Source organism: Bacillus sp. FSL K6-1145, assembly GCF_038003425.1.
Classification (GTDB): domain Bacteria; phylum Bacillota; class Bacilli; order Bacillales; family Bacillaceae; genus Bacillus; species Bacillus pumilus.
Genome location: NZ_JBBOPC010000001.1, coordinates 1 through 230,686, shown reverse-complemented (window position 1 = coordinate 230,686; position 230,686 = coordinate 1). Strand labels below are relative to the sequence as shown.

General features: G+C 42.5%; 220 protein-coding genes, 23 tRNA genes, 15 rRNA genes, 1 other RNA gene, 5 pseudogenes and 3 other annotated features. Of the genes and pseudogenes, 34 read left to right on the top strand and 230 right to left on the bottom strand.

The annotated features are described in order from the left end of the window. Positions 1–245: 245 nt before the first annotated feature. Together proS and MHH41_RS01315 are read left to right on the top strand one after the other, a co-directional pair. Positions 246–1,679: a proline--tRNA ligase gene (proS, locus tag MHH41_RS01320; protein WP_251191202.1), complete on the top strand. Its 1,434-nt coding sequence runs from the start codon at positions 246–248 to the stop codon at positions 1,677–1,679. Positions 1,680–1,822: 143 nt separating this feature from the next. Continuing rightward, a complete protein-coding gene (locus MHH41_RS01315; protein ID WP_003216908.1) occupies positions 1,823–1,999 on the top strand; it encodes a hypothetical protein in 177 nt (58 codons plus the stop codon). Positions 2,000–2,030: 31 nt separating this feature from the next. On the opposite strand, the gene MHH41_RS01310 is transcribed toward MHH41_RS01315, so the two are convergent. The 8 genes from MHH41_RS01310 to MHH41_RS01275 all read right to left on the bottom strand — a co-directional run bounded on the left by MHH41_RS01310 (position 2,031) and on the right by MHH41_RS01275 (position 7,140). Continuing rightward, positions 2,031–2,807 (bottom strand): sulfite exporter TauE/SafE family protein, encoded by a 777-nt coding sequence (locus MHH41_RS01310; protein ID WP_251191203.1) that lies wholly within the window; start codon positions 2,805–2,807, stop codon positions 2,031–2,033. Positions 2,808–2,865: 58 nt separating this feature from the next. Beyond that, positions 2,866–3,096, bottom strand: a complete 231-nt coding sequence (locus tag MHH41_RS01305; protein WP_106029685.1) for a sulfurtransferase TusA family protein — start codon at positions 3,094–3,096, stop codon at positions 2,866–2,868. A 33-nt stretch (positions 3,097–3,129) separates the two neighbouring features. Beyond that, positions 3,130–4,257 (bottom strand): MBL fold metallo-hydrolase, encoded by a 1,128-nt coding sequence (locus tag MHH41_RS01300; protein WP_340865426.1) that lies wholly within the window; start codon positions 4,255–4,257, stop codon positions 3,130–3,132. 14 nt (positions 4,258–4,271) lie between these two features. After that, entirely contained in the window at positions 4,272–4,832 is a 561-nt protein-coding gene (locus MHH41_RS01295; protein WP_310427367.1) for a sulfurtransferase TusA family protein, read from the bottom strand. 47 nt (positions 4,833–4,879) lie between these two features. Beyond that, the gene (locus tag MHH41_RS01290; protein WP_335365082.1) at positions 4,880–5,233 is read right to left on the bottom strand and encodes a rhodanese-like domain-containing protein; all 354 of its coding nucleotides are present in this window, start codon (positions 5,231–5,233) and stop codon (positions 4,880–4,882) included. A 14-nt stretch (positions 5,234–5,247) separates the two neighbouring features. Then, positions 5,248–5,730, bottom strand: a complete 483-nt coding sequence (locus tag MHH41_RS01285) for a DsrE/DsrF/DrsH-like family protein (RefSeq protein ID WP_012008766.1) — start codon at positions 5,728–5,730, stop codon at positions 5,248–5,250. Positions 5,731–5,853: 123 nt separating this feature from the next. After that, positions 5,854–6,114 (bottom strand): metal-sensitive transcriptional regulator, encoded by a 261-nt coding sequence (locus MHH41_RS01280; RefSeq protein ID WP_003217059.1) that lies wholly within the window; start codon positions 6,112–6,114, stop codon positions 5,854–5,856. 192 nt (positions 6,115–6,306) lie between these two features. After that, positions 6,307–7,140 (bottom strand): hypothetical protein, encoded by an 834-nt coding sequence (locus tag MHH41_RS01275; RefSeq protein WP_251191206.1) that lies wholly within the window; start codon positions 7,138–7,140, stop codon positions 6,307–6,309. A 147-nt stretch (positions 7,141–7,287) separates the two neighbouring features. Here MHH41_RS01275 and MHH41_RS01270 point away from each other — a divergent pair, with 147 nt between their 5' ends. The 7 genes and pseudogenes from MHH41_RS01270 to MHH41_RS18750 form a co-directional block, all read left to right on the top strand. After that, positions 7,288–7,863: a hypothetical protein gene (locus MHH41_RS01270; protein WP_322000276.1), complete on the top strand. Its 576-nt coding sequence runs from the start codon at positions 7,288–7,290 to the stop codon at positions 7,861–7,863. Positions 7,864–7,874: 11 nt separating this feature from the next. Further along, a complete protein-coding gene (locus MHH41_RS01265; protein ID WP_322000278.1) occupies positions 7,875–8,312 on the top strand; it encodes a hypothetical protein in 438 nt (145 codons plus the stop codon). A 106-nt stretch (positions 8,313–8,418) separates the two neighbouring features. Then, on the top strand, positions 8,419–9,225 hold the full coding sequence (locus MHH41_RS01260; protein ID WP_105927953.1) for a hypothetical protein: 807 nt from the start codon (positions 8,419–8,421) through the stop codon (positions 9,223–9,225). Further along, the gene (locus MHH41_RS01255) at positions 9,212–10,024 is read left to right on the top strand and encodes a hypothetical protein (protein ID WP_251191209.1); all 813 of its coding nucleotides are present in this window, start codon (positions 9,212–9,214) and stop codon (positions 10,022–10,024) included. The genes MHH41_RS01260 and MHH41_RS01255 overlap by 14 nt, the downstream gene beginning before the upstream one ends. A gap of 14 nt (positions 10,025–10,038) precedes the next feature. Then, positions 10,039–10,707, top strand: coding sequence for an ATP-binding cassette domain-containing protein (locus MHH41_RS01250; protein ID WP_099679424.1), 669 nt, complete (start codon positions 10,039–10,041; stop codon positions 10,705–10,707). Then, a complete protein-coding gene (locus MHH41_RS01245) occupies positions 10,704–11,213 on the top strand; it encodes a hypothetical protein (protein ID WP_322000281.1) in 510 nt (169 codons plus the stop codon). Before MHH41_RS01250 ends, MHH41_RS01245 begins: the two co-directional genes overlap by 4 nt. 225 nt (positions 11,214–11,438) lie before the next feature. Further along, positions 11,439–11,507: pseudogene (locus MHH41_RS18750) on the top strand (DUF255 domain-containing protein); the annotation flags it as partial. A gap of 75 nt (positions 11,508–11,582) precedes the next feature. Here MHH41_RS18750 and MHH41_RS01235 read toward each other — a convergent pair. Continuing rightward, complete coding sequence (locus tag MHH41_RS01235) at positions 11,583–12,419, bottom strand: helix-turn-helix transcriptional regulator (RefSeq protein WP_251191211.1); 837 nt, start codon at positions 12,417–12,419, stop codon at positions 11,583–11,585. Between the two features lie 103 nt (positions 12,420–12,522). Between MHH41_RS01235 and fabF the strand changes: the two genes are divergently transcribed. From fabF to MHH41_RS01205, 6 genes and pseudogenes are all read left to right on the top strand, one after another. Then, a complete protein-coding gene (fabF, locus tag MHH41_RS01230; protein WP_340865418.1) occupies positions 12,523–13,755 on the top strand; it encodes a beta-ketoacyl-ACP synthase II in 1,233 nt (410 codons plus the stop codon). Positions 13,756–13,914: 159 nt separating this feature from the next. Beyond that, positions 13,915–14,406, top strand: a pseudogene (locus MHH41_RS01225) (thioredoxin domain-containing protein); the annotation flags it as partial. An 84-nt stretch (positions 14,407–14,490) separates the two neighbouring features. Further along, on the top strand, positions 14,491–15,978 hold the full coding sequence (locus MHH41_RS01220; RefSeq protein ID WP_340866658.1) for a thioredoxin domain-containing protein: 1,488 nt from the start codon (positions 14,491–14,493) through the stop codon (positions 15,976–15,978). Positions 15,979–16,130: 152 nt separating this feature from the next. Next, positions 16,131–16,901 carry a SurA N-terminal domain-containing protein gene (locus MHH41_RS01215; RefSeq protein WP_061406581.1) on the top strand — a complete coding sequence of 257 codons (771 nt, stop codon included), beginning with the start codon at positions 16,131–16,133 and terminating at the stop codon, positions 16,899–16,901. A gap of 224 nt (positions 16,902–17,125) precedes the next feature. After that, positions 17,126–18,460 carry a glycerol-3-phosphate transporter gene (gene glpT, locus MHH41_RS01210; protein WP_050943401.1) on the top strand — a complete coding sequence of 445 codons (1,335 nt, stop codon included), beginning with the start codon at positions 17,126–17,128 and terminating at the stop codon, positions 18,458–18,460. A 92-nt stretch (positions 18,461–18,552) separates the two neighbouring features. Next, the gene (locus MHH41_RS01205; RefSeq protein WP_340865415.1) at positions 18,553–19,434 is read left to right on the top strand and encodes a glycerophosphodiester phosphodiesterase; all 882 of its coding nucleotides are present in this window, start codon (positions 18,553–18,555) and stop codon (positions 19,432–19,434) included. A gap of 39 nt (positions 19,435–19,473) precedes the next feature. Here the strand turns inward: MHH41_RS01205 and MHH41_RS01200 are convergent, their stop codons facing one another. From MHH41_RS01200 to MHH41_RS01150, 11 genes are all read right to left on the bottom strand, one after another. Beyond that, positions 19,474–20,862 carry an amino acid permease gene (locus MHH41_RS01200; protein WP_106032882.1) on the bottom strand — a complete coding sequence of 463 codons (1,389 nt, stop codon included), beginning with the start codon at positions 20,860–20,862 and terminating at the stop codon, positions 19,474–19,476. A 218-nt stretch (positions 20,863–21,080) separates the two neighbouring features. Further along, a complete protein-coding gene (locus MHH41_RS01195; RefSeq protein WP_340865413.1) occupies positions 21,081–21,839 on the bottom strand; it encodes a DUF4097 family beta strand repeat-containing protein in 759 nt (252 codons plus the stop codon). 24 nt (positions 21,840–21,863) lie between these two features. Further along, positions 21,864–22,547, bottom strand: a complete 684-nt coding sequence (locus tag MHH41_RS01190; protein ID WP_106036003.1) for a bacitracin ABC transporter permease — start codon at positions 22,545–22,547, stop codon at positions 21,864–21,866. 50 nt (positions 22,548–22,597) lie between these two features. After that, positions 22,598–23,230 carry a TetR/AcrR family transcriptional regulator gene (locus MHH41_RS01185; protein WP_340866657.1) on the bottom strand — a complete coding sequence of 211 codons (633 nt, stop codon included), beginning with the start codon at positions 23,228–23,230 and terminating at the stop codon, positions 22,598–22,600. A gap of 184 nt (positions 23,231–23,414) precedes the next feature. Continuing rightward, complete coding sequence (locus MHH41_RS01180) at positions 23,415–24,359, bottom strand: alpha/beta fold hydrolase (RefSeq protein ID WP_340865412.1); 945 nt, start codon at positions 24,357–24,359, stop codon at positions 23,415–23,417. Between the two features lie 55 nt (positions 24,360–24,414). Beyond that, positions 24,415–24,711 carry a hypothetical protein gene (locus tag MHH41_RS01175; protein WP_223249605.1) on the bottom strand — a complete coding sequence of 99 codons (297 nt, stop codon included), beginning with the start codon at positions 24,709–24,711 and terminating at the stop codon, positions 24,415–24,417. Continuing rightward, positions 24,711–24,926, bottom strand: coding sequence for a helix-turn-helix transcriptional regulator (locus MHH41_RS01170; RefSeq protein ID WP_251191218.1), 216 nt, complete (start codon positions 24,924–24,926; stop codon positions 24,711–24,713). Before MHH41_RS01170 ends, MHH41_RS01175 begins: the two co-directional genes overlap by 1 nt. A 186-nt stretch (positions 24,927–25,112) precedes the next feature. Continuing rightward, positions 25,113–25,718, bottom strand: coding sequence for an ABC-2 transporter permease (locus MHH41_RS01165; protein WP_050943417.1), 606 nt, complete (start codon positions 25,716–25,718; stop codon positions 25,113–25,115). After that, positions 25,702–26,577: an ABC transporter ATP-binding protein gene (locus tag MHH41_RS01160; protein WP_340865411.1), complete on the bottom strand. Its 876-nt coding sequence runs from the start codon at positions 26,575–26,577 to the stop codon at positions 25,702–25,704. Before MHH41_RS01160 ends, MHH41_RS01165 begins: the two co-directional genes overlap by 17 nt. A gap of 5 nt (positions 26,578–26,582) precedes the next feature. Further along, a complete protein-coding gene (locus MHH41_RS01155; RefSeq protein ID WP_050943421.1) occupies positions 26,583–26,954 on the bottom strand; it encodes a GntR family transcriptional regulator in 372 nt (123 codons plus the stop codon). Positions 26,955–27,111: 157 nt separating this feature from the next. After that, complete coding sequence (locus tag MHH41_RS01150; protein WP_340865410.1) at positions 27,112–28,239, bottom strand: DUF418 domain-containing protein; 1,128 nt, start codon at positions 28,237–28,239, stop codon at positions 27,112–27,114. Between the two features lie 367 nt (positions 28,240–28,606). Between MHH41_RS01150 and MHH41_RS01145 the strand changes: the two genes are divergently transcribed. Then, entirely contained in the window at positions 28,607–31,609 is a 3,003-nt protein-coding gene (locus MHH41_RS01145) for a non-ribosomal peptide synthetase family protein (RefSeq protein WP_340865408.1), read from the top strand. 136 nt (positions 31,610–31,745) lie between these two features. On the opposite strand, the gene MHH41_RS01140 is transcribed toward MHH41_RS01145, so the two are convergent. The 6 genes from MHH41_RS01140 to MHH41_RS01115 form a co-directional block, all read right to left on the bottom strand. After that, positions 31,746–31,934, bottom strand: coding sequence for a hypothetical protein (locus MHH41_RS01140; RefSeq protein ID WP_340865407.1), 189 nt, complete (start codon positions 31,932–31,934; stop codon positions 31,746–31,748). Between the two features lie 199 nt (positions 31,935–32,133). Continuing rightward, the gene (locus MHH41_RS01135; RefSeq protein WP_340865406.1) at positions 32,134–32,523 is read right to left on the bottom strand and encodes a RidA family protein; all 390 of its coding nucleotides are present in this window, start codon (positions 32,521–32,523) and stop codon (positions 32,134–32,136) included. 115 nt (positions 32,524–32,638) lie between these two features. Then, complete coding sequence (locus MHH41_RS01130; protein WP_340865405.1) at positions 32,639–33,403, bottom strand: ABC transporter permease; 765 nt, start codon at positions 33,401–33,403, stop codon at positions 32,639–32,641. Then, on the bottom strand, positions 33,400–34,317 hold the full coding sequence (locus MHH41_RS01125; RefSeq protein ID WP_212046286.1) for an ABC transporter ATP-binding protein: 918 nt from the start codon (positions 34,315–34,317) through the stop codon (positions 33,400–33,402). Before MHH41_RS01125 ends, MHH41_RS01130 begins: the two co-directional genes overlap by 4 nt. A 14-nt stretch (positions 34,318–34,331) precedes the next feature. Then, positions 34,332–34,523: a PLD nuclease N-terminal domain-containing protein gene (locus tag MHH41_RS01120; RefSeq protein WP_137055138.1), complete on the bottom strand. Its 192-nt coding sequence runs from the start codon at positions 34,521–34,523 to the stop codon at positions 34,332–34,334. 166 nt (positions 34,524–34,689) lie between these two features. After that, the gene (locus tag MHH41_RS01115) at positions 34,690–35,046 is read right to left on the bottom strand and encodes a DUF2200 domain-containing protein (protein ID WP_340865402.1); all 357 of its coding nucleotides are present in this window, start codon (positions 35,044–35,046) and stop codon (positions 34,690–34,692) included. A gap of 192 nt (positions 35,047–35,238) precedes the next feature. Between MHH41_RS01115 and MHH41_RS01110 the strand changes: the two genes are divergently transcribed. After that, positions 35,239–38,676, top strand: a complete 3,438-nt coding sequence (locus MHH41_RS01110) for an nSTAND3 domain-containing NTPase (protein WP_340865401.1) — start codon at positions 35,239–35,241, stop codon at positions 38,674–38,676. Between the two features lie 56 nt (positions 38,677–38,732). Here the strand turns inward: MHH41_RS01110 and glmS are convergent, their stop codons facing one another. The 12 genes from glmS to MHH41_RS01050 form a co-directional block, all read right to left on the bottom strand. Continuing rightward, the gene (gene glmS / locus MHH41_RS01105) at positions 38,733–40,535 is read right to left on the bottom strand and encodes a glutamine--fructose-6-phosphate transaminase (isomerizing) (RefSeq protein WP_008360582.1); all 1,803 of its coding nucleotides are present in this window, start codon (positions 40,533–40,535) and stop codon (positions 38,733–38,735) included. A gap of 572 nt (positions 40,536–41,107) precedes the next feature. Continuing rightward, complete coding sequence (glmM, locus tag MHH41_RS01100; protein WP_044139154.1) at positions 41,108–42,454, bottom strand: phosphoglucosamine mutase; 1,347 nt, start codon at positions 42,452–42,454, stop codon at positions 41,108–41,110. A gap of 25 nt (positions 42,455–42,479) precedes the next feature. Next, positions 42,480–43,889 (bottom strand): CdaR family protein, encoded by a 1,410-nt coding sequence (locus MHH41_RS01095; RefSeq protein ID WP_137055135.1) that lies wholly within the window; start codon positions 43,887–43,889, stop codon positions 42,480–42,482. Next, positions 43,882–44,703 (bottom strand): diadenylate cyclase CdaA, encoded by an 822-nt coding sequence (gene cdaA / locus MHH41_RS01090; RefSeq protein ID WP_003217057.1) that lies wholly within the window; start codon positions 44,701–44,703, stop codon positions 43,882–43,884. Before cdaA ends, MHH41_RS01095 begins: the two co-directional genes overlap by 8 nt. 216 nt (positions 44,704–44,919) lie before the next feature. Further along, positions 44,920–45,546, bottom strand: coding sequence for an anti-sigma-W factor RsiW (rsiW, locus tag MHH41_RS01085; protein ID WP_034664492.1), 627 nt, complete (start codon positions 45,544–45,546; stop codon positions 44,920–44,922). Positions 45,547–45,560: 14 nt separating this feature from the next. Next, positions 45,561–46,124 carry an RNA polymerase sigma factor SigW gene (gene sigW / locus MHH41_RS01080; protein WP_034664426.1) on the bottom strand — a complete coding sequence of 188 codons (564 nt, stop codon included), beginning with the start codon at positions 46,122–46,124 and terminating at the stop codon, positions 45,561–45,563. A 183-nt stretch (positions 46,125–46,307) separates the two neighbouring features. Further along, positions 46,308–47,219: an arginase gene (gene rocF / locus MHH41_RS01075; protein WP_050943445.1), complete on the bottom strand. Its 912-nt coding sequence runs from the start codon at positions 47,217–47,219 to the stop codon at positions 46,308–46,310. Positions 47,220–47,355: 136 nt separating this feature from the next. Next, a tRNA-Gln gene (locus MHH41_RS01070) sits at positions 47,356–47,427 on the bottom strand. A 4-nt stretch (positions 47,428–47,431) separates the two neighbouring features. After that, positions 47,432–47,516, bottom strand: a tRNA-Tyr gene (locus MHH41_RS01065). 28 nt (positions 47,517–47,544) lie between these two features. Then, positions 47,545–47,617, bottom strand: a tRNA-Thr gene (locus tag MHH41_RS01060). 3 nt (positions 47,618–47,620) lie between these two features. Continuing rightward, positions 47,621–47,696, bottom strand: a tRNA-Val gene (locus tag MHH41_RS01055). A gap of 7 nt (positions 47,697–47,703) precedes the next feature. Next, positions 47,704–47,778, bottom strand: a tRNA-Glu gene (locus tag MHH41_RS01050). Positions 47,779–47,999: 221 nt separating this feature from the next. On the opposite strand from MHH41_RS01050, the gene murQ reads away from it, so the two are divergent. Genes murQ through MHH41_RS01020 form a run of 6 tightly spaced genes read left to right on the top strand, consistent with a single transcriptional unit; the run spans position 48,000 to position 55,732 of the window. After that, a complete protein-coding gene (gene murQ, locus MHH41_RS01045; RefSeq protein ID WP_340865398.1) occupies positions 48,000–48,911 on the top strand; it encodes an N-acetylmuramic acid 6-phosphate etherase in 912 nt (303 codons plus the stop codon). 14 nt (positions 48,912–48,925) lie between these two features. Next, a complete protein-coding gene (locus tag MHH41_RS01040) occupies positions 48,926–49,795 on the top strand; it encodes a MurR/RpiR family transcriptional regulator (protein WP_340865397.1) in 870 nt (289 codons plus the stop codon). Beyond that, positions 49,792–51,165: a PTS transporter subunit EIIC gene (locus MHH41_RS01035; RefSeq protein WP_050943451.1), complete on the top strand. Its 1,374-nt coding sequence runs from the start codon at positions 49,792–49,794 to the stop codon at positions 51,163–51,165. Before MHH41_RS01040 ends, MHH41_RS01035 begins: the two co-directional genes overlap by 4 nt. A 19-nt stretch (positions 51,166–51,184) precedes the next feature. Beyond that, positions 51,185–52,540: a penicillin binding protein PBP4B gene (gene pbp4b / locus MHH41_RS01030; RefSeq protein ID WP_226804579.1), complete on the top strand. Its 1,356-nt coding sequence runs from the start codon at positions 51,185–51,187 to the stop codon at positions 52,538–52,540. A 13-nt stretch (positions 52,541–52,553) separates the two neighbouring features. Then, complete coding sequence (locus MHH41_RS01025) at positions 52,554–54,473, top strand: glycoside hydrolase family 3 protein (RefSeq protein WP_340865396.1); 1,920 nt, start codon at positions 52,554–52,556, stop codon at positions 54,471–54,473. A gap of 11 nt (positions 54,474–54,484) precedes the next feature. Further along, complete coding sequence (locus MHH41_RS01020; protein ID WP_340865395.1) at positions 54,485–55,732, top strand: exo-beta-N-acetylmuramidase NamZ family protein; 1,248 nt, start codon at positions 54,485–54,487, stop codon at positions 55,730–55,732. A 39-nt stretch (positions 55,733–55,771) separates the two neighbouring features. Here the strand turns inward: MHH41_RS01020 and MHH41_RS01015 are convergent, their stop codons facing one another. The 4 genes from MHH41_RS01015 to MHH41_RS01000 are packed head-to-tail and all read right to left on the bottom strand — an operon-like array spanning position 55,772 to position 58,165. Further along, positions 55,772–56,737 (bottom strand): bile acid:sodium symporter family protein, encoded by a 966-nt coding sequence (locus tag MHH41_RS01015; protein ID WP_340865394.1) that lies wholly within the window; start codon positions 56,735–56,737, stop codon positions 55,772–55,774. 60 nt (positions 56,738–56,797) lie between these two features. Continuing rightward, entirely contained in the window at positions 56,798–56,989 is a 192-nt protein-coding gene (locus MHH41_RS01010; RefSeq protein ID WP_212046754.1) for a hypothetical protein, read from the bottom strand. Positions 56,990–57,025: 36 nt separating this feature from the next. After that, complete coding sequence (hag, locus tag MHH41_RS01005; RefSeq protein WP_212046753.1) at positions 57,026–57,991, bottom strand: flagellin Hag; 966 nt, start codon at positions 57,989–57,991, stop codon at positions 57,026–57,028. A gap of 6 nt (positions 57,992–57,997) precedes the next feature. After that, entirely contained in the window at positions 57,998–58,165 is a 168-nt protein-coding gene (locus MHH41_RS01000) for a hypothetical protein (protein WP_199852798.1), read from the bottom strand. 212 nt (positions 58,166–58,377) lie between these two features. On the opposite strand from MHH41_RS01000, the gene MHH41_RS00995 reads away from it, so the two are divergent. Beyond that, positions 58,378–58,500 (top strand): hypothetical protein, encoded by a 123-nt coding sequence (locus MHH41_RS00995; RefSeq protein WP_267875493.1) that lies wholly within the window; start codon positions 58,378–58,380, stop codon positions 58,498–58,500. 531 nt (positions 58,501–59,031) lie between these two features. Here MHH41_RS00995 and MHH41_RS00990 read toward each other — a convergent pair. The 5 genes from MHH41_RS00990 to MHH41_RS00970 all read right to left on the bottom strand — a co-directional run bounded on the left by MHH41_RS00990 (position 59,032) and on the right by MHH41_RS00970 (position 64,061). Then, a tRNA-Thr gene (locus MHH41_RS00990) sits at positions 59,032–59,104 on the bottom strand. Position 59,105: 1 nt separating this feature from the next. After that, positions 59,106–59,180, bottom strand: a tRNA-Asn gene (locus MHH41_RS00985). A gap of 42 nt (positions 59,181–59,222) precedes the next feature. Next, positions 59,223–59,338: ribosomal RNA gene (gene rrf / locus MHH41_RS00980) — 5S ribosomal RNA — on the bottom strand. A gap of 61 nt (positions 59,339–59,399) precedes the next feature. Further along, a 23S ribosomal RNA gene (locus MHH41_RS00975) occupies positions 59,400–62,330 on the bottom strand. A gap of 182 nt (positions 62,331–62,512) precedes the next feature. Continuing rightward, positions 62,513–64,061: ribosomal RNA gene (locus tag MHH41_RS00970) — 16S ribosomal RNA — on the bottom strand. Together the 16S, 23S and 5S rRNA genes with 2 tRNA genes alongside form the textbook arrangement of a ribosomal RNA operon. A 377-nt stretch (positions 64,062–64,438) precedes the next feature. Here MHH41_RS00970 and pdaB point away from each other — a divergent pair. Then, complete coding sequence (gene pdaB / locus MHH41_RS00965) at positions 64,439–65,203, top strand: polysaccharide deacetylase family sporulation protein PdaB (RefSeq protein ID WP_253621924.1); 765 nt, start codon at positions 64,439–64,441, stop codon at positions 65,201–65,203. Here the strand turns inward: pdaB and kbaA are convergent. Next, positions 65,196–65,798 carry a KinB-signaling pathway activation protein gene (gene kbaA, locus MHH41_RS00960; RefSeq protein ID WP_050945809.1) on the bottom strand — a complete coding sequence of 201 codons (603 nt, stop codon included), beginning with the start codon at positions 65,796–65,798 and terminating at the stop codon, positions 65,196–65,198. The two genes, pdaB and kbaA, sit on opposite strands and share 8 nt — an antisense overlap. A gap of 90 nt (positions 65,799–65,888) precedes the next feature. Between kbaA and gerD the strand changes: the two genes are divergently transcribed. After that, the gene (gene gerD, locus MHH41_RS00955; protein WP_003217144.1) at positions 65,889–66,473 is read left to right on the top strand and encodes a spore germination lipoprotein GerD; all 585 of its coding nucleotides are present in this window, start codon (positions 65,889–65,891) and stop codon (positions 66,471–66,473) included. A gap of 38 nt (positions 66,474–66,511) precedes the next feature. On the opposite strand, the gene MHH41_RS00950 is transcribed toward gerD, so the two are convergent. The 3 genes from MHH41_RS00950 to MHH41_RS00940 all read right to left on the bottom strand — a co-directional run bounded on the left by MHH41_RS00950 (position 66,512) and on the right by MHH41_RS00940 (position 68,889). Continuing rightward, complete coding sequence (locus tag MHH41_RS00950) at positions 66,512–67,570, bottom strand: Mrp/NBP35 family ATP-binding protein (protein WP_226804574.1); 1,059 nt, start codon at positions 67,568–67,570, stop codon at positions 66,512–66,514. Positions 67,571–67,673: 103 nt separating this feature from the next. Then, the gene (gene cwlD / locus MHH41_RS00945) at positions 67,674–68,387 is read right to left on the bottom strand and encodes an N-acetylmuramoyl-L-alanine amidase CwlD (protein ID WP_017359175.1); all 714 of its coding nucleotides are present in this window, start codon (positions 68,385–68,387) and stop codon (positions 67,674–67,676) included. 58 nt (positions 68,388–68,445) lie between these two features. Further along, positions 68,446–68,889 (bottom strand): DUF2521 family protein, encoded by a 444-nt coding sequence (locus tag MHH41_RS00940; protein WP_309218036.1) that lies wholly within the window; start codon positions 68,887–68,889, stop codon positions 68,446–68,448. A 146-nt stretch (positions 68,890–69,035) separates the two neighbouring features. Here MHH41_RS00940 and MHH41_RS00935 point away from each other — a divergent pair, with 146 nt between their 5' ends. Then, the gene (locus MHH41_RS00935; RefSeq protein WP_050945811.1) at positions 69,036–69,605 is read left to right on the top strand and encodes a DUF4825 domain-containing protein; all 570 of its coding nucleotides are present in this window, start codon (positions 69,036–69,038) and stop codon (positions 69,603–69,605) included. Positions 69,606–69,642: 37 nt separating this feature from the next. Here the strand turns inward: MHH41_RS00935 and MHH41_RS00930 are convergent, their stop codons facing one another. The 135 genes and pseudogenes from MHH41_RS00930 to metG form a co-directional block, all read right to left on the bottom strand. Beyond that, positions 69,643–70,641, bottom strand: a complete 999-nt coding sequence (locus MHH41_RS00930; RefSeq protein WP_340865382.1) for a serine hydrolase — start codon at positions 70,639–70,641, stop codon at positions 69,643–69,645. Positions 70,642–70,750: 109 nt separating this feature from the next. Then, positions 70,751–71,224, bottom strand: a complete 474-nt coding sequence (locus MHH41_RS00925; RefSeq protein WP_253621926.1) for a GNAT family N-acetyltransferase — start codon at positions 71,222–71,224, stop codon at positions 70,751–70,753. A gap of 20 nt (positions 71,225–71,244) precedes the next feature. Then, positions 71,245–71,991, bottom strand: a complete 747-nt coding sequence (locus MHH41_RS00920) for an amidohydrolase family protein (protein WP_340865381.1) — start codon at positions 71,989–71,991, stop codon at positions 71,245–71,247. Between the two features lie 98 nt (positions 71,992–72,089). Beyond that, positions 72,090–72,605, bottom strand: a complete 516-nt coding sequence (locus tag MHH41_RS00915) for a GNAT family N-acetyltransferase (protein WP_212046748.1) — start codon at positions 72,603–72,605, stop codon at positions 72,090–72,092. A gap of 189 nt (positions 72,606–72,794) precedes the next feature. Then, entirely contained in the window at positions 72,795–73,187 is a 393-nt protein-coding gene (gene rpsI, locus MHH41_RS00910; RefSeq protein WP_003217273.1) for a 30S ribosomal protein S9, read from the bottom strand. A 20-nt stretch (positions 73,188–73,207) separates the two neighbouring features. Further along, positions 73,208–73,645 (bottom strand): 50S ribosomal protein L13, encoded by a 438-nt coding sequence (rplM, locus tag MHH41_RS00905; RefSeq protein ID WP_003217042.1) that lies wholly within the window; start codon positions 73,643–73,645, stop codon positions 73,208–73,210. A 166-nt stretch (positions 73,646–73,811) separates the two neighbouring features. Beyond that, positions 73,812–74,555, bottom strand: a complete 744-nt coding sequence (gene truA, locus MHH41_RS00900) for a tRNA pseudouridine(38-40) synthase TruA (RefSeq protein WP_003216948.1) — start codon at positions 74,553–74,555, stop codon at positions 73,812–73,814. A gap of 11 nt (positions 74,556–74,566) precedes the next feature. Beyond that, on the bottom strand, positions 74,567–75,364 hold the full coding sequence (locus tag MHH41_RS00895; protein ID WP_003217024.1) for an energy-coupling factor transporter transmembrane component T family protein: 798 nt from the start codon (positions 75,362–75,364) through the stop codon (positions 74,567–74,569). Next, the gene (locus MHH41_RS00890) at positions 75,361–76,230 is read right to left on the bottom strand and encodes an energy-coupling factor ABC transporter ATP-binding protein (RefSeq protein ID WP_137055634.1); all 870 of its coding nucleotides are present in this window, start codon (positions 76,228–76,230) and stop codon (positions 75,361–75,363) included. The genes MHH41_RS00895 and MHH41_RS00890 overlap by 4 nt, the downstream gene beginning before the upstream one ends. After that, positions 76,206–77,048, bottom strand: coding sequence for an energy-coupling factor ABC transporter ATP-binding protein (locus tag MHH41_RS00885; RefSeq protein ID WP_340865375.1), 843 nt, complete (start codon positions 77,046–77,048; stop codon positions 76,206–76,208). The genes MHH41_RS00890 and MHH41_RS00885 overlap by 25 nt, the downstream gene beginning before the upstream one ends. A gap of 124 nt (positions 77,049–77,172) precedes the next feature. Continuing rightward, on the bottom strand, positions 77,173–77,535 hold the full coding sequence (gene rplQ, locus MHH41_RS00880; protein ID WP_003216944.1) for a 50S ribosomal protein L17: 363 nt from the start codon (positions 77,533–77,535) through the stop codon (positions 77,173–77,175). 76 nt (positions 77,536–77,611) lie between these two features. Further along, positions 77,612–78,556, bottom strand: coding sequence for a DNA-directed RNA polymerase subunit alpha (locus MHH41_RS00875; RefSeq protein ID WP_003217009.1), 945 nt, complete (start codon positions 78,554–78,556; stop codon positions 77,612–77,614). A 175-nt stretch (positions 78,557–78,731) separates the two neighbouring features. Beyond that, positions 78,732–79,127, bottom strand: coding sequence for a 30S ribosomal protein S11 (rpsK, locus tag MHH41_RS00870; protein ID WP_003217231.1), 396 nt, complete (start codon positions 79,125–79,127; stop codon positions 78,732–78,734). 20 nt (positions 79,128–79,147) lie between these two features. Then, complete coding sequence (gene rpsM / locus MHH41_RS00865; RefSeq protein ID WP_003217023.1) at positions 79,148–79,513, bottom strand: 30S ribosomal protein S13; 366 nt, start codon at positions 79,511–79,513, stop codon at positions 79,148–79,150. A 21-nt stretch (positions 79,514–79,534) separates the two neighbouring features. After that, positions 79,535–79,648 (bottom strand): 50S ribosomal protein L36, encoded by a 114-nt coding sequence (rpmJ, locus tag MHH41_RS00860; protein ID WP_003156543.1) that lies wholly within the window; start codon positions 79,646–79,648, stop codon positions 79,535–79,537. A gap of 31 nt (positions 79,649–79,679) precedes the next feature. Beyond that, the gene (infA, locus tag MHH41_RS00855) at positions 79,680–79,898 is read right to left on the bottom strand and encodes a translation initiation factor IF-1 (RefSeq protein ID WP_003217190.1); all 219 of its coding nucleotides are present in this window, start codon (positions 79,896–79,898) and stop codon (positions 79,680–79,682) included. Further along, a pseudogene (locus MHH41_RS00850) lies at positions 79,876–80,183 on the bottom strand (KOW domain-containing RNA-binding protein). The gene infA and the pseudogene MHH41_RS00850 overlap by 23 nt, the downstream one beginning before the upstream one ends. Positions 80,184–80,210: 27 nt before the next feature. Next, complete coding sequence (map, locus tag MHH41_RS00845) at positions 80,211–80,957, bottom strand: type I methionyl aminopeptidase (RefSeq protein ID WP_003217210.1); 747 nt, start codon at positions 80,955–80,957, stop codon at positions 80,211–80,213. Beyond that, on the bottom strand, positions 80,954–81,607 hold the full coding sequence (locus MHH41_RS00840; RefSeq protein WP_310428313.1) for an adenylate kinase: 654 nt from the start codon (positions 81,605–81,607) through the stop codon (positions 80,954–80,956). The genes map and MHH41_RS00840 overlap by 4 nt, the downstream gene beginning before the upstream one ends. A gap of 55 nt (positions 81,608–81,662) precedes the next feature. Beyond that, positions 81,663–82,955, bottom strand: coding sequence for a preprotein translocase subunit SecY (gene secY, locus MHH41_RS00835; protein WP_012008710.1), 1,293 nt, complete (start codon positions 82,953–82,955; stop codon positions 81,663–81,665). A gap of 1 nt (position 82,956) precedes the next feature. Beyond that, the gene (rplO, locus tag MHH41_RS00830; RefSeq protein ID WP_003216888.1) at positions 82,957–83,397 is read right to left on the bottom strand and encodes a 50S ribosomal protein L15; all 441 of its coding nucleotides are present in this window, start codon (positions 83,395–83,397) and stop codon (positions 82,957–82,959) included. Positions 83,398–83,427: 30 nt separating this feature from the next. Next, a complete protein-coding gene (rpmD, locus tag MHH41_RS00825) occupies positions 83,428–83,610 on the bottom strand; it encodes a 50S ribosomal protein L30 (protein WP_003217067.1) in 183 nt (60 codons plus the stop codon). Between the two features lie 13 nt (positions 83,611–83,623). Then, positions 83,624–84,124, bottom strand: coding sequence for a 30S ribosomal protein S5 (gene rpsE, locus MHH41_RS00820; protein WP_003217179.1), 501 nt, complete (start codon positions 84,122–84,124; stop codon positions 83,624–83,626). Positions 84,125–84,148: 24 nt separating this feature from the next. Beyond that, complete coding sequence (rplR, locus tag MHH41_RS00815; protein ID WP_003216951.1) at positions 84,149–84,511, bottom strand: 50S ribosomal protein L18; 363 nt, start codon at positions 84,509–84,511, stop codon at positions 84,149–84,151. A 32-nt stretch (positions 84,512–84,543) separates the two neighbouring features. Beyond that, positions 84,544–85,080 (bottom strand): 50S ribosomal protein L6, encoded by a 537-nt coding sequence (gene rplF, locus MHH41_RS00810; protein ID WP_003217186.1) that lies wholly within the window; start codon positions 85,078–85,080, stop codon positions 84,544–84,546. Positions 85,081–85,111: 31 nt separating this feature from the next. After that, the gene (rpsH, locus tag MHH41_RS00805) at positions 85,112–85,510 is read right to left on the bottom strand and encodes a 30S ribosomal protein S8 (protein ID WP_003217040.1); all 399 of its coding nucleotides are present in this window, start codon (positions 85,508–85,510) and stop codon (positions 85,112–85,114) included. A gap of 31 nt (positions 85,511–85,541) precedes the next feature. Further along, the gene (gene rpsN / locus MHH41_RS00800; protein WP_008356542.1) at positions 85,542–85,727 is read right to left on the bottom strand and encodes a 30S ribosomal protein S14; all 186 of its coding nucleotides are present in this window, start codon (positions 85,725–85,727) and stop codon (positions 85,542–85,544) included. Positions 85,728–85,749: 22 nt separating this feature from the next. After that, the gene (gene rplE, locus MHH41_RS00795) at positions 85,750–86,289 is read right to left on the bottom strand and encodes a 50S ribosomal protein L5 (protein ID WP_003217159.1); all 540 of its coding nucleotides are present in this window, start codon (positions 86,287–86,289) and stop codon (positions 85,750–85,752) included. A 25-nt stretch (positions 86,290–86,314) separates the two neighbouring features. Next, positions 86,315–86,626: a 50S ribosomal protein L24 gene (gene rplX, locus MHH41_RS00790; RefSeq protein ID WP_003217151.1), complete on the bottom strand. Its 312-nt coding sequence runs from the start codon at positions 86,624–86,626 to the stop codon at positions 86,315–86,317. A gap of 35 nt (positions 86,627–86,661) precedes the next feature. Then, positions 86,662–87,030 carry a 50S ribosomal protein L14 gene (rplN, locus tag MHH41_RS00785; protein ID WP_003216882.1) on the bottom strand — a complete coding sequence of 123 codons (369 nt, stop codon included), beginning with the start codon at positions 87,028–87,030 and terminating at the stop codon, positions 86,662–86,664. Positions 87,031–87,069: 39 nt separating this feature from the next. After that, complete coding sequence (rpsQ, locus tag MHH41_RS00780) at positions 87,070–87,333, bottom strand: 30S ribosomal protein S17 (RefSeq protein ID WP_003216906.1); 264 nt, start codon at positions 87,331–87,333, stop codon at positions 87,070–87,072. A 25-nt stretch (positions 87,334–87,358) separates the two neighbouring features. Continuing rightward, complete coding sequence (rpmC, locus tag MHH41_RS00775; RefSeq protein WP_003217155.1) at positions 87,359–87,559, bottom strand: 50S ribosomal protein L29; 201 nt, start codon at positions 87,557–87,559, stop codon at positions 87,359–87,361. Beyond that, positions 87,549–87,983, bottom strand: a complete 435-nt coding sequence (gene rplP / locus MHH41_RS00770; protein WP_003217039.1) for a 50S ribosomal protein L16 — start codon at positions 87,981–87,983, stop codon at positions 87,549–87,551. The genes rpmC and rplP overlap by 11 nt, the downstream gene beginning before the upstream one ends. A gap of 1 nt (position 87,984) precedes the next feature. Next, on the bottom strand, positions 87,985–88,641 hold the full coding sequence (rpsC, locus tag MHH41_RS00765) for a 30S ribosomal protein S3 (protein ID WP_003217241.1): 657 nt from the start codon (positions 88,639–88,641) through the stop codon (positions 87,985–87,987). Between the two features lie 3 nt (positions 88,642–88,644). Further along, a complete protein-coding gene (rplV, locus tag MHH41_RS00760) occupies positions 88,645–88,986 on the bottom strand; it encodes a 50S ribosomal protein L22 (RefSeq protein WP_007496316.1) in 342 nt (113 codons plus the stop codon). A gap of 17 nt (positions 88,987–89,003) precedes the next feature. Then, complete coding sequence (gene rpsS / locus MHH41_RS00755) at positions 89,004–89,282, bottom strand: 30S ribosomal protein S19 (protein ID WP_003216920.1); 279 nt, start codon at positions 89,280–89,282, stop codon at positions 89,004–89,006. Between the two features lie 57 nt (positions 89,283–89,339). Then, positions 89,340–90,173, bottom strand: a complete 834-nt coding sequence (gene rplB / locus MHH41_RS00750) for a 50S ribosomal protein L2 (RefSeq protein WP_003217065.1) — start codon at positions 90,171–90,173, stop codon at positions 89,340–89,342. Between the two features lie 28 nt (positions 90,174–90,201). Then, complete coding sequence (gene rplW / locus MHH41_RS00745) at positions 90,202–90,489, bottom strand: 50S ribosomal protein L23 (RefSeq protein ID WP_003217016.1); 288 nt, start codon at positions 90,487–90,489, stop codon at positions 90,202–90,204. Then, entirely contained in the window at positions 90,489–91,112 is a 624-nt protein-coding gene (gene rplD, locus MHH41_RS00740) for a 50S ribosomal protein L4 (protein WP_003217216.1), read from the bottom strand. The genes rplW and rplD overlap by 1 nt, the downstream gene beginning before the upstream one ends. 27 nt (positions 91,113–91,139) lie before the next feature. Further along, the gene (gene rplC, locus MHH41_RS00735; RefSeq protein WP_003217069.1) at positions 91,140–91,769 is read right to left on the bottom strand and encodes a 50S ribosomal protein L3; all 630 of its coding nucleotides are present in this window, start codon (positions 91,767–91,769) and stop codon (positions 91,140–91,142) included. A 37-nt stretch (positions 91,770–91,806) separates the two neighbouring features. Then, entirely contained in the window at positions 91,807–92,115 is a 309-nt protein-coding gene (gene rpsJ, locus MHH41_RS00730) for a 30S ribosomal protein S10 (RefSeq protein ID WP_003156464.1), read from the bottom strand. A gap of 218 nt (positions 92,116–92,333) precedes the next feature. Continuing rightward, entirely contained in the window at positions 92,334–93,293 is a 960-nt protein-coding gene (locus tag MHH41_RS00725; protein WP_340865364.1) for an alpha/beta fold hydrolase, read from the bottom strand. A 109-nt stretch (positions 93,294–93,402) separates the two neighbouring features. After that, positions 93,403–94,593 carry an elongation factor Tu gene (tuf, locus tag MHH41_RS00720; protein WP_003217109.1) on the bottom strand — a complete coding sequence of 397 codons (1,191 nt, stop codon included), beginning with the start codon at positions 94,591–94,593 and terminating at the stop codon, positions 93,403–93,405. 118 nt (positions 94,594–94,711) lie between these two features. After that, complete coding sequence (gene fusA / locus MHH41_RS00715; RefSeq protein ID WP_050945820.1) at positions 94,712–96,790, bottom strand: elongation factor G; 2,079 nt, start codon at positions 96,788–96,790, stop codon at positions 94,712–94,714. Between the two features lie 54 nt (positions 96,791–96,844). Then, a complete protein-coding gene (gene rpsG, locus MHH41_RS00710) occupies positions 96,845–97,315 on the bottom strand; it encodes a 30S ribosomal protein S7 (protein ID WP_003216884.1) in 471 nt (156 codons plus the stop codon). Between the two features lie 120 nt (positions 97,316–97,435). Beyond that, positions 97,436–97,855, bottom strand: a complete 420-nt coding sequence (rpsL, locus tag MHH41_RS00705; protein WP_003216962.1) for a 30S ribosomal protein S12 — start codon at positions 97,853–97,855, stop codon at positions 97,436–97,438. A 112-nt stretch (positions 97,856–97,967) separates the two neighbouring features. Beyond that, entirely contained in the window at positions 97,968–98,216 is a 249-nt protein-coding gene (locus MHH41_RS00700; protein WP_003216985.1) for a 50S ribosomal protein L7ae-like protein, read from the bottom strand. Positions 98,217–98,361: 145 nt separating this feature from the next. After that, positions 98,362–101,961 (bottom strand): DNA-directed RNA polymerase subunit beta', encoded by a 3,600-nt coding sequence (gene rpoC, locus MHH41_RS00695; protein ID WP_310428297.1) that lies wholly within the window; start codon positions 101,959–101,961, stop codon positions 98,362–98,364. A 61-nt stretch (positions 101,962–102,022) separates the two neighbouring features. Further along, entirely contained in the window at positions 102,023–105,604 is a 3,582-nt protein-coding gene (gene rpoB / locus MHH41_RS00690; protein WP_003217223.1) for a DNA-directed RNA polymerase subunit beta, read from the bottom strand. A gap of 255 nt (positions 105,605–105,859) precedes the next feature. Further along, a complete protein-coding gene (locus MHH41_RS00685) occupies positions 105,860–106,465 on the bottom strand; it encodes a class I SAM-dependent methyltransferase (RefSeq protein WP_113386636.1) in 606 nt (201 codons plus the stop codon). A gap of 96 nt (positions 106,466–106,561) precedes the next feature. After that, the gene (gene rplL, locus MHH41_RS00680; RefSeq protein ID WP_003216952.1) at positions 106,562–106,927 is read right to left on the bottom strand and encodes a 50S ribosomal protein L7/L12; all 366 of its coding nucleotides are present in this window, start codon (positions 106,925–106,927) and stop codon (positions 106,562–106,564) included. Between the two features lie 41 nt (positions 106,928–106,968). Then, the gene (rplJ, locus tag MHH41_RS00675) at positions 106,969–107,469 is read right to left on the bottom strand and encodes a 50S ribosomal protein L10 (protein ID WP_003217048.1); all 501 of its coding nucleotides are present in this window, start codon (positions 107,467–107,469) and stop codon (positions 106,969–106,971) included. A 69-nt stretch (positions 107,470–107,538) separates the two neighbouring features. Then, positions 107,539–107,679, bottom strand: a sequence feature (ribosomal protein L10 leader region). Positions 107,680–107,727: 48 nt separating this feature from the next. Next, positions 107,728–108,426, bottom strand: a complete 699-nt coding sequence (rplA, locus tag MHH41_RS00670; RefSeq protein WP_003217271.1) for a 50S ribosomal protein L1 — start codon at positions 108,424–108,426, stop codon at positions 107,728–107,730. A gap of 99 nt (positions 108,427–108,525) precedes the next feature. After that, entirely contained in the window at positions 108,526–108,951 is a 426-nt protein-coding gene (gene rplK, locus MHH41_RS00665) for a 50S ribosomal protein L11 (protein WP_003216956.1), read from the bottom strand. A gap of 171 nt (positions 108,952–109,122) precedes the next feature. Continuing rightward, positions 109,123–109,656, bottom strand: a complete 534-nt coding sequence (gene nusG, locus MHH41_RS00660; protein ID WP_003217197.1) for a transcription termination/antitermination protein NusG — start codon at positions 109,654–109,656, stop codon at positions 109,123–109,125. Positions 109,657–109,826: 170 nt separating this feature from the next. Then, a complete protein-coding gene (gene secE / locus MHH41_RS00655) occupies positions 109,827–110,003 on the bottom strand; it encodes a preprotein translocase subunit SecE (protein WP_003216942.1) in 177 nt (58 codons plus the stop codon). 35 nt (positions 110,004–110,038) lie between these two features. Beyond that, complete coding sequence (rpmG, locus tag MHH41_RS00650) at positions 110,039–110,188, bottom strand: 50S ribosomal protein L33 (protein WP_012008694.1); 150 nt, start codon at positions 110,186–110,188, stop codon at positions 110,039–110,041. A gap of 76 nt (positions 110,189–110,264) precedes the next feature. Continuing rightward, positions 110,265–110,921: an RNA polymerase sporulation sigma factor SigH gene (sigH, locus tag MHH41_RS00645; protein WP_003217132.1), complete on the bottom strand. Its 657-nt coding sequence runs from the start codon at positions 110,919–110,921 to the stop codon at positions 110,265–110,267. Between the two features lie 63 nt (positions 110,922–110,984). Further along, positions 110,985–111,497, bottom strand: a complete 513-nt coding sequence (gene rae1, locus MHH41_RS00640) for a ribosome-dependent mRNA decay endonuclease Rae1/YacP (protein ID WP_003216949.1) — start codon at positions 111,495–111,497, stop codon at positions 110,985–110,987. Positions 111,498–111,499: 2 nt separating this feature from the next. Continuing rightward, on the bottom strand, positions 111,500–112,249 hold the full coding sequence (rlmB, locus tag MHH41_RS00635) for a 23S rRNA (guanosine(2251)-2'-O)-methyltransferase RlmB (protein WP_003217141.1): 750 nt from the start codon (positions 112,247–112,249) through the stop codon (positions 111,500–111,502). Further along, entirely contained in the window at positions 112,233–112,664 is a 432-nt protein-coding gene (locus tag MHH41_RS00630; protein WP_003217007.1) for a Mini-ribonuclease 3, read from the bottom strand. The genes rlmB and MHH41_RS00630 overlap by 17 nt, the downstream gene beginning before the upstream one ends. Before the next feature lie 3 nt (positions 112,665–112,667). Beyond that, a complete protein-coding gene (cysS, locus tag MHH41_RS00625; protein WP_003217177.1) occupies positions 112,668–114,068 on the bottom strand; it encodes a cysteine--tRNA ligase in 1,401 nt (466 codons plus the stop codon). Next, entirely contained in the window at positions 114,065–114,718 is a 654-nt protein-coding gene (gene cysE / locus MHH41_RS00620; protein WP_012008691.1) for a serine O-acetyltransferase, read from the bottom strand. Before cysE ends, cysS begins: the two co-directional genes overlap by 4 nt. Before the next feature lie 81 nt (positions 114,719–114,799). Further along, positions 114,800–115,031 (bottom strand) — a binding site (T-box leader). Then, a complete protein-coding gene (gltX, locus tag MHH41_RS00615) occupies positions 115,031–116,482 on the bottom strand; it encodes a glutamate--tRNA ligase (protein WP_340865351.1) in 1,452 nt (483 codons plus the stop codon). It overlaps the preceding feature by 1 nt. A gap of 94 nt (positions 116,483–116,576) precedes the next feature. Then, positions 116,577–117,053 carry a 2-C-methyl-D-erythritol 2,4-cyclodiphosphate synthase gene (gene ispF, locus MHH41_RS00610; protein ID WP_003216928.1) on the bottom strand — a complete coding sequence of 159 codons (477 nt, stop codon included), beginning with the start codon at positions 117,051–117,053 and terminating at the stop codon, positions 116,577–116,579. 3 nt (positions 117,054–117,056) lie between these two features. Continuing rightward, complete coding sequence (ispD, locus tag MHH41_RS00605; protein WP_003217158.1) at positions 117,057–117,746, bottom strand: 2-C-methyl-D-erythritol 4-phosphate cytidylyltransferase; 690 nt, start codon at positions 117,744–117,746, stop codon at positions 117,057–117,059. Between the two features lie 13 nt (positions 117,747–117,759). Next, positions 117,760–118,860, bottom strand: coding sequence for a PIN/TRAM domain-containing protein (locus tag MHH41_RS00600; RefSeq protein ID WP_003217214.1), 1,101 nt, complete (start codon positions 118,858–118,860; stop codon positions 117,760–117,762). 153 nt (positions 118,861–119,013) lie between these two features. Next, a complete protein-coding gene (gene disA / locus MHH41_RS00595; RefSeq protein WP_050945822.1) occupies positions 119,014–120,093 on the bottom strand; it encodes a DNA integrity scanning diadenylate cyclase DisA in 1,080 nt (359 codons plus the stop codon). A 2-nt stretch (positions 120,094–120,095) separates the two neighbouring features. After that, positions 120,096–121,475, bottom strand: coding sequence for a DNA repair protein RadA (gene radA / locus MHH41_RS00590; RefSeq protein WP_034620767.1), 1,380 nt, complete (start codon positions 121,473–121,475; stop codon positions 120,096–120,098). 92 nt (positions 121,476–121,567) lie between these two features. Beyond that, positions 121,568–124,003, bottom strand: a complete 2,436-nt coding sequence (gene clpC, locus MHH41_RS00585; protein ID WP_003216969.1) for an ATP-dependent protease ATP-binding subunit ClpC — start codon at positions 124,001–124,003, stop codon at positions 121,568–121,570. Beyond that, on the bottom strand, positions 124,000–125,091 hold the full coding sequence (locus MHH41_RS00580; protein ID WP_003217181.1) for a protein arginine kinase: 1,092 nt from the start codon (positions 125,089–125,091) through the stop codon (positions 124,000–124,002). Before MHH41_RS00580 ends, clpC begins: the two co-directional genes overlap by 4 nt. Before the next feature lie 4 nt (positions 125,092–125,095). Beyond that, positions 125,096–125,653 carry a UvrB/UvrC motif-containing protein gene (locus MHH41_RS00575; RefSeq protein WP_034620770.1) on the bottom strand — a complete coding sequence of 186 codons (558 nt, stop codon included), beginning with the start codon at positions 125,651–125,653 and terminating at the stop codon, positions 125,096–125,098. 14 nt (positions 125,654–125,667) lie between these two features. Continuing rightward, complete coding sequence (locus MHH41_RS00570; protein ID WP_003217184.1) at positions 125,668–126,132, bottom strand: CtsR family transcriptional regulator; 465 nt, start codon at positions 126,130–126,132, stop codon at positions 125,668–125,670. 177 nt (positions 126,133–126,309) lie between these two features. After that, positions 126,310–126,425, bottom strand: a 5S ribosomal RNA gene (gene rrf, locus MHH41_RS00565). Between the two features lie 61 nt (positions 126,426–126,486). Continuing rightward, positions 126,487–129,417: ribosomal RNA gene (locus MHH41_RS00560) — 23S ribosomal RNA — on the bottom strand. A 182-nt stretch (positions 129,418–129,599) separates the two neighbouring features. Next, positions 129,600–131,148 (bottom strand): 16S ribosomal RNA (locus tag MHH41_RS00555). Positions 131,149–131,275: 127 nt separating this feature from the next. Further along, a tRNA-Ala gene (locus tag MHH41_RS00550) sits at positions 131,276–131,351 on the bottom strand. 8 nt (positions 131,352–131,359) lie between these two features. Continuing rightward, a tRNA-Pro gene (locus MHH41_RS00545) sits at positions 131,360–131,436 on the bottom strand. 7 nt (positions 131,437–131,443) lie between these two features. Next, positions 131,444–131,520 (bottom strand) — tRNA-Arg (locus tag MHH41_RS00540). Between the two features lie 11 nt (positions 131,521–131,531). Next, positions 131,532–131,617 (bottom strand) — tRNA-Leu (locus MHH41_RS00535). A 12-nt stretch (positions 131,618–131,629) separates the two neighbouring features. Next, a tRNA-Gly gene (locus MHH41_RS00530) sits at positions 131,630–131,701 on the bottom strand. A gap of 30 nt (positions 131,702–131,731) precedes the next feature. Further along, positions 131,732–131,814, bottom strand: a tRNA-Leu gene (locus MHH41_RS00525). 8 nt (positions 131,815–131,822) lie between these two features. Next, a tRNA-Lys gene (locus MHH41_RS00520) sits at positions 131,823–131,898 on the bottom strand. A gap of 37 nt (positions 131,899–131,935) precedes the next feature. Next, positions 131,936–132,011, bottom strand: a tRNA-Thr gene (locus MHH41_RS00515). A 33-nt stretch (positions 132,012–132,044) separates the two neighbouring features. After that, a tRNA-Val gene (locus MHH41_RS00510) sits at positions 132,045–132,120 on the bottom strand. A 792-nt stretch (positions 132,121–132,912) separates the two neighbouring features. Further along, a 5S ribosomal RNA gene (gene rrf, locus MHH41_RS00505) occupies positions 132,913–133,028 on the bottom strand. A gap of 61 nt (positions 133,029–133,089) precedes the next feature. Continuing rightward, positions 133,090–136,020: ribosomal RNA gene (locus MHH41_RS00500) — 23S ribosomal RNA — on the bottom strand. 182 nt (positions 136,021–136,202) lie between these two features. After that, a 16S ribosomal RNA gene (locus tag MHH41_RS00495) occupies positions 136,203–137,751 on the bottom strand. A 344-nt stretch (positions 137,752–138,095) separates the two neighbouring features. After that, entirely contained in the window at positions 138,096–139,595 is a 1,500-nt protein-coding gene (gene lysS, locus MHH41_RS00490; RefSeq protein WP_327840498.1) for a lysine--tRNA ligase, read from the bottom strand. Positions 139,596–139,685: 90 nt separating this feature from the next. After that, on the bottom strand, positions 139,686–140,687 hold the full coding sequence (gene dusB, locus MHH41_RS00485; RefSeq protein ID WP_340865344.1) for a tRNA dihydrouridine synthase DusB: 1,002 nt from the start codon (positions 140,685–140,687) through the stop codon (positions 139,686–139,688). Then, positions 140,680–140,913 (bottom strand): helix-turn-helix domain-containing protein, encoded by a 234-nt coding sequence (locus MHH41_RS00480; RefSeq protein ID WP_212046553.1) that lies wholly within the window; start codon positions 140,911–140,913, stop codon positions 140,680–140,682. Before MHH41_RS00480 ends, dusB begins: the two co-directional genes overlap by 8 nt. Next, the gene (gene folK, locus MHH41_RS00475) at positions 140,865–141,368 is read right to left on the bottom strand and encodes a 2-amino-4-hydroxy-6-hydroxymethyldihydropteridine diphosphokinase (protein WP_340865342.1); all 504 of its coding nucleotides are present in this window, start codon (positions 141,366–141,368) and stop codon (positions 140,865–140,867) included. The genes MHH41_RS00480 and folK overlap by 49 nt, the downstream gene beginning before the upstream one ends. Next, positions 141,365–141,727, bottom strand: coding sequence for a dihydroneopterin aldolase (gene folB, locus MHH41_RS00470; RefSeq protein ID WP_034620891.1), 363 nt, complete (start codon positions 141,725–141,727; stop codon positions 141,365–141,367). Before folB ends, folK begins: the two co-directional genes overlap by 4 nt. Next, positions 141,720–142,577: a dihydropteroate synthase gene (folP, locus tag MHH41_RS00465; RefSeq protein WP_044140415.1), complete on the bottom strand. Its 858-nt coding sequence runs from the start codon at positions 142,575–142,577 to the stop codon at positions 141,720–141,722. Before folP ends, folB begins: the two co-directional genes overlap by 8 nt. A gap of 9 nt (positions 142,578–142,586) precedes the next feature. After that, a complete protein-coding gene (gene pabC / locus MHH41_RS00460) occupies positions 142,587–143,435 on the bottom strand; it encodes an aminodeoxychorismate lyase (RefSeq protein WP_284907832.1) in 849 nt (282 codons plus the stop codon). Continuing rightward, positions 143,432–144,025, bottom strand: coding sequence for an aminodeoxychorismate/anthranilate synthase component II (pabA, locus tag MHH41_RS00455; RefSeq protein WP_268459739.1), 594 nt, complete (start codon positions 144,023–144,025; stop codon positions 143,432–143,434). Before pabA ends, pabC begins: the two co-directional genes overlap by 4 nt. 13 nt (positions 144,026–144,038) lie before the next feature. After that, positions 144,039–145,457 carry an anthranilate synthase component I family protein gene (locus MHH41_RS00450; protein ID WP_050945807.1) on the bottom strand — a complete coding sequence of 473 codons (1,419 nt, stop codon included), beginning with the start codon at positions 145,455–145,457 and terminating at the stop codon, positions 144,039–144,041. Between the two features lie 124 nt (positions 145,458–145,581). Next, complete coding sequence (gene cysK, locus MHH41_RS00445) at positions 145,582–146,505, bottom strand: cysteine synthase A (protein ID WP_340865339.1); 924 nt, start codon at positions 146,503–146,505, stop codon at positions 145,582–145,584. Between the two features lie 77 nt (positions 146,506–146,582). Next, on the bottom strand, positions 146,583–147,485 hold the full coding sequence (locus MHH41_RS00440) for a peptidyl-prolyl cis-trans isomerase (protein WP_223251241.1): 903 nt from the start codon (positions 147,483–147,485) through the stop codon (positions 146,583–146,585). Positions 147,486–147,537: 52 nt separating this feature from the next. Further along, entirely contained in the window at positions 147,538–148,413 is an 876-nt protein-coding gene (gene hslO / locus MHH41_RS00435; protein ID WP_003217983.1) for an Hsp33 family molecular chaperone HslO, read from the bottom strand. A gap of 15 nt (positions 148,414–148,428) precedes the next feature. Beyond that, positions 148,429–149,205, bottom strand: coding sequence for a type III pantothenate kinase (locus MHH41_RS00430; protein ID WP_050945788.1), 777 nt, complete (start codon positions 149,203–149,205; stop codon positions 148,429–148,431). Positions 149,206–149,367: 162 nt separating this feature from the next. Then, entirely contained in the window at positions 149,368–151,272 is a 1,905-nt protein-coding gene (gene ftsH / locus MHH41_RS00425; RefSeq protein ID WP_034620893.1) for an ATP-dependent zinc metalloprotease FtsH, read from the bottom strand. 95 nt (positions 151,273–151,367) lie between these two features. After that, positions 151,368–151,907 (bottom strand): hypoxanthine phosphoribosyltransferase, encoded by a 540-nt coding sequence (gene hpt, locus MHH41_RS00420; RefSeq protein WP_003217950.1) that lies wholly within the window; start codon positions 151,905–151,907, stop codon positions 151,368–151,370. Then, a pseudogene (gene tilS, locus MHH41_RS00415) lies at positions 151,904–153,326 on the bottom strand (tRNA lysidine(34) synthetase TilS). The gene hpt and the pseudogene tilS overlap by 4 nt, the downstream one beginning before the upstream one ends. Before the next feature lie 96 nt (positions 153,327–153,422). Further along, positions 153,423–154,427, bottom strand: a complete 1,005-nt coding sequence (locus tag MHH41_RS00410) for a protein kinase domain-containing protein (protein WP_212046559.1) — start codon at positions 154,425–154,427, stop codon at positions 153,423–153,425. After that, the gene (locus MHH41_RS00405) at positions 154,411–155,145 is read right to left on the bottom strand and encodes a vWA domain-containing protein (protein ID WP_340865337.1); all 735 of its coding nucleotides are present in this window, start codon (positions 155,143–155,145) and stop codon (positions 154,411–154,413) included. Before MHH41_RS00405 ends, MHH41_RS00410 begins: the two co-directional genes overlap by 17 nt. Before the next feature lie 77 nt (positions 155,146–155,222). Further along, positions 155,223–157,706, bottom strand: coding sequence for a stage II sporulation protein E (gene spoIIE / locus MHH41_RS00400; protein ID WP_003217965.1), 2,484 nt, complete (start codon positions 157,704–157,706; stop codon positions 155,223–155,225). Positions 157,707–157,910: 204 nt separating this feature from the next. Then, positions 157,911–157,982, bottom strand: a tRNA-Glu gene (locus MHH41_RS00395). 26 nt (positions 157,983–158,008) lie between these two features. Next, positions 158,009–158,082: transfer RNA gene (locus MHH41_RS00390), tRNA-Met, on the bottom strand. Positions 158,083–158,259: 177 nt separating this feature from the next. Continuing rightward, a complete protein-coding gene (locus MHH41_RS00385) occupies positions 158,260–158,658 on the bottom strand; it encodes a S1 domain-containing RNA-binding protein (RefSeq protein ID WP_003217901.1) in 399 nt (132 codons plus the stop codon). Between the two features lie 82 nt (positions 158,659–158,740). Continuing rightward, a complete protein-coding gene (locus MHH41_RS00380) occupies positions 158,741–159,115 on the bottom strand; it encodes an FtsB family cell division protein (RefSeq protein ID WP_003217952.1) in 375 nt (124 codons plus the stop codon). 18 nt (positions 159,116–159,133) lie between these two features. After that, positions 159,134–159,772 carry a spore cortex biosynthesis protein YabQ gene (gene yabQ / locus MHH41_RS00375; RefSeq protein WP_003217942.1) on the bottom strand — a complete coding sequence of 213 codons (639 nt, stop codon included), beginning with the start codon at positions 159,770–159,772 and terminating at the stop codon, positions 159,134–159,136. Next, positions 159,769–160,077 (bottom strand): sporulation protein YabP, encoded by a 309-nt coding sequence (gene yabP / locus MHH41_RS00370; RefSeq protein ID WP_003217974.1) that lies wholly within the window; start codon positions 160,075–160,077, stop codon positions 159,769–159,771. The genes yabQ and yabP overlap by 4 nt, the downstream gene beginning before the upstream one ends. Before the next feature lie 74 nt (positions 160,078–160,151). Beyond that, positions 160,152–160,412 carry an RNA-binding S4 domain-containing protein gene (locus MHH41_RS00365; protein ID WP_003217975.1) on the bottom strand — a complete coding sequence of 87 codons (261 nt, stop codon included), beginning with the start codon at positions 160,410–160,412 and terminating at the stop codon, positions 160,152–160,154. After that, on the bottom strand, positions 160,409–161,893 hold the full coding sequence (gene mazG / locus MHH41_RS00360; RefSeq protein ID WP_050945791.1) for a nucleoside triphosphate pyrophosphohydrolase: 1,485 nt from the start codon (positions 161,891–161,893) through the stop codon (positions 160,409–160,411). Before mazG ends, MHH41_RS00365 begins: the two co-directional genes overlap by 4 nt. After that, positions 161,883–163,487 carry a putative polysaccharide biosynthesis protein gene (locus MHH41_RS00355; protein WP_050945792.1) on the bottom strand — a complete coding sequence of 535 codons (1,605 nt, stop codon included), beginning with the start codon at positions 163,485–163,487 and terminating at the stop codon, positions 161,883–161,885. Before MHH41_RS00355 ends, mazG begins: the two co-directional genes overlap by 11 nt. A 193-nt stretch (positions 163,488–163,680) precedes the next feature. Then, complete coding sequence (gene spoVT, locus MHH41_RS00350) at positions 163,681–164,217, bottom strand: stage V sporulation protein T (protein ID WP_003217990.1); 537 nt, start codon at positions 164,215–164,217, stop codon at positions 163,681–163,683. 139 nt (positions 164,218–164,356) lie between these two features. Next, entirely contained in the window at positions 164,357–167,890 is a 3,534-nt protein-coding gene (gene mfd, locus MHH41_RS00345) for a transcription-repair coupling factor (RefSeq protein ID WP_327840484.1), read from the bottom strand. A 67-nt stretch (positions 167,891–167,957) separates the two neighbouring features. Then, entirely contained in the window at positions 167,958–168,188 is a 231-nt protein-coding gene (locus MHH41_RS00340) for an anti-sigma-F factor Fin family protein (protein WP_003217967.1), read from the bottom strand. 55 nt (positions 168,189–168,243) lie between these two features. Further along, positions 168,244–168,810: an aminoacyl-tRNA hydrolase gene (gene pth, locus MHH41_RS00335; RefSeq protein WP_003217909.1), complete on the bottom strand. Its 567-nt coding sequence runs from the start codon at positions 168,808–168,810 to the stop codon at positions 168,244–168,246. 139 nt (positions 168,811–168,949) lie between these two features. After that, positions 168,950–169,576 (bottom strand): 50S ribosomal protein L25/general stress protein Ctc, encoded by a 627-nt coding sequence (locus MHH41_RS00330; protein WP_003217956.1) that lies wholly within the window; start codon positions 169,574–169,576, stop codon positions 168,950–168,952. A 134-nt stretch (positions 169,577–169,710) separates the two neighbouring features. Beyond that, positions 169,711–170,664, bottom strand: a complete 954-nt coding sequence (locus MHH41_RS00325) for a ribose-phosphate diphosphokinase (RefSeq protein ID WP_003217907.1) — start codon at positions 170,662–170,664, stop codon at positions 169,711–169,713. Between the two features lie 22 nt (positions 170,665–170,686). Then, positions 170,687–172,057 (bottom strand): bifunctional UDP-N-acetylglucosamine diphosphorylase/glucosamine-1-phosphate N-acetyltransferase GlmU, encoded by a 1,371-nt coding sequence (gene glmU, locus MHH41_RS00320; protein WP_003217924.1) that lies wholly within the window; start codon positions 172,055–172,057, stop codon positions 170,687–170,689. 198 nt (positions 172,058–172,255) lie between these two features. Beyond that, complete coding sequence (spoVG, locus tag MHH41_RS00315; protein WP_034324487.1) at positions 172,256–172,552, bottom strand: septation regulator SpoVG; 297 nt, start codon at positions 172,550–172,552, stop codon at positions 172,256–172,258. A 225-nt stretch (positions 172,553–172,777) separates the two neighbouring features. Then, positions 172,778–173,155, bottom strand: a complete 378-nt coding sequence (gene ridA, locus MHH41_RS00310) for a 2-iminobutanoate/2-iminopropanoate deaminase (protein ID WP_003217959.1) — start codon at positions 173,153–173,155, stop codon at positions 172,778–172,780. A gap of 37 nt (positions 173,156–173,192) precedes the next feature. Then, complete coding sequence (gene purR / locus MHH41_RS00305; protein ID WP_003217919.1) at positions 173,193–174,026, bottom strand: pur operon repressor; 834 nt, start codon at positions 174,024–174,026, stop codon at positions 173,193–173,195. A gap of 55 nt (positions 174,027–174,081) precedes the next feature. Next, positions 174,082–174,951 carry a 4-(cytidine 5'-diphospho)-2-C-methyl-D-erythritol kinase gene (ispE, locus tag MHH41_RS00300; protein WP_034620899.1) on the bottom strand — a complete coding sequence of 290 codons (870 nt, stop codon included), beginning with the start codon at positions 174,949–174,951 and terminating at the stop codon, positions 174,082–174,084. A gap of 146 nt (positions 174,952–175,097) precedes the next feature. After that, complete coding sequence (locus MHH41_RS00295) at positions 175,098–175,283, bottom strand: small, acid-soluble spore protein, alpha/beta type (protein WP_012008653.1); 186 nt, start codon at positions 175,281–175,283, stop codon at positions 175,098–175,100. Between the two features lie 163 nt (positions 175,284–175,446). Beyond that, a complete protein-coding gene (gene veg / locus MHH41_RS00290) occupies positions 175,447–175,704 on the bottom strand; it encodes a biofilm formation stimulator Veg (protein WP_003217979.1) in 258 nt (85 codons plus the stop codon). 213 nt (positions 175,705–175,917) lie between these two features. Then, the gene (gene yabG, locus MHH41_RS00285; RefSeq protein WP_034620903.1) at positions 175,918–176,802 is read right to left on the bottom strand and encodes a sporulation peptidase YabG; all 885 of its coding nucleotides are present in this window, start codon (positions 176,800–176,802) and stop codon (positions 175,918–175,920) included. Positions 176,803–176,935: 133 nt separating this feature from the next. After that, a complete protein-coding gene (rsmA, locus tag MHH41_RS00280; RefSeq protein ID WP_251191533.1) occupies positions 176,936–177,814 on the bottom strand; it encodes a 16S rRNA (adenine(1518)-N(6)/adenine(1519)-N(6))-dimethyltransferase RsmA in 879 nt (292 codons plus the stop codon). Further along, the gene (gene rnmV / locus MHH41_RS00275; RefSeq protein ID WP_012008650.1) at positions 177,807–178,367 is read right to left on the bottom strand and encodes a ribonuclease M5; all 561 of its coding nucleotides are present in this window, start codon (positions 178,365–178,367) and stop codon (positions 177,807–177,809) included. Before rnmV ends, rsmA begins: the two co-directional genes overlap by 8 nt. Positions 178,368–178,527: 160 nt before the next feature. Beyond that, the gene (locus MHH41_RS00270) at positions 178,528–179,730 is read right to left on the bottom strand and encodes a G5 and 3D domain-containing protein (RefSeq protein ID WP_106030286.1); all 1,203 of its coding nucleotides are present in this window, start codon (positions 179,728–179,730) and stop codon (positions 178,528–178,530) included. A gap of 244 nt (positions 179,731–179,974) precedes the next feature. Then, on the bottom strand, positions 179,975–180,742 hold the full coding sequence (locus tag MHH41_RS00265) for a TatD family hydrolase (protein ID WP_050945797.1): 768 nt from the start codon (positions 180,740–180,742) through the stop codon (positions 179,975–179,977). An 81-nt stretch (positions 180,743–180,823) separates the two neighbouring features. After that, positions 180,824–182,824 carry a methionine--tRNA ligase gene (gene metG / locus MHH41_RS00260; protein WP_340865328.1) on the bottom strand — a complete coding sequence of 667 codons (2,001 nt, stop codon included), beginning with the start codon at positions 182,822–182,824 and terminating at the stop codon, positions 180,824–180,826. Positions 182,825–183,344: 520 nt separating this feature from the next. On the opposite strand from metG, the gene MHH41_RS00255 reads away from it, so the two are divergent. Then, positions 183,345–183,635 (top strand): AbrB/MazE/SpoVT family DNA-binding domain-containing protein, encoded by a 291-nt coding sequence (locus MHH41_RS00255; protein WP_087975202.1) that lies wholly within the window; start codon positions 183,345–183,347, stop codon positions 183,633–183,635. Between the two features lie 46 nt (positions 183,636–183,681). Here the strand turns inward: MHH41_RS00255 and rsmI are convergent, their stop codons facing one another. From rsmI to tadA, 25 genes are all read right to left on the bottom strand, one after another. Next, positions 183,682–184,560, bottom strand: a complete 879-nt coding sequence (rsmI, locus tag MHH41_RS00250) for a 16S rRNA (cytidine(1402)-2'-O)-methyltransferase (protein WP_284907845.1) — start codon at positions 184,558–184,560, stop codon at positions 183,682–183,684. Then, positions 184,538–184,834, bottom strand: coding sequence for a GIY-YIG nuclease family protein (locus tag MHH41_RS00245; protein WP_003217970.1), 297 nt, complete (start codon positions 184,832–184,834; stop codon positions 184,538–184,540). Before MHH41_RS00245 ends, rsmI begins: the two co-directional genes overlap by 23 nt. Further along, complete coding sequence (locus MHH41_RS00240) at positions 184,821–185,564, bottom strand: tRNA1(Val) (adenine(37)-N6)-methyltransferase (protein ID WP_044140390.1); 744 nt, start codon at positions 185,562–185,564, stop codon at positions 184,821–184,823. Before MHH41_RS00240 ends, MHH41_RS00245 begins: the two co-directional genes overlap by 14 nt. A gap of 55 nt (positions 185,565–185,619) precedes the next feature. Further along, a complete protein-coding gene (gene yabA / locus MHH41_RS00235) occupies positions 185,620–185,973 on the bottom strand; it encodes a DNA replication initiation control protein YabA (RefSeq protein ID WP_003217957.1) in 354 nt (117 codons plus the stop codon). A gap of 14 nt (positions 185,974–185,987) precedes the next feature. Beyond that, positions 185,988–186,815: a PSP1 domain-containing protein gene (locus MHH41_RS00230; protein WP_003217932.1), complete on the bottom strand. Its 828-nt coding sequence runs from the start codon at positions 186,813–186,815 to the stop codon at positions 185,988–185,990. A 2-nt stretch (positions 186,816–186,817) separates the two neighbouring features. Further along, positions 186,818–187,807, bottom strand: a complete 990-nt coding sequence (holB, locus tag MHH41_RS00225; RefSeq protein WP_050945801.1) for a DNA polymerase III subunit delta' — start codon at positions 187,805–187,807, stop codon at positions 186,818–186,820. An 11-nt stretch (positions 187,808–187,818) separates the two neighbouring features. Then, the gene (locus MHH41_RS00220; protein ID WP_050945802.1) at positions 187,819–188,259 is read right to left on the bottom strand and encodes a YaaR family protein; all 441 of its coding nucleotides are present in this window, start codon (positions 188,257–188,259) and stop codon (positions 187,819–187,821) included. 12 nt (positions 188,260–188,271) lie between these two features. Then, the gene (locus tag MHH41_RS00215; RefSeq protein ID WP_012008640.1) at positions 188,272–188,601 is read right to left on the bottom strand and encodes a cyclic-di-AMP receptor; all 330 of its coding nucleotides are present in this window, start codon (positions 188,599–188,601) and stop codon (positions 188,272–188,274) included. A gap of 79 nt (positions 188,602–188,680) precedes the next feature. Beyond that, entirely contained in the window at positions 188,681–189,319 is a 639-nt protein-coding gene (tmk, locus tag MHH41_RS00210; protein WP_003217977.1) for a dTMP kinase, read from the bottom strand. After that, positions 189,316–190,725 carry an aminotransferase class I/II-fold pyridoxal phosphate-dependent enzyme gene (locus MHH41_RS00205; RefSeq protein WP_106036300.1) on the bottom strand — a complete coding sequence of 470 codons (1,410 nt, stop codon included), beginning with the start codon at positions 190,723–190,725 and terminating at the stop codon, positions 189,316–189,318. The genes tmk and MHH41_RS00205 overlap by 4 nt, the downstream gene beginning before the upstream one ends. 77 nt (positions 190,726–190,802) lie before the next feature. Further along, positions 190,803–191,861 (bottom strand): toxic anion resistance protein, encoded by a 1,059-nt coding sequence (locus MHH41_RS00200; RefSeq protein ID WP_340865321.1) that lies wholly within the window; start codon positions 191,859–191,861, stop codon positions 190,803–190,805. A 19-nt stretch (positions 191,862–191,880) separates the two neighbouring features. Further along, on the bottom strand, positions 191,881–192,495 hold the full coding sequence (locus MHH41_RS00195; protein ID WP_212046568.1) for a 5-bromo-4-chloroindolyl phosphate hydrolysis family protein: 615 nt from the start codon (positions 192,493–192,495) through the stop codon (positions 191,881–191,883). Positions 192,496–192,623: 128 nt separating this feature from the next. Continuing rightward, positions 192,624–192,815 carry a sigma factor G inhibitor Gin gene (locus MHH41_RS00190; protein ID WP_003217973.1) on the bottom strand — a complete coding sequence of 64 codons (192 nt, stop codon included), beginning with the start codon at positions 192,813–192,815 and terminating at the stop codon, positions 192,624–192,626. 171 nt (positions 192,816–192,986) lie between these two features. Then, a 5S ribosomal RNA gene (gene rrf, locus MHH41_RS00185) occupies positions 192,987–193,102 on the bottom strand. A gap of 61 nt (positions 193,103–193,163) precedes the next feature. Then, positions 193,164–196,094, bottom strand: a 23S ribosomal RNA gene (locus MHH41_RS00180). A gap of 98 nt (positions 196,095–196,192) precedes the next feature. Next, positions 196,193–196,268 (bottom strand) — tRNA-Ala (locus MHH41_RS00175). 14 nt (positions 196,269–196,282) lie between these two features. Further along, positions 196,283–196,359 (bottom strand) — tRNA-Ile (locus MHH41_RS00170). 95 nt (positions 196,360–196,454) lie between these two features. Further along, positions 196,455–198,003: ribosomal RNA gene (locus MHH41_RS00165) — 16S ribosomal RNA — on the bottom strand. A gap of 276 nt (positions 198,004–198,279) precedes the next feature. Beyond that, positions 198,280–198,543, bottom strand: coding sequence for a pro-sigmaK processing inhibitor BofA family protein (locus MHH41_RS00160; protein ID WP_003218084.1), 264 nt, complete (start codon positions 198,541–198,543; stop codon positions 198,280–198,282). Positions 198,544–198,609: 66 nt separating this feature from the next. Continuing rightward, positions 198,610–198,834 carry a YaaL family protein gene (locus tag MHH41_RS00155; protein WP_050945829.1) on the bottom strand — a complete coding sequence of 75 codons (225 nt, stop codon included), beginning with the start codon at positions 198,832–198,834 and terminating at the stop codon, positions 198,610–198,612. Positions 198,835–198,852: 18 nt separating this feature from the next. Then, complete coding sequence (recR, locus tag MHH41_RS00150) at positions 198,853–199,449, bottom strand: recombination protein RecR (protein WP_050945828.1); 597 nt, start codon at positions 199,447–199,449, stop codon at positions 198,853–198,855. 15 nt (positions 199,450–199,464) lie between these two features. Continuing rightward, positions 199,465–199,788, bottom strand: a complete 324-nt coding sequence (locus MHH41_RS00145; RefSeq protein ID WP_008342011.1) for a YbaB/EbfC family nucleoid-associated protein — start codon at positions 199,786–199,788, stop codon at positions 199,465–199,467. Between the two features lie 26 nt (positions 199,789–199,814). After that, positions 199,815–201,527 carry a DNA polymerase III subunit gamma/tau gene (gene dnaX / locus MHH41_RS00140; RefSeq protein ID WP_003218100.1) on the bottom strand — a complete coding sequence of 571 codons (1,713 nt, stop codon included), beginning with the start codon at positions 201,525–201,527 and terminating at the stop codon, positions 199,815–199,817. A gap of 328 nt (positions 201,528–201,855) precedes the next feature. Continuing rightward, an RNA gene (ffs, locus tag MHH41_RS00135) (signal recognition particle sRNA large type) lies at positions 201,856–202,120 on the bottom strand. 76 nt (positions 202,121–202,196) lie between these two features. Continuing rightward, entirely contained in the window at positions 202,197–202,673 is a 477-nt protein-coding gene (tadA, locus tag MHH41_RS00130) for a tRNA adenosine(34) deaminase TadA (RefSeq protein WP_003218102.1), read from the bottom strand. Between the two features lie 79 nt (positions 202,674–202,752). On the opposite strand from tadA, the gene MHH41_RS00125 reads away from it, so the two are divergent. The 4 genes from MHH41_RS00125 to MHH41_RS00110 all read left to right on the top strand — a co-directional run bounded on the left by MHH41_RS00125 (position 202,753) and on the right by MHH41_RS00110 (position 206,013). Then, complete coding sequence (locus MHH41_RS00125; RefSeq protein ID WP_003218117.1) at positions 202,753–203,307, top strand: isochorismatase family cysteine hydrolase; 555 nt, start codon at positions 202,753–202,755, stop codon at positions 203,305–203,307. A 99-nt stretch (positions 203,308–203,406) separates the two neighbouring features. Beyond that, entirely contained in the window at positions 203,407–204,654 is a 1,248-nt protein-coding gene (locus MHH41_RS00120) for a glycosyl hydrolase family 18 protein (RefSeq protein WP_233421750.1), read from the top strand. 79 nt (positions 204,655–204,733) lie between these two features. Beyond that, positions 204,734–205,357 carry a deoxynucleoside kinase gene (locus MHH41_RS00115; RefSeq protein ID WP_003218080.1) on the top strand — a complete coding sequence of 208 codons (624 nt, stop codon included), beginning with the start codon at positions 204,734–204,736 and terminating at the stop codon, positions 205,355–205,357. Then, entirely contained in the window at positions 205,354–206,013 is a 660-nt protein-coding gene (locus tag MHH41_RS00110) for a deoxynucleoside kinase (protein WP_012009062.1), read from the top strand. Before MHH41_RS00115 ends, MHH41_RS00110 begins: the two co-directional genes overlap by 4 nt. Positions 206,014–206,101: 88 nt before the next feature. Here the strand turns inward: MHH41_RS00110 and MHH41_RS00105 are convergent. The 5 genes and pseudogenes from MHH41_RS00105 to pdxS form a co-directional block, all read right to left on the bottom strand. Continuing rightward, positions 206,102–206,194: transfer RNA gene (locus MHH41_RS00105), tRNA-Ser, on the bottom strand. A gap of 129 nt (positions 206,195–206,323) precedes the next feature. Further along, a pseudogene (locus MHH41_RS18745) lies at positions 206,324–206,659 on the bottom strand (methyl-accepting chemotaxis protein); the annotation flags it as partial. Positions 206,660–207,256: 597 nt separating this feature from the next. Continuing rightward, positions 207,257–208,531 carry a serine--tRNA ligase gene (serS, locus tag MHH41_RS00095; protein ID WP_060595637.1) on the bottom strand — a complete coding sequence of 425 codons (1,275 nt, stop codon included), beginning with the start codon at positions 208,529–208,531 and terminating at the stop codon, positions 207,257–207,259. A 49-nt stretch (positions 208,532–208,580) separates the two neighbouring features. Further along, positions 208,581–208,797: a binding site (T-box leader), on the bottom strand. A 53-nt stretch (positions 208,798–208,850) separates the two neighbouring features. Beyond that, positions 208,851–209,441: a pyridoxal 5'-phosphate synthase glutaminase subunit PdxT gene (pdxT, locus tag MHH41_RS00090; RefSeq protein ID WP_106030392.1), complete on the bottom strand. Its 591-nt coding sequence runs from the start codon at positions 209,439–209,441 to the stop codon at positions 208,851–208,853. Positions 209,442–209,461: 20 nt separating this feature from the next. Continuing rightward, positions 209,462–210,346, bottom strand: a complete 885-nt coding sequence (gene pdxS / locus MHH41_RS00085) for a pyridoxal 5'-phosphate synthase lyase subunit PdxS (RefSeq protein WP_003218112.1) — start codon at positions 210,344–210,346, stop codon at positions 209,462–209,464. A 245-nt stretch (positions 210,347–210,591) separates the two neighbouring features. On the opposite strand from pdxS, the gene pdxR reads away from it, so the two are divergent. Next, positions 210,592–212,070, top strand: a complete 1,479-nt coding sequence (gene pdxR / locus MHH41_RS00080; protein WP_050945824.1) for a MocR-like pyridoxine biosynthesis transcription factor PdxR — start codon at positions 210,592–210,594, stop codon at positions 212,068–212,070. Positions 212,071–212,110: 40 nt separating this feature from the next. Here the strand turns inward: pdxR and MHH41_RS00075 are convergent, their stop codons facing one another. Together MHH41_RS00075 and guaB are read right to left on the bottom strand one after the other, a co-directional pair. Beyond that, positions 212,111–213,436, bottom strand: a complete 1,326-nt coding sequence (locus MHH41_RS00075; protein WP_003218098.1) for a D-alanyl-D-alanine carboxypeptidase family protein — start codon at positions 213,434–213,436, stop codon at positions 212,111–212,113. A 160-nt stretch (positions 213,437–213,596) separates the two neighbouring features. Beyond that, positions 213,597–215,063, bottom strand: a complete 1,467-nt coding sequence (gene guaB / locus MHH41_RS00070) for an IMP dehydrogenase (protein WP_003218109.1) — start codon at positions 215,061–215,063, stop codon at positions 213,597–213,599. Positions 215,064–215,184: 121 nt separating this feature from the next. Between guaB and MHH41_RS00065 the strand changes: the two genes are divergently transcribed. Continuing rightward, on the top strand, positions 215,185–216,153 hold the full coding sequence (locus MHH41_RS00065) for a YaaC family protein (protein ID WP_050945823.1): 969 nt from the start codon (positions 215,185–215,187) through the stop codon (positions 216,151–216,153). Between the two features lie 11 nt (positions 216,154–216,164). On the opposite strand, the gene rrf (MHH41_RS00060) is transcribed toward MHH41_RS00065, so the two are convergent. The 12 genes from rrf (MHH41_RS00060) to dnaA all read right to left on the bottom strand — a co-directional run bounded on the left by rrf (MHH41_RS00060) (position 216,165) and on the right by dnaA (position 230,686). After that, a 5S ribosomal RNA gene (gene rrf, locus MHH41_RS00060) occupies positions 216,165–216,280 on the bottom strand. Positions 216,281–216,341: 61 nt separating this feature from the next. Continuing rightward, positions 216,342–219,272, bottom strand: a 23S ribosomal RNA gene (locus tag MHH41_RS00055). A 98-nt stretch (positions 219,273–219,370) separates the two neighbouring features. Beyond that, a tRNA-Ala gene (locus tag MHH41_RS00050) sits at positions 219,371–219,446 on the bottom strand. A 14-nt stretch (positions 219,447–219,460) separates the two neighbouring features. Then, positions 219,461–219,537: transfer RNA gene (locus MHH41_RS00045), tRNA-Ile, on the bottom strand. Positions 219,538–219,632: 95 nt separating this feature from the next. After that, a 16S ribosomal RNA gene (locus MHH41_RS00040) occupies positions 219,633–221,181 on the bottom strand. Positions 221,182–221,547: 366 nt separating this feature from the next. Then, complete coding sequence (gyrA, locus tag MHH41_RS00035; RefSeq protein ID WP_003214767.1) at positions 221,548–224,049, bottom strand: DNA gyrase subunit A; 2,502 nt, start codon at positions 224,047–224,049, stop codon at positions 221,548–221,550. A 232-nt stretch (positions 224,050–224,281) separates the two neighbouring features. Then, positions 224,282–226,198, bottom strand: a complete 1,917-nt coding sequence (gene gyrB / locus MHH41_RS00030) for a DNA topoisomerase (ATP-hydrolyzing) subunit B (RefSeq protein WP_034620352.1) — start codon at positions 226,196–226,198, stop codon at positions 224,282–224,284. 57 nt (positions 226,199–226,255) lie between these two features. Next, on the bottom strand, positions 226,256–226,501 hold the full coding sequence (gene remB / locus MHH41_RS00025) for an extracellular matrix regulator RemB (protein ID WP_212046499.1): 246 nt from the start codon (positions 226,499–226,501) through the stop codon (positions 226,256–226,258). A 17-nt stretch (positions 226,502–226,518) separates the two neighbouring features. Beyond that, positions 226,519–227,631: a DNA replication/repair protein RecF gene (gene recF / locus MHH41_RS00020; RefSeq protein WP_003215341.1), complete on the bottom strand. Its 1,113-nt coding sequence runs from the start codon at positions 227,629–227,631 to the stop codon at positions 226,519–226,521. Positions 227,632–227,647: 16 nt separating this feature from the next. Next, positions 227,648–227,863, bottom strand: a complete 216-nt coding sequence (yaaA, locus tag MHH41_RS00015) for a S4 domain-containing protein YaaA (RefSeq protein WP_003215257.1) — start codon at positions 227,861–227,863, stop codon at positions 227,648–227,650. Between the two features lie 149 nt (positions 227,864–228,012). Continuing rightward, positions 228,013–229,149, bottom strand: coding sequence for a DNA polymerase III subunit beta (gene dnaN, locus MHH41_RS00010; protein ID WP_050944677.1), 1,137 nt, complete (start codon positions 229,147–229,149; stop codon positions 228,013–228,015). A gap of 196 nt (positions 229,150–229,345) precedes the next feature. After that, positions 229,346–230,686 (bottom strand): chromosomal replication initiator protein DnaA, encoded by a 1,341-nt coding sequence (gene dnaA / locus MHH41_RS00005; RefSeq protein ID WP_003214781.1) that lies wholly within the window; start codon positions 230,684–230,686, stop codon positions 229,346–229,348.

Sequence of the window (230,686 nt, the reverse complement as noted above, 5' to 3'; positions counted from 1 at the left end):
CGAACATTGATCAACGTAGATCTGGAATAGTAGCTTGAATTGACCTTTAACAGAGAGGGAACGGTGCTGAGAAGTTCCTACTGACATCTTCAAGTGAACCTGCCGATTTAGTTCTGTTTCATACAGCGGTTCATACCGTTATCATGATCGAGTGTAAAGCTGTGCTTTAAATTAGGGTGGTACCACCAGGAATGGTCCCTAACTTAAAGCACAGCTTTTTTGCATTTTAAAAGGAGGAATATGCAATGTCAAAGAAACAATTTGTTGAAAAAATCACAAGCATGGAAGACGACTTTGCCCAGTGGTATACAGATGTTGTCACAAAGGCACGCCTCGTCGATTATTCAAGCGTCAGAGGCAGTATGATCATTCAGCCATACGGCTTTAAAATTTGGGAGAATATTCGGGACGAACTGGACCGCCAAATCAAAGAAACAGGGCATGAGAATGTGTATATGCCGCTCTTTATCCCAGAAAGTCTGCTGCAGCAGGAAAAAGACCATATCGAAGGCTTCGCTCCTGAAGTAGCGTGGGTCACACATGGCGGTGAATCCGAATTACAGGAAAGGCTCTGCGTCAGACCAACCTCTGAAGTACTGTTCGCTGAGCATTACAAAAATATCATTCATTCCTACCGTGATTTACCGAAGCTTTATAACCAATGGGCGAATGTCGTCCGCTGGGAAAAGACCACACGTCCATTTCTTAGAACGCTTGAATTCCTATGGCAGGAAGGACACACATGTCATGAGACGGAGCAAGAAGCGATTGAGGAGACAGAAAGAATGCTTCACATCTACGCTTCTCTTTGCGAAGAGCTCCTTGCCATTCCTGTCATTAAAGGGAGAAAAACAGAGAAGGAAAAATTCGCTGGTGCCCGCTTCACCTATACAGTTGAAAGCCTGATGCATGATGGAAAAGCGCTGCAAACGGCCACTTCTCACTTCTTCGGAAACGGATTTGCCAAAGCATTTGGCATTGAATTCTTAAACCGCGAAGGAAAGCTAGAGCATGTCCAGCAAACCTCTTGGGGCTTCACCACAAGAATCATCGGTGCCATGATCATGGTGCACGGCGATGACAGAGGACTCGTCCTTCCGCCAAACATTGCGCCAACCCAAGTGCGGATCGTGCCAATCGCCTCTCATAAAGAAGGTGTACTCGATCATGCCTACGAGTTGAAAGAACGACTCACCCGCATCGCACGTGCTGACATTGATGCAAGCGATAAACAGCCAGGCTGGAAATTCAACGAATGTGAAATGCAGGGCATTCCTCTACGTGTCGAAGTGGGACCAAAGGACATCGAAAAAGGACAGGTGATGCTCGCAAGACGAGACACTGGTGAAAAGCAAGCTGTCACATTAGATGCACTTGAACAAACCATCACATCCACGCTTGAAGATATTCAACGGACGATGTACGAAAAGGCGAAAGAACGATTACATGAAAAAACATCAAAAGCTCACATCATCGAAGACATTGAGCACATTCTTTCAGAAGAAAACCGATTGATTAAAGCCATGTGGTGTGGTGACGAAGCCTGCGAGAACGACATTAAAGAAAGAACAGGGGCGACCTCACGCTGTATCCCATTTGAACAGGAATCTGTCTCTGATACATGTGTCTGCTGCGGAAAGCCAGCATCTGATATGGTTTTCTGGGCAAAAGCTTATTGAGAATAGAAACGAAAGAGAAGCATCCCTCACGATGCTTCCTTTTTGTTAAAAAGACCCAAACACCCATTGACCTCACCAGCACGATCCCCTATAATTCATATTAATATAATCGGTTTTTAAGACTTTAACTGGAGTGGTGATGTATGAAGCGCTGGCCCTCACTGTTTGCCGAACGCTGCCCTAAATGTAAAACAGCATTAGAAGTCTCTAAGTCCAATGCCCTGCAAGGCAAAGTCGTGAAAACATGCCCCAACCTTCATTATCAAAAAGAGTTTCACCCAGCCCTTGAAACATATATCGAGCACGATGACGTCAAATAAAAAAGACCAACACGCTTTGCTGGTCCTTTCTTTATAATAAATCCAGCCAAATTTTGACCGCTGTCGCCGTAATCATCACAGCAAGTGCCCATTGCAAGTAGACGGCATTGATTTTCTGACCGATCTTAGCACCAATCGGAGCGGCTATTAAACTTGCCAGCATCAGCACAACCGCAGGAAGAAGCATGACTTGACCCGTCAATATCTTTCCAGTCGATGCGCCAATCGCAGATAGAAACGTAATCGCTAGTGAGGACGCAATCGTCATCCGGACAGGAATTTTTAAAATAGACAGCATCACCGGTACCAATATAAATGCTCCGCCCGCGCCTAGCACCCCGGAAACACTGCCAATCACAAAGGCGATACCTGCCGCAAGTCCTTTATGAAAAGTGACTTCTCCCTCTGCATCTGCACGCTGTCCCTTTTTTGGAATTAGCATAAGAATCACAGCCACAATCGCAAGCAATCCATAGACGAGATTCATCCCATTCTCTGGCATAAAGTGAGATACATAACTGCCTAATAAGCTGCCCGCCAATATACTGCTCCCCATATATAAAATCAACGACCGATGTAAAAATCCGCTTTTTCGGTAGGCCAATACCCCACCGAGCGTCGAAAAAAGCACTTGAATGGCGCCAATTCCTGATACCTCATGTGCCGATAGTGCCATCACACCGACCAGTGGCGGGATATAAAGCAGCATAGGATAGTTGATCACAGATCCCCCGATCCCCACCATTCCTGATAAGAAGGAACCAATACATCCGATGATAAAAAGTGTAATCAAAAATGCAAAATCCACGCTGGTCTCCTCCTTTGCAAAAGGAAAAGGGGATCTTCAGCAGATACCCCTACATCCTTTAGGACCCTTTTCTCACCCAGAACTTCAGCACATGTCCTTCTTCCGTCTGCGTGATCAATTCATGTCCGCTTGACTTCGCCCATGCTGCTAAGTCAGCTTTAGCCCCTTTATCTGTTGCATGTATTTCTAATACTTGACCCTCCGTCAAGTCATTCATTTTTTTCTTCGTCCGAATAATCGGCATTGGGCATGCAAGCCCTTTGACGTCTAACATTTGATCTGATGTCATTTGATTGTTCCTCTCTTCTTATTTTATTGGACATTACCGAATCGCACAACGGTTTGGACCAATTTCCATTTCACGCTGCGCTTCATCATCTGGACTCAGCTTCCCCATATTGGTTTGACGAATATCTTGATAGGCGTTTGGCTGTGCAGGCAGATTCTTCGTGACCATTTGTCTAAATACGTCATCATCTTCAATATTCAGTCCATGATTTTCTTCAAATAGGACGCCTAGCTCCTTCCAAACGCTTCCGTCTTCATTGACTTCATCCATGACCATGAAATGCGCTGGTAGCACAATCAATTCTTTCGAAAGTGCTCTATACCGGTCATAAAGTGTTTCTCTCAAATCACCTACCCAGTCCTCCGCCATTCCAGCAAGGTCAGGTCTTCCAATCGAATCCACGAACAAAATATCACCTGAAAGAAGATATTGCTGATCCACGATAAAAGATGTTGAACCAATCGTATGCCCCGGCGAGTAAAGGGGGTGAATATCAATGGAAGCCGCTCCAATCGTCATCCGCTTTCCTTCTTCTAGCCGTTTATATTCAAAGGTCACCTCTTCTGCATCTTTTGGTGGCAGCCAGTAGTTGGCACCAGTCTGTTCAGCCAGTTTTTTCCCACCAGAAATATGATCTGCATGAAGATGAGTATCGAGCACATGCGTCACAGTGACATCGAGCTTTTTAGCAAAATGGATATAGACATCCGTCATTCTAGCTGCATCTACAATTGCGGCTTCTCCATTTGACATGATCATATAGGACAGGCAGCCTTTGCCCATCCGCACAAATTGATACAACTCTCCACCGCCGCTTAAATCCCCTATCTTCACTGGCTCTAGATGCTCACTCCACGCCTTCATGCCGCCTTCTAAATAATGGACCGTTCTACCCGCCTCTGACAGCATCTCCGCGATCATAATAGAGGAGCCTTCCTTGGCACAAACCACCAACACTTCACGATCATGAGGAATGTCATGCAAAATGCCCTCTACTCCTTCAAGGAGATCAAAGTAAGGCACATTGACATATTCAATCGCTTCCCCTTCAATCTTCCAGTCCTGAGCATCTGCCTCATTTCGTACATCTAACAAAAAGAGAGGCTCTTTGTTGATGACCTTTTTCGTTAACTGCTCTGTCGTCATTGCCTTTACAGTCATGTCTCATTCAGCTCCTATTTTTCAATCGCTCCTGTCCAGCTATTCATGCCTGGCACGATATTCATCAATTGATGAAATCCTTTTTCTTTTAACTTTTGCGCAGCTAATTCACTTCTTCTGCCTGAATGACAGATCAGGTAAATGTCCGTCTCCCGGCTCAATTCCTCCGCACGTTGTTCAACCTCACCAAGAGGAATATGAACAGCTCCTGGAATATGCCCCGCCTCGTATTCATCCAGCTCTCGCACATCTAAAATAAACAAAGATGGATCTTCTTTTACCTTCTGTTGAAACATATTCAAAGACATTTCCGAAATCATGGACTTCCCTTCTTTCTCTTGTTCTCCGCCCTTACGAATCAAATGATGAAGCACCTGGCCTTCTACTTTTGTTCCTAAAAATTCGTGACCGGCACTTTTTGACCATGCCGCTAGATCCGCTGCTGACCCTTTATCGGTAGCCTGCACTTCAAGTACGTCTCCTGGTAAGAGCTCATTCATTTGTTTTTTTGTTTTCACAATCGGCATCGGGCATGCCAGTCCTTTTGCATCTAAAATGACAGTTGGTTGCTGCATGTCATGTCCTCCTTCATATAGGGGTGGGGGTATATTTTGTTGCGCATTTAATACCAAGCATTCATGCCACCCTTGATGTTTGTAATCTGAGTAAATCCTTGCTTCTTCAATATTTTCGCTGCCTGCATACTTCTCATCCCGCTTTGACATATCACATAAACCTCTTCATTTTTCTCAAGCTGATTAGCTCGATTCTTCAAATGAGGCAACGGGATGTTTTGAAAGCCTTTGATATGATTTGTTTGAAATTCACTAGGAGAACGCACATCAATGAGCTGTTGACCTCTGCTTTTCAGCTTCTTTTTCATATGAGCTGCATCCATTTGCTTCACACCTCGAACCGGCAGAAAGCGGCTCACGAGTAATCCAATTACGATGATGAGTAAAATCGTCTGCACCATCCTGCTTCACCTCACTAGATAAATAAATTCACACGTCCAATTTCAGCCTCTGCTAAATATGCCGCTACACCAGCATATTGAATGTCATCTAATAATTCTTTCTCCTGTAATCCTAAAAGATCCATCGTCATTGTACATGCCACGAGGTTAATATCCTGCTCCTTCGCCATCTCAATGAGCTGCGGCAAGGTCATGGCATTGTGCTTTTTGATCACATGCTTAATCATTTTCGGTCCCATTCCCGCAAAATTCATCTTGGAAATCCCCATGCGATCAGCCCCGCGCGGCATCATCTTGCCGAACATTTTTTCTAAAAATCCTTTTTTCATCGGTACCATCTCATCCTTACGCAAGGCATTCAGTCCCCAAAACGTATGGAAAATGGTCACCTCATGATCATAAGCTGCTGCACCATTGGCAATAATGTAAGCTGCCATCGCTTTATCATAATCTCCACTGAATAACACAATCGTCGTGCGTTTTTTCTGTTCTTCCATTCTGCTCCTCCTTCAACAATTACCTATGGGGGTATATAAAAATAAAAAATATATACATATACCGGTAATGGTATATTACATTAAGTAAAAAAATCCGTCAACCTCCAAAGGCTGAGGAATTTCTTACCGGCTTTTCACCAATAGCTCAACTGCCTCTTTCACAAGACCTTCCGTATCTTTGCCTTGTTCAAGACTTTCACGAACACATTGCTCAAGGTTTGTACTCACAATCACACCCATTGCCCGATCAATGGCATTACGTGATGCAGACAGCTGCGTGACCACCTCGCGGCAATCCTTGCCTTGCTCCATCATCGCAAGAACCCCTTTAATCTGCCCTTCAATCCGGCGAAGACGATTCTTCATCTGCTGATTATACTCCATGAATAAGGACTCCTTTCTATTCTTTCTAGATAGTATACCCTAAGAGGTATTTAGTCAAACATGATGATATTAAAAAAGAAGAACTACTGATATAAATGTCACAGTAGCTCCTCATTTTTAAGTACTTTAACTCTCCTTAGAACGGGTAAATGTAGATTTCAAGTCTACAGGATAATATATTGTTATAAAATATCATTCCATTTCGGTATCACTTATTAAATCATACTTAGTTAGATAAATTCCTCCAACTACTGAAAGAACAATACAAAGAATAGGTACTATAATTAGTGTAATACTAATAGAGACAACTGGAGATAAACCAAACATAGGGTGCCTAATCAGCATAAATTCATTTCCAAGCAGCAGTGGGTTGTCTGAGAAAATTGAAAGGAATAAAATACAGATACAAACTATGAAACTATAAATTGTTTTAACAATTAATGATAATAAGGCATAGATAAAGGTGAAAAGAAATGTCCCAGCTATATTTAAGAGAATTGAATAAACAATAATTTGACTATAAGAGAATTGGAATGAGGAATATCTTAAAATACTTTCACCGTAATCTGTCAAGTTATTTACTGTACCTCCACTCAATTTCCATACAACCCAGGTTAGGGAAAATATTAATATGTAAAAGAACAATATTGCAGTACAACAAAATAATAGTTTGCTTACCCACAATTTAAATATTGACTTTGTTCTAACTCTAATAAATGCACTATGGGCAAATAAATCTTCTTTTATAAAAGTATTGACCAATATTGCACCACTTAATTGAAATATAATCCATCCAAAGGGAAATTCAATTGTTTGTTGTTGAACAAGTTCAAAGGGAACTCCCGCAAAGGTTTTACCAATAACATCCCAAAACGCAACATTACTTTTGGATAAACTAATATGCAGAAAGTAAAGGTAGTATAGAAAATTAAATAAGCCTAGAATAACTATAATGATAAAGATCTTTGCAGTTCTATGAAACCCAAGAATCATATCTCTTTTAAAAAGTAATAATAAACCAATCATGCATAAAACCCTCTCTTATCAACTAACTAGAACATAGCATAACATAACGTTTAAGTTAAAAAAATGCAAAAAAAGGTGTATTTTTCTTTATTTTATTGTATAATCTTCACGTGCCGGTACAAATTATGGTTTTAGTGGGGAAAAATAGTGAAAAAGATATTTACATTTTTTTTAATTTTATTAATGATATCTTTGATTAGTGCTTGTCAATCAAATAAGTTCAATAACACAATAAAAGACAAAGCTCCAGATCCTTCTGTAAGTATAAAAGATTTGGATAATAGTACAAAGGATGAACCAAAACTATTCTATTTTGATACTGAACAAAAGCAAAGTCTTTTCAAAGTTATATTTTGGGAAAACCTGAAAGAGGACCGTTATTATCAAGGTCAGATTAAGAATAATGATGTCGCAATTGAGAATGTTTTCAAAGGAGAGGACCTCGAAGTTGGACCACTTCCTAAAAATTATGAATTAGCGATGACCTTTAGTCAAAAAGAACCTACCCCAACAAAAATTTTAGGAAAATTGAAAGATGATAGGGGTATTACACATCAATGGGAGCAATCTTATGATATCCCAGATGCTGATCACGATTTTTTAATTAATTTACCAAAATTCAAAGGTCAGAAAGCAGAAATAGCATTAAGAATGATTTGGCTAAATAAAGATAATAATTGCATAGGTGTTGCAGATAAATATTTTGTTGTAAGTAAACAGTGAGGAGAAGACCGTTGAAAAATAAAATAATCATTACCCTAACTTTAATTCTAGGAGTAACCTTTTCTACTATAGGAATTGTGCATGTCTATGCAGGAGAACCAAGTGGCAACTATAAAGATACTAATTATAATTTTAGATTTCTAAAAGGAAATCCATATGATGAGACAACATCTAGAACAAAATTTACTAAATCCTGGTATTATATGAACAGTGAAAAGAATAATACTTCTTATGTAGCCTGGGCCAGATCTAAAGGAAAAGATGTTTCAGATGGCCACTATTATACAATTAAGAAAAATTATAAAGGAGTACAACTCCTATACAATTTGGCAGTTGAAAAAACATTCTTGGGAATAGGATATCCGCCTGTTTCGATTGGTGCTAAGAAGAATGCAGCTGGTTATGCTAATGGCGTATGGAGTCCCGATTACGATCGAAACAGCCCTTGATTCTATTAGGCTCTTTAAATTCAAAAGAGAGCTATATGACACAGCGACTCAGAATTAACTGAGTCGCTTCTACATTTATTTTTAAATAAACGAAATGGAGAGATACATGTTTTATTTGCTTATATTACGATTAATAAAACGCCCATCTTTTTACATATCATTAGCCATAGGTGCAATTCTAGCAATTGCATATTTTTGGACAGAAGAAATGCCACTAAAAGAACATTTAGAACTTACTGGAGGAATTTCTTTTACCCCTTATACAAAATGGATGGGGATTGGTGGAATATCAGATTATCCAGCACTTTACATGTTCTTATTACCAATTTTAGCAACACTTCCATTTTCAGATCTGTACTCAAGAGATCGATCAACTGGTTTTATTCGCTTTTTAATTATTAGAGGAAAACAAAAACAATATTTCTTTAGTTTGTTTCTTATAAACTTTTTAGCAGGTATGCTCACAGCTGTCTTTCCTCTATTATTAAATATTTATTTGTCTTTCATGAGACTTCCAAATATAAAACCTGATAGAGCGATTAACAATGAGATGCCTTTAGACTCTGATAATACTTTCTTACCAGATCTATATTATACACATCCCTTTGTTCATATGCTTTTATATGTAATATTGATTGGTATTTTCTCTGGTATGTTCGCAAGTATAGCTTTGGGATTTGGAATGTTTATTAAAAAATCATTTGTTGTTCTAATTACACCTTTTGCAAGTTTATATGTCATAAACATGGTACTTTCAACACTAGGGCATCAGGAAATGATATCAACAAGCTTCTTGCAACAACAGGCTACAGATGGTGTGAGTCTAGCAAGTCTTGTTTTACACTTGTTTATCGGATTTATGTTAAGTTTTTCATTATACATTCTAGGGGTTAAAAAGAATGTTATTCATTAAAGAACTACATATCGTTTTACTCGACATATACCGTTATAAAGTGCGATTATTCATTTGGTTTTTTTGTTATTTGCTCTGTATTTTATATTTAGTCAAAGAAAGTTTACCGCAACATGGAATAATGGGAATACCACAATCTTTAAATTTATTTTTCTCTTCCTATACATTTATTTTTCCCGTATTACCCCTTTTTCTAATGTTTTTTTCATTTGGAATCGTACCTTTTTTTGACTCTTCTCGTTTTGTTCGTTATCAAAAAAGAGAAAAAGTATTTTTATCGTTATTATTACGTGTCTTTTGGATCTGTCTAATATTCACTCTCATATACCTAATCGGTGGTTTCCTTCTGGGTGGCTTCCTGTCAGGAAGGTGGGACAACGTTTGGCTGTCTACAAAAGGAGCTCCGTACTTAATATATGGCGATCAACTACCTTTAGATGAATACTTTTCATCTAATATCATGTTAATTAGATATCTGATTACAAGTTTATTGGTATTCTATCTGATCGGATTATTTGTTGTGGTTTGCTATTTGTTAAGTAAAAATTATATATACAGCTTTATTATCATTTCATCTACTTTCATTCTTGATAAAATGCTTAATATTTATTTTGGTTTTTCTTTCATTAATGACTCTCTGTCATTAGAAATGACATCTTGGCTTATACCAGGTTTATTTTCTAGAATGATTTATTTATTTAGTGGTTTTGGATTACTTTTTACTTTTCTTGCATATAAAATTTTTATCAAACAAGATTTTTTAAATGAATACGGTATTGATCATGAAAAAGAATGTTAATCGAGGTGAAACTCATGTCAGAAGAATATATTAAAATTGAGGCATTAAACAAATTTATTAAAAAAAACCACGTCCTTAAGAATATTAACTTATCATTAAAAAAGGGGAATATTTATGGTTTTCGTGGACCTAATGGATCCGGAAAAACAATGTTGTTTCGTGTATTATCCGGATTAGTAAAACCAAGTGATGGAAAAGTAACTGTAGGTGGGAAACAATTACACAGAGACATCTCATTTCCCGAAAATGTTGGAATATTAATAGAGTATCCTGGTTTTATCCCAGAATATACTGGTTTTGCTAACCTAAAATTACTCTCTATGATTCAGAATAAAATTAACGATAACGAAATTTCTGCTGTCATTTCTCGTGTAGGGCTTGATCCAAATGACAAAAGAAAGTTTAAAAAGTATTCTCTTGGAATGAAACAACGTTTGGGAATAGCTCAAGCAATTATGGAAAAACCGGATTTGCTCATTTTAGATGAACCTACTAATGCTTTAGATGAGAAAGCAGTCGAAATAGTACATCAATTACTCGTAACATTAAAAAATGAAGGTAAAACAATTTTGATCGCTAGCCATGATAAAGAAACTCTTCAAAAGGTTTCAGATACGATTTATGATATTGAATCTGGTGAAATTATAAAAGAAACGATTGTTGATAGGGATAAAGAAAAATGAGAAAAAAAGTAATAGTAATTTCAGTAATGACTATAATTTTTATCTTAATCAGCATGTTCCGCTATCAACAAGTGAATAGTGAATACTCCAAATATAAAGTAACAGAAAAAAACCTTACGACAAATGAAACATTTGAATTTCTAAAAATAAGTCATACGTTTAAAAAAGCTAAGAAAATTAATACCATTGATGAAATGAGAAATAAAATAACTGAATACCGCATACCATTTACATTAAAAAATCAAACAAACGATAAACTACCCCTCCATCCTGAATTTTATAGAATGATGAGGGGAGAGGAAGAAACCCAGACAATAGATTTTATTAATAATAAAACAGGGAAAAGAATTAAAGATATAAATCCTCATCAATATATAAGCGGTACAGTCACCTTTACATTTGGAAATAATGGTGAGAAAAATTTAAAAACTCCTAAACTCCATATGATTGGGAGCGATGGAATATCAGTTGAAAAATTCATTGTGAAAATTGATTACTTCAAGTAACATATACTATTCATATTAAAAGAAATACGTCCTATTGTCCTCTTCTACTTTTAGAGGATTTTTTTATATAAAAAGACGAAGTTTCGCTAAAGGTAAAGTACGCAGGAAATTAATATATGAAAGCAGGTGAACTCATGACAAACAAAAAATGCTCAACCGATTAATCACTGAAAGTCGCCATATCTTCTCCAACAAGCCTATAATCGGGTCAACTGGTACACATGGTCAGACGAAGGATTCAAGAAAGCGAAACGCGAAAACAAACCAGTTTTCGTATCGATTGAGTATGGATAACCAAAGGAACTTGTCACTGATAGCATAGGATCTATTTTATATTAAATACACTCAATAACTTCATCCAAACGATAGCTAGCTTTCAATCAAACGTTTTAACTTAAGCTCAGTTTCAGTATCCTCAACTGGAGTATAGACACTGCATCTTAAATCAGTATCCCCATACACTTGTAATGAAGTGAGATTAAACAACATTTTACCTGCCTTAGCATGACGAAATTCAATTAATACTTCAGGCGCATAGCTGATCTCATTTTCATTCCATATTTTACGAAACTCAGGATATGCCTGCTCCATTTCTTCTATAAATTGCTCATACCAGTCATCAGCCACATACTGTCCATAATACGTTCTAAATATGGCGATATATCCTCTAACAAAATGCTCCCAATTCACGGCTAAACTTTTAAATTCCTTTCTTGCGAATAGTAAGCGTATGATATTCCTTTCTGCCGGGATGATCTGTTCAAAGTCCAAAAAGACATTAGCTGCTGCTTGATTCCACCCAACAATCTGACTTCTTCTATCAGATATAATTGTTGGACAATAACGAAGCTCCTGCAAAATTTTCACTAAAGCCGGACTGATTTCCTTCTCATCCTCAATGATAAAAGATTGTTTCACACCTTCCTCTAACGCTAAAGCGTACAAATATCTTCTTTCATCGTTATTTAATTGTAATGCTCGAGAAATAGCATCTAATACCGAAGTAGAAACTTTTATATCTCTGCCTTGTTCTAACCATGTATACCAAGTAAGACTCACACCGGCTAGTTGAGCTACTTCTTCTCTTCTAAGTCCTGGTGTTCTTCTTCGGGTTCCTACAGGTAAACCAACCATTTGGGGCGTAATTTTCGAACGCTGATTTTTGAGAAATTCTGATAATGCTTGAAGTCTTGTTTCAGGTTTCATAAAGAGCTCCCTTTAAAATATTATTAATTATACTAGGATAAACAACAACTTGTAATAGGATAACACAATGGCTAAAGTTAATAAAAACAAGGAGGGAATGATCATGAAAAGAGTTGTCATTACTGGAATGGGAGTTATTTCTCCACTAGGAAATGATATAGATAGCTTTTGGAATCAACTAGTGAAAGGACAATCGGGAATATCTCTCATTGATTCTTTTGATACGACTGATTATAAAACAAAAATAGCTGGAATCGTTCGTGATTTCGATGCAGATGAAATATTGGGGAGAAAAGAAGCAAAACGATTAGATCGTTTTAGTCAGTTTGCCTTAGCAGCAGCCGAACAAGCATTAAAAAATTCAAAATTACAGTTAGACCATGTTGATCTTGAACGTTTAGGCGTATATGTTGGTTCAGGAATCGGGGGCATAGAGTCGCTTGTTAATCAAGTGAATGTATTAGATAAAAGAGGCCCCTCGAGAGTAAGCCCGAGTCTTGTACCCATGATGATTTCAAATGCAGCTGCTGCCCAAATCAGCATAAAATTAGGGGCACAAGGGCCATCAATGTCACCAGTCACTGCTTGTTCTATTGGGAACACCTCTATCGGTGAAGCTTTCAATGCGATCCGAAATGATGATGCAGATATTATATTTGCCGGTGGAGCAGAAGCTGCCGTCTCACAGATATCTTTAGCTAGTTTTGGAAACGCACATGCACTATCTACTAGAAACCAAGATCCAAGTCGAGCCAGCCGTCCATTCGATACAGATAGAGATGGATTTGTTATGAGTGAAGGTGCAGGTATCTTAGTATTAGAATCATTAGAAAACGCTATTCTTAGAGATGCGCCGATACTATGTGAAGTTGTGGGGTACGGAGCTAGTTCAGATGCTCACCATATGGTAGCATCACACCCAGAAGGTAAGGGTGCCTACTTAGCCATGAAAAAAGCATTGAGAAGTGCAAATATATCAACAGATGAAATCGATGTTATTAGCGCTCATGCAACAAGTACACAAGTAGGGGATCGTTCAGAAGTTCTAGCTATTAAGACATTATTTGGTGAACGTTCCCGTGAAATTCCAACAACGGCGAACAAGTCAATGACTGGGCATATGTTTGGTGCTGCCGGTGGAGTAGAAGCAATTGCTTTAGTGGAAAGTTTGAGACGAGGAATGATTCCACCCACTATTAATGTAGAGAAGCAAGATCCAGATTGCAACTTAGACGTTGTATTAGAAGCGAGACAGCTTCCTTTGAAATACGGGCTATCCAATTCTTTTGGTTTTGGAGGACATAATTCAGCCATCTTGTTAAAACATTACAATTGAAGTAGTTAAAGATGAAATAAAGAATCGATCAAGGGTTTATAGCCCTTGTTTTTTTCATTTTAGGAATACCTTACAGACAAGTTATGACGTGCCTCAGCAATCTGATATATTAAATGGAGAAAAGAAAATACGAAAAAACATTTAGAAAGCAGGTGACCCATGCCAAACAACCAAGCACCCAACCCACTCATCACTGAAAAATCACCATACCTCCTTCAGCACGCCCACAACCCAGTTCACTGGTACCCGTGGGGGCAAGAAGCATTCAACAAAGCCAAGCGTGAAAATAAACCAGTGCTTGTCAGCATCGGTTACGCCACTTGCCACTGGTGCCATGTCATGGCACACGAAAGCTTTGAAGATCAACAAGTCGCTGACATCTTAAATGAGCATTTCATTTCGATTAAAGTCGATCGTGAGGAGCGTCCAGATATCGACTCGATGTATATGTCTGTTTGTCAGATGATGACGGGGCAAGGCGGCTGGCCGCTCAACGTATTTGTAACGCCTGATCAAAAGCCTTTTTATGCGGGGACGTACTTTCCAAAGAGAAGTGCATACGGACGACCGGGCTTCATAGAAGCACTGACACAATTGCTGGATGCGTACCATAACGATCGCGATCATATCGAATCATTGGCAGAGAAGGCGACAAATAATCTGCGGATCAAAGCAGCAGGGCAGACGGAAAATACGCTCACCCAAGAGGCGATCCACAAAGCCTATTATCAGCTCATGAGCAGCTTTGATACGCTGCACGGCGGATTCGGCTCTGCGCCAAAATTTCCTGCACCTCATATGCTTTCATTCTTGATGCGCTATTATGAATGGACTGGGCAGGAGAATGCGCTATATGCAGTCACGAAAACGTTAGATGGAATGGCAAATGGCGGTATATACGACCATGTCGGTTCAGGCTTTTCTCGTTATTCAACAGACGAAAAATGGCTTGTGCCTCATTTTGAAAAAATGCTGTATGATAACGCCTTGCTGATGGAAGCCTACACAGAAGCGTATCAGCTCACTCAACAACCTGAATATGAAAAGCTTGTCCACCGGCTGATCCACTTTATCAAGCGAGATATGATGAATCCGAGTGGCTCCTTTTATTCAGCGATAGATGCAGATTCTGAAGGGAAAGAAGGACAATATTACGTCTGGTCAAAAGATGAGATCATGACTCATTTAGGCGAGGACCTCGGTGCATTATTCTGCGCTGTCTATCACATCACAGAAGAGGGGAACTTTGGAGGGGCGAACATCCCTCATACCATTTCAACCTCTTTTGATGACATTAAAGCCTCTTTTTCGATTGATGACCATACGCTACAGTCTAAGCTGCAAGAAGCCCGGCACATTTTACAATCTGTCAGACAGCAGCGACCTGCACCGCTTGTCGATGACAAGGTGCTCACATCATGGAATGCACTGATGACCTCTGCGCTCGCCAAAGCAGGAAGGGTATTTGGTGCAGAGGAAGCGATCCGTATGGCGAAACAGGCGATGTCTTTTCTAGAAACACACCTCGTCCAACATGAGCGGCTCATGGTCCGCTATAGAGAAGGAGACGTAAAGCATCTCGGCTTTATCGAGGATTATGCGCATATGCTAAAAGCGTATATGTCTTTATACGAAGCGACCTTTGAATTAGAATGGCTGGAAAAAGCAACAGCCATTGCCGAGAACATGTTTGAGCTGTTTTGGGATAAGGAAAAAGGGGGCTTTTTCTTCTCAGGATCAGATGCGGAAGCGCTCATCGTTCGAGAAAAAGAAGTATACGACGGCGTCATGCCTTCTGGTAACAGCACCGCACTCAAGCAGCTTCTCATGCTAAGCAGACTGACCGGACGTCAGGATTGGCTGGACACATTAGAACAAAAGTTCAAAGCCTTTTATGTCGATGTCTCTTCCTATCCAAGCGGGCACACAGCGTTTCTGCAAGGGCTCCTCGGTCAATATGCAACGAAAAGAGAAATCATCATTCTCGGGAAAAACGGCGACCCTCAAAAAGAACAGCTTTTACAGGCGCTTCAAAAACGATTCATGCCCTTTGATATCATATTGACTGCCGAAACAGGGGAGGAATTAGCAAAACTCGCGCCCTTTACAAAAGATTACAAAACGATCGATGGCAAAACCACCGTGTATATTTGTGAAAACTACAGCTGCCGCCAGCCAATCACCAATATCGACGAAGCGATGGAACAATTATTCCGCGATTGAGTCTGTCATAAGATGACTATGAGAAGACAAAATGAGGACAAACAGATAAAAAACATGTCAATCCGCTAACAAATTGTCTGTACGGTTTTATTTTTCCTAAAAAACGGTTAGAATGCGCACTAGATGTTCTCATACCGAAGGGAGAGAAAATGATGAAAAAGGTATCATACACACTCATCGCTTGTTTGTTATCTGTTGGGCTTGCAGCCTGCTCGTCAAACGATGCCAAACAAGATAAGCAAAACGACTCAGCTAAAAACAAGGAAACAACACAGGCTGACCAAAAAGAACAGCAAAAGCAAATGGAAGAGATGCAAAAGAAATTAGACGCACAAAAAATCGATGATCAAAAGGTCGTTGCGACCGTCAACCAAGACAAAATCACAGGTAATGAATATAATAGCGCTCTATCAACCATTCAAGGACAGCTTCAGCAATCTGGGCAAGACCCAACATCTAAAGAAGGCGCAAAAGCAGTTAAGAAACAAACCATTGATGCGCTCGTAGGTCAAGAGCTTATCCTGCAAGATGCTGAGAAGAAAGGCATCAAAGCCTCTGACAAGCAGGTAGATAAACAGCTAAAAGAAGAAAAGAAACAATTCAAAGACAACGCTCAATTTGAAGAAGCCCTTAAGAAAAGCGGACTCACAATGGATCAGCTGAAAAGTGACATTGCCGACAGCATCAAATACAGCCAGTATGTCGACAAAGAAATCAAATCAGCCTCCGTCTCTGAAAAGGATGTTAAAGCGTACTATGATCAATACGCAGATGAAATGAAAAAACAAAAGCAAAAAGCACCAGAGTACAAAGAGGTTAAATCACAAATTAAAAAACAGCTAGAATCCCAAGAAAAGCAGAAAGAAGTACAAAAAGAAATTGAAAAACTAAAGAAATCTGCGAAAATTAATGTGTCTCTGTAACAGCTAAGAAAAATCCGCCATTGTGCGGATTTTTTTCGTTACTTGATGAACTATTTTTCCAAAATAATGACAAAAGCCTCATCATAAACGTCTCTTCCATCCGATATGATGGGAGTACAAAAGAAAGCGTTATCAATTCTTTTGTCTCTTAAAAAGTACAAGATCAAACGCTGATCTCGTACTTTTGCTTCAGTCAATCGGACAACGACAAGAGGAGGATCTTTATGTTCAAATGGTTTAAACCCGCTCCGCATATCGACAGGCTCGATGATGCCAAGACAGATGAGACGTATAAGCGGCTGCGGCTGCAAGTCTTTTTAGGCATCTTTATCGGGTATGCGGGCTACTATTTGCTACGAAAAAATTTCGCTTTTGCTATTCCTTATCTACAGGAAGAAGGGTTCACGAAAAGTGAATTAGGCTTTGTACTCGCAGCTGTCTCTATCGCCTATGGCTTTAGTAAATTCATCATGGGGATGATCTCAGACCGCTGTAACCCAAGATATTTTTTAGCCACCGGACTCTTTCTATCAGCCCTTATCAATATCCTATTTGTCTCATTTCCATGGGTGACGTCAAGTGTATGGATCATGTTCTTATTCATGTTTTTAAACGGCTGGTTCCAGGGCATGGGGTGGCCGCCATGCGGACGGACGATGGCGCATTGGTTTTCGGTTAGTGAACGTGGAACGAAAATGTCCATTTGGAACGTCGCTCACAATATTGGCGGGGGAATTCTTGCACCGCTCATCACCTTAGGGATCGTGCTGTTTGCGACGTGGAAAAGTATCTTTTTCTTCCCTGCCATCATTGCTATTATCGTCTCCTTCGTGATCATTCTTCTCGTCCGGGATACCCCGCAATCCGCTGGTCTTCCGCCAATTGAGGAATATCGCAATGACTATCCGGCACAGCAGTATGAAGATCAAGAAAAAGAATTAACAGTGAAAGAGATTTTATTTAAGTATGTACTCAACAATAAATTCCTTTGGTATATCGCCATTGCCAACGTCTTTGTGTACTTCGTCCGTTACGGTGTCGTGGACTGGGCGCCGACCTACTTAACAGAAGCAAAGGGCTTTTCACCAGAGCATTCGCGCTGGTCATATTTTCTTTATGAATATGCAGGCATTCCTGGCACATTATTGTGCGGCTGGATCAGTGACCGCTTCTTTAGAAGCCGCCGTGCACCAGCAGGCGTCCTCTTTATGGCTGGGGTGTTAATTGCGGTGCTTGTTTACTGGTTAAACCCTGCTGGCAATCCAATGGTCGATAACATCGCCCTCATCAGCATCGGCTTTTTAATTTACGGACCTGTCATGCTCATTGGACTTCAAGCCATTGACCTCGCTCCGAAAAAAGCGGCTGGCACTGCGGCTGGACTCACAGGCTTCTTCGGCTATATTGGCGGCTCTGCCTTCGCCAATGCGATGATGGGCGTCGTCGTGGATCATTACGACTGGACAGGAGGCTTCATTTTATTGGTTGGTTCTTGTGTGCTTGCGATTGTCTTCCTAGCGATGACTTGGAATACAGGGAAGCGCGTAGAGCAAGCTTAATGAAAATCATATAAAAGATTCATATCCGCCCAACATGCCCTTTACATCTATTTCTTATGATGAAGACAGTTACCGTTAAAGGAGGATAAAATATGAAGAAAAGTAGATTACTTGCTTTCGTGTTGCTCTCTTTTGCTTTACTGTCTATTGCGTGGGTGCCGGCCACCGTATCGGCACATGAACATCTTTTATCTCCAGATCGTATTCTAACCGTTGCACATCGCGGAGCATCAGGGTATGCACCAGAGCATACCCTGGCTTCTTACAAACTCGCCACAAAGATGAATGCGGATTACCTCGAACTCGACCTTCAAATGACAAAGGATGGACATCTCATCGTCATGCACGATGAAACCGTTGACCGCACCACAAACGGAACAGGCTGGGTCAAAGACCTCACACTTGCCGAAATCAAACAGCTTGATGCCGGTACTTGGTTTAATGAAGTCAATCCCGACAGACAAAATGCCAACTATATCGGACAGCGAGTCCTCACATTAGATGAAGTGCTGCGCTATTTCGGCAAACGAGAAAATTATTATATTGAAACAAAAAAACCAGACATCTATCCGCAAATGGAAGAAAAGCTATTGGCGACCCTAAAAAAACATCACCTCCTCGGGAAACACACAAGAAAAGGGCAGGTCATTATCCAATCCTTTAGTCAAGACAGCCTGCTAAAGCTACAGACATTAGCTCCACGCCTTCCAAAAGTACAGCTTTTAGACAGAACACAAATGACGTCCATCACAGATGATCAGCTCGATTTCATCAAATCTTATGCAGTGGGTGTCGGACCGAATTTTAGAGCATTGACACTTGAAAACGTACAACAGGTCAGAAGCCACGGACTCCTCCTCAACCCATATACGGTCAACAATGAAGCCGACATGACCCGTTTACTGCAATACGGCGTCACCGGTCTTTTCACCAACTTTCCAGATGTCTTTAACCGTGTAAAAGCTTCACTCTAAACAAAAAAAGCCTTGCGGTCCATCCCGCAAGGCCTTTGATTATTTTACCGTTTGATCAGAAGAAGCTGTTTCGATCGGCTTCCGTTTCCCGATCCCAAAAACATAGAAGCTAAGCGCTACTACAATTAAGAACCCAATTGCCACAATCAGAGAAATACGCGTATCCTGATTAATGAGCATAAATACAAGCACCATTAGTAAGAAACCGATTGTAAGATAATTAGAAAACGGCGCTAGCGGCATTTTGAATGGATGCTGATCAAGCGCAGATCCCTTCGCCTTTCTAAAGCCGATATGACTAATCAAAATCACAAACCATGGCACCATACCAGGAAGTACACTCGCACTATACACATAGACGAAAATGTTTGGTGGCGCAACATAATTGAGGACAACTCCTACCGCTAGACCAATCAGCACAGCGAATGTCCCAAAATACGGCACACCATTCTTCGAAATTTTGGTGAAGAAAGCAGGCGCCTGTCCATTCACACCTAATGTATAAAGCATACGTCCCGCACTGAAAATCCCACTATTACAGCCGGACATCGCTGCTGTAATGACGACAAAGTTAATAATACCAGCGGCTGCTGTAATCCCAATTTTCGCAAACGTCGCCACAAATGGACTGCCAAGGGTATTCAACTGATCCCAAGGATACACTGTCACAATGACAAAGATCGCACCGATATAGAAAATCAAAATACGCCAGATGATACTTTTGATGGCATTGGTCAGCGTCTTTTCTGGATTTTGTGCTTCACCTGCTGTAATCCCAATCAGCTCTACACCCTGATAGGCAGCAATGACGAGCGACAACGCAAACAAGAATCCGGTAAATCCACCTGTAAAGAACCCGCCGTGCGCCCACAGATTAGACAAGCCAATAGGCGTCCCGCCATTTCCAAATCCAAAGAAAATAATGCCTAGACCTGCAATGATCATTAAAATAATCGTCACAATCTTGATCATTGCAAACCAAAATTCGAACTCACCGAACGATTTAACCGAAATCAAGTTGGCGGCTCCCAAAATAATCATCGCAATTAATCCTGGAATCCACGCTGGCAGCTCCGGAAACCAATATTTCATATAAGCGCCTACGGCAATAATTTCCGACATCCCAACAATGACCCACTGGAACCAGTTACTCCAAGCTGTCATATACCCCGCAAGCGGATGAATATATTGATGACCAAATGTAGCAAATGAACCTGTACTCGGTTCAACGTACAACATTTCTCCCATCGCACGCATAATAAAAAAGATAAAGATACCACATACTGCGTACGCGAGAAGAACCGATGGACCTGTCCATTGAATGGCCTTGGCTGACCCCATAAATAAGCCAACACCAATCGTGCCGCCAAGTGCGATCATTTGAATATGGCGGGCACTTAACCCTCTCTTTAATTCCTTTTGAGCCACTTTTCTTCCCCCTCATCAACAAACAACATAAAAAATAAAAATCAGAATGTTCATTCTGATTGAGAAACATCAATCTTTCGATGTATATTATCATAATAAATCTACCCTTAAAAAACAATTGTTTTTTTGAGAGAAACACTATTATCAAAATATTCCGACATAAAGAGATACTCAAATTGTTTTATATTGATATATTGAATCAAGGGATGAAAGTCATTTCAAAGCTGATGACGTAATAAAAACTGACCGCCTCTTATATCAACCTCAAAGGATCGCAGTCCATTTTTATGCACCATTTTGTCCTTCTCTCGATGACAAGAAAAGTCATTCCGGAAAGCACCGGATCTTTTCTTTACATAACAAGTAAACCCATCATTTTCCGGTATCGTCACTTTAACATTTGCTCCAGTTGAAGTAGATTTAAGTGAATTTAGCATGTTTGTAGAATGAATCTGCATCCTTCTACCTGTTACATGCAGATCAACGTCAGAAAAGGCACCCGACAACTCAACTTTTGACGATGTGGCGTGCAGTAATAATCTTTTTGCGGTCAGTTGCCGACTAGAAATAAGCCCACCTACTGTCTCTAAATGGAGATGCTTGATTTCACCTGATAGCATTGCTTTTCCAGACGTTAAATGACAAGAGGCATTTTCCACCTTCAATCTCTCTGCCTGAAGATTTGCTCCTTTACAACGAATGGAAATGGACTGTAATTGTTGTTTAGGGAGAAAAATAGCGACATCGATTTTATAAAGTTGAAGCCCAAAGCTGAGTATTTTTTTCCGTCTATCTTGAATGAACAATCGTCCATCTTTTACCTGATGATGCATCAAATAACGCTTTGGAAACACTTGATTGGTCGTTTGACGAATGATGAGATAAGGATGATCATGGTGTTGAATACACACCTCTCCGAGCAACCAATCCAACGATAATTCTACGACCGATTCTTCAATTTGAATCGTATGCTCCATATGTCTCCCTCCTTGTATACTCGCTTATCTCGCTTGAAGCCGGGTCATGCGGCCCCATAACTCCAAGATCACAATGAGGACCGCTATCATCATGACTCCTGACAAAATGACATTCATTTGATCATTTCCATAAACAGCGATTAATACGTTTCCTAAAACAGCACATAGAACAATCGCAGTCAGTATGGTCATGAAAGTAGACCTTTTCATTACCCCCACTCTCATCGCAATCATGCCAATACCATTGATACAGCAAGTAAACACTAGGTACGTTTTGATCACAGTGAGCATCACATCCGCTGTCAGCGCATCTTGAACAATAGGGAAGAATGTTTCAGTGACACTAAACACAACAAATGACGGAATGATACTACACAGCATGACAATTGTAGAAAAGCACAGCATCCAAACCATTCTCGAAAGGAGGGATGACTTCATACTTAATGAATGAGATTCATGTTCTTTCAATGCGGTCACTATTACTCGACAATACATCATGGCTGTGACGATCGAAAAAAAGATCATCCATACTATACTCGTCAACAAATAAATATTCGGATATTGCTGAAAACCTATTTCCTGTTCAACCTGTGCAACAAACGCGACAAAATAAATAAACACCAGCAGTACAATACTGATAATCATACTAGCTTGAATATAATGTTTCATATGACTTTTTCTTAGCTCAAGTTTTACGAAGTGAAGCATAAGGGATCCTCCTATGAAATGAATTTTGCTTTTGACTCTTTTCTGGCCATTTAGGTTCCAGGCTGATCATATCCACCAATCCCAGCATAATGCGCTGTGACCTTTTGAATAAATAGATCACTCACCACATCCACTCCGAGACCTTTCATCATCTGTTGTAAAAACAGTAAACGCTGACTAGTTTCCTGCTCATCACGAGCAAATAACGTTGGGTTCAGCCATATATTCACGAGAAGCATAAACACTTCTGCCACTTCACCAGGAAATGCAGTTGTCATCGAACCATCATCAATTCCTTCAAGAATCAGCTGTTTGATTTTAAGCGCATCCTGATTGACTCCTGCCTTCATCCCTTCAACCACAAATTGCGGGTTTTTGATCTGGTCAACCAAGATCCCATCAATCGAATGAGATTTTGGATCTGCCACTAGCTGCTCTAAAATACGCTGCAGCTTCTCTTTTGCATGCGCTGCTTCTGTATGCTTAATCAGATCTTCAAGCTTCTCTGTCGCATGACGAAATTGCCTCTCCATCACGGCACGTAATATTTCTTCCTTCGATTTGAAATGATGATAAATAGCCCCTTTAGACATGTTCAATTCATGGATAATATCCTGCAAACTCGTCTTTTCGAATCCTTTTTCCTGAAACAGCTTTGTCGACACATCTAAAATTTGCTGGATTGTCTTTTCTGGATATTTATTTCTGGCCAAATGAAACGCCTCCTTTTACATACCGACCGTTGGTATGTATTTTAATCTACTTCATGATAAACTGTCAATATAGGTTCTTTATATAAAAAAAGACCGCTCACACGGTCTCTTTTTTTTAACTTGGGTCACTAGATGATGCCGTGATGGTATATTACTAACGATGACTCTCGTTGTTAGATAGAAACTCTCTAAAATCATCTGCGATTTCCTTTGATTTCGTATGATGCAAATAATGGCCGCCTTTGAAAGTAACCACTTTGCCGTGATCTACATTTTTCAATAGCTCTTCATGCATTGGTTTCCAGTTTGGTGTTTCTTTCTCCGTTTGATCTGCTAGATAGAAAACTACAGGGAGCTTTTTAGGAAAATGTAGGCGTTGAGCGTTTTTAAAATTGTTTCTAAAGTTATCTGCCTCACTAGCTTGGCTTTCATCCATGAAATTTCGGAAGGTCAGCATTTTAATCTGATCTTTCGTTCGATCATCTACTTTAGGCATCACCAGTTGATCTGGATTCACTTTCAATAACAATCTGTAAAGGCCAGATTGATTGAGCAGTTGCAAACTGGAAACCGGCAATTCATCCGTTTCCTGCTTAGGAACACTATTATCAATTCCAACAAATGCTTTCACTTCTTTTTCATATTGATTCACATATTCTAATCCATAAATGCCAAAAATCGAATGCCCCATCAACGTATACTCATTAATGTTGAGCTTCTGCAAACATTCATGAATCTCATCCACAATGTTTTGACTTGTCCGTGCTTTATCTGTATCGTCACTTAAACCATAGCCAAATGGTTCAATTACTACGACTCTATAATAAGGTGATAATTCATCTACTAGCGGCTTAAAATCTAGCACTGGCGAAGCAGTTCCATAGCCTGGCAGAAGTACAATCGTTTCTTTCCCATCGCCTTGAATGAGCACATTCATTTGCTTCCCATCCACCAAGACCTTTTGCCCATAAGCTTCTATTTTCCCCTTCTCCCGTTCATTACTAATGAGGTTTACAAAATAAACAGTAGCTAGAAAAACAACCATGACCGTGATAATGGTACATATAGATATCAGCATGATTCTCAATATTTTTTTCATTGGTTTTCTCTTCCCTTCATGATGAAGAACTCTAGCTTACATCCATCGATGAAATTTAATATTTTCTTTCACAATAGATGATACCGATTGTATTTGCGCAAACACTTGATACATACATAAAAGTAATCGCTATATAAAACCACTCTGTTGGAGATGAAAATTGATGGACTAAAGATTGAATGATAACAACTAATAGATAAGCTAAAGCAACACCTACAATAGAAAAACTTCCGGCTTTCGCTAAAATAAATTGACCCCGTTCATCCTGCTTATATTCACGGCTTTTCTTATATTGAAAGGCCGTACTTAAGATAGAAAGGATAATCAGAGAATAAAGTATGATCGTCGTCATCATCGTTGTTCCTCCTTGTCGACCTCTTGAAATACGTCATATAAATCAACTTCAAATGTTCTCGCAATTTGAAATGCTAGTTTTAAGGACAAAGAATATTTACCATTTTCAATCGCTGCCACAGTTTGACGAGTCACACCTAACTTCTCTGCCAAATCCTTTTGTGTCCAGTCTTTTTCTGCCCGTAATACCTTAATTCTATTTTTAATCTCCATTTCAAATTCCTTTCTTAAAGGAAGATTTTTTTAACAATATGTTAAAAATAATTAACATTATGTTAATTAACAATAACCTCTTTTCTTCTGTATGTCAATTTCACCGGATGCAAAAAAAAGAATCATCCATTTTGAAAGGCCTACCTCAAAATGAATGATTCTCTATAAATGATGTGATCATCTGATTTAAAACACTTTCCTCTGGTAAATCGCAGTAGAAAGCCCCCAAGACAGCAAGTAGATGAGCATAATCAGCACAGTTGACCCCGTATATACAATCGGGATCGATAAATTCATGATAAAATCAGTGATCCCACTGAATTGCTCTGCTAAATAGAGAAAAACAGGCGGTCCCATAGTAGATAATAGGATAAAGCCAATGAGCACTACCGTTGTGATATAACCAGGCTTTAAGATATAAAATAATGGAAACGTACACGCCGCAAACAATAAAAACAACCCGCTGCCAAGAGCAATATCCGTTATCGAAAACAGCTTCCCAAAACTAAAGAAAGCAGCACTTGTCAGCCCGATCGCAATGACCATATAAAAAACGGCACCAAGATAACGGGCTGCAATAATTTCATTCCGTGTATAAGGCAAAGAATTTAAGAGAATATTCGTTTCTGCCATTTCATCATAAGCATATGTGTTAAATGGAATGAAGACACTAGCGACTAGAAACGTTAATACTGGATGGACATCCATGAAAATAAAAAATAAGATAAACGGAATAAAAATAAGTAACTGCTTCTTTTGCAAAATCACATCACGCTTAATTAAATGAAACATGCGCAACCCCGCCTTTCAAATAAAACATGATATCCTCAAGCGACGCCGGTTCAATCACAACAGCATCCCCAAAAATAAGTTTCACCTCATCAATCCGATCTGTTAATGCTTCAAATCCGGCTGCCGTACGCTGCATATGAATAAACGCCTTTTCTGTGTCTCGATCCAACAAATCCAGGCTCCCCTTCACAAGCGCATAATTCTCCGCTACCTCGTGAATCGACTGTTGAAAAACCAATCTTCCATTTTGTATAAACGCAATATAATCCGCGATGCGATCTAAATCAGTCGTCATATGCGTCGAGAAAAAGATCGTTCGATTTCCATCAATCATCAATTCTTGTAACGTACCGAGCAACTCTCTTCTAAAGACCGGATCCAACCCAGCAGTTGGTTCATCCATAATAATCAGCTCTGCATGATGCGACAGCGCAATCGCAAGTGACGCCTTCATTTGCATCCCTTTTGAAAATGTTTTGATCGCTTTATTCAGCGGCAGACCAAACTGTTCAATATATTGATAAAAAAGCTGGTCATCCCAGCGTTTATAGGCAGGTGCCACAATTCGTTTAATGTCTTTTAAATTCAATCCTGGGAAAAAAACGTTAGCATCGTAAACAAAGCCGATTCGTTCCTTAATCTCTTTTTCATGGGTGCGATAATCTAAACCGAAAATTTTAACCTCACCCGAATCTGGTTTTAACAAATTCATAATCATTTTAATCGTCGTCGACTTACCGGCGCCATTTTCTCCAATAAACCCAGTAACAAAGCCTTTTTTGACCTGTAAATCAAGATTCTGAACAGAAAAGTCCTTGAATCGTTTTGATACTCCTTTGAATTCAATCACGTGCTCCACTCTTCTCACTCCTCATACAAGAACTTTAATAACTGCTGCAATTCATCGAAAGATAAGCCTAATTCCTTGCCGTTTGTGACAACTGCTCCAAGCTGTTCCTCAATCACCTTCAATTTTTTCTCTCTCATGACCTCTAGGTTTTGCTCCGCAACAAATGATCCCTTACCGACAATCGAATAAATAAATCCTGCCTTCTCTAACTCTTCATATGCTCGCTTTGTTGTAATGACGCTGATTTGTAAATCCTTCGCCAGCTTTCGAATAGACGGCAGTGCCGCGCCTTCCGCCAGCTCACTCGTTAAAATCATCGATTTGATTTGATTCGTAATTTGCTCATAGATGGGCTCCTTAGAGTAGTTTGAAATCGTAATTTGCATATAAAAACCTCTTTTTTCTGATAGTTGGAACAAAATATTGTATATACACTATATATACATTATATACACACTAAGAGAATAATCAACCATTTTTTGATTGCAATTCAACTAAAAAAACCGCACAGCTCTTCAGCTATGCGGCCTTCCCCCAAAACATTTATCTCCAATACACCCATTTTCCCATCATCCACTCCACAGGACCTCTTCTCCATTTTTTCAAATAGAGATAGCTGATGAACAGCTGTGCTGTGTACAGTCCAACAGCAAGCAGCAGTCCAAACATTGACCCCATCTGTCCAAATAGACCAAGTCCATAAGAATAGAAAATCGTTGTACAAATGATCGACTGCGCCAAATAATTTGATAGGGACAAACGACCAAGCCCTGCAAGCAAACGTTTGAGGCCTTCGGCTGCCTTCGAATAGTAGAAAACAATAAAAGCTTGAATATACCCGATCGCCAGTACATAGCCACCGAGAATCATAACGAATTCACTCCAAGGCGTATCAATGAACGTCGCACATTTTAGTGCAAGCCCGACGACAATGACCCAGACCCAGCCTTTGCGATAAGCCATCCCTCGATCTTCTTCCGTGAGATGTCCTCGTTTACCAATCACCATACCTAGCAATGCAAACGGCCCCACCGTCATCGTACCGAAAAGAAACCCTAGTATCGGCATAAGCGTAATGCTCACGATCGCCAAAATAATGGTCACAATCATCATATCGTCTTCAACCGTAATCCGGCTGAGCAAAATATCAGCATAATCACCCTTCGCATACACATCGGTTAATAATTCATCAGTCCCATGAACAAGTTTCATCATGTATGGCGAAACGACTAATGACAATGCACCTAACACACCCGACCAAATCAGCATTGTTTTGATCCGGCTGCTCATAAACATCATCAAGAAAAGCATACAAGCTCCATAATAAAGAAGAATGTCACCATTCCAAATAAAGATGTAATGCAGCATTCCAAGCACAATCAGACCAAAACCACGGCGGACGACAATGGCATTCGTATTTAGTCCCTTAGCTTTCGTAGATTCAATCAGCTTGATAAAAGAATACCCAAACAAAAAGGAAAAAATCGGATAAAAAGACCCTTGGAACAATATTTCAGTCAGATAAACGCCGAATTCCTGCCCCCAAAAACTCGAATCAAACATTTTCTCAAAATCATAATCATATTGAAAATTAAGCATATTCACGATCAAAATACCTAATAAACTAAAACCACGTAAACTATCAATTAACTCAACCCTAGATCCCTTCAACACGACAGCTCCTTAAAAATATAACAAATTTAAGATATACCTGTATATTTTACCAAAAAATTATTGAAAGATGTAACTATATTTCTAATAAAAATGTAATATCTCGCCCTATCATTAAACTGGTTTGAACCATCCTATCACGTTTCAATTTTCATCTTTATAGTGACAATACTCATTCAAGACTAAAGTCACAAATTCCTTAAATTCATTTCTAATTTCGAAAATAATATCAATTCAACGATTGTATGAATTTAACATTTAATTAAAAACATCTCTGCATTGACAATGGATATTTCTTCATATACACTTTGGGTGGATTTAGGAATAAGGTTCCTAATCTATCAAATTTCAGAGGGGGAATATCATCATGACTGCTCAAAATTTATGTGATATCATGAGACACCACGCCACTCACACGCCACATCATCCAGCTTTAGCGTGCAACCATCAGAATATCACATATGCTGAACTCGAGGAACAAAGTAACCAGTTTGCCAATTATCTGATCAAAATGGGCGTAACGAAAACTTCTCATATCGGCCTAGCCTTAGATAGATCATCACAATTGATTGTCTCTATTCTGGCTATCACCAAAATAGGAGCGGTTTATGTGCCTATAGACATACAATACCCTAGTGAACGTATTCAATTTATGATTGAAGATGCCGAACTATCCTTTTTACTCACAACATCACATGTCTCTCCAAGCCTGACTTCCTTGCCTATTCCTACGATCTGCTTAGATAAAGAAAAAGATCTCATCCTTACGCAATCAACGTCAAACCCGTCCATTGATGTCAAACCTTCTGATGCCGCTTATATCATGTATACCTCTGGCACAACAGGAAAACCAAAAGGTGTTGTCATTTCACATAGATGTATCATGCACCTAACGCATCATCCTTCCTTTCTGCCCGTTGATTCTTCTGATACGTTAGCATTATTATCTACCATCTCTTTTGATTCCTCTACATTTGAAATATGGTCCGCTTTATTAAATGGAGCGACACTCGCTATTCCTCCTTCTGGAAAACTGACTCCTGAACTCGTTAGTCAAACCATTAAAGACTATGATGTTTCTATTCTTTTTTTAACTACTGGATTGTTCAACTTGATGATGGAGTCACACCTAAACGATGTCAAATCAGTTAAATGCATCGTATCTGGTGGAGATGTTATGTCTCCTCAAATCGTTCATCAAGCATTAAAAGAGCTTCCTAATACCACTATTATTAATGGTTATGGCCCCACAGAAAATACAATTTTCACAACAACTTTTCAACTGCCAAACACTTGGGATGAGCTAGTCAGTATACCGATTGGAAGACCAGTATCAGGAACCATCATTGACATCACAAATGAACAAGGTGAATCTGTCTCTCAAGGACAAATAGGGGAACTCATTACTTCAGGAGATGGACTAGCATTAGGCTACTGGCGAAGAGAAAGCCTGACAAAGGAACGTTTCATCGAGCGGGATGGAAGAACCTATTACAAAACAGGGGATCTTGTTCGACAACAACCTGATGGCCTGATTGAATATGTTGGTAGAAAAGATGACCAAGTCAAAATTAGAGGCTTTCGTATTGAGCTTAGCGAGATTGAACATGTGCTGATCAAGCACCCAAGTGTTAAATCCTGTTTAGTGACAGCCACAGAGGTTACACCTGGAGATAAACGCATCATTGCCTACATCATTCCGTTCAACAAAAAGACATGGGATCTACATACCATTCAATCTTATGCAAAGCAAACATTCCCTGATTTCATGCGCCCTGCACATTATGTTCTATTGAAAAATTTCCCTACGACGACGAATGGGAAAGTTGATCGAAAGGCACTGCCAAGATATCATTTTGATAGACCCAGCCTGCAAACTGAATATGTCGCTCCAACCGATCAAATCGAGGAAGCACTCTGTGAAATATGGACAGACCTATTAAAGGTAGAGCCCATTGGCACAAACGATCACTTCTTCGACTTAGGGGGAAACTCCATCCTTGCTGCCAAAACCTTAATGCGTATGCAGGAAACATTACACGTCGAATTACCTGCCAGCACCCTTTATGAGCACCCCACCATAAAAAAAATGAATTGTTTGCTACAAGAACAAACTCCTCAGACGAAACAAAAGCTCAAATCAGAAGGTTTTTTAGATGGAGACATTCAGCCTACACACCCATTCAAATCTAGTTCATTTAAACAGAATGTCGTGTTATTAACAGGAGCAACAGGCTTTCTAGGCGCTTATCTCATCAAAGAACTAGTTCAGATGCATCCCACCATTCAAATTTATTGTGTTGTCAGAGCAAGAGACAAGCAGCACGCACGACAGAGAATACAAGTAAATATGGAGAAATATCACCTATGGGATGAACATTATCTGAAACACCTAAAGCCGATTGTAGGTTACTTGGACAAGCCCCAACTAGGACTATCAACCGATGAATTTCAACAGCTCGCCCAAACCATCGATGCTATCTATCATAATGGAGCAAAAGTCAATTACGTTCAGCCCTATCACATGCACAAGGATACAAATGTCACCGGCACTGAAAATATCATCAAACTCGCCTGCACAGAACAGGTAAAGCCTGTTCATTTCCTATCGACCATTGCCATATTTGGGCCTGCCGGGTATCTAGATGGGACGACCATTCTTTTTGAAGATACATCCATTGATGCTTATCTTCCTATTGTAGAAAAGGACATTGGGTATTCTCAAAGCAAATGGGTCGCAGAAAAACTCGTGTGGGAAGCAAAAAAACGCGGAGTGCCTATCACAGTTCTTCGCCCCGGCTTCATCATGGGCGACAGTCAAACAGGCGTTCATAATACAGAGGATTACATGGCAAGGCTGATCAAAGGGTGCATCCAGTTAAAGGCTTACGGTGAGCTACCGAATCAACGAAAAGAATTCGTACCCGTCGACTTTGTCTCAAAAGCCATTACAACCATATGCAAAGACCCCGCCAACTTCGGCAAAGCCTATCACCTTGTCCCGCCACAAGAAGAAAGTATGGAATTAGGTGAGTTTTTTCAAAAAATAACAGAAGAAATAGGCTATCCATTAGAAAAGATATCTTATAACGATTGGGTAGAAGCACTCATTAAAGCAAGCGACCAACATGCAGACAACGCCCTTACGCCATTTCTTCCAATGCTCTCTGAAAAGGTAGAACGAGACAAAACAGTCTGGGAACTCTACGAAAACATGGCGCACTTTGACTCAACAAATACACAAACGGTTCTACAAGCACATGGAATGACCTATCCTCCTATGGATGATCATTTAATCAAACGCTATTTCAAATACATGGAAGACATTGGGTTTTTAAAATGTGATTCAAACACTGCTCTGAGGATATAACAACATTCCCTTGTTTTTAAACTCAATACAGGAATTAATAAAAATGAATAAAAGATTGGATTCAACATCCAATCTTTTATTTATTCCATTTCATCAACTGTACCTTTCTAGATCACCTCGGTAGGAAACTCATGCCTTATGCTTTTTCCTCTTTAAAAAGCACTCTCTTCACATAAAACAAAATCCCCAATCCAAACAAAATCAATGGCAACTCCCAGTCTGCAGAAATCGGCAGCCATTTCAGCATCATGAGAATTAGCAAAACAGCTCCCACAACTGCGAAAAAAATGGCGTTTCTTTTTAATCCTTTATTTGATAAAAACAACACGCTCTCCTCCCTGATACTTACTAACTAATTGGATGTTAATTACGATGACATGTAAATGTAATGAGGTCGGCTCGATATTAACCTTGATATTACCATATAAAGAATATAAAGTTAAAGATAATTTATTCAACAAGAACCCTTAAAAATTTCACAAAACAAAAAAAGATTGAGCATCAATCACCCAATCTTTTACCTATTAAATCTCCTGACACGCCCAAGTATCCACCTCTACCTTTAGAGCAGGTGAAGCCAATGCCACCACATAAATCATCGTCATACAAGGCAGATGATCGCCCAAAAACTGCCCCATGATTTGTTTCCTGCTCTCAGCATCGAACTCTCCTACGAGATAAAATACTAGTTTCGTGATGTCCTTCACCGCCATATCCGCCGCTTCTACGTTTCGTTTCACATTCTCTAACGCTAATTCGAGCTGTTCCAATGGGCTCTCTGGAATTGTTCCATCCACCTCCATCCCTACTTGACCTGATAGGGTTAACCACCGCTGTGGTCCTGTTGTTTCTATTTGATGAGTGTAGGGTGCAACTGGCGGGTGAATGGCCTCCGGATTACGTGATGTTTTCATTGATAAAAACTCCTTTTCTGAAAATACAGTCAATTTTTATCATCATATCAAACTTTCAACGGTATTCAGATTTTTATGCTCATAGTAAACCTGAAGAAACAATCGCAACCGCCTGCTATAATTCTTGTTTTCTAAAAAGAAACCATCCGATGAGAAAAAAGAAACCAATCAATACCGATACACCTAGAAAGCTTGTAAGTGCCTGATCCGAATAAGTCCCTTTATAAATCATCTCCTCGGCTGCACTTGTTACGCCTTTAGGCGCAAACTTCCCTAATGTATCCTCATAAAATGAAGGAACGGTAAATAGAATAAGGTTGATCAAAAGCGATACACCGCCAGCTGTGACGGAACGCGTAAAGAATGCCGAAGCACAAATGGTCGACACGACAATCAGCAATAAATTGGGATAATAAAGAAGTGTTCCTTTTACGACATTGACCCAATCCAGATGCCCAAATTGGATGTCCACATAATAAACGGAAGCAAGCACCGCCACTACCAAACTAAACAAAGTCAAACAGGCATAGGCACATATTTTTGAGACATAATAACTCATTCGACTGATCGGTTTCACCATAATCATCGCCGTCACCCCAGAGGCACGCTCTCCAGCAATCGTCCCCATCACGATCATAATGAGAATAAAAACGCCAAGCGAATCAAATTTACTCAATGCACTGGCTAAAGCCTCACCAGCGCTAGGCTCTGGTATATAAAATGTGGACCCTTCAGGTAGATTCGCTGATTTCGACAAAAGATCCGGCAGCATTTTGAGCGTAATAGGCTGTGTAATCATTAAAATCGTAAAAATGATCGGTACAAATAAGATTTTATAACTAGTGAATAACTCCCTAAATTCCTTTTTCAACATCATCATGCCGTCACAACCTTCATGAAAATATCTTCAAGCGTCAGCTTAGATAGTCGATATTGGAGAAGAACACCGCCAGTTTCAGTGATGAGCCCCGGCAGCTCCTTCAATGCTGTTTGCTGATCTTTGACTCGCACCTGATAAGCGTTTCCTATCTCCATGCATTCCTCCACCCAATCCCGTTCTTTTAACAAAGCCACTAGTTTCGTATTCTGTTGTTCTAATTGAAATTCAATCACTGGCTGAATATAGTCTTCTTTGATTTGTTTCATCGAAGAGGACATCTCAATTTCGCCGCTGTTGATCATGATAATATGATCCGCCACACGTTCAATATCATCTAAAATATGGGTCGACATAAAGATCAGCATCTCTTGTTTCAGACGCTCAATCAAAGTCAGGACATCTTTCCTTCCCATTGGATCAAGTGCAGACACAGGCTCATCTAGAATAAGAACCTTCGGGCTGTTGATGAGCGCTTGTGCAATGGCGAGCCTTTGCTTCATCCCTCCGCTATAGCTGCCAATGGCACGATCCTTCGCCTCATATATGCGGCAAAGCTTCAACAGCTCCTCTGTTTTGGAGCGAATGATGTTTTTCTCTAATTGAAATAACCCGCCAACCCAATGCATCCACTCCTGCCCCGTCATATCCTGATAAAATGCAGGCTGTTGCGGACAATAGCCAATCACATGACTAATGTCATCCATGTCCTTTGTCACATCCATACCCGCCACCTTCACAACGCCAGACGTAGGACGAGCAAGCCCCGTCAAAATCCGAATCGTCGTTGTCTTCCCCGCTCCATTGGCTCCTAAAAAGCCGACACATCCAACCTCCCCAACAGAAAACGAAACGTTTTTTAAAATTTCATGCCGACCATACGATTTCGTCAGCCCATGACACTCCAACATATTCAACCGAACTCCCCCTTTTAAGAATGCTTACGACCAAAAATGAAATACGCAATAGGACCGACACTCGCCACAAACACAATCACCAAAGCCCAAACCCACTTCACTTCTCCCCTGATTCTCGATGGATCTCTTTTCAGCAAATCGAACAAACCAATCACCATCAAAATCGCTTGCAGTAAAATAAGAGGTAATATCATCTTCATATCCATCCACGCCACTCCCTTTTCAAACACCAATTTGTTTTGATATCACTTCTTTTGACGACATGAAGGGTGACTTCGTTCAAATGGATTTTATTTTTATCGATCGAGTGGTCTATAAGATATAAAAAAGCCCAGTGAAGGTGCGTTCACTGGGCTTACGTGTTATAGATGTTTATGATGAACCTCGCAAAATCTTTTCCATCTTCTTTCCTTTCGCTAATTCATCAATTAGCTTATCCAGATAACGAATGTTTTTCATGGTTTCTTCCTCAATATCCTCCACTCGAACACCACAGATAACCCCTTTGATTAAACTGCGGGAAGGATGCAGCTCAGGAGCCTCAAAAAAAAAGGTTTCAACGTCTATCTGTTTGTTCAACTGTTCCTGTAACTCTTCTGGACTGTACCCTGTTAACCAACAAATAATCGTATCGACTTCAGCCTTTGTTCGTCCTTTTCTCTCTGCCTTTGCGATATAGAGAGGATAGACTTTTGCGAAGCTCATTTTATAGATTTTAGGTTTGGTCATGTGTTATTCTCCTTTTCTTTATTAAAGTACTTTTATCGATGATAGTTACCCTTACGTTTTATTCCGCCTAACCTTTTATGTCCAAACTAATATTGAGGAATCTAGCTTCAACATGAATATAACAATAATAACCAAATATACATAAATTATGATATAATTACTGGTTATCAATATGTGAAAGGAAGAAGAGAATTGTCTAATTACGATTTTCATGCGTTACTTCAACCATTAGAGTTTGAAATGTTGGTATGTGATGTGGTCTCTCAAAGAGAGAAAGTTCCCTTTAGAACCTTTAAAGAGGGGCAAGATCAAGGTATTGATGGATTTTATACAGACGGTAAAACTAAAATCATCATACAAGTTAAGCGTTATGGTCAGCAATTTTTTAAACCATTAATGAAATCTCTAAAGCAGGATCTACAAAAAATCCGTAAATTAAAACCAGATCGATATATCTTAGGAGTATCAATGGAGTTAACACGACAACAAGCAAAAGATATTGTTGAATTATTTAAAGAATTCAACGTTACTGAACACGATATATTAGATAGAGTTCAATTGAACACACTCCTTTCACAGCCGACTTACAGAAAAGTGATAATCAACCAACCAAAGCTCTTAATCCCAAACTCAAATGTCCTAGAACATTTGTTAAAAAAATACTTACATAGTCGTATTTATAAAGAGTCTGCCTATAGATTAAAAGATGCTTGTAAAGCAGCCAAAACTTTTGTACCCTCAAAAGTCTATAGATCAGCGGTTTCGAATTGGGACAGTAATCGAACTATTATACTTTCCGGAGAACCAGGTGTTGGAAAAACAACGATTGCTCAAATTCTAGCTTTAGCACATTTGTATCAAAATCATTTAGACGGCTTTAGATGGGTATACTCAATCGATGATATATACAGTATGTTAGATGATCACCAAATACAAGTTTTTATTTTAGATGATTACTGGGGAAGTATCCTCGAAAAAGAAAAAAATAAAAAAGAAGAAGAACGATTAGCTAAGTTAATAAAGGATATCGAAAATTTCCCTAATGATACAAGATTAATTATTACAACAAGGGAATATATTCTTCAACAACTCATTCATAAAAGTCCTTTACTAACAAAAGTATTTGATAACTATACTTTAATTTGCAACTTGGAAGCATACACAGAGAGTGAAAGAGCAAGTATTTTATTTAGTCGTATCTATTACTCAAAACTGAATTATGAGTATGTTAACTATTTGCATCTTCATACAGATGAAATTGTATATCACGACAATTACAATCCAAGGGTACTATCACTATTTTTAGATCAACAATCTCAAAGTTATGAAACACCAGAGGATTACTTAAACCGATTGTTAAATTATTTAGATTGTCCAAGTGATTTTTGGAGAGATATTTTTGATAATTTATCTAATGAAGCAAAGCTTGTAGCTTTGCTACTACTAATTACTTCGACACCCTCATTACAAGAGGATATTGAAATCTGCTACAAAAATTCTTTACACTATTATTTCACTGAAACGCACACGAAGAATTTAAGTGAGAGTCTTAGAGAACTTGAAGAAACCATGATCAAGACAATTTATGATGATGAGTATGATGATATCTTTTTATATTTTATTAACCCATCGGCACAAGATTTTCTGCTTGACTTCTTGAAAGCGAATTCTGAACAATGGATTCCAAAACTACTACCTTGCTGCTCCTTCTATAACCAATTATTGTTTCTATATAAGAATATATCACCTTCTTGTAGTTCAAATGTTAGTGAACAAATCATACAAAGTTGTATGGAACATTATGATAATTATACAAATAGTTTTTCAGAACACTATAATATGTGGAATTTTGATATTGATATGTTAGATCAAGAAAAGGGAAGCTTAGATAGATTCTTTCATTTACTTAGAGTTTATCTAAAACAAAATCAAAAACAACCGAGTCTTTATAAATTTTTAAAGCGTAAAATCAACCAGTACTGCATTGATATGGGGAGTAATGATCCTAAAGACTATCAATATAATGATCTGCAAAATTTACCTGATATTATTGTAAGTTGTACGAATATCGGAATGAATTTTAACGGATATAAATTATTAGATAAATACTTTAAAAACGCCTTTAGTGTGTTTCATTATAAGGAAATAGAGCGTTTTCGAGAAATATTCCCTAGGGAGTACGCAATATTTCATGAATCTCATAACTCACAAATTAGAAAAAATATAAAACAATTAATTTTTTCAGAGTTAGATTTTTTAGATGAATACTGCATGGATGTAGAATTAGATATATTAATTGATAGCATTCCTGATTTATATGATTTTTTTGAAGTTCAATACTCAATAGAAATGGATAAAGAAATCGAGCTTTTATATGGACGTTCTCCTACACGAATAAATAATGACTATTCAATAATGAACGGTCATTTGCCAACTGAGAATAATTCAAGTGAACATGACCTAAATACAGTAAAATATAACGCATATGATTGGATGTATGGAAAAGAAGAGGCATTAATAGAAAATGATGAAGTTATCGAACTTATATCAAAGAGCAAACTTTCGAATGTCATCAAAGATAAGCTAAATCTCGCATTAGACAATTATACACCAGTTTACATCTACCAATTACTAAATACGAAAGAATCTTTGAATTTGTTAATTTCAGCATTAGAAAAACACGGTTCAATGCTGCCTGAGAGAGAAAGCGATATATATATGAAGATGTTAACCCATTTAACTCAAGGAGATTCCACATTATTAATAAATTTAACTAACTTTTGTATTGATTCATTTTATTCATTCATGTATCGAGAAAAACCTTTATTCCGAAAAGGAGAATTTTTAAAAAGTAACATTTATAGAGACCATTTAGCGGATAACCCTTCACTCAAAAATATTGTGTATGAACATTTAATACTAGAGGATGAACAGTGGTTACGTTTTATTAATATTCCATTATTCGTCGCTTGCTTTTCGATGAGTATATGTTTTAGCGTTGATGATGATGAATTACTAGAAATCTACCCAGAAATATGGGGTGAAAATTCAAAAAAAATCAAACGAATACAGCTGGAGAATGGAAAAGAATTATCCGAACTATTTTATCCTGAATTTGGAGAATACTACATCTATAACAGTGAGTGGGAAAGCATATTATATCGGCTTTTCGAAGAGTTAAAGCCATATCATTTTAATCAATTCTATGTTGAACCTGCCATTAAGCGATTTATGAAGCACTTGGGGGATGGCGATGAATCATCAAAGGTATTACAACTTATATCAACAATGGAATTGTTATTGGAATATGATCAGCATGATGAGATTAATCATATCGGGCAACAATATAGTATTAATGACGAACAAAATCTTATTGAGAAATTAGAAATAGCTGATTTTGATTTTTGGGATTTACCTCCGATTCCCCAAAATACATTGACTTCTTTAATTAAAGGTGACTTAGTAAAACAAAAAGAAAATAATTGGAAAATACCTGTTTGCAAAATAGAGAACATCAGTTTATTAAAAGAACTTGGAGTTTATAGTCACTCATTAATATGCATAAAAAAGATTGAAAATCTCCTTAAACGCTTTGAAAATGGTGATTATTCAAAAATAATAGTACCCTAAACAAAAAACACCCCTTTAACAGATTCTCAAAGGGGTGTTTCATTATTAAAATTAACCTACTCCACCGTCACACTCTTCGCAAGGTTACGTGGTTTATCCACATCACACCCGCGGTGAAGGGCTGCGTAGTAAGCGATTAGCTGTAATGGAACAACAGATGCAAGTGGTGCAAGTGCTGGGTGTACAGCTGGAAGGACGAAACGGTCGCCTTCGTCTTCTAAGCCTTTTAGTGAGATGACACATGGGTTTGCGCCGCGTGCAACGACTTCTTTGACGTTACCGCGAATGCTGAGGTTCACGTGCTCTTGCGTTGCAAGGGCAATGACTGGTGTGCCTTCTTCAATTAAAGCAATTGTGCCGTGTTTGAGTTCTCCGCCAGCAAATCCTTCTGCTTGGATGTAAGAGATCTCTTTTAGTTTGAGTGAACCTTCAAGGCACACATAGTAATCAAGTCCTCTTCCGATAAAGAATGCGTTACGTGTCACTGTGAAGAAGTCACGAGCGATTTGTTCCATTTCATCCTTTTGATCGACAAGGGCTTCCATTGCATTTGCCACAATCCCAAGCTCTTTCACAAGATCGAAGTCAAGAGATTGACCATTTAATTCAGCTGCAACGGATGCAAGGATTGCAAGAACAGCGATTTGCGCTGTGTAAGCTTTTGTTGAAGCCACTGCGATTTCTGGTCCTGCATGAAGAAGCAATGTGAAGTCCGCTTCACGAGAAAGCGTAGATCCTGGTACGTTTGTGATTGTTAATGCTTTATGACCCAGCTCTTTGACTTGAACAAGTACAGCACGGCTGTCCGCAGTCTCCCCAGATTGAGAAAGGAAGATGAACAACGGCTTTTTCGATAGAAGCGGCATGTTGTAAGAGAATTCACTTGCTACATGGACTTCTACAGGTACTTTTGCCCAGTCTTCAATATATTGTTTACCAACAAGTCCTGCATGATAGCTCGTTCCACAAGCCACGATGTAAATGCGGTCTGCTTCTGCTACTGCGCTTGCGATATCGCCAGCGACTGACAGCTTGCCGTTTTCGTCTTGATATTCTTGGATGATTTTGCGCATGACAAGCGGCTGCTCATCCGTTTCTTTTAACATGTAGTGAGGATATGTGCCTTTCTCGATGTCGCTTGCATCTAGCTCAGCGATATAAGAAGGACGTGTCATGATATCACCGTCAAGGTTTTTGATGATCACCTCGTCTTTTGTGACAATGACCATTTCTTTATCCATTAATTCCGCATATTCGTTTGTTACTTGAAGCATCGCCATTGCGTCAGAAGCGACAACGTTGAAATCTTCTCCGAAACCAACCAATAATGGGCTTTTGTTTTTCGCCACATAGATTGTTTCTTTGTTTTCGTTATCGAAAAGAGCAATTGCGTAAGAGCCTTTTAGTTGAAGAAGCGTTTGACGGAAAGCTTCCTCTGTATCAAGACCTCTGTTCACAAATTGTTCGATGACTTGAACAACAACCTCTGTATCTGTGTCGCTTTTTAGTGTGACGTCTTGTAAATATTCGCGTGTCAATTGTACATAGTTCTCAATGACACCGTTATGAACAAGCGTAAAACGGCCAGAAGCACTTTGATGCGGATGCGCATTTAGATGGCTTGGTACACCGTGTGTTGCCCAGCGTGTATGTCCGATTCCAGCTGAAGATGCTACGTTTGCATCAACAACTTCACGAAGCTCAGCGATACGTCCTTTTTCTTTGAACACATGCACGCCTTCTTCGTTTGCCACAGCGATACCTGCAGAGTCATACCCACGGTACTCAAGCTTCTCTAAACCTTTTAATAAGATTTCCTTCGCATCATTCTGACCAATATAACCTACGATTCCACACATAAATATTCTTCCTCCCGATCATGTGAAAGGGACAAAGAAAGCCTACTACAATAGAAGGGACATTTCTTCGTCCCTCTCTACATGTTTAATTTGGGAGATCATGTGTATTCCCTTTGTACAAAGAGTCACCTCTTTGCTTTAAAGAAACACTTACGGCTGTGATCTCTTTTTTGATCAGCCGGGAGGCATCCGCCGAAAATTCGATAACCTCCATCCTCGTCAACTAAGCATCTTTCGTCCGATCGCTTAGTTCGGGCGCTATAATTATAAGAGAGTTTCTGAACATCTACCCTGCCTTTCCTGATAGAATAAAAATCCAGTAACACAAGGATGATTGTACTATAAGGTCTGACCTCCGTCAATCACAATTTAGCGGGTGATCCCTTTCAAGAAAGTAAGACCTCCATACACTATATGCGATGAGGCTTGTCACGTTCTACCTTTGATGTGCTCTCCTATGTATGAAGACAACAGTTAATTGCCCTCGCGTATAAGATTCGTACAAATCCATCCATTTATGACGTTTATTCGAAAAAAAGCAAACCGCTACTAGCGATTTGCTTTGATATCTATTACTCAATACCCATTTCCTCTTTCACTACAGCGGTAATTCGAGTCACATATTCATCACATAGCTCTTTTGTTTTCGCCTCTGCCATGACACGTACAAGCGGCTCTGTTCCAGATGGACGAACAAGAATACGGCCGTCACCGTTCATCTCTTTTTCAACCTCTTGAATTACTGCTTTTACTTTTTCATTTTCTTCTACTTTATATTTATCAGACACTTTCACATTCACTAGAAGCTGCGGGAATTTCTCCATTTCAGCTGCAAGCTCTGACAATGTTTTCCCTGTTGCTTTGAGTGTGTTGACAAGCATGATTGCAGAAAGCATGCCATCACCTGTCGTATTGTAATCAAGGAAAATCAAGTGGCCTGATTGCTCACCGCCGACATTATACCCATCCTTTTTCATCGCTTCAACCACATAGCGGTCACCAACAGCGGTTTGGATGCTCTTAATGCCTTGTTTCTCAAGCGCTTTATAGAAACCTAGGTTGCTCATGACCGTAGAGACGACCGTGTCATCCTTTAATCGACCTTCGCCCTTCAAATAACGTGCACATATGTACATAATTTGATCGCCGTCTACAATATCACCTTTTTCATCGACAGCAATCAGACGGTCACCGTCACCATCAAACGCAAGACCAATATCTGCACCCTTCTCCTTCATAAAAGCAGAAAGCGCCTCTGGATGAGTTGAGCCTACACCATCATTGATATTCAATCCGTTTGGTGATGTTCCCATTGTGGACACATCCGCATCTAAATCCGCAAATAAATGTGTCGCTAGAGAAGAGGTTGCACCGTGTGCACAGTCAAGCGCCACGTGAATACCTGTGAAATCCTCGTCTGCTGTCTGCTTCAAGAATTGCAAGTATTTCTGACCGCCTTCGAAGTAGTCATTTACTGTTCCAAGATCCGCTCCAACTGGGCGTGGCAATTGATCGACCGGCTGATCCATCAGCTGCTCAATTTCATTCTCCTGTTCATCAGACAGCTTAAAGCCGTCACCGCCGAAGAATTTAATTCCGTTATCTTGAACTGGATTGTGAGAAGCAGAGATCATGACACCCGCTTCTGCGTCCATTGCTTTCGTTAAATAAGACACTCCAGGTGTTGAGATCACACCCAGACGCATTACTTCAGCCCCAATTGAAAGTAAGCCTGCAACGAGCGCTCCTTCTAACATATGACCGGATACACGTGTGTCTCGCCCAACGAGTACCTTTGGACGTTCTTTATCCTTCGTGAGCACATAGCCGCCAAATCTCCCAATTTTAAATGCGAGCTCTGGCGTTAATTCGCTATTCGCCACACCCCTTACACCATCAGTTCCAAAGTACTTGCCCATGTTTCAATCGCTCCTTTTTTACCATTCAAGAGGACGCTTCGTCCTCTTTTTTATCTTCTTTGATCCGCTGTCTTTGACTTGATTCTTTCTTTGCTTTATCTTGCGTGGATTCTTCTTTGCTTTTCTCTTCCTGATCATCGTCATCAGAAGATGGCTTCTTCTGATCATTTGTAGACGCTGGCTGATCTTCTGTCTCAGTAGAAGTCAATTTCACTTTGACCTTTGATCTCGATAATGTCCACGTCACATTTTGAGGACCGTTCACTTGAATTGTGACCTCATGTGTTCCTTCGTTCAAGTCCCCGACATTGATATAGGCTTCAACATCTGAAGCCTTTAGTTTATCAATCGCACTCTTTGATCCCTTTGCTGTTAACGTAAGCCGTCCAGAAGATGGGCTCACAAAATCAGAGGTGAGATCCTTGCTCAGACCTACGACAGAAATTGGTACATTATCGATCTTTTTTTCTTGAGCTGTAGCAACCTTCACTTTGATCTTCACCGTTTCGGGTGATACCTTTTTCACACCATCTGGCAGGGGAATATCGGCATCAATCTCCGTATCATCTTTGATCTTGCTTAGGTCCAGCTTGACGCCATCAATAAAATCAAGCGAATCCAGCACTTTTTGAGAGCCGTACACTGTGACCTCACTCGGGCTTGTCTCAATACTTGAGATACTGATCCCATCCGGCAAACTGCCAGTCCGCTCTATTTTAAACGGAACCTTTTTGCTTGGACTTGAGATGGGAACTGTAATATTCACAACAGACGGACTCAATTCGACTGGCAGCTCATTCCCACTGCTATCATACACAGTGAGCTTCGCTTCCTTTTCAATTTGCTGATCGACATCCTCTAGGTTCACAAATGCTTTAATGACAGAAATTTTGTCGATCACGTCTTTTGAACCTGTGACTGTGACTTTTTTCGGATTCACAATAGGCTGTTCAGGTGAATAGCCGTCTTTGATTTTATTTTGATTATAAAATTCGGTTTCAACAGGAAATTCTGCTGTTGTTTTTTCTTGTATCGTCACCGTCGTCACAGATGGGTTGATCGATAGCGTGAGTCCCTTTGATACATCTCTTGCCTTCAACTCCACTTTATGAGTACCTGTGGATAAATTCTGCATATCTGCATATATTTCAAAGTTCTTTGTTTGTCTTGCTGTTTTCACAGCACTCGTTGACCCTTTAATCGTCACATTGACTGTTTGCGGCACACCAGTGACGACGTACTTCTCGTCATCATAATACGCTTTAACAGGAATATCGGTTAAGGTCGCTTCATCTGTCGTCGATGTTGGGAAAAAGGATTCACCGATTTTTTTCGGCGTGGGCGCTTGCGCTGAATTGACTGCACCATACAGCAATAAAGCGAAGACCAATGCAAAAAGCTTTACGGCCCAGCGATTATTCAAAATCTTATCCATTTTTCTTGCCCCTCCAATACCATTTGGTCGAGGAAGCATCTTTGCTGTTCTTACTAAATTCAGCAATCAGCATTTCTTCAAGCGCTTCTTCTGTCAATTCTCGGTGGAGATCACCATTTCTCGCGACAGAAATGCCGCCTGTCTCCTCAGAAACGATGACGGTCAAGCTGTCTGTCACTTCGCTAATTCCGACTGCCGCCCGGTGACGCGTCCCTAGTTCCTTAGAGATAAAAGGACTTTCTGACAGCGGTAAATAACAAGCCGCAGCTGCAATCTCATCACGCTTCATAATGACAGCACCGTCATGAAGCGGTGTATTTGGAATGAAAATATTAATGAGCAGCTCTGAACTCACCTTTGCATTCAAAGGAATTCCAGTCTCTATGTAATCATTCATCCCAGTATCACGCTCAATTGTCAGCAGCGCGCCAATTCTGCGTTTTGCCATATAGTTAATTGCTTTTGTAATTGCCTCGATCGTTTTCTGCTGCTGTTCCTCTACAGGTGTCCCGCTTCTTGAGAAGAAACGGCCGCGCCCAAGCTGCTCAAGCGCTCTCCTTAGCTCTGGCTGAAAAATAATAATGATCGCAAGGAATCCCCACGTAATCGCTTGATCCATCAGCCATTGAAGTGTGTTAAGACCGAGATACGCACTTCCCATCCTGACGAGAACAATGACCACAATTCCCTTTAAAAGCTGAACCGCTTTTGTTCCGCGGATGACCATCATTAATTTATATATCACATACCAAACAACGAGAATATCAACAGCATTACCGAGGTACTGCAAAATAGGAATATCCCCTAAAGCCATTTCCTCGTCCTCCAGAATTTTCAGTTATTCTTCGTTTGATGCATTTTTGATAAAAAAAGAGCCTATGTGTAAATACATAGCGTGGCTATTATATCACATTTTGTTTCAGCAAGGAAAACAGTTGCCATATATGGCTGGCCTGCTAGCTCGCATACATTCTGACCTATAATATAGAAAAAGAGCAGCTCCTAAAGAGACTGCTCTCGACCCGTATAATTACTTTTGCTCCTCTGGTCCAATGACCCGCATCACATTTTGTGCTGTAGATTTCATTTTGTACCAAATCCAATCAAACACTTCATTAATTTCATTAATTTGACCAGTGACTTGTCCGGCAGAAGCAGTCAGCTGTTCCCCATTGACGACGGTGACATTTCCATCAACCTTGCCTTCTACAATCAACTTGCCATTTTTGACAGTGACATCACCTTTTACGGTTTCCCCTTTAGGTACGGTCACTGTATCATTTACAACGACGAGATTCGGCTGCTTCGACACACTGAAATTATGATCCGTATTCCAGCTTGTAAACAGACTGCCTCCCATCAAAATGAGAAAGAGGGCAGCGGCCACCATCAGCGGATGAGCTTTGATCCATCTTTGAACCGACACACGCTTTTTTTCCTTTGGAAGACCTGCCATCACCTTTGCAGTGAAATCAGTCGGTGCTTCTATATGAGATGTACTCTGCACAAGCGCGATGGATTTCTCAATTTGTTGAAAATGAGTACGGCACTCCTCACACGATTGCAGATGGCTCTTTAATTCTTTTTCGTCTTGGGGCTCAATGTCCCCGTCTAAATACTGATGCATAAGCAGGACGATTTTTTCCTGACAGCTCATCAAAATCACCTCACTCAAAGGTCTCTCAACTGTTTCCGAAGAGCCTCTCTACCCCTGTGTATTCTCGTTTTCACCGTACCAACAGGTATATTTAGAATCTCACTAATTTCTTTTAACGAGAGTTCATCAATATACTTTAATACGATGACCGAACGATATTTATCGGGTAATCTTAGAATTTTTTGCTGAATGGTACTCGATAATTCAAGAGACACCACCTCTTCCTCTGGCAAAATGCCATCAGCAGCAATTTGAGAATACATATTCAATCCTTCTGTTCCTGCCACCTCTGCATCTAAATAATAATCCGGCTTTTTTTTGCGAATACGATCGATGGTCAGGTTGGTTGCAATGCGGTACAGCCACGTAGAAAACTTACGATTCACATCAAAGCTTTCAATATTCACATAGGCACGAATAAACGCCTCCTGTGCAATATCCTCTGCTTCGTGTGCATTCCCAAGCATACGGTAGCACAGCTGATAAATTTTGTCTTTATACAGGTCTACGATGTCTGCAAATGCGTTCTGGTCGCCTTTTTTCACTTGCTTAATTCTCTTTTTAATCATTGTGTCCATAGTATATTCAACCTCTGCCTTCACCGGTCTTTATGTATACGAACCTCTTTCCAAAAGGTTTCATTCTCCTCTAAAAAATAGTGTAACAAATTTTTGACAACGTGTTACGCATATCCACTGGTAAAAACCTTAATATATCCTTAAATTTTCCGAAAATAAAAAAGAACGGGAACAAATCCCGCTCTACAATAGCTTTTCGCCCATTAACGATCCAATTAATGCAACAGCTGCTTCGGCTGTTTTATTTTTTTCATCCAAAACCGGGTTCACCTCAACAAATTCAGCTGAAGTCAAAATACCGGCTTCTTCTAAAAGCTCCATAGCAAGATGACTCTCCCGGTAGCTAATGCCGCCTGCCACAGGAGTTCCTACACCAGGACACTCGGCTGGATCTAATCCATCTAAATCAAGAGACAGGTGGACACCATCTGTTCTTTCCTTTAAATATGCAATCGCTTCCTCCATCACCCTTGTCATCCCTAAACGATCTATTTCATGCATCGTATACACTTTAATGCCTTTATCTCTAATCAACGCCCGCTCTCCTTCATCTAAGGATCGAGCACCAATTAAAACAACATTCTCAGGCTTCAATTTTGGAGAATAGCCGCCAATATTCGTTAAATCCGCATGGCCAAGGCCAAGACTGACTGCAAGCGGCATACCATGTATATTTCCAGAAGGAGAGGTTTCCTCTGTATTTAAATCACCGTGTGCATCATACCAAATGACACCTAAGTTTTCATAGTGCTTCGATACCCCCGCAAGTGTGCCAATGGCAATGCTGTGATCACCGCCTAAAATGAGCGGGAATGAGCCTGATTGCACAATACTGTCAACCTTCTCAGCCAGCAGCTGATTCGCACCAGCATTCTCCGTTAAATTCTTTAGCTTTTCACTTGTATATAAACCTTTTTCATCATCTCTTTGTTCAACCGGGATATCCCCGAGATCCTCCACATCAAATGAAAGCGATTCCAATTTTTCTTTTACGCCTGCACACCGAATCGCACTTGGTCCCATATCGACGCCCCTTCTCATTTGACCCAAATCCATCGGAACCCCGACAAGCGTGACCTTCTTTTGATCTCCCATATGTACATCCCCTTTCCGTTCATGCTTATATTTTACTTTCTCGGTGCCTTCTGACTCAACTCAACAATATTTTGAATAGTTATACATTCCGCCTGCCAACATAAAAAAAGACACCTTTTTGAAAAAGGTGTCTTAACTGGGCTAGCTGGATTCGAACCAACGCATGACGGAGTCAAAGTCCGTTGCCTTACCGCTTGGCTATAGCCCAAGAATGGTGGAGGGGGGCGGATTCGAACCGCCGAACCCGGAGGGAGCGGATTTACAGTCCGCCGCGTTTAGCCACTTCGCTACCCCTCCACATATGAAATTGATAAAGAAAAAACAGTGCCGGCAAGAGGACTTGAACCCCCAACCTACTGATTACAAGTCAGTTGCTCTACCAGTTGAGCTACACCGGCATATGGTGGAGGATGACGGGCTCGAACCGCCGACCCTCTGCTTGTAAGGCAGATGCTCTCCCAGCTGAGCTAATCCTCCACATCAATGGTGACCCGTACGGGATTCGAACCCGTGTTACCGCCGTGAAAGGGCGGTGTCTTAACCGCTTGACCAACGGGCCAATTTGTCAAGTTTGACTGTTTCCGTGAAGCTGACAAAAGTTATTATATACAGGTTGTCCCCCTTTTGTAAAGGGGATTTTTATTTTTTTTATTTTCTAACTATTTACCTTTGATTAGCACCACTTTTTCACTGAAATATAATTTCAGTATTTAAATATAATGTTGAAATTTCATATCATACTGAATATACTGAAAATGAAGAAATAAGGAGGAATGTCGCATGCAGCCATCTCAATTGCGTTCTTTGACAACAGAATCAAGAAATCCTAACACAATGGGAATATCACAAGCAGATCCACTCGAAATGCTCCAAATGATTAATGAAGAAGATATGAAGGTCGCTCAAGCAGTCAACCGTGTCCTACCACATGTCAAAACAGCAAGTGACTTCGCCTATGAATCCATCTCAAATGGGGGCAGACTCGTTTATTTAGGAGCCGGGACAAGCGGCAGACTAGGCGTGATGGATGCTGTCGAATGTCCCCCTACCTATAGCGTCTCACCTGATGTGATTGTCGGCATCATGGCAGGCGGAGACTCTGCTTTTTCACATGCTGCCGAAGATGTGGAAGACAGTGAAGAGGCCGGCAAACAGGATTTAGTACACATTCACCTGACATCAAAAGATACAGTCGTCGGTATCGCCGCCAGCGGTAGGACACCCTACATCATCGGTGCTTTAAACTACGCTAAATCCATCGGCGCAAAAACAGTAGCCCTCAGCTGTAATGAACAAGCAAAAATTAGCGAACTGGCAGACTGCGCCATTGAAGTCATTGTAGGACCTGAAGCCATCACCGGGTCAACACGAATGAAAGCTGCATCCGCTCATAAAATGATTTTAAATATGCTTTCCACCTCTGTCATGATCAGACAAGGAAAAGTATATGAAAACCTGATGGTTGATGTAAAAGTCAGCAATCATAAATTAAAAGAACGCGCCATCACCATCATTCAACATGTGACAAACGCTCCCTACGAACAAGCCGTGAAAACGCTTGAAGCGGCAGACTTAGAAGTCAAAACTGCCATTGTCATGCTTCAAACAAACACAGACAAGAAAACAGCCAAGGATTTACTCAACAAAACGAATGGTCATATCGACAAAGCCATCTCACATCATCAATCCTAAAGGAGGCAGAGCTCATGTCAGCAGGTGGACTCACCCTACTACACACAATGAAAGCAAAGCTCCCCCAATCTGAAAAAATCATTGCAGACTATATCCTTGCCCATCCTGACAAAGTCATTAAAAGCACAGTACATGAGATCAGTCAGGCAGCCGGTGCAAGCAGCTCTGCAGTCATCCGCCTTTGTAAATCTCTCGGTCTAGATGGCTATCACGATTTAAAAATGCGAATCGCTGGAGACTTGATGCATAACGATAAACAAGGCTACCGTGATATCGAACAAGATGAACCAATTCAGTCCATTATTCAAAAAACAGCAGGAAACTCGATTCAATCGATTAAGGACACTGCATCTATTTTAAATGCAGATGCGTTAGAAAAGGCTGTTCAATTACTGCTGCATGCAAACCAAATCCATTTTATCGGCGTCGGTGCATCTGGCATCGTCGCAGCGGATGCCCAGCAGAAATTTCTCAGAATCAATTATGCAGCGACTGCCTTCACTGACATGCACATCGCATCAACGGTTATCGCAAATGCAGGAAAGAATGACATCGTGTTCGGTATATCCTTTTCAGGAGAAACGTTAGACGTCATTCAAGCCCTTCAGCTCGCAAAAGACAATCAAGTCAAAACCATTGCCTTGACGCATCCAGGTCAAACAAGCGTTTCTGCCTTATGTGACGTTCACCTATCGACGTCCGGTTCCAATGAAGCACCTTTTCGCAGTGCAGCGACTTCCTCTAGAATGGCACAGCTCTACTTAATTGATGTCTTGTTCCTCAGCTTAGCTTCCCGTCAATATGAAGAGACAGCGCAATATATTGACAAAACAAGACATGCCATCCGCTCCATGAAACGAAAAACAAAGGGGGATTCAACATGAGTCATCAAACGAAATATCAGCAGTTGGCGAAAGACATTCTTTCTCTCTGTGGTGGTTCTGAAAACATTTCTTCCCATACACATTGTATGACGCGTCTCCGAATTACACCGATTGACAATGAACAAGTTCAGATCAATGCAATCAAAGAACTCGATGGCGTCATTGGAGTCGTCGAGGCAGAAACGCTGCAAATTATCTTAGGTACTGGTGTTGTCAACCAAGTATCAAGTGCATTTGAACAACTGCTAAATGCCTCTGGCTCCTATGATTTAAACAACGAAGCACAAAAAAACAAGCAAGCCATTTCACAAAAGAACCGCACACCGTTCAAGCTGTTCTTACGACGAATTGCCAGCATTTTTATTCCTATCATTCCAGCACTCGTTGCATCAGGTCTTATTACAGGGATTACAAAAGCAATCGTGCAAGCGGGCTGGCTTGATGGAAAGTCTCAAGCAGCGATCATTTTAACCGTTATTGGTTCAGGCTTGTTCGCATATCTCGGTATATTAGTCGGAACAAATGCCGCAAAGGAGTTTGGAGGCTCTCCTGCATTAGGCGCATTAGCTGGTATCCTCATTATTAATCCAGCCTCCGCAGATATTATGCTATTTGGCACAAATATTCTACCAGGCAGAGGCGGTCTCATCGGTGTTCTTCTAGCTGCCATCTTTATGGCGCTTGTGGAAACAAGAATCAGACGCTTCGTCCCGCAATCACTTGATATCATCGTCACACCAACCATCACACTACTCATTACAGGCATTTTTACGTACGTTGTCTTCATGCCAGTCGGCGGATTTATATCTGATGCCATTACCTCAGGATTAACTTATCTATTAAATATGGGCGGAATCTTCGCTGGATTTATTCTTGGTGCGACCTTCCTTCCACTTGTTGTAACAGGACTTCACCAAGGACTGACACCGATTCATATGGAACTCATCAATTCCATAGGAGATGACCCGCTTTTGCCGATTCTCGCTATGGGCGGTGCAGGACAGGTAGGTGCCGCATTCGCCATTTATATGAAAACAAAAAAGAAAAAACTCAAAAGAGCTATCGCCGGTGGACTTCCTTCAGGGATGCTCGGCATTGGTGAACCACTCATTTTCGGTGTCACACTCCCACTAGGACGACCATTTCTCACCGCTTGTCTTGGCGCTGGAATCGGCGGAGCATTTCAAGCCTACTTCCAAATTGCAACGAAGGCGATTGGTGTATCAGGTCTCCCATTAACCTTTATTGTTCACGCACATCAAATGCTTCTTTACTTAATCGGACTCTTTATTGCATATGTCGCTGGATTTATTTTCACATACTTATTTGGTTTTCATGATGATATGGCTGTTGAATTTGAGGAAAAATAAGCAATAGGAGGTCTAACTCTTGAAGAAATACTTTCTCTTAATGACAAGTCTGCTCATGCTCCTTGGATTACCAGCACAAACATTTGCAACTAGCTCCCATCCTGTATCGTCTTTGTCTAAAACAGCACCTGAAGAATATCCCGTCTTAAAAAAGGCAAAACGACCGGAACAAGTTGGTTTTTCTTCTAGGCAGCTTAGGAAGGTTGATCACATGATTCAAAACGATATCAAAGCAGGGTTTCCAGGAGCCGCACTCATCATTATCAAAGACGGAAAAATCGTCCATCAAAAAGCCTATGGCTACAGGCAAAAATACGAAGGCACAACGGAACTCAAATCCTATAAGAAAATGAAAAAGAACACTCTGTTCGACTTAGCATCCAACACCAAAATGTATGCGACCAACTATGCCCTGCAAAAGCTTGTCTACGAGAAAAAACTGAATGTGAATGAAAAAATACAAGCCATCCTGCCAGATTTTAAAGATGAACCAGATGCAAAGGTAACCGGCAAAGATCAGCTCCGTGTAAAAGATCTTCTGACCCATTCTGCCGGACTCCCTTCCAGTGTTTTATTTTATAGCAAAGAAGCAGCCGGCACCTTTTTCTCTCAAGATAGAAAGACAACGATGAAATGGCTGCCGAAGGTGCCTCTGCAATACAAACCAGGCACCCAGCACATTTATAGTGACATTGATTACATGCTGTTAGGCATGATCATTGAGAAAAAAACAGGCATGCCTCTTGATCAATATGTAGAGTCGACAATCTATCGGCCGCTAGGTCTCAAACACACAATGTTCAATCCACTACAAAAAGGATTCAAACCGAAGCATTTTGCAGCAACCGAACGTTTAGGTAATTCGCGAGATGGTGTCATTGATTTTGAAAACATTCGCAGATACACCCTGCTAGGCGAAGTCCATGATGAAAAAGCATATTACTCAATGGCAGGAATTTCTGGTCATGCTGGACTTTTCTCTAACATATCAGACATGGCCGTGCTGCTCCAGCTCATGCTGAACAAAGGAGGCTATGGAAAAACAACCATCTTTGATCAAGCTTCTATCGATCTCTTTACAGCCTCTTCTGATACAAACCCAACATACGGGCTAGGCTGGCGAAAAAACGGTCATACTGACATGGAATGGATGTTTGGAAAATATGCAAGTAACGAAGCCTATGGACATACTGGCTGGACCGGAACGATGACATTGATTGATCCAAAACATAATCTAGGTATCGTCTTGCTGACAAATAAGAAACATTCGCCTGTCGTTTCACCTGAAACCAACCCAAATCAATTTGAAGGTGACCTTTTCCCAACTGGCACTTATGGAAGCATCATGACCGCCATCTACGAATCTTTTAAGTAAAAGGAGGAATTCGATGTTAAAAGCACTTTTCCCCGCTGCTTTGGTTTTAGCTCTGCTAACCTCTTCCATTCCAACGGAAAAGGTTAGCTCTGCCCCTCTTTCAACCGCAAAACAAATGGTACAAAACATGTCTTTGGATGAAAAGATAGGTCAAATGCTTATGCCAGACTTTCGTAATTGGCAAACAAAAGATGAATCCGCACCTACAGGCTTAACAAAGATGAATAAAGAAGTATCCCATCTTGTAGAAAAATATCATCTAGGCGGTGTCATCTTATTTGCGGAGAATGTCGTTGATACGAAACAAACCGTCAAACTCACCCATGAATTTCAAAAAGCATCACCAAAGATTCCATTACTCATTTCAATTGATCAAGAAGGTGGAATCGTCACAAGATTACAAAAGGGAACACATTTCCCAGGAAATATGTCGATTGGTGCCTCTAGAAGCACGAAAAATGCATACGACACAGGGAAAATCATCGGTAAGGAATTAAACGCACTAGGTATCAATACAAACTTCTCTCCTGTGCTAGATGTGAATAATAACCCAAACAACCCCGTCATTGGTGTCCGTTCCTTTAGCTCTGACCCTGCCCTTGTCACAAGGCTTGGCCTTCAAACCATGAAGGGACTTCAAAAGGAGAAGACGATTTCGACACTCAAGCATTTCCCGGGACATGGTGATACAGCCGTCGATAGTCACTACGGCTTGCCGCTCGTAGAACATGATCTAGATCGTTTAAAAAAAGTTGAACTCTATCCATTTCAACAAGCCATCAACGCTGGTGCGGATATGGTCATGACCGCTCATGTTCAATTTCCCGCCATTGATGATACAACATATAAAAGCAAAAAAGATGGCGAGGACATTATGGTTCCAGCAACCTTATCGAAAAAAGTCATCACACACTTATTAAAAGAAGAGATGGGCTTTCAAGGTGTTGTCGTAACAGACGCCCTAAATATGAAAGCGGTTGCAGATAACTTCGGACAGGAAGAAGCCGTAGTGATGGCCATTAAGGCTGGCGTCGACATCGCCCTCATGCCAGCACCAGTCACCTCTCTTAAAACTGAGAAAAACCTTGAGAATGTGTTCAATGCTGTAAAACAGGCAATTGTAAAGAAAGAAATTCCGATGTCTCAAATCAACGAATCTGTTGAAAAAATTCTTCAATTGAAGATCAAACGAGGCATCATTTCTTCCAAAAAACCTATCACCCTTGAGAAAAAAATCAAAAAAGCCACTCAAGTCGTTGGGAAAAAATCGCACCGGAAAGCAGAACAAAAAATGGCGCGTGAAGGGATCACCCTGCTTAAAAACAACGATAAGACCCTACCCTTCAAGCCTAAAAAGAATGATAAAATCTTGGTCATGGCACCTTACGAAGATCAAACAAAAGCCATGTCTGTCACAATTGACTCTCTGATCAAACAAAAAAAGATTAAACCTGTACGTATCCAATCATATGCTTTTGCGGATAAGACCTTCAACAAAGAAACAGCCAGACTCATACTAGATGCTGACTATGTGATTACCGGCTCATATGTTGTCCAAAATGATCCAGCTGTGAATGATGGTGTGATTGATGACAATGTACAGGACCCGAAAAAATGGGCTACTGCTTTCCCGCGTGCTGTCATGAAAGAAGCTGCAGCACAAAACAAAAAAATGGTCATCATGAGCCTAAGAAACCCTTACGATGCTGCAAATTTTGAGGAGGCGGATGCCTTAATAGCTGTTTACGGTTTTAAGGGCTACTCAAACGGACAATTCAACCAGCCAAATATTCCTGCTGGGTTAGAAGTTATATTTGGCACTGCATCACCTAAAGGCAAACTGCCTGTAGATATCCCATCTGTCACTCATCAAAATCAAACCCTATATCCATTCGGCTATGGACTCAACTTGAAAGGGAAACAGATCAAATAGGAGGGATTCTCTTGAAAAAAACAGCAAGCTTCATACTCGCAAGCATTCTCATTATGAGCACATTGACCGCCGCCTCCCCCGCAAGCCAAGAACGAACAGATACAAAAGGAAAAAAGGCAGCAGTCAAAACAGGGATTGAAACACTACTCTCAGGCAACCTTTCATGGTTAAAAGGGAAAAGGGTCGGCCTCATTACGAACCCAACTGGTATTGATGCAAATATGAAAAGCAGTGTCGATCTCCTATTTGAGCATCCAAATATTAAGCTTACTGCTCTATATGGACCTGAACATGGTGTGCGCGGCGATGCACAAGCAGGAGAAGGCGTCGAATCCTATACCGATGAAAAAACAGGTCTTTCTGTTTACTCCCTCTATGGAAAAACAAGAAAACCAACGCCTGACATGCTCAAAAATGTAGATGTCTTGCTGTTTGATATCCAAGATGTTGGCACTCGTTATTACACCTATATTTACACGATGGCCTATGCGATGGAGGCCGCTAAAGAAAACAACATTCCCTTTGTTGTCCTAGACCGTCCGAACCCTATTGGCGGACTAAAAGTAGAAGGCCCTGTATTAGAACCTGAGCACGCTTCATTTGTAGGGCTCTATCCAATACCATTAAGACATGGGATGACCACTGGTGAACTAGCAACATTCTTTAACAAAGAGTTTCATATCAATGCTGATGTCACAGTCATCAAAATGAAAAATTGGAAGCGTTCCATGACGTTTGATGACACGAAGCTGCCGTTCGTCCTTCCTTCACCTAACATGCCGACAGTGGATAGTACCTTTGTATATCCCGCCACAGGATTAATTGAAGGCACAAATGTCTCTGAAGGCAGAGGAACAACAAAACCGTTCGAGCTCATTGGTGCTCCGTATATCAATAGCAATGAGCTAGCAGATCATCTAAATCAATTAAAACTAAAGGGTGTGAAATTTAGACCCGTATCATTCACCCCCACTTTTTCTAAACATGCAGGGAAGCTATCACACGGTGTGCAGCTATACGTCACAGACCGCTCTTCATTCGAAGCGGTAAAAACAGGGTTATCCATCATTAAAGCCATACATGATTTATATCCAAAAGACTTTGAGTTCCTTCAAACAGGCAGCTTTGATAAACTCATCGGGAATGATTGGATCAAAGAAGAAATCAACCAAGGTACTTCTGTCAAACACCTCATGAAGCGTTATCATCACGACCTCAAATCGTTCGAAAAGAAACGGAAGAAATATCTCATCTATTAATTCGCAAAAAGACCTCCATCTCATAGGATGGAGGTCTTTTCATGATAAAGATTTAGTCACAGCAGGTGCCTTCAGCTCAAATCGATTGAGTAAAAAACCAAACAAGGCAGCAAGTACTTGCTGAAACAGCATGCCAATCACAACAGGGACAGCAACAGCAGGCGGGAAAAAGCTAATAGCAAGCACAGCCCCAGCACTAATATTTCTCATGCCGCCTGTATACACAATGGCCACAATTTCCCCTTGAGTACATTTCATCACCTTTCCAATCAACCACGCAAAAGCATACCCACTCATCGCAATGAAAAAGACAGTCGCTGCTTTGCTAAAAAATGCAGCATCCAGTTCACGCAAATATGGGGCGACAACAGAACTGTTAATCGATACGACAACAAACAAGCCTAATTTTGAAAAAGGAGCCAGGGTCTGACTCATTGTTTTCGTCACCGATGGCTTTGCATACTGACGAACGAGCATCCCTAAAATAGAGGGCATCACCACCATACCGAACAGCCCTTTCATGATCGCCACCATGTCCATATGGACCTGTGTACCGACGAAAAGTGACAAGCTTACTGGAACAATCAATGGCGAAAGCAATGTATCAATTAAAATGATAGATAGCGTTAACCCGACATTCCCTTTATACATCGCCGCCCATATTAAACTAGACACACCTGTCGGAATCACCATCGCAAGCGTCAAACCGGTGATCGTCATGGAATCCCCCGCAAATATCAAATGCCCCGTTGACCATGCATAAAGGGGCATCAGCACATGCAAAATCATAAACGATAAAATCAAAGGCAATGGATGCATTACCGTATGCTTTAAAGCCGAAAAAGTAGAAGACAAACTCCCTGCAAAGGTCATAACAGCAAATACCCATGGCACCAAAAACGTAAAATCCTTTAAATAGGCCGCCAATAAAACGCCGAATAACACACTAATAGGCGTAATAAGCGGCATCATCCGGCCGAGCACTTGGTTCAAACGCACAAGCATGCCGGCCACCTCCATCCTTCACTTTCTACCCTTTCTATTGTAACAAACAGAAAGAACTTATTAAGAACTATTCACCTGTTTCACAAGATTTCGACTTTGTATATCCATTCCAACTACGTCTACTTGTACGCCAGCTGCTTGAAACTTTTCCTTTACACGTTCTATCGCTGGAGATCTTTCCCTGATGAACACTTGGATGAAGCGTCTTTTAGAACGATCAATAAAATGAAACATCGAACTGAATAAAGACAAACAAAAAAACCCCTATATAAAGGGGCTTTTGGTTTATTAACGTAATAATTGAAGTACGTTTTGTGGCTGTTGATTCGCTTGTGCAAGCATTGCTTGAGACGCTTGAGAAAGAATGTTGTTCTTAGTGAATTCACTCATTTCTTTAGCCATGTCAACGTCACGAATACGAGACTCAGCAGCAGTTAAGTTTTCAGCAGATGCACCCAAGTTGTTAATAGTGTGCTCTAGACGGTTTTGTACTGCACCAAGTTTTCCACGTTGAGCAGATACTTGGTTAATAGCTGCATCAACAATACTTAGTTGAGTATCAAAACCAACATCAGTAGCATCTGCTGCATTATCAGCAAACTTTCTTACATCGATGTCTTTAATAGCTTGATTCGCTACAATCCCATTAGCATCTTTAACTCCCAATGCATCTGTACTCATTTTATCAATATGAACTGAAATTTGTTGAGTTGCGTTAGCACCGATTTGGAACACTAAAGCATTACCACTTGCTGGGACTGCAGGTGTACCGTTATCATCTGGATCATCTGGATCTCCCGGAATTGCCGGTGTTCCTGGGGTTCCTTTAAACGTACCATCTAATAATTTTTTACCGTTAAACTCTGTACGATTTGAAATTCCATCTACTTCTTCTTGTAAAGCTTCAATTTCATCTTGGATAGATTGAAGGTCAGACTCTTTATCCTGCGTACCAGTGTTTCCAGCTTGAACCACTAGTTCACGTACACGTTGAAGGATCGAGTGAGTTTCAGTCAATGCACCCTCAGCTGTTTGGATAAGAGAGATACCGTCCTGTGCGTTTTTAGATGCCATTTCTAATCCGCGGATTTGTCCACGCATTTTCTCAGAGATGGCAAGACCAGCTGCGTCATCTCCTGCACGGTTGATTTTGAGACCAGAAGAAAGCTTCTCCATGTTCTTTTGGCTCGCACCGTTGTTTGCAGATAAACGGTTTAAAGTGTTAAGTGCTGCGATGTTGTGGTTAATTCTCATTTCTTATTACCTCCATGTAATTTTTTTCGAGAGCTTATCTGTTAAGTCCATTTGGATGAGAAGCTCTTCCTTAGAATTTCCGATTTCTAAGGCATGTTTATAGTAGTAACGCAGAGCACCTTTTGGCTCTCTAACTTTACTACCATATGTAACACCAGTTATGGCAATAATCATGAAATCTCCTTCTATTGATGCTCACCATAACAATGAGTATTGTGTTACCTACTATAGACAGACCTACCACATATTTTAGTTTGTGGAAATTATTAATTTCACAAATTCGACACATTTAACAAGCATATAAGGATGATAAAATTTAACCAACTGCGTTTTATGGAATATTAAGTAAAATGAAAATAATATATTACGAAAACAGGAGGAGAAACATGATTAGTGTAAAACCGTGTGGAAACAACACTTTTTCGTATACACTAGAATCACTCGATAAAGTAACAGAGAAAAGAAAAAGGATTTTAAGAGAAGGATTCACTTCAAAAGAAGAACAATGAAAGTTGCGAAAGCAAAAGAATTGCAGCTCCACGGATTTTCAAACGATGAAAAATAAACATCAAAAAAGCCCCTATTCTCTATGGTCAGGGGCTTTACTTTTTTCATTTTTTCAATGCTTTTTGAAGAGCTGCTTTTGTTTTCGATCCGTTCCATCTCTTATGTGGCACAACGTTGGCCAATGAAATGCCTTGCTCTGTCATCAGCTGGACGAATTAGCATTGTGCGTTCTCTCAACTACCTTTTCAAATTTAAATACATGGTGGGAGCGATTCGTAAAAAGGCACAATATAAGAAAATTCATTTGCATGATATGCATCATACTCATGCTGCTATGCTAATAAATCAAATCGGCAAAATACCTGGGTTTAATATCAAATCTGTCTCTCAGCGTTTAGGTCATGCGGAAGCTATAACAAACTTATTGCAAATTCGATAATTGGTCCCTAATTTGTCCCCAAGCAATTAAAAAAGGACATAAAAAAAAGCCTTCTCATCATCGAGAAACCTTGTCAGATCAACATTTAGAGGAAAGCTTCCAAGCGGGCTCGAACCGCTGACCTCTTCCTTACCATGGAAGTGCTCTACCTACTGAGCTATGGAAGCATGGCTCCGCAGGTAGGACTCGAACCTACGACCGATCGGTTAACAGCCGATAGCTCTACCACTGAGCTACTGCGGAATGATAAAGTAACTTCTTCCATTGGAAGGATATAAACAAAAAGCTTGGCGGCGTCCTACTCTCACAGGGGGAGACCCCCAACTACCATCGGCGCTGAAGAGCTTAACTTCCGTGTTCGGTATGGGAACGGGTGTGACCTCTTCGCTATCGCCACCAAACCTGATGGAGAGAATGTTCTCTCAAAACTAGATAACAATGTTCAAACTTCACATTAGAATATAGGTTAAGTCCTCGATCTATTAGTATCTGTCAGCTCCACGTGTCACCACGCTTCCACCTCAGACCTATCAACCTGATCATCTTTCAGGGATCTTACTTCCTTGCGGAATGGGAAATCTCATCTTGAGGGGGGCTTCATGCTTAGATGCTTTCAGCACTTATCCCGTCCGCACATAGCTACCCAGCGATGCCCTTGGCAGAACAACTGGTACACCAGCGGTGCGTCCATCCCGGTCCTCTCGTACTAAGGACAGCTCCTCTCAAATTTCCTGCGCCCGCGACGGATAGGGACCGAACTGTCTCACGACGTTCTGAACCCAGCTCGCGTACCGCTTTAATGGGCGAACAGCCCAACCCTTGGGACCGACTACAGCCCCAGGATGCGATGAGCCGACATCGAGGTGCCAAACCTCCCCGTCGATGTGGACTCTTGGGGGAGATAAGCCTGTTATCCCCGGGGTAGCTTTTATCCGTTGAGCGATGGCCCTTCCATGCGGAACCACCGGATCACTAAGCCCGACTTTCGTCCCTGCTCGACTTGTAGGTCTCGCAGTCAAGCTCCCTTGTGCCTTTACACTCTGCGAATGATTTCCAACCATTCTGAGGGAACCTTTGGGCGCCTCCGTTACATTTTAGGAGGCGACCGCCCCAGTCAAACTGCCCACCTGACACTGTCTCCCTGCCCGATAAGGGCAGCGGGTTAGAAGGTCAATACAGCCAGGGTAGTATCCCACCGATGCCTCCACCGAAGCTAGCGCTCCGGTTTCCAAGGCTCCTACCTATCCTGTACAAGCTGTACCAACATTCAATATCAGGCTGCAGTAAAGCTCCACGGGGTCTTTCCGTCCTGTCGCGGGTAACCTGCATCTTCACAGGTACTATAATTTCACCGAGTCTCTCGTTGAGACAGTGCCCAGATCGTTGCGCCTTTCGTGCGGGTCGGAACTTACCCGACAAGGAATTTCGCTACCTTAGGACCGTTATAGTTACGGCCGCCGTTTACTGGGGCTTCAATTCGCACCTTCGCTTACGCTAAGCGCTCCTCTTAACCTTCCAGCACCGGGCAGGCGTCAGCCCCTATACTTCGCCTTACGGCTTCGCAGAGACCTGTGTTTTTGCTAAACAGTCGCCTGGGCCTATTCACTGCGGCTTCTCGGGGCTTTAACACCCTAAGAAGCACCCCTTCTCCCGAAGTTACGGGGTCATTTTGCCGAGTTCCTTAACGAGAGTTCTCTCGATCACCTTAGGATTCTCTCCTCGCCTACCTGTGTCGGTTTGCGGTACGGGCACCTCTCACCTCGCTAGAGGCTTTTCTTGGCAGTGTGGAATCAGGAACTTCGCTACTAAATTTCGCTCGCCATCACAGCTCAGCCTTTATGGGAAACGGATTTGCCTATTTCCCAGCCTAACTGCTTGGACGCGGATATCCAATACCGCGCTTACCCTATCCTCCTGCGTCCCCCCATTGCTCAAATGGTGAGGAGGTGGTACAGGAATATCAACCTGTTGTCCATCGCCTACGCCTTTCGGCCTCGGCTTAGGTCCCGACTAACCCTGAGCGGACGAGCCTTCCTCAGGAAACCTTAGGCATTCGGTGGACGGGATTCTCACCCGTCTTTCGCTACTCATACCGGCATTCTCACTTCTAAGCGCTCCACCAGTCCTTCCGGTCTGACTTCACAGCACTTAGAACGCTCTCCTACCACTGTTCGTAAGAACAGTCCGCAGCTTCGGTGATACGTTTAGCCCCGGTACATTTTCGGCGCAGAGTCACTCGACCAGTGAGCTATTACGCACTCTTTAAATGGTGGCTGCTTCTAAGCCAACATCCTGGTTGTCTAAGCAACTCCACATCCTTTTCCACTTAACGTATACTTTGGGACCTTAGCTGGCGGTCTGGGCTGTTTCCCTTTCGACTACGGATCTTATCACTCGCAGTCTGACTCCCAAGGATAAGTCATCGGCATTCGGAGTTTGACTGAATTCGGTAACCCGGTAGGGGCCCCTAGTCCAATCAGTGCTCTACCTCCGAGACTCTTACCTTGAGGCTAGCCCTAAAGCTATTTCGGAGAGAACCAGCTATCTCCAGGTTCGATTGGCATTTCACCCCTACCCACACCTCATCCCCGCACTTTTCAACGTGCGTGGGTTCGGGCCTCCATTCAGTGTTACCTGAACTTCACCCTGGACATGGGTAGATCACCTGGTTTCGGGTCTACGACCACGTACTCATGCGCCCTATTCAGACTCGCTTTCGCTGCGGCTCCGCATCTTCTGCTTAACCTTGCACGGGATCGTAACTCGCCGGTTCATTCTACAAAAGGCACGCCATCACCCTTTAACGGGCTCTGACTACTTGTAGGCACACGGTTTCAGGATCTATTTCACTCCCCTTCCGGGGTGCTTTTCACCTTTCCCTCACGGTACTGGTTCACTATCGGTCACTAGGGAGTATTTAGCCTTGGGAGATGGTCCTCCCGGATTCCGACGGAATTTCACGTGTTCCGCCGTACTCAGGATCCACTCTGGAGAGAACAACATTTCAGTTACAGGGCTGTTACCTTCTTTGGCGGGCCTTTCCAGACCTCTTCGCTTATATCGTTCCTTTGTAACTCCGTATAGAGTGTCCTACAACCCCAAGAGGCAAGCCTCTTGGTTTGGGCTGTTCCCGTTTCGCTCGCCGCTACTCAGGGAATCGCATTTGCTTTCTCTTCCTCCGGGTACTTAGATGTTTCAGTTCCCCGGGTATGCCTTCTCATACTCTATGTATTCAAGTATGGATACTACTCCATTACGAGCAGTGGGTTTCCCCATTCGGAAATCTCCGGATCAAAGCTTGCTTACAGCTCCCCGAAGCATATCGGTGTTCGTCCCGTCCTTCATCGGCTCCTAGTGCCAAGGCATCCACCGTGCGCCCTTTCTAACTTAACCATTTCTTACTTTAGAAAGAATCACTATGTGTGATGAACTTTGCATTGCATTCAATGTGAATGTATTACTTATTGTTATCTAGTTTTCAAAGAACAATCCTGTCTCGCTAGAGACATGTCTTGAAGGAATGATCCTTCAAAACTAAACAAGACGAAAACGCACGCTGCTCCATATATCCTTAGAAAGGAGGTGATCCAGCCGCACCTTCCGATACGGCTACCTTGTTACGACTTCACCCCAATCATCTGCCCCACCTTCGGCGGCTGGCTCCATAAAGGTTACCTCACCGACTTCGGGTGTTGCAAACTCTCGTGGTGTGACGGGCGGTGTGTACAAGGCCCGGGAACGTATTCACCGCGGCATGCTGATCCGCGATTACTAGCGATTCCAGCTTCACGCAGTCGAGTTGCAGACTGCGATCCGAACTGAGAACAGATTTATGGGATTGGCTAAACCTTGCGGTCTCGCAGCCCTTTGTTCTGTCCATTGTAGCACGTGTGTAGCCCAGGTCATAAGGGGCATGATGATTTGACGTCATCCCCACCTTCCTCCGGTTTGTCACCGGCAGTCACCTTAGAGTGCCCAACTAAATGCTGGCAACTAAGATCAAGGGTTGCGCTCGTTGCGGGACTTAACCCAACATCTCACGACACGAGCTGACGACAACCATGCACCACCTGTCACTCTGTCCCCGAAGGGAAAGCCCTATCTCTAGGGTTGTCAGAGGATGTCAAGACCTGGTAAGGTTCTTCGCGTTGCTTCGAATTAAACCACATGCTCCACCGCTTGTGCGGGCCCCCGTCAATTCCTTTGAGTTTCAGTCTTGCGACCGTACTCCCCAGGCGGAGTGCTTAATGCGTTAGCTGCAGCACTAAGGGGCGGAAACCCCCTAACACTTAGCACTCATCGTTTACGGCGTGGACTACCAGGGTATCTAATCCTGTTCGCTCCCCACGCTTTCGCTCCTCAGCGTCAGTTACAGACCAGAGAGTCGCCTTCGCCACTGGTGTTCCTCCACATCTCTACGCATTTCACCGCTACACGTGGAATTCCACTCTCCTCTTCTGCACTCAAGTTTCCCAGTTTCCAATGACCCTCCCCGGTTGAGCCGGGGGCTTTCACATCAGACTTAAGAAACCGCCTGCGAGCCCTTTACGCCCAATAATTCCGGACAACGCTTGCCACCTACGTATTACCGCGGCTGCTGGCACGTAGTTAGCCGTGGCTTTCTGGTTAGGTACCGTCAAGGTGCGAGCAGTTACTCTCGCACTTGTTCTTCCCTAACAACAGAGCTTTACGATCCGAAAACCTTCATCACTCACGCGGCGTTGCTCCGTCAGACTTTCGTCCATTGCGGAAGATTCCCTACTGCTGCCTCCCGTAGGAGTCTGGGCCGTGTCTCAGTCCCAGTGTGGCCGATCACCCTCTCAGGTCGGCTACGCATCGTCGCCTTGGTGAGCCATTACCCCACCAACTAGCTAATGCGCCGCGGGTCCATCTGTAAGTGACAGCCGAAACCGTCTTTCATCCTTGAACCATGCGGTTCAAGGAACTATCCGGTATTAGCTCCGGTTTCCCGGAGTTATCCCAGTCTTACAGGCAGGTTACCCACGTGTTACTCACCCGTCCGCCGCTAACATCCGGGAGCAAGCTCCCTTCTGTTCGCTCGACTTGCATGTATTAGGCACGCCGCCAGCGTTCGTCCTGAGCCAGGATCAAACTCTCCGAAAAAGTACAAAACCGAAGTTTTGTTTTTCGTCAGTGTTTGACTGACTACCTATGATATAACATAGGATTTTTTATAAAAACTCGAATTAACAGGTACGTTTTGTCTTGTTTAGTTTTCAAAGATCATCTTCGCCGTTCTTAGCGGCTTTAATAATATAACATTTCGCTTCATCTTATGTCAATAACTTTTTTCAAGTTTATTTCCCGAAGCGTTTTATGTTTGTCACTGTGTGTCAGCGACGATTAATAATATATCACGAAAACTTTCTATTGGTCAACGCCTTTTCAAAACTTTTTTTGAAATAGTTTTATCGTGCATCTCAAACCCTTGTCCTGCATACAATCAAGTAACAATCTCGGACAAGGCAGGAGTGTTTGAATTGAGTCGATTATATGTGTTGCCTATTAAACGGCTGAAGCAAGTTGTCATTATTCTTGTAGCAGCCCTTGCAGCTGCAACCTTTTTTTATGTACAAAAGGCACCGCCGCTGTCGGTATTTAAAACAGAACACGGACCCCGAGCCATTTATAAAGGCGAGACTTCCTCAAAACAGGTCTCCCTTACTTTTAATATCGGCTGGGGAGATGAGAAGGCAGTTCCTATTTTAAATGTCCTTCGAGAGTACGATATAAAGAACGCTACTTTCTTTCTGTCTGCTTCTTGGGCTGAGCGTCATCCTGATATCGTCAAACAAATTAGAGAGGACGGTCACCAAATCGGCAGCCTTGGCTATGCTTATAAAAATTATAGCCAGCTTGAAGATAGTGAAATCAAGCAAGATCTTGTCCGGGCACAAAATTCATTTCAAAAGCTTGGACTAGATGACATTCAACTATTAAGACCGCCAACTGGGCAATTTAACGAAAAAGCTTTAAAAATTGCCACACAGTACGGTTATACCGTTGTCCATTACAGCGTCAATTCACAGGATTGGCTGAATCCAGGCGTCGATCAGATTGTTCAGAATGTAAATGATCGAATGAAAAGCGGAGACATTGTTCTCCTCCATGCCTCAGATTCAGCAACCCAAACCGCTCAAGCCTTACCAGCTATTTTGAAACAAATCAAAGAAAAGAATTTAAAGAATGTGACGGTTGGCGAACTGATCTCCAATACCAAAACAAGGTCATCGGAAGTTAAGTAGCTTTTGCCTTTGAAAACCGCGGCATAGCTAATAACTGAAACGCATTACAGCCTAATAGCGGGAATAGCATTAAATACAGCCAGTCCTCTTCATTGACTCTGAGCGCCGGGAACCATTCTAGCGACGTGATGACGACCATGAGAAACATTGCGGAAACAAATGTTTTCTTAGAGGACTGCTGCTGTTTAAAGTACGCCACGATCAATGCGAACACACCGATAAAGACAGGCAGCCATAGGTATGGAAGAAATGATTCATTCTCCCCGAAAAACAAAAATCGCAAGTAAGCTAAATCAAACAGCACAAAGATCACCAGAAACAGCTGAATGGTATTCCATAAAGAATGTGACCGGAATATCTCTAGCGCAAACCGGTGCACCGTCAAAAAGACAACAAACCCCATCTGACTAATGACACTAAAAATCATCCCCACACCAATGAACCAAAATAACACAGATACGATTTCTAGTATTTCAAACGATATAAAAAGCTTCTGATATTTCCCCCACTCCAGCGCAAAGCCTACCACGCTTGTAATGACCGCTCCAACAGCTAGCACAGAGAAGAAGAAACGAACTAAATCCCGACTTTTCATTGAATTGACCCAACCCCTATTTTTGTTATGTATAAATTCACGTGAAATATTCATATTAAAAGTAAGACATGTAACGAAAGGAGCCACAGTATGTCAAAAGGCATCTTGCGTATAATGAGCTGTTTTCTCCTTTTATCTCTAACAGCTTGTGCTCCCAAAACCCAATCCTCATCTAATATGGACTATGACGAAACAAAGAAAATGGTCGTCGATATATTGAAGACAGATGACGGTAAAAAGGCCATTCAACAGTTATTAAATGACGAGGCAATGAATGAAGCTTTGGTAATGGATGAACAAACTGTGAAAAAAACGATAGAGAAAACACTGACTTCTGATAAAGGCAAAGAGTTCTGGAAGAAGGTCTTTGAGGATTCTAAATTTGCCGAGACTTTCGCAAAATCCATGCAGCAACAGCATGAAAAGATGTTAAAACAGTTAATGAAGGACCCTGACTATCAGCAATTGATGATGGATATTCTCAAGGATCCTGAAATGGAAAAGAAATACGGTGAACTGGTGAAAAGCAAAGAGTTCAGAAAGCATTTAGAAAAAGTTATTACGGAAACATTAAGCAGTCCTCTTTATAAGAAGAAATTCGAAGATGAGCTTAAAAAAGCAGCATCTGAAAGCAGTGATTCCGGATCAAAAGGCAGCGAAGAAAGCGGCAGTTAAACATCACCCGAGTGGACATACATCCACTCGGGCTTTCATTATGCTTTTACTGCTAATTGTTCAATGACTTTATTCGCAATGTGTTGATACACTTCTCCTGTCGGATGACTCGCATCATAGACGGATGGAGCAAAATCCTCTTCATTCCAATCAGGCTGTCTTAAAGGAATTTGACCAAGGACCGATACTCGCAGCTCTTCTGCCAGCTTGTCCCCGCCCCCTTTTCCAAAGACATATTCTTTCTCACCTGTTTTTTTGCTTTCATAATAGCTCATATTCTCAACGACCCCTAGCACTTCGTGATCTGTTTGCAGTGCCATTGCGCCTGCTCTAGCAGCAACGAAGGCAGCTGTAGGATGCGGTGTTGTGACAATGATTTCTTTACAGCTTGGAAGCATTGTATGAATATCAAGCGCCACATCTCCCGTTCCAGGCGGAAGGTCTAATAGTAAGTAATCTAATTCTCCCCACTCGACTTCGTGGAAGAAGTTATTTAGCATTTTACCAAGCATCGGTCCTCTCCATATGACCGGTGCATTTTCTTCAACAAAAAAGCCCATTGAAATCACTTTGACACCAAAGCGTTCCACAGGAATAATTTTTTCCCCTTTAACCGTTGGTCTGACGGTGATTCCCATCATATCCGGTACACTAAAGCCATAAATATCTGCATCAATCAGTCCGACTTTTTTCCCTAGACGAGCCAGCGCTACAGCAAGGTTAACAGACACGGTGGATTTCCCAACGCCGCCCTTTCCGCTCGCTATCGCTAAGAACTCAGGCGGATTTTTAGAATTGAGCAGGTTTTCTTCCTCATCTTGTGAAGGCATAAACCTTTCAAGTGTTTCCTGAGGCAGTTCTTCAAAACGAAGTCCTACTGTGTTAGCACCCTCTGCTTTCAAGGCTTGTACGATGTCTTGCTGCAGCTTCATCTGCTCAGCAGTACCCGTTTTGGCAATAGCCACCTTTAAGCTCACATGCTCTTTTTCAGGCTTTAGGCTGATTTCCTTGATGGCATCCAGCTCACCAAGCGGTATATGAAGGAAAGGTTCGTCCATCTTCCCAACTAGTTTTCTCACATCATCTTGTCCGATCATAGCAGAACCTCACCCTTTATTGAATTCGTTTACAATCCAAGTATATCATACATATCCTTACAATGTCTGTCCTGTTTGCCTGCGTTCAAAAGGAAAAAGCCCCTTATTCAGGCGGCTCTTTTTGCTCTGTTAAATATCTTAAAATGCCTTTATAAATGGAGGCGGCTATTTGATCTTGATATTTAGGTGTTGCCAGCTGACCGGCCTCTTTCGGATTGGAGAGAAACCCAATCTCCACAAGAGCTCCTGGCTTTGTCACATTTTGCATTAAATAAATGCCATTGATCCGCTTCGCCTTTCGATCTGTGTTTTCAAGATTATTGCGTAATTCATCTTGTATGAACTTCGCTGCCTTTTCATTCTCTTCATACTTTCCGTAAAAAAACGTCTGCGCGCCGCTCCATTTGTTCGATGGGATCGCATTTAAATGAATACTTAAATAGAGATCCGCTTCAGACTCATTGATGACTTTTACGCGGTTTCTTAAATCTTCCGCTTTCTTCCGGGCATATCCCTTTGTGTTCTTTGATGATAAATCAGAATCATCCTCGCGGGTCATGAGAACAAGCGCTCCCTGCTCCTGCAAATAGTCACGTATCTTCATGGATACATCCAGTGCAATCTCTTTTTCAAGCAGCTCTCCTCCTACAGCCCCGCCATCTGGACCGCCATGACCCGGATCTAAATAGATGATCTTGCCGCTCAGAGGCAAGTTCCACGATTTCCACGAATCATCATTTAGAAATTGAAACCTGAATAAGAATAAGAGGACAATAAACCCGATTAAAAACCCTGTCCATTTCAGCTTTCTTTTCATCCCTGTCCCTCCCATACACCATTATTTTATAGATATGGGACAAGGACTGGAAATATGCTTAATGCAGCCGAAGCTTATGCCTTTTTTCTGATTCTCGAAAGCCTTCCTGCCACCACACGCTTAAAAAATCCTTCGCAAATGGATACAGACACGACATCTTCCGCTCCATTCGGAACATATTTCCCCACGATTGCAAACACCCTACTAGCTCCTCAACCAGCTCATCTTCTTCATGAACTGACCGCTTCTTTATATCATCGAACGATTCACCGTATTTGCTCGACTCACCGTATCTCCCACCTGCTAAAAAAGCTTCAATGGCGAAATCGATGCAGCCATCACTCATAATCCCAGCTGGATCATCTGCAAATGGGAACAGCTTCTTCGTGAATTTCTCGGAAGCGACCGTCACCTGTTGAAGAGACAATGTACGCAACAGCTTCTTTTCAAGCGTGACATCTCGTTTTGTTTTCAATTGATAAAATGAAAGAACCTCTGCCATGGACTGAACTCCTTTTTTCTTTGTATTGTTCGTTGGTTTGAACAAAACATGCAGTTCAGTAAATGGAAATCAATGAGCTAATGGATTGGAAAATTGTGATAAGATGAACACTTATATATAGAAAGAATGGAAAAGGGGCAAAATTCATGAAGAAGTGGATGTATATCCTACTGCTACTAACAGTCGTCTTATCTGGATGCAGCAGTCACGCGACCGAGCAGAAGAGCGATATAAAAGGAATAGAAGACATATCATTAAAACAGCTTTCTAAGCACAAAAATTCTTATATTGGAGACAACGGAGCAATTGGCGCTATTTTATCAGATCTTCCAGGTAACGTGATTCGTGAGTATGAAATCGTAGATGAAAAAGAGCTAAAAGTGACATATGGCGTGAAAGAAAATGCCAATGATACAGAAGAACAATTTGATACATTTTGGTTTGACAAGAAGGATACCATTGAAAAAAACTACTTATATAACGCATTGGCACTTTTTATTCTTATCGATAATGCTGAGCAAGTGACACTCAAGATGAACTCTAACGACAAACAATCCGTCACGTTTAAAAGACAAGAGCTAGAAAAAAAGCTGCCTCACTCATTTAAAGAGTACCAAGACGATGTAGCGCTTTGGCAGAAGGAACTGGTTGTTGGAGTTGTGAAGTCAAAAGAGAAACGCCAAGATGTATACAAAGTGTTTCCAATGCAGAAATAATAAAACAGAGGGGTATCTCCCTCTGTTTTTTTGATGATTATGTAGTAAAAGCCTTAATTAAACGTTGTCTAAAGTTTTGATCCACTGCTGCAGTAAGCATAAATTCATTGAATACTTCCTCAATCCAGTGAGAATTGTTCGCTTTCGGATCATTGATAAAAAGAGAGATGGATATAGAGGATGTTTCTGTTCTTCGATATAAAGCAGCTGTGAAAACAAACAATGTTGCTCCGCCTTTATACCAAAGGTATTGATCTGTTTCCGCCTTGAATGTTTCTCCCAGCACAATTTGGCTAAAAAGACGCTTTTCTTCTGTTGTTAACAACTCATCCTGCAGACGTTTCATAAAATGTGCATATTGATTAGTTGTAGACCTTGTCATTTTTTGCGTCAGTAATGATTGAATACGCAAGCTTAACAAGTTCTTTTTCATTATTTTATCTTCTAACGCCTTTTTATGCTCTGAGTCATTTTTCATGATATTAAAAATCTCACTCATCAGAGATTTGTATTGTTCATCTGTTACACCGCTCATTTGCTTGAATGCATCCCGCTCATGATCAGATACATAAGCTGGCCACAACACCTTAGGTGTCAGTGGCATGACTTCACCATGTTCTGTAAGGTCCGCTTGTTTCATTCGATCATTGATCTTATCTAAGCCGAGGCGTTCAATCAAATAATCAGTACAAGCATTCGAACTGACTTGCATCATCCCTTTGGCAACATCTAATAAAGTTGCATGCTCAGAAAAATCGTTGACCTCCAGCCAGTATGTGTGAGCACCGCCATCTGTTCTATCAATATAAAACCGCTCTATGTCCGCCAATGCCACTTTTTCATCTAGCTTGATGTCACCGCTAGAGACGGTTTTAACAAAATGAAACAAAACCATTAATTTCACCGTACTTGCAAGTGGTGTTTTTTGATCACCATTCCAATCTAATCTCACATCTTCATTTTCAATAATTGTCACTGATACGTCCTTTTTGTTTTTCGTGACAAATGTCAAAAGATCTTCCTTTGTTTTATTCAAATGTTTCTCCTTTCCCAACCACTATAGATTCTCATCTTCAATATAACAAATATTTGAAATAAAGGCACAAAAAACAAAGGATTGTGAATACCTTTGCTTCTCTGTGTGTTTATTGACGATGAACTTGCAGCTTCATCCCATCATGCGTAGCTTCAAAGCCCAACTTTTCGTAAAAACGGCGTGCATCTGGTCTCTGTTTGTCTGTTGTTAGCTGAACGATATGACACCCGCGGTCGATGGCGCGTTGAATCGCCCATTTTATGAGCAGCGTGCCAATTCCTTTCCCTCTATGAGACGAGGCCGTACGAACTCCTTCTATTGAAGCTCTCCATCCTCCTTGATGTGTAAGAAATGGCGTCATGGTCAATTGGAGAACACCTACAGCTTCTTCCTGATCACACGCAACAATGAGTTCAATATTTGGATCAGCATCTATTGAATGAAAGGCTTCGATATAGCTTTCTAACAATGGTTGCGTGTAACGCTCTCTTTTTTGACCTAACATATCATCCGCGAGCATGAAGACGATTTTATCGAGATCATCCAGCTTGGCTTCTCTGAACGTCAGTTGACTTAACCCCATTGAACACACCTCCTATGAAATTATTGACCAAAATACCATTGATGTGCGTTCTTATATAAGATATGATCAGCTGCTTTTTCATCAAAGAGCTGCTGAATCAACCCAACATCACCGTATTCAAATGGACGCTTCGCCCTTGTGGATGGAAGGTCTGTACCAAACATCAGTGCATCAGGATTCGTTTGATAAATGGATGTCAATGCATGTTCAACGTTTAAATCGACTCGTCCAAAACCAGTTGCTTTTACCCGAACTCCTTTATCAACCAGCTTGAGCAAATGCGGCAAGCCTTCTTCTGATAAGCCTAAATGATCAATCGAAACGGCCGGCAGCTGTTCAAGCGTAGATGAGATGTCAGGGAGATGCTTAGCGTCTATGTAGAGCTCACTATGCCAGCCCGCCAGCTCATACACCCTTCTCGCAAAATAATCGAGCTTCGAAATATCCTCCGAACCGCCACGCTTCACATTAAAACGTAAAGCCTTCACCCCATGTTGATCCAAATGAACAATCTCATCATCAGTTGCCGTAAAAGGTAATTGAGTCACGCCGCAAAAATCTGGCCCCAGTTCATCTAGCGCTTTCAACAAATAGCCTTGATCAAAGCCTTGAAATGACCCTGAGACGATGGCTCCACCTAAAATCCCTAGATCAGCCGTCTCTCTCCTATAATCATTCACCACATAACTAGGGGGTGTATACCCTTGGTTTTCTTGAATGGGAAAATCAAAATCAATGATATGAAAATGTGCATCAAAGATCCTCATGCTTGGCGCCCCTCTTCTGCTTATTTGATCTGATTATATCAATAGCGAAAGCCAAGGGATATTTGGAATGACGAATTACTTCATATCATGAAAACTTATCAAGTTTTCCATTCCTCACTTAAGATGGCATAGTAAAACTCATCCCACCACTCATTTCCTTGTGGGATACATTTTTCAAAATATCCTTCTCTTCTCATCCCCATTTTCTCCATCACTCTCCACGATGGCACATTTTCAGGCTGACAAGTGGCAATGATCCGATGTAAATTCATTGTGTGAAAGCCATGATGCAGTACAGCATAGGCTGCTTCAGATGCATAGCCTTTGTTTTGATATACAGGATTGAAGACCCAGCCAATTTCATACGTGTGATCACCAAAGTAAGGATGAAATGCGATATGCCCGATGCATGTATGATCTTCTTTTAATAGGACAGCGACATACTTAGCATCTTCATGACGATTATTTTTGACAAATTCCTTCGCATCTACTTTAGAAAATACATCTTCCGGAATATACTTCATCACTACCGGATCAGATGTATAAGCATAGACATCCTGCCAATCATCATCAGCAAATGGACGAATGAGACATCTTTCTGTCGTTAGATTCATAGGACAACCTCCATCTTTTTTAACAAAAAACTTCTATACTCATATTTTATACGTATTCAAGAGGAAGAGACCAGTTATGATCTATCACATAAAAAGCACAAAAAAAAGCACCAGCACGAAGCTGATGCTTTTTTTATAAGGTTTGTTTGTAACAAACCTTTGTAAAACGTCCATACAATATAAAATTGATTAACGTTTTGAGAACTGAGGTGCGCGACGTGCGCCTTTAAGACCGTATTTCTTACGCTCTTTCATACGAGGGTCACGAGTAAGAAGTCCAGCACGTTTAAGTGATGTACGGTACTCAGGATCTACTTCTAGAAGAGCACGAGAGATACCGTGACGAATTGCTCCAGCTTGACCAGAGAATCCACCACCGTGAACAGTTACAAGAACATCGTAGCTGTTAGCTGTTTCTGTGATGTTCAAAGGCTGTTTCACGTCTTCGATTAAAGCAGCGAATGGAATGTATTCAGTAATTTCACGATTATTAACGACGATACGGCCTTCACCTGGAACTAAGCGAACGCGCGCTACAGAACTTTTACGACGACCTGTACCGTAATATTGAACCTGTGCCAAATTGTTAACCTCCCTTATAATTAACCGCGAAGTTCGTAAACTTCAGGTTGTTGTGCTTGATGTGGATGCTCAGAACCACGGTACACATTTAATTTTTTGAACATTTGACGGCCTAATGGACCCTTTGGAAGCATACCTTTGATAGCAAGCTCCAACATTTTTTCAGGGTAGTTTGTACGCATCTCAAGAGCAGTTCTTTGTTTCAAACCACCTGGGTGCATTGTGTGACGGTAGTAAATTTTGTCCGTCAATTTCTTACCTGTTAATTCGATTTTCTCAGCATTGATGATGATGACGTGATCACCTGTATCAACGTGTGGTGTATAAGTTGGTTTGTGCTTACCGCGCAAAAGTGATGCTACTTCAGTAGAAAGACGACCTAGAGTCTTGCCTGCCGCATCAACAACTAGCCATTTGCGCTCAATTGTGCTTGCGTTCGCCATTGGTGTTGTACGCATGAGTTTCCCTCCTAAATAAATCAATGATTTTTCCTTGAATCAAATGCTACGTTCTATTTCAAAACACAAGATAAGTCTTCCGGGGCTTATTTGTGGGGTTGAAATACATACCATATGATATCTTATAACTTTCTGCTTCCTGTGTCAAGAACATGTTACACCTGGTTTAGTTGTCATAGAAAACTTCCCATAAATACAGTCCGTGACTAGGCGCAGTCTTGCCTGCCGCTTCGCGATTTCGGGCGGCAAGCATGGCTTTTATCTCCTCAGGGTGAAATTTACCAGATCCGATTTCAAGTAACGTTCCAGCGATAATTCGCACCATGTTGTATAAAAACCCATTTCCTCTCACACGCATTTCAAGCCCGTCTGAGACGTTTTTCCACTCGAGGGTGTAAATCTCCCTCACCTTGTCCTGGACCTCTGTATTGGCCGCACAAAAGCTTGTGAAGTCGTGTGTGCCAATGAGGTGCCCAGCAGCTTCTCTCATTTTGTCTGCATCCAGCCGGTAAGGAAAGTGGCAGGCATACTGTCTCGTGAACACATTTTGGTGCGTTTCCGTTGAGACCTTATAACGGTACTCCTTCGAAACGACACTAAAACGTGCATGAAACGACTCATCCACTTCCTCAGCCTTTAGAACCCGGATGTCATCCGGCAGGAGACTGTTGAGGGCAAAAGGCCATCTTTCCATCGGAATCGAGAGCGGCGTGTCGAAATGGATGACCTGCCCCTTCGCATGGACGCCACTGTCCGTCCGGCCAGAAGCCACAATCGGAATCAGTTCATCCTGTTTATGCATTCTTGCAAGAGCAGACTCGATCTCCGTCTGAACAGTCCGCTGCCCAGGCTGCACCTGATAGCCTTTAAAATGTGTCCCATCGTAGGATACGGTACATTTGACCTTCATCTAGGAATCACCTAATTTCTCAGAAATACAAGGAGTGCTGTTAACAGGATGAATAGGAGCAGTGTGAACGTGTCTTTCATGCCCCAGACAAGCTGACGGTATTTCGTCCGCCCTTCTCCTCCGCGGTAGCCTCTCGCTTCCATAGCGGTCGCCAGTTCCTCTGCACGCTTAAACGCACTGACGAAAAGCGGGACAAGTAAAGGAACGATGGCTTTCATGCGATCTTTAAGAGGTCCGCTTGTAAAATCAACACCTCTTGCCATTTGCGCCTTCATGATTTTGTCCGTCTCTTCTAGTAAAGTTGGAATGAACCGAAGAGAGATGGACATCATGAGAGCAAGCTCATGAACGGGCAGTTTGATTTTACGGAATGGGTGAAGCAGCTTTTCCATACCGTCTGTCACTTCTATAGGCGTTGTGGTTAACGTCAGAAGTGTCGTCATCATGATGAGATAGACAAAACGGAGAGAAATGAAAATCCCCTGCTTTAGACCTTCTTCATAAATATTTAAAAAACCAAAGTGAAATAGCAAGGCGCCATCCTTTGTCATGAAGATATGCAGTATGAAGGTAAACAGGACAATCCATAGGATCGGCTTCATTCCTTTGAGAATAAAGTATAGCGGCACCTGAGAAACCATCACCACAAGGAGGGTAAAGACACCTAAAAGCCCGTAAGTGATGTAATTATTAGCAAAAAAGACAATAAAGACAAAAAAGAAAATTGATAACAGCTTTGTCCTTGGATCAAGACGATGGACAAAGGATGAACCTGGCACATATTTGCCGATAATCATACTATCCATCATGATGTCGTGTCCTCCTGATAAAGAGCTGTTAAGGCTTCTGCCATTTCATCCATGGTCAGAAGCGGCCTTGGAAACGTAATGCCTAGCTTTTTTTCTACAGTCTGCTGGAATTTAATCGTTTCTGGGAGGTCGAGACCAAACGAAGACATGTCTGTACGATTGGCAAACAATTCTCTCGGCGTACCTGTCGCCTTCACCGTTCCTTTATGCATCACAATCATTTGATCCGCATAATGAGCGGCGTCCTCCATACTGTGTGTAACCAGAATCGTGGTGAGGTTTGCCTTTTGATGAAGCTCATAGAACATGTCCATGATTTCCTTACGTCCGCGTGGATCTAATCCTGCAGTCGGCTCATCCAGCACAAGCACTTCTGGCTCCATCGCTAGAACACCTGCAATCGCCACACGTCTCATTTGACCGCCGCTTAGTTCAAAGGGAGATCGAGATAATAAGGATTCAGGAAGACCAACTAGCTTCAGCATTTCCTTCGCCTTTGCTTCTGCCTTCTCCTGAGGAACACCGAAATTCATCGGACCAAAGCAGATATCCTTAAGGATCGTTTCTTCAAAGAGCTGATGCTCAGGAAACTGAAACACGATGCCTACTTTTTTTCGGAGGGACTTTAAATCCTTCTGCTTTTTATTGGCTTGTAAGACAGTATCTCCAAGCGCAATGCTCCCCTTTGTTGGTTTGAGCAATCCATTTAAATGCTGCAGCAACGTGGACTTGCCAGAGCCCGTATGACCAATGACAGCGACATAGCTGCCCTCTTGGATGGAAGCATTGACATCATACAAAGCGAGACGCTCAAACGGCGTTTTCATTTGATAACGATGCTCTAATTCTTTGATCGTAATGTCCATAGCTCTTTCACCAATCCTTCTTGTGTCAAATGGGCATTTGCAAGCGGTACACCTTGCTGCTTCAATTGTTTGCTCAACCGATAGGAGAATGGCAGATCAAGTCCAATTTGAACTAGCTGTTCGTCTAGTTCAAATACTTCCTCTGGTGTTCCCTCGGCAAATTTTTTCCCGCCATTCATGACAATGACCCGGTCTGCCTTGGCGGCCTCGTCTAAATCATGTGTAATGGAAATGACTGTGACCGTCCCTTGTTCCTTCAATAGTCTAACAGTCTCTAACACTTCTTCACGGCCAATCGGATCAAGCATTGATGTTGCTTCATCCAAGATCATGATGTCAGGGCTTGCGGCAAGTACACCTGCAATGGCGACTCTCTGTTTTTGCCCGCCTGATAGATGGTGCGGCTCTTGATCAAGAAACTCCTGCATATTGACCTGTTTGACAGCCCAATCTACACGTTCTATCATCAATTCCCGCTCAACCCCGTTATTTTCTAAACCAAAAGCCACATCATCACGAACCGTTGAGCCAACGAATTGGTTATCTGGGTTTTGAAAGACCATTCCGACCTTTTTGCGAATATCCCAGACACTCTCTTCTTTCAGCTCAATCTCTCCAACCTTGACCGTTCCAGCATCCGGTAAAATGAGCCCATTCAGTACACGGGCAAGTGTGGATTTACCTGAACCGTTATGACCAACAATGGCGAGCCATTCATTTTGATTCACATGCAATGACACTTGATCTAAAGCGGGCTTGTTCGCATCCTTGTGATAACGAAATACAATGTCCTTTACGTCAATTAATGTCTTCCCCATCTCTACCGGACCTCCTCTCAGCTCAACCTCTTCTTTGCTTATTGTTAAAAAGCCGTAGTATCTAAAAAAGGGCATAGATCCAGTTATGAACTGTCCCGCCCTTTCTTAGATACACGCTATGTGATTAAACTAATTCAATGACAGCCATTGGTGCGCCATCGCCGCGACGAGGTCCAAGCTTCATGATACGAGTGTATCCACCTTGGCGATCTTCGTAGCGAGTTGCAACGTCAGCGAATAATTTTTGAAGTGCATCTTGGTTTGTTTCAGCGTTAGCTACTTCATTACGAATATAAGCTGCAGCTTGACGGCGAGCATGAAGATCTCCGCGTTTGCCAAGAGTGATCATTTTTTCAACTACAGAGCGAAGTTCTTTCGCACGTGTTTCAGTTGTTTCGATGCGTTCGTTGATGATCAAATCAGTCGTTAGGTCACGAAGCATTGCTTTACGTTGTGCACTAGTGCGTCCTAGCTTTCTGTATGCCATGTGATGTCCCCTCCTTAGTTAGAGAATGCTGTATGAATAAAAAACACACGAAAATCCTAGTTCACAATGAAACTAGTCAATCGTCTTTACGAAGACCCAGTCCAAGTTCTTCTAGTTTCGCTTTCACTTCTTCAAGAGATTTACGTCCAAGGTTACGAACTTTCATCATATCCTCTTCTGTCTTGTTAGCAAGCTCTTGAACAGTATTAATACCCGCACGCTTCAAACAGTTGTAAGAACGAACAGAAAGATCAAGCTCTTCAATTGTCATTTCAAGCACTTTTTCTTTTTGGTCTTCTTCTTTCTCAACCATAATTTCAGCATGCTGAGCTTCGTCAGTTAACCCAACGAAAATATTCAGGTGTTCAGTTAAAATCTTAGAACCTAGAGCGATCGCTTCTTTCGGTCCTGTGCTCCCATCAGTCCATACATCTAGTGTTAATTTATCATAGTTTGTGATTTGCCCAACACGGGTGTTCTCCACTTGATAAGTCACACGAGAGACAGGTGTATAGATTGAGTCGATCGGAATCACACCGATTGGCTGATCGTCTCTTTTGTTTGCATCAGCAGGATTATACCCGCGACCTCTTTGTGCAGTTAAGCGAACACGGAAGCTCGCATTCTTGCCAAGAGTTGCGATGTGGAGATCTGGATTTAAGATTTCAATATCGCTGTCGTGTGTAATATCAGCAGCTGTTACAGTACCTTCATCTTGTACATCAATTTCAAGCGTCTTCTCTTCTTCAGAGTAGATTTTGAGTGCAAGCTTTTTAATGTTTAAGATAATCGTTGTAACATCTTCAACCACGCCTTCGATCGTTGAGAATTCGTGTAAGACACCATCTATCTGGATCGATGTTACAGCTGCACCAGGAAGTGAGGATAAAAGGATACGACGAAGGGAGTTCCCTAAAGTGGTACCATATCCACGCTCAAGTGGCTCTACGACAAACTTGCCATACTTGGCATCGTCGCTGATTTCAACCGTTTCGATTTTTGGTTTTTCAATTTCGATCATCTAATAAAACCCTCCTTCAAAACGTCGAAACCTCGAATAGAATCATATGAGATTCCATCCGAAATTCCTCATTGTTTAGTCCCGTATGTGCTCAGGCAACGAGTCGTGTATTCGTCTCATAAATAACTGTATCATAACCCATTATTGACAGGGACACAAAATCTATACAAACAAATTACACGCGGCGACGTTTTGGTGGACGGCATCCGTTATGAGGAACTGGAGTTACGTCTCTGATTGCAGTAACTTCAAGACCTGCAGCTTGAAGTGCACGAATTGCAGCTTCACGACCAGAACCAGGACCTTTAACAGTTACTTCAAGTGTTTTAAGACCATGTTCGATAGAACCTTTAGCAGCAGTTTCAGCAGCCATTTGTGCAGCGAAAGGAGTAGATTTACGAGAACCTCTGAATCCTAATGCACCAGCACTTGACCAAGAAATTGCGTTTCCATGAACATCAGTAATCGTTACAATCGTGTTGTTGAAAGTGGAACGAATATGAGCGATTCCAGCTTCAATATTCTTTTTCACGCGACGTTTACGCGTATTTTGTTTACGAGCAGCAGCCATTCTTTAACTACCTCCTTTACTTATTTTTTCTTGTTAGCTACAGTACGACGCGGACCTTTACGAGTACGCGCGTTGTTTTTTGTGTTTTGTCCACGAACAGGAAGTCCTCTACGATGACGGATTCCGCGGTAGCTTCCGATTTCAATTAGACGCTTAATGTTAAGTGAAACTTCACGACGAAGGTCACCTTCTACTTTAAGTTTGTCAATGATATCACGGATTTTACCAAGTTCGTCTTCAGTTAGATCGCGAACGCGAGTGTCTTCAGAAACACCTGCTTCTTTAAGGACTTGTTGCGCAGTCGTACGACCAATTCCAAAAACATATGTTAAAGAAATGACAACACGTTTATCACGTGGAATATCTACACCAGCAATACGAGCCATGATTTGGGCACCTCCTTGTTATTAGCCTTGTTTTTGTTTATGTTTTGGGTTTTCACAGATCACCATTACTTTTCCTTTTCTGCGAATAACTTTACATTTTTCACAGATAGGTTTAACAGATGGTCTCACTTTCATGTGTTTCCAACCTCCTTCTTCCGGAGTTGCTTTATTTGTAACGGTACGTAATTCTACCACGAGTTAAGTCATATGGAGATAATTCTACCGTAACTTTGTCTCCAGGTAAAATGCGAATGAAGTGCATACGGATTTTTCCTGATACATGAGCCAAAACTGTATGACCATTCTCTAGTTCAACTTTGAACATTGCATTTGGCAAAGTTTCTGCTACAGTACCTTCCACTTCAATTACATCGTCTTTCGCCATTCAAGTGTTCTCCCTTCTTCAAATCAGTAACTTGCTCTCTGACAAATGTCCAATTGAGTTTATCTCAATTGTCCATCTATCACCCGACCTGTTTTGAATATACTGTTCTGAACTTCCGGAGATACGCAACCATAAAAGGTTATATGATTGATATTTTTTCTTAGGAGAATGAAATTTACGCTTTTCTCCGTCTGCGATTAGTACATGGCAGCCACCGAACATGCCGATGACACCTGTATACTGATCTTGTTCTTTCCTTTGGACTATACAGACAACCTGCCCGATTTGGGCCTGAAAGGCTTCAGTGAAGACCTAAATCTTAGTCAGTATATCAAAACCTGTATCTGTAATCGCAATCGTATGCTCAAAGTGAGCACACTTTTTCCCATCAACCGTTACAACCGTCCAGTTATCAGCCAATGTTTTCACATATCGGCTGCCTGCGTTCACCATCGGTTCGATGGCCAACACCATTCCAGGTTTTAGCCGCGGGCCTTTGTTGGGCGGACCATAATGAGGAATTTGAGGGTCCTCATGAAGATCCTGTCCGACCCCATGTCCAACATATTCTCTAACAACTGAGAAATTCTCGTTTTCTACATACGTTTGTATGGCATGGGAAATGTTCGACAGACGTTCGCCTGGCTTTGCTTCCTGTAAGCCTTTATATAGAGATTCCTCTGTGACTTCCAGTAGTTTGCGGTCTTCATCACTGATTACCCCAACTGGATAAGTCCAAGCAGAGTCACCATGATAGCCATTTAACTTTGCGCCAATATCGATACTAATGATGTCACCATCACGTAAAACCCGTTTACCAGGAATACCGTGAACGAGTTCTTCATTCACCGAAACGCAAATGCTCCCGCGAAAACCATTATACCCTTTAAAAGATGGGATTGCACCCTGCTTTGTAATAAAACGTTCGGCAATTTGATCCAATTCTTTTGTCGAAATACCTGGTTTTATGTGTTTCTTCAGCTCTTCATGAGTCAGTGCGACAATGCGTCCAGCTTCTCTCATAATCTCAAGCTCGCGAGGAGTTTTACAGATAATCATTTATTTAATCCCCCAAGCAGGTTCTTGATATCTGCATATACATCGTTAATGTGTTTTGCACCATCAATGTTTGCAAGATATCCTTTTTCTGAATAGAAGTTCAGTAAAGGTTCAGTCTGCTTTAAGTTTACTTCAAGTCTAGTCGAAACGGTTTCTGCATTATCATCTGCACGTTGATAAAGCTCGCCTCCACACTTATCGCAAACATTTTCTTTCGCAGGTGGATTGAATACTAAATGATAGGTTGCTCCGCAATTTTTGCAAATTCTTCGGCCAGTCAGACGCTCCATCAATGCATCTTTATCGACTTTAATATTAATGACATAATCAATCGTTCTGCCAAGGTCCTTTAGAATGTCTTCTAAAGCTTCAGCCTGAGCGACTGTTCGCGGAAATCCGTCCAGAAGAAAACCTTGTTCACAATCATTTTTGCCAAGTCTTTCTCTAACAATACCGATTGTGACCTCATCAGGAACAAGCTCTCCTTTATCGATAAAGGATTTTGCTTCGAGCCCAAGTTGTGTCTCCTCTTTCATAGCAGCGCGGAACATATCTCCTGTTGAGATATGAGGGATCCCATAATCATCAACAATTCGTTCTGCCTGAGTGCCTTTACCAGCACCCGGAAGCCCCATTAAGACTAAGTTCATTTCGGATTTCCCCTTCCTTACTTAGAGAGGTTGGGCAGGAGCCCAGCCCTCTGTTTTATTTCATAAATCCACGGTAGTTTCGTTTCACTAATTGGCTTTCAAGCTGTTTCATTGTTTCAAGTGCAACACCTACAACAATGAGAAGACTTGTGCCGCCAATTTGTGCAGCGGAAGGTAATCCAGCGAATTGAATGAAAAAGATAGGAAGTATTGAAATCACGGCTAAGAAAATGGCGCCCACAAACGTGAGTCGGTACAAAATGCTCGTAATTCTATCTTGAGTCATTTTCCCTGGACGAACTCCCGGGATATAGCCACCCTGCTTTTGCAGATTTTCAGCCATTTGTTCAGGATTCACTTGGACAAAGGCATAAAAATATGTGAAAGCAACAATCAGTGCTACATAAATCGTCATACCGATTGGCTTAGTATAGTCAAAGTTGTTGGTTATCCAAGTTGTCACATTATTGGTTCCGAAGAACGATGCGACCGTCTGCGGAGTAATAATGAAAGAAACGGCAAAGATGACTGGAATCACCCCTGCTGGATTCACTTTCAATGGAAGATGCGTTGCTTGACTAGCAGACATTTGTGCACGGCCAGTTCCTTTTGAATATTGAATCGCAATCTTTCTCACTGCCATTTGAATGTAAATAACACCAATAACAATGACAAGAATAGCAATGACAATAAGGGCAATTTTCAGGATTTGCATGAACAACTGTCCATCTCCACCTACAAACTGCTGAGCGTACACTTGTTTTAATGTTTGAGGGATACCTGCGATGATCCCGGCAAAGATAATAATCGAAATACCGTTACCAACACCGTGAGCAGTAATCTGCTCTCCCAGCCACATTAAAAATGCTGTTCCCGCAGTGAGTACGACCGCAATTAAGAGGTACGTTGAAACACCTGGGTTTTCAATCAGCATGCCTCCTGCCATATTGTTGAATCCATATGACATTCCTAACGCCTGGATAAAACCTAGAACAATTGTAAAATACCTTGTGAATTGTGCTAATTTTCGGCGGCCAACCTCTCCTTGCTTTGACCACTCAGTGAACTTCGGAACAACATCCATCTGCAAGAGCTGAATGATGATCGAAGCGGTGATATACGGCATAATCCCCATTGCAAGAATGGAGAATTGGAAAAGTGCCCCGCCCCCAAACGTGTTGAGGATCCCGAAAACACTCATTTGATCCTGTGCCTGGAGAACTTCGGCGTTCACATTAGGCACAGGGATGAAAGCACCTATACGAAAGACGATTAACATTAAAAGAGTGAATATAATCTTATTCCGTATATCTTTCACGCGCATAAAATTGGAGATTGTCTTAAACAAGTTAGATCACCTCGGCTGTACCGCCAGCAGCTTCAATAGCTTCTTTCGCAGAAGCAGAGAATTTATTGGCTTTTACAGTTAATTTTTTTTCTAATTTACCGTTGCCAAGAATTTTTACTCCTGCTTTTAACTTGCTTATTGCACCAGTCTCTAGAAGAAGTTCAGGAGTTACTTCCGTTCCTTCGTCAAAACTGTTTAATCTGTCTAAGTTGATTACCGCGTAATCTTTACGGTTGATGTTTGTAAAACCACGTTTTGGAAGACGTTGGAATAAAGGCATCTGACCACCTTCGAAACCAGGGCGTACACCGCCGCCAGAACGAGCGTTTTGACCTTTATGACCTTTACCAGAAGTTTTACCGTTACCTGATCCAATACCACGACCAACACGGTTGCGTACTTTACGTGAACCTTCTGAAGGCTTCAATTCATGAAGTTTCATTTGGGCACCTCCTTATCGATTAAAAATGTTTTATTGTTCTTTAACAGAAACTAAATGAGACACCTTGTTAATCATGCCGCGGATCGCTGCATTGTCTTCATGTACGACTGTTTGGTTTGTTTTCTTAAGACCAAGAGTACGAACAGTGACACGCTGATCTTCTGGGCGACCGATTACACTGCGTTTGAGGGTAATTTCTAATTTATTTGCCATTAATGTTCCCTCCTTATCCTAACAGGTCTTCTACAGATTTTCCACGAAGCTTCGCAACGTCTTCAGCACGTTTAAGTTCACTTAAACCCTGAAGTGTTGCGCGGATCATGTTGATCGGTGTATTAGAACCTAGAGATTTAGAAAGGATATCAGCTAGACCAGCAAGCTCAAGAACCGCACGCACTGGGCCTCCAGCGATAACTCCTGTACCTTCTGAAGCAGGCTTCAATAGAACGTTTCCTGCACCGAATCGACCGATGATTTCATGTGGAATTGTAGTTCCAACCATTGGTACTTCAATTAAATTCTTTTTCGCATCTTCAACAGCTTTGCGGATCGCTTCTGGTACTTCTTGTGCTTTACCAGTACCGAAACCTACATGACCGTTTTTGTCACCGACAACAACTAAAGCTGCAAAACGGAAACGACGTCCACCTTTAACAACTTTCGCTACGCGGTTAACCGTAACTAAGCGTTCTTCTAACTCTAATTTGCTTTGGTCAATACGACTCATTCGGATGTGTCCCTCCTTCTTTTATTAAAATTTAAGTCCAGCCTCACGAGCAGCTTCAGCTAGAGCTTTTACACGTCCATGATATAAATATCCTCCGCGGTCAAATACCACGTTAGAGATTCCTTTTTCAACAGCACGTTTTGCAACAAGTTCGCCAACTTTAGTAGCAGCTGCAGCGTCAGAACTATTCTCGATCTTTAACTCTTTATCAAGAGTAGAAGCACTTACAAGTGTTACACCGTTAACATCATCAATTACTTGAGCGTAGATGTTCTTGTTAGAACGGAAAACGTTAAGGCGAGGTCTTTCAGCAGTACCTGAAAGTTTCGCACGAACACGAGCGTGTCTTTTAAGACGAGTAGCGTTTTTGCTAGTTTTCGTAATCATCCGAGTCACTCCTTTCTTCACATTAAGCGATCTTACTTACCAGTTTTTCCTTCTTTACGGCGAACGAATTCACCTTCGTAACGAATTCCTTTACCTTTGTAAGGCTCTGGAGAACGGACAGCGCGGATGTTAGAAGCTAGAGCTCCCACACGCTCTTTATCGATACCTTTAATGACTACTTTCGTTTGAGATGGAACTTCGACTTCAACTCCAGCCTCAGGAACGATTTCAACTGGATGAGAGTATCCAACGTTAAGAACAAGTTTGTTTCCAGATTTAGCTGCACGGTAACCGACACCGATAAGTTCTAAACCTCTTTCGAAACCTTTAGATACACCTTCAACCATGTTTGCAATTAAGCTACGTGTTGTACCATGTAATGCACGGTGTTCTTTATGATCAGACGGACGGCTTACAGTTAAGACGCTGTCCTCAATTTTAATTTCCATATCAGGGTGAAATGTACGAGTTAGTTCACCTTTTGGTCCCTTTACTGTCACTGTGTTATCGTTGTTTGTCACAGTAACTCCTGAAGGGATCTCGATTAGTTTTTTACCTATACGAGACATACCAAGCACCTCCATTCATCTTAAACTTTTTTTACCATACGTAAGCAAGTACTTCTCCACCAGCTTGTTTAGCACGGGCTTCTTTGTCCGATAAAACACCTTGTGATGTAGAAATAATTGCGATTCCAAGTCCGTTAAGTACACGTGGTACTTCATTTGATTTCGCATATACACGTAAACCAGGTTTACTGATTCTTTTAAGACCAGTGATAACACGTTCGTTGTTTTGGCCATATTTAAGGAACATACGGATAATTCCTTGTTTGCTGTCTTCTACATATTCAACGTCACGGATAAAACCTTCACGCTTTAAGATTTCAGCAATTTCTCTTTTGATTTTTGAAGCCGGTACTTCTAGCTTCTCATGACGTACCATGTTCGCATTGCGAATACGAGTCAGCAAATCTGCAATCGGATCTGTCATAACCATTATTTAATAACCTCCTTCCCATTTATGGGGATTACCAGCTGGCTTTTTTAACGCCAGGAATTTGTCCTTTATATGCAAGTTCGCGGAAACAAATACGGCAAAGTTTAAACTTGCGAATTACTGAATGTGGACGTCCACAACGTTCGCAGCGCGTATACTCTTGAACTTTAAACTTTTGTTTGCGTTGTTGTTTCGCAATCATAGACTTTTTAGCCACGATTTCGCCTCCCTTTCATTGATTATTTCTGGAACGGCATACCTACTTGAGTTAATAACTCACGTGCTTCTTCGTCCGTATTGGCAGTCGTAACGATAACGATATCCATACCGCGGACTTTTGTTACTTTATCGTAATCAATTTCTGGGAAGATTAACTGTTCTTTAATACCAAGCGTGTAGTTTCCACGACCGTCGAAAGATTTCTTAGAAATCCCGCGGAAGTCACGTACACGTGGTAAAGATACAGAAATAAGTTTATCAAGGAAATCGTACATGCGCTCTCCGCGAAGTGTTACTTTCGCACCGATTGGCATTCCTTCACGTAGACGGAATCCAGCAATAGACTTCTTCGCACGAGTAACGACAGGTTTTTGACCAGCGATAAACGTTAATTCTTCAACAGCAGTATCGATTGCTTTAGCGTTTTGAACGGCGTCACCAACACCCATGTTGATCACGATTTTTTCGATTTTTGGCACTTGCATTACTGATTTGTATTCAAACTTAGAAACTAATGCAGGTGTAATTTCTTTTACATACTTTTCTTTAAGGCGGTTCATGAGAAAGACCTCCCTTCCTTATTTACTATTTATCTAGAACTTGCCCAGATTTTTTCGCTACACGGACTTTCTTTCCGTCCTCAACTTTATACCCAACACGTGTCACTTCACCCGTTTTAGGATCAAGCGGCATTACGTTTGATACGTGGATCGGCGCTTCTTGTTCAGAAATTCCGCCCTGAGGGTTAGCTTGGGTTGGTTTAGAGTGTTTTTTCACAAGGTTAATACCTTCTACTAAAACACGGTCATTCTTAGGGAAAGCAGCAAGGATGACTCCTTGTTTACCTTTATCTTTACCAGAGATAACCACTACTTTATCGCCCTTTTTAACATGCATTTAATCGCACCTCCTTGAGTCGCGGATTGTATTCATTAAAGTACTTCTGGTGCTAGAGAAACAATTTTCATATAGTTGTTTTCACGAAGTTCACGTGCTACTGGTCCGAAGATACGAGTTCCACGTGGGCTCTTGTCGTCACGGATAATGACACATGCATTTTCATCGAAGCTGATGTAAGATCCATCGTTTCTACGAGCTCCGCTCTTTGTACGAACGATAACTGCTTTCACAACTTCACCTTTTTTGACAACGCCTCCTGGTGTTGCTTGTTTAACCGTACAAACAATGACATCACCGATGTTAGCCGTCTTACGTCCAGAGCCACCAAGAACTTTAATCGTTAGTACTTCGCGTGCGCCAGAGTTGTCAGCTACTTTTAAACGAGTCTCCTGTTGAATCATTAATGTTACCTCCTTTCGGAAAAAGAAATCCGAACTTTATTAGATAATAACGGCTTCTTCGACAACTTCAACTAGACGAAAGCGTTTAGTCGCAGATAAAGGACGAGTTTCCATGACCTTTACGATGTCTCCGATTTTTGCTTGGTTGTTTTCATCATGTGCTTTGAACTTTTTAGAGTATCTTACACGTTTGCCATAAAGTGAATGCTTTTTGTATGTTTCAACTACAACAGTGATGGTTTTATCCATTTTGTCAGAAACAACACGACCTTGATACACTTTACGTTGGTTACGTTCGCTCATGTTTGCGGGGCCTCCCCTCTAATTATTATTTATTAGCAGCGATTTCTCTTTGACGAATCACAGTTTTCATGCGTGCGATTGATTTACGCACTTCACGAATGCGAGCAGTGTTTTCAAGCTGCCCAGTCGCTAATTGGAAACGAAGATTGAAAAGTTCTTCTTTAAGAGACTTTACTTTTTGTTCAATTTCAGCAGTGGTAAGGTCACGAATTTCATTAGCTTTCATTTGATTCACCACCAATTTCTTCACGTTTTACGAACTTCGTTTTAATTGGCAATTTGTGAGATGCAAGACGAAGAGCTTCACGAGCAACTTCTTCAGACACACCAGAAATTTCAAATAAAACTTTGCCTGGTTTTACTACAGCCACCCATCCTTCTGGAGCACCTTTACCGGAACCCATGCGGACCTCTAGAGGTTTAGCTGTGTATGGCTTAGAAGGGAAAATTTTAATCCAAACTTTACCGCCACGTTTCATGTAACGAGTCATAGCAATACGAGCAGCTTCGATTTGACGGTTCGTGATCCAAGAAGCTTCTTGAGCTTGGATACCGTACTCACCGAAATGTACTTCAGTACCACCTTTTGCACGTCCACGCATTTTTCCACGATGTTCTCTGCGATACTTCACGCGTTTTGGCAATAACATATTATTTTCCTCCTTCCGCAGTATTCTTCTTAGTTGGAAGGACTTCTCCACGATAGATCCATACTTTTACGCCAAGCTTACCATAAGTAGTGTCAGCTTCAGCAGTAGCATAGTCGATGTCAGCACGAAGTGTGTGCAACGGAACAGTACCTTCACTGTAATATTCAGAACGAGCAATATCAGCACCGCCAAGACGACCAGAAACCATTGTTTTGATTCCTTGTGCTCCAGCACGCATTGTGCGTTGGATTGTTTGTTTTTGTGCACGACGGAATGAAATACGATTTTCAAGTTGACGAGCGATGTTTTCAGCAACTAGCTGAGCATCAAGATCTGCTCTCTTGATTTCAAGAATGTTGATGTGTACACGTTTGCCAGTTAGGCTGTTAAGAGCTTTACGAAGTGCTTCAACTTCAGATCCGCCTTTACCAATTACCATACCTGGTTTAGCCGTGTGGATTGTGATATTTACGCGGTTTGCAGCACGTTCGATTTCTACTTTAGAAACAGACGCGTCAGACAAACGCTTGCTGATGAATTCACGGATTTTCAAGTCTTCATGTAAGAAGTCAGCGTAATCTTTTCCTGCGAACCATTTAGATTCCCAATCACGAATGACGCCAATACGAAGACCTACTGGATTTACCTTTTGACCCACGGATTATCCCTCCTTCTTTTCTGATACAACGATTGTAATGTGGCTAGTACGTTTGTTAATTGCGCTCGCACGACCCATAGCACGTGGACGGAATCTCTTAAGTGTTGGACCTTCGTCAACGAATGCTTGAGTAATCACTAGGCTGTTAGCGTCCAACTCGTAGTTGTGCTCAGCGTTTGCGATAGCAGATTTTAATACTTTTTCAATAATTGGTGAAGCAGCCTTAGGTGTAAGGTTTAAGATAGAAACTGCTTCTCCTACTTGCTTACCTCGGATCAGGTCCATTACTAGACGTGCTTTACGAGGAGCAATACGGACTGTTCTTGCGACAGCTTTAGCTTGCATTTAAAAGCCTCCTCTCATTAGCGTCTTGTTTTTTTATCGTCACTAGCATGACCTTTGTAAGTACGGCTTGGTGCGAATTCGCCCAATTTGTGACCTACCATATCTTCAGAAATGAAAACAGGTACATGTTTGCGTCCGTCATAGACAGCGATTGTGTGACCGATGAATTGTGGGAAAATTGTAGAACGACGAGACCAAGTTTTTACGACTTGCTTTTTGTCAGTTTCATTCAATTTCTCGACTTTAGCCATCAAATGATCATCAACAAATGGTCCTTTTTTTAAGCTGCGAGCCATTGTGGAACCTCCCTTCGTGATTGATCTACGGTCCTAAATGAACCGTAGACAACCCCGTTACTTGTTTTTACGACGACGTACAATGAATTTATCAGACTTGTTGGTTTTCTTACGAGTCTTGAATCCAAGAGTCGGTTTACCCCATGGAGACATTGGTGATTTACGTCCGATTGGAGCACGTCCTTCACCACCACCGTGTGGGTGATCGTTAGGGTTCATTACAGAACCACGAACTGTTGGGCGTACGCCTTTCCAGCGTGAACGTCCAGCTTTACCGATGTTAATTAATTCGTGTTGCTCGTTTCCAACTTGACCGATAGTCGCACGGCAAGCAGAAAGAATCATACGAACTTCTCCTGAGTTCAAACGTACAAGAACGTATTTACCTTCTTTACCAAGAACTTGAGCAGAAGTACCAGCAGAACGAACTAATTGTCCACCTTTACCTGGTTTTAATTCAATGTTATGCACAACTGTACCAACTGGGATGTTGATAAGTGGAAGAGCATTACCTGGTTTGATGTCAGATTCTGGTCCAGAAGTAACTTCAGTACCAACTTGGATTCCTTTCGGAGCAAGAATGTAACGTTTCTCACCATCTGCATAGTTTACAAGAGCGATGTTCGCTGAACGGTTTGGATCATACTCGATTGTAGCAACGCGTCCAGGTATACCGTCTTTATCACGTTTAAAGTCGATGATACGGTATTGACGTTTATGACCGCCACCTTGATGACGAACAGTCATTCTACCTTGGTTGTTACGTCCGCCTTTTCTGTGAAGCGGCGCAAGCAACGATTTTTCTGGTTTGTCAGTCGTGATTTCAGCAAAATCTGAAGTAGTCATGCCACGACGACCATTACTGGTTGGTTTATACTTTTTAATCGCCATTTTGAATTTCCCTCCTTCTTTTTAAGATTTACGCTTCAAAAATTTCGATTTCTTTGCTGTCAGCTGTTAATTTCACGATCGCTTTTCTGCGACGGCTAGTCATACCAGTGTAGCGTCCAACGCGTTTAGATTTCCCTTTGTAATTTTGAACGTTGACTTTCTCAACTTTCACTCCAAAGATTTCTTCAACAGCGTCTTTCACTTCTGTTTTGTTAGCTCTGACATCAACTTCGAACGTGTACTTCTTCTCTGTCATTAGATCAGCAGAACGTTCAGTAATGATAGGGCGCTTTAGAACATCACGAGGATCTTTCATTATGCAAGTCCCTCCTCTACTTTTTCAACCGCTGCTTTAGTGATCAGAAGTTTCTCGTGGTTGACAACGTCAAGAACGTTGATACCGTTAGCTTCAACAACTGTTACTCCAGGGATGTTACGAGCAGATAAAGCAACTGTTTCGTTTGCATCCGCAGTGACGATCAACGCTTTCTTCTCGACAGATAATCCTTTAAGGATGCCTGCGAATTCTTTCGTTTTCACTGCATCAAGAGTCAGATCTTCAAGAACGATGATGTTGTTGTCGATTACTTTAGAAGACAATACTGACTTGATAGCCAAGCGGCGAACTTTTTTAGGTAATTTATAAGAATAGCTGCGTGGTGTTGGACCGAATACGATACCGCCTCCGCGCCATTGTGGTGAACGGATAGAACCTTGACGAGCACGACCAGTACCCTTCTGTCTCCAAGGCTTACGACCTCCGCCACGTACTTCAGAACGAGTTTTTACTTTGTGAGTTCCTTGACGTAAGGAAGCTCTTTGCATAAGAATAGCATCGAATACTACGCTTTCGTTTGGCTCGATTCCAAACACAGAAGCGTTTAATTCGATTTCACCGTTAGTAGAACCGTTTTGGTTAAATAATGCTACTTTTGGCATGACTTGTTTCCTCCTTTCCTAAGAGAGTTATTTAGATTTAACTGCACTCTTTACAGTTACTAGAGATTTTTTAGCTCCTGGTACATTTCCTTTGATCAATAGAAGATTGCGTTCTGCATCAACTTTAACGATCTCAAGGTTTTGGACAGTGATTTGCTCTCCGCCCATACGACCTGGAAGAAGTTTACCTTTGAATACTCGGTTTGGATCAACAGGTCCCATTGAACCAGGACGACGGTGGTAACGTGAACCGTGAGTCATTGGTCCGCGTGATTGTCCGTGGCGCTTGATAGCCCCTTGGAATCCTTTACCTTTTGATGTTCCTGTTACATCTACGATATCTCCATTTGCGAAAATATCAACTTTGACTTCCTGACCAACTTCATACGCATCTAACTCCGCACCGCGTAATTCTTTTACGAAGCGCTTAGGAGCAGTTTCCGCTTTAGCAACGTGGCCCTTCTCTGGTTTGTTAGAAAGCTTTTCACGTTTGTCGTCAAAACCGATTTGGATTGCTTCATAGCCATCCGTGTCAGCAGTCTTCTTTTGAAGAACAACGTTAGCAGCAGCCTCAACAACAGTTACAGGGATAAGATCACCGTTTTCTGCGAATACTTGCGTCATACCAATTTTTCTACCTAAGATTCCTTTGGTCATTAGTCACACCTCCTATAATATGTGTTTTCTATTTGAATTAAAGTTTGATTTCGATATCTACACCAGATGGTAAATCTAAACGCATAAGTGCATCAACTGTTTGTGGAGTTGGATTCACGATGTCGATTAGACGTTTGTGAGTACGCATCTCAAATTGCTCACGAGAATCTTTGTACTTATGCACCGCACGAAGGATTGTGTAAACTGATTTTTCAGTTGGAAGCGGGATTGGACCAGATACACTAGCACCAGAACGCTTAGCCGTTTCAACAATCTTCTCAGCAGATTGATCAAGAATTCTATGATCATATGCTTTTAAACGAATACGAATTTTTTGTTTTGCCATTATTTTCCCTCCTTTTCGCCTACTTACGTTAGACAGTTCTCCGTGAGAAAAACCTGATCACCTTGCCATGGCAAAGCGGCCGGGTGTGTCAGCAACCTCTCACTTCATCGCAGTCAAAGACCAACATGCACTATTGTACCAAATTGGCCTGCGTGTTGCAATAATAAATCGGATAAATTTATGATTTGCACACTTTTCATATTATACAGGGGTTCAGCCTATAAATCAAGCTTTCCCTGAAGATGATGTACAGCCGTCTTTTTTATGGTACGAATAAATTCTTCTGGTTCTTCTAGATGCGGGGAATGTGCAGATTCTTTAAAGGTGAACCATTCTTTGACTGGTGCTGTTAATTGCTCAACATAAGGTTTTGATACAGCAGCTGGTGTAATCATGTCATATTCACCAATGATAAAGTAACAAGGTATTAATATAGTAGAAACTCGGTATTCAATGCTCTCATTCATCAATTCATTCCATAGCATGTCCTGACTAAGCTTCTGTCCTTTAAGGAAATTCCACTTATCTTTGAGCTGATATTCCTTACTAAAAAGAAATCCGCGTAGCATTTGAATCAGCGGCTTCCACCTATGTGTGAGACCTACGCTTACGAGCTCTTTATATAGAGAGAACAGAGCATGAGCTGATATTCGTTTCCACGGAGGAGGCGTCAGTAATCGCAGGCACCAAGTAAACAACCGATTTCGTTCGCATTTCTCCAAAAGAAGCTTGTATGACACAATATCTTCTTTTATTACATCTACTACCTGACTAATTCCATAATAAGCGTGATATAGATCTGGGCGCTTATGTACTGCTTGTATGGCGATTAATGACCCCCATGAATATCCGGCGATGTACAATTTTGATTGACCTAGATATGAAAGAACTTTCTCTGTCAGTTCAATCGTATCTTCAATAAATTGCTGAATGGTCATGGAAGTATTGGGGAGGTTCTTCTGATAGGAAAGTCCCGCGCCTCGCTGATCCCAATGAACAACTGTAAAATCTTGATTAAGTTCCTCATGAAACGAATCGATATAACTGATTTGAGCGGAGCCGGGCCCACCGTGTAAAAATAAAAGAACAGGCTTCGCTTCACTTGCGTGATCTTCTTTGATCATAATCCATTGGTCAACCCCGCCGATTAACCATTTCTTCAAATATGTCTTCGCCATTCCAGTGATCCTCTCGGTTCCATTTAGATTCTATAGCTTATAGTAGCCGTTCTGATCTGGAAAAGCAAAAAAAGAGACCCTTTTGCAAGGAGTCTCTTTTATATGTTTATTACTTAATGATATTTGAAACGACGCCAGAACCTACAGTACGTCCACCCTCACGGATAGAGAAACGAGTTCCTTCTTCGATAGCGATAGTAGAGATAAGTTCAACTTCCATCTCAGTGTTATCGCCAGGCATAACCATTTCAGTACCTTCTGGAAGATGTACGATACCAGTTACGTCAGTTGTACGGAAGTAGAACTGCGGACGGTAGTTAGCGAAGAATGGAGTATGACGTCCACCCTCTTCTTTAGAAAGTACATAAACTTCAGCTTTGAAACGGCTATGTGGAGTGATTGTACCTGGTTTAGCAAGTACTTGACCACGTTGGATATCTTCACGAGATACACCACGAAGTAGTGCACCGATGTTGTCACCAGCTTCAGCATAGTCAAGAAGTTTACGGAACATTTCAACACCTGTAACAGTTGTTTTACCATTGTCTTCTTGAAGACCGATGATTTCAACTTCGTCACCGACTTTAACTTGTCCACGCTCAACACGACCAGTAGCAACAGTTCCACGACCAGTGATTGAGAATACATCCTCAACTGGCATCATGAATGGCTTCTCAATGTCACGTTCTGGAGTTGGGATGTACTCATCAACCGCATCCATAAGTTCAAAGATTTTTGCTTCGTAATCAGCATCTCCTTCAAGAGCTTTAAGAGCAGAACCTTTGATAACTGGAACATCATCACCAGGGAAGTCATAGTCAGAAAGAAGGTCACGAACTTCCATTTCAACAAGTTCAAGTAACTCTTCATCGTCAACCATGTCACATTTGTTAAGGAATACTACGATGTATGGTACACCTACGTTACGAGAAAGTAGGATGTGCTCACGTGTTTGTGGCATTGGACCATCAGCAGCAGATACTACTAAGATCGCGCCGTCCATTTGAGCAGCACCAGTGATCATGTTTTTAACGTAGTCAGCGTGTCCTGGGCAGTCTACGTGTGCATAGTGACGAGTGTCTGTTTCATACTCGACGTGTGAAGTTGAGATTGTGATTCCACGCTCGCGCTCTTCTGGAGCACCATCGATTTGGTCATATCCCATAGCTGATCCTTTACCAGACTTCTTATGAAGAACTGTTGAGATAGCAGCAGTTAGAGTTGTTTTACCATGGTCAACGTGTCCAATTGTACCAATGTTAGCATGCGATTTGGAACGGTCGAATTTTTCTTTAGCCATTCTAAAAATCCTCCTTAAAGGTTCATTGTATTTGGTATAGAGTGATAGAAAGTGAAGAGTTACCTCTCACTTTCTGATCTTCAATAGTAGTTATACTTTAGTTTAAAGGCAAAATCAATTATTCACCTTTATTTTTTTTGATGATTTCTTCACTGATGCTCTTAGGCACTTCTTCGTAGTGATCCATGTGCATAGTGAAAGTACCGCGTCCTTGTGTGTTAGAACGGAGTGAAGTTGCATATCCGAACATTTCAGAAAGTGGAACCATTGCGCGAACAACTTGAGCGTTACCGCGAGCTTCCATACCTTCTACACGTCCACGACGAGATGTGATATCACCCATGATGTCTCCCATGTATTCTTCAGGGATAACGACTTCTACTTTCATCATTGGCTCAAGTAGAACTGGGTTACATTTGCTGACAGCATTTTTCAACGCCATAGATGCAGCAATTTTAAACGCCATTTCGTTCGAGTCAACATCGTGGTATGATCCATCAAATAATTTAGCTTTGATGTCGATTAATGGGAATCCAGCTAATACACCATTTTCAAGTGAATCTTCAAGACCTGCTTGAATAGCTGGAATGTATTCACGAGGAACAACCCCACCGACGATTGCATTTTGGAATTCGAAGCCTGCGCCTTCTTCGTTTGGTTCGAATTCGATCCAAACGTGTCCGAACTGACCACGTCCACCAGACTGACGTACGAATTTACCTTCAACTTTTGCACCAGAACGGAATGTTTCACGGTACGCAACTTGAGGAGCACCTACGTTAGCTTCAACCTTGAACTCACGCTTCATACGGTCAACAATGATATCAAGGTGAAGCTCACCCATACCAGAGATGATCGTTTGACCAGTTTCAGGGTTTGTTTGTGTACGGAATGTTGGATCCTCTTCAGCTAGTTTAGCTAAAGCGATACCCATTTTATCTTGATCAGCTTTTGATTTAGGCTCGATTGCTACATCGATAACTGGCTCTGGGAATTCCATAGACTCAAGGATAACAGTATCTTTCTCGTCACAAAGAGTGTCACCAGTAGATGTATCTTTAAGACCAACAGCTGCTGCGATATCCCCTGCATATACAGTAGAGATTTCTTCACGGCTGTTTGCGTGCATTTGAAGGATACGTCCAACACGCTCACGCTTGTTCTTAGAAGAGTTCTTCACGTATGAACCTGAAGCAAGTGTTCCAGAGTATACGCGGAAGAAAGTAAGTTTCCCAACATAAGGGTCAGTCATAACTTTAAATGCAAGAGCTGCGAATGGTGCGTCATCAGTAGACTCACGAACAACCTCTTCATTTGAATCTGGCAGGATACCTTTGATTGCAGCAACATCAGTTGGTGCAGGAAGGTAATCAAGCACAGCATCAAGTACAAGCTGAACACCTTTGTTTTTGAAAGCAGATCCAACAAGAACTGGGTAGAATTCAACATTCAACGTTCCTTTACGGATTGCAGCTTTCAATTCAGGAATTGTAATTTCTTCACCCTCAAGGTATTTTTCCATAAGCTCTTCATCAAGCTCAGCGACAGCTTCAATAAGGCTGTTGCGAAGCTCTTCAGCTTTGTCTTTATACTCAGCAGGGATTTCTTGTGCATCAGAGCGAGTTCCAAGGTCATCTTCGTAGAAGTATGCTACGTTATCTACAAGGTCGATGATTCCTTCGAATTGATCTTCAGCGCCGATCGGCAATTGAATTGCATGAGCGTTCGCTTGAAGACGATCTCTTAATGTGCCTACAGAGTAAAGGAAGTCCGCACCGGTTTTATCCATTTTGTTAACGAATACGATACGAGGTACTCCGTAAGTTGTTGCTTGGCGCCAAACTGTTTCAGTTTGTGGCTCTACACCTGATTGTGCATCAAGAACTGCTACCGCACCATCAAGTACACGTAAAGAACGTTCAACTTCAACAGTGAAGTCTACGTGTCCTGGTGTATCGATGATGTTTACACGGTAACCTTTCCATTGTGCTGTAGTAGCAGCAGAAGTGATTGTAATACCACGTTCTTGCTCCTGCTCCATCCAGTCCATTTGGGAAGCTCCTTCGTGAGTTTCACCAATTTTATGGATACGACCAGTGTAGTATAAGATACGCTCAGTCGTTGTCGTTTTACCAGCATCGATGTGAGCCATGATACCAATATTACGAGTTTTGTCTAAGGAGAACTCTCTTGCCATTGGGTAATTTCTCCTTCCTTATTAGGGAATAGTTTTTTTAGTTTGGTATAAATCCTACCAGCGGTAGTGAGCGAATGCTTTGTTCGCTTCTGCCATTTTGTGTGTATCTTCACGTTTCTTAACAGCAGCACCAGTGTTGTTAGCTGCGTCAAGGATTTCGTTAGCAAGACGCTCTTCCATCGTTTTTTCTCCACGAAGACGAGCGTAGTTTACTAACCAGCGAAGACCTAAAGTAGTACGACGGTCTGGGCGAACTTCTACAGGAACTTGGTAGTTAGCTCCACCTACACGACGTGCTTTAACTTCAAGAACTGGCATGATGTTTTTCAAGGCTTGTTCGAAAACCTCCATCGCTTCATTACCAGTACGTTCTTTGATGATATCAAATGACTTGTAGAGAATTGTTTGTGACTTTCCTCTTTTACCGTCGATCATCATTTTGTTGATCAAACGAGATACAAGTTTAGAATTGTAAATTGGATCTGGCAATACGTCTCTTTTTGCTACAGGACCTTTACGTGGCATCTGATAGCCTCCCTTCTCATTTAAAAGGATTTCTATCTGTCTCTCATCTCAATATCATTGTCAGTTGCCTGACTCCACTGATTTGATATCAACTTCTAAAAACCCTTATGTTTGTTTGTATTATTTACTTTGTTTAGGGCGTTTTGTTCCGTATTTAGAACGTCCTTGCATACGACCGTCAACTCCGGCAGTATCAAGCGCACCACGAACGATGTGGTAACGTACACCCGGTAAGTCTTTTACACGTCCGCCACGGATAAGTACTACACTGTGCTCTTGTAGATTATGTCCGATACCAGGAATGTAAGCTGTTACCTCAATCAGGTTAGACAAACGTACACGAGCATATTTACGTAATGCTGAGTTTGGTTTTTTCGGTGTCATTGTGCCGACACGAGTACAAACCCCGCGCTTCTGTGGAGATGTTACGTTAGTGTGCTCTTTTTTGAAACTGTTGTATCCTTTGTTAAGTGCAGGAGACTTTGAGTTTTCAACTTTACTCACGCGTCCTTTGCGTATTAGCTGATTAATTGTAGGCATGTTGTTATTCCTCCCTTCGTTGCTTTTTTTATAACCCACATACCCAGGTGGTTCATTAAAAGGCAAAAAACAATGCTTTTGCATTTACACATGCAAAAACAAAACAAGTACGCTATAACATAATGGCAACAGCTGCTGCCCCAACTTCAATTCCGCAGGCTTTGCCGAGCTTTTTCATGGAATCTACCACTAAAATGTCTACACCCTTCTCTTGCGCTAGTTTTGTTACACTAGCTGTTAAAGCAGGATCAGCATCTTTCGCTACGACGATTTCCTTTACTGAATCTCGTTTCAGAGCTTTTACTGTTTGCTTCGTACCAATAATAATGGATTGAGCCTGTGATACTTTATCATAAGACATCGAATATCCTCCAAAGTAACAGGTTTTATTTTGAGCACCTTGGTTATATTATCATCATGGCAGAAGGATGTCAATATCATATGACAGATTATCTTGACATCCTTCACCATTTTTTGATGATTTTATAGGAATCTCACGAGAAAGATTACTCTACAGGCACCATATCGTCAGACGGTTGCACTTGTGAAACCGGCTTAACTTTACGGTAGTTTGGCATTCCTGTTCCAGCTGGAACAAGTTTACCGATGATAACATTCTCTTTCAAGCCAAGCAGTTCATCACGTTTTCCTTTGATCGCCGCATCTGTTAGGACACGAGTCGTTTCTTGGAAGGATGCTGCAGACAAGAATGAGTCTGTTTCAAGCGATGCTTTTGTAATACCAAGAAGAACTGGGCGGCCTGTTGCAGGGCGCTTGCCTTCGAATAGTACTTTTTTGTTCGCTTCAGTGAATTGATGTACATCAAGAAGTGTGCCTGGTAATACATCTGTATCCCCTGCATCAGCGACACGCACTTTACGAAGCATTTGGCGAACCATTACCTCAACGTGCTTATCTCCGATTTCTACCCCTTGCATACGGTATACTTTTTGTACTTCATGAAGCAGATATTCTTGAACAGCTGTCATGTCAGTCACTTTAAGAAGTTCTTTCGGATCGATCGAACCTTCTGTCAGTACTTGACCACGAGTAACTTTGTCACCTTCAACAACTTTCAGACGTGCATTGTAAGGAGCTGTGTAAGAGCGAGTTTCAACGTCGCCTTGAACCACAATTTCCTGCTGCTTGTCACGAACATCGTTAATTTCAGCAACGACACCATCAATTTCAGAAATCGTCGCTTGCCCTTTCGGATTACGCGCTTCAAATAGCTCTTGGATACGAGGTAAACCTTGTGTGATATCGTCTCCTGCTACCCCACCGGTGTGGAACGTACGCATTGTAAGCTGTGTTCCTGGCTCACCGATTGATTGAGCAGCGATGATTCCAACTGCTTCACCGACTTCAACGTCAGTACCAGTTGCAAGGTTACGGCCGTAGCATCGTTTACACACACCATGAGGCGTGTTACATGTAAATGCAGAACGGATCCATACTTCCTCAATTCCTGCTTCAACTACTTCAAGTGCTTTATCTTCATCAATTAGTTCGTTTTCGCCAACAATGACTTCGCCCGTTTCAGGATGAACAATTGGTTTTCTTGCAAAACGTCCAATTAGACGTTCTTCAAGTTTCTCAATAATTTCATTTCCTTCTCTAATGGACTTTGCCAAGATACCACGGTCTGTACCGCAATCTGTTTCACGGATGATAACATCCTGTGCAACGTCGACGAGACGACGCGTGAGGTAACCTGAGTCAGCTGTTTTAAGGGCTGTATCGGCAAGACCTTTACGCGCTCCGTGAGTGGAAATAAAGTATTCCAATACGGTTAAACCTTCACGGAAACTAGATTTGATCGGAAGTTCAATGATACGTCCAGCCGGGTTGGCCATCAGACCACGCATACCAGCCAGCTGAGTGAAGTTAGATGCGTTACCACGCGCCCCAGAGTCACTCATCATGTAGATTGGGTTGACTTCATCAAGGGACTTCATCAGTTTACCTTGGATGACATCTTTAGAAGAACTCCAGATCGAAATGACTCTCTCGTAACGCTCTTCTTCAGTAATCAAACCACGTCTGAATTGCTTCATGACGTTATCTACTTTTGCTTGCGCTTCTTCAAGGATCTTCTGTTTATCATCTAATACGACGATATCAGACACCCCAACCGTAATACCCGCTTTAGTAGAGTATTTGAACCCAAGATTTTTCATGCGGTCAAGCATTTTAGATGTCTCAGTGATATGGAATCTCTTAAAGATTTCCGCAATGATTTTACCTAAAATACCTTTTTTGAACGGCGCATTGATTTCTTGTTTCTCAATCGCAGCTTTGACATCTTCACCTTTTTCAAGGAAGAAACGGTCTGGCGTTTTTTCTTCAATATTGCTCTTTGTCGGCTCATTCATGTAAGGGAATGATTCCGGTAAGATTTCGTTAAAGATTAGTTTTCCAACTGTTGTAATCAACAATTTAGAACGCTGTTCATCAGTAAATGTCACATTCTTCAACGAGTTAGCTGCAACAGCTACACGTGTATGAAGATGCACATACCCATTTTGATAAGCTATAAGGGCTTCGTTCGTATCTTTGAAGATCATACCTTCTCCGATAGCACCTTTACGCTCAAGTGTAAGGTAGTAGTTACCAAGCACCATATCCTGAGATGGCGTAACAACAGGTTTTCCATCTTTCGGGTTCAAAATGTTTTGAGCAGCAAGCATTAAGATACGAGCTTCAGCTTGAGCCTCAGCAGATAATGGTACGTGAACCGCCATTTGGTCACCGTCAAAGTCAGCGTTGTAGGCTGTACATACAAGTGGATGCAGACGAATTGCGCGTCCTTCCACAAGTGTAGGTTCAAACGCTTGAATACCAAGTCTGTGAAGAGTCGGTGCACGGTTTAGTAAGACTGGATGCTCACGAATCACTGATTCTAAAACATCCCATACTTCCGGCTGCACGCGCTCAATTTTACGCTTCGCACTCTTGATGTTGTGAGCTAAACCTTTTTCAACAAGCTCCTTCATCACGAATGGTTTGAATAATTCAAGAGCCATTTCTTTCGGAAGTCCACACTGATACATTTTCAAATGTGGTCCTACGACGATAACGGAACGTCCAGAATAGTCAACACGTTTACCAAGCAAGTTTTGACGGAAACGTCCTTGTTTCCCTTTCAGCATATGAGAAAGAGATTTCAATGGTCTGTTTCCTGGTCCTGTTACTGGTCGGCCTCTACGTCCATTATCAATCAAGGCATCGACAGCTTCTTGAAGCATACGCTTCTCGTTCTGAACGATGATGCTTGGCGCGCCAAGATCTAATAAACGTTTCAGACGATTGTTACGGTTGATGACACGACGATAAAGGTCGTTTAAGTCAGAAGTAGCAAAACGTCCACCATCAAGCTGAACCATTGGACGTAATTCTGGCGGAATAACCGGAAGTACATCAAGAATCATCCATGATGGTTTGTTTCCTGAGTTACGGAAGGCTTCTAGCACTTCAAGGCGTTTAATCGCACGAGTACGACGCTGTCCTTGAGCAGTTTTCAGCTCTTCTTTCAGTGCATCTACTTCTTTTACAAGATCGATATCTTGAAGAAGTTTATTGATTGCTTCTGCACCCATAGCTGCTTGGAATGTATTACCGTATTTATCTAAATAAGCACGGAATTCCTTCTCAGAAAGAAGTTGTTTCTTCTCAAGCGGTGTGTTGCCAGGATCTGTCACGACGTATGAAGCGAAGTAAATCACTTCTTCTAACGCACGTGGTGACATATCAAGAACAAGACCCATACGGCTTGGGATACCTTTGAAATACCAAATGTGGGAAACTGGGGCAGCCAGTTCGATATGCCCCATTCTCTCACGACGGACTTTTGCCCGTGTTACTTCTACACCACAACGGTCACATACAACACCCTTATAACGAACGCGTTTATACTTTCCACAATGACATTCCCAGTCTTTTTGTGGTCCGAAGATACGTTCACAAAAGAGACCATCTTTTTCAGGTTTCAGTGTACGATAGTTAATCGTTTCAGGCTTTTTCACTTCACCAAAAGACCAAGAACGGATTTTATCAGGTGATGCGAGACCGATGTTCATATACTCAAAATTGTTCACATCTAGCAAGGGGCCTACCTCCCTTTTAATCTTCGGGTTATACCCTAGTCACTTGCTCTAATCGTTTCTGCTATTCTTTTGTGACTGCGTCACGTTCAAGATCGACAGGTGCGAGGTCTGCAGCATCTTCGTCATTAGATAACGCTAATCCGTCTGCTTTCTTCGTTTCCTCATCGTCTTCTAAATCTCTCATTTCTATCTCTTCTTCATCGCCAGATAGGATTTTGACATCCATACCTAAACTTTGAAGTTCTTTAATTAACACTTTGAATGATTCAGGGACACCTGGTTCAGGGACGTTATCCCCTTTGACGATGGCTTCGTATGTTTTCACACGACCCACAACGTCATCCGATTTAACTGTTAAGATCTCTTGAAGTGTGTATGCTGCACCGTAAGCTTCAAGTGCCCATACTTCCATCTCTCCGAAACGCTGACCACCAAACTGTGCTTTACCGCCAAGTGGCTGCTGCGTAACAAGTGAGTATGGTCCAGTTGAACGAGCGTGAAGTTTGTCGTCAACCATGTGAGCCAGTTTGATCATGTACATGATTCCGACTGATACACGGTTATCGAATGGTTCACCAGTTCGACCATCATAAAGGACTGTTTTCGCATCACGGGACATACCTGCTTCTTCAAGCGTTTCCCAAACATCTTCCTCACGCGCACCATCAAATACTGGTGACGCAATGTGGATGCCAAGGTAACGTGCAGCCATACCCATATGAAGCTCAAGTACCTGACCGATGTTCATACGAGATGGTACCCCTAGAGGGTTTAACATGATATCAATCGGTGTTCCATCTGGAAGATACGGCATATCTTCTTCTGGAAGGATTTTAGAGATAACCCCTTTGTTACCATGTCGTCCAGCCATTTTGTCACCTTCAGAAATTTTACGCTTCTGAACGATGTATACGCGGACTAATTGGTTAACACCTGGAGGTAATTCATCTCCATCTTCACGGTTAAAGACTTTGACATCGTGGATAATTCCGCCGCCGCCGTGTGGAACACGTAGAGATGTATCACGTACTTCACGAGCCTTTTCACCGAAGATTGCATGTAATAGACGTTCTTCAGCTGTTAGTTCTGTTACACCTTTAGGCGTTACTTTCCCTACAAGAAGGTCTCCGTCTTTTACTTCTGCACCGATACGAATGATTCCACGCTCGTCAAGGTTGCGTAAAGCATCTTCCCCAACGTTTGGAATATCACGAGTGATTTCTTCCGGTCCAAGCTTTGTATCACGAGCTTCTGATTCATATTCTTCAATATGGATAGACGTGTAGACGTCATCTTTTACAAGGCGCTCACTCATGATGATCGCATCCTCGTAGTTATAACCGTCCCAAGTCATGAAGCCGACCATGACGTTACGTCCTAGAGCCAATTCACCTTTTTCCATTGAAGGACCGTCTGCAAGGATTTCTCCTTTTACGACTTCATCTCCAACACTTACGATTGGACGCTGGTTGTAGCAAGTCCCTTGGTTAGAGCGGACAAATTTCAGCAAGCTGTATTTGTCTAGGTTTCCTTTGACTTGTTGTCCGTCGACATCTTCATAGCGGCGAACCCAAATATTTTTAGCTTCAACACGTTCTACAACACCTGGGTAACGGCAGATGACAGCAGCACCAGAGTCTTTACCTGATACATACTCCATACCTGTACCAACAATCGGTGATTCCGGCTGCATCAAAGGCACAGCCTGACGTTGCATGTTTGCTCCCATTAGAGCACGGTTAGAGTCATCGTTTTCTAGGAATGGGATACATGCTGTCGCTGCAGAAACAACCTGCTTTGGCGAAACGTCCATGTAGTCAACGCGGTTTCGAGGAACAACGGTGTTTTCTCCTCTGAAACGAGCAATGATATTATCATCGATAAACGAACCATCTTCACCTAATATAGCGTTCGCTTGTGCTACTACGTAGTTATCCTCTTCATCCGCAGTTAAGTAATCGATTCTTGGTGTCACTTTACCTGTTTCAGGATCAACCCGGCGGTAAGGTGTTTCAATAAAGCCGAAACGATTCACTTTTGCAAATGAAGATAGAGAGTTGATCAAACCAATGTTTGGACCCTCTGGTGTTTCAATCGGACACATACGACCATAGTGAGAGTAGTGAACGTCACGAACTTCCATTCCTGCACGCTCACGTGTCAAACCACCAGGCCCAAGCGCTGACAGACGACGTTTGTGCGTCAATTCAGCAAGCGGGTTTGTTTGATCCATGAACTGAGAAAGCTGAGAGCTACCAAAGAACTCTTTGATAGAAGCGATCACAGGACGGATGTTGATCAGTTGCTGAGGTGTGATCGTGTTTGTGTCTTGGATCGACATTCTTTCACGAACAACACGCTCCATTCTGCTTAAACCAATACGGAATTGGTTTTGCAGAAGCTCACCTACAGAACGCAGGCGACGGTTACCAAGGTGATCGATATCATCTGTGTCACCTACACCATGAAGAAGGTTGAAGAAGTAACTGATCGATGCAATGATGTCAGAAGGCGTGATGTTTTTCACAGCTTCCTCTACGTATGCATTCCCGATCACGTTGATCACTTGCTCGCCTTCTTGATCAGACGGTGCATAAATCTTAATAGATTGAAGTTCTACTTCATCTTCTACTACGCCACCATTTGGATAAAGCTTTCTAAATCCGATGCCGTTTTCTAAGTATGGAAGAACTTTATCAAGAACTCTTCTGTCTAAAATTTGACCTTTTTCTGCTAGAATTTCACCTGTTTCAGGGTCAACTAACGTTTCAGCCAATTTTTGATTGAACAGTCTATTTTTAATATGAAGCTTTTTATTAATCTTGTAGCGTCCAACATTTGCTAGGTCATATCTCTTCGGATCGAAGAAGCGAGAGTCTAGCAGGCTTTTAGCATTTTCAACAGTTGGCGGCTCTCCAGGACGGAGGCGCTCGTAGATTTCGAGAAGTGCTTTATCCGCATTCTCTGTATTGTCTTTTTCCAGCGTGTTGCGTAAGTATTCATTCTCGCCAATGAGGTCAAGAATCTCTTGATCAGAGCTGAAGCCGAGAGCACGCAAAAGAACCGTAACCGGCAACTTACGTGTGCGATCGATGCGTACATAGACTACATCCTTCGCATCAGTTTCGTATTCTAACCATGCGCCACGGTTTGGAATGACAGTCGCAGTAAAACCTTTTTTACCGTTTTTGTCTACTTTACCACTGAAATATACACTTGGAGAACGTACTAACTGAGAAACGATTACACGTTCCGCACCGTTAATGATAAAAGTACCTGTGTCTGTCATGATTGGGAAATCACCCATGAACACATCTTGGTCTTTTACTTCTCCAGTTTCTTTGTTAATTAAACGAACTTTTACTCTTAGTGGAGCAGAGTAAGTTACATCACGTTCTTTTGATTCTGCTACAGGATACTTAGGATCCCCTAGGCTGTAATCAATGAATTCAAGAGAAAGGTTACCAGTAAAATCCTCAATTGGGGATATATCTTGAAACATCTCTCTAAGACCCTCATCAAGAAACCACTGATAAGAAGAGGTTTGAATTTCAATGAGATTTGGTAATTCTAACACTTCGCTTATGCGTGCGTAGCTTCTGCGCTGGCGGTGTCGTCCATACTGAACTAGTTGACCTGTCAACTGATTCACCCCTCAAATCATGCGTATTATATGTGTAAAAAGTATTTCAGCCTTTCAAATGTCAGTAAAGAAATACTTTTACAAGACAAAAGAAAAAAGGGTTTCTAAAATAAGAAAACCACATCCAAAAACAAATACCGATTTTATTAGTTTTCCCAAATATGCATAATTTATACAAAACAGTTGTTTTTTAAGCCTATTAAGCAAAATATACACATTGGCATTTTATAATGTTAACACAGCTAGGAAACTGCGTCAAACTTTTTTAGCTTTGATAATATAGTAGCCCTTTTTTTTCAATACAACTTCGACTTCTCCAAAGAGCTGTTCTAATTTCTCAATCGCAGATGGTCCGCCCTGCTTTTTCTGAATAACCACCCACAACTCACCTTCCGGCAATAAATGATCAGCACTTTTTTCAAAGATCGCATGTACAACTTTCTTCCCTGCCCGTATTGGGGGATTGGTCAGTATAGAGGCAAAAGCAGCTGATGAATGAACATTCGAGAACAAATCACTTTGATAGATGCGGACATTATCAACGCGATTATGTTTAGCGTTTTCCTTTGAAAGTTCGACTGCTCTTTCGTTCACATCAATCATATGAATGGTGCGGCTCGTCATTTCGTTTGCTAACGATAAGCCAATCGGTCCATAACCGCAACCGACATCTAAGACATCGCCATCCACATCAGGTTCTTCAAAAGCTTCAATTAAAAGCCTTGAACCAAAGTCGACTTCTTTCTTAGAAAACACTCCACTGTCACTTGTAAAAGTAAAGGTACGGTTTCTCAAGGTGAAGTCCCATGTCTGTTTATTGCTTTTCACTGATGGCTTTTCCGTATAATAGTGGTCACTCATGGTGAATGGACCTCCTCTGGATTCAATCGTTTCAGGAGAATAGAAAAGAAAAAGCCCGCCAGTAAAAGCGAGCTTTCCCAAAAGATTAGGCGAAGATTACTTAACTTCTACAGAAGCGCCAACTTCTTCAAGCTTAGCTTTAAGTTCTTCAGCTTCTTCTTTAGCAATACCTTCTTTAAGTGGTTTTGGAGTGTTGTCAACAAGTTCTTTAGCTTCTTTCAAGCCAAGACCAGTGATTTCACGAACCACTTTGATAACTTTGATTTTTTGGTCTCCAGCACCAGCAAGTACTAGATCAAAATCAGTTTTCTCTTCAGCAGCGGCACCACCAGCTGCAGCTACAGCTACAGGAGCAGCAGCAGTTACGCCAAATTCTTCTTCGATTGCTTTTACTAAGTCGTTTAACTCAAGTACAGTTGCTTCTTTAACTGAAGCAATGATTTCTTCGATATTTAAAGCCATTTGTAATTCCTCCATTTTAAGTTTTTTACGTTAAGTACGCATTAAGCGCCTTGTTCTTCTTTTTGATCTGCAACTGCTTTAGTAGCAAGAGCAAGGTTACGAACTGGAGCTTGAAGAACGCTAAGCAACATAGATAGTAAGCCTTCGCGAGACGGAAGTTCCGCAAGAGCCTTCACTTCTTCTACAGTCGCTACGTTTCCTTCGATGACACCAGCTTTGATTTCTAAAGCTTCGTGGCTTTTCGCAAATTCGTTGATGATTTTCGCAGGTGCGATAACATCTTCGTTACTGAATGCGATAGCGTTTGGACCTGTTAAGAAATCGTTTAAACCTGTTAGTTCAACTTGTTCAACTGCACGGCGAGTCAAAGTGTTTTTGTAAACTTTGAATTCTACGCCAGCGTCACGAAGCTGTTTACGAAGTTCAGTCACTTCAGAAACTGAAAGACCGCGGTAATCTACAATTACAGTAGACATACTGTCTTTAAATTTAGAAGTAATTTCATCAACGACAACTTTTTTTGTATCGATTGCATTGCTCATGGTTACACCTCCTGTACATTGTTTGTGTAACACTTATACCGATCAGGCCATCACGTTCCTAACGAACGGTTCTCCATATAAAAAGCCTCCATTAAGACATGGAGGCTGTATATACAAGCATACGTTAACGTAAGACTGTGACATATACACCTCGGCGGGTTAATTAAGCCATAAGGCCCCTGCTGTCTACGGTATAAATGGACATATTCTATTTTACAACATTTTGATATTATCAAAATGATTGTGATAAGTCAAGATTTATTTTGCAGAGAAAGAAGATGGATCCACTTTCACGCCAGGGCCCATAGTAGATGTAACAGAAACGTTTTTCACGTATACACCTTTAGCCGCTGCAGGTTTTGCTTTAAGGATTGTGTCATAGATTGTTGCAAAGTTCTCAACAAGCTTTTCGTCCTCGAAAGAAACCTTTCCGATTGGCGCGTGGATGTTACCAGCTTTATCAACGCGGTATTCTACTTTACCAGCTTTGATTTCATTGATTGCTTTTTCTACTTCAAATGTAACAGTTCCTGTTTTAGGGTTTGGCATAAGACCTTTTGGTCCAAGTACACGACCGATCTTACCAACTTCACCCATCATGTCAGGTGTTGCAACGATTACATCGAAATCGAACCAGCCTTGTTGGATTTTAGTGATGTAATCAGAATCTCCAACGTAGTCTGCTCCAGCAGCTTCTGCTTCTTTTGCTTTTTCGCCTTTAGCGAACACAAGAACGCGTTGAGTTTTACCAGTTCCGTTAGGAAGTACAACTGCACCGCGGATTTGTTGGTCGTTTTTACGAGGGTCTACGCCCAAACGAAAAGCAACTTCTACAGTCGCATCAAATTTCGCTGTATTTGCTTTTTTTGTAAGAGAAACAGCTTCAGCTACATCATACGCTTTAGTACGTTCGATTAGTTTAGCAGCTTCTACATACTTTTTACCTTTTTTAGCCATTATAAAAATCCTCCTTATGTGGTTTTAGCGGAATAACCTCCCACGAATAAGGGTTGCGAACTTGTCAAAACCAAACTCGCAACCCAACAAGACAATAAATTAATCTTCGATGACAATACCCATACTGCGTGCAGTACCTTCAACCATGCGCATAGCTGATTCAACGCTAGCAGCGTTTAAGTCAGGCATTTTTGTTTCCGCGATTTCGCGTACTTTATCACGCTTAACAGTTGCCACTTTATTACGGTTAGGTTCACCAGAACCAGACTCAATACCAGCTGCTTTTTTAAGTAAAACTGCAGCAGGTGGAGTTTTAGTAATAAATGTAAATGAACGGTCTTCAAAAACCGAAATTTCAACAGGAATGATAAGACCAGCTTGGTCAGCTGTACGAGCATTAAACTCCTTACAGAATCCCATGATATTAACACCGGCTTGACCTAGTGCAGGTCCAACTGGTGGAGCTGGGTTAGCTTTTCCAGCAGGAATTTGCAATTTAACAACTTTAACTACTTTTTTAGCCACGAGACACACCTCCTTAAAGTCCGTGATGTGGTAATAGGGGAATCCCCCTCCCACTCAACAACTTCATTCTTTATATGAATGACGAAATAACTAGCTAGCGATCTTGAGCGAACTCAAGACGTACCTTTGCTATATTACCACTTCTATACACTCATTTCAAGCTCTTTTGAATTACAATTTATCGATCTGCGTGAACTCAAGTTCCACGGGTGTTTCTCTACCAAACATATTAACGAATACTTTGACTTTGCTTTTATCATAATCAATCTCTTCGATAGAGCCTGTGAAGTTCGCAAATGGTCCGTCGATGACCTTGACCGTTTCTTTCAATTCAAAGTCGATTTCTGTTTTGCGTTCTTCAAGACCCATTCTCTTCAGAATGGTTTCAGCTTCGCCTGGCAAAAGCGCTGTCGGCTTTGAGCCTGATCCAGCTGATCCAACGAATCCTGTGACACCTGGTGTATTACGAACAACATACCAAGAGTCGTCAGTCATCACGATTTCCACTAGGACATAGCCAGGGAATACTTTCTTTTTGACAACTTTTTTCTTACCATTTTTAATATCTGTTTCTTCTTCTTCTGGTACAACAACGCGGAAGATCTTATCTTGCATGCCCATTGATTCAACACGCTTTTCCAAGTTCGCTTTTACTTTGTTTTCATAGCCAGAGTACGTATGCACAACATACCAATTCTTTTCCATTTCGTTCAGGACTATTTAGTCCTTCCCTCCCCACATTTCGTAATGTCTATTTGACGAATCTCGAGTACCGGTAAATATTTTCAAGCAATTGAAAAAACCCGTAAAACGGGTTTTTTGGCAAGTCATATTATGATCTATTATAGCACGTTCAGCAGACCATTATTCAAGTATTAATGAATTAATTCGATTAATTGTGAGATTCCTATATCAAGAAAAGAGAAAAAGATTGCAAAGAATACGACTGTTAAAATAACAGTGATTGTGTAACGAATCATTTCGTTTTTCTTTGGCCAGCTGACCTTCTTCATTTCTTTCCCGACACTTTTTAAGAAACTGATAATACGCATTGTAAAAGACCTCCACAGATTAAAGAACGCAAATCTTACTTCGTTTCTAAATGTGTTTTATGTGAATTACAAGTCTTGCAATATTTCTTAACTTCTAATCTTTCAGCTGCTGAAGCATCACTTTTCATTGTCGTATAATTGCGGCTTCCGCAGTCTTTACAGGCTAGAGTAATCTTTTTCCTCATATTTACACCTATTTTCTCGACATCATTTCCTTAGTACCTTATCACAGTGTCGAAAAAGCTGTCAATATAGGTTTGATTAGAGACTAATCTCGCGAAGCTCTAAATATTTCTCTAATTTTCTCTTTACTCTTTGGAGTGCGTTATCAATTGATTTCACATGACGGTTTAAATCTTCAGAAATCTCTTGATAGGATCTGCCATCAAGGTAAAGCACAAGAACCTTTCTTTCCAGCTCGCTTAGTAGTTCACCCATCTTCATTTCGATATCATCAAATTCTTCTTTGCTAATGATTAAATCTTCTGGGTTAAGCGCTTTAGCACCGGAAATGACGTCCAATAATGTTCTGTCTGATTCTTCATCATATATTGGCTTATCTAATGATACATAGGAATTTAACGGGATATGTTTTTGGCGAGTAGCTGTTTTAATTGCGGTGATAATTTGGCGGGTAATACATAATTCTGCAAAAGCCTTAAATGAAGTAAGCTTGTCCTCTCTGAAATCGCGGATAGACTTATAAAGTCCGATCATCCCCTCTTGAACAATGTCCTCTCGATCCGCTCCAATCAAGAAATAAGATCTTGCTTTTGCACGTACAAAATTGCGGTATTTCGTTATTAAGTAATCTAGCGCATCACTATCTCCGACATGAACCCTTTCAATGACTTGTTCATCTTCCAACTGGCAAAATTGCTCTCTGATGGATTTATCCTTGCTGTTGTTTAGATTCACTTCGATCCCCCCGACCGCACCTAGATAGAAATATTATACATTAATGGTTGAAATATCGTCAAGCTATTCTAGATTCCCACGCCGCCATTTTTCAAACGTTTTCAATACATCTTCTGACAATTCAATCTTAGATGCTGGTTTATCAGAAGTAATCTTTTTGACTCTCGTTTCAATCTTTCGTTCGATCACTTCAATCTCTCTTAAAAGCTCTCGAGCCGACTTTCGAAGAGCTCCTTGTCCAAAGATTGCCCATTGTTCTGTAAAGTCAGAGGTCGCCACATGAATCTGCGTCCGAATATTATTCAAATCCTGGGCAAGCTTTTCAATCCGCTCATCAGCTGTTTCATTCTCTCTCGTAAAGATGACCTCTACTCGGTGATTGATCCGCTTTTTTTCGATTCCTTTGACCATATGGGCATCGAATACGACAATGACTCGATACCCTGTGTATGCTTGATATTCTGCTAAATTTTGAATCAGTATGTCTCTGGCTTCTTCAAAGCTGTTTTCCTTTAAGTGCTGCAGCCGTGGCCAAGCACCTATCATGTTGTATCCATCGACTAAGAGGATGTCCATCTCTATTCTCCTAACGGATAACGTTTTCGATACACTTCATACATCAATAGACTAGCGGCAACTGACGCGTTTAACGAAGTGACCTTTCCGGCCATAGGCAGCTTAATCAGAAAATCACACTTTTCTTTGATCAATCGGCCAATCCCTTTTCCTTCACTGCCAATCACGAGAGCAAGCGGCATCGTGCCATCAAATTGTCTGTAATCCTGTTTGGCAGACGCATCTGTTCCCGCAACCCAGATTCCTCTTTCTTTCATCTCATCAAGAGCTCTTGAAAGGTTGGTGACTTTGGCAACAGGAATATGTTCAATTGCCCCAGTGGATGCTTTGGCAACGGTTGTCGTTAAGCCGACCGCTCTCCTTTTCGGAATCACAATCCCATGTGCACCTACAGCATCTGCTGTACGCATAATGGAACCTAAATTATGCGGGTCTTCAATTTCATCTAAGATAAGAAAAAATGGCTGTTCATTCCGCTGTTCAGCGATTTGATATAGATCGTCCAATTCTGCATATTCATATGCTGCTACTTGTGCAACGATTCCCTGGTGCTGACCTGTTACCATTTGATCAAGCTTTTTCCTCGGAACATACTGAATGGTGATATTTTGTTTTTTTGCGAGTTCAATGACCTGCTGGGCTTGTCCTTTTACAGTGTTTTCTGCCATCCAGAGCTTGTATAACTCCCGATCTGACTTCAGTGTTTCAATCACTGCATTTTTCCCAATCACATAATCATGTTGCTGACTCATTTGTCTTCCTCCCTGACGTTCCGATTTCAATCGCCTGACTAATCAGCTCTTCTAAGCGTTCGTCCTGCTTTTCAATAAATAAATAACCCATGAGCGCTTCAAACGCCGTACTATAACGATACGTTTGAACGTCTGTGTTTTTAGGCACTGTGCCTGATTTTGCATTTCTTCCTCTTTTCAGCACCGCTTCTTCTGCTTCAGTGAAAAAGCCTTGCTGCTGTAGCGTAAATAAAATAGCTGCCTGAGATTTAGCTGAAACAATTTTGCTTGCTCGTTTGTGCAGCTCATTTGGTTTTGTCGCCCCCGTTTGGAGGAGGTGATGCCTCACATAGACTTCAAAAATGGCATCACCCATGTAAGCAAGCGCAAGTCCGTTTAACTGTTTACCATCTTTCAGCTTTTCAAAATTCAACATGACCTATTCTCCTCTTTTCCAGCGAGTACCTTGAGGAGTGTCCTCCAATACAATATTCATGCTCTTTAACTGGTCACGAATTTGATCAGATAGCGCAAAATCACGATTTCTTCTAGCCTCATTGCGTTTTTCAATTAACGCTTCTACTTCTTCATCGAGCGTATGCTTTTCTTCTAATGAAAAGCCAAGAACAGACGTGATTTCTTGGAACAAGCCGATAAATGCCTTGATCACTTCCTCCGAAGTATGATCATTTTCCATATAATAATTCGCCTGTTTCGCAAGTTCGAATAAAACAGAGATCGCATTTGCCGTATTGAAGTCATCATTCATTTCAGAAATAAATGTCGCTCGCTGCTCTTCAACCTTCGCCAGCCATTCAGCATTGTCTTCTGTGATATTCGTGCTGCTCTCGAGGCGATGATGTAAATTGGCATACGACGTTTTGAGCCGGTTAAACGCACTCTTTGTACTCTCTAGCAAATCCATTGAATAGTTAATTGGATGACGGTAGTGAACCGACAACATAAAGAAGCGAAGCACGTCAGGATCTTGTTCTTTCACAATGTCATGCACAAGCACAAAGTTGCCTAGTGATTTTGACATTTTTTCGTTCTCAATATTAATATATCCGTTATGCATCCAATACTTTGCAAAAGGTTTGCCTGTCAAAGCCTCAGATTGAGCGATTTCATTTTCATGGTGAGGGAAGGTTAAATCCTGTCCGCCAGCATGAATGTCGATCGTATCACCTAAATATTTTTTAACCATGGCCGAGCATTCGATGTGCCAGCCTGGTCGTCCTTCGCCCCACGGGCTATCCCATGAGATTTCTTGATCCTTTGCAGCCTTCCATAAAGCAAAGTCCAGCGCATCTCGTTTCTTCTCACCTACACGAATACGGGCACCTGTCTTCAGTTCATCAATCGACTGGTGAGAAAGCTTTCCGTAGCCTTCAAATGAGCGTGTGCTGTAATACACGTCACCATCCGCTTCATAGGCGTAGCCCTTTTCAATCAATGTCGCAATAAATGCAATGATATCATCCATATTTTCCGTCACTCGCGGGTGAAGGTCAGCTTTTTTGCAGCCTAGTGCACTGACGTCTTCAAAGTAGGCTTGAATAAAGCGGTCAGCAATCGTCGGGACATCTTCCCCGAGTTCATTGGCTGCTTTGATGAGCTTATCATCCACATCTGTAAAGTTTGAGACAAAGTTCACATCATAGCCGCTGTATTCTAAATACTTACGTACAGTGTCATAAACAATAGCAGGCCTTGCATTCCCGATATGAATGTAGTTATAAACGGTTGGTCCGCACACATACATTTTGACCTTTCCTGGCTCAAGCGGGACGAATTCTTCCTTCTTACGTGTCAATGTATTATAAATATTGATTGTCATGATTGTTCTTCCTTTCTGCTCAATGAAGCCAGCTCACCTTTTAGCTTTTCCATTTCTCGTTCCAATTCTTTGAAACGATCGGAAATTGGATCTGGCAAATCTTGATGATTGAGATCACGATTGATTTTCTTACCATTTTGAACGACGACTCGCCCAGGTATACCGACAACGGTGGAATGGTCGGGTACGTCCTTTAACACGACCGATCCCGCCCCAATCTTGGCTCCTTTTCCGACTGTAATGGAACCAAGCACCTTTGCACCTGTCGCAATGAGCGCATCGTCTAAAATGGTCGGGTGCCGCTTTCCCTTTTCTTTCCCTGTTCCCCCTAATGTCACGCCTTGGAAAACAGTGACGTTGTCTCCAATTTCACATGTTTCCCCAATCACCACTCCCATACCGTGGTCAATGAAGAAGCGCCTGCCAATGGTTGCCGCAGGGTGAATTTCAACCCCTGTGAAAAACCGGCTGACCTGAGAAATGATCCGCGCAAGAAAGTACAGCTTCCGCTTATAAAATGCATGCGCGATACGATGAGCCCAAATCGCATGAAGCCCTGAATAGGTTAGCACTACTTCAATATAGCTTCTAGCAGCAGGATCTTGATCAAACACAGTATCAATATCTTCTTTCAGCATTTTGAAAAACACATGCTCCCCCCGTTCTTCCCCATCAATCTCTCTTCGGACTTGCTCTCTTTTTTGGACAAATAAAAAACGCCTCTGCCATATGACAGAGACGTTTTGAAAACGCGGTTCCACTCTGTTTAGAAAGCCCTCATTTCGCAGCCTTCTCAACTTAATCCCATAACGGAGGGTACCGCCCTTGCATACTAACGTACTCGTGTTCCTCAAGGGTCTTGAGGGTGCATTTCCAACGTCTGCCCATAAGTCTCTTTCAGCCGGTGAAGACTCTTTCTGTGATGGACGAAAACATTGTACTTCTCCCTCGCAACGATTTCCTTATATTTGTTTAATGCGGTTTAATACCGTTTCTTTACCTAGTAGTTCAATACTTTGCGGAAGTTCTGGGCCATGCGTTTGTCCTGTGACAGCCACACGAATTGGCATGAATAGTTTCTTGCCTTTATGCCCTGTTTCTTTTTGTACTGCTTTAATAGCAGCCTTGATTTCATCAGGTGTGAAAGATTCAAGTCGTTCAAGCTGACCAGCAAAAGCTGCCATGACTTCTGGTACTTGCTCCTCTGCTAGAACTTCCTTTGCCTCTTGATTATACTCAATTTGCTCCTTAAAGAACAACTCTGTTAACTCAACAATTTCTGCTCCATAGCTTAATTGTTCGTGATACAGAGCAATCAGCTTGCGTACCCACGTGTTTTCTTCGTCTGACAGCTGCTCGCTTACCTTGCCTGCCTTTTGAAGATGCGGAAGCGTTAACGCAACAACCTGATCAAGATCAAGTGCCTTCACGTATTGGTTATTCACCCATTTTAGTTTATGCATATCGAATAGAGCTGGTGACTTAGAAAGTCGGTTTACATCGAAAATGTCGATGAATTGCTCTTTTGTAAACAGTTCTTCTTCGCCCACTGGAGACCATCCAAGTAGTGCAATGAAGTTGAATAGGGCTTCTGGTAAATAGCCCAAGTTTTTATATTGCTCGATGAATTGAATAATGGATTCATCACGCTTGCTTAATTTCTTGCGGTTCTCGTTCACAATCAGCGTCATATGTCCGAATAGCGGAACATCCCAGCCGAATGCATTGAAGATCATGATTTGTTTAGGCGTATTCGAAATGTGATCCTCTCCGCGGAGAATGTGAGTCATTTTCATCAAATAATCATCCACTGCTACAGCGAAGTTATAAGTTGGCGTACCATCTTTCTTCACAATGACAAAGTCACCTATGCCGTCTGTCTCAAATGAAATATCGCCTTTGACCATGTCGTCAAATTTGATAATTTCTCCTTTTGGCACTCGGAAGCGGATGCTTGGCTCTCTTCCTTCAGCAATCAGCTTGTCCTCTTCTTCTTTTGATAAATGACTGCATTTACCAGAATATCGAGGCATTTCACTGCGGGCGATTTGTGCTTCACGCTCTTCCTCTAGCTCTTCAGCCGTACAATAGCACTTATACGCCAAGTCCTTCTCTAGCAGCTCATCATAATACTTTTTATAAATATCATTACGCTCTGATTGTCTGTAAGGGCCGTAGCCGCCATCTTTATCAATGCTCTCATCCCAATCAATACCGAGCCATTGCAGGTGGCGAAGCTGGCTTTCTTCTCCGCCCTCTACATTACGCTTTTGATCCGTATCTTCGATTCGAATAATAAATTTGCCGCCTTGACTGCGTGCGAACAAATAGTTGAAAAGAGCCGTTCTAGCATTCCCAATATGTAAATGACCAGTTGGACTCGGTGCATAACGAACACGCACTTCATTTCCCATGAGTTTAACTTCCTTTCATCTGCATCATGTTGTCTGACACCAATTTTTTATAAACGTATTTTATCATCAAATCCCATTCTCATCAAAATGAGTTTTACTTTTTCTGAAGAAGAACAGTTGCCTGAGAGGCAATTCCTTCGCCTCTTCCTGTAAATCCGAGTTTCTCTGTCGTTGTTGCTTTCACATTCACCTGTGTGACATCTGCCTCAAGCGCTTCTGCAATCTTCTCACACATCGGTTGAATGTAAGGTGCCATTTTGGGCTTTTGCGCCATGATGGTGCAATCAATATTCACAAGTGTGTAGCCTTTTTCCTTTACTAGTGCCCACACATGTTGCAGTAATTTAAAAGAATCCGCATCCTTAAACTCAGGATCTGTGTCTGGGAAATGTCTGCCGATATCTCCTTCAGCAATCGCACCTAGGCAGGCATCTGCCACTGTGTGAAGCAGTACATCAGCGTCTGAATGCCCAAGCAGCCCCTTTTCATAAGGGATGGTGACCCCGCCAATAATCAAAGGTCTTCCCTCTGTTAATTGATGTACATCAAAGCCTTGTCCTATTCTCAACATGATCTAGTACCCTCTTTCCGCATCCATAATTGCCTTGGCAACCAATAAATCATCCGGTGTCGTCAGCTTAATATTGGTGTAATCTCCTTGGACAATATACACGTTTTCACCATGTAATTGTTCCACAAGACTGGCGTCGTCTGTTCCAAGGAAACCGGTCCGCTCTGCATATTCATGCGCCTCTTTTAAAATAGAATGACGAAAAGCTTGTGGGGTCTGGACTGCCCACAAGCTCTGACGTTCAATGGTTTGTTCCACTTTGCCTTCTTGAACGCGTTTGATTGTGTCTTTCACTGGTACCGCTACAACTGCGGAGCCTTTTTCAATCGCTGCTTTAACGAGCAAGTCAATCTGTGTATGCTTAATAAAAGGCCTTGCCCCATCATGAACAAGCACGATGTCCGCATCTTTCACAGCCTTTAATCCTTCGTATACACTTTGCTGACGTTCTTCACCGCCAGTGACAAGTGAAACAGGCGTTTGAAAAGCGTGTACCTTGAGTAGCCTTTCAAAGTCTTGACGCTCCTCCTCATTGATCGCTAGGATCATGCGTTTGCATTGAGCATGAGCGTCAAACACCTTTAGTGTATGAATAATGACCGGCATTCTTTTCAGCTCAATAAAAAGCTTATTGCGGCCGGCCTTCATTCGTTTCCCCTGCCCCGCAGCCGGAATAACTACTTCATAATACATGTTCGTTCTCCCTTTAGAGCGCCTTCTCCAGAAGTTTTGGCTTCGCAAAAATCATTCTTCCAGCAGCAGTCTGCAGCACACTTGTGACGAGCACATCGATGTCTTTTCCAATGTAATTGCGTCCTTCTTCGACCACAATCATCGTACCGTCATCTAAGTAAGCAACACCTTGGTTATGCTCTTTCCCATCTTTAATGACCTGTACCTTCATTTCTTCCCCAGGCAGCACAACCGGTTTCACCGCATTGGCTAGATCATTGATGTTTAACACTGCTACTTTTTGAAGTTCGCATACTTTATTTAAATTAAAATCATTTGTCACAACAACACCTGAAGTTAATTTAGCGAGCTTCACAAGCTTGCTATCAACCTCTTGAATGTCTTCAAAGTCACCTTCGTAAATTTCAACTTTGATATCTAATTCTTTTTGAATACGATTTAAAATATCAAGACCTCTTCGACCTCTATTTCTCTTTAATACATCAGAAGAGTCTGCAATATGCTGTAATTCCTCGAGCACAAATTGAGGAATGACCATGACACCTTCTAAGAATCCAGTTTGACAAATATCTGCGATTCTTCCATCAATGATAACACTTGTGTCTAAAATTTTCAGCTTTTTATCTTCTATTTCAGGTTCATCATCGGCTGCTCCTTTTTTCTTGGTGACCTTTGCAGATCGGGAGAACAGCCCCATCATTTCATCCTTCTTCTTAAAGCCTACCTGAAATCCAAGGTATCCTAAAAAGAAAGCCAGGAAAATCGGAATAATGGTACCAAAAATATGATATGGGATATTGTTTAGCGGGATCACGTTTACAATAAGATATGCTAGAATAAGTCCAAATACTAATCCGAAACTTCCAGAAATAAGATCAGGAAGAGGCGCCTTTAATAGAGAATCCTCGATCCATTTCACCCAATTAACCACATAGCCTGTGCACCATTTGCCGATGATAAAGAACACAGCGGCTCCTATTAGTGCTGAAGAGTAAGCATTTGTTATGAAAGGTATGTCCTTTACATTTAACAGCAGAAATAACTCTGGAATGATAAAAATCCCTACAACTGCACCAAAAATGATAAAAAACGCCTGAACGATTCTTTTTAACATACCTTCACCTCCTTTATTTTTCATCTGTCAATCCACCCTCACCTGACATTGATATATGTTTAAGTTTCCTATCATAATCAATAGAAAACAAAAGCATCATTAATATACCCATATTCATCCATTTTTAACCGTGTTTAAGAAAAATTTCTCTTCTTACAGCTGTCGGTCGATATAATGTTTTTCTTGCAGCCTTTTTAATCCTTTTTTTATCTTTTTCGCTCTTACTTCTCCAATTCCTTCTACTTCATCCAAATCTTGTACATCCGCTTCCATAATTCGATCTAACACACCGAACGCTTCAACCACGTTTTCGACGATTGGCATAGGCAGTCTAGGGATTTTGTGAAGCAGTCTGTAACCTCTTGTGTACACATATTCGTCAATATTTGTAGAAACTGGATAGCCAAGTAACTTGTACAGAATGGAATCATCTAAAAGCTCAAAGCTCGACATATCTTGGAGCTGCTTAAGCAGAACATATGGATCTTTAATCTTTTCTTTCACATAATCTTTAATAAATAAAGCCGCTTCCTGCTCCATATCTGTAATCAATTCATTGACTTGCAGACGGATCAAATGCCCTTCTGTTCCGAGCTCTTTGATATACATATTGATTTCATTTTTGATTCTGAGCACCATCTCGTAACGATGGAGCACGGATAATACATCACCAAAGGTCACAAGCTCTTCAAATTCTAGGGCGCTTAGCGTAGAAATGGCGTGATCTAAAATGGTTTTATATTTCTCAAGTGTTTGTATCGCTTGGTTGGCCTTCGTTAAAATAAAGCCAATATCTTTCAGCGTATAACGACGATTCCCTTGGTATAAGGTAATGACGTTCCTCCGTTCAGATATCGCAATGATTAAGCAGCCTGTCTGCTTCGCTACACGTTCAGCTGTACGGTGCCTCATGCCCGTTTCCGATGAATGGATCGTTGCATCTGGCATGAGCTGTGTATTCGCATACAAGATCTTTTGACCAGAATCGCTTAAAATAATGGCCCCATCCATCTTAGCCAATTCATATAAATGTGCTGGAGAGAAGGCAGAGTTAATATGAAACCCTCCATCTACAACACTCTTTACTTTGTCGTTATAACCAACAACAATAAGCCCGCCAGTATTTGCCCTCAGGACATTTTCAATCCCAGCCCGAAGAGGTGTCCCTGGTGCCACAAACTGTACGATATCTAAGAGATCGAGTTCTTTCGCTCCTTTTTTCTCTTTTTCCATTTCTATGATCCCCCTAGTGAAATTCGAAGTGCCTCCGCTACATTTTCTACACCGACTAACTCAATCCCTCTCGGCTTTTTCCATCCATCTATATTCGCCTGAGGAATAAACATTCGCTTAAATCCAAGTTTCGCAGCTTCCTGCACACGCTGTTCAATTCTTGATACTCTTCTGACTTCTCCCGTCAGACCGACCTCTCCTATAAAACAATCCGCTTGATGCGGCGCTGCGTCTTTAAAGCTTGATGCAATACTGACCGCAATGGCCAAGTCAATCGCCGGTTCGTCAAGCTTCACACCGCCTGCAACCTTTAAATACGCATCCTGGTTTTGCAGCAGCAGTCCGACACGTTTTTCTAAAACCGCCATGAGCAGTGACACTCGATTATGATCAAGACCAGTGGCCATTCTGCGCGGATTCCCAAAGCTTGTCGGTGAAATTAATGCTTGTATCTCGACAAGAACAGGTCTTGTTCCTTCCATTGAGGCAACAACACACGAACCAGATACACCTGCCGAACGTTCTTCTAAGAAAATTTCGGATGGGTTTAATACTTCCGTGAGCCCTTCCTCTCTCATTTCAAAAATCCCTAGTTCATTCGTTGAACCAAATCGGTTTTTCACCGCACGCAAGATACGAAACGTATGATGACGCTCGCCTTCAAAATAAAGAACCGTGTCCACCATATGCTCTAAAAGGCGTGGACCTGCGATCGAGCCTTCTTTGGTCACGTGACCAACGATAAATATTGGAATCCCATTTGTCTTGGCAATTTTCATCAGCTGTGCTGTACATTCTCTCACTTGAGATACAGACCCAGGAGCTGACGTAATATCGCTTTGATAAACGGTTTGAATCGAATCCACCACGACAAAAGCGGGTTTCATCTCTTGTATAGCAGACGTTATATACTCCATATCGGTTTCAGCCAAAACATGTAAAGAGGTGCTTTTTATGCCAAGGCGGTCCGCTCTTAGCTTCGTTTGTTTAATGGACTCCTCACCAGATATGTATAATACATTCTGATTTTTGTCTGAAAGCTGTGCTGATACTTGTAATAATAATGTGGACTTCCCAATCCCAGGATCTCCGCCAATGAGAACAAGAGAGCCTTTGACAATTCCACTTCCTAATACTCGGTTAAATTCTTCTAAATTCGTTTTGATTCGGGGTTCATCAGATGTTTCAATTGCAGATATAGGTGAAGGTTTTTGAATGGTTTGAACAGAATGATTAAAAGCACTTCGACGGTTTGCCGGCTCTTTGCGAACGACCTCTTCTGTCATACTGTTCCACGTGCCGCAGCCTGGACATTTCCCCATCCATTTGGCTGACTCATAACCGCACGATTGGCATATAAATTTTGATTTTGTCTTAGCCATAGGTTGAAGAATACAACTCCTTATACTGGTCAGAAATAAGTAAAGGGAGGCATACACCTGACTGGTATGCCTCACACTTTTTTCTTACTATATTAGTTCGTAGCAGCCGTCGTTTTTACGACAATTTCTCCATCTTCCACATCTAATACGATTTGTTGACCTTTTTCAATATTGCCCTTCAGAAGCTCCTCAGAAAGTCGATCTTCCACATGCTTTTGAATCGCTCTTCTTAACGGACGCGCACCGTACTCAAGGTCTACACCTTCGTCGGCAATCTTCGCTTTTGCTGCTTCTGTCAATTCGATTGAAAGGTCTTGTTCTTTTAATCGTTTCGTCAATTGATCTGACATGAGAGACACGATCTCTTTTAGATGTTTCTTTTCAAGTGAATGGAAGACAATGATTTCATCAATACGGTTGATGAATTCTGGTCTAAACGCACGTTTCAACTCTCCCATCACTTTGCCTTTCATATCCTTGTAATTTTGACCTTCATCCTGCACATTAAAGCCAACATATTTATTTCGCTTCAGTTCACTAGCTCCAACGTTGGATGTCATGATTAAAATCGTGTTTCTAAAGTCAACAGTACGCCCTTTAGAATCAGTCAGACGACCATCCTCTAACACTTGCAGTAAGATGTTGAATACATCTGGATGCGCCTTTTCAATCTCATCTAAAAGCACAACAGAATAAGGTTTTCTTCTCACTTTTTCAGTCAGTTGTCCGCCTTCTTCATAGCCAACATAGCCTGGAGGTGACCCAACAAGTCTAGATGTAGAGTGTTTCTCCATGTATTCAGACATATCGATACGGATCATCGCTTCTTCATCACCGAAAATAGACTCTGCGAGTGCTCTTGCAAGCTCCGTTTTACCAACTCCTGTTGGGCCTAAGAAGATAAATGAGCCGATTGGACGTTTTGGATCTTTTAAGCCAGCACGCGCACGTCTCACAGCTTTTGCTACAGCGACAACCGCTTCATCCTGCCCAATTACACGAGAATGGAGTAATTGTTCCATATTTAGAAGCTTATCTGTTTCGGTTTGGGCAATTTTTGAAACAGGCACTCCCGTCCAGCTAGAGACAACCATTGCGATATCATCCACTGATACCTCTGAATTCTCCTGACCTTGCTTTTCTTTCCAAGATTTCTTTGTGACTTCTACTTTTTCACGCAAACGCTGCTCTGTATCGCGAAGAGAAGCTGCTTTTTCAAATTCCTGACTTTGAACAGCCGCATCCTTTTCCTTGCGTACTTCATCTAGCTTTTGCTCTAGTTCTTTTAGGTTAGGCGGTGTTGTGAAAGAACGTAAGCGGACTTTCGACCCTGCCTCATCAATTAAATCAATCGCCTTATCTGGAAGGAAACGATCAGATATATAACGGTCAGATAACTTCACCGCCGCCTCAATCGCTTCATCTGTAATGGACACACGGTGATGTGCCTCATAACGATCTCGAAGTCCTCTTAAAATTTGAATACTTTCATCAACAGATGGCTGATCTACTTGAATTGGCTGGAAACGTCGTTCAAGCGCAGCATCCTTTTCAATATATTTACGGTACTCATCTAACGTTGTCGCCCCAATACATTGAAGCTCTCCACGTGCTAAGGATGGTTTGAGAATATTAGATGCGTCAATCGCACCCTCTGCTCCACCAGCACCAATCAATGTATGAAGCTCATCAATGAAGAGAATGATATTTCCTGCCTGACGAATTTCGTCCATGACTTTTTTCAAGCGATCCTCAAATTCACCACGATATTTCGTTCCCGCTACAACAGTTCCCATATCAAGCGTCATCACTCGTTTATCGCGCAGGATTTCAGGCACTTCATTATGAATAATTTGCTGTGCCAGACCTTCAGCAATGGCTGTTTTACCAACACCAGGCTCACCAATCAGCACAGGGTTATTCTTTGTTCTTCTGCTTAGAACCTCGATGACACGCTGAATTTCTTTGCTTCGTCCAATGACAGGGTCCAAGCTATCTTCTTTCGCAATCGCTGTTAAATCTCTTGCCAAGCTATCTAATGTTGGTGTATTTGCATTGCTGTTAGAGCCAGCGGCAGATGCACCTGTTTCATTGCTGCCAAGCAGCTGTAGGACTTGCTGACGTGCTTTATTTAAGCTCACTCCGAGGTTATTTAACACGCGGGCAGCTACACCCTCTCCCTCGCGAATAAGACCTAATAGAATATGTTCTGTCCCTACATAGGAATGACCTAGCTTTCTTGCTTCATCCATTGAAAGCTCAGTGACCTTCTTCGCTCTAGGCGTATAATGAGGAATAGCTTGAGACACCTCTTGCCCTCTTCCAATCAAGCTTTCGACTTCTTTTTGGATTTTATCTGAAACAAGGCCCAGTGCTTCTAACGCTTTTGCGGCGATGCCCTCACCCTCACGAACTAGACCAAGTAAAATGTGTTCAGTACCAATGTTCTTATGGCCTAGGCGAATGGCTTCTTCTTGTGCAAGTGCTAATACCTTTTGAGCTCTTTCAGTGAATCTTCCAAACATCATATCGTTTCATCCTCCTGTCCATTCCTATGCATTTCTAAACGCAGCCTTTCTCTAATAATCGCTGCTCGTTTTATATCTCGTTCATTTGGCTCCAGAGCTCCTCCTGAATATTGTTGAAGAAAGCCAGGCTGTGTCAAAATCATGAGTTCATTCAGTATATTACTTGAAAGCCCCTTAATGATACCTAAATCAATTCCAAGGCGCACATCTGACAAACACTTTGCTGTTTCCTTTGATTCAATCATACGACAATTGGACAAAATCCCTAACGAACGGTACACTCTGTCCTCAAGTTCAATTTTAGATGTTTGATATAACGCTTTTCGTGCAGATCGCTCTTGTTCAATGAGCTGAGCGGTCACACTATTTAAATCATCTACAATGTCTTCTTCTGATTGACCAAGTGTCATTTGATTTGAAATTTGAAAGATGTTCCCTATTGCTTCGCTGCCTTCACCATAAATTCCTCTGACTACAAGACCTAATTGATTAATCGCCGGAATAATCCGATTCATTTGTCTTGTGAGGGCTAAAGCTGGTAAATGCATCATGACCGAAGCCCTAATACCTGTACCTACATTCGTTGGACAGCTTGTTAAGTATCCTCGCTTTTCAGAAAACGCATAATCCACTTGCTCTTCAATCCAGTCATCTATCTGGTTAGCTGCTTTCAGTGCATTGGCTAGTTGGAATCCTGGAAATAAGCATTGGATCCGAATATGGTCTTCTTCATTCAGCATCACACTGATTTCTTCATTTTCAGAAAGCAAACAACCGCCAAATCTTGATTCTGCTAAGTTTGGGCTGATCAAATGCTTTTCAACAAGTACCCTCTTTGCTAAAGGCTGTGTTTCATTCATTCGAATCAGAACAAAGTTTCCGATGTCCTTCACTTCCTGGCTAGCAAACTTTTGCTCGAATTGCTGGAGAACAGCTTCAGCCTCTTCCTGAGAAAACTGAGTTGGGAAACGAACATGCTCTAGATTGCGCGCTAGCCTGATTCGACTGCTTAGAACAATGTCACTTTCTGGTCCTTTTTGTTTCATCCATTGACTTAAAGCGTCTTGAATAAAATGCTGGAGCGACATGTTGTTAATCTCCCTCCCTCTGCTGAGATTGCTCATGCTCTAATGCACGAATTTGATCTCGAACTTCCGCTGCTTTTTCAAACTCTTCTTGTTCAATTAACTGCTTTAGCTCTTGCTGCATCAACTCAAGTTTCCGGCGCACATGAAGACTGCCGGCAATCCGTTTAGGCACTTTTCCATGATGGACTGTATTTCCACTATGGACTTTCCGTAAAACAGGGTTTAGATACTGATCAAATGAACGATAGCATTCTGCACAGCCAAAACGGCCTGTTTTTCTGAATTGTTGAAAGGTTAAGCCACATTTAGGACATTGATCCACTTCTCTCGCTTCTTGAAAAATGGATGATCCCTTATTCGCACTTGTGGTAAAGCTAGGATCAATATTCAGTAAGCCTGATAATAGGTTGTGAATCGAGAAACCTTGGTTTCCACTCATAGCATATGAATCACTGTTTTCTTTTGCACATTGTTCACATATGTGCATTTCCTGTTTTTCTCCATTTATAACTTTCGTAAAGTGAAAAGTGGCTGGTCTCTCATTGCATTCTTGACAAATCAATCTTTTCACCCGCTTTACTTTAATTTCAAAGCATTTAACATCGCTTTCATCATCCGAGCCCGTAATTCATCCCGTTCAGGTAAATCAATGTGCAAAACAGAACGGTCCATGACACTGATCATCATCTTTGCTTCTCTTTCAGATAAAATGTTATTTTCGACAAGACGCATGATGATATGATCAGAGGCAGCCTGTGATAAACGATGATATATTTGGGAAATAATATTGTTCAATAAGTCGACTTCATCATTCATTTTGACTTTAATGATGCGGATATAGCCACCGCCGCCACGCTTACTTTCAACGATATAGCCTCTCTCGCTCGTAAAGCGTGTATTGATAACATAGTTAATTTGTGAAGGTACGCATTGAAACTTATCTGCAATTTCATTGCGCTTAATTTCTAATATTTCTCGACCATTCTGATCCAAGACTTCTTTCAAATACTGCTCGATGATATCAGAAATATTTTGTGCCACTCCGCCTCCTCCTCCATTGACTTTGACTATATTTGACTTTAATCTTACTATAAATTTTTTCGGTCGATTTTTCAAGATAATCGCTCAACTAAGAATATTATTTCCACATTTATATGGTGTCAAACCTCTCAAAAACACAAAAAAGACCAGTTCCGTATGGAACTGATCCTTATACAAGCTTGGCGGCGTCCTACTCTCACAGGGGGAGACCCCCAACTACCATCGGCGCTGAAGAGCTTAACTTCCGTGTTCGGTATGGGAACGGGTGTGACCTCTTCGCTATCGCCACCAAACCTGATGGAGAGAATGTTCTCTCAAAACTAGATAACAATGTTCAAACTTCACATTAGAATATAGGTTAAGTCCTCGATCTATTAGTATCTGTCAGCTCCACGTGTCACCACGCTTCCACCTCAGACCTATCAACCTGATCATCTTTCAGGGATCTTACTTCCTTGCGGAATGGGAAATCTCATCTTGAGGGGGGCTTCATGCTTAGATGCTTTCAGCACTTATCCCGTCCGCACATAGCTACCCAGCGATGCCCTTGGCAGAACAACTGGTACACCAGCGGTGCGTCCATCCCGGTCCTCTCGTACTAAGGACAGCTCCTCTCAAATTTCCTGCGCCCGCGACGGATAGGGACCGAACTGTCTCACGACGTTCTGAACCCAGCTCGCGTACCGCTTTAATGGGCGAACAGCCCAACCCTTGGGACCGACTACAGCCCCAGGATGCGATGAGCCGACATCGAGGTGCCAAACCTCCCCGTCGATGTGGACTCTTGGGGGAGATAAGCCTGTTATCCCCGGGGTAGCTTTTATCCGTTGAGCGATGGCCCTTCCATGCGGAACCACCGGATCACTAAGCCCGACTTTCGTCCCTGCTCGACTTGTAGGTCTCGCAGTCAAGCTCCCTTGTGCCTTTACACTCTGCGAATGATTTCCAACCATTCTGAGGGAACCTTTGGGCGCCTCCGTTACATTTTAGGAGGCGACCGCCCCAGTCAAACTGCCCACCTGACACTGTCTCCCTGCCCGATAAGGGCAGCGGGTTAGAAGGTCAATACAGCCAGGGTAGTATCCCACCGATGCCTCCACCGAAGCTAGCGCTCCGGTTTCCAAGGCTCCTACCTATCCTGTACAAGCTGTACCAACATTCAATATCAGGCTGCAGTAAAGCTCCACGGGGTCTTTCCGTCCTGTCGCGGGTAACCTGCATCTTCACAGGTACTATAATTTCACCGAGTCTCTCGTTGAGACAGTGCCCAGATCGTTGCGCCTTTCGTGCGGGTCGGAACTTACCCGACAAGGAATTTCGCTACCTTAGGACCGTTATAGTTACGGCCGCCGTTTACTGGGGCTTCAATTCGCACCTTCGCTTACGCTAAGCGCTCCTCTTAACCTTCCAGCACCGGGCAGGCGTCAGCCCCTATACTTCGCCTTACGGCTTCGCAGAGACCTGTGTTTTTGCTAAACAGTCGCCTGGGCCTATTCACTGCGGCTTCTCGGGGCTTTAACACCCTAAGAAGCACCCCTTCTCCCGAAGTTACGGGGTCATTTTGCCGAGTTCCTTAACGAGAGTTCTCTCGATCACCTTAGGATTCTCTCCTCGCCTACCTGTGTCGGTTTGCGGTACGGGCACCTCTCACCTCGCTAGAGGCTTTTCTTGGCAGTGTGGAATCAGGAACTTCGCTACTAAATTTCGCTCGCCATCACAGCTCAGCCTTTATGGGAAACGGATTTGCCTATTTCCCAGCCTAACTGCTTGGACGCGGATATCCAATACCGCGCTTACCCTATCCTCCTGCGTCCCCCCATTGCTCAAATGGTGAGGAGGTGGTACAGGAATATCAACCTGTTGTCCATCGCCTACGCCTTTCGGCCTCGGCTTAGGTCCCGACTAACCCTGAGCGGACGAGCCTTCCTCAGGAAACCTTAGGCATTCGGTGGACGGGATTCTCACCCGTCTTTCGCTACTCATACCGGCATTCTCACTTCTAAGCGCTCCACCAGTCCTTCCGGTCTGACTTCACAGCACTTAGAACGCTCTCCTACCACTGTTCGTAAGAACAGTCCGCAGCTTCGGTGATACGTTTAGCCCCGGTACATTTTCGGCGCAGAGTCACTCGACCAGTGAGCTATTACGCACTCTTTAAATGGTGGCTGCTTCTAAGCCAACATCCTGGTTGTCTAAGCAACTCCACATCCTTTTCCACTTAACGTATACTTTGGGACCTTAGCTGGCGGTCTGGGCTGTTTCCCTTTCGACTACGGATCTTATCACTCGCAGTCTGACTCCCAAGGATAAGTCATCGGCATTCGGAGTTTGACTGAATTCGGTAACCCGGTAGGGGCCCCTAGTCCAATCAGTGCTCTACCTCCGAGACTCTTACCTTGAGGCTAGCCCTAAAGCTATTTCGGAGAGAACCAGCTATCTCCAGGTTCGATTGGCATTTCACCCCTACCCACACCTCATCCCCGCACTTTTCAACGTGCGTGGGTTCGGGCCTCCATTCAGTGTTACCTGAACTTCACCCTGGACATGGGTAGATCACCTGGTTTCGGGTCTACGACCACGTACTCATGCGCCCTATTCAGACTCGCTTTCGCTGCGGCTCCGCATCTTCTGCTTAACCTTGCACGGGATCGTAACTCGCCGGTTCATTCTACAAAAGGCACGCCATCACCCTTTAACGGGCTCTGACTACTTGTAGGCACACGGTTTCAGGATCTATTTCACTCCCCTTCCGGGGTGCTTTTCACCTTTCCCTCACGGTACTGGTTCACTATCGGTCACTAGGGAGTATTTAGCCTTGGGAGATGGTCCTCCCGGATTCCGACGGAATTTCACGTGTTCCGCCGTACTCAGGATCCACTCTGGAGAGAACAACATTTCAGTTACAGGGCTGTTACCTTCTTTGGCGGGCCTTTCCAGACCTCTTCGCTTATATCGTTCCTTTGTAACTCCGTATAGAGTGTCCTACAACCCCAAGAGGCAAGCCTCTTGGTTTGGGCTGTTCCCGTTTCGCTCGCCGCTACTCAGGGAATCGCATTTGCTTTCTCTTCCTCCGGGTACTTAGATGTTTCAGTTCCCCGGGTATGCCTTCTCATACTCTATGTATTCAAGTATGGATACTACTCCATTACGAGCAGTGGGTTTCCCCATTCGGAAATCTCCGGATCAAAGCTTGCTTACAGCTCCCCGAAGCATATCGGTGTTCGTCCCGTCCTTCATCGGCTCCTAGTGCCAAGGCATCCACCGTGCGCCCTTTCTAACTTAACCATTTCTTACTTTAGAAAGAATCACTATGTGTGATGAACTTTGCATTGCATTCAATGTGAATGTATTACTTATTGTTATCTAGTTTTCAAAGAACAATCCTGTCTCGCTAGAGACATGTCTTGAAGGAATGATCCTTCAAAACTAAACAAGACGAAAACGCACGCTGCTCCATATATCCTTAGAAAGGAGGTGATCCAGCCGCACCTTCCGATACGGCTACCTTGTTACGACTTCACCCCAATCATCTGCCCCACCTTCGGCGGCTGGCTCCATAAAGGTTACCTCACCGACTTCGGGTGTTGCAAACTCTCGTGGTGTGACGGGCGGTGTGTACAAGGCCCGGGAACGTATTCACCGCGGCATGCTGATCCGCGATTACTAGCGATTCCAGCTTCACGCAGTCGAGTTGCAGACTGCGATCCGAACTGAGAACAGATTTATGGGATTGGCTAAACCTTGCGGTCTCGCAGCCCTTTGTTCTGTCCATTGTAGCACGTGTGTAGCCCAGGTCATAAGGGGCATGATGATTTGACGTCATCCCCACCTTCCTCCGGTTTGTCACCGGCAGTCACCTTAGAGTGCCCAACTAAATGCTGGCAACTAAGATCAAGGGTTGCGCTCGTTGCGGGACTTAACCCAACATCTCACGACACGAGCTGACGACAACCATGCACCACCTGTCACTCTGTCCCCGAAGGGAAAGCCCTATCTCTAGGGTTGTCAGAGGATGTCAAGACCTGGTAAGGTTCTTCGCGTTGCTTCGAATTAAACCACATGCTCCACCGCTTGTGCGGGCCCCCGTCAATTCCTTTGAGTTTCAGTCTTGCGACCGTACTCCCCAGGCGGAGTGCTTAATGCGTTAGCTGCAGCACTAAGGGGCGGAAACCCCCTAACACTTAGCACTCATCGTTTACGGCGTGGACTACCAGGGTATCTAATCCTGTTCGCTCCCCACGCTTTCGCTCCTCAGCGTCAGTTACAGACCAGAGAGTCGCCTTCGCCACTGGTGTTCCTCCACATCTCTACGCATTTCACCGCTACACGTGGAATTCCACTCTCCTCTTCTGCACTCAAGTTTCCCAGTTTCCAATGACCCTCCCCGGTTGAGCCGGGGGCTTTCACATCAGACTTAAGAAACCGCCTGCGAGCCCTTTACGCCCAATAATTCCGGACAACGCTTGCCACCTACGTATTACCGCGGCTGCTGGCACGTAGTTAGCCGTGGCTTTCTGGTTAGGTACCGTCAAGGTGCGAGCAGTTACTCTCGCACTTGTTCTTCCCTAACAACAGAGCTTTACGATCCGAAAACCTTCATCACTCACGCGGCGTTGCTCCGTCAGACTTTCGTCCATTGCGGAAGATTCCCTACTGCTGCCTCCCGTAGGAGTCTGGGCCGTGTCTCAGTCCCAGTGTGGCCGATCACCCTCTCAGGTCGGCTACGCATCGTCGCCTTGGTGAGCCATTACCCCACCAACTAGCTAATGCGCCGCGGGTCCATCTGTAAGTGACAGCCGAAACCGTCTTTCATCCTTGAACCATGCGGTTCAAGGAACTATCCGGTATTAGCTCCGGTTTCCCGGAGTTATCCCAGTCTTACAGGCAGGTTACCCACGTGTTACTCACCCGTCCGCCGCTAACATCCGGGAGCAAGCTCCCTTCTGTTCGCTCGACTTGCATGTATTAGGCACGCCGCCAGCGTTCGTCCTGAGCCAGGATCAAACTCTCCGAAAAAGTACAAAACCGAAGTTTTGTTTTTCGTCAGCGTTTGACTGACTACCTATGATATAACATAGGATTTTTTTATAAAAACTCGAATTAACAGGTACGTTTTGTCTTGTTTAGTTTTCAAAGATCATATTGGTGGAGCCTAGCGGGATCGAACCGCTGACCTCCTGCGTGCAAGGCAGGCGCTCTCCCAGCTGAGCTAAGGCCCCATAAAAGATGGTCGGGAAGACAGGATTCGAACCTGCGACCCCTTGGTCCCAAACCAAGTGCTCTACCAAGCTGAGCTACTTCCCGATATTAATGGCGCGCCCGAGAGGAGTCGAACCCCTAACCTTTTGATCCGTAGTCAAACGCTCTATCCAATTGAGCTACGGGCGCTTATTTTATAATGCCGAGGGCCGGACTTGAACCGGCACGGTAGTCACCTACCGCAGGATTTTAAGTCCTGTGTGTCTGCCAATTCCACCACCCCGGCGTGGATGGTATAAGCGGAAGACGGGATTCGAACCCGCGACCCCCACCTTGGCAAGGTGGTGTTCTACCACTGAACTACTTCCGCATTACAGGATTTCTTTATTTTATTTGGCAATGCGGGTGAAGGGACTTGAACCCCCACGTCATAAAGACACTAGATCCTAAGTCTAGCGCGTCTGCCAATTCCGCCACACCCGCATGAAACATGGTGAGCCATGAAGGACTCGAACCTTCGACCCTCTGATTAAAAGTCAGATGCTCTACCAACTGAGCTAATGGCTCGCTTTAAAAGCGACTTGTCTATCTTACCATATGAAACTGGTGCCGGCAAGAGGACTTGAACCCCCAACCTACTGATTACAAGTCAGTTGCTCTACCAGTTGAGCTACACCGGCTTTATCTATCCTAACATTATGTAAGAATAAATATGGTGGAGGATGACGGGCTCGAACCGCCGACCCTCTGCTTGTAAGGCAGATGCTCTCCCAGCTGAGCTAATCCTCCATATTGTGTTGTCATTTCGAATGTCTCTCGATCCGACAAGTAGTATTATATAACGATAAGATATTGTTTGTAAAGACTTTTTTAAAATAATTTTTGAATTTATTTTAACGTTGTTTTTTTCATCTTTTCGTTAAGGCACCTAAAGAAGTTTACCACTTGTCTCATCATTTTAAAAGTCTTTTTTTCATTTTTTTATGTTTTTTTGTTAAAAAGCGCTCTAATAAAGCTTTATTGGTGTGAAATGACCCTTTTCATGCTTTTTATATGCTTGTTTTCTTCAATATATCTTCTCATACAAATCATCTAGAGAAGGGATTCTTTTATTATTTTATTTTTCTGAGAAATCATTTTCATGCAAAAATATCCGTAAATGATGCTGTTCTTTACCATCTTCAATATTAAAGTGTTACTTGGTTAACAAGTTAGTTATTGATTCTTTCTTGTTCTTACTTAGAGCGGGCGAAAAAATTGACTGAAGGTGCTATATGTTCTTTGGCAATACTCAGTTATCTAGTGTGTCTCTAAACAGCCCTCTGTATCTGGTTGCCAAAGAAAATTCTTATTGGCTGCTTTCTATGCTTTTGATCTTCATCCTAAACAAATTGAACGACCGATCCACACAACAGCTGCGTTGTTCAATGAGAATACATGAAAGTGAGACGAACAGAAAAATTAATTGATCGATGAGGCTTACTACATCATCACTTCTCACTTTACAAAGTGATTTAATAGAAGTAATTTTTTCAAAAACACAAAAAAGACCAGTTCCGTATGGAACTGATCCTTATACAAGCTTGGCGGCGTCCTACTCTCACAGGGGGAGACCCCCAACTACCATCGGCGCTGAAGAGCTTAACTTCCGTGTTCGGTATGGGAACGGGTGTGACCTCTTCGCTATCGCCACCAAACCTGATGGAGAGAATGTTCTCTCAAAACTAGATAACAATGTTCAAACTTCACATTAGAATATAGGTTAAGTCCTCGATCTATTAGTATCTGTCAGCTCCACGTGTCACCACGCTTCCACCTCAGACCTATCAACCTGATCATCTTTCAGGGATCTTACTTCCTTGCGGAATGGGAAATCTCATCTTGAGGGGGGCTTCATGCTTAGATGCTTTCAGCACTTATCCCGTCCGCACATAGCTACCCAGCGATGCCCTTGGCAGAACAACTGGTACACCAGCGGTGCGTCCATCCCGGTCCTCTCGTACTAAGGACAGCTCCTCTCAAATTTCCTGCGCCCGCGACGGATAGGGACCGAACTGTCTCACGACGTTCTGAACCCAGCTCGCGTACCGCTTTAATGGGCGAACAGCCCAACCCTTGGGACCGACTACAGCCCCAGGATGCGATGAGCCGACATCGAGGTGCCAAACCTCCCCGTCGATGTGGACTCTTGGGGGAGATAAGCCTGTTATCCCCGGGGTAGCTTTTATCCGTTGAGCGATGGCCCTTCCATGCGGAACCACCGGATCACTAAGCCCGACTTTCGTCCCTGCTCGACTTGTAGGTCTCGCAGTCAAGCTCCCTTGTGCCTTTACACTCTGCGAATGATTTCCAACCATTCTGAGGGAACCTTTGGGCGCCTCCGTTACATTTTAGGAGGCGACCGCCCCAGTCAAACTGCCCACCTGACACTGTCTCCCTGCCCGATAAGGGCAGCGGGTTAGAAGGTCAATACAGCCAGGGTAGTATCCCACCGATGCCTCCACCGAAGCTAGCGCTCCGGTTTCCAAGGCTCCTACCTATCCTGTACAAGCTGTACCAACATTCAATATCAGGCTGCAGTAAAGCTCCACGGGGTCTTTCCGTCCTGTCGCGGGTAACCTGCATCTTCACAGGTACTATAATTTCACCGAGTCTCTCGTTGAGACAGTGCCCAGATCGTTGCGCCTTTCGTGCGGGTCGGAACTTACCCGACAAGGAATTTCGCTACCTTAGGACCGTTATAGTTACGGCCGCCGTTTACTGGGGCTTCAATTCGCACCTTCGCTTACGCTAAGCGCTCCTCTTAACCTTCCAGCACCGGGCAGGCGTCAGCCCCTATACTTCGCCTTACGGCTTCGCAGAGACCTGTGTTTTTGCTAAACAGTCGCCTGGGCCTATTCACTGCGGCTTCTCGGGGCTTTAACACCCTAAGAAGCACCCCTTCTCCCGAAGTTACGGGGTCATTTTGCCGAGTTCCTTAACGAGAGTTCTCTCGATCACCTTAGGATTCTCTCCTCGCCTACCTGTGTCGGTTTGCGGTACGGGCACCTCTCACCTCGCTAGAGGCTTTTCTTGGCAGTGTGGAATCAGGAACTTCGCTACTAAATTTCGCTCGCCATCACAGCTCAGCCTTTATGGGAAACGGATTTGCCTATTTCCCAGCCTAACTGCTTGGACGCGGATATCCAATACCGCGCTTACCCTATCCTCCTGCGTCCCCCCATTGCTCAAATGGTGAGGAGGTGGTACAGGAATATCAACCTGTTGTCCATCGCCTACGCCTTTCGGCCTCGGCTTAGGTCCCGACTAACCCTGAGCGGACGAGCCTTCCTCAGGAAACCTTAGGCATTCGGTGGACGGGATTCTCACCCGTCTTTCGCTACTCATACCGGCATTCTCACTTCTAAGCGCTCCACCAGTCCTTCCGGTCTGACTTCACAGCACTTAGAACGCTCTCCTACCACTGTTCGTAAGAACAGTCCGCAGCTTCGGTGATACGTTTAGCCCCGGTACATTTTCGGCGCAGAGTCACTCGACCAGTGAGCTATTACGCACTCTTTAAATGGTGGCTGCTTCTAAGCCAACATCCTGGTTGTCTAAGCAACTCCACATCCTTTTCCACTTAACGTATACTTTGGGACCTTAGCTGGCGGTCTGGGCTGTTTCCCTTTCGACTACGGATCTTATCACTCGCAGTCTGACTCCCAAGGATAAGTCATCGGCATTCGGAGTTTGACTGAATTCGGTAACCCGGTAGGGGCCCCTAGTCCAATCAGTGCTCTACCTCCGAGACTCTTACCTTGAGGCTAGCCCTAAAGCTATTTCGGAGAGAACCAGCTATCTCCAGGTTCGATTGGCATTTCACCCCTACCCACACCTCATCCCCGCACTTTTCAACGTGCGTGGGTTCGGGCCTCCATTCAGTGTTACCTGAACTTCACCCTGGACATGGGTAGATCACCTGGTTTCGGGTCTACGACCACGTACTCATGCGCCCTATTCAGACTCGCTTTCGCTGCGGCTCCGCATCTTCTGCTTAACCTTGCACGGGATCGTAACTCGCCGGTTCATTCTACAAAAGGCACGCCATCACCCTTTAACGGGCTCTGACTACTTGTAGGCACACGGTTTCAGGATCTATTTCACTCCCCTTCCGGGGTGCTTTTCACCTTTCCCTCACGGTACTGGTTCACTATCGGTCACTAGGGAGTATTTAGCCTTGGGAGATGGTCCTCCCGGATTCCGACGGAATTTCACGTGTTCCGCCGTACTCAGGATCCACTCTGGAGAGAACAACATTTCAGTTACAGGGCTGTTACCTTCTTTGGCGGGCCTTTCCAGACCTCTTCGCTTATATCGTTCCTTTGTAACTCCGTATAGAGTGTCCTACAACCCCAAGAGGCAAGCCTCTTGGTTTGGGCTGTTCCCGTTTCGCTCGCCGCTACTCAGGGAATCGCATTTGCTTTCTCTTCCTCCGGGTACTTAGATGTTTCAGTTCCCCGGGTATGCCTTCTCATACTCTATGTATTCAAGTATGGATACTACTCCATTACGAGCAGTGGGTTTCCCCATTCGGAAATCTCCGGATCAAAGCTTGCTTACAGCTCCCCGAAGCATATCGGTGTTCGTCCCGTCCTTCATCGGCTCCTAGTGCCAAGGCATCCACCGTGCGCCCTTTCTAACTTAACCATTTCTTACTTTAGAAAGAATCACTATGTGTGATGAACTTTGCATTGCATTCAATGTGAATGTATTACTTATTGTTATCTAGTTTTCAAAGAACAATCCTGTCTCGCTAGAGACATGTCTTGAAGGAATGATCCTTCAAAACTAAACAAGACGAAAACGCACGCTGCTCCATATATCCTTAGAAAGGAGGTGATCCAGCCGCACCTTCCGATACGGCTACCTTGTTACGACTTCACCCCAATCATCTGCCCCACCTTCGGCGGCTGGCTCCATAAAGGTTACCTCACCGACTTCGGGTGTTGCAAACTCTCGTGGTGTGACGGGCGGTGTGTACAAGGCCCGGGAACGTATTCACCGCGGCATGCTGATCCGCGATTACTAGCGATTCCAGCTTCACGCAGTCGAGTTGCAGACTGCGATCCGAACTGAGAACAGATTTATGGGATTGGCTAAACCTTGCGGTCTCGCAGCCCTTTGTTCTGTCCATTGTAGCACGTGTGTAGCCCAGGTCATAAGGGGCATGATGATTTGACGTCATCCCCACCTTCCTCCGGTTTGTCACCGGCAGTCACCTTAGAGTGCCCAACTAAATGCTGGCAACTAAGATCAAGGGTTGCGCTCGTTGCGGGACTTAACCCAACATCTCACGACACGAGCTGACGACAACCATGCACCACCTGTCACTCTGTCCCCGAAGGGAAAGCCCTATCTCTAGGGTTGTCAGAGGATGTCAAGACCTGGTAAGGTTCTTCGCGTTGCTTCGAATTAAACCACATGCTCCACCGCTTGTGCGGGCCCCCGTCAATTCCTTTGAGTTTCAGTCTTGCGACCGTACTCCCCAGGCGGAGTGCTTAATGCGTTAGCTGCAGCACTAAGGGGCGGAAACCCCCTAACACTTAGCACTCATCGTTTACGGCGTGGACTACCAGGGTATCTAATCCTGTTCGCTCCCCACGCTTTCGCTCCTCAGCGTCAGTTACAGACCAGAGAGTCGCCTTCGCCACTGGTGTTCCTCCACATCTCTACGCATTTCACCGCTACACGTGGAATTCCACTCTCCTCTTCTGCACTCAAGTTTCCCAGTTTCCAATGACCCTCCCCGGTTGAGCCGGGGGCTTTCACATCAGACTTAAGAAACCGCCTGCGAGCCCTTTACGCCCAATAATTCCGGACAACGCTTGCCACCTACGTATTACCGCGGCTGCTGGCACGTAGTTAGCCGTGGCTTTCTGGTTAGGTACCGTCAAGGTGCGAGCAGTTACTCTCGCACTTGTTCTTCCCTAACAACAGAGCTTTACGATCCGAAAACCTTCATCACTCACGCGGCGTTGCTCCGTCAGACTTTCGTCCATTGCGGAAGATTCCCTACTGCTGCCTCCCGTAGGAGTCTGGGCCGTGTCTCAGTCCCAGTGTGGCCGATCACCCTCTCAGGTCGGCTACGCATCGTCGCCTTGGTGAGCCATTACCCCACCAACTAGCTAATGCGCCGCGGGTCCATCTGTAAGTGACAGCCGAAACCGTCTTTCATCCTTGAACCATGCGGTTCAAGGAACTATCCGGTATTAGCTCCGGTTTCCCGGAGTTATCCCAGTCTTACAGGCAGGTTACCCACGTGTTACTCACCCGTCCGCCGCTAACATCCGGGAGCAAGCTCCCTTCTGTCCGCTCGACTTGCATGTATTAGGCACGCCGCCAGCGTTCGTCCTGAGCCAGGATCAAACTCTCCGAAAAAGTACAAAACCGAAGTTTTGTTTTTCGTCAGCGTTTGACTGACTACCTATGATGTTTCATAGGATTTTTTTATAAAAACTCGAATTAACAGGTACGTTTTGTCTTGTTTAGTTTTCAAAGATCATTTTCGTCATCGCTCGTAAGCGACTTTAATATCTTAACATTTCGTATTGGTTAAAGTCAAGAAGTTTTTTCAATTTCTTTTTTTAACCTCGTTGCTGTTTTGCGGCAACGAATAATAATATACCACCTTGATTCTTTCCTTGCAATAGTTTTTTTGAAAAAAGTTTCATTTTATGAAAAATAAAAAGCGCCATAGTTAAAATGGCGCTTTAATTGATGTATTAGCGGTTTCTCATTTGTGGGAAAAGCAGTACATCTCTGATTGATGGAGAATTTGTTAATAGCATGATTAACCGGTCGATACCGATTCCTAGTCCGCCTGTTGGAGGCATACCATATTCTAATGCTTCAACAAAATCGTCATCCATTAGATGCGCTTCGTCATTTCCTTCTTCACGTTCTTTTAATTGAGCTTCGAATCGTTCTCGTTGATCGATTGGATCGTTTAGCTCTGTGAATGCATTAGCATGTTCACGGCGTACGATAAATAGCTCAAAGCGATCAGTGAAGCGAGGATCTTCAGGATTTTTCTTAGCTAATGGAGAAATCTCCACTGGGTGTCCGTAAATAAAGGTAGGCTGCACCAATGTTTCCTCAACTTTTTGCTCGAAGAACTCATTGATGATATGACCTACTGTCATGTTTTTCGTAATTTCAATTCCGTGATCAGCTGCATGCTGTTTCGCTTCTTCTACAGACATCTCCTGCCAGAAGTCTACACCAGTTGCTTCTTTGACCGCTTCAACCATATGGAGTCTTTTCCATTCAGGCTTGAGATCAATTTCATCTTCTCCATATTGAATCGTGGTTGTCCCTAGTACCTCTTCGGCAATATGAGCAATCAGGTTTTCAGTTAGGTTCATGATGTCTTTGTAATCTGCGTAAGCTTCGTACAGCTCGATCATAGTGAATTCTGGGTTATGACGAGTTGATACACCTTCGTTACGGAATACACGGCCAATCTCGTATACTTTCTCTAGGCCACCGACAATGAGGCGTTTTAAGTGCAATTCAATCGCAATACGCATATAGAGCGGCATATCCAGTGCATTATGATGAGTAATGAAAGGACGTGCTGATGCACCACCAGGGATGCTGTGCATAGTTGGTGTTTCAACTTCTAGGTATCCTTTAGAATCTAAGTATCTTCTCATAGATTGAATGATCTTGCTTCGCATGATGAACGTCTGCTTACTTTCTGGATTTACAATCAGGTCAAGGTAACGCTGACGATAACGTTGTTCAACATCTTTAAGTCCATGATATTTATCAGGAAGTGGGCGAAGTGCTTTTGTGAGAACCTCAAAGCTAGTCGCTTTAATAGAAAGTTCTCCTACATTCGTTTTAAATACCGCTCCTGTTACACCGATAATATCGCCTAGGTCTGAGCTTTTGAATAATTCGTAAGCTTCTTCTCCTACACTATCTTTACGAACGTAGATTTGAATTTGTCCTTCTAAGTCTTGTATATGCGCAAAGCCAGCTTTCCCTTTTCCACGCTTTGTCATCATACGTCCAGCGATTGTCACTTGGGCAGACTTTTCTTCTAAGTCTTCTTTAGAAAACTCATCGTATTCTGCAATAATTTGTGCAGATTGATGAGAACGGTCATATCGTTCACCGAATGGATCGATACCCTCTTCTCTCATTTTATTCATTTTGTCACGTCTGACCTGGAATTGGTCATTTAATTCTTCGTTATTAAGCCCTTCATTACTCATTTATATCACTCCAATAATGTATTTTGCAGAGAAAAGCAGAAAAACTGCCAGTACATGCACTAGCAGTGAGCTACAAAAAGAAAGATAGTCTTATCCTACTTTTATACTTTGAAGCTCTTTTGCCTCGGCTTCGATCGTAAAGTCATCAAGAACTTGTACAAGCTCCGCTCTCGTTTCGCTTTGATTGATTTGATTTCTCACGTCCGCATTGCCTCGGACACCTTTTAAGTACCATGCTGCGTGCTTTCTCATTTCTCTGACAGCCACATGCTCGCCTTTTAGATCAATGAGTCTGTCTAAGTGAAGCTTGCACACTGACATCTTCTCACGTACATTTGGCTCTTCTTTCAGTTCACCCGTTTCTAAATAATGAACCGTTCGATAGATCATCCACGGGTTTCCTAGTGCGGCTCTTCCGATCATGACAGCATCTACACCCGTTTCATCAAGCATACGTTTTGCATCTTGAGGGGTTTTAACATCTCCATTGCCGATGACAGGAATGGAAACAGATTGTTTGACCTCTTTTATAATATCCCAATTCGCTGTTCCTTCGTACATCTGCACACGTGTCCGCCCGTGAAGCGCAACCGCTTGTCCACCTGCTCGTTCAACAGCACGGGCATTGTCGATAGCGAAAATATGATCTTCGTCCCAGCCCATTCTCATTTTCACCGTAACAGGTTTATCTACAGCATCTACAACAGCAGAGACCATTTCATAAATCTTGTTTGGATCAAGCAGCCATTTCGCTCCTGCATCACATTTCGTAATCTTCGGTACAGGACAGCCCATGTTGATATCAATAATGTCCGCTGTGGTATTCTGGTCTACAAACTTTGCTGCTTCAACGAGAGTGTCTTTTTCACCTCCAAATATCTGAAGGCTCAAAGGCTTTTCCCGTTTATCAATGTATAGCATACCCATTGTTCTTGCATTGTTGATCAGGATCGCCTTGTCACTGATCATTTCAGCGCAGACTAAACCTGCTCCAAACTCTTTCACTGTCAGTCTGAAGGCAGAGTTGCACACACCAGCCATAGGTGCGAGCACCACTTTGTTTTTAATGTCGATATCTCCGATTTTAAACATCATTTCCCCTCCTTTCTTCTTCAAGAATTGGCGAAAGTTCTTCCACCGTTATATTTAAAGCATCTGCTATTTGATCAACCAATTGGTTTGTTGGTAATCGATTGCCTCGCTCAATTTCTCCTAAGACAGAGACAGAGATGCCCAGTCTTTTCGCGAACCCTTCCTGAGTATACCCTTTTAGCTTTCGGTATGCACGAATTCTTCTACCCCACATATCTTTTTCCATATGCTTACACCTTCTTGGTTTGTTACGGCATTTATTTGTACTTCGCCGATTTCTGGGCAAATCTCACTCATCGGAACGAGAACGAATAAACGTTCGTACATTCTAGGATGTGGCACTACAAGCTGTTCTGTTTCAATATTTTCACGATTATAAAGTAAAATGTCAAGGTCAGCCGTTCGCGGTCCCCATCTCACTTCTCTTGTTCTGCCTAACTCTTGCTCGATTTTCTGAGTAAGTGTCAGTAGTTCATGCGGACGAAGCGAGGTGGAAATTTTCACAGCCATATTTAAAAAGTCATCTTGGTTTTCGTAACCTACAGGTGTTGTTTCATATATAGATGAGATTGATTCTACTTGAACCTCTGGATGTTCGTGCAGTTTTTTGACGGCTTCTTTTAAATAGGTTTCCTTTTTCCCTATGTTCGAACCTAAAGCGATGTATGCGGTATTGTTCATGCGCGCGATCTCGTCATTTCAATGGCAACGGACTGATAGTGTCCTGGAATTGGCGGATCTGGTTTGATCACCTTCACTGTACATTCCTGAACTGTCGGGAAGTCCTTTAACACTTGGCTCGCAATTCTTTCTGTCAGTGTTTCAACGAGGTTGACTGATTCACCCTCTACAATGCTTTTGCAGATATGGTAGAGCTCTGCATAATTGATCGTCTCATTGAGGTCATCCGTTTGTCCGGCTTTACTTAAATCAAGTGAAGCTGTTAAATCCACACGGAACCGCTGTCCTAATTTATTTTCTTCTGCAAATACGCCATGGTAGCCGTAAAATTCCATTCCATTTACATATACTTTATCGATGATAAGCGCCTCCTTTATTCAACATGGCATCCATCATTTTTGCCATTCTTGCGATTTCTTTTACATCATGTACACGAACCATCGCACTGCCTTTTTGAATCCCAAGGCAGACCGTAGCCCCCGTTCCTTCAGTACGTTCTTCCGGTGGCAGGTCTAAGACAGCTCCGATGAATCGCTTTCGAGATGTAGCTAAGAGCAGTGGATACCCAAGGTGACAAAAATGTTCGAGTTCATTCATGACCATCAGGTTGTCCTCTTTATTTTTCGCAAACCCTACACCTGGGTCTAATATGATCATGTCATCACGGACACCCGCTTGTTTCGCAATTTGAACACTTTCTTTCAAATCTGCGATCATATCTGAAATTAGATGTGTATAGTTTCGCTCTGGCCGATTGTGCATTAAAATAATCGGCACATTGTGCTTCGCTGCCACATGCGCCATTTGAGGATCTGCCTTCGCTCCCCATACATCATTGATGATGGAAGCTCCGGCTTTCACTGCTTCATCTGCCACATGGGCTTTATACGTATCAATGGAAATCGGTACATCCAATTCTTTTGTGATCTTTTCAATGACGGGAATGACTCTTGAAAGCTCCTCTTGTTCTGAGACAAACGCCGCTCCAGGACGAGTCGATTCTCCGCCTATATCAATGATATGTGCCCCGTCCTCTATCAGCTGCGCTGCATGAGCCAGCGCTTTATCCACTTGATTAAACTTTCCTCCATCTGAAAAAGAGTCAGGTGTAACATTTAAAATGCCCATGACCAATGTCTTTTCTTCATAACTAAGGGTGTGGTGCTTGGCTTGTATGATTTTAGGCTGTTTTATCACTTGTTGTGTCATTGTGTCCACCTACTCTTTATGTTCTAGACGTTCTTTAGTATATTGTGTTCTCAATTTCGTTGAGATGATCCGGCTGTTTTGGTGCAAGGAGATTTCCCCTATACTTCCGAAAGGCACAATCCCTTGAACAGAATTGGTCATCCATGCCTCATCAGCTGATAGCAAATGGGAGACCGGGTATCGCCCTACTTTTAGCGACGCCTCCATCGCTTGGAGTGTTTCGATACAATATCGACGAGTGACCCCATTTAAAATGCCTGTATCAAGTGACGGTGTATAAATCACATCGCCTTTTCGCCAAAATACATTGGAGGTAATGCCTTCTGCCACATCATTTTCTTTTGTTAAAAAGATGCCTTCTAACGACGGATCATTCCCCACTTCTCTTTTTGCGAGCAGGTTGTTCATATAATGATGAGACTTGAGGCGCCTTGAACCTTCCGGCGTATTTCTTCTCGTTTGAAGAATGGCTCCCTGCTTCTCATCTAAAATAGATTCGGGCCGGAATGGAGAGATCATGACAAACACGACAGGCTCTTCATAAGGATCTGCAGAAAATCCATTGCCTCTGCCTGCAGAAACATTGAAGCGAATTCTCGCATGACCACCGGCTATTTCGTTTTTATTTAGTAAGGTATGAATGATGTCGAGTACAAATGGTTTCTCTATTGTGGATTCGATGCAAAGGTCACGCAATGATTGATTGAGCCTTTCAAGGTGCCAATCTAACAGAAAGACTTGTCCTGCCAGGCTGGTAAATGTTTCGAATACACCGATGCCATATAGAAAACCATGATCAAAAGGAGAAAGAGTCGCGTCTTTCTCCTCTATATACTGACCGTTCAGATAAATGATCATGCGTTTACTTCATGCCCCTTTTTACGATAGGTTTCAATGAAATTTTTCAGCATTTCTTTTCCGAAGGACGTCATAATCGATTCAGGATGAAACTGTACACTTTCAATTGGTAGCTCTTTATGGCGAATGGCCATGAGCTCGCCTTCCTTTGTGCTGGCTGTTGCGACAAAGCACTCCGGCAGCGTCTCGTTTTTGACAATTAATGAATGATATCTCGTTGCGACGAGCGGATTTTGGAGTCCAGTGAAGACACCTTTTCCGTCATGAGCAATCTCTGACGTTTTACCATGCATTAAGCGCTCAGCACGAACGACATCCCCTCCAAAGACTTGCGCAATGGATTGATGCCCCAGGCACACACCGAAGATCGGAATACTTCCCGCAAAGTGCTTGATTGCCTCCATACTAATTCCCGCTTCATCAGGACTGCATGGCCCTGGAGAAATCATGAGAAAATCTGGCTTGAGTTCTTCGATTTCTTGAATGGTTACTTGGTCATTCCGTTTCACAATCAATTCTTCTCCAAGCTCACCTAAATACTGGACCAGGTTGTACGTAAATGAATCATAATTATCAATCATTAATATCATGCTCTGCTCACCTCTAACTCAAAATAGTCTCTTCTTTGCTCAACTGTAATGCTTTTTTTACTGCATAGGCTTTTTTAATCGATTCTTTGTATTCGTGCTTTGGTACAGAATCGATGACGATCCCAGCACCCGATTGCATAAAGGCTTTGCCTTCAGTGCAGTACGCCGTACGAATGACGATGTTAAAGTGCATATCTTGATTGAATCCAAACCAGCCTATAGATCCAGTATAAAGCCCACGCCTTGTCGGCTCAAGCTCTTCTATGATTTCCATTGTTCTCACCTTTGGAGCACCTGTAATTGTGCCGCCTGGGAATACAGCTCTCATGACATCTACTGCATCACAATCATCACGCAATTCCCCTTGTACGTTGGATACAATGTGCATCACGTGTGAATATTTCTCAATCGCCATAAATTCGTTCACTCTTACTGAGCCATAAGTGGACACGCGTCCAAGGTCATTCCGCTCAAGATCCACGAGCATCACATGCTCCGCGCGTTCTTTTTCATTTTCAATGAGCTCTTTTGCCAGCGCTTGATCCTCAGCATCGTCTTTGCCTCTTGATCTTGTACCCGCAATCGGTCTTGTTTCTAATTGAGTCCCCTTTTTCTTAATCAGCAGCTCTGGAGATCCACAAACAATTTGGAAATCAGGCGTGTGCAGATAAGACATATAAGGAGATGGATTGACTTGACGTAACGTTTTGTATAAATCATAAGGGTGGGTGTGGAGCTGTTCATCTTGTCTGATGGATAAATTCACTTGGAACACATCACCGCTTGCGATATATTGCTTAATCTTCTCTACTGCTTCTCCAAAGGTTTCTTCGGTAAAAGGTGCTGCTGGTACAAATTCTGCAGAAGGTTCATAAACAGGTGATTGCGCTGATTCTTTTGCAGAGCTTGTCCACTTTTGCTTCAAATCTTCAAGTCTTTGATGAGTGACACTCACAGATTCCGCTCCCTCTGTGTGAGTGATCAGCCACAGCACGTTTTCTTCATGATCAAAGACCGCAACATCATTAAACACGAGAAAATAAAGGTCAGGTGTTTTCAGGTCATCAATGGACAGCATCTTAAAATGCTCGATATATCTAGCATAATCATAGCTTAAAAATCCAATCGCCCCACCTTGAAAATCAGGGTATTCCTCATTCGTTTCGGTTCGAAGGGTTTGGAACCAATCCGTAAACGCTCTAAATGGATCGCCTTCTTTGAACAGCACCTCATCTTGATAATGGATGGTTGTCATCCCGTCTTTTCCCTTCGCTTTAGCGATTGGGTGAATGCCAGCAATGCTGTATGAACCACCACGAGCACTTTCAAGAAGAACATGGTGTGTTTCGCCAGCAGTTAATTGTTCGTATCTTTTCAAGAATGCATCTTTCGTAAAAGGAATTTTGATGCCCATCGGCCTGCGTTGTGTCATGTTATCATCCTTTTTCATTTTCATTAATCTTATTGTAATGCAATCCAATTTATTTAGAAAATAGTATTTGCTTTCCATCTACAGATTTCATAAAAAAACCCCAGCAAATGCTGGGGTAATTGGTTTAATCGAATTGATAAAGAGGTGTGCTGAGGTAACGCTCCCCATTACTTGGGATAATTGCGAGAACCTTTTTCCCTTTACCAAGCTTCTTCGCTGTTTGAAGTGCTGCGTAAATAGCTGCTCCTGAAGAAATACCGCCAAGGATTCCTTCCTCTTTCGCTGCTTTTCTTGCAAGCTCAAATGCATCTTCGTTTTTCACTTGGATAATGCCATCATATACTTCCGTGTTCAAGATGGAAGGGATAAAACCTGCCCCAATCCCTTGGATTTTATGTGGGCCTGGCTTTCCTCCTGATAGTACAGGAGAATCTGTCGGCTCTACCGCATAAAGCTGAATCGACGGGATGGCTTCTTTGAGGACTTCACCAGCACCCGTAATTGTGCCGCCCGTACCAACACCTGCAATAAATGCATCAAGCTCGCCGTCAAACTGTTCAAGAATTTCTTTTCCTGTAGTACGACGGTGAATCTCCGCATTGGCTTCGTTGTTAAATTGCTGAGGCATGAAGTAACCGTGCTCTTCTGCCAATTCTTCTGCCTTTTTGATGGCACCTTTCATTCCTTCTGCACCTGGTGTTAATACAAGCTCTGCACCATAAGCGCGTAAAAGGTTGCGGCGCTCCTGACTCATTGTGTCTGGCATCACTAGAATTGCGTTAATTCCTTTAGCTGCCGCTACCATTGCAAGACCGATCCCTGTGTTTCCGCTTGTTGGTTCGATGAGCGTGTCGCCGGCTTTTAAAGTACCTTTCGCTTCAGCATCTTCGATCATCGCTAACGCAATACGATCTTTTACACTGCTGCCCGGGTTCATATATTCAAGTTTCAAGTAGACTTCCGCACTGTCTTCATCTACTAAACGGTTTAATTTAACGACTGGTGTATTTCCTATTAGTTCAAAAACTGAATTTGCAATACGAGCCATCACTAACACCTCTATCTCCGAGTAATTTTATTGTATTAATATTAAATTATCAATTTCGAAAAATTTTGTCAATGCTTTTAGTCCTGCTCGCCATCGTAAAACCATGTGACTTTTGCTTCTTTCCACAGGGTTTTGACATTCGCCTTTTCACCTAGATCTTCCATGGCAATCTGCCTTTTGATCTGATTTTTGACTTCTTCATACGAGAAGGAGCGGCCATCTAATTTTTCTTTCAGTTGAATAATGGCATACCCGTTTTTGGTCTCGATCGGTTCTTTTGTCCATTGATCTGGCTGAAGCTTTTGAGCTTCCTGTATGTATAGGGCTGGGATACTTTCTTGTTCTTCTGTGACAAACCCAAGATCTCCGCCATATGGAGAGGTGTAGCGGTCAATGGAGCGTTCAGCTGCCACCGCTTCGAAGCTAGATCCGCCTTTTAGATCCTTCAATACATTTTCAGCTTCGCCCTTTGTCTTCACGACGATATGACGAATACGGTATGAATCATCATATTGATATAAGTCCTTGTTTTTTTCATAAAAGGATTTCGCTTCTTTTTCGGAAACGACAGCATCTCTCGTTAAAAGCTGCTCTAATAATATTTGATAACGAATCTGTTCTGTCCAGTCCTTTTCACTCGTATGTCCATCTTCGTAGAAATTATTTGATACCGCTTTAAGCATCAACAATTCACGATTGATTTCTTTTGAGGACACCTCAAGCTTGTTTTCTTTCGCAAGCTGATCGACCACCTTCTGATTAATCATTTGCTCAAGTGTTGCCTTTCCATAGCGGTCTTCCATCTTCTTTAACCATTCTTGACGTGTCACCTTCTCTTTTCCAATCGACGCAATTTCTTCACCGCTCTTCCCGTTTGAAGAAGCCTGTGACATTTGCGACTTTGTTAATACATATGCAATGACAACGGCATTGATCATAAGCAACACGAGAATAAATGTCCATACCACTCTTGCTTTCAGTCTCATCTTTCGTCTCCTTTCCATTCTAAAAAGAAAACCCGCTGCTTAGAGCTTAGCGGGTTATTTCTTCACGTAGCTCTTCTAGCTCTTCTTTTGTAAATACATACGTTTCGTTACAAAAATGGCATTGAGCTTCTGCTTGTCCGTCTTGTTCAATCATGTCTTCAATTTCGGCTTTTCCTAGGCTGATAATGCCATTAGAAAAACGTTCTTTTGAGCAGTTACAAGAGAATTCGACAGGTACAGTTTCTAAAATTTGAGGTTTTTCTCCGAGTACTTCTTCTAAGATTTCTTCTGGTGTCATCCCTTTTTCAATGAGTTTAGAAATGGGTTCAATGGTTGAGAGCCGCTTTTCTAATCTTTCAATGACAGCATCTTCTGTTCCAGGCAGCAATTGAATGATGAAACCGCCTGCTGCAAGGATCGAGTTATCTGGATTGACCAAAACCCCTACACCAACAGAGGAAGGCACTTGCTCAGAAGAGACAAGGTAATAAGTGAAGTCATCTCCAATTTCACCTGAAACGATCTCCGTTTGTCCTGTAAAGTGATCTTTCAGCCCGATATCTTTAACAACACTTAACGTTCCAGATGTCCCGACTGCACGTCTAACATCCAGCTTGCCATGTTCATTTAAGTCAAAATGGACTTGTGGGTTTGAGACATATCCGCGCACCTGGCCCTTTGCGTTTCCATCAGCAATGATGGCACCGATTGGTCCACCGCCTTCAATTTTGACCGTTAACTTATTTTCACCTTTCAGCATAGCACCCATCATGACTGTAGCTGTCATTGTTCTGCCAATCGCTGCTGATGCTGTTGGCCATGTATGGTGTCTTCTTTGTGCTTCGTTGATTGTATCTGTTGTGTTTGCAGCATATGCTCGGACTTTTCCGTCATATGCTAACGCTTTAACTAAGTAGTCCATTCGATTTTAAACCTCCTATAGTACACCGACACGATTACGTTCATAAATGAGTTGAAGTCCTTTTAATGTTAAGAACGGATCAACAATATCAATGCAGTCTGATTCATTTCCAATCAATGTGGACAAACCACCTGTTGCAATGACTTTCGGTGTTTGTTTCGCTTGCTGCTTCATCCGTTTCACTATTCCCTCGACTTGCCCAACATATCCATAAAGGATGCCGGATTGCATCGCACTGATGGTGTTTTTTCCAACAATGTGATCTGGACGGACAATTTCAATTCTCGGCAGCTTCGCCGCTCTTGTATATAAAGCCTCTGTTGAGATGGTAATACCAGGTGCTATTGCCCCACCCATGTATTGTTTTTGTTCATTGATAAAGCAGTAGGTTGTCGCTGTGCCAAAGTCTACGACAATGAGAGGTGCTCCATATAGATGAATCGCCGCTACTGCATTCACAATTCGATCAGCCCCGACTTCCTTTGGATTGTCACACATAATGTTTAATCCAGTCTTCATTCCAGGCCCTACAATTTGGGGAGTTATGTGAAAGTACTTCTCGCACATTCTTTCTAATGCAAACATCATTGGCGGGACAACAGACGAGATGATAATTCCTTCTATTTGGTCAAACATCAGCCCGACATAATCAAATAAAGACCTGATGGCCATACCAAATTCATCTTCTGTTTTATGACGGCTTGTTTCAATTCGCCAATGGTAGTTTAGATCGCCATTATGATAAACACCTAAAACGGTATTTGTGTTCCCTACATCTATCACGAGTAACAACTTCATCACCACTTTGAATAGTTTCTCAAAAAGAGCATTTTTCGACTTTCTATCATACCATACACGAATTGAGTTCCATTTGTAAACAATTCGAAACCGATCCATTCAGGAATCGAAATAAAAAAAGCTGCCGATGATCCCGGCAGCTTTCACAGAAGGAGATTAGATCTCCTCATCTTCTTCTTTTTTCTTGATGTTCACTTTCACATCATCGTTTTTCTCTTCGTCATCTGCGTATACACGCTCTGGAAGCTTTCCAGTTTCGTAAAGAGATTTAATTTGCTCAGCATCTAATGTTTCAACTTCTAGAAGGGCTTGTGCGATGATTTCTAGCTTATCTTTATTCTCAGTGAGAATTTGTTTCGCACGTTCGTAGCTGTCCTTGATGAAACGCTGAATTTCTTGGTCAATTTCGTAAGCGATCGCTTCACTATAATTCGGCTCGTTGTTAAAGTCACGGCCAAGGAATACTTGACCTCCTTGTGCTTGACCGAATTGAAGTGGACCAAGTTTATCAGACATACCGAACTCTGTAACCATTTTTCTTGCAATGCCAGTTGCACGCTGGAAGTCGTTGTGAGCACCTGTACTTACTTCACCAAACGTAATTTCCTCTGCAACACGACCGCCGAGCAAGCCGACAATTTTATCAAGAAGCTCTGGCTTCGTTTGGAAATAACGGTCTTCTCTTGGAAGCATGACCGCATATCCGCCTGCCTGACCACGAGGAACGATCGTTACTTTATGCACCATGTCCGCTTCGTCTAGGATAAGACCAATGACGGTATGACCTGCTTCATGGTAAGCCACGATATTACGTTCTTTCTTCGAAATGACGCGGCTTTTCTTCGCCGGCCCAGCGATGACACGGTCAGTCGCTTCGTCGATATCACGCATATCAATTTTCTTTTTGTTATGACGGGCAGCAACAAGTGCTGCTTCGTTTAGTAAGTTCTCAAGATCTGCTCCAGAGAACCCAGGTGTTCTGCTTGCAATGGCTTTCAAATTCACTGTATCATCAAGCGGTTTGTTTTTCGCATGAACCTTCAGTACTTCTTCACGGCCAATGACATCTGGGCGGTCAACCGTAATTTGACGGTCAAAACGTCCCGGACGCAGCAATGCAGGATCTAGGATATCTGCACGGTTCGTTGCAGCGATGATAATAATACCTTCGTTCGCACTAAAACCATCCATTTCAACAAGAAGCTGGTTAAGCGTTTGTTCACGCTCGTCATGACCACCGCCTAGACCGGCTCCACGCTGACGACCCACTGCATCAATCTCATCAATAAAGATTAAGCATGGTGCATTCTTTTTCGCATTTTCGAATAAATCACGTACACGTGATGCACCGACACCGACGAACATCTCGACGAAGTCAGAACCACTGATGCTGAAGAAAGGAACGCCTGCTTCTCCTGCAGATGCTCTCGCAAGCAATGTTTTACCTGTACCTGGAGGTCCTACTAGTAAAACCCCTTTAGGAATTCTTGCGCCAAGCTCTGCGAATTTACGTGGGTCCTTCAGGAACTCTACCACTTCTACAAGCTCTTGCTTTTCTTCATCTGCACCGGCAACATCTTTAAATTTCACACGTTTCTTCTCTTCAGTGTAAAGCTTCGCCTTACTCTTACCAAAGTTCATAACACGGCTTCCACCGCCCTGAGCTTGGTTCAGTAAGAAGAAGAACAGGATAAAGATGATGATGAACGGAATGATGGTTGTCAGAACTTGCAGCCATCCATTTGTTTCAGGTGCTGGTTCTACTTTTACATCTGTATTCTTTAGTGCACTGTAAATCTGGTCAACACCTTGACCATCTGGAACATGGGTAATGAAGTATTCATCTTTCTTCGCGCCATCTAATTGACCACGAATTTCATAAACCCCTCTTACAGGCTGAATGGAGATACTCTCCACTTTTCCCGCACTTAGATTTTGCGAAAATTTGCTGTAAGACATGTTCTCAGGCTTTTGATTAGGGGATCCTAACCAACTGACTACCCCTATCACAAGTAATAAAATAAGTATATAAAAAATCGTATTACGAAAAACCCGATTCATTCCTTACCTCCTCCCACAGTAAGCACAACTATGGTCAATAGTATCATAGAAAATCATTCCAATACAACCAATAACCTCATGTATACGTATGCTGATTAGCCTTCGTAAACAGATGGTTTTAACACTCCAATATACGGGAGGTTTCGGTAACGTTCAGCGAAATCCAATCCATAGCCGACAACAAATGCATCTGGCACTTCAAATCCAACATAATCTGCTTTGATGTCTGCTTTACGACCGCTTGGTTTATCAAGCAATGTCACAATTTTTATGGAGTTTGCTTTACGGTATCGGAAAAGCTCTACCAGATAGCTCAAAGTTAACCCACTGTCGATGATATCTTCCATAATTAAAATATCTCTTCCTTCAACAGAAGTATCTAGATCTTTTATGATCTTTACTTCTCCTGAAGATACGGTAGATTTTCCGTAGCTAGATACATCCATAAAATCAAGTTCTAAATATGTATCAATGTGTTTGATCAGGTCTGCCATGAATGGAAGAGCCCCTTTCAAAACACCAATAGCCAGGGGAAATTTACCATCATAATCGCTGGTTAATGTTGCACCCAGTTCCTTCACTTTTTGCTGGATCTCTTCTTCTGAGATCAAAACCTTTTCAATATCTTGTTTCATGCTTTTGCTTGCCCCCTACAAATTTTCATGCTGTCTATATTGTAATACAATGAGATCGCTGTTTGTCATATCAATTTCTTCAAAAACGGATTTTTTCAGACCTGGGATCCAGATGATTTGATGATCCGAGTCAGTGACGATCGGCCAGCTGTCTCTTTCTGCAAGAGGCACTTTTTTATCAATAAATATATCCTTCACCTTTTTTGATCCATTCATCCCTTTAAGTTTCATTCGATCACCATTTTTTCGTGAGCGAATGATCAAAGGGAAACGAACTTGATCTTTTTGAAGCAAGAAAAAATGGTTTCCGTTCCGTGCATCCTTCGGAACATGATTTGATACCACGATAGACTGCCCATTTGGAAGGAAAAGCTTCTCTCCAAGCTCACCCTTTAAGTGAAGAGCATAAGACTGGTCTAGTACAAGCGATCGTTCAAAGGTAAACATACAGTAATCATAAGACTTGACAGCTTGTAAACCTTTTGGCAAATCTAATGATCCAGACGGTTGTTCGGTATGAGATAACCAGTCCAAAGTCCCTAGAATATGCTGGTTTGAAAACGCTGATTGAGTGTTTTCATAAAGATAGTTTAATATTAGTTGAATGCCTCTTCTTTGTAAAGGCAAAGGCAGGTCAAGCAAAGGCTTCGTTTTGATCTTAATTTGCTTAGGCGATTGATTCGTTATCACTTGGTTCATTTGTTCCTTTGTTAATGCCTGCAAATATTGCTCATCTTCAGTCAGCATGTCACTTACAAACTGAAAGCTTTCATGTACATGAGGTGCCTCTTCTTTTAACACGGGAAGAATGTGTCTTCTTACCCGGTTTCTCAAGTAGTCATCTGTGTGATTGCTTTGATCAATGACATAGGGTATATGTTCTTTTTCACAAGCGGTCAGCACGTCATCCTTGGAATATCCAATGAGCGGCCGAATCAGCCATCCATCTTGATAAGGACGTTTTGCTTGGATACCTGCGAGTCCTATTCCAACTGTCCCTCTCACAAGCCTCATCATCATTGTTTCTACTTGGTCGTCGCCATGATGTGCAAGCGCTATAAATTGAGCGTTGTATTGCTCCATCAATTGACGAAAGAAAGCATATCTGCACTCTCTTGCAGCTGCCTGTTTGTTTAAGTGGTTTTCTTTTGCATATTGGGCAACTTGTATGCGGGCCGATTCAAAAGGTATTCCTTGCTCTTTGCAGTATGCCTCAACAAATGCCAAATCAGCAAAGGATTCTTCTCCTCTGAACATGTGATCTACATGGGCTGCAATCAGCTGAAAGGAACCTTTTCGACGTTTGTTTAGTTCGTGCAGTAAAAGCATGGAATCTGGTCCGCCAGAAACCCCGACAATGACTGTCGTATTTTCAAGGTAAACATCATGTTTTTTCAAAAATGATTCAATTCTATTCACAACTTCCTCCTCACAAAGAGCAGGTAATTTAAAGATATACATATCCTATCACTTTCAGTAGCTCCAAGCAAAGATGAAGCCTGCTTTTTTACAGGTCTATAGCAGGAACAAAACTACATATGCACAGTAAAGAGCAAGTACACTGCACACGATAAGAACAGTTTCAAAAAGCCCGCCTGATTTTTTGCGTACTGGTGTTCTTTTTGCTGCTGCAACTCTCGATCGTGAAGTCACCTGTTGATTTTGTTGAACAGCGGGCTTTTGCCCGTTTTTTTGCTGCTTCTTTTGACTCGCTTTTCTTGAAGCGATCAGCTGTCCTTCTTTCAGCATTGCACTCTTCATAGCCGCCGCTGATTGATATTTACCTTGTAGAGCAGCCTTTAACACCCGCTCATAACGCTTTAATAAAGGATGTCCTTCAATGGCTCTGTAAAGCTGCTTTTCCGGTTCTGCTCCTTTTTTGAATTCTTTCTTATACGCACAGTTCACCATCACCATACTTAAGGCAAACAGATCATAAGATGGCTCTGCCTTTCTTGTGCCGAATCCCCAATAGCCTCGATCAAAAAACTCGGTATACTCCTTGATTGCCCTGCCTGCTTTTGTCGTTCCCCCTACATCAATGCACCGGATCGCTGCCGGGGGACCTGACACGATGAGATTATCTGGCTTCAAGTCACCAAAAATCCAGCCTTCTTGATGTAAATGAGCCAGGTTAGATAAAAGCTGAACCATTAAAACAACGATCCACTCATCACCTTTTTGTTTTACAAATTCAAGTAGTAATGGGCCTCTGACATACTCCATCACATAAAAGGAACGCTTTTGAAGCATGCCGGGATAAATTGCATCATCCATATCATAAAAAGAAGGCCCCATGGTTTTCACAGGAGCCTTAGAAAAGGATTTTAATACATTGACTTCAGATGCAATGAGCATACTGTCATCACTCACTTTAAGGGCTACTTGACCATTTGGCGATTCGGCTAGATAGACAATACCGTTCGCCCCTTTTCCCAGCTCTTTTACAATGCGGTAATGATGGTGATGCCATTTCCCTTGAATCACCGTGCCTAACGGAATGTTAGAAGCCGAATTCATCATGCTCTTCCTTTGCTTCAAGCAGCCCTTTACGTGAACGAACTGATTTGAAATGCTGGAGTGCTTCTCGAAGCGCTGGTCCAGTTGGAGTAATTCCTCCCGTGGTCAGTTTCGGGAAAATAGATGACAGTGAATCGAATCGAGGCGTCCAATTCAACACAATTTCAGCATCTGAGCTTTTCCCGGGAAATATACACATTCCAAACTGATTTTCACCAATTCTTGAATTTAAACTAATGGAGAGGTCAATGAGTGCTTCTTTAACGGTCGGCAGCTTCGGTTTCATACTTGCACTTGTATCAACAAGCACAAGTACTTGAAGGTGAACCGTCTCTCCTAACTCATCGACTACTTCCATCACTTCCCCGCGCTTATCAGGCGGAAGCTCTTCAATTTCAGTGTCCTTACCAAGGATTTGCTGCAATTCTTTATTCACAACACCTTGCAAGGTTTGTGTCATCGCTTTTTTTGTAACCATTTGTACCGTTTGAGATAACTGCTGGACGTAGACAACTTGATGAATGCCTCCGCCTGCTAGAGCAATCCCCTCAACTTCTTTCATTGCTTCATGATCGTGTCTGTTTTCCTCCATAATGCCAATGACATTGACTGTAATCCCTTGTTCCTTTGCCAATGAGGCAATCGCAAGTGGATCTTCCCCGTGATTTGAGCAGCCATCTGTAATCAATAAGATTTGGTTTACGTGACCTTTTCGCATCTTCATTCCTCCTGGGATCGTAACTGAATGCTTTATATCCCCATCATCGCCAGAAGAAATTCATATTATACGATATTTCAAGAAATCTCTTGTTTCTCAAGATAGAATGTACCAGTCGGAATGGATGCCCATTTAGGCGTATTGTGATCAAGCCTGATGACAACAACCGTCATATCGTCATCAATTTGACCCGATCTTGTTCGAATGACCTCTTCCATTAATAAATCAGCAATCTCTTGCGGATCTTCTGTTTTAAAGCTTTTCATTTTGCGTTTCACCCAGAGATCATGATTTTCAATATGCTTTGGTCCTTCGAAAATGCCATCACTCATCATAATCAGCAGATCTCCTGCCTTCATCTGTTCACTCACAACCTCCACTTCAAATTCATCAATAATCCCGATCGGTAAGTTGCTCGCTTGTACTTTCATCACCTGATCACCCCGTTTAATAAAGCTGGGTGTTGAACCGATCTTAAGGAATTTACAGCTCGCATCCTGTAAATCAATAATGGATAAATCTAACGTTGAATAGATTTCATCTGTCGTTCGTAAAGATAAAATACTATTAATGGTTTTGATCGCCACTTTTTCATTGATACCTGATGCTAATATTTTTTCTAACAGCTTAATCGTTTCATTGCTTTCAAAATGAGCCCTTGCTCCATTGCCCATTCCATCACTAATAGCCGCGGCATATTTGCCCGCACCCAGCTCCATCATGCTGTAGCTGTCTCCAGACACTAATCCTCCGCCTTTTGCTGCATGCGCTACGCCTGTAGCCACTCGATATGATTTTGCAGAGCCAAATACAACGTGGCAATAGCCTGTTGGGTGCTCTGCACACTGCTCTGCTTTGACTAAAATCTGTTCTTCTAAAATATCTGAGAGCATAGGGGCGATGATTTTTTCACATTCACCATGGCCCTGGCAATATGGGATTCTCATTTCAATATCGACATTCCCCTGCTCCAAGCTATAAATTTCTACTTGCTGAATTTCAATTCCAAAGTGCTGAAGTGCTTCTATCATCTGCTCTTCTTGAATAAAATGCTGTTCTCTTTCCCGTTTTATTTCCCGGGAAAAATCCTCCATCACTTGTGAGACACCCATCAGCTGTTCAGCTACCAGTCGTCTGCTGTCTTGGACTTTTTTCTTCAGAGTCTGGTTGGCTTTATAGTAAGCGATCTCCTCTTCAATCAATTCCTCGACATGTTTTGATTTTGAGCAGTGCTGGCTAAATTTCTTCTTCAATTTCCGGTTTTGCTCGTAGGTTTTTTCATCAGATTCATGCATAACTTGTTTCATCAGTTCATAGGTTGTATCAAAGTTCTGCACCCAGCATTTATTTTTCTTATAGCACGTTTGACAGGATCGTTCTGTGATCGTACTTAAAAAAAGATCTACATCCTCTTCCTGTTTCTTTTCTTCAGGAATGGAATCGTAAAATGTCGCAAAACTCTCAGACAGCGCATGAAATACGTTAGAAAATTGGTCTACCTTTTTTGCTGTCACATCTCGTACTTTCCGGGCGTATTGTTGCTGTTCCTGTACATGCTCTACCGTACCAGGAATATATTTCGCTACCTTAGAGGTCACTGATTGTGGCGTGAGCAAGAAGAGCGCAACCGCAATCAATGATTCATATAGCGTGGTTATGAGTCCTGCTGATCCTTCTCCGTACAAGGAAATAAGTAAGGAACCCACAATTAAGCCAATGGCTGCGCCTGCTTTCTTCCCCTCTTTCAGCAATCCCCCTAATAAACCTGAAAAGGCAAGAAGACTCATCTGATAAAGGTTTCCGATGTTAGCGAGACCGAGAATTAACCCAGTCACGACACCCACTGTACAACCAATACTCGCTCCTCCAATAAAGGCAAAGCTCAGCACTACATATCGTGACAAAATATGCTCTGCCTGCATTCCTTGAAATGTGATGCCTGCCAGACCTGTTAAAACTGAGGCAATCAAAATCATAAAGCAAATAATTTCTTCAACCTTTAAGGAGTGTTTGATTTTCCTGACTGTAAAAATCGGCAGGCTTTGAAGGAAAATCAGTGTCAAAATGAAGGCAAGTCCTGCTTCGACACCCGCCATGACGTAATCGTAGCTTTGCACAGCACCTTGCTCTAGGTAAACAAATGCTCCTCTGGTGATCAGCATTGACAGCACAATGACAACCGGCAATGTTTTCACTGGGTCTTTAATGATGAAAGAAACCACCTTGGACATAAGAAGGAATACGATCAGCGACGCAAACACAAACAATGCATTTTGAGGTGATATCGTCATGGCTCCAGCAAGTAAAGCGAGACAAGCAAGCATGGACTTATCTCTTTTGATAAGTAGCATCGAGCCAAAGAAAGGCAGAGCAAACGGCATAATTTCAGATAATATAAAGGCTCGTCCTAATAAAAAACCAAGAACGACATAAATAAACCCTTTATAGAAAAAAAGAGAATGCGTATGATGAAGAAACAGGTTTTTCATCTTTTTTAACCCTGCACTGATTCTTTCAAACCCCGCTCCTGTTAAATCAGTTCTTCTTTCTAGTTTTTCCATCTTTTCATCCCCCACCTGATATTCGTTGCTTGTCATTATAGCGAAGGTGAAAAAGAAATTTTGTCAAAAGAAGTTGTCGTTTCCATAAAACGTTCGACGCTTTATTCGTCAAAAAGGCATACTTTCATGAAAGTCGATGTCTTTCATCAGAATTTTACGAAGACACAAAAAAACAGCTTTCCTAAAGAAAGCTGTTTTCGAAGATGACCCGTACGGGATTCGAACCCGTGTTACCGCCGTGAAAGGGCGGTGTCTTAACCGCTTGACCAACGGGCCTTGCTTTTATGTTCTAATAAAAAGGATAGCGGCGGAGGGGATCGAACCCCCGACCTCACGGGTATGAACCGTACGCTCTAGCCAGCTGAGCTACACCGCCATAATAAAAATGCGCTAAGAAGCACAAGATCTATAATACAAAGGAATCGCTTGTCCGTCAATAGGAAGTTTTAAATTAAATGACGAAATCTCAAAAAATGTCGTATGGATCAAGAAAAAAAGCACCTGCGGACAGCAGGTGCTTTGTTGTGAAAGATATATAGAAAGCAGCAACAAGTTAACCTCTTCTTGCTCCGCGTCCCCCACGTTTTGATTCCGTGTTACGTTTTAAAGATGTTAAGCGGTCTTCACTATCTTTTAAGAATTTGTTCATTTTTTGCTCAAACGATTCCTTCGGACGGAAATCATTTCTGCTCGGTCTTGATTGTTGTTGTTGAGGACGATCTTTTGCTTTTTTAATGGACAAGCCGATTTTACCGTCTTTTTCAACGTTAATCACTTTCACTTCAACTTGTTCACCGACTTTTAAATGCTCATTAATATCTTTTACATAGTTATCGGCTACCTCACTGATATGAACGAGACCAGTTGAACCGCCTGGCAACTCCACAAAAGCTCCAAAATTTGTAATGCCCGTAACTTTCCCTTGTAACTTGCTGCCAACTTCAATCGACATAAAAAAAGTGCTCCTCCTTAGACTTATAAAAAAATCTCATTTGTTCAATTATACATAAACTGAATTTTAAGTGTCAACAAGGCTAATCGCTCTTATTGCCCACATCAAAGATTTTTTCGCCTTTTTTGGACATATAATAGTCTCGTCGTGCCAGTTCGAGTACGTATTCCTTGCTTTTCAGCTTTTTAATTTCATCAGAAATATCTTCCTGCTTTGTTTGTAATTGCTTTAATTCTTTTTCGAGCGCAACCTTCTTCTCTTCTTTTTCCTTTAATGAGGACGATTGCGACCAGAGGGCACTTGTCACCAAGACAGCAAACATGAGCACGATCACACCAAACACGGTAAGCCTTCTAAGGAGTCCACGGCGTTTGCGTTTTAAGCGTTGTGCTTGCTGTTCCATTTGTTTTTGGTAATCATTTTGAATTTGTGCGATATTTCTTTTTCTCTTGTTCAAGGTTGAAGGCCTCCTCTCTTACTTTGTCCAGAATTGTTTCCATTTCGTTTTGATGGTACCAGATAATTTCTTGGTCCCTTGTAAAATTCCTGCTCCTTTAGAGAAAAACAATCTCATTGATGTTCGCCATTTTTCGGGAATCCGATGAATAATGGTCACATTAAGTAACCAGATGAGCGGATAACAAACAATGGACAGCACCTTCCACACGAGCCGAAACGTAAAACGAACAAGACGTAAGAGCGAGTGGAACAAGAACAGTATAACACTTATGACCATTGTGACAATCCAACGGATCGGCTGGAAGACGATCGACATGACCAGCCTTTTAAGGATGAGAACGGTTTGATAAATACACATCGTGATAAATTTGAGAATGTTCATATACAGCTGTTTCATCAATGCCTGATACATCGAGAAACCTAGTGCAACGGCTAGAAAGATATAAAGCCTGAATTCTCCCTCATTTGTCAGCAGCAGAACATAAAAGAATAAGAGACCCTGTACCAGCCAAAAAAGGAGATCGTGTATAATCAAAAGCCATTTTGCTGTCTTTTCCCGATTCACAAACAGCTTGTACGTATCAAGCGATGCGCCCAGCCAGATGCCCATCGCTACCATCGAAAGCATCGTATAAAACTGGACTGTCAGCGTCATTTAAACAGCTTGCTAAAAAATCCTTTAGCTTTCTCCCCGTGCTGCTCATCTACATAAATTAAGTCAAAGACACGTCCTTTAATCGACACAACGCCTTTTTCGACGTCTAGGTTTTTCATTTGCAGATTTTCTCCACGGATAGCGAGAATCCCCATGACCGTCTCAAGCAGAAATTCTTCATTATCAAAGCTTTCCACCTGTTTGACGCCGGTAATATCTAAATGCTTTCTGTTTCGCATTGTGATATTGTGTTCCGCTTCTGATGACAGCTTCGTGCCTTGAGGTTGATTATAATATTGATTCATTTATACATCCCCCATATCTCATACTTGCATTGTTACTGCATTGTATGTGACAGGAGGATCATTTAGAACAAGCCCTATTCTGCTGTTTTTTCTTCTTTTAGCACAGTATACATGCCAGCGGCTTCTTCTTTTTTCGTTGTGTCCTTTAACTCGTTGACTTGAACCGTCACTAGTTTTTGACCAAAACGGATTTTAAGCTCGTCTCCTTCTTTCACATCAGAGCTGGCTTTCGCCTGTGTGCCGTTAATCGAAATTCTGCCTTGATCAGCGACTTCTTTTGCCAATGTTCTTCTTTTGATTAAACGGGACACTTTTAAAAATTTATCTAATCTCATGTATGCTCACCTCTTTCTATACGTTTGGCATCGTTCCATAGATCGTCCATTTCCTCTAGCGTTAAGTCCTCTAATGAACGTCCCATGTCCTTTGCTTTTTGTTCGATATGCTGAAAGCGACGCATGAATTTTGTGTTGGCGGAAGCGAGCGCCGTTTCAGGCTCTAGCTGATAGAACCTTCCAATGTTGACGAGAACAAACAAAAGATCTCCAAATTCATCTTTCATCTGCTTCGTTGCACTTTCGTCCGGCTTCTCTGCCACTTCTACGAGAAATTCCTGCTTTTCTTCTTCGTATTTGTTCCAAATATCTTTCACATCTGTCCAATCAAAGCCTACTTTGGCGGCTTTCTTTTGGAGCTTATATGCCTTTGTTAGTGCTGGAAGCGTCGCCGGGATGGATTGCAACATAGAGGCTGCCCGCTCCGGCTTCTCCTGCTGCTTGATTTTTTCCCAGTTGACGACCACTTCTTCTGCTTCAGAAACATTTGTGTCGCCAAACACATGGGGATGTCTACGAATCATTTTTTCTGTGACATGCTGGATGACGTCATCAATTGAGAAAAAGCCGTCATCTTCACCAATTTGAGCATGAAGTAACACCTGCAGCATCACATCTCCGAGCTCTTCCACCATGTGGTCTGGATCATCTTCATCTATCGCTTCAAGCAGTTCATAGCATTCTTCAATTAAATAGGGTTTAAGTGACTCATTGGTTTGTTGTTGATCCCATGGACAGCCGCCCGGACCTCTTAATGTACGGATGACGTCACGGAAGGTGTCAAATTGTTGGTAAAGCAGCTTTTCATCTTGAATCGGAGGCACATAAACACTCGTTAAGTTATTTATCGACACATCTCGATCAAGTTCAAATAAAGGAACGGCAGTAATCTGTTCCAGGCTGCTTCCAGCCGCAGTCACAATATAGACTTCATAATCGTCTGGAAGCTTTTCCATCAGCGTGAGTTTCACATTCGAAGCAGTGAGCTGATCATATACCTGACAAATGAGGACATGCTGGGTCAATTTCAGATCGTCCGCTCTCATATCTCCTGCATCAACGAATTGGAATCCCTCGATGGGGTCGATCTGCAGGGAGTTAAACGTCGCATCCAAAAAGCTTTGTCCACCAGCAACGGACACCTCAATCCCGCGCTCTTGCTGCTGAGAAACTAATAGCTGGACGGTCTTTTCAGCGACAAATGGGTGGCCTGGTACTGCGTACACAATCTCCTTTTCCGCAGCCTCTGTAAATAAAATTTCCGTGATTTCCTGATAGACCGAATCAAACTGATCGTGCTTTTCATAAATCTCATCAAAAAAGGTCAGCGATGGAACCTCCTGCATTAACTCTGCGGTAAGCGGGTGGTCCTGCGTTCTCATAAATACTTCTTTCGCCTGCTTCAGCTGCTTGTATACACCGAGCGTCAGCTGATCCATGTCGCCTGCCCCAAGACCGACGACGGTAATCTTACCTGCCATTTTGATTCCCTCTCATCTGTTTAAAATATAAAATCTTTTCTCCTAATGGAATGAGTCTCCATTCCTCGTCCGTAAATACTTCTAGCTTAAGAATACTATATAAAAAGGCGAAACCACCAATAAAAACTGACGTCAGGCTCTCTAAAACGGAAAAAGGACGTTTTTCAAAGGGAATGACCCAAGAAAACAGTACCTGATACCCTATTAAGACAATGGCCATGAAAGCAGCCGATAAAAGAATTTTCACTGGGAACAACTCTCTCAACGAAATCCATCCTTTATGCCTCAAATAAACGGCATTGAGCAGAGCGGCAGCGAGAAAACCGCACACGGTTGACCATGCGGCACCGTAGATGCCAAATAGCGGGACCAGTGCAAGCGTGAGTATCCATTTCACCAGCACACTGAGAAGCACCACAACAGCCGGATACACAGTATGCCCGAGCCCTTGAAGTAAAGCTGCTTGCGTAATCGCAATCGATGTAAATGCGATGGAAATACAGAATATTTGCAGCGCATCGGTACCTAAATCATTACGAAAAAGCATGGTATTGACTGACGAAAGAATACAAATCAGCCCAACTGCGGAACCAATCCCTAAAACTGACGTGGTTTTAAACGATGTACGTACTTTTTGCCTGATCGCTTCATGCTCTCCATTCCTCATGGCAGCAGATAAAAATGGCACAAGAGAGGTCCCGATGCTAATGGCAAACACTGTCCCTAGCTGTAAAAACGGCTGCCCTCGGTCATACACACCTTTTGCCGCCTTTGCCGCGGCTTCACTCAGTCCCTCACTGCGCAGCAACGCATACAGATGAAAGGCATCAATCATTTGCATCCATAAAATGAGCAATCCGCTGACACAAATCGTGAATGTATACAGCACCAAACTCTTCAAAACATCCTTTTTCCGAAGTGTCGCCTGCTTGACTGTCATAGGTGCAGAAGACTGTTTTCGGTAAGTCAGCCAAAGGAAAAGAAGCAGTATAAGCGAGGCCGCACTTCCCGCTATGGAGGAGAAGACTGCACCCGCCCCTGTTTCATAAAGCGAATAGCCGTGCCTGACGAAATAGAAGGATAAAACAAGCAGGACGCCTACCCTGATGAGCTGCTCAACCAATTGAGAAACAGCCGTTGGAAGCATCATACCGTCACTCTGAAAAACGCCTCTCAGCATCACGGTAAGCGGCAGAAATAAAAACACGAAAGCACTCATTTGGATGAGCAGGATTAATTGACTGTCCGCCATAAGGCTCGCAATACTGCCTGCTCCTATGTAAAGACAAAGAAATAAGACCAGGCTCAGTAAAGTGATATAGACCAAGGATACCCTTGTAATAATTCGTCGATTCTCTTCCCCATGCTCACTCAAAAGCTTGGACACCATGACAGGAAACCCTGTGGTGCCGAGCATGATCGCAATACCGAGGAAGGGGTACACTTGCTGATAAATATAAAACCCTGTGTCTCCTACGATGTTCTGGAACGGAACACGATAAACGGCACTTAGTACCTTTGATAACAAGCCTGCGATGGTCAAAATCACCGCACCCTGGAAAAGCCAATGCGGCTGATTCACAGCATTTTTCATGGATGACTCCTTTAAAAATAGATCTACAGTTAAACGCACTCATTATATCATACGTGAATGAAAAGCCGTTTCTTTCTAAGGAGTAGACGGCACATTTCTCGTTTTGTTTCATTCCATATAAAAAACGCCGACAAAATCAAATGATTTCATCGGCATTCTTTCGTTTCATCAAAATGATATAGAATTATTAGACCTAGTGTTCCATTTGACGGGCTAGGAAGCCAGCTGCTGTTTCTGCCGCTTTATGTTCCACTTCCCCCATTGAACGCTCTTTAGAAAATAAGACGACGGCGCCAATCGGATCTCCGTTTGCAACAATAGGTGCAATGGTATAAGCAGATACGTCATCATCAATACCATCGACAAGTTGAATTTCTTTTTTGCTTTCTTCTAATACAGAATTGCGCTGGTCCATTGTTCGTTCAAGTAAATCACTGATGGATTTGTTTAAGTACTCTTTTTTCGAACTGCCGGATACAGCAATATACGTATCTCGATCACAAATCAGGATGGAATGACCCAAACTGTCGAATAATGCATCAGCATATTCCTTCGCAAAGTCTCCTAGCTCACTAATCGGCGAATACTTCTTCAAAATGACTTCTCCATCGCGGTCGACGAAAATCTCAAGCGGATCTCCTTCCCGGATGCGCAATGTTCTGCGAATCTCCTTCGGAATAACCACTCTACCTAGATCATCGATGCGGCGTACAATTCCAGTTGCTTTCATTCACTGCTGCCTCTCTTTCGTTTGATGATGTGTTGGGTGAATGGAGCAAAAGCGTCCACTTTATGCAACATTCACCACTTGACCCTGAGATTAGTATCCGTCACATCAACCGTAATATACACGAGAGACAAACAAATTTTTATGAAGATGGAATGGTTTCTTTTTTCACATCTTGAAGACCCCGAAGCATATTCAGAACGATTTCAAGCCATTCCCCTGTCTTCTTGCCTTTCGTTTGGACAGAAATAATTAGCTTGCTGCCTTCCATTCCTAAGCCAATATCACGGCCATATTTACTGCCGAGGGCAAATAATTTTTGACCGTCGATTTCACTGCTTGCTTGCTCTTCAAGGGTGAGCCTGACAATGCCTTTCTCCATCTTGATCAGTTCGACACGTTCCTGCACTGCGTATACTTTCATCGTCGCAATCGTGAACAAGTCCGCCACTTCTTGCGGATATTCACCGAATCGGTCGATCATCTCATCTTGAAGCTCTTTTCGCTCTTCAATTGATCCAATCGCTCTGAACTGTTTATACATCTCGATCTTTTGCTTCCCATCCGAAATGTAAGTGTCCGGGATGTAAGCATCGATTTGCAGATCGATTTCCGGTTCGAATTTATCTTGAGCCGTTGTATCGCCTCTTCTTTCCTCAATGGCTTCTTTCAGCATTTGAGAATAGAGGTCGAATCCAACAGAATCAATGAATCCATGCTGCTGTGCACCAAGTAAATTTCCTGCTCCTCGAATCGTTAAATCACGCATCGCAATTTTAAATCCTGATCCGAGCTCTGTGAATTCTTTAATAGCTTGAAGTCTCTTCTCTGCTACTTCAGAAAGAACTTTATCTTTTCGATACGTGAAATAAGCATATGCGACCCGATTCGAGCGTCCTACTCGTCCTCTTAGCTGGTACAGCTGAGAAAGCCCCATTTTATCCGCATCGTGGACGATGAGCGTGTTCACATTTGGAATGTCGACTCCCGTTTCAATGATGGTGGTACTGACCAATACATCTGATTCACCTTCAAGGAAATTGATCATCACTGATTCCAGCTCGTTCTCACTCATTTTCCCATGTGCATAGCTGACTTTCGCATCTGGAACTAACATAGAGATTTCATCTGCTTTTCGTTCAATATCCTCGACACGGTTGTACAAGAAGTACACTTGACCACCGCGTGCTAGTTCTCGCTCAATCGCTTCTCTGACTAAAGCGCCATTGTACTCGACCACATAGGTTTGAACAGGGAAACGGTTTTCAGGCGGTGTTTCAATAACCGATAAATCCCGTACGCCAAGCATAGACATATGCAGCGTACGCGGAATTGGCGTAGCCGTTAATGTCAGTACATCGATATTGGCTTTCATCTGTTTAATTTTCTCTTTATGGGTCACACCAAAACGCTGCTCTTCATCAATAATCAACAAACCTAAGTCTTTATAGACAATATCTTTAGAAAGCAAACGGTGTGTACCAATAACCATATCAATCGTTCCATTTTTCAACCCTTTTAGCGTTTCGGTTGTTTCTTTTCTTGTACGGAAACGGCTCAGCTGAGCAATTTTGACCGGATAGTCTTGGAATCGGTCCATAATCGTGTCAAAATGCTGCTGCGCTAAGATGGTTGTTGGCACGAGTAGAGCAACTTGCTTCCCGTCAGCAATCGCTTTGAAGGCGGCTCGAATCGCCACTTCTGTTTTTCCGTATCCCACATCTCCACAAAGCAGGCGGTCCATTGGACGCTCCCGCTCCATGTCTTGTTTGATTTCATGAATCGAACGGATTTGATCATCTGTTTCCTGGTAAGGGAACGCTGATTCAAACTGGTGCTGCATCTCATGATCAGGCGAGAAGGCATACCCTTTGCTTGCCTCACGCTCTGCGTACAGCTTAATGAGATCATCTGCGATGTCCTGTACAGAGGACTCTACTTTTTTCTTCACACGTTTCCAATCGCTGCCGCCTAGTTTGTACAGCTTTGGTTCTTTACCTTCTGATCCAACATATTTCTGTACCTGATCAATTTGTTCAACCGGTACATAAAGCTTGTCGCTTCCTTGATAATGAATATTTAAATAATCTTTATGAATGCCGCCGATTTCAAGCGTTTCAATTCCTAAATACTTACCGATCCCGTGGTTAATGTGCACCACGTAATCGCCGACTTGAAGCTCTGAATAGCTCTTAATTCGCTCTGCATTGGTCAGCTTTTGCTTACGCGCCTGCTTCTTCACACGTTTCTTGAAGAGCTCGCCTTCTGTGATCACGGCAATTTTCGATAACGGCAGTTCAAAGCCTGTTTGCAGCTCACCTTGTAAAATATACACCTGCCCGCTTACAAGCTCTGCGTCCGGCTTGGCAAGAGCGGCTTCAATGTCATAATCATGTAAGACAGAAGACAGTTTGTCTGTCCGCTCTTCATCCGCACCTAAGAAGACAACTGTATATTGTTGTTTTTTGTAGCGTTCAATTTCACTTGCAAGCACATTCATCTGACCGTGGAAATTCTGCATTTGCTTACTAGATACATTGACGATATTTTGCGGATTTGTCTGCTGGACATGTCTCAGGAACAAGGAGTAGTACAGAATCGACCGCGATTGCTGATTGATCAGTTGTTGGAACGGGAAAGAAAGGGATAAATCATGAAGAATATTGCCTTCTTCAAGCAGGCTAATTGTCCAATCGGCTTCTTCCTGCTCAAGCTGTTCTTCCATCTCCTGAATCCTGCTAATTTCATCTAAAATAATAATCGTATCCTGTGAAGTGTAATCTAGCAAACTAGCAGGTTTTTCATAGAAATAGGACAGGTACTTCGTCATTTCCTGTGTCACGATACCTTCTAGCAGCTTCTCTCGATCAGCAGAAATATGTTGATGCAACAATTCTTTTTGCTGGTCCGAGTTGAATTTCTTTAAGCTCTTCGCAAGTCCTTGATCAAGCTGTTCAATGGCTCTCACTCGTTCAGGCCCTCTCACAATCAGCTCTTTTGCGGGACCGATTTTAATTTCTTGAAGTGTTTCTAATGAACGCTGTGTATCCGAGTGGAACGTTCGAATTGAGTCTACTTCTGTATCAAACAGCTCAATACGAATTGGATGATCTTCCGTTAACGAATAAATATCAATGATTCCTCCGCGCACACTAAAATCTCCGGGCGCAGCAACCATTGACGTCCGGTCATAACCGATTTGTACAAGCTGTTTTGAAAACGCCTCCAAATCAATTTCTTCACCAAGCTTTAAATGGATCTGACTCTCCTTCCAGAGCTCAACTGGCGGAAGCATTCGACGCACCGCAGCAGCCGGGGTGACGATAATGGGGTTTTCTCCATTCGCCAGCCGGTTCAGAACATCTAGACGCTGTGCTCTGAGCTCAGGGCTTGCAACGGCAATTTCTGAAGCAATGAGTTCATTCACAGGATAAAGAAGGACCGAGCGATCTGACATCACACTGGCAAGATCATCTGTTACCTTCTGCGCTTGATACAAGTTGTGAGTCACAATAAACATTGGCCGCTTAAGTTCGTCTGATATAGCGGCTGTAAATAAAGATCTGACGGAGCCTGATAGTCCGGCGAGCAGCTGTTCTTTTAACCCTTCCTTTAGCCCATTAAAAATGGACTGAAAATCATCACTTTGTTTGATAAATGATTGTATATTTTTCATTTGGCTCCTCCTCCCTGCTTGTTTAAAACAGAAAAACGCTTTGGTCTATTATCTACACCAAAGCTTTTTATTGAATAAAGGTATGATACTGATGGTAATCAGGATTTCTTTCGAGCGCCTCTTGGCAATCCTCACAAATGGTTTGTACATGTAAATCACCATTTTCCCTATAAGAAATCATATCGTTTCTTTCCTCATTTGTTAAGTGATGAAATCCAAGTGCTTCACTTTGAACAGCGGATTCATCTAGACTGCCAACCTTTACACCACAGTGCCGGCAGTAATAATGCAAAGCCATACGTGATCCTCCCATGCTGAGATTTTATGATCAGTATGTGCTTTGCTTATCATTCTTATACCTTTTTGTTAAAATCATTCATCACTTCTAAAAATGGCTTAGTTAAAGCCGCCTCACAAGCTTCAACAGACGCCTGAATGGCTGATGCAATGTCAGGCTGCTCCTCTTCTGAAAAGCGTCCTAGCACGTAATCGACGACTTTCATGCCATTTTGAGGGCGTCCAATGCCAATACGGAATCGATCAAACTCAGGTGACCCTAAATGCTGAATCAACGATTTGATTCCATTATGCCCGCCAGCACTTCCTTTTGTACGCAAACGAATCCGGCCAGTTGGCAAATCAAGATCATCATAGATGACTTTCAAATGTTCAAGAGGAATATCATAGTAATCCATTAGCGGACGCACGCATTCTCCTGATAAGTTCATATATGTAAGCGGCTTTACAAGTAGAACCTTTTGCCCTGAAACAAACCCTGTTCCAAACAGTCCATTGAATTTTGATTGATTTAAAGGGATGTCCCATTTTTTCGATAATTCATCTATTGTCATAAACCCGACATTATGTCTTGTTTTTTCATATTCTTTTCCTGGATTACCTAATCCAATGAATGCAAGCATGAAACCAATAACCTCCTTTGTCACAAAGCACACGCCTAAAAAATGAGCCAATAGGATTGCCTCATGTAAAACGTATGAATTCTTTTCATTCTAGCACAAAAGACGCAACCGCGGGAGGGTTACGTCTCTAAATGACCAGTTATTCTCCATCGTTATCCTTTTCTTTAATGGCCTCAGGTTCTTTTGGTTCCTCTGCGCTATCTGGTTCAGGAACCTCTGATTGCTGAGGCGGTAAAATGGATGCCACGACTTCTTCTGGATCGTTATTCACTTGATATGATGACTGAACAGACAAATCAGCGACTGTTAGGACATCATTCACTTCTAAGTTTGTAATATCTGCTTCTATATGCTGAGGGATATCTTTTGGTTTCGCTGTAATGGATAGTTCAAATAGTGGCTGCTGAAGCACACCGCCATCTTTAACTCCTTTAGATTCGCCAATCAGTTGAACAGGTACATCCGCTTCAATTTCACGCTGTAAATCGACCACTTGGAAATCTGCATGGACAAGCTCATTTTTCAGCGGGTCTGTTTGTAATTCTGTGACCATCACAGATTTTGTTTCACCATTTACGTCTAGTGTGATGATTGTATTCTTCCCTTCATCACGTAAGGTCTTTAATAAATCGATGCTGTCTAGTGAAACAGCCAGGTTGTCTGTATTTTTTCCGTATATGACACCAGGAACGTGTCCTGAATGACGGATTTTTTGCAGTGTGGAACGTTTGAAATCAGTTCTTTTATTTGCTTTTAAAGTTGCCATATTCAGCACCATCCTATTTCATTTTTGTCACTACTCTCATAATTACCCATAACCGAATCATTTTAAACCTATTTACTGTGAATGATAGCAAAAAGACCCCAAGCGGATGCCTAGGGCCTTTTTTAATCAGAAAATTAGCTGAAAAGGTAGCTCACAGATTCTTCTTCATGTACACGGATGATGGCTTCTGCAAGCAAAGGCCCAACTGAAAGTGGAATGAATTTTCCAACTTTCTTGTCATCTGTTAAGTGAATACTGTTTGTCACAACTAATTCTTTAATTTTAGAATTTGTGATACGTTCTACTGCTGGTCCAGACAATACTGGGTGAGTACAGCAAGCATAGACTTCAGCCGCTCCATTTTCCACAAGTGCATTTGCAGCAAGTGTAATGGTACCAGCTGTATCAATGATATCATCGATGAGAATCGCCGTTTTGCCTTCAATGTTACCAATGATGTTCATCACTTCAGCAACGTTTGGCTTTGGACGACGTTTGTCGATAATTGCGATTGGCGCTTTCAGGCGATCTGCCATTTTACGCGCACGTGTTACACCACCGTGGTCAGGAGACACAACGACGATATCATTCAAGTTTTTCTGTTCGAAATAGTTTGTTAAGATTGGCACAGCCATTAAGTTATCGATTGGAATATCAAAGAAACCTTGGATTTGCGGCGCATGAAGATCAAGTGCAATGACACGTGTAGCACCCGCTGTTTCAAGTAAGTTCGCAAAAAGCTTCGCAGTGATCGGCTCACGAGGTTTTGCCTTACGATCTTGACGTGCATATCCGTAATAAGGGATCACAATATTGACCGTTTTCGCAGAAGCGCGTTTTAGTGCATCTACCATAATGAGCAGCTCCATAATGTGCTCATTCACTGGCGCACTAGTGGATTGAATGACATAACAATCACAGCCGCGGATACTTTCTTCAATATTGATTTGGACTTCACCGTCACTAAAGCGTTTAACAGAGCTCTTTCCTACATCAACTCCGATACGATCGGCAATTTCTTTCGCAAGTTCAGGGTTTGAATTCAAAGAGAATATCTTTAAATTCGCATCAGCATAACGATTAGACATGGTAAACCTCCGGGTATTTGGATTATTTTTTATGAATATTTTTCACATAATCTTCTTTATTGACTTGTCTTGCTCTAGCAATAGACAATGCATCCTGCGGTACATCTTCTGTAACCGTTGAACCAGCTGCAACATATGCCCCTTTTCCGACAGTGACTGGTGCCACGAGATTAGAATTACAGCCAATAAAAGCGCCATCTTCAATCTTCGTTAAGAATTTGTTCTTCCCATCATAGTTGACTGTAATAGATCCACAGCCAAGGTTTACATCAGTTCCGACCTCTGCATCTCCAATATAGCTTAGATGAGATGCTTTGCTGCGGTCACCGAAAACCGTTTTCTTGATTTCGACAAAATTCCCGATCTTCACTTCATCGCCAATTTTTGACAACGGGCGAATATGAGCAAACGGCCCAATTGTCACATCGACTCCAACCTCACTATCGCAGACGACAGATTGCTTAATCACTGTGCGGTCTCCGATGATGCTGTCAACAATTTCAGTGTTTGGCCCAATAGTGGCGTCTGCACCGATTTTCACATTCCCTTTGATGACCGTCCCAGGATAAATCATTGTATCTTCACCGATCACTGCATCAGGTGAAATATACGTGTTCTCAGGATCAATCAAGGTCACACCATTCTTCATATGCTGATGATTAATACGTCGCTTCATGAATTGCTCTGCTTGTGATAGAGCGATACGATCATTGACTCCAAGTGTTTCTTCAAAATGCGGTGTTTGATATGCTGCAACCGTTTGTCCTTCATTCTTTAAAATTTCAATGACATCTGGCAAATAGTATTCGCCCTGTGCATTTTCATTCGACACTTGCTCAATCACACGGAAGAGATCTTCATTTGAAAAACAATAAGTCCCTGTATTAATTTCATTCACTTGACGTTCCGCATCATTCGCATCTTTATGCTCCACAATTTTCACGACAGCACCGGTTTCGTCACGAATAATACGACCATAACCTGTCGGGTCATCCGCATGTGCTGTTAAAATAGTGACTTTCGCTTGATGTTTTTGATGCTCGCTCAACATAGCTTCCATTGTTTCCGCTGTCAATAATGGCGTATCACCACAAATGACAATGGTTGTTCCCTTTTCCTGCGCAAGGAACGACTTTGCTTGCTTGACGGCATGTGCTGTTCCCAGCTGTTCTTCTTGAAGTGCATACTCACTTCTGTCTCCAAGCTGCTCTTTGACGTTCTCTGCTCCATGACCGACAATCGTCACTAGCTTGGCTAAAGAAAGCTTTAACGCTTCATCTGCCACATGCTCGACCATTGGCTTTCCGCAAACTGGATGAAGTACTTTGTATAGCTTTGACTTCATTCTCGTTCCTTTTCCCGCTGCTAAAATCACTGCGAACCGCTTATCCATTGATTGGCCTCCAATATCCCTATTATCCATAGAAAAATATATCCTAAATAAGGACTGATTTCAAGGATACATGAGGAAGTACAATATTTTTCTAACGGATGAAACATATAAGACACATGAGGAAAAACGCAAAAAAGACAGCATTTAAAAGAAAACATCCATTTTCTCTTAAAGCTGCCTTTTTAGGTTAACGTATCATTAAGAAGCTCCAGCTTCTTCATATTCAATTGTCTCTTCCTCTTCGCCTAAGCGATGATATTCATTTAATACAGCATCTTGGATTTTTCCCCGAGTACCTGAATTAATTGGATGTGCAATGTCGCGAAACTCTCCATCAGGCGTGCGTTTGCTAGGCATTGCAACAAACAAGCCATTGTTTCCATCAATCACACGAATATCATGAACAACAAATTCGTGGTCCAGCGTGATGGATGCAATCGCCCTCATGCGACCATCGGTATTCACGCGGCGTAATCTTACGTCAGTAACTTCCACAGTAGTTCACCACCTTTTCCCAATATAAAAGCATTACTTAGGTATTCAACGATTGTGGTGATTCTCCTGCTCTTTTTTTAAACTTTTTTTGAAATATCGGGATATTTATACATTTTTTGTCATCTTAGTGACGACGCTTACATTCTCTGCGCGAAAAAAAGACATCATGATGATGTCTTTTCCTGCATATGATGAAACCAAACGGCTTTCGTTACGATTGCCTGTTTACTTTACTAATGCAATCACTTCAATTTCTACGAGTGCATCCTTAGGAAGTCTTGCCACTTCCACACAAGAACGAGCTGGCTTATGTGTATGGAAATACTCACCATACACTTCATTTACTTCTGCGAATTGTTCCATATCTTTGATAAAAACTGTTGCTTTCACGACTGTTTCAAAGGAAGCACCTGCTGCTTCAAGTACGGCCTTAAGATTACGGAACACTTGATGAGTTTGTTCTTTAATATCTCCATTTACAAAGTCTCCAGCTGCCGTTAATGGAATCTGCCCGGAGCTGTAAAACATGTTATTGACAATAATCCCTTGAGAGTAAGGTCCAATGGCTGCTGGTGCATGTTTGGTTTGAACAACTTTTGTCATATCAATCTCTCCCATTCAACTACATGTTTATCAATGCTTAAGCTTTCGAATGAAAAAACTCGTGGAAATTGCCTTCATTGATCTCAATGATCTTCTGCTTCATATCAATGGTTGAAAGCTTTAAAAGCGATACATACTCATCAACGAGACGTTCATCTACGCCTTCATCTTCTAAAAGAACACCGATCCCTGCAACATTTGCATTAAATTCCTCAAGCAAATTCACCATGCCGTTAATGGTTCCGCCAGCTTTCATAAAGTCATCAATGATCAGGACATTGGATCCTTTATCTAAGCTCCGCTTTGCAAGTGACATGGTTTGAATTCGATTAGACGAACCTGACGCGTAGTTAATACTTACAGTTGATCCCTCAGTTACTTTATTATCTTTTCTAACGATCACAACCGGCACATTTAAATAACCCGCAACAGAATAGGCAATAGGAATACCCTTTGTCGCAACAGTCATGACGACATCAATCGCACGATCTGCAAAGATGGTCGCAAATAGCTTACCGATTTTCGCAAGGATTGAAGGATTCCCTAAAACATCGGTTAAATATAAATAACCGCCAGGAAGTACACGTTCAGGAGTCGATAGAGCTTCTCCGATATCGTTTACCACGTCGTCTGCTTCTTTTAGGTGAATCTTTGGAATATATTTCACTCCGCCAGCAGCACCAGGTACAGTAAGCAACGTGCCTATTCCCTGCTGTTCGAAGGTCTGTTTGATAATCGTTAAGTCTTCACTAATGGAGGACTTCGCAGATTGATATCTTTCTGCAAAAAAAGTTAACGGTACTAGTACGTGCGGGTGGGCTAACAAATAATTTGTTAAGTCCACCAATCTGCCGCTTCGACGAAACTTCATGAACTTACCCCCAGAACCCGAATAATTTATGATAAATATAACTTAATATACGGATTTAATCAAGGGCATTTTGTTCGCCGATCATGCGGACAGCGTATACTTGATCACAAAACCCTCTCAGTCCGTTATATATTCTTTGTACCTTCGATTCATATTGAATCAAGCCAAATACTGTAGGGCCGCTTCCACTCATTAAAACAGCGTCAGCACCGAAACGCTTCATCTGTCTTTTGATCATATCTACTTCTGGATACATCTTTAATGTCACAGACTCTAGAACATTTCCGAGTGAGCCGCACATCTCTTTATAATCTTTCGCTTCAATCGCTTCAATCATACGCTTTACATTCGGGTGTTCTACTTTGCTTGCGTCATATTGTCTATAGACTTCAGCTGTAGATACCCCAATCACCGGCTTCGCTAAAATCACCCAGCAATGCGGCGGTGTTGCAATATGCTGCAGCTTTTCTCCACGTCCTGTCGCTAGTGCTGTGCCTCCGTGTACACAAAAGGACACATCTGAGCCGATCTCCGCTCCAAGCTCAGCTAGTTCATCTAACGTGAGGTTCAGCTTCCACAAACGATTTAAGCCGCGAAGTGCTGCTGCTGCATCACTGCTGCCTCCAGCTAACCCTGCTGCGACTGGAATTGTTTTTGTGATGACAATGGATACACCTTTTTGAATACCGAACCTTGTTTTAAGTAATTTAGCCGCCTGATAAGCCAAATTACGCTGATCATCTGGCACGAATCGATTATGAGATGATACACGGATTTCATCCTTGTCCAGCTCCGTCAGCTCAAGTCGATCTGCAAGGTCTATTGTTGTCATCACCATCTCCACTTCGTGATATCCATCCGGTCTTTTTCCATGAACATCAAGTGAGAGATTAATTTTCGCCGGTGCTTTTTCTAAAATACGCAAACATTTCACCTACTTCTCCATCTAAACATAAGTATCAATATTGTATCACATTTGATCGATCTGATGAATATAGGCTTTTACGCTGAGCACACTGACTTTTTCATCAAAAAAAGCCAGAGACACCCGAGGTATCCCTGACCGTTTTTCTATCGTTGATTCTCATCCTGAGCCATGTGCTGTTGAGCTAATTCAATGGCACGTTTGACCATATTACCTGCGTCACGCGCACGAATCTCTCCCCAGCCTCCATTTTTGACGGTATCATAAAATCCAAGATCCTTCGCCAGCTCGTATTTGAACTCATCTGACATAATGCCTCGGCGTCTACCCAAACGAAACAGCCCCTTTAGTCGAGAATTCGAATCAGTGCCACCGCTTGTGTGGCTTTCTTATTTTGTATCGAATCCTTTCTTTTACCCCTTTCAAAAAATGGACAGACTCCCATTCAGAAAAAAAGGCAAAACAAAAAGCAGTAAACAAAAAGTTCACTGCCCATTAATAGGCGACTGAGCTAGCGGTATCATCGAACGTTAATTCGACCGTCTCAGTCAGTATATCTGCATAACTATAAGAAACTCTTTCAAACGAATTCTCATCTTGATCTAATTGAATCACAAATACAGAAGGGTACGTTTCAGCTAAAATGCCCGAACGCTCAATTGTTTTACGGCGGCCCCCGTTAGCCTTTAACGTCAAACGTTTACCTAAGTTACCATCAAGCGATCTTTTGATGTCGGACAAAGTCTTCGCCATTGCATCCACCTCACTGAGATAATTATACAACAACGGCCCGTTTTTGTCAAATAAAAATTAAATTATATCAACGAACACGAGCCATTGTCAACAAAATAATTTTGACAAACTTCTACCTTTTCTCCTCCCTATTTTTCTCAATTTCCGGTGAATTATGTATCCTTTTGCAATTTCTTTTTGAACATAAAAAAAACCAGACTGAAATCAGTCGGGTTATGTCGATTCATGATCTCTTTTATATGGCATACCTACCCTTAGAACACCCTTCGTCTCGATGCCTCCGAGCCCTTTTTCTCTTGTTAATGTATTTCGGAGCACATCCCACACGTTGATTCGATCTACAAATGGAGTAAAGCTGATCTTCGCAACGATATAGACGGGGTCGAGCGCATGGATATTCACACGGGAAGGCGAGCTCGCAAAATTGGCACCTGCTTGGATCAATGATTCGAAATGAGATTGACAGGCACCAGCAAAGATCACAAGCTGATCTAAATGAGGGATTTTCCGTCTGGCTTTTTGAACCGTTTCAACGAAATGCCGAGAATGACGATATGCACTGATATCATGTACGCCGCCCTTTTGCTTGGAATACGCATCATGTCCTGTGATAACCAATATATCTGGCCGATATTGATCAATTAACGAGTCAATCATGCTTGGCATTTTCTTCTCATGGCAATGCACCCCATACACAGGTACACCAATTCGTTCATATACATCTAAGCATTTCTTTAAGTATGAAGCATCTCCATCTAAATGAAGGACCTTTCCAGGCATGTGAAAATACTGCTCCTGATGCTGATATTGTCCAGAAGTATAATACTCTTGTTTTTCCCGCAGCAGCTGATAATCCTGTCTTAGTAAATCGAGCGATTCATTGATTTTTCTTTCGTCATTTTTCTCTCTAGTCAGCTGTTCCTCTTTTTGAACCTTGACGAGATCTGACAACTTGGCATCAGCAATCAGCCTCACTTCATTCCCATGCAATATGGCGGTGGCTTCGTGCTGATCGGTCTCATCAATTCGAATAATTCGAAACAAAATATCCATTTGATAGGATGCCCTTGTCACCATATCTCCTATTTGAAATTGCATGCTTTTCACTCCACAATCAGGCTCATATCCTGTTGGTATCGTCTTGCGCTAAATATGTTCGTCTTTCATGGTGCTGTTCTTTCTAGCCTATGCCCGAACAAACGAAGTGGTGAAAAACAAAAGAAAAAAGCCCTTAAGACAGGGCTTTTTGTAAAACATTCGCCAAACGGGCAAATTCCTCAATGGATAATGACTCGCCGCGGCGCTTTCCATCAATGTCTGCTGTTTGAAGTGCTTCTTCAATGATCGCTTTATGTTGCTTTCCATCAGGTAAGTTGTTCATGAGATTATTCATCAATGTTTTTCGGCGCTGACCAAAGCTCGCACGGATCAATTGAAAGAAAAACTCATCATTTTCTACTGAGACAGCAGGCGTTTCACGAACGGTCAGCTTGATCACAGCCGAATCGACATTTGGCTGTGGAACGAAAACCGTTTTAGGCACAACCATCACCGTTTTCGCTTCCGTATAGTATTGAACTGCGATAGACAGCGAATTGTATTCCTTTGATGAAGGGACAGCGGCCATACGATCTGCTACTTCTTTTTGCAGCATGACTACAATCCCTTTCAATGGAAGGTTTTCTTCAAGCAGCTTCATAATAATCGGTGTCGTCACGTAATACGGAAGGTTGGCGACAACCATCACTTCTTTACAGTCAGCAAAGTTTTCCTCGATGACCTTTCCCACATCTGCCTTTAATACGTCTTGATGAATGATCGTAACATTATCATATGGAGAAAGTGTATCGTTTAAAATGGGCAATAACCGCTGATCGATTTCAAAAGCAGTGACTTTCTTTGCACGCTTAGCGAGCTGCTCGGTCAATGCACCGATACCAGGCCCAATCTCAATCACGCCGGTCTCATCCGTCACCTCTGCGTGATCGACAATACGATCGAGTATATTTGTATCAATTAAAAAGTTCTGCCCTAAGCTCTTTTTAAAAGAGAAACCGTATTTCTTCAGTATTTCCTTCGTTCTGATGGGTGTCGCTATATCTTTATTCATCGGCTTCCTCCTGCATGACGGTCTTTAAGGCCGCAATAAAATCATGTTTGGTTATTTGGAACATGTGAAGGCGCTTATGCAGCTGCTTCGCATTGGTATATCCTATATTTAATAGCACACCTAGTCGTTCTCTGCGGCGTTTCGATGATTCGCCTCCGATTAGGCCTGCGTCAAATAAGTCATCTAATGTAATGTCACTTTCCGTTACTTCCATTTCCTCATGGACATGGGCAAGGCATTCCCGAATACTGTCCAAGGAAGCATGCTCGACACCAATTCCTTTGTCCCGCTTCGCCTTCGCAAGATGTTTTGGCAAAAATGCGTGCTTACAGCCAGGAACCGCTTCTGCGATGGTTTTCCGGATCTTCTCCCCAGGGAAATCAGGATCAGTTAAAATAATGACCCCTCTCGTCTCCTGAGCAAGACGCACTTGTTGAATAACTGTATCGCCAATGGCTGATCCGTTTGTTTCGATCGTATCTGCATCAACTGCCATCTTCACTCTCGCAGTGTCGTCACGACCTTCCACCACAATGATTTCTTTGATTTTCATGTATTCCTCCGCTTGCAAAAACAATAAACAATTTTTGGTTAAAAAATGAAACCTTTCTTGCTGTTTTTGCGTCTAATTAATTAGAAAACAGTGCTTCTATTATAACCAAAAAAACAGAGGGTGCGCAAAGCCCTCTGTTCATATAAATGATTTGATGTGTTTATTTGAGTACTCTAATTTTCACTCGTTTATTTCCCCATTGATAAGCTGCCGACTTATTTGGGACGAACACATCAATTTTATTTCCTTTTATAGCAGATCCAGTGTCTGATGCAACGGCATATCCATAGCCTTCCACATACACTTTAGAGCCTAGCGGAATGACACTCGGATCAACTGCTATGACCTTTGCACCTGGATTTGATTTTAAATTATAGCCAGTTGACGTTCTGCCCGTACATCCAGCACAGCTCGCTGTATAGGCTGTCGACGCCACATAAAATTCTTTTCCTGACGATTCATTGCTTCTTGAAACGGCAGGTGTCGCTTTAGGCTCTTTTTGGGACTCTTGTGTACCAATGGCCACTAAACGATCCTTGCTATCTTTTTCAGTCACTTCTTTAATCAATTCTTTAGACACCACTTTGCCGTTTTCTTTCACAATGGCATAGTGCTTCTTCAATTTACCTTCTTCACCTTTTTTAAGCACCTTCTCTTTTCCTTTTTCAAGAGAACGATCCTTTTTATGTTTGGTATCAAAAGCAATTTTCTCTTCCACTACATCGGTGACTTTTTCCACCCGAGTGATCTGGATATCTGCGCTTTTATTAGAAATGTGACTATGTAACGCAGGTTTGATCTTATCGTGCTTCTTGAGCTTCAGCTCTTGTTGCTTTAAAAAGTCAGCGACCGTAGTCGAAGTGGTCCACACTTTTTTCTCTTTTCCTCCATCATTTACGCTGACCTGGAAGGCCTGCTGAACCACAAGATCCATATCCTTTTTAATCTTGTTATTCTTTCCTGGAGTTACTTGATCGTGCTTCCCAATATCTATCTTCTCATTCTTCAATAATGCTCCAACCGTCTGATCTGTTGTCCATATCGTTTTCTCTTTCCCATCTAGGGTCAGATGAACCGGTATAGCCGCATCATACACAATGTTCATGTTGTCTTCAATCTTTGTATTTAGACTTGGAGAGATATGATCCTCCGCCTTGGTCTTTATTCCAAGGTCTGAAAACAGCTGTGCTACTGTCTCTTCATGTGTACGAATTGTCTTCTCTTTACCATTGATTGAAATGGTAATAGACTGCTTAGTGAGCTCATGCGCACCGTAAGCCGTCCCAGTTCCAGCTAAAAGCAAGCAAACAACTAGTAATAAAACCTTGCCTTTTCCTAGCTTAACAGAAAACAGATTTTTCATTTTTTGTACGATGAAAAACGCCTCCTTCTCCTCGGAGAGATTATATAGAGTATCTCAAAACCTGTCAACCCTTCCACCCACTGTACAAAAATGCTCGATTGTAACCCTATTATGGGAGATTAATGGAAGGAAGGGAAGAAAGACTTATCGACAACTTATCCTATGAAGAGGCGTAAACGTGTAGAACATTTTCGTTATGTTTCACAAATGGACAAGCTTAAACAAGGATTGACATCATATACTGTCAGTTTATACCGAAAACTTTTTTCGCATTTTTTGTGGTCAATTCAGCAAGCTCTTCAAAGCTTATTTCTCGTAACTCCGCAATTTGTTCTGCGATATATTTCACATAACTTGGCTCGTTGCGTTTTCCTCTAAATGGCGCTGGTGTTAAGTATGGGCAGTCTGTTTCAATCAAAAGTCGGTCACTTGGTATGTCTTTGACAACTTCCTTCGGTTTTTTGGCATTTTTAAATGTCACGGGTCCACCGAATGAAATATAAAAGTTCATATCCATACACGCTTTTGCGATTTCTAGGCTGCCAGTAAAGCAATGCATAATCCCTCCAACTTCAGCCGCTCCCTCTTCCTTTAAGATCGTCACGACATCTTCCGTTGCGTCACGATTATGAATAATGATCGGAAGATTCACTTCCTTCGCAAGAGCAATTTGACGTCTAAAGACTTCTTTTTGCACATCTTTTGGCGACTTGTCCCAATAGTAATCGAGACCCATTTCTCCAATTGCAACGACTTTTTCATGTTGAGATAATTCTTTGATCCACAGCAAATCTTCATCTGTCATATCGATGGCGTCGACTGGGTGCCAGCCAATGGCTGCATAGATGAAATCATACTCTTCAATTAATTCCATTGCTCTCGTAATTGTCGGGCGGTCAAACCCTACCACTACGATTTTTTCGACTTTTTCACTCTTCGCTCTTTCGATCACCTGTTCTAAGTCTTCATTATATTGTTCCGCATTTAAGTGGGCATGTGTATCAAATAACATCGTTGATTGCTCCTTTCGACAATTCTTCTAAAAAACAAAAGGTGTTCGACGAAATGTTACACGTGGAACACCTTTGTTGATTTATAAAATTTTTGTTCCATTTGCTAGAGATTGATCCACTTCAAGAACCTGCAATTTCCCGCTAGTTTCTCCAGTTAAAATCATTCCCTGGGAAATTTCCCCTCTGAGTTTAACTGGTGTGAGATTTGCTACACAGACGAGCTTCTTCCCTACTAATTCCTCAGGTTGATAATGCTTGGCTATCCCCGAAACAATTTGTCTCTTTTCAAATCCAAAATCAAGCTGCAGCTTTAAGAGACGATCTGCTTTTTTCACTGGGGCTGCTTCCAGTACCTGTGCGACTCGAAGATCAACTTTTGAGAAATCATCAAAAGCAATTTCTTCTCCTAGCTCAGGTAATTCTGTTTCTTCTATTTCTACTTTCTCTTCTTCTACCTTTGGTGCACTTCCCTGCATTTTCTCTTTAATATATGCTACTTCTTCTTCAACCTCTAAACGCGGGAACAAAGGCTCGCCTTTTTGTACCGTCGCTTGTTGAATCGCACCGAAAGATAGAATGCTATCCCAGCTTTTAAGTTTCTCTTCTTCAATGCCAAGCTGGAAGAAAATTTTCTCAGGTGTTTTCGTTAGGAAAGGCGTTAAGAGCACTGCTGTGATGCGGAGTGATTCTGCTAAATGATACATGACAGAATGCAGCTCTTTTCGTTTTGTTTCATCCTTTGCCAGCACCCAAGGAGCTGTCTGGTCAATATATTTATTGGTTCTGCTGATTAATGTCCAAACATTTGAAAGAGCCACAGAGAATTCAAGGTTTTCCATCGCTTCTTCATAGGCTTTGACTGTTTGCTCAGCTACTGCTTTAAGCTCCTCATCAAACTCATTAACTGGACCCTTATAGCTGCTTAATGTACCGTCAAAATATTTTTGAACCATCGCAACTGTACGGTTAAGCAAGTTGCCTAAGTCATTGGCAAGGTCATAGTTTACACGTTCCACGAACCCTTCTGGTGTAAACACACCATCCGCACCAAATGGTACTTCACGAAGGAGGTAATAACGAAGGGCATCAAGACCGTAGCGATCTATTAATGTGACCGGATCTACTACGTTCCCTTTTGATTTAGACATCTTACCATCTTTCATCAACAGCCAACCGTGTGCGAAAATTTGTTTCGGCAGCTGCAGATCGAGTGCCATCAGCATAATTGGCCAATAAATCGTATGAAAACGAACAATTTCTTTCCCTACGAGGTGCACGTTGGCAGGCCAATATTTTTTATATTTTTCATCCTGATCAGTTCCGTAACCAATCGCAGTTAAATAGTTGAACAACGCATCAATCCATACATAGATGACGTGCTTTGGATTGTTTGGAACTTTAATTCCCCAGTCAAAGGTTGTTCTTGATACAGCTAGATCCTCTAAACCTGGTTTGATGAAGTTATTGATCATTTCATTCTTTCTTGATTCAGGCTGAATGAACGTTGGATTCTTTTCGTAATAGTCTAGTAAACGATCCGCATACTTACTCATACGGAAGAAATATGATTCCTCTTTAATTAATTCGACAGGATGTCCGCTGTCAGGGCTTTTCCCGCCAGTGACTTCTCCTTTTTCATTCCGCTCAACATCCACAAGCTGTGTTTCCGTATAGAATGTCTCATCAGGAATACTGTACCAGCCTTCATATTGGTCTAAATAAATATCGCCTTGATCAAGCAGCTTTTGAAATACTTGCTCAATGATTTTCGTATGTCTTTTTTCTGTTGTACGGATGAAATCATCATTGGAAATGTCGAGTTTCTTCCATAGTGATTGAATGTCTGCTACGACAGGATCTAAATATTCGATCGGTGTGATGTTTTGTTCTTCAGCTTTTTGCTGAATTTTTTGTCCGTGCTCATCTGTACCCGTTAAATACATCACATCATAGCCTTGAAGACGTTTATAACGAGCCATAGCATCCCCTGCTACTGTCGTATAAGCATGTCCAATATGTAATTTTCCGCTCGGATAGTAAATAGGTGTTGTCAGATAGAACGTTTTTTTCTTTTCCGGCATGTTGGAACCTCCTGCGTGTGTGTAAATGTCAAAAACTCCCGCCCAATGGACGAGAGCGGTTATCATCATTACATGAAAATGTGTTAGATCCATTTATTAAATTTTGCACTTGTGCTTTCTCTATGATACCATCTTAGCCTTTAAGATCAAGCATATATACATAGAACAAGATGAAATGATCGAAAAAGATGAGTTTTTCGAAAAAAACGACAAACCTGTCGACATTTTGTCGAATATTGTCGTATGAAATCTATCTCCAGATTTACAATTGGCTAATTTAGGGCAAAAGTCTTGTTAATCTGAACTCGTCATTTCTCATATTTTCATAGAAAAAAGCCGCAAAATCCTTATAAATCAGTAGTTTCAAGGTCTTTTGACTTTAAGAGTCATATTTTACAAACAATAGTAAACAAAATGATTGACGATTTATGGAAACCTTGTTATGCTATGAATGTAAGGAATTTGTCGAATAATGACGAAGATAATATTATATTAAGAATAAGAACTCTTTGGGAGGAGAATGAAGATGAAATCTACAGGTATTGTACGTAAAGTTGACGAATTAGGGCGCGTGGTGATTCCAATCGAACTTCGCCGTACTCTAGGAATCGCTGAAAAAGACGCTTTGGAAATTTATGTTGATGATGAAAAAATTATCCTAAAAAAATATAAACCAAACATGACTTGCCAAGTTACAGGTGAAGTATCAGACGATAACCTTAAACTTGCTAATGGTAAATTAGTTCTTAGCCGTGAAGGTGCAGAGCAAATCATTAACGAAATTCAAAACCAACTTCAATCACAAAAATAAGTTTGATATAAAGAAAGGTTCTTGCACCGTTTGCAAGAACCTTTCTTTATTGTTCAATATGATAGGCATCGTATATGGTGCGCTTTGGTACACCGCGTTCGACGGCTGTATGTTTAATGGCTTCCTTCGACGTTAATCCTTCCCCTATGTAATGGATTACGTGTTCCTTTTCAGATAAGGACTTCCACCAGACATCTTCATTTAGCTCTTCTTCATCTTGATCGTTACCTTGTACGACTAGACAGAATTCACCTCGGATTTGATTCTCTACCGCCCATATCAGCACAGACTCTAAATCTCCACGAATAAACTCTTCAAATTTTTTCGTTAGTTCTCTCGTAATGGCGATATTCCGGTTGCCCCACACTTCCTTCATCAAAGTCAGCGTTTCTTTTAACCGATGAGGCGCTTCATAGAAAATGATTGTTTCTTGACGCTTCTTCAAAGCTTCGAGCTGTTTTTTCTTTTCCTTTTTTTGTCGGTCAAGAAATCCATAAAAGAAAAATGGCTGCGGCGTGATCCCTGAGGCAATGAGTGCTGTAAGTGCAGCATTTGCTCCAGGTAACGGAACGACATAACCGCCGATATTCGTAAAGTCACGGACCACTTCAGCACCTGGATCAGAGATCGTCGGTAAACCAGCATCGCTCACGAGTGCGATGTTTTTTCCTTCTTTTAACCATTCGATCAACTTGTGGCCGCTACTGTCTTTGTTATGCTCATGATAACTCGTTAATGGCGTATCAATTTCATAGACATGACAAAGTTTTTTCGTTTGTCTTGTATCCTCTGCGGCAATATAGTCTACATCTTTTAATGTTTGTATGGCTCGAAACGTCATATCTTCTAAATTGCCAATTGGGGTTGGGACGAGATATAGAATGCCCATATCTGATTGACCATCAAAGCTTTTCTGTGTTTTCATGTGCCGCCTCCTTTTCAATACGCATTTCTTCTATATAAAGATCCTTCTTTTTCCGTGTCCACGTTTTGAAACGATATTCTTGCTGCATGGCTTCTCTTTTGGTTGCAAAACATTCATGATAATACAGCTCAACTGGCCGTCTTGCTCTTGTATACTTTGCTCCCTTTCCACTATTGTGGGTCGTCAGTCTTTTTTGTAAATCATTTGTATAACCTGCATATAGGCTGCCGTCTGCACATTTCAATACATAGAAATAATGATTATGCTTCTCCATACAGTATCGTCCTGATTTCCTCAGTATACTCTTGATCATCTCCATAAACAAAAAGAGGCGGGAGAATTTTCAGGTCTGGTTTTCCATCTTTTATCCCCTCTACTAAGATGGTATTGGCTTCCTTACCCTGTTTTGGATAAACAAATTGAATTCGTTTTGGCTCAATTCGGTACTTCTTCATCAATTCCACAATCTCAAGCAGCCGTCCCGGCCGATGAACCATCGCCAGTTTCCCTCCTTGCTTCAGCAGCGTGGAAGAAACGCGAATGACATCTTCTAATGTACAATGAATTTCATGCCGAGCAATGGCCAAGTATTCATTCTCATTGATTTCTTCTTTAGAAGGTGTCTTAAAATATGGTGGATTACATGTGATGACATCTACTTTGTGATTGCCGTAGCGTGCTGGCATATCATTCAGATCGCCATGAATCAGTTCTATCTGCTTTTCAAGTTGATTATACGCCACACTTCTTTTTGCCATATCAAACAGCCGCTCTTGAATTTCGACCCCAGTAATGGAAGCCTTAGATCGAGTCGAAAGCAGCAATGGCACAATGCCATTTCCCGTGCAAAGATCAATGATCTCTCCTTTTTGGATGGGCACATACGCAAATTTTGCTAATAACACTGCGTCCAATGAAAAGGCGAAAACCGTTTTACTTTGAATAATTTTCATATCTTCGGCGAGCAAATAATCTAATCGTTCATCTTCTCTTAACGAAACCATGATGTATCCTTTCTTTTCCTGTGAAAAAGGCTTCCGATTCAGCGGAAGCCTTTTCTCATTTTTTATTTAAAAATGACAGACAGAACAAACAGTCTCCCTCTTTACGTATGCTTCCATAATGTACATTGCAAATATGGAAGCCCTCCTGATATAACCGAGCCAGATTATCATGACCTTCTCCTATATCAGAATGACCTGGTTTCTGAGCAGAATCATTCTCTGTCTCAGACGATTTGTCCCGATCGGACTGATCCAGACGTTCACGCAAGTGCTGATTCTCCATCTGCAGCTGATGATTTTCTTCAATCACTTCACCGATATGATTTTTCAAATCACCTAACTGGCGATAAAGAGAACCAATTTGTTCTTCTAAATTGATCACCGTATCAAATAGTTCCTTTTTATCCAAGGTGGCACACCTCGTTACTCAGTTGTTTGTGCAGATACAACGCCTTCTTGTAATAATTCTTCCCAAGTATATTCTACCACTTTTTCTTGCCCGGTTAATTCAACTTGCAAAATTCGTTCTAAAATGTTGAGCCCTACTACCTTTGCAGAGCCACTAGATGTTTGAATCGTTTCACCGATATCCGGCAATTGTTCTTTCGCTGTTTCATACTCATCATTCTCATATTTCAAGCAGCACATCAAACGACCGCAAAGCCCTGAAATTTTTGTGGGATTTAGCGACAGGTTTTGATCTTTTGCCATCTTAATGGATACTGGTTCAAAGTCTCCTAAGAATGTCGAACAGCAAAGCATTCGCCCGCAAGGTCCTATGCCACCCAGCATTTTTGCCTCGTCTCTTACACCAATCTGGCGAAGTTCAATTCTCGTTTTGAAGATCGATGCAAGATCCTTCACTAGCTCACGGAAATCTACTCTGCCATCCGCTGTGAAGTAGAAAATGACCTTGTTTCGGTCAAATGTAAATTCAACATCAACCAGCTTCATTTCAAGACCGTGTTCACTTACCTTCTGAAGACATGTATCAAAGGCTGTCATCGCTGCTTCTTTGTTTTCCTCAACGATGAGTCGGTCTCGTTCGTCTGCTACACGAATCACCTTACGCAGAGGAAGAACGACATCGTGTTCATCTACTTTTTTATTAGCGATGACCACTTGTCCGTACTCAACTCCTCTGACCGTCTCTACAATGACACAACTATCATTTTCTATATGAAATCCATTAGGATCGAAATAATAGATTTTGCCCGCTTTTTTAAAGCGAACACCAATTACGTTGTACAAGCTTATCCCTCCTGCAACATCAACACCAATTGCTCCATCAGCCCTTGGGCATTCACGTTGGATTGAAGTCTCTTTTTCGCTTCTAATACAGCAAGGATCTGGTTCGTCACCATCTGCTGTGTGGAATGCAGCGCGTGCTGCTTCATTGTCTGGAATAAGTCTTGATAAATGACTTTATCTTCATTTCCTATTTGAATCGACAATACATCACGATATATAAATAAAAGCATATCCAGACCTGTTTCTTGAAGGTCTTTCTCTTTGAAAAAAGGCATCCATTGATCCTGTATATAAAAAAATGCATGTTCTTTTCGCTGGTGTAAGACTTCATACAATTTTATCACTTTCGCTCTAGACTCTGCAAACTGATCATTTCGACTTAATTCGAGTGCTTCTGCTAAATTGTTGGTTAAATTCGACAAAAGCCTTGCAAGATGCTGAGATACGCCTTCTTGTAATAGCTGCTGCTCCAAGGATTGTGGCTGCAGCGGCTGAAAGCTGAGCATCTGACATCTTGAAATAATCGTATCCAACATTTTATGCGATTGCTCAGTGATTAAAATTGCCATCGTTTCCCGGTTAGGCTCCTCTAGGAACTTTAATAAACTGTTCGCGGCATTAACCGTCATTTTGTCCGCATGAAGAATGATATACATTTTTCGGTGAGATTCCACACCTGCTTTTGTAAATTCCTCTTGCAATGCCTGTACTTGCGCTTTCTTAATTGATTGACCATCAGGCTGCACGAGATGTAAATCGGGATGGTTACCTGACTCAATCCTCTTGCAGTTTTGACAGGATTCACACGGTTTCACTCCTGATTCCAAGCAAAAAAAACTCTTAGCCAAAAGCATCGCAGCTTCCCGCTTACCAGTACCCTTTTTTCCTTCAAATAAGTAGGCATGCGCAAGTCGATCTTTATCAATACTATTAAAAATCAGCCGCATGACGCGCGGCTGCAACTCATTCATGTCATCCCAGCTAATTGCCATGTTATCACTCTCTATGTGTAAAGGTTAATCAATAAACCTTTTATTTCTCCAATACGTTCAAGCAAATCAATAGATGGCTTCTCTTGGTCCATCATATCCTCTGTTAATTCAATCAGCTTTTCATCTAATGCTTTGACTAAAGCGAGTGTACGCGTGTTGCCATAAATGTCAAAGCTTCTTGATGTTTCTATATTTAATCCATTATCGACTGTCTCTTTCACAAAGCGCTTCACAAGACCTTTAAACCTAGCCAAGTCCTTTAAGTTTCGTGACTTTGTCAGCTTTTTACCGAACACTTCGATATCACTCAGCATAACCGTCAGCTGCTCTAAGCGCATTTTGCCGCTTTGCGTCTCCATCGATGCTTTAAAAGAGGCAGATGACTGGCTTCCTTTCATGCCTTGGAGTTCACGCTTTTCTAAAAGCAGCCGCATATCTTGATTAATTTTCACAGCAACCCATCCTTAGAATTGATGAAATTGTTCAACTGGCAGAATAAAGACAGTAGCTCCACCAACTTCAACCTCAACAGGGTATGGTACATATGAATCTGCGTTACCACCCATTGGAGATACAGGTGCAATCATTTGATCACGTTTACGGCAATTTTCTTTTATAAGCTGTAACGCTTTATCCACTCGGACATCATCACAACCAATGATAAAAGTCGTATTCCCAGACTTTAAAAACCCACCAGTTGAAGCTAATTTTGTCACGCCGAATTGATGTTCAGTCAATATTTTCAACAACTTGCTGCTATCTTGGTCCTGTACAACGGCAACAATTAATTTCATTTGATTGGCCTCCTTTGTTTTAGGCACAGGTGACATGCCGATGTCTTCCTCTATATTATAACAACGATTGGGAATGAGGTCATTTTTGATTTTTCTTTAATGTGTCCTGAATCACTCGAAGTACTTCTTCATAGACATCTTGCATTGGCTGAGAAGCATCCACTACATGGAATCGTTCTGGTGATTGCGCAATAAGTAGTTCATAGCCTTCTCTGACCAACTGGTGGAAATTCAGCGTCTCCATGTCTAATCGATTCTTTTCTCTTCCTTGATTGGCGTGAATTCGCTTTAGCCCTTCCTCAGGTGTAATGGAAAAGTAAATCGTCATTTGCGGCATCGTGCCATCAATAGCAAAGTCGTTAATTGATCTGACTTGGTCAATTCCAAGCCCTCTCGCATAGCCTTGATAAGCAAGAGAGCTATCAACAAAACGATCACACAAGACTGTCTCTCCACGCTGCAATGCCGGTTCTACCTTTTCAGCCAAATGCTGCCTTCTTGCTGCTGCATACAGCAATGCCTCTGTTTTCGCGTCCATTTTTGTATTTTTTTCATTTAAAATGACTTCACGGATCTGTTCAGCAATGTCAATCCCACCCGGCTCGCGTGTCGCCATCACTGCATATCCTTGACGTTCCATTTCTTCGTACACTTTTCGTATCACTGTCGTTTTTCCGGCACCCTCTGGCCCTTCAAACGTAATAAACATACCACTCATAGTGTCTCCTCTTCTATATAAACATATAATTTTCTCTGATGAATGACCTGACTTGCTTGAATATGAACCTCGTGACCAAGCAAGCGGCTTAACGCCTCAATTTGTTCTTTTTCAATACGCTCTCCCTTAATCATCAAAGGAATTCCAGGTGGATAGGGAATAATGGATTCTGCACTCATCCGGCCTGCTGCATGTTCAAATGGGACAGCCTCTATGTCTTGATTTTGTACATCAGTCTCAATAGATATCGTCTCATTTTGGATATGTTTTTTTCCTTTGAGCAATGAATCACTTTGCTTAAGAGCCTGCTCGATCCGCTTGAAAGGAACGTTCTGCCTCTGTTCTAAGCTAAGTACAAGTAAAACCTGATGTTCGTCCGCAAGCTCTGGATGAACATCCACTGATTCAAGCACCTGCTTTAGTTCGTAACCAGTCAGTCCTTTTGTTGATCGAATGACGCATTTTAAAGGATCGGAATGTAGCGAGTCAGGTTCAACCACTTCAAGATGGGTCAGACGGTTGAACTGATCTTTCAGCTCTGTCAGTTCTTTCATGATTACATCCAATGTCCCTTTTCCTTTGATCTCCTCGACATAAGCTCTTGCTACATCTAATGAGGCCATAATTGGATAAGAGGGCGAACTACTTTGAAGCATCGTGAGCAAGGTTTTCAAACGCTTCGCATCGATTCGGTCCCCTTGAAGATGAAGATAGGAACCCATCGTCATTGCCGGAAGGGTTTTATGTGCTGATTGTACCACCACGTCCGCTCCATAGGAAAGAGCAGATGGAGGAAAGGCACCGGCTAAGACAAAATGCGCACCATGTGCCTCATCAACCAAAACAACCATACCTGCTTCATGACACATGTGAATCAGCTTTGATAAATCAGCTGCGTGTCCGTAGTAGTTCGGATAAGTCAAAACGATTGCCCGGCAATGAGGATGTTTTGCTATGGCTTTTCTCACTGTATCATCCGTCACATGTGTTGGAACGTGCAAGTGTGCGTCTATCTCAGCGTCTATCAAAATAGGCGTTGCCCCTGCAAGCTCGATCGCATGAAAGACAGACTTATGGCAATTACGCTGGACAAAAATCTCGTCTCCCGTGCGGCATGCTGTCATCACCATCGCCAAATTTCCGACTGTTGTGCCATTCACAAGGAAGAAGCTTTGACCTGAACCATATAGCTTAGTCAATAAATGTTCTGCCTCTTGGATGACCCCAGTCGGGTGATGAAGATCATCTAGGCCTTCAAGCTCCGTCACATCCAATTGAAGGATTGAAGCATAGTGAGACCGTGCCTCATCAAAAAAGACATCTCCATTGTGATGTCCTGGAACGTGAAAAGAATAAGGCTTCTTTTCCGCATGCTGTGCTAATGCTGTATATAAAGGTGTTCTCAAACAAATCGACCCTTTTCACTTTAACGATATCTTAAGTCTATTATAACGTTCAAACAAGTGAACCGAAAGATGGTTTCTCATTCCTTTATTGGATTCGCCAACTGCTGCTCTGCCTCATACATTCTGCTTTTCAATTGAGCTCGCTCTTGGCTTCCATGCTCTTTCACCTGTAATGTTTCCTGTAATGTTTCAGCTAATTGACGTTGAACCTTTTTCAACGTATCTATAGGGGCTAAAGATGCCTCTTCAAGAATCTGCCCCTGCTGTTTCGATACATTTTCATATGTTTTTTGGATTCGGTTCTCAAGAGCTGAATTGGCCCGCTGCTGAATATGTGTTAATGCAATCGACATTTGGTTGATCCATAGAGGAATAGATGCTGAAACAGTTGATTGAATGTGATTGGCCAATGTATGATTCGTATGCTGGATCATCCGAATTTGAGCATTACATTGCAATGCAATTTGCCGGCTTAACAGCAAATCATACTTTCGTTCCTTTAGTCTCTCCACATACTCTTCTTCATTGACTTCTTGACTCATCAATTGCTCCTCTAACGTCCGTTCAACAGAAAGTTGCGTTTCTGAAAGAGGCTGCTGCTCTAACGTTGTCATTTTCGCTTCAACTGCGGCAACCTGCATCGTCATCTCTTGAAAATATGTTTGATTTTCTTCAAATAAACGCTCTAATAATATATGATCCGAGATTAATACACCTCTTGCATAACGAAGCCTTGCGGACAATCTCTCGATCTGTGATTTTGCATGTTGAAATCGTGATATGATCTCCTGAATAGATCGCTTATCCCGTTGAAACCATTTCAAAAAAAAGCCCTGTTTCTTTGGCACTAAATCCTCAGGCTCCACTACTTGCAGCTGCTGCAAAAAGGCTTCAAGCACGTCTCCTATTTGATCGATATCTTTTTTCTCAACATATTTCATCATCTGTTGTGATTGTTCCAATAGTCGTTCCTGCACACGTGTACCATAGAAAAGGAGCTTTTGCGGATTTTCAGGGATCTGCTGAGCTCGCTGCACAGCTTCTTTTTTCTCTTCATCAGATAAGGTATCAAACACCCGAAACTGAAGATCTGTATTGGAGGCAAGTGATGTTGTGGCGCGATCTTCCGGTTTCATCGAGTTTGACTCCTTTCATCTATTTCTTCATCATTTTATCAGCTACTTCAAGCTCAATATGAAGAGCCTCTATATCTCTTCCTAACACTTGCTGCAAATCATTCGTCAATTGCTTTTGCAGCTCTGTCAATGTCACTCGGGTTTGGCTCAATGTCATTTCCAGCTCATGACTACGATTAGGCTGATTATACAAGAGTGCATATTTCTCAGTTAGTTCAACGACAGAATCCAAGCTTTCAAAATAAAAACGCTGTGCATCATAAAATCGATTAGGCTCTTTTTTTGTTATTGTATAGATTCGTCGTGCAAGCCGAAAAACTTCATAATTATGTTTGATCGTTTGTACGTTTTTCACAGCAAATAAAGCTTTTTTTAAACGCACAAGCTTTTGTCCTGCTTCTTTTAAATGCTGTTTGATATATACATAATCACTACGAGACAGTCCGTGTTTCTTTAAAAACAATTGGAAAGCAGTCCATCTGCTCCCCACAAACATCACGCCCCACCCAATCATCGCATACAGTATCGATAATCCAACATGATGATGGAAAACCCCTATACTGACGGTTAAAATCACAAGCGAAAAAAAAGTAGAGAGGATGGCCCATATAAATGTATAAAAGATTGATTTCATGTTCATCGACTCCTATGAATAATCAGGCTCTCTGTTTATCTTATTATGAATTACGGATGATGTCCAAACTAAGTTCCAAAAAACAAGCCCAATCCTTCATAGCTCATAAAAAAAGACCATCTAGCGGTCTATGAATACAAAGGCGGCGTATGAAGATTTTTAAGCTTTCTCACATAATCGGAATAGCTAGGATCCGAGGTCGATGTAGAAATTAACTTTCGCTCACAGTCTCGGCACAAAAACTGATGATATAAATAAATTCCCTTTGTCTTTTTCTCTTCACAAATCAAACAAATCGCTTCTCGCTCTTTTTTGCTCATTGTGACACCTCCACTTATAGCTTCAGTATGCCCTAGTGCTTTCAATTGTATACAAAATTAAGAATGTTTCAGATGGTAGTTTAGTATATGTATCCATGTCAGATCGGGTGTTTGTTCCTTTTCTTAAAAAACAAAAAAGACCAGTTCCGTATGGAACTGATCCTTATACAAGCTTGGCGGCGTCCTACTCTCACAGGGGGAGACCCCCAACTACCATCGGCGCTGAAGAGCTTAACTTCCGTGTTCGGTATGGGAACGGGTGTGACCTCTTCGCTATCGCCACCAAACCTGATGGAGAGAATGTTCTCTCAAAACTAGATAACAATGTTCAAGCTTCACATTAGAATATAGGTTAAGTCCTCGATCTATTAGTATCTGTCAGCTCCACGTGTCACCACGCTTCCACCTCAGACCTATCAACCTGATCATCTTTCAGGGATCTTACTTCCTTGCGGAATGGGAAATCTCATCTTGAGGGGGGCTTCATGCTTAGATGCTTTCAGCACTTATCCCGTCCGCACATAGCTACCCAGCGATGCCCTTGGCAGAACAACTGGTACACCAGCGGTGCGTCCATCCCGGTCCTCTCGTACTAAGGACAGCTCCTCTCAAATTTCCTGCGCCCGCGACGGATAGGGACCGAACTGTCTCACGACGTTCTGAACCCAGCTCGCGTACCGCTTTAATGGGCGAACAGCCCAACCCTTGGGACCGACTACAGCCCCAGGATGCGATGAGCCGACATCGAGGTGCCAAACCTCCCCGTCGATGTGGACTCTTGGGGGAGATAAGCCTGTTATCCCCGGGGTAGCTTTTATCCGTTGAGCGATGGCCCTTCCATGCGGAACCACCGGATCACTAAGCCCGACTTTCGTCCCTGCTCGACTTGTAGGTCTCGCAGTCAAGCTCCCTTGTGCCTTTACACTCTGCGAATGATTTCCAACCATTCTGAGGGAACCTTTGGGCGCCTCCGTTACATTTTAGGAGGCGACCGCCCCAGTCAAACTGCCCACCTGACACTGTCTCCCTGCCCGATAAGGGCAGCGGGTTAGAAGGTCAATACAGCCAGGGTAGTATCCCACCGATGCCTCCACCGAAGCTAGCGCTCCGGTTTCCAAGGCTCCTACCTATCCTGTACAAGCTGTACCAACATTCAATATCAGGCTGCAGTAAAGCTCCACGGGGTCTTTCCGTCCTGTCGCGGGTAACCTGCATCTTCACAGGTACTATAATTTCACCGAGTCTCTCGTTGAGACAGTGCCCAGATCGTTGCGCCTTTCGTGCGGGTCGGAACTTACCCGACAAGGAATTTCGCTACCTTAGGACCGTTATAGTTACGGCCGCCGTTTACTGGGGCTTCAATTCGCACCTTCGCTTACGCTAAGCGCTCCTCTTAACCTTCCAGCACCGGGCAGGCGTCAGCCCCTATACTTCGCCTTACGGCTTCGCAGAGACCTGTGTTTTTGCTAAACAGTCGCCTGGGCCTATTCACTGCGGCTTCTCGGGGCTTTAACACCCTAAGAAGCACCCCTTCTCCCGAAGTTACGGGGTCATTTTGCCGAGTTCCTTAACGAGAGTTCTCTCGATCACCTTAGGATTCTCTCCTCGCCTACCTGTGTCGGTTTGCGGTACGGGCACCTCTCACCTCGCTAGAGGCTTTTCTTGGCAGTGTGGAATCAGGAACTTCGCTACTAAATTTCGCTCGCCATCACAGCTCAGCCTTTATGGGAAACGGATTTGCCTATTTCCCAGCCTAACTGCTTGGACGCGGATATCCAATACCGCGCTTACCCTATCCTCCTGCGTCCCCCCATTGCTCAAATGGTGAGGAGGTGGTACAGGAATATCAACCTGTTGTCCATCGCCTACGCCTTTCGGCCTCGGCTTAGGTCCCGACTAACCCTGAGCGGACGAGCCTTCCTCAGGAAACCTTAGGCATTCGGTGGACGGGATTCTCACCCGTCTTTCGCTACTCATACCGGCATTCTCACTTCTAAGCGCTCCACCAGTCCTTCCGGTCTGACTTCACAGCACTTAGAACGCTCTCCTACCACTGTTCGTAAGAACAGTCCGCAGCTTCGGTGATACGTTTAGCCCCGGTACATTTTCGGCGCAGAGTCACTCGACCAGTGAGCTATTACGCACTCTTTAAATGGTGGCTGCTTCTAAGCCAACATCCTGGTTGTCTAAGCAACTCCACATCCTTTTCCACTTAACGTATACTTTGGGACCTTAGCTGGCGGTCTGGGCTGTTTCCCTTTCGACTACGGATCTTATCACTCGCAGTCTGACTCCCAAGGATAAGTCATCGGCATTCGGAGTTTGACTGAATTCGGTAACCCGGTAGGGGCCCCTAGTCCAATCAGTGCTCTACCTCCGAGACTCTTACCTTGAGGCTAGCCCTAAAGCTATTTCGGAGAGAACCAGCTATCTCCAGGTTCGATTGGCATTTCACCCCTACCCACACCTCATCCCCGCACTTTTCAACGTGCGTGGGTTCGGGCCTCCATTCAGTGTTACCTGAACTTCACCCTGGACATGGGTAGATCACCTGGTTTCGGGTCTACGACCACGTACTCATGCGCCCTATTCAGACTCGCTTTCGCTGCGGCTCCGCATCTTCTGCTTAACCTTGCACGGGATCGTAACTCGCCGGTTCATTCTACAAAAGGCACGCCATCACCCTTTAACGGGCTCTGACTACTTGTAGGCACACGGTTTCAGGATCTATTTCACTCCCCTTCCGGGGTGCTTTTCACCTTTCCCTCACGGTACTGGTTCACTATCGGTCACTAGGGAGTATTTAGCCTTGGGAGATGGTCCTCCCGGATTCCGACGGAATTTCACGTGTTCCGCCGTACTCAGGATCCACTCTGGAGAGAACAACATTTCAGTTACAGGGCTGTTACCTTCTTTGGCGGGCCTTTCCAGACCTCTTCGCTTATATCGTTCCTTTGTAACTCCGTATAGAGTGTCCTACAACCCCAAGAGGCAAGCCTCTTGGTTTGGGCTGTTCCCGTTTCGCTCGCCGCTACTCAGGGAATCGCATTTGCTTTCTCTTCCTCCGGGTACTTAGATGTTTCAGTTCCCCGGGTATGCCTTCTCATACTCTATGTATTCAAGTATGGATACTACTCCATTACGAGCAGTGGGTTTCCCCATTCGGAAATCTCCGGATCAAAGCTTGCTTACAGCTCCCCGAAGCATATCGGTGTTCGTCCCGTCCTTCATCGGCTCCTAGTGCCAAGGCATCCACCGTGCGCCCTTTCTAACTTAACCATTTCTTACTTTAGAAAGAATCACTATGTGTGATGAACTTTGCATTGCATTCAATGTGAATGTATTACTTATTGTTATCTAGTTTTCAAAGAACACGTTGGTGGAGCCTAGCGGGATCGAACCGCTGACCTCCTGCGTGCAAGGCAGGCGCTCTCCCAGCTGAGCTAAGGCCCCGATTTAATAGAAGATGGTGGGCCTGAGTGGACTCGAACCACCGACCTCACGCTTATCAGGCGTGCGCTCTAACCAGCTGAGCTACAGGCCCATCTTTCATATCGAAGATATGATGTTGTAGGATCTTTTGCAAGTTCCTTCAAAACTAAACAAGACGAAAACGCACACTGCTCCATATATCCTTAGAAAGGAGGTGATCCAGCCGCACCTTCCGATACGGCTACCTTGTTACGACTTCACCCCAATCATCTGCCCCACCTTCGGCGGCTGGCTCCATAAAGGTTACCTCACCGACTTCGGGTGTTGCAAACTCTCGTGGTGTGACGGGCGGTGTGTACAAGGCCCGGGAACGTATTCACCGCGGCATGCTGATCCGCGATTACTAGCGATTCCAGCTTCACGCAGTCGAGTTGCAGACTGCGATCCGAACTGAGAACAGATTTATGGGATTGGCTAAACCTTGCGGTCTCGCAGCCCTTTGTTCTGTCCATTGTAGCACGTGTGTAGCCCAGGTCATAAGGGGCATGATGATTTGACGTCATCCCCACCTTCCTCCGGTTTGTCACCGGCAGTCACCTTAGAGTGCCCAACTAAATGCTGGCAACTAAGATCAAGGGTTGCGCTCGTTGCGGGACTTAACCCAACATCTCACGACACGAGCTGACGACAACCATGCACCACCTGTCACTCTGTCCCCGAAGGGAAAGCCCTATCTCTAGGGTTGTCAGAGGATGTCAAGACCTGGTAAGGTTCTTCGCGTTGCTTCGAATTAAACCACATGCTCCACCGCTTGTGCGGGCCCCCGTCAATTCCTTTGAGTTTCAGTCTTGCGACCGTACTCCCCAGGCGGAGTGCTTAATGCGTTAGCTGCAGCACTAAGGGGCGGAAACCCCCTAACACTTAGCACTCATCGTTTACGGCGTGGACTACCAGGGTATCTAATCCTGTTCGCTCCCCACGCTTTCGCTCCTCAGCGTCAGTTACAGACCAGAGAGTCGCCTTCGCCACTGGTGTTCCTCCACATCTCTACGCATTTCACCGCTACACGTGGAATTCCACTCTCCTCTTCTGCACTCAAGTTTCCCAGTTTCCAATGACCCTCCCCGGTTGAGCCGGGGGCTTTCACATCAGACTTAAGAAACCGCCTGCGAGCCCTTTACGCCCAATAATTCCGGACAACGCTTGCCACCTACGTATTACCGCGGCTGCTGGCACGTAGTTAGCCGTGGCTTTCTGGTTAGGTACCGTCAAGGTGCGAGCAGTTACTCTCGCACTTGTTCTTCCCTAACAACAGAGCTTTACGATCCGAAAACCTTCATCACTCACGCGGCGTTGCTCCGTCAGACTTTCGTCCATTGCGGAAGATTCCCTACTGCTGCCTCCCGTAGGAGTCTGGGCCGTGTCTCAGTCCCAGTGTGGCCGATCACCCTCTCAGGTCGGCTACGCATCGTCGCCTTGGTGAGCCATTACCCCACCAACTAGCTAATGCGCCGCGGGTCCATCTGTAAGTGACAGCCGAAACCGTCTTTCATCCTTGAACCATGCGGTTCAAGGAACTATCCGGTATTAGCTCCGGTTTCCCGGAGTTATCCCAGTCTTACAGGCAGGTTACCCACGTGTTACTCACCCGTCCGCCGCTAACATCCGGGAGCAAGCTCCCTTCTGTCCGCTCGACTTGCATGTATTAGGCACGCCGCCAGCGTTCGTCCTGAGCCAGGATCAAACTCTCCGAAAAAGTACAAAACCGAAGTTTTGTTTTTCGTCAGCGTTTGACTGACTACCTATGATATAACATAGGATTTTTTTATAAAAACTCGAATTAACAGGTACGTTTTGTCTTGTTTAGTTTTCAAAGAACTTGTTTACCGCTTCAGAAGCGACTAGAACATCATATCATATTTAAATTGTTGATGTCAACAACTTTTTTGTTATCATGTTATTTCGTTTCTTCGTCATCAGCGACGTATATTAATTTACCACCATACGGGATCAAAGTCAACAATATTTCTCATTAAATAATAAATTTTTCAATTACGACTAAAGCTGCTACGCCTGGGATGCCCAATAGACCACTGATTCCACTTGTTACAGGGTTAATAGAGACATGTAATCCTAGACTCTCACCAAATAGATTGAGGCAAAATAAAAAAAGAGCACCTGCCACAAACTTTATTCCGATCAGCCCTAACCATTTGATGGGGTTCGCTTGAACACCTGACATAAACAACAATAATACAGCAAGCAAAATTGACCCGATCACAATAACAGGTTCCATAATCCTCTCATCTCCTCTTCATATGAATAGTACAAGCATATGAGAGGACTATGTAAAATAGACCTGCTATCTCCAGTTGTTTAAACGTAAATTCCTCTTTTTCGCTTCTCTTAGATAGAAAAAGTACTTCGCTTGAGCAAGCTTTAATTCGAATAGAATGTCCGGTGAAGGATCAACGCTATTTGCGACAAGCTTTTTTTGTCTGTTCCATTCTTCCTTTTGCTTAAAAAGCTGTTGAATTAATTTCTCATCGAATTCTTTTCGAATTGATTTTCTGCGAAGAAAACCCATGTACCGTACTTCTCCTTCCTACATCTCACGTCTGCCCTCTAGAGCTTTAGACAGTGTGACTTCATCCGCATACTCTAAGTCTCCACCTACTGGTAGTCCGTGAGCAATACGAGAGAGTTTAATTCCTGATGGTTTCAACAATCTAGAGATATACATGGCTGTAGCCTCTCCTTCAATGTTTGGATTCGTTGCAAGGATTACCTCTGTCACTTGATCGTCTTGCAATCTTTTTAACAGGTCAGGAATTTTAATGTCCTCTGGGCCAATGCCATCCATTGGCGAAATGGCACCATGAAGCACATGATATAAGCCGTTGTATTCTTTCATCTTTTCCATTGCGATCACATCTTTTGGATCTTGTACTACACAGATAACAGATTGATCTCTTCTTGTATCTTCACAAATATAGCAAGGATCTTGATCTGTGATATGGCCGCATACGGAGCAATTAGTTAAATTACGCTTTGCGTTAACAAGCGCCTTCGCGAAATCTAGTACGACATCTTCCTGCATACTAAGAACAAAAAAAGCCAGACGGACCGCGGTTTTCGGTCCGATTCCTGGCAATTTCATAAAGCTGTCTATCAGCTTTGATATTGGTTCAGGATATTGCATCTTCAGTTATTCCTCCTAGAATAAACCTGGCATGTTCATTCCTTTTGTGAATTGACCCATTGTTTCATTTGTTAGCTCATCAACTTTTTTCAATGCATCGTTTGTCGCTGCAAGTACAAGATCTTGAAGCATATCGATATCTTCTGGATCAACAACTTCTTCATTGATTGCTACATCAACAACTTCTTTTTGTCCATTTACTTTTACAGTGACCATACCGCCACCTGCTGTACCTTCAAGGACTTTTTCTGCAAGCTCTTCTTGAGCCTTAGCCATATCCTTTTGCATTTTTTGCATTTGTTTCATCATTTTTTGCATATTTCCCATTCCACCGCGCATATGAACACCACTCTCTTTCATTTTTATTAATCTTTAATTTCTATTAAATCGGTTCCTACTAACTTCTTTGCTTCTGCAATCAATGGATCCTCTTCAGCAGAAGTCCCCTGACCATCTGCCTGTTCATCCGGCTGATGATCTCTTAAAAATTCTTCTCTTATTTTACCCCATTGAGCGTCAGGAACGCCAACTAATTCCACTCTTTTCCCTAACATAGACTCTAATAGCTGCTCAAGGTTGGTTCGAACACCACTTTTATCTTCAGCAACCATTTTACAGTGTATTTCAAACTTGAATTTTAAAACAAAGGCATGAGTAGCAGCAGCAACTGGTTCACTATCCGTTAATAGTGCAGCGTGAGACACCTTATTCTGCTGTTTCAAGTGGGCAAGGAGTTCTCCCCACTTACCTTTAATTTTTTCTAGCTCTGGACGTTTTGCCTCTTTTAGAATTTCGTGAATTCGACCGACAGGTGCACGGTATCCATTTTTGTTACTCGTTTGTGGTCGAGGTGCTTCCTTTTTTTCTTGAGGATGATGAGAATGAGACATTGGCACACCCTCAGCTCTTATCCTAGATAGCTCCTGTTCCAACCTGTCTATTTTATCCGTTAGCGTCGTTAAATCAGCGTTAGCATGAGCTTGTGGTATTCCAGCCGTTGACTGACATAGCTTGACAACAGCTACCTCAAAGAAAATCCTTGGATGATTCGTCCATTTCATTTCTTGGTGACTTTTATTCAGCACTTCAATTGTTTCATATAGAAATTGAGGTGTCACACGATCCGAAAGCGTCACGAAATTTTCATCGACCTTTACCTTTTCAAGGACCCCTTCCAGATCTGGTGCTGTTTTATAAAGCAGCATATCTCTAAAGTAAAAAATCATGTCCTCTATTAATTTAGCAGCATCTTTCCCCTGCTGAAGTAATTCATTTAAGGTATCTAACGCCACGGCAATATTTTGATCAAAAATTGCTTCGGCTAGCTGACTAATGAATTGCTGAGAAACAGCTCCTGTAATGAGCAGCGCATCATCAATTGTCAGTTGCTCACCACTAAATGAAATTGCTTGATCTAAGAGGCTTAGTGCATCACGCATACCACCATCAGCTGCACTAGCGATAATCTCGAGCGAGCCCTCTTGGACATTTAGGCTTTCTGCATCTACAATTTTCTGCATTCTTCCAACAATATCTTTTGTCGTGATTCGTTTAAAATCAAATCTCTGACAACGAGATATGATGGTAAGAGGAATCTTATGAGGCTCTGTGGTAGCCAAAATAAAGATACAATGAGCGGGCGGCTCCTCTAACGTTTTAAGGAGGGCATTAAACGCCCCGATAGAGAGCATATGTACTTCATCTATAATATAAACCTTATATGTAACCGCCGAAGGAGCAAATTTCACTTTATCACGTATATCACGGATTTCATCTACTCCGTTGTTTGAGGCAGCATCTATTTCGATCACATCTGAAATCGAGCCGTTTGTAATCCCTTTACAGGCATCACATTCATTACAAGGTTCACTCACAGGTGACTTTTCACAGTTCACTGCCTTCGCAAAGATTTTAGCAGCGCTTGTTTTACCTGTTCCTCTAGGACCTGAAAATAAGTAAGCATGAGAAAACTTCTTCTGCAAAAGGGCATTTTGCAACGTTTTTGTGATGTGTTCTTGTCCAACAACATCCTCAAAAACTTGAGGTCTGAACACTCGATACAAAGCTTGATAACTCACAAATACGCCCTCCTCCATTTATCATCTTTTTTATTATACATGATGCACCGATCAATTCAAAAGCACACCTTTATTTTCTAATAAACGAAAATGATGATTTCAACTATAGTTTTTCTACTTCTATGAACCAAAAACCTGTTTTCTAGATTTTCGAATTGATCTGCCACACCACGAGGAACACTAGTTCCCGCTGCGATTAATAAAAAACAAAAAAACTCTAAAAAGATTTTTTGGCTATTTGTATAAACAAAGCAGCTGAACTATTCTTTAAACAGCAACAAAAAACTCACCTAGATTAACTAGATGAGTTACATTTAATATTGATTTACCGTGCACCTTCTGTCGATTCGCTACCCCAAGCGTTACTTAAACAGTTAGCTCGGCCCAGGCAACCCTGCGGCACATGAGAGGTTTCACTTAATGCTGCTTCCTTCCGGACCTGACATGGTTCATGAATTCCCATTGCGCAGGACCCAGACGTCAACACCACTTATTTAAGGCAGACCTTGAAGTAAACGAACCTTGAGAAGGGATTCGGCCTCGCTAGAGCGGATTGCGAGTACAGGGCACCGCTACCTCCCCGCTTAGCACGGCAAAATGAATATTAAATTGTTAGTGACGCAGACATAAGTATACCTTCTTATAGCCGAAATTGCAAACGACATCCATTCATTTACTTTTGGCTTGTTTCTTTCGCTGACGGAGATTTCGGAAGAACTGACTTAACAGCTCACCACACTCATTTTCAAGTACACCACCAATGACTTCAGACTGATGATTGAACCGTTCATCATCCAGTAAATTCATTAAAGTACCTGCACATCCACCTTTTGGATCGTATGCACCAAAAACGACCTTTTTCACTCTAGAAAGGACAATCGCTCCCGCACACATAGGACATGGTTCAAGCGTCACATAAAGTACAGCATCCTCTAAACGCCAGCTTCCAGTCGTTTTACACGCTTCATCAATGGCAAGTAATTCTGCATGTGCAATTGAACGCTGCTCTGTTTCCCTTAAATTATGAGCTCGGCTCACAATTTGGTCATCAACAACGATGATGGCACCGATTGGTACTTCTCCTATTTGTTCTGCTTTTAAGGCTTCAGAAATAGCTTCTTGCATAAACTGTTCATCTCTCGTCATAGCACGGCTCTCTTTTCATGTTTTTTAAAAGGATATTGAGGTTAACATATTAGCACAATCTTTTAAAGGGGGTCTTACTTTGTCAAAGCACCAAAAGGCACTGCTTATTATCGACATGATTAATAATTTTGATTTTGAAATGGGACATGTGCTCGCTGATAAAACAGAGCAAATGACCAATAAGATTTTAGCTCTTAAAGATCATGCTTTCAAGGAAAATTGGCCGATCATCTATATCAACGACCACTATGGTCTCTGGAAGGCTGATATTCAAGCTGTGATGGAAACATGCAAAAATGAAAGAAGCGCCCCTATTTTAGAGAAAATGGCACCATCTAAAGATGATTACTTCTTAATTAAACCGAAGCATTCTGCCTTCTATGGAACTGCATTAGAGACACTCTTAAATGAATTAGGTGTACAAGACATCATTTTGACCGGAATTGCAGGAAACATTTGCGTTCTGTTCACTGCAAATGACGCATACATGCGAGAATACAACTTAATTGTACCTGAAGATTGTATCGCATCAAATGACGACAGAGACAACGAATATGCTTTAACGATGATGGAGAACGTTCTACTAGCAAAAATCACCACTGCTAAAGAGATCACGAATGAAAATCAAACATGATTTATCCATAACCCTCATAAATTGTTAGCAATAACAAAGGGGGCGTTGACTATTCAAATTTATGTTGTCAAAAGAGGAGATACTTTAAACGAAATTGCCATGCGTTTTAAAACAACAGTCAATGAAATCATCCGTACCAACGATATTGAAACACCAAATCAACTCGTCATTGGACAAACAATTGTCATTCCAATTAGAGGTCAATTTTATGAGGTCAAACAAAATGACACACTTTATCAAATTGGAAGACGATTTCGAATTTCAGTGGAAGAGTTGGCACGTGTGAATAGAATACGGCCTGAAGCGATACTTCCTATTCGCTTCTTGCTCTATATTCCTCAAAGACCGAAAAGGAACATTAATTCGAATGCTTACATTGAACCACGGGGAAATCAAGTCAGTGAAAACTTAAAACAAGCAGCTAGAGAGGCCTCTCCATATTTAACGCATTTAGGCGCCTTTAGTTTTCAAGCGCAAAGAGATGGAACACTGAAAGAACCACCGTTAGATCAGCTACCTCAAATAGCCGCTCAGAGCAGAACCGTTTTATCCATGGTGGTGACTAACCTAGAGAATGATAAATTCAGTGATGAACTTGGGCAAATTCTTTTGAATAACCAATCTGTCAAAGCCACATTTTTAAATGAAATCGTTCGTGTTGCAAAAAAGTATCAATTAAAAGAAATCCATTTTGATTTTGAATATTTACGTCCCGCTGATAAAGATGCCTACATTCAATTTTTAAGAGAGGCAACAACCCGCTTCCATCAAGAAGGATGGACAATATCTGTTGCACTTGCCCCTAAAACAAGTAGTCAGCAAAAGGGAAAATGGTATGAAGCTCATGACTATGAAGCCATTGGGAAGATCGTCGATCATGTTGTATTAATGACCTACGAATGGGGATACAGCGGCGGCCCTGCGCAAGCAGTCTCTCCCATTGGACCTGTCCGCCAAGTCATTGAATATGCACTGACCGTTATGCCAGCCAATAAAATTGTTATGGGCCAGAACTTATACGGCTATGATTGGACGCTTCCTTACGTTCAAGGCGGCCCTATTGCTAAAGCTGTCAGTCCCCAACAAGCGATTGCAATTGCTAGAAATAATAATGCCTCCATTCTATATGACGAAACAGCACAAGCACCTTATTTTCGTTATACAGATGCCAATAATAAAGAGCACGAGGTATGGTTCGAAGATGCTAGATCAATTCAAGCAAAGTTCAACCTCATCAAAGAGTTAAACTTGAACGGAATTGCTTATTGGAAATTAGGTCTATCCTTCCCTCAAAATTGGCTCTTATTATCAGATCAATTCAATATTGAAAAAAGAACGACATCGTAATCCGTTCGCTCTATCTCTCGGCAGGGGTATGGTACAATATACATTGGTTTGACAACTTTATAGATAGAGGAGAACGCCTATGTATCCTGCCCCTTTTATTGCAGTGGAAGGCCCAATTGGAGCCGGAAAAACAACTTTGGCTACAATGCTTGCGAAGGAATTTCAATTTCCTTTAGTAAAAGAGATTGTAGAAGAAAATCCATTCTTAGATAAATTTTATGAAGATATGGAACAATGGAGCTTTCAGCTTGAGATGTTCTTTTTATGCAATCGGTTCAAACAATTAGAATCTATTCAAGAAAACTATGTGAATCAACAGCAGCCGATTGTCACTGATTATCATGTCTATAAAAATATGATATTTGCAGAAAGAACATTATCAAAAAAGCACATGGACAAATATAGAAAGATCTATCACCTACTAACAGATGATCTTCCTAAACCAAATGCCATCATCTATATAAAAGCCAGCCTTCCTACCTTACTTGAAAGAATACAGATGAGAGGACGCTCTTTTGAAGAAGACATTGAACCGGCTTATTTAAAAACACTCATTGAAGATTATGAGCTGGCCATTGAACATTTAAAACAGACTGACCCAGGGCTTCCTATCATTACAATTGAAGGAGATCATACAGACTTCGTTTCCTCACAGCAAGATTACCAGCAAATTGTACAGAACATAAAGGAGCAAGTGCTATGAACAATATCGAAATACCAAAGGATGCAGTGATCACAATCGCCGGGACTGTTGGTGTCGGAAAATCAACTATGACTAAAACAATAGCGGACAAGCTAGGCTTTCAAACCTCTCTTGAAAAAGTAGATGATAACCCATACTTAGAGCCCTTTTATTCAGATTTCCAAAGATGGAGCTTCCATTTACAGGTCTATTTCCTAGCTGAGCGTTTTAAGGAGCAAAAGCGGATTTTTGAATCTGGTGGAGGGTATGTGCAAGATCGTTCAATTTATGAGGACACTGGCATTTTCGCAAAAATGCATGCGGACAAAGGTACGATGTCTGAAGTAGATTATGAAACGTATACGAGTCTATTCGAGGCAATGGTGATGACACCTTACTTCCCTCACCCTGATGTTCTCATCTATTTGCACGGGGATTTAAATCATATTTTACATCGTATTGAGGAACGCGGCAGAGAGATGGAAACTCAAACGGATCGAGCCTATTGGGAAGAAATGTACACTCGATACACGGAATGGATTGAACAATTCGATTTATGCCCAGTGATTAAAATTAACATTGAAGATTACGACTTACTTCATGATGAAAGCTCACTTGATCCCATTCTTCATGAAATAGCTTCTGTTATTCAAAAAAATCGCTCTAAAACAAAATAAAAAAACCGCTGCATTTCGCGAATGCAGCGGTTTGACAATTCCAATTTTTATGCTTGCGTTTCAATTCAACTAAGGTAAAAAATCAATATGGCGGAGGAAGAGGGATTCGAACCCCCGCGGGCTTTGACACCCCTGTCGGTTTTCAAGACCGATCCCTTCAGCCGGACTTGGGTATTCCTCCGTATCGACAAGAATTAATATACCATATCAATTTATTTCAAGTCAACATCTTTTCGAAAAAAATTTCAATAAGTTATTTTGGCATGAGAATCTGCCCATAAAAAAGCAGCCATCGACGGCTGCTCTTGATCTATTTTGTATCCTGTCTAATCTCTTCAATAAAATGATTCATCTCTTCTTTAAACTCATTTAATGATTCAATAATTTTCGTAAAGTCTGTCACTTGTTTTGCTTGTTCATTTGTTGAACTGCTGATTTGTGAGATGTTTTCAGACAAAGTGCCAATGCTGTCTTGGATCTCTTTTAAGAAGGTATTAATGGTTTCAGCCGCTTCCTTTGAGCCATCTGATAATTTACGAACTTCATCAGCTACGACAGCAAACCCTTTTCCATTCTCTCCTGCTCTTGCTGCTTCAATTGCAGCATTTAGGCCTAGCAAATTGGTTTGTCTAGCAATCCCGCCAATGGTTTTGACGACTTCTTCAATATTTGCAGATTTCTCTTCCGCTCTTCCTGCCTGTTCGCTTATTTCTAAACTTGTGGCAGCCAGCTCTTGTGAATGCGCAGCAATTTGCTCAATTCCACTTTGAAGTTCTTTCGCTACATCATTGATATGCTCCATATAACCGCTTAACTTCTTTTCACGATGATGTGAAAAAGCCACTAAAAAAGAGCCAATTACTTTTCTATTTTCATCAAAAATCGGGTAACCTTTTACTGCAATTTCATAACCATATAAAGACTCTGGTAAATGACCGTCATATTCTTGTCCTCTTAATGTCGTCGCCACGTTTTGGTCTTCTGGGTTCAATGGGTCCCCAATCTTCATGCCAAAATCTATTGTGTTAGACGGATAGTAACAAAGCACCTTCTCTGTATCAGTGATGCCGAAAAGGATACTTTCATCTAGAACTTTCCTAACTAATTGAGCCATTTCAACATAATAGTCAAGCCTATTCAAGGTTATTCCTTCTTTCCTAGAAGCTTTTAGTATTTCTATCGGCTAAATTTAGGAAAACTGTAGGACTTTTGGGAAAAAGAAATAAGATGCCATAGCGGCATCTTATTTCATGACTTCTTTATTTCCCATATAAGGACGCAGTACTTCAGGGATGATCACAGTGCCGTCCTCTTGCTGATAGTTTTCTAAAATGGCCGCCACGGTTCTTCCTACTGCTAAACCAGATCCATTTAATGTGTGCACATGCTCTGGCTTGGCTTTAGGTTCTGGACGGAATCGAATGTTTGCACGTCTTGCTTGGAATGCTTCAAAGTTACTGCAAGAAGAAATTTCACGATACGTATCTTGGCTCGGAATCCATACTTCGATGTCGTATTTCTTTGCAGCCGTGAATCCTAAATCTCCCGTACACATGCTCATGACACGGTATGGCAGGTTTAATAACTGAAGGACTTTTTCTGCTTGATTTGTTAGTTTCTCTAATTCTTCATAAGAATCTTCAGGTCTTACAAATTTCACAAGCTCTACCTTATTAAACTGATGCTGACGGATGAGTCCGCGTGTATCTCTGCCGGCAGATCCAGCCTCTGATCTAAAGCAAGCACTGAATGCTGCATAATTGATTGGCAGCTGTTCCCCTTCAAGAATTTCATCACGGTGCATGTTGGTAATAGGTACTTCAGCTGTTGGAATGAGGAAATAATCCTCTTCACGGATTTTAAAGGCATCCTCTTCGAATTTTGGAAGCTGTCCAGTCCCTGTCATGCTTGCTCTATTGACCATGTAAGGAGGAAGCACTTCAGTAAAACCAAACTCATCTACATGCAAATCGAGCATAAAGTTGTATAGTGCACGCTCTAAGCGTGCGCCAAGCCCTTTATAAAAAACGAAACGGCTTCCTGTGACTTTTCCTGCACGTTCAAAATCGAGAATGTTTAGTTCATCCGCTACGTCCCAATGTGGCTTTGGCTCAAATGAGAATGCCGGCTGTTCGCCCCATTTTCTCACTTCCACGTTGTCATCTTCTGTTTCCCCAACGGGTACAGTGTCATGAGGGATATTCGGAATAGAGAATAAGATGTGCTGCAAGCTTTCTTCTACTGTTCTTAGCTCATCATCCAGCTTCTTAATCTCATCTCCTACCTCACGCATTTCTTGAATAATGTGATCGGCGTCTTTCTTTTCTCTTTTCAGAACAGCCACTTGCTGTGATACTTCATTTCTTCGGCTCTTTAATTCTTCTGTTTTTCCGATTAGTTCTCTTCTTTTTTGATCCAACTCACCAAACTTATCAAAATCCGCTAAATCTTCGCCTCGGTGTGCTAATTTTTCTTTGATTTGATCAAAGTCCGTGCGCAGTTGTTTAATATCCAGCATGTATAACACTCCTTTTTTTATCGAAAAATAAAAAGAGCCCTCATCCCATGAAAGGGACGAGAGCTCTCGCGTTGCCACCCTGATTGAAAACATGCAGAAGCATGCTTTCCTCTTTCCTCTGTAACGGTATCACCGTAAATGCTTACTTCACGTGTTTCAGCATTTCGCTCAAGGATGGATTCAGACTGCATCTTTCACCGATTCGCACCAACCATCGGCTCTCTGAGAAAGAGGGGCTTCTTACTATTTCCCGTCAACGCTTTTTCGATCTTTGATTGTGATTTTAATGTACTATAAGTTTTATCTCTTTTCAACCGTTTTATACAGCGAGCTTCGTTTTATAGGACTTCACCATTTCAACAAACAGCTGTGTTAACCGGTGGTCGTCTGTCAGCTCTGGATGAAAAGAACAGCCTAAGATATTGTTTTTCTTCGCCATCACAATCCTGCCATCATATTCAGCCATGATGTCTACGCTCTCATCTGCGCTGATGATATGAGGCGCACGGATGAACACTCCTGTAAACGGCGCATCCAGTCCTTTTACTTCTAATTCTGCTTCAAAGCTGTCTACCTGTCTGCCAAATGAATTCCGTGCAACAGATACATTTAACAGTCCAAGATGAGCATCGTCTCGATCTTCTATATGCTTTGCCAGCATAATCAAACCGGCACATGTTCCGAAAATCGGTTTCCCTTCTGCAGCGAACGCTTTGATCGGTTCAATGAATTGGTACGTATCCATGAGTCTTCTCATCGTCGTGCTTTCTCCACCAGGGATAATAAGACCGTCCACAGATGCTAGCTCTTCTGCTCGTTTGATGATCTTCCCTTCTGCAGCGCAAGCTTCAATCGATTGAATATGCTCTCTCACGGCTCCTTGAAGCCCTAGTACACCAATTGTTAGCATGTTCGTTTGCGCTCCCTTAATTACCAGCCACGCTCTTGCATACGCTCTTCTGGCAGTAGATTTGAGATTTCAATTCCTTTCATGGCTGTTCCAAGCTCTTTTGAAAGCTCTGCAATGAGACGGTAATCTGTGAAGTGAGTCGTTGCTTCAACAATTGCTTTTGCAAATTTCGCTGGATTGTCTGATTTAAAAATACCAGATCCAACAAATACACCGTCTGCTCCAAGCTGCATCATTAACGCAGCATCTGCTGGTGTCGCAACGCCTCCCGCTGCAAAGTTAACAACAGGGAGCTTGCCATCTTTTTTGATTTGAAGCAATAATTCATACGGTGCTCCTAGGTTCTTCGCTTCTGTCATCAGTTCATCTTCATTCATTGATGCTACTTTACGAATCTGAGCATTGACCTTTCTCATATGACGGACAGCTTCTACAATGTTGCCTGTTCCAGGCTCCCCTTTTGTACGAAGCATAGAAGCGCCTTCTGCGATACGACGGGTTGCTTCACCTAAATCACGGCAACCACAGACAAAAGGTACTGTGTATTCATTTTTATTTAAATGGAATTCCTCATCTGCGGGCGTCAGCACTTCACTCTCATCGATATAATCAACACCAAGTGCTTCAAGAACACGAGCCTCGACGATATGGCCGATACGTGCTTTTGCCATGACTGGAATCGTTACTGCATTTTGTACTTCTTCTACGATTCTTGGGTCTGCCATACGGGCAACACCGCCGGCTGCACGGATATCAGCTGGTACTCGTTCTAGCGCCATAACTGCCACCGCACCTGCTTCTTCTGCGATCTTCGCCTGTTCAGCATTGACGACATCCATAATGACGCCACCCTTTTGCATTTCTGCCATTCCACGTTTCACTCGTTCAGTTCCCTTATTGCTCACAATAGTTTCCTCCCATTTGTCAATTCGATTGATTTACCCCTTTATCATACAAGCGAGACAGTATAACAATAAAGAGAATAGTATAACAATTCAATCAGCCGAAAAAATAGCTTAAACCCTTGTATATAAACGATTACCTGCTAAAAATATGTCATTCCTTCTTTGAAGTGTCATTTACATGCTATAATGCAACTATAACAATTCAAATTCATGTATAACAATTTTGCACTCAATGGAGGTTTCTCATGCATATTGATATCCATCGACATTCTGATACATCGCTTTCAAATCAGATTTACTTTTCAATCATTGATCATATCCAATCGGGTTTGCTTCAACAGGGAGATAAGCTGCCAACTGTACGTGATTTGGCAAAGCAGTTGAATGTGAGTCTTGTCACGGCAGCAAAGGCATACACTCGGCTGAAGGACGACGGATATTTAACGACTGTGCAAGGAAAAGGAACGTTTGTGGATGAGTTGCAAAAGCAGTCAGAGATTCCGGTTCCGTCAGCTACCTCTTTTGATTGGCAGTTATCCATTCCGGATTATTTACCACGATCTCAATTTGCTCAGTATCACTATGTCGAAGAAGCGATCAACCTTTCTTCCTCTATGATCGATCCAGGGCTTTTGCCGAACCGTTATTTAGAAAAAGAAATGCAGCATGTCCTAGCCAGACATCCTCAAATCATGTCAAAGTATGGGGAAATTCAAGGGGATCTTCAGCTGCGGCAGGTCATTCAGTCTTTTTTAGAAAAGCTGGATGTGCCTTCAACTCCTGAGAATATCCTAGTAACTAGTGGTTCTCAGCAAGGGCTTGATCTGGTCGCACGTGCGTTTATCGGTCCTGATGATGTAGTTGTCATGGAAGCACCAACCTATCCAGGCGCCATTGATGTCTTTATGGGCAGAGGGGCAAGAATTATTACAGTCCCTGTTGATCATGAAGGAATGAACATGAAGCAGCTTCAAAGCATTTGTGATAAATATAAACCAAAGCTCATCTACACGATTCCTACTTTTCACAGTCCGACAGGCGCCAGTATGTCAATGAAACGCAGAAAACAACTTCTCTTACTGGCTCAAAGTATTGATTGTCTGATTGTAGAGGATGATCCTTATCGTGAGCTATATTTCGAAAAGAAGCCGCCTGCACCTATCAAAAGTCTGGATCATGATGGACACGTCATTTATTTACGAGGTTTAAGTAAAACACTTGCTCCAGGATGCAGAATTGGGATTATCACTGCTTCAGGCTCGATATTTAATCGTTTATTAGCTGCAAAGGCCAATAATGATTTAGGCAGCCCTCTTCTCACACAAAAAGCCATTCTGCCATTTCTGACTTCAAAGAAAATGATTGATCATACGAAAAAGCTGAGAACCGCCTTGAAGGTCAGACGTGATTTAATGATAGATGTGTTAACGAAGCACGCACCAAAAGATGTGACGTGGCAAATTCCTCAGGGTGGGCTCAATTTGTGGCTTAGCTTTCCTTCCTGGGTTGATACACGTGCACTGCTGCATGAGGCACGTAAACAGCAAATCACCTTTCTGCCTGGCTCTGTGTGCTATCCTGGAGAGCCGAAACAAAACTATATCCGCCTCAGCTTTTCTTATGTGAATGAAAAGGCACTGACCGAGGGAGTGGAAAAGTTATGTGGTATTTTTCAGCAAGCCTTGTCCACTCCTCAAAATCACAAACAATCGCTTTTCTTTTAACGATAAAAAACTGCTCTCATGCATAGAGAGCAGTTTTTTATTAGAACCAACCTTTTACTGTGTCAACGATTCCGCCCCAAATGCCAGCGAAGAATCCACCTACACCACGCATTGCAAGGATGAACCAGTTTGCTTTTTCATCGCCTGTTTTGGTTATAAGCTCAACACCTGATTGATCTTTATTCAAATAGCCGTAGTCCTTCTCATCACCAGAATAAGAAGTCGTCAGCATGCCTACCTTCGTTCCTTTTTTAATAGGAGCTTCGAGTTTTGTTTTCTCGATATTTACTTTTGCTTTAAAGCTCTTTTCGTCGCCATTTTTTACCGGCACAGAGAAAGCTTCTTTCGTAACGACAGGTACTTCTTTGTCTTTGCCTTTGTCGACTTCGATGTTTTCATGTCCTTTGATCTGTTGACCTTTTTTGTACATTTCTTTCATCGTGAAGTTTTTAAACGCATAATCGAACAGTTTTTTCGCCACGTCAAAACGTGCTGTATGAAGATTACCTTTTGCATTCAAGATCACTGCGATGACACGCATGTCACCTTGCTTAGCGGTACCTGTGAAGCTAGAACCAGCTGAATCTGTAGAACCTGTTTTCAGACCGTCTACACCTTTGTATTCCTTCACAAGTCCTTTAAGCATGAAGTTCCAGTTAGGCATGTCCATTTCATCGTCTGTGCCTTCTCTGAACTTTGTTTTCGCAATACTTGATGTTTCAAGAATTTCTGGGTGGTCTTTGATGAGATGCTGTGCAAGCAATGCCATATCTTTCGCAGATACTTCACTTTCTTCATCAGGACCTGTACCTTTTGGCTGTTTGCCATGTAAGTCTTTATTTTCTAGTCCAGTTGCATTCACGAATTTGTAGTTTGTTAAACCTAATTCTTTCGCTTTTGCGTTCATTTTTTCAACGAACTTCGATTCTGATCCAGCAATCACTTCTGCTAAGCCAATTGCTGCTGCATTTGCCGAATAAATAGCCGTTGCTTGATAAAGTTCTTTCACTGTATACGAGCCATCTTTTCTCAAAGGAACGTTTGATAAACTGCGGTCCTGAGAAATTTCGTATACATAATCATCTGGCGTATACGTTTGATCCCATTTCACTTTGCCTTCAGCAATCGCTTCTAGTAAAAGATACTCTGTCATCATCTTTGCCATACTTGCAATAGGTAGTCTTTGTTCTGCGTTTTTACTATAAAGGATCTTACCTGTAGAAGCTTCAATTAGGATCGCTGCTTTCGCATTCACATTGAATGGATCTTCAGCTGCTTTTGCTTTGGACATTGGTGTAAATGCTGTCACAATCAATGCCAGTGCAAGGATAGAGACCATAAGCTGTTTCAATATCTTGCTGTTCAATCGTCATACCTCCGTTATCATCTTTTTTCGACATATTTCATATATATTTAATCCACAAGGGCTTATTTCAACACAACAGTATAAATTTTATCACAATAAAGACAAAAAAAATAGACAGAGTCATAGACCCTGTCAAATGTAATTTAACTGTCACAATTTATCAAGAAATTGTGTAGTTTGGTGATTCTTTTGTAATTTGTACATCATGTGGATGACTCTCACGAAGTCCTGCACCAGTCATGCGAATGAACTGTGCATCTTCTCTAAGAGAGCGTAAGTCCTGTGTTCCACAATAGCCCATACCAGAACGGATACCGCCAACGAGTTGATACACTGTATCAACGACTGGTCCTTTGTATGGTGTACGGCCTTCAATACCTTCTGGAACGAATTTTTTATTATCTTCTTGGAAGTAACGATCTTTACTTCCTTTTTCCATTGCAGCGACTGAACCCATACCGCGATAAACTTTGAAGCGTCTACCTTGGAAAATTTCTGTGTCTCCTGGGCTTTCAGATGTACCAGCTAGAAGGCTTCCAAGCATTACAGCATGTCCACCAGATGCTAGAGCTTTTACGATATCACCTGAATATTTAATTCCACCATCTGCAATAATAGCTTTACCATGTTTTCTTGCTTCTGTTGCACAGTCATAGATCGCTGTGATTTGTGGTACACCAACGCCTGCAACAACACGTGTTGTACAAATAGATCCTGGTCCGATACCGACTTTCACAATATCGGCTCCTGCTTCAAACAATGCTTTAGTTGCTTCGGCTGTTGCAACATTACCAGCAATGATATTAAGAGAAGGATATGTTTCGCGGATTTTCGATACAGTGTTTAGAACACCTTGTGAATGACCATGTGCCGTATCAATGACAACGACATCCACATTGGCTTCGACTAATTTTCTTACACGAGTCATTGTATCGCCAGTGACACCAACAGCGGCACCAACAATTAAACGACCATGTGCATCTTTAGAGGAGTTAGGGAATTCGATCACTTTTTCAATATCTTTGATGGTGATGAGACCTTTTAACGTTCCTTCGTCATCTAAAAGAGGTAATTTTTCAATTTTGTATTGCTGTAGGATTTTTTCAGCTTCTTCTAACGTCGTACCGACAGAAGCTGTCACAAGTTCCTCTTTTGTCATCACATCGCTAATCTTCATTGAATAATCCGAAATAAATCGAAGGTCACGGTTCGTAATAATACCGACAAGCTTTTGATCTTCTATGTTATTTACAATCGGTACACCTGAAATACGGTACTTACCCATTAGGTGCTCTGCATCAAACACTTGATGCTCAGGTGTTAAGAAGAATGGATTTGTAATAACGCCGCGCTCTGAACGTTTTACTTTATCCACTTGCTCTGCTTGCTGCTCAATAGACATGTTCTTATGAATGATACCAAGACCACCTTGACGTGCCATTGCAATCGCCATTTGTGATTCAGTCACCGTGTCCATTCCTGCACTGATAATTGGAATGTTTAGTTTTAATGTGCTTGTTAACTCAACTGATAAATCGACATCTCGCGGAAGTACTTCAGACTTAGCTGGAACAAGCAAAACATCGTCAAACGTCAAACCTTCTTTTGAAAATTTACTTTCCCACATTAGTAAATCCCCCTCTTTTCGGCAAAATATTATATGTAGATTATCAACTAGCAAACAGCATGTCAAGGAAGCAACAAACAGTTGCAATTTTTAGAAAATATAAAGAGAGTTGAGGAAGAAGATGAAAAGTTCAGGATGGAAGGATTTAAAACGTTTTTACTCACTCGAAACTTCCCAAAAGTTTCTATATCAACAATATGAGAAACGGAACATTCAAGATGCAAACCAGCAAGCCTATAAAAACTGTGAACGGTTTATTTATTTTTTAAAGCATGGCCATACGTTCTATGAACAGGCAGCTATCGCTCCACTCGAACTGAAGCCCATTTTATTGTTTTATGGAATGGCTCAGTTACTAAAGGCCTGTTTACTGACAGTTGATCCTCACTATCCTTCTCAAACCTCTGTTTTGGCCCATGGTGTAACATCGAGAAAGAGAAAGAAGCAGCACTACCGTTTTAGTGAAGATGAGGTGAAAATTCAACGAAATGGACTATGCATGCATGTGTTAAAGCATCTATTTCATTTAAATGGAATTGAAGATGAGCGATTTACGATGATTCATCTCCTTTCAAAGATACCGGAAATGAGTCATATTCTAGATTTTCAAAAACAGCCCTCAGCATTAGTTAAAGTGGAAAAGGCCAATGGGATGATGATTCAAGATCATATTCCATTGCTTTATAACATGTCTGCTGAACGCTTTATTGAATACTTTGAGTTTCATACAAGTTGGAAACTCAGACAGAGAGAAGCGAAAAAGCTGACGTTTGATGTATCTCTAGAAGAAAACCCAGCGCTGGCTACTCATCTTCATTATGATTTAGAAATGGATCAATGGTATATTCCGTCAACGCGTGATTCCTTTTTAGGGATTCCTGAGATCATCAGTCATTACTTATTAATGTATAACCTCAGTATGATTGCCCGCTACGAAACTGAATGGTGGTACGAGCTGCTGTCTCAATACATTAGCGATGATTACGTCATGATTGAACGCTACATGGAGATTGCCGAAGAGAAGTTCCCAGCTTATATCATGATGCTATTAGAAGAAAAAACAAAAAAGACCAGTTCCGTATGGAACTGATCCTTAGAAAAGCTTGGCGGCGTCCTACTCTCACAGGGGGAGACCCCCAACTACCATCGGCGCTGAAGAGCTTAACTTCCGTGTTCGGTATGGGAACGGGTGTGACCTCTTCGCTATCGCCACCAAACCTGATGGAGAGAATGTTCTCTCAAAACTAGATAACAATGTTCAAACTTCACATTAGAATATAGGTTAAGTCCTCGATCTATTAGTATCTGTCAGCTCCACGTGTCACCACGCTTCCACCTCAGACCTATCAACCTGATCATCTTTCAGGGATCTTACTTCCTTGCGGAATGGGAAATCTCATCTTGAGGGGGGCTTCATGCTTAGATGCTTTCAGCACTTATCCCGTCCGCACATAGCTACCCAGCGATGCCCTTGGCAGAACAACTGGTACACCAGCGGTGCGTCCATCCCGGTCCTCTCGTACTAAGGACAGCTCCTCTCAAATTTCCTGCGCCCGCGACGGATAGGGACCGAACTGTCTCACGACGTTCTGAACCCAGCTCGCGTACCGCTTTAATGGGCGAACAGCCCAACCCTTGGGACCGACTACAGCCCCAGGATGCGATGAGCCGACATCGAGGTGCCAAACCTCCCCGTCGATGTGGACTCTTGGGGGAGATAAGCCTGTTATCCCCGGGGTAGCTTTTATCCGTTGAGCGATGGCCCTTCCATGCGGAACCACCGGATCACTAAGCCCGACTTTCGTCCCTGCTCGACTTGTAGGTCTCGCAGTCAAGCTCCCTTGTGCCTTTACACTCTGCGAATGATTTCCAACCATTCTGAGGGAACCTTTGGGCGCCTCCGTTACATTTTAGGAGGCGACCGCCCCAGTCAAACTGCCCACCTGACACTGTCTCCCTGCCCGATAAGGGCAGCGGGTTAGAAGGTCAATACAGCCAGGGTAGTATCCCACCGATGCCTCCACCGAAGCTAGCGCTCCGGTTTCCAAGGCTCCTACCTATCCTGTACAAGCTGTACCAACATTCAATATCAGGCTGCAGTAAAGCTCCACGGGGTCTTTCCGTCCTGTCGCGGGTAACCTGCATCTTCACAGGTACTATAATTTCACCGAGTCTCTCGTTGAGACAGTGCCCAGATCGTTGCGCCTTTCGTGCGGGTCGGAACTTACCCGACAAGGAATTTCGCTACCTTAGGACCGTTATAGTTACGGCCGCCGTTTACTGGGGCTTCAATTCGCACCTTCGCTTACGCTAAGCGCTCCTCTTAACCTTCCAGCACCGGGCAGGCGTCAGCCCCTATACTTCGCCTTACGGCTTCGCAGAGACCTGTGTTTTTGCTAAACAGTCGCCTGGGCCTATTCACTGCGGCTTCTCGGGGCTTTAACACCCTAAGAAGCACCCCTTCTCCCGAAGTTACGGGGTCATTTTGCCGAGTTCCTTAACGAGAGTTCTCTCGATCACCTTAGGATTCTCTCCTCGCCTACCTGTGTCGGTTTGCGGTACGGGCACCTCTCACCTCGCTAGAGGCTTTTCTTGGCAGTGTGGAATCAGGAACTTCGCTACTAAATTTCGCTCGCCATCACAGCTCAGCCTTTATGGGAAACGGATTTGCCTATTTCCCAGCCTAACTGCTTGGACGCGGATATCCAATACCGCGCTTACCCTATCCTCCTGCGTCCCCCCATTGCTCAAATGGTGAGGAGGTGGTACAGGAATATCAACCTGTTGTCCATCGCCTACGCCTTTCGGCCTCGGCTTAGGTCCCGACTAACCCTGAGCGGACGAGCCTTCCTCAGGAAACCTTAGGCATTCGGTGGACGGGATTCTCACCCGTCTTTCGCTACTCATACCGGCATTCTCACTTCTAAGCGCTCCACCAGTCCTTCCGGTCTGACTTCACAGCACTTAGAACGCTCTCCTACCACTGTTCGTAAGAACAGTCCGCAGCTTCGGTGATACGTTTAGCCCCGGTACATTTTCGGCGCAGAGTCACTCGACCAGTGAGCTATTACGCACTCTTTAAATGGTGGCTGCTTCTAAGCCAACATCCTGGTTGTCTAAGCAACTCCACATCCTTTTCCACTTAACGTATACTTTGGGACCTTAGCTGGCGGTCTGGGCTGTTTCCCTTTCGACTACGGATCTTATCACTCGCAGTCTGACTCCCAAGGATAAGTCATCGGCATTCGGAGTTTGACTGAATTCGGTAACCCGGTAGGGGCCCCTAGTCCAATCAGTGCTCTACCTCCGAGACTCTTACCTTGAGGCTAGCCCTAAAGCTATTTCGGAGAGAACCAGCTATCTCCAGGTTCGATTGGCATTTCACCCCTACCCACACCTCATCCCCGCACTTTTCAACGTGCGTGGGTTCGGGCCTCCATTCAGTGTTACCTGAACTTCACCCTGGACATGGGTAGATCACCTGGTTTCGGGTCTACGACCACGTACTCATGCGCCCTATTCAGACTCGCTTTCGCTGCGGCTCCGCATCTTCTGCTTAACCTTGCACGGGATCGTAACTCGCCGGTTCATTCTACAAAAGGCACGCCATCACCCTTTAACGGGCTCTGACTACTTGTAGGCACACGGTTTCAGGATCTATTTCACTCCCCTTCCGGGGTGCTTTTCACCTTTCCCTCACGGTACTGGTTCACTATCGGTCACTAGGGAGTATTTAGCCTTGGGAGATGGTCCTCCCGGATTCCGACGGAATTTCACGTGTTCCGCCGTACTCAGGATCCACTCTGGAGAGAACAACATTTCAGTTACAGGGCTGTTACCTTCTTTGGCGGGCCTTTCCAGACCTCTTCGCTTATATCGTTCCTTTGTAACTCCGTATAGAGTGTCCTACAACCCCAAGAGGCAAGCCTCTTGGTTTGGGCTGTTCCCGTTTCGCTCGCCGCTACTCAGGGAATCGCATTTGCTTTCTCTTCCTCCGGGTACTTAGATGTTTCAGTTCCCCGGGTATGCCTTCTCATACTCTATGTATTCAAGTATGGATACTACTCCATTACGAGCAGTGGGTTTCCCCATTCGGAAATCTCCGGATCAAAGCTTGCTTACAGCTCCCCGAAGCATATCGGTGTTCGTCCCGTCCTTCATCGGCTCCTAGTGCCAAGGCATCCACCGTGCGCCCTTTCTAACTTAACCATTTCTTACTTTAGAAAGAATCACTATGTGTGATGAACTTTGCATTGCATTCAATGTGAATGTATTACTTATTGTTATCTAGTTTTCAAAGAACACGTTGGTGGAGCCTAGCGGGATCGAACCGCTGACCTCCTGCGTGCAAGGCAGGCGCTCTCCCAGCTGAGCTAAGGCCCCGATTTAATAGAAGATGGTGGGCCTGAGTGGACTCGAACCACCGACCTCACGCTTATCAGGCGTGCGCTCTAACCAGCTGAGCTACAGGCCCATCTTTCATATCGAAGATATGATGTTGTAGGATCTTTTGCAAGTTCCTTCAAAACTAAACAAGACGAAAACGCACACTGCTCCATATATCCTTAGAAAGGAGGTGATCCAGCCGCACCTTCCGATACGGCTACCTTGTTACGACTTCACCCCAATCATCTGCCCCACCTTCGGCGGCTGGCTCCATAAAGGTTACCTCACCGACTTCGGGTGTTGCAAACTCTCGTGGTGTGACGGGCGGTGTGTACAAGGCCCGGGAACGTATTCACCGCGGCATGCTGATCCGCGATTACTAGCGATTCCAGCTTCACGCAGTCGAGTTGCAGACTGCGATCCGAACTGAGAACAGATTTATGGGATTGGCTAAACCTTGCGGTCTCGCAGCCCTTTGTTCTGTCCATTGTAGCACGTGTGTAGCCCAGGTCATAAGGGGCATGATGATTTGACGTCATCCCCACCTTCCTCCGGTTTGTCACCGGCAGTCACCTTAGAGTGCCCAACTAAATGCTGGCAACTAAGATCAAGGGTTGCGCTCGTTGCGGGACTTAACCCAACATCTCACGACACGAGCTGACGACAACCATGCACCACCTGTCACTCTGTCCCCGAAGGGAAAGCCCTATCTCTAGGGTTGTCAGAGGATGTCAAGACCTGGTAAGGTTCTTCGCGTTGCTTCGAATTAAACCACATGCTCCACCGCTTGTGCGGGCCCCCGTCAATTCCTTTGAGTTTCAGTCTTGCGACCGTACTCCCCAGGCGGAGTGCTTAATGCGTTAGCTGCAGCACTAAGGGGCGGAAACCCCCTAACACTTAGCACTCATCGTTTACGGCGTGGACTACCAGGGTATCTAATCCTGTTCGCTCCCCACGCTTTCGCTCCTCAGCGTCAGTTACAGACCAGAGAGTCGCCTTCGCCACTGGTGTTCCTCCACATCTCTACGCATTTCACCGCTACACGTGGAATTCCACTCTCCTCTTCTGCACTCAAGTTTCCCAGTTTCCAATGACCCTCCCCGGTTGAGCCGGGGGCTTTCACATCAGACTTAAGAAACCGCCTGCGAGCCCTTTACGCCCAATAATTCCGGACAACGCTTGCCACCTACGTATTACCGCGGCTGCTGGCACGTAGTTAGCCGTGGCTTTCTGGTTAGGTACCGTCAAGGTGCGAGCAGTTACTCTCGCACTTGTTCTTCCCTAACAACAGAGCTTTACGATCCGAAAACCTTCATCACTCACGCGGCGTTGCTCCGTCAGACTTTCGTCCATTGCGGAAGATTCCCTACTGCTGCCTCCCGTAGGAGTCTGGGCCGTGTCTCAGTCCCAGTGTGGCCGATCACCCTCTCAGGTCGGCTACGCATCGTCGCCTTGGTGAGCCATTACCCCACCAACTAGCTAATGCGCCGCGGGTCCATCTGTAAGTGACAGCCGAAACCGTCTTTCATCCTTGAACCATGCGGTTCAAGGAACTATCCGGTATTAGCTCCGGTTTCCCGGAGTTATCCCAGTCTTACAGGCAGGTTACCCACGTGTTACTCACCCGTCCGCCGCTAACATCCGGGAGCAAGCTCCCTTCTGTCCGCTCGACTTGCATGTATTAGGCACGCCGCCAGCGTTCGTCCTGAGCCAGGATCAAACTCTCCGAAAAAGTACAAAACCGAAGTTTTGTTTTTCGTCAGCGTTTGACTGACTACCTATGATATAACATAGGATTTTTTTATAAAAACTCGAATTAACAGGTACGTTTTGTCTTGTTTAGTTTTCAAAGAACTTGTGTGTCACTCTCTTAAAGCGACCACTTAAATATATCATATATCTCTATCAACAGTCAACATTTTTCTTAAAAAACATTTTGTTTTTCTAAGAAGTTTTTACTGGGGAATGAGATAAAAAATAGAGCCTCTTTTTGCTCCTTTGAAAGATTAACACATATCTATGAAAAAAGCATTATAAATTTCAAAAAAAGTGATGTTTTTTCAAAAAAAATAAAGCCGGTGAAAAACCGGCTTTATTTTTACTCAGATTGCTCTTGATCTGACTCTATATTCTCTACGTTCTCTTCATTATCTTCATCGTCTTCTTGTGATTGTTCAACTAATGCCACTGTTGCGACATGTTCCTCATCACCAAGACGGATTAGGCGGACACCTTGAGTGACACGGCCTGTTGTCGAAATGTCTGAAACGGCCATACGAATGATGACACCGCTCCCTGTAATAATCATCAAGTCTTCTTCAGCTTCAGCATTGGTCGCCTTCACTGTGACAAGCGGACCATTGTTGTCAGTGATCTTGCATGTTTTAAGACCTTTACCGCCTCGAGTTTGAACACGATATTCTTTTTCAGGCGTTAATTTACCATAACCTCTTTCGGTTACGATCAATACGTTTGCATCTGGCTCAAGGATTTCCATTCCAACGACGATGTCATCCTCAGAAAGTGTAATCCCTTTGACCCCAGCTGCCGTACGTCCCATTTCACGAACATCTGTCTCGGCGAAACGAATCAGCATCCCCTTTTTCGTCCCAATGATGATTTGTTTTTCTCCATTGGTTAAACGAACGGCCATCAGTTCATCTTCGTCACGAAGGCTAAGTGCAATAAGACCGTTGTTTCGAATGTTAGCGAACTGGGACAATGTCGTCCGTTTGGATACACCATGTCTTGTTGTAAAGAAGAGATACGAATTTTCATCAAATTCGCTTACAGGAATAATGGCGTTAATCCATTCTCCCTTTTCTACTTCAAGAAGGTTAATGATCGGAATCCCTTTCGCTGTCCGTCCGAATTCAGGAATCTCATACCCTTTCGCACGATAAACCTTCCCTTTATTAGAGAAGAAAAGAATCGTATCGTGGGTCGATGTTGAAATCAACTGTTCAACGAAATCATCTTCGTTGGTTCCCATTCCTTGGACACCTTTACCGCCTCTTTTTTGACTGCGGTATGTTGATGCAGGGAGACGCTTGATATAACCATTATGCGTCAGCGTAATCACGATGTTCTCAACAGGAATCAAATCTTCGTCTTCAATTGTTTCAATACCCGCTGTCACAATTTCAGTACGGCGCGTATCATTGAAGCGTTCTTTAATTTCTATTAATTCTTCTCTAATGATTTCAAGTACTTTCTCATTGTCTGCTAAAATGGCTTTTAATTCAGCAATCAAATCAACAAGTCCTTTATATTCATCTTCTATCTTTTCTCGTTCTAGACCAGTCAAACGCTGAAGTCGCATATCAAGAATGGCCTGTGCCTGTTTTTCAGACAAGCTATAGTTCTCCATCAAACCATTTCTCGCAATTTCCGCAGTTTGAGAGCCTCTAATTAAAGCAATGACTTCATCTAAGTGATCAAGTGCAATTCTCAGACCTTCTAAAATGTGTGCTCTTGCTTCTGCTTTACGCAGCTCATACGCTGTTCTTCTGCGAATGATCACTTTTTGATGCTCTAGATAATACTCAAGACATTGTTTGAGGGACAAGACTTTCGGCTGTCCATCAACAAGTGCTAATAAGTTGATACCAAAAGACGTTTGAAGTGTCGTTTGTTTATAAAGATTGTTTAATAGAACATGAACGTTTGCATCTCTACGCAGTTCAATGACAATACGCATACCATTACGATCTGATTCATCACGCAAGTCTGTAATGCCATCAATCTTTTTATCACGCACAAGATCAGCAATTTTTTCAATTAAACGGGCTTTGTTGACTTGGTAAGGGATCTCATTGATAACAATGCGCTGTTTACCACTAGATGTTTCCTCAATATCCGATTTTGCTCTTAATGTAATAGAGCCGCGCCCTGTCTCATACGCCTTCCGAATACCACTTCGGCCAATGATTTGACCTGCTGTTGGGAAATCTGGGCCTGGGATGATGTCCATAAGTTCCTGTGTGGTCATTTCAGGGTTTTGACTGATAGCCAATACTCCATCAATCACTTCACCTAATTGGTGTGGCGGAATATTGGTCGCCATTCCTACAGCAATTCCTGTCGCTCCGTTTACCAATAAGTTCGGGAACCTTGCAGGCATCACCATTGGCTCTCTTTCACTGCCGTCATAGTTATCCTGATAATCAATGGTATCCTTAGTGATATCACGGAGGATTTCCATAGAAATCTTCGATAGACGTGCCTCGGTGTAACGCATCGCCGCTGCTCCGTCTCCATCGACTGAACCAAAGTTTCCATGACCATCTACTAACATATAACGATAGTTGAAGTCTTGCGCCATACGAACCATCGCTTCGTATACAGCACTGTCACCATGAGGGTGATACTTACCGATAACTTCCCCGACGATACGTGCAGATTTCTTAAATGGTTTATCACTTGTCATACCTAGGTCATTCATCGCATACAAAATTCTTCGATGCACGGGCTTTAATCCGTCACGCACATCTGGTAATGCACGCGACACAATCACACTCATTGCATAATCTAAAAAAGACGTACGCATTTCCTGACTAATATTCACTTCGCGTACATTTGGTGTATGTTGTTCACTCACTATAAGAACCTCCCTTTACGTATCACATGAAATAAATTATGTGGGAGTAAAATATGTATTTATCTTCACAAGACTATTCTCCATTATATCAATAATCTCGTCTTTATACACATTTATTTACTAGAAAATCAGCGAAAACACGGAAAAACAGGACATTGGTTACACGCCCCTATTTCTTGAAAAACAACCTTATTCCAAACAAGAAATAAGGTTGTTCTCAGTAGGGATCTATCTAAATATCGAGGTTTTTCACGTATTGCGCATTTTCTTCGATAAAGTTTCTTCTCGGCTCTACTTTATCTCCCATGAGCATTTCAAATGTCTCATCAGCATCGATCGCATCCTCAAGTGTGACTTGAAGAAGTGTTCTCGCATCAGGGTCCATTGTTGTTTCCCAAAGCTGAGTTGCGTTCATTTCTCCAAGACCTTTATAGCGCTGAAGTCCAGGTTTTGGTGTTTGAGGCAATGTCTTTAGCAGCTCATCTAGCTGTTTATCGTTATACACATACTCAACACGTTTACCTTGCTGCACTTTAAATAAAGGTGGCTGCGCAATATACACATAACCGTTTTCAATGATTTCACGCATGTAGCGATAGAAGAATGTTAAAAGCAGCGTTCGAATGTGCGCTCCATCGACATCCGCATCCGTCATGATCACAACTTTGTGATAGCGAGCTTTCTCTAAATTAAAGTCTTCTCCGATTCCAGTCCCTAACGCTGTAATCATTGAACGAACCTCGTTGTTCGATAGAATTTTATCTAGTCGCGCTTTTTCAACGTTTAGGATCTTCCCTCTTAACGGTAAGATTGCTTGGAAGTGACGATCACGACCTTGCTTAGCAGATCCACCCGCAGAATCTCCCTCTACGATATAAAGTTCAGAGATGGAAGGGTCTTTAGAAGAACAATCCGCCAGTTTCCCCGGTAAGCTGGAGACTTCCAGTGCACTTTTACGTCTTGTCAGCTCACGTGCCTTTTTGGCAGCCATTCTTGCACGAGCTGCCATCACGCCTTTCTCCACAATTTTCTTTGCAGCATCAGGGTTCTCTAAGAGGAATTTCTCAAGTGCTTCAGAGAAAAGGGAGTCGGTAATGGTTCTTGCTTCTGAGTTACCGAGCTTTGTCTTCGTTTGTCCTTCGAATTGAGGATCTGGATGTTTGATGGAGATAATGGCTGTTAAGCCCTCTCGCACATCTTCACCGCTCAAATTCGAGTCTCCATCTTTGAATACGCCATTTTTACGAGCATAATCATTGATGACACGCGTCAGACCTGTTTTAAAGCCTGCTTCGTGTGTTCCGCCTTCATACGTGTTGATATTGTTGGCGAAGGAATAGATGTTGCTTGTATAGGAATCGTTATATTGTAATGCCACTTCAACCGTGATTCCATCTTTTTCACCTTCGATGTAAACGGGTTCTTCATGAACGACTTCTTTTGAGCGATTTAAATGTTCTACATAGCTCTTAATACCGCCTTCATAGCAGTATTCATTTCGTCGTTCTTTCCCCTCGCGTAAATCTTCAATAACGATGTTGACACCTTTTGTTAAGAAAGCTAACTCACGTACACGGTTGGCAAGTGTGTCGTAATCAAATTCAATGGTTTCAGTAAAAATTTCTGTATCTGGCACAAAATGAGTGGTTGTCCCTGTAACATCTGTTTCACCAATGATCTCTAAATCTCCAACTGGAACACCACGTTTGAATTGTTGATAATGAATTTTCCCATCACGATATACGGTCACGTCTAAGGTCGTAGATAACGCATTAACAACAGATGCCCCTACGCCATGCAGACCGCCAGATACTTTATAACCGCTGCCGTCAAATTTACCGCCAGCGTGAAGAACAGTCATAATAACCTCTACAGCAGGACGTCCCATTTTCTCATGAATCCCAACAGGAATTCCGCGGCCATTATCTTTCACTGTAATGCTATTATCCTTTTCAATTTGCACCGTAATATCTGTGCAATATCCAGCTAAAGCCTCATCAATACTGTTGTCGACAATTTCCCATACAAGATGGTGAAGTCCTTTTGCACTGGTTGACCCAATGTACATTCCTGGACGTTTTCTAACAGCTTCTAGTCCTTCAAGCACCTGTATCTGATTTTCATCATAACTATTATGTTGCTGTTCCATTGCCACGTACATTCACCTACACTTTTCTTAAACGATATATTTATATGAATTGAGCTTTTAGACTTCAATTTCAATCACAAATGAAGCACGTTTTTTGAGCGTGCTTGAGGAAAGAGGAGAGTAATAAACAGATTTAGTTGTGACGACGATGGATTTGGGTGTCCCTTGTGATAACGAAATGATTTGTCTTTCGTGTTTTAGGAGAAACTCTTCCACAACAGAAGACGACCTCATTTTGTAATCAACAATTGCGACAATCTCTCGTGTAGAAACAACACAATCATCACCTAAATGAATATACAAGACCCACACCTCATTTATCAGTCAATTACTTTTCCACTGGCTACTCTGAAAATTTCCGCTTCTTTCAAGGTGGCGTGATCGATGCCTTCAACACTTGTTGTGGTGACGAAGGTCTGTACACGTCCCTGAATGGTATGGAGCAAATGAGACTGTCTGTAATCATCAAGTTCAGATAAAACATCATCGAGTAGAAGAATGGGATATTCTCCAATCTCTTCGTGTATCAAGTCGATTTCTGCCAGCTTTAGTGAAAGAGCTGTTGTTCTTTGCTGCCCTTGAGAGCCATATGTCTGAACATCCCGACCATTCACAAAGAAAAGAAGGTCATCTCTGTGAGGTCCCCACAGCGTCACTCCTCGGTCTATTTCTCTGTCTCTTAGTTTCTGAAACGATTCTTCATAGCTATTCTTTATTTTCGACAAGTCTGACGCTTCTGATACCTCTATCGCCGTGTGGTATTGGAGCGTGAGTGTTTCTAGCTCTCTAGAAATGCCAAAATGCAACGGCTGCGCCCATTTCTCGAGCTGTTTCGTAAAAGTCAGTCGTCTTTTGACAACTTTCGCTGCCGCATCAATCAACTGCTCTGTTAAAACCTCCAGCATCGCTTGATCCTTTTGCTTTCTTGTCTGCAATTGTTTCAAGTAATGATTCCGCTGAGAGAGAATTTTTTGATAGAGCGATAAATCATGCAAGTAGACAGCAGAAACTTGTCCAATCTCCATATCGAGAAATCTTCTGCGGATTTGCGGGCTGCCCTTCACAAGACTTAAGTCCTCTGGTGCAAACATGATGGTGTTTAACGCCCCAACATAATGACTGAGCTTCTGTTGTTCAATGTGATTGACCTTGCCCTTTTTCCCTTTTTTTGAGATCACTAGCTGCATTGGGAGTGGACCATTTTTTTTGATGACTCTACCTTCTATTTTAGCATAGTCTTGGTCCCATCGGATAAGTTCTTTATCATTTGACGTACGATGCGACTTTGCCATCGACAATACATAGATCGCTTCCATCAAGTTCGTTTTACCTTGGGCATTCTCACCGATCATGACATTCACCTTGTTGTCGAATTGAAGCTCGGTGTGTTCATAGTTTCGGTATGAAGTTAACGCCAGACTTTGAATGTACATGTATTGTCACCCGTTTCTAATTCACAACTTGAAATGTGCCATAACCTTCTATCTCGACAACATCTCCTGGGTATAGTTTGCGTCCCCGTCTATTATCTGGCTCTTGATTAATGAACACCTCATGTTCACTTAAAAACCATTTCGCCATTCCGCCAGATTGGATGACTTCGGCTAATTTCAAAAACTGCCCTAATGTAATCATTTCTTTCTCAATGGTTATAAGATTAGGCATTGTATCGACCTCTTTCAATATCACTAATATCTAATTGTACTAAAAAACAAGACAAGAAGGAAAGGGGGAAAGCGAACTGGGATGAAAGAAAGCATGGTAAACGAGAAGAAAAGCTGCTGTGCACTCTCACAGCAGCTATTTTAGTTGAATTAATATGTTCTGACTGGAAGAATCAACTGCAAGATTGAATCATCATTTGGCGTGCGCAACAGGAAAGGTCTCATGGCACCAGTAAAACTTACATGAATTTCAGTTCCCTCTAATACTTTTAACGCATCCAGCATATATTTTGGACTGAAGGAGATTTTAAGGTCCTCCCCTTTAATGTCATCTGCTTGAACCGTTTCGACTACTTTACCGATCTCAGGTGAATTAGAAGAAATCTCAAGGCTTTGTTCAGGATCAGCTGACAGCTTTACGACGTTATTGCGTCCTTCTCTTGCCAAAAGTGATGCACGATCAATGGCTTGAAGGAATTCCTTCGTGTTGACCACGACATCCGTTTTACTTTCCTGCGGGATCAGGCGAGCTGTATCTGGATAATTACCATCCAGCAATCTTGAGAAGAACAACACGTTTTGTGCTTTAAAGAGAACTTGAGTTTCTGTAATTACGATGCTCACAAGATCTTGTCCATCATCAAGGATTCTACTTAGCTCTGTTAAACTTTTCCCTGGAATCACGACATTGTATGAGCTTTCCTCGTCAATATCCAACTTCGCTTTTCTTAAAGCAAGACGGTGGCTATCCGTCGCTGTGCATATTAATTCACCTTTTTCTACCCTCCAGTTTACACCTGTCAAGATAGGTCGTGTTTCTGAGGTGGACACTGCAAAAACAGTTTGACGAATTAAGTTTTTAAGCAGGTCTGTCGGAATTTGAAATGCATGATGCTCTTCAATTTGCGGAAGATGCGGATATTCCTCAGCATCTAAGCCGTTTAAGTTAAATTCCGCTGAACCAGAACGGATGATGGTAAGGTGATTTTGTTCTACTTCAATTTCGACAGTAGCCATTGGCAGTTTCTTCACAATTTCACTAAAGAAGCGGGCCTGAAGCACAATACTCCCTGGACGATCAATCGTGATCACTTCTAAATCTCCATCTCTTTGAGAAATAAAGGATTCAATTGAGATATCAGAGTCGCTTCCTGTGAGAGAAACCCCCTCATCAGATGCAACAATTTTTATCCCTGTCAAAATAGGTATCGTTGTTCTAGAGGATACGGCCTTTAATACATCTTGGACACTTTCGACAAGACGATCTTTTTGAATCGTGAATTTCATAGTGGTCCTCCTAAATTTTCTTAATGACATGTATATATATTTTATTAATAAAAATCGTAGAAGTAATAGTAGGGCTTGTGAATATGTGGATAAGTCGGTAATAAGAAAGGAAAGACAGCCTATCCACATGTGGACAGACTGTGTATGACTATGCTCTAGTTATTCACATTTTCCCGTACTTATTATATCAGCTAGGTTATTTTAATTGTTCTTTGATTTCTTTCACATGCTGCTGAAGCTGTTCATCTTCAACGATTAATTTCGAAATCTTCTCATGAGCATGAATGACAGTCGTATGATCACGACCTCCAAATTCTTCTCCTATTTTAGGCAGAGAGGAATCAGTCATTTCTCTAGAGAGATACATGGCAATTTGTCTTGGATAAGCAACTGACTTCGTACGTTTCTTCGCTTTGAAATCCTCTAAGCGAATATTAAATTGCTGCCCTACAATTCTTTGAATATCTTTAATTGTAATGATCCTTGGCTTCGATGAAGGAATGATGTCCTTTAGCGCCTCAGCTGCTAGATCCGCATTGATATCTTTATTAATTAAAGAAGAATAAGCAACGACACGAATCAAAGCACCCTCCAGTTCACGAATGTTGCTGTCGATTTGATTGGCAATATAAAGCATGACTTCATTCGGAATGTCTAATCCCTCTGCTTTTGCCTTTTTTCGTAAAATCGCAATACGCGTTTCTAAATCTGGCGGGGTAATGTCTGTGATTAAGCCCCATTCGAATCGAGAGCGTAATCTGTCTTCAAGTGTCGGAATTTCTTTCGGCGGCCGATCACTAGAAATGACGATTTGCTTACTTTCTTCGTGAAGTGTGTTGAATGTATGGAAAAATTCTTCTTGTGTTTGTTCTTTTCCTGCTAAAAATTGAATATCATCTATCAAAAGCACATCGACATTCCGATAGCGATTACGGAAATCGACAGCTTTGTTGTCTCGGATTGAGTTGATAAATTCATTTGTAAATTTTTCAGATGATAGATAGACCACTTTGGCTGATGGATTATGGTCGATGACATAATGACCAATCGCATGCATCAAGTGAGTCTTTCCTAAACCAACGCCCCCATAAATAAAGAGCGGATTATATGCTTTTGCTGGTGCTTCCGCAACTGCAAGTGAAGCGGCATGCGCAAATCGGTTGCCTGAACCAATAACAAAAGTATCAAATGTATATTTTGGATTCAGCATATTTTGTGGAATATCGACGGGATCTTCTTTAGACATTTTTTTAATTGGAGACTTTGGCATAGCTTCCACTTCATCCTGATTTTGAGGAATAATAAATTTAATACTGAGCTCTTCACCTGTCAGTTCGTAGATGGTATCAGCAATTAAATGAAGATATCTTGATTCCAGCCAGTCTCTAGCAAATTCATTTGGTGCGGTAATTGTAAGCGTATCACCTTGAAGAGAATGGGCTTTTGTCGATTTCATCCATGTCTCAAAACTGGGCTTGCTCAACTTTGTCTCTATTTTTTGAAGTGCTTTATTCCACAGATCCAAAATATTTTCCAT

Excerpts from the sequence above, each read along its gene's own strand:
- MHH41_RS00365 (WP_003217975.1), bottom strand. The coding sequence starts at position 160,412 with ATGAGATTAGATAAATTTTTAAAAGTGTCCCGTTTAATCAAAAGAAGA.
- tadA (WP_003218102.1), bottom strand. The coding sequence starts at position 202,673 with ATGACGAGAGATGAACAGTTTATGCAAGAAGCTATTTCTGAAGCCTTA.
- gyrB (WP_034620352.1), bottom strand. The coding sequence starts at position 226,198 with ATGGAACAGCAACATAATAGTTATGATGAAAATCAGATACAGGTGCTT.
- rpsJ (WP_003156464.1), bottom strand. The coding sequence starts at position 92,115 with ATGGCAAAACAAAAAATTCGTATTCGTTTAAAAGCATATGATCATAGA.
- rpmJ (WP_003156543.1), bottom strand. The coding sequence starts at position 79,648 with ATGAAAGTGAGACCATCTGTTAAACCTATCTGTGAAAAATGTAAAGTT.
- MHH41_RS01280 (WP_003217059.1), bottom strand. The coding sequence starts at position 6,114 with ATGGAGTATAATCAGCAGATGAAGAATCGTCTTCGCCGGATTGAAGGG.
- MHH41_RS01285 (WP_012008766.1), bottom strand. The coding sequence starts at position 5,730 with ATGGAAGAACAGAAAAAACGCACGACGATTGTGTTATTCAGTGGAGAT.
- MHH41_RS01255 (WP_251191209.1), top strand. The coding sequence starts at position 9,212 with ATGTTATTCATTAAAGAACTACATATCGTTTTACTCGACATATACCGT.
- MHH41_RS01260 (WP_105927953.1), top strand. The coding sequence starts at position 8,419 with ATGTTTTATTTGCTTATATTACGATTAATAAAACGCCCATCTTTTTAC.
- fabF (WP_340865418.1), top strand. The coding sequence starts at position 12,523 with ATGAAAAGAGTTGTCATTACTGGAATGGGAGTTATTTCTCCACTAGGA.
- rplL (WP_003216952.1), bottom strand. The coding sequence starts at position 106,927 with ATGGCTTTAAATATCGAAGAAATCATTGCTTCAGTTAAAGAAGCAACT.
- dusB (WP_340865344.1), bottom strand. The coding sequence starts at position 140,687 with ATGTTTAAAATCGGAGATATCGACATTAAAAACAAAGTGGTGCTCGCA.
- hslO (WP_003217983.1), bottom strand. The coding sequence starts at position 148,413 with ATGGACTACTTAGTTAAAGCGTTAGCATATGACGGAAAAGTCCGAGCA.
- MHH41_RS01000 (WP_199852798.1), bottom strand. The coding sequence starts at position 58,165 with ATGATTATTGCCATAACTGGTGTTACATATGGTAGTAAAGTTAGAGAG.
- MHH41_RS00480 (WP_212046553.1), bottom strand. The coding sequence starts at position 140,913 with ATGGAAAAAGATATGTGGGGTAGAAGAATTCGTGCATACCGAAAGCTA.
- MHH41_RS00725 (WP_340865364.1), bottom strand. The coding sequence starts at position 93,293 with ATGGCGAAGACATATTTGAAGAAATGGTTAATCGGCGGGGTTGACCAA.
- nusG (WP_003217197.1), bottom strand. The coding sequence starts at position 109,656 with ATGGAAAAGAATTGGTATGTTGTGCATACGTACTCTGGCTATGAAAAC.
- rplM (WP_003217042.1), bottom strand. The coding sequence starts at position 73,645 with ATGCGTACAACACCAATGGCGAACGCAAGCACAATTGAGCGCAAATGG.
- MHH41_RS00700 (WP_003216985.1), bottom strand. The coding sequence starts at position 98,216 with ATGTCTTATGATAAAGTATCACAGGCTCAATCCATTATTATTGGTACG.
- MHH41_RS00685 (WP_113386636.1), bottom strand. The coding sequence starts at position 106,465 with ATGAGTGACCACTATTATACGGAAAAGCCATCAGTGAAAAGCAATAAA.
- rplV (WP_007496316.1), bottom strand. The coding sequence starts at position 88,986 with ATGCAAGCTAAAGCTGTCGCAAGAACAGTCCGTATTGCTCCTCGTAAA.
- spoVT (WP_003217990.1), bottom strand. The coding sequence starts at position 164,217 with ATGAAAGCAACTGGAATTGTACGCCGCATCGATGATCTAGGTAGAGTG.
- MHH41_RS00065 (WP_050945823.1), top strand. The coding sequence starts at position 215,185 with ATGAAAAGTTCAGGATGGAAGGATTTAAAACGTTTTTACTCACTCGAA.
- hpt (WP_003217950.1), bottom strand. The coding sequence starts at position 151,907 with ATGAAACAAGATATTGAAAAGGTTTTGATCTCAGAAGAAGAGATCCAG.
- clpC (WP_003216969.1), bottom strand. The coding sequence starts at position 124,003 with ATGATGTTTGGAAGATTCACTGAAAGAGCTCAAAAGGTATTAGCACTT.
- rsmA (WP_251191533.1), bottom strand. The coding sequence starts at position 177,814 with ATGAATAAAGATATAGCGACACCCATCAGAACGAAGGAAATACTGAAG.
- yabP (WP_003217974.1), bottom strand. The coding sequence starts at position 160,077 with ATGAATCAATATTATAATCAACCTCAAGGCACGAAGCTGTCATCAGAA.
- MHH41_RS00580 (WP_003217181.1), bottom strand. The coding sequence starts at position 125,091 with ATGTCGCTCCAGCATTTTATTCAAGACGCTTTAAGTCAATGGATGAAA.
- MHH41_RS01305 (WP_106029685.1), bottom strand. The coding sequence starts at position 3,096 with ATGACATCAGATCAAATGTTAGACGTCAAAGGGCTTGCATGCCCAATG.
- gerD (WP_003217144.1), top strand. The coding sequence starts at position 65,889 with ATGTCAAAAGGCATCTTGCGTATAATGAGCTGTTTTCTCCTTTTATCT.
- radA (WP_034620767.1), bottom strand. The coding sequence starts at position 121,475 with ATGGCTAAGACAAAATCAAAATTTATATGCCAATCGTGCGGTTATGAG.
- MHH41_RS00255 (WP_087975202.1), top strand. The coding sequence starts at position 183,345 with ATGAAGATGAAATCTACAGGTATTGTACGTAAAGTTGACGAATTAGGG.
- MHH41_RS01290 (WP_335365082.1), bottom strand. The coding sequence starts at position 5,233 with ATGGTGCAGACGATTTTACTCATCATCGTAATTGGATTACTCGTGAGC.
- rpsQ (WP_003216906.1), bottom strand. The coding sequence starts at position 87,333 with ATGAGCGAACGTAACCAACGTAAAGTGTATCAAGGTCGTGTTGTTTCT.
- MHH41_RS01275 (WP_251191206.1), bottom strand. The coding sequence starts at position 7,140 with ATGATTGGTTTATTATTACTTTTTAAAAGAGATATGATTCTTGGGTTT.
- pdxR (WP_050945824.1), top strand. The coding sequence starts at position 210,592 with ATGCATATTGATATCCATCGACATTCTGATACATCGCTTTCAAATCAG.
- rpsL (WP_003216962.1), bottom strand. The coding sequence starts at position 97,855 with ATGCCTACAATTAATCAGCTAATACGCAAAGGACGCGTGAGTAAAGTT.
- MHH41_RS01300 (WP_340865426.1), bottom strand. The coding sequence starts at position 4,257 with ATGACTGTAAAGGCAATGACGACAGAGCAGTTAACGAAAAAGGTCATC.
- MHH41_RS00330 (WP_003217956.1), bottom strand. The coding sequence starts at position 169,576 with ATGGCAACTTTAAAAGCAAATAAAAGAACTGATTTCAAACGTTCCACA.
- mazG (WP_050945791.1), bottom strand. The coding sequence starts at position 161,893 with ATGGCAGGTAAGATTACCGTCGTCGGTCTTGGGGCAGGCGACATGGAT.
- rpsH (WP_003217040.1), bottom strand. The coding sequence starts at position 85,510 with ATGGTTATGACAGATCCGATTGCAGATTTGCTGACTCGTATTCGCAAT.
- rnmV (WP_012008650.1), bottom strand. The coding sequence starts at position 178,367 with ATGAAAATCAAAGAAATCATTGTGGTGGAAGGTCGTGACGACACTGCG.
- MHH41_RS00925 (WP_253621926.1), bottom strand. The coding sequence starts at position 71,224 with ATGGGGTTAAGTCAACTGACGTTCAGAGAAGCCAAGCTGGATGATCTC.
- MHH41_RS00340 (WP_003217967.1), bottom strand. The coding sequence starts at position 168,188 with ATGGCTTTGCATTATTACTGCCGGCACTGTGGTGTAAAGGTTGGCAGT.
- MHH41_RS01180 (WP_340865412.1), bottom strand. The coding sequence starts at position 24,359 with ATGAAAAAAATATTGAGAATCATGCTGATATCTATATGTACCATTATC.
- MHH41_RS00110 (WP_012009062.1), top strand. The coding sequence starts at position 205,354 with ATGAACAATATCGAAATACCAAAGGATGCAGTGATCACAATCGCCGGG.
- MHH41_RS00355 (WP_050945792.1), bottom strand. The coding sequence starts at position 163,487 with ATGAAAAATGCTGTGAATCAGCCGCATTGGCTTTTCCAGGGTGCGGTG.
- ispF (WP_003216928.1), bottom strand. The coding sequence starts at position 117,053 with ATGTTGAGAATAGGACAAGGCTTTGATGTACATCAATTAACAGAGGGA.
- MHH41_RS00245 (WP_003217970.1), bottom strand. The coding sequence starts at position 184,834 with ATGGAGAAGCATAATCATTATTTCTATGTATTGAAATGTGCAGACGGC.
- MHH41_RS00410 (WP_212046559.1), bottom strand. The coding sequence starts at position 154,427 with ATGAATTCGGCTTCTAACATTCCGTTAGGCACGGTGATTCAAGGGAAA.
- MHH41_RS01315 (WP_003216908.1), top strand. The coding sequence starts at position 1,823 with ATGAAGCGCTGGCCCTCACTGTTTGCCGAACGCTGCCCTAAATGTAAA.
- MHH41_RS00840 (WP_310428313.1), bottom strand. The coding sequence starts at position 81,607 with ATGAACTTAGTCTTAATGGGGCTTCCGGGTGCTGGTAAAGGCACTCAG.
- rplR (WP_003216951.1), bottom strand. The coding sequence starts at position 84,511 with ATGATTACGAAAACTAGCAAAAACGCTACTCGTCTTAAAAGACACGCT.
- MHH41_RS01165 (WP_050943417.1), bottom strand. The coding sequence starts at position 25,718 with ATGTTTCATTTAATTAAGCGTGATGTGATTTTGCAAAAGAAGCAGTTA.
- serS (WP_060595637.1), bottom strand. The coding sequence starts at position 208,531 with ATGCTGGATATTAAACAACTGCGCACGGACTTTGATCAAATCAAAGAA.
- cdaA (WP_003217057.1), bottom strand. The coding sequence starts at position 44,703 with ATGGCTTTAGGGGATATTCCTATTTTGCAGTACCTCGGTAATGCTGTT.
- glpT (WP_050943401.1), top strand. The coding sequence starts at position 17,126 with ATGTTCAAATGGTTTAAACCCGCTCCGCATATCGACAGGCTCGATGAT.
- glmS (WP_008360582.1), bottom strand. The coding sequence starts at position 40,535 with ATGTGTGGAATCGTAGGTTATATTGGTCAGAATGATGCGAAGGAAATC.
- holB (WP_050945801.1), bottom strand. The coding sequence starts at position 187,807 with ATGGCAATTAGCTGGGATGACATGAATGAGTTGCAGCCGCGCGTCATG.
- gltX (WP_340865351.1), bottom strand. The coding sequence starts at position 116,482 with ATGGGAAATGAAGTGCGTGTTCGTTATGCACCGAGTCCAACTGGTCAT.
- rpsS (WP_003216920.1), bottom strand. The coding sequence starts at position 89,282 with ATGGCTCGCAGCTTAAAAAAAGGACCATTTGTTGATGATCATTTGATG.
- map (WP_003217210.1), bottom strand. The coding sequence starts at position 80,957 with ATGATTATCTGTAAAACTCCTCGCGAGCTTGAGATTATGAGAGAAGCT.
- MHH41_RS00195 (WP_212046568.1), bottom strand. The coding sequence starts at position 192,495 with ATGAAATCAATCTTTTATACATTTATATGGGCCATCCTCTCTACTTTT.
- rplO (WP_003216888.1), bottom strand. The coding sequence starts at position 83,397 with ATGAAACTTCATGAATTGAAGCCTTCAGAAGGTTCACGTAAAGTACGC.
- rplD (WP_003217216.1), bottom strand. The coding sequence starts at position 91,112 with ATGCCAAAAGTAGCATTATTTAACCAAAACGGTTCTACTAACGGTGAA.
- rplF (WP_003217186.1), bottom strand. The coding sequence starts at position 85,080 with ATGTCTCGTATAGGTAAAAAACTAATCGAGATCCCTTCAGGAGTTACT.
- MHH41_RS01035 (WP_050943451.1), top strand. The coding sequence starts at position 49,792 with ATGAGTCATCAAACGAAATATCAGCAGTTGGCGAAAGACATTCTTTCT.
- MHH41_RS00875 (WP_003217009.1), bottom strand. The coding sequence starts at position 78,556 with ATGATCGAAATTGAAAAACCAAAAATCGAAACGGTTGAAATCAGCGAC.
- recF (WP_003215341.1), bottom strand. The coding sequence starts at position 227,631 with ATGTACATTCAAAGTCTGGCGTTAACTTCATACCGAAACTATGAACAC.
- rplE (WP_003217159.1), bottom strand. The coding sequence starts at position 86,289 with ATGAACCGCCTTAAAGAAAAGTATGTAAAAGAAATTACACCTGCATTA.
- rsiW (WP_034664492.1), bottom strand. The coding sequence starts at position 45,546 with ATGAGCTGTCAGGAAAAAATCGTCCTGCTTATGCATCAGTATTTAGAC.
- MHH41_RS00120 (WP_233421750.1), top strand. The coding sequence starts at position 203,407 with ATGCGTTTTAAAACAACAGTCAATGAAATCATCCGTACCAACGATATT.
- rplN (WP_003216882.1), bottom strand. The coding sequence starts at position 87,030 with ATGATTCAACAGGAGACTCGTTTAAAAGTAGCTGACAACTCTGGCGCA.
- yaaA (WP_003215257.1), bottom strand. The coding sequence starts at position 227,863 with ATGCCTAATCTTATAACCATTGAGAAAGAAATGATTACATTAGGGCAG.
- hag (WP_212046753.1), bottom strand. The coding sequence starts at position 57,991 with ATGAGAATTAACCACAACATCGCAGCACTTAACACTTTAAACCGTTTA.
- proS (WP_251191202.1), top strand. The coding sequence starts at position 246 with ATGTCAAAGAAACAATTTGTTGAAAAAATCACAAGCATGGAAGACGAC.
- truA (WP_003216948.1), bottom strand. The coding sequence starts at position 74,555 with ATGAAGGTCAAATGTACCGTATCCTACGATGGGACACATTTTAAAGGC.
- MHH41_RS01175 (WP_223249605.1), bottom strand. The coding sequence starts at position 24,711 with ATGACGACGATCATACTTTATTCTCTGATTATCCTTTCTATCTTAAGT.
- MHH41_RS00200 (WP_340865321.1), bottom strand. The coding sequence starts at position 191,861 with ATGAAACCGGAAGATCGCGCCACAACATCACTTGCCTCCAATACAGAT.
- MHH41_RS00215 (WP_012008640.1), bottom strand. The coding sequence starts at position 188,601 with ATGAAATTAATTGTTGCCGTTGTACAGGACCAAGATAGCAGCAAGTTG.
- rplJ (WP_003217048.1), bottom strand. The coding sequence starts at position 107,469 with ATGAGCAATGCAATCGATACAAAAAAAGTTGTCGTTGATGAAATTACT.
- MHH41_RS00240 (WP_044140390.1), bottom strand. The coding sequence starts at position 185,564 with ATGGTTTCGTTAAGAGAAGATGAACGATTAGATTATTTGCTCGCCGAA.
- tmk (WP_003217977.1), bottom strand. The coding sequence starts at position 189,319 with ATGAGTGGTATGTTTATTACGTTTGAAGGGCCAGAGGGTGCCGGAAAA.
- dnaN (WP_050944677.1), bottom strand. The coding sequence starts at position 229,149 with ATGAAATTCACGATTCAAAAAGATCGTCTTGTCGAAAGTGTCCAAGAT.
- MHH41_RS01205 (WP_340865415.1), top strand. The coding sequence starts at position 18,553 with ATGAAGAAAAGTAGATTACTTGCTTTCGTGTTGCTCTCTTTTGCTTTA.
- veg (WP_003217979.1), bottom strand. The coding sequence starts at position 175,704 with ATGGCGAAGACTTTGTCCGACATCAAAAGATCGCTTGATGGTAACTTA.
- MHH41_RS00405 (WP_340865337.1), bottom strand. The coding sequence starts at position 155,145 with ATGCGAAAAGGTCACGTAAACCAAATCTTATTGATTACAGATGGCTGC.
- infA (WP_003217190.1), bottom strand. The coding sequence starts at position 79,898 with ATGGCGAAAGACGATGTAATTGAAGTGGAAGGTACTGTAGCAGAAACT.
- MHH41_RS01195 (WP_340865413.1), bottom strand. The coding sequence starts at position 21,839 with ATGGAGCATACGATTCAAATTGAAGAATCGGTCGTAGAATTATCGTTG.
- mfd (WP_327840484.1), bottom strand. The coding sequence starts at position 167,890 with ATGAAAAATATACAATCATTTATCAAACAAAGTGATGATTTTCAGTCC.
- rplA (WP_003217271.1), bottom strand. The coding sequence starts at position 108,426 with ATGGCTAAAAAAGGTAAAAAGTATGTAGAAGCTGCTAAACTAATCGAA.
- MHH41_RS00385 (WP_003217901.1), bottom strand. The coding sequence starts at position 158,658 with ATGTCGATTGAAGTTGGCAGCAAGTTACAAGGGAAAGTTACGGGCATT.
- rplC (WP_003217069.1), bottom strand. The coding sequence starts at position 91,769 with ATGACCAAAGGAATCTTAGGTAGAAAAATTGGTATGACGCAAGTATTC.
- MHH41_RS00885 (WP_340865375.1), bottom strand. The coding sequence starts at position 77,048 with ATGGGGAAGACATTAATTGACGTAAAGGACATTGTATTTCGTTATCAC.
- pabC (WP_284907832.1), bottom strand. The coding sequence starts at position 143,435 with ATGATCATTTATCTGAACGGTCAGTATATAGAGGAGAAAGACGCGACT.
- ftsH (WP_034620893.1), bottom strand. The coding sequence starts at position 151,272 with ATGAATCGGGTTTTTCGTAATACGATTTTTTATATACTTATTTTATTA.
- MHH41_RS00935 (WP_050945811.1), top strand. The coding sequence starts at position 69,036 with ATGAAGAAGTGGATGTATATCCTACTGCTACTAACAGTCGTCTTATCT.
- disA (WP_050945822.1), bottom strand. The coding sequence starts at position 120,093 with ATGGAAAAAGAGAAAAAAGGAGCGAAAGAACTCGATCTCTTAGATATC.
- MHH41_RS01120 (WP_137055138.1), bottom strand. The coding sequence starts at position 34,523 with ATGGATATGAAGATGATATTACCTCTTATTTTACTGCAAGCGATTTTG.
- MHH41_RS00600 (WP_003217214.1), bottom strand. The coding sequence starts at position 118,860 with ATGTTAAAAAGAATCGTTCAGGCGTTTTTTATCATTTTTGGTGCAGTT.
- metG (WP_340865328.1), bottom strand. The coding sequence starts at position 182,824 with ATGCCGGAAAAGAAAAAAACGTTCTATCTGACAACACCTATTTACTAT.
- MHH41_RS01220 (WP_340866658.1), top strand. The coding sequence starts at position 14,491 with ATGAGCAGCTTTGATACGCTGCACGGCGGATTCGGCTCTGCGCCAAAA.
- pth (WP_003217909.1), bottom strand. The coding sequence starts at position 168,810 with ATGCTTGCATTCATTGGATTAGGTAATCCAGGAAAAGAATATGAAAAA.
- MHH41_RS01115 (WP_340865402.1), bottom strand. The coding sequence starts at position 35,046 with ATGACCAAACCTAAAATCTATAAAATGAGCTTCGCAAAAGTCTATCCT.
- MHH41_RS00270 (WP_106030286.1), bottom strand. The coding sequence starts at position 179,730 with ATGAAAAATCTGTTTTCTGTTAAGCTAGGAAAAGGCAAGGTTTTATTA.
- MHH41_RS01025 (WP_340865396.1), top strand. The coding sequence starts at position 52,554 with ATGTTAAAAGCACTTTTCCCCGCTGCTTTGGTTTTAGCTCTGCTAACC.
- MHH41_RS00265 (WP_050945797.1), bottom strand. The coding sequence starts at position 180,742 with ATGTTATTTGATACACATGCCCACTTAAATGCGGAACAATATAATGAA.
- murQ (WP_340865398.1), top strand. The coding sequence starts at position 48,000 with ATGCAGCCATCTCAATTGCGTTCTTTGACAACAGAATCAAGAAATCCT.
- fusA (WP_050945820.1), bottom strand. The coding sequence starts at position 96,790 with ATGGCAAGAGAGTTCTCCTTAGACAAAACTCGTAATATTGGTATCATG.
- MHH41_RS00325 (WP_003217907.1), bottom strand. The coding sequence starts at position 170,664 with ATGTCTAATCGTTATGCTGATGCGAATTTAAAGATATTCTCTTTGAAT.
- rpsG (WP_003216884.1), bottom strand. The coding sequence starts at position 97,315 with ATGCCACGTAAAGGTCCTGTAGCAAAAAGAGACGTATTGCCAGATCCA.
- rocF (WP_050943445.1), bottom strand. The coding sequence starts at position 47,219 with ATGGGAGATCAAAAGAAGGTCACGCTTGTCGGGGTTCCGATGGATTTG.
- folK (WP_340865342.1), bottom strand. The coding sequence starts at position 141,368 with ATGAACAATACCGCATACATCGCTTTAGGTTCGAACATAGGGAAAAAG.
- folP (WP_044140415.1), bottom strand. The coding sequence starts at position 142,577 with ATGACACAACAAGTGATAAAACAGCCTAAAATCATACAAGCCAAGCAC.
- MHH41_RS01215 (WP_061406581.1), top strand. The coding sequence starts at position 16,131 with ATGAAAAAGGTATCATACACACTCATCGCTTGTTTGTTATCTGTTGGG.
- yabQ (WP_003217942.1), bottom strand. The coding sequence starts at position 159,772 with ATGACGCTGACAGTCCAGTTTTATACGATGCTTTCGATGGTAGCGATG.
- MHH41_RS01170 (WP_251191218.1), bottom strand. The coding sequence starts at position 24,926 with ATGGAGATTAAAAATAGAATTAAGGTATTACGGGCAGAAAAAGACTGG.
- MHH41_RS01095 (WP_137055135.1), bottom strand. The coding sequence starts at position 43,889 with ATGGATAAGATTTTGAATAATCGCTGGGCCGTAAAGCTTTTTGCATTG.
- MHH41_RS01155 (WP_050943421.1), bottom strand. The coding sequence starts at position 26,954 with ATGCAAATTACGATTTCAAACTACTCTAAGGAGCCCATCTATGAGCAA.
- MHH41_RS01015 (WP_340865394.1), bottom strand. The coding sequence starts at position 56,737 with ATGCTTGTGCGTTTGAACCAAGTGCTCGGCCGGATGATGCCGCTTATT.
- tuf (WP_003217109.1), bottom strand. The coding sequence starts at position 94,593 with ATGGCTAAAGAAAAATTCGACCGTTCCAAATCGCATGCTAACATTGGT.
- MHH41_RS01040 (WP_340865397.1), top strand. The coding sequence starts at position 48,926 with ATGTCAGCAGGTGGACTCACCCTACTACACACAATGAAAGCAAAGCTC.
- rplB (WP_003217065.1), bottom strand. The coding sequence starts at position 90,173 with ATGGCGATTAAAAAGTATAAACCAACCAGTAATGGTCGTCGTGGCATG.
- lysS (WP_327840498.1), bottom strand. The coding sequence starts at position 139,595 with ATGAGTAATGAAGGGCTTAATAACGAAGAATTAAATGACCAATTCCAG.
- pabA (WP_268459739.1), bottom strand. The coding sequence starts at position 144,025 with ATGATATTAATGATTGATAATTATGATTCATTTACGTACAACCTGGTC.
- MHH41_RS01135 (WP_340865406.1), bottom strand. The coding sequence starts at position 32,523 with ATGAAAACATCACGTAATCCGGAGGCCATTCACCCGCCAGTTGCACCC.
- MHH41_RS01235 (WP_251191211.1), bottom strand. The coding sequence starts at position 12,419 with ATGAAACCTGAAACAAGACTTCAAGCATTATCAGAATTTCTCAAAAAT.
- dnaA (WP_003214781.1), bottom strand. The coding sequence starts at position 230,686 with ATGGAAAATATTTTGGATCTGTGGAATAAAGCACTTCAAAAAATAGAG.
- MHH41_RS01245 (WP_322000281.1), top strand. The coding sequence starts at position 10,704 with ATGAGAAAAAAAGTAATAGTAATTTCAGTAATGACTATAATTTTTATC.
- glmU (WP_003217924.1), bottom strand. The coding sequence starts at position 172,057 with ATGGATAAGCGGTTCGCAGTGATTTTAGCAGCGGGAAAAGGAACGAGA.
- sigW (WP_034664426.1), bottom strand. The coding sequence starts at position 46,124 with ATGGACACAATGATTAAAAAGAGAATTAAGCAAGTGAAAAAAGGCGAC.
- MHH41_RS00950 (WP_226804574.1), bottom strand. The coding sequence starts at position 67,570 with ATGATCGGACAAGATGATGTGAGAAAACTAGTTGGGAAGATGGACGAA.
- MHH41_RS01190 (WP_106036003.1), bottom strand. The coding sequence starts at position 22,547 with ATGCTTCACTTCGTAAAACTTGAGCTAAGAAAAAGTCATATGAAACAT.
- rplW (WP_003217016.1), bottom strand. The coding sequence starts at position 90,489 with ATGAAAGATCCTCGTGATGTTCTAAAGCGCCCTATCATTACTGAACGT.
- MHH41_RS00155 (WP_050945829.1), bottom strand. The coding sequence starts at position 198,834 with ATGGGTTTTCTTCGCAGAAAATCAATTCGAAAAGAATTCGATGAGAAA.
- MHH41_RS00450 (WP_050945807.1), bottom strand. The coding sequence starts at position 145,457 with ATGACACAACGCAGGCCGATGGGCATCAAAATTCCTTTTACGAAAGAT.
- rsmI (WP_284907845.1), bottom strand. The coding sequence starts at position 184,560 with ATGAAAACACAGAAAAGCTTTGATGGTCAATCAGATATGGGCATTCTA.
- secE (WP_003216942.1), bottom strand. The coding sequence starts at position 110,003 with ATGCGTATTATCAGTTTCTTAAAAAGTGTCGGGAAAGAAATGAAGAAG.
- MHH41_RS00630 (WP_003217007.1), bottom strand. The coding sequence starts at position 112,664 with ATGTTGAATTTTGAAAAGCTGAAAGATGGTAAACAGTTAAACGGACTT.
- MHH41_RS00190 (WP_003217973.1), bottom strand. The coding sequence starts at position 192,815 with ATGAGCAAAAAAGAGCGAGAAGCGATTTGTTTGATTTGTGAAGAGAAA.
- rpsM (WP_003217023.1), bottom strand. The coding sequence starts at position 79,513 with ATGGCTCGTATTGCTGGTGTAGATATTCCACGTGATAAACGTGTTGTC.
- MHH41_RS00920 (WP_340865381.1), bottom strand. The coding sequence starts at position 71,991 with ATGAGGATCTTTGATGCACATTTTCATATCATTGATTTTGATTTTCCC.
- ispD (WP_003217158.1), bottom strand. The coding sequence starts at position 117,746 with ATGTATTATGAAGTAGTTATTCCGGCTGCGGGGCAGGGGAAACGAATG.
- yabG (WP_034620903.1), bottom strand. The coding sequence starts at position 176,802 with ATGCAATTTCAAATAGGAGATATGGTGACAAGGGCATCCTATCAAATG.
- rlmB (WP_003217141.1), bottom strand. The coding sequence starts at position 112,249 with ATGAGTCAGCAACATGATTATGTGATTGGGAAAAATGCAGTGATTGAA.
- MHH41_RS00115 (WP_003218080.1), top strand. The coding sequence starts at position 204,734 with ATGTATCCTGCCCCTTTTATTGCAGTGGAAGGCCCAATTGGAGCCGGA.
- guaB (WP_003218109.1), bottom strand. The coding sequence starts at position 215,063 with ATGTGGGAAAGTAAATTTTCAAAAGAAGGTTTGACGTTTGACGATGTT.
- rpsE (WP_003217179.1), bottom strand. The coding sequence starts at position 84,124 with ATGAGTCGTATTGACCAAAGCAAATTAGAGTTAGAAGAACGCTTAGTT.
- glmM (WP_044139154.1), bottom strand. The coding sequence starts at position 42,454 with ATGGGCAAGTACTTTGGAACTGATGGTGTAAGGGGTGTGGCGAATAGC.
- cysK (WP_340865339.1), bottom strand. The coding sequence starts at position 146,505 with ATGGCTCGTATTGCAAATTCAGTTTTTGAACTAATAGGAAATACACCA.
- rpmC (WP_003217155.1), bottom strand. The coding sequence starts at position 87,559 with ATGAAAGCTAATGAAATTCGTGACCTTACCACTGCTGAAATTGAACAA.
- MHH41_RS00915 (WP_212046748.1), bottom strand. The coding sequence starts at position 72,605 with ATGAATCTAACGACAGAAAGATGTCTCATTCGTCCATTTGCTGATGAT.
- MHH41_RS01295 (WP_310427367.1), bottom strand. The coding sequence starts at position 4,832 with ATGCAGCAACCAACTGTCATTTTAGATGCAAAAGGACTGGCATGCCCG.
- MHH41_RS00895 (WP_003217024.1), bottom strand. The coding sequence starts at position 75,364 with ATGATGGATAGTATGATTATCGGCAAATATGTGCCAGGTTCATCCTTT.
- MHH41_RS00160 (WP_003218084.1), bottom strand. The coding sequence starts at position 198,543 with ATGGAACCTGTTATTGTGATCGGGTCAATTTTGCTTGCTGTATTATTG.
- rpmG (WP_012008694.1), bottom strand. The coding sequence starts at position 110,188 with ATGAGGAAAAAGATTACTCTAGCCTGTAAAGACTGCGGAAGCCGCAAT.
- MHH41_RS00890 (WP_137055634.1), bottom strand. The coding sequence starts at position 76,230 with ATGGACATTACGATCAAAGAATTAGAGCATCGTTATCAAATGAAAACG.
- rpsK (WP_003217231.1), bottom strand. The coding sequence starts at position 79,127 with ATGGCTGCTGCTCGTAAACAAAATACGCGTAAACGTCGCGTGAAAAAG.
- rpmD (WP_003217067.1), bottom strand. The coding sequence starts at position 83,610 with ATGGCAAATAAATTAGAAATTACCCTCAAACGCAGTGTAATCGGTCGC.
- MHH41_RS00995 (WP_267875493.1), top strand. The coding sequence starts at position 58,378 with ATGATTAGTGTAAAACCGTGTGGAAACAACACTTTTTCGTATACACTA.
- MHH41_RS01130 (WP_340865405.1), bottom strand. The coding sequence starts at position 33,403 with ATGATGATGTTGAAAAAGGAATTTAGGGAGTTATTCACTAGTTATAAA.
- kbaA (WP_050945809.1), bottom strand. The coding sequence starts at position 65,798 with ATGAAAAGTCGGGATTTAGTTCGTTTCTTCTTCTCTGTGCTAGCTGTT.
- MHH41_RS00940 (WP_309218036.1), bottom strand. The coding sequence starts at position 68,889 with ATGGCAGAGGTTCTTTCATTTTATCAATTGAAAACAAAACGAGATGTC.
- pdxT (WP_106030392.1), bottom strand. The coding sequence starts at position 209,441 with ATGCTAACAATTGGTGTACTAGGGCTTCAAGGAGCCGTGAGAGAGCAT.
- spoIIE (WP_003217965.1), bottom strand. The coding sequence starts at position 157,706 with ATGGAAAAACTAGAAAGAAGAACTGATTTAACAGGAGCGGGGTTTGAA.
- rplP (WP_003217039.1), bottom strand. The coding sequence starts at position 87,983 with ATGTTATTGCCAAAACGCGTGAAGTATCGCAGAGAACATCGTGGAAAA.
- recR (WP_050945828.1), bottom strand. The coding sequence starts at position 199,449 with ATGCAATATCCTGAACCAATATCAAAGCTGATAGACAGCTTTATGAAA.
- purR (WP_003217919.1), bottom strand. The coding sequence starts at position 174,026 with ATGAAGTTTCGTCGAAGCGGCAGATTGGTGGACTTAACAAATTATTTG.
- cysS (WP_003217177.1), bottom strand. The coding sequence starts at position 114,068 with ATGACAATCAATATTTATAATACATTGACACGTAAGAAGGAAGAATTC.
- rplX (WP_003217151.1), bottom strand. The coding sequence starts at position 86,626 with ATGCATGTTAAAAAGGGCGATAAAGTAGTGGTTATCTCTGGTAAAGAT.
- cwlD (WP_017359175.1), bottom strand. The coding sequence starts at position 68,387 with ATGAAAAGAAAGCTGAAATGGACAGGGTTTTTAATCGGGTTTATTGTC.
- MHH41_RS01145 (WP_340865408.1), top strand. The coding sequence starts at position 28,607 with ATGACTGCTCAAAATTTATGTGATATCATGAGACACCACGCCACTCAC.
- rplQ (WP_003216944.1), bottom strand. The coding sequence starts at position 77,535 with ATGGCATACAGAAAGCTAGGACGCACTAGTGCACAACGTAAAGCAATG.
- MHH41_RS00145 (WP_008342011.1), bottom strand. The coding sequence starts at position 199,788 with ATGCGCGGTGGAATGGGAAATATGCAAAAAATGATGAAACAAATGCAA.
- rae1 (WP_003216949.1), bottom strand. The coding sequence starts at position 111,497 with ATGGACATCCTCTTAGTCGATGGATACAACATGATAGGTGCTTGGCCA.
- MHH41_RS01250 (WP_099679424.1), top strand. The coding sequence starts at position 10,039 with ATGTCAGAAGAATATATTAAAATTGAGGCATTAAACAAATTTATTAAA.
- ridA (WP_003217959.1), bottom strand. The coding sequence starts at position 173,155 with ATGACAAAAGTTGTTCAAACCAAACATGCACCAGCAGCCATTGGACCT.